Genomic DNA, 230,686 nt, shown 5'->3' with positions numbered 1-230,686 from the left:
TCCAGCCCGAGTTTTGGCCGTGACTTTAATGCAGGTGCAACCCGTTGCGGAACATGGGCTGAGATCGGGCCAGACAAGACGATGCGCTCGCCCATCTCAGAGGGCAGTTCTCCTGCTAGGTGAGAGTGGATGGCGCGTGCAACAGAGCGACCCTCAGACCAACTCCACCCTGCAGTCTCAACAGCCCTGAGCAAATTGCCTGCAGCAAAGTAGCCTGCCAGAGTGCAACGCCCATACTGGTCAATCTCCGGTCCGCCTGTTCCCGGGTCGCGCTGGATCTCACTGCCCGCCAAGAGCGGTGTATCCGGCTGGAAGCGCCCGGTGACTATCAGGCCATCGGCTTGCAGTCTTTCGCCGGTGGTCAGGTGAACGGCGGTGACATGGTCCAAGCCGTCAACATGAGAGATATTTGTATTGGTGAGCAATCGAATGCCCTGCGCGCGCGGAAACAAAGCGGTTGGCCAGCGCGCGGTAACTTGGCGACCAGGTTCAATCATCGCGACAGGTCGAATGCCGGCCAGTCTGCAGGACATAAGTGCCGAGAAGGCAACCAGTTCAGTGCCAAGAATGACAGGGCGCTGAAACGGTTTTTGACCTGCTTCCAAAATCAGTTGCAGGGCGCCGGTGGACATCACCCCTTGCGGCTTGGTGCCACCGATTAGTCTCTCAGCGCGTGTCGTTTCGCGTGCTCCGGTCGCCAACAAGACGGCGCGGGCATTAAGTGTGGAGGGCCCGGCATGGGAGGTAACGTCAAGTGTTGGACCTGGCCGCAGCCGGGTGACATTGACGCCGGTGTAGATTGTTGCGCCTGCTGATATCGCTCTGCGCACCAGTGCTTTGGCATAGCGTGGCCCATTCATCAGGCGGCGAAACTCGCGCAAGCCATAGGGCGAGTGACTACAATGGCGCGGTACGCCGCCCGCCTCGGCCTCACGGTCAAGCACAACCACATGCTCCACACCGAGCTTGGCAAGCGTGGCAGCCGCTGAAAGGCCAGCCGGGCCGGCCCCGATGATGATGACATCAGCTTGGGCTGGTAGGACAGGTGTCATGTGTCTTCAGCTTGGGTCATTGGCTGCGTTAAACGGCCCTTGGTCAGCTCCGCCAAAGCACCGGCGCAATAATAGCCTTGGCAGCGTCCCATCGTGACCCTGGTTCGCCGTTTCAGACCGGCCAAAGACTGGGCAGGCAAGGGGCCGTTGAGGGCAGCAAGAACCTCCCGTTGGGTGACCATTTCGCAGTGGCAGAGCACACCGCCATGGCCGGAGCTCTGCCAATCACGCTGCCTTGTTTCTGCAATGTTGGGCACGGTCGGCCAGACGGGTTCTGGTGCCTGCCATTGCTCATCCCACGATGCGCGAACATGCTGCGCGATCCCCAGCGCCGCCGATAGTCCGGTGGAGCGAATGCCGCCTACCGTCACCATCCGCTCAGGGTGCACGTTGATCCTGTAGTGCTTCTCTTCGGTGGCAGGTCGCAGTCCCGCATAAAGCGCTGTGATGCTGTGATCCTTCAACGCTGGGAGGATTTCTTCGCCGCGCGCTTTCAGAGCTTCCAGAACCGGTTGGTCAAGGCTCGCGTCGGTGCGGCTCTCTTGCTCTTCAGCCGTTGGGCCGACCAGGAGATTGCCCCATATTGTTCGGCAGACAACGATACCTTTGGTGACCTTGGTCGGCACAGGTAGCAGGATGTGGCTTGCCAAGTTGAAGGCGGGCTTGTCGTAAACGACGAACTGACCTTTGCGCGGCTTGATGGAAAAATCGCTCCGGCCGAGCAACATGTGATCGACCTGATCGCCGTAAAGGCCAGCCGCGTTGACTACCCCGTCAGCTACCACGGGGCCGTGACTGGTTTCCAGGTCCCAGGTTGCTCCATTGAAGTGACCGCTTGTGACCTCACAATCACGAAGAACAGTGGCACCATGGCTGATGGCCTGGGTCAAATAGGCCAGCGGTGCTGCCCAGGGGTCGATCAGATACTCACGGGGAACGCGAAACGCCGCGCGGGCCTGTTGACCAAGCTCAGGTTCCAAAGCACGCAATGCCGATGACTCGAGCGGTTCAACATCGCAGACGCCATTGGCCCGGGCTTGCTCCATCAAACCTGGCAGAGCCGCCTCTTCATCCTCAGTCCACGCGATAACCAGTGCGCCCGACGTCAGCAGCGGCAAGTTCAATCGATCATGGATCTCTAGATATTCAGCGTGCCCAGCGGCGATAAGTTCAGCCTCCAGCGATCCCACTGGCGCATCAAATCCCGTGTGCAGGATGGCCGAGTTGCCCTTGGAAGCGCCATCCAAAATGTCATGGGCCTTCTCCAGAACCACCACCCGCGCGCCATCCATCGCAAATCTGCGGGCAAGCGCGCACCCCACGACGCCCGCACCGATGACCGCGATGTCGAAGGCCCCGGTGGTCGGGTGAGTGGTGGGCAACGGTGAGGCTCCAGCGAATGGGGGATGCACAAGACGCTGGCATACGATGCCCGATCAGTCAATTATGCTTGGTGAAATTGCCCGAATGGCTATTATTTGGGCAGTGTCGTGTTGACACAGTCATTTTGACTGGGCTTAGCTGACGTTACGAAGAGGGCCCGGGTTTGAAGCCAAAAGACCGTCAGCGCAAAATCATTGAGCTTGTCGACCGCCAGGGCGAGGCCAGCGTGGACGATCTTGTCGCTCTTTTTGATGTATCAGCCGAAACAATCCGCCGAGACCTATCGCAGCTGGCTGAAGCCGGCGCGTTGCAAAAAGTGCATGGCGCGGCGCGGCGCATGCGGTTTTTGGGCGAAGGAAGTTTTGCCGAGCGCATCGAAGACCAAGCAAGCGCCAAGGCTGAAATCGCCGCCAAGCTGGTGCCGATGGTTCAACCCGGTGAGACGCTCTTTATGGACACTGGATCAACAACACTCGCCGCAGCTTCGGCTCTGTCAGCGGTGCCGGACCTAACGACAGTGACCAATTCCGTTCATATCGCTCAAGCGATGAGCGACAGCGAGGTGTTGCTGCTCGGTGGTCGTTTCCGAAACGACAATGCCCAGACAGTTGGGCCAGAAACCGTTGGACAAATCGCTCAGTTTCGCGCCGATGCAGCCGTGTTGACCGTGACCGCCATTGACCAAGTTGGGGGCGCGATGGATGCTGACCTGGAAGAAGCACATGTTGCTCGTGCCATGCGCACCCATGCGCGTCGCTGCATTGTTCTTGCCCATGGTGCAAAGTTCGGCAGATCAGCGGCGCATCGGGTTTGCCTGCTCGAGGCGATTGATGTGCTGGTCTGCGACGTGCCGCCTGAGCCCTCTCTTATGGCCGCATTGACCGAATCGGGAGTGACGGTGTGCTGAGTAAGATATGGGCGGTGTGACGTGATGCGAGCCTATGTGCGAGCGATGGACAAGCTGGCCGATTGGGTCGGCATCGTCGCCATGTATTTGATTTTCTTGATGATCGCGATCCTGCTTCTGGATGCCGTCACCCGCAATGTCATCGATATCCCGCTGCATTGGTGCATTGAGGCGGCACAGTTCACGCTGGCGGCCTACTATTTCATGGGTGGCGCGCTCACCTTGAAAGACAATGACCATGTGCGGATGGACCTTTTCTATGAGCGCCTGAGCGAAACAGGAAAAGCCAAGATGGACCTGATAACCGTGGTCTGTCTGCTGTTCTATCTCAGCGTGCTGCTGTTTGGTTCTATCTCCTCGCTGACCTACGCCATTGAGACAGGCGAGCGCAGGTTCAGCATGTGGAACCCATCCATGATCCCAATCAAAGCGCTGATGACGGCGTGCACCGTGCTCATGCTGGGGCAGGCCTTCGCCCTCATCATCAAGTACTGGTACGCCGCCAAAGGGGAGCCCATCTCATGAGCTATGAGATGATTGCGCTCTTAATGTTCGCCTCCATGATGGTCCTGTTGTTGACCGGTCAGCGGGTGTTTGCTGCCATTGGGTTCGTCGCCAGCGGCATGGTGTTGATGCTTTATGGCACCGGCGGGGTGGAAATCCCGTTCAGCCAGGCGTTCAAGCTGTTCAACTGGTTTCCCATGCTCACGCTGCCCCTGTTTATTTACATGGGCTATATTCTCAGCGAGAGCGGCATTGCCGAAGACCTCTATCGGATGCTGCACGTCTGGTTCGGCAGAGTGCGTGGCGGCTTGGCGATTGGCACCATTTTGCTGATGGTGATCATCTCAGCGATGAACGGTCTGAGCGTCGCGGGCATGGCCATCGGTGCAACCATTGCCCTACCAGAGATGCTGCGTCGTGGGTACGACAAGGTGCTCATCACCGGGGTGGTTCAGGGTGGGTCGTCCCTGGGCATTCTTGTGCCGCCGTCGGTCGTCATGGTGCTTTACGGCATGATCGCGCGCCAACCGGTGAGCCAGTTGTGGTTGGCCGGCGTGCTGCCTGGCCTGCTGATGGCAACGATGTTCGTCATCTATATCTGGGCGCGGTGCCGGGTGAACCCTAAGCTTGCCCCACTGGTCTCTGATGAAGATCTGGAGATGCCACTGGGTGAAAAGCTTGCGCTCCTGCGCGCAGGCATCATTCCTTTCCTGATCTTCTTCACCATGACGGGCCTCTTCGTCATGGGCGTTACGAGCCTGGTGGAAAGCTCTGCAGTCGGCGCCACCAGCGCCACCCTGGCAGCCGCCTGGAAGCGGCGACTAAGCTTCAAAATGATCCACGCGACTGCTCGCAAGACCCTGGGCATCTCGTGCATGTTCCTGTGGCTGATCCTTGCAGCGCTTGCTTTTGGTGCGGTGTTTGATGGGATCGGGGCTGTTCGCGCCATTGAAACGCTGTTCATCACCCGCTGGGAGCTGACCCCGTGGCAGGTGATCATCATGATGCAGCTCAGCTTCATTGTGATGGGCATGTTTTTGGACGACACCGCGATGCTGGTCATCGTCGCCCCGCTCTACGTGCCATTGGTCAGGCTTTTGGATCTGGGTTTTGAAAACCAGTTGATCTGGTTCGGTGTGCTCTACACCATGACCTGCCAGATCGCGTATATCACACCGCCCTTTGGCTACAATCTGTTTCTCATGCGGGCCATGGCGCCCAAAGAAATCAACCTCATCGATATCTACCGCTCCATTTGGCCGTTCGTCATCATGATGGCGACGACAATCGCGCTGGTGATGATCTTTCCGCAAATTGCCCTATGGCTGCCAGAGTATGTGCGCGGCCGTTAGACCCCAAGGCCCGATAAGAGGCCAAACTCCAACCAAGTAGAGGAGAATGAAAATGACCGAAAAGATACTCAGTCCCAGTGAGAAGATACTCACGTCACGGCGTAAATTTCTAACGGCTGGCGCCGTCGGCGGCGTTGCCACGTTGGCAGCACCGGCCATCGTCAAAGCGCAGGCTCCCATTCGCTGGCGTTTGCAAACCTATTCCGGCGCACCGCTTGGTGCCCACGTTATCAAGCCACAGGTCGATGCATTTAACGCCGCTGCCAATGGTGAGATGGAAATCGAGCTCTACTACGCTGACCAGTTGGTCCCGACCGGCGAACTGTTCCGCGCCATGCAGAACGGCACCATCGATGCGGTGCAATCGGACGATGCAACGATGGCTTCGCCTGTCGATATCTCTGTGTTTGGCGGCTACTTCCCGTTTGCCACGCGTTATGCCCTCGATGTGCCCGCGCTCTTTGCTTACTACGGTCTCAATGAGATCTGGGCTGAGGCATACGGTGAAGTTGAGAACGTAACGTGGCTCTCCTCAGGTGCTTGGGATCCGCTGCACGTCTTCACCAAAGACCCAATCCGCAGCCTGGCCGATATGCGCGGCAAGCGCGTGTTCGGCGTGCCAACCGCTGGTCGGTTCCTCTCGCAGTACGGCCTGATCCCGGTCACCGTGCCATGGGATGATGTGGAAGTTGCGCTGCAAACTGGCGAGCTTGACGGGGTTGCCTGGTGCGGCTTTACCGAAGCCTATGAGGTGGGTTGGGCTGACCTTTGCAACTACGCTTTGACCAACTCGATGACAGGTGCGTGGTTCGGTAGCTACTTTGCCAACACCGAAAGCTGGAACGCTGTTCCTGCGCATCTTCAGCAGCTCTATCGCAGCACCATCGATCAATCGCACTATTACCGCGCTCAGTGGTACTGGGGCGGCGAAGCGCAGCTTCGTGTCGAAGGCGAGAAGATGGAATTGACCTCGCTGCCTGATGACGAGTGGGCACAAGTCAACGCCGACGCTCAGGTTTTCTGGGATGAGATCGCCGCATCCTCGCCGCGCGCCGGCAAAGTTGTTGATGCCTTCAAAGCCTATGCGGCCACGATGGAAGCGGCGGGTTACCCCTACCGCTAAGTCAGCTATAACACGACAAAAGCGAGGGCCTTCCGGCCCTCGCAACGCGTTCTAACGTGACGAAAGATAAAGCCATTGCCCGCAAATCTGACGTTTGAAGCCCTTAAAGCAGCCGTCGAGACAGGCGAAATTGATACGGTCCTCACCTGTATCGTGGACATGCAGGGGCGCCTGATGGGCAAGCGTTTTCACGCAGCGCATTTCGTTAATGGTGGCCATGAAGAAACCCACGGATGCGATTATCTGCTGGCCACAGATATGGAGATGAACACCGTACCGGGCTACACATCTGCCTCCTGGGAGGCCGGGTATGGCGACTATGTTCACAAACCTGACCTAAGCACGTTACGCCGCGTGCCTTGGCTTCCAGCCACCGCGATGGTGATGTGCGATGTGCTCGACCACCATACGCATCAGGAGGTTCCGGTCGCACCGCGAACTGTCCTGAAACGCCAAATCGCACGTGCCAAAGCGATGGGCCTGACGCCCATGATGGCCACTGAGCTGGAGTTCTTTCTGTTCGAGCAGGCTTTTGATGCGCTGAGCGATCAGGGCTACCGCGATCTGCAAACCCTTGGGCGCTACAACATCGATTACGCCATCATGGGAACCACCAAGGAAGAAGCTGTGATGCGCGATCTGCGCAACGGGCTCTATGGGGCAGGCATCCCGGTGGAAAACTCTAAGGGCGAGGCCGAAACCGGCCAAGAAGAAATCAACATCAAATATTCTGATGCGCTCGACACCGCTGACATGCACACGATCACCAAGAATGCGACCAAAGAGATCGCTTTTGCGCACAATCGCTCGGTGACGTTCATGGCCAAATACGCGACGGACCGTGCTGGCAGTTCCAGCCATGTGCATCAATCGCTCTGGCAAGGTGAGATGCCAGCGTTTTACGACCCTGATGGCCCTCACGGGATGAGCGCCATGATGCGTTCATATCTAGCCGGGCTTTTGGCCCACGCCTCAGACGTGACAGTGTTTTTAGCACCTTATGTGAACAGCTATAAGCGCTTCACTGAGGGCCTGTTTGCGCCCACTAAGGCCGTCTGGTCCACTGACAATCGTACAGCTGGGTTTCGTGTCTGCGGTGCTGGCACCAAGGCCGTTCGTGTGGAGTGCCGGATCGGTGGCGCGGATCTCAACCCCTACCTTGCTTTGGCCTCGCAACTAGCGGCAGGTTTGGATGGCATCGAAAAAGGGCTTGAGCTGGAAGCAGAAGCCTCTGGTGATGTCTACCAGGCGACCGAAGCGCGCGAGATTCCAAAAACCTTGCGTGAGGCCACCGAAGCGCTAAACGGATCAGCTATGTTGCGTGCGGCGTTCGGTGATGACGTTGTCGATCACTACGTCCACGCTGCCCGCTGGGAAATCAGTGAGAATGATCGGGTTGTGACCGATTGGGACATCAAACGCGGCTTCGAGCGCGCTTAAGCGAAGACACATGACCAACACCATCAAATGCATATCTCCCGTCGATGGGAGCATCGTGGCCGAACGATCTGCGCTCAGCCACGCCGACGCTGACGCGGCAGTTGCTCGCGCCAAAACTGCGCAAGCGGCCTGGGCAGAGCTGCCATTGGCCGAGCGAATGGCCATGGTGCGACAGTCGCTTACTGCCCTTAACGCCATGTCGGATCGTGCTGTCCAAGAACTGGCGTGGCAGATGGGCCGACCGGTGCGCTATGGCGGCGAATTTGGCGGCATGAATGAGCGCTCAGAGTATATGCTGGGCATCGCTAAGGATGCCTTAGCGCCTGAAATTGTTGAGGATAATGCCCAGTTCGACCGGCGGATCGAGCGCGCGCCACAAGGCGTGGTGTTTGTGATTGCGCCTTGGAACTACCCCTACATGACGGCGATGAACACCATCGTTCCAGCGCTGGTTGCTGGCAATGCGGTGATGCTGAAACATGCCAGCCAAACGCTTTTGGTCGGTGAGATGTTGGCGGAGGCTTTTGCCAATCTGCCAAAGGACGTGTTCCAGAATGTGGTTCTTGATCACGCAGGAACCGAGCGGCTGATTGCAGCACGTTCCTTTGGGTTCGTGAACTTCACCGGTTCGGTTGGCGGTGGTCGTGCCATCGAAAAGGCGGCCGCCGGCACGTTCACCGCCACGGGATTGGAGCTTGGCGGTAAGGACCCAGCCTATGTAATGGCCGATGCCGACATGGACTGGGCCGTCGATACGCTCATGGATGGTGCCATGTTCAACGCTGGCCAGTGCTGCTGCGGCATTGAGCGGATCTACGTCCACGAAAGCCTTTATGACACCTTTGTTGAAAAAGCCGTGACATGGGTGAACACCCTGAAGCTGGGCAATCCAACTGATCCGGAAACAACGCTCGGCCCGATGGCGCATCCGCGCTTTGCCAAAGTGGTGCGCGATCAGATCGCGGCTGCCATTGCCTCAGGGGCCAAGCCGTTGATCGATCCTGCGCACTTTCCTGCCGACGACGGTGGGGCCTACCTTGCCCCACAGGTCTTGGTGAACGTCGATCACACCATGGCCGTGATGCGCGAGGAAAGCTTTGGGCCGGTGGTTGGCATCATGCCAGTCAAGGATGATGAAGAGGCTTTGGCGCTCATGAATGATTGCGCCTATGGCCTCACCGCCAGCCTTTGGACAGCGGATCCAGAACGTGCGCTCGCCTTAGGACGAAGAATCGAGACAGGCACAGTGTTCCTCAACCGGGCCGACTATATCGACCCGGCGGTCTGCTGGACGGGTTGCAAAGACACCGGACGCGGCGGGGCCATGTCGGCCATCGGCTATGCCTCGGTCACGCGCCCGCGCAGCTACCACATGCGAAAGGTCAAGTCATGAGCATAACGGCCAATTGGTCCTATCCCACCGCGATCAAATTCGGGGCAGGGCGGATCACAGAGTTGCCGGACGCGTGCTCGCAGGCAGGGATAACCAAGCCTCTCTTGGTCACCGACCGTGGTTTGGCTGGCATGGAGATCACCACGCGCGCTTTGGATATTCTTCGAGCGGCTGGTTTGGGCGCAGCGATGTTTTCTGACGTCGATGCCAACCCCAATGAGGTGAATTTGGCCGCAGGGCTCGAAGCCTACAAGGCAGGTGTTCATGATGGCGTGGTCGCTTTTGGCGGCGGGTCCGGCCTTGATTTGGGTAAGATGGTTGCCTTCATGTCGGGGCAAACCAGGCCTTTGTGGGATTTTGAAGATGTTGGCGACTGGTGGACGCGCGCTGATCCTGATGGGATCGCGCCCATTGTGGCCGTGCCGACCACCGCCGGAACGGGTTCAGAAGTGGGCCGTGCTTCGGTCATCACCAACTCAGCAACCTATGTGAAGAAGATCATCTTCCATCCAAAGGTGCTGCCAACGGTGGTGATCTGTGATCCCGAGTTGACCGTCGGCATGCCAAAAATGATCACGGCAGGCACCGGCATGGATGCTTTCGCGCACTGCTTGGAGGCGTTTTCGTCACCGTTCTACCATCCCATGAGCCAAGGGATTGCTTTGGAAGGGATGCGGCTGGTCAATGAGAACCTGCCCAAAGCCTATCACGATGGCACTGATATCGAAGCACGAGCGCATATGATGAGCGCTGCAATGATGGGCGCGGTGGCCTTCCAAAAAGGTCTTGGCGCGATCCACGCGCTCAGCCACCCAGTCGGCGCGGTTTACGGGACCCACCACGGCACAACTAACGCCGTGGTGATGCCTGCTTGCCTAGCGTTCAACCGGTCTGCAGTGGAAGAACGGCTGGCTCAGGCGGCAGCCTATCTGGGCATATCCGGCGGTTGTGAAGGCTTTGTTGGCAGGGTCATGGAGTTGCGCCAGATGCTCGCCATCCCATCAGGCTTAGCGGCGCTTGGTGTCGAAGAGAGTCGATTGGACGAACTGACAGCCATGGCCATCGAAGATCCAAGCGTTGGCGGCAATCCTGTTGAGATGACGCTGGAAAACACCCGCGCGCTGTTCGACGCCGCCATGTGACTATGCGGCGGCGTCTGGCAGCGTGTGATCAGGTCAAGCGTTTAAGCAGACTTGAGGTGTCCCAGCGATCGCCGCCCATGCGTTGCACATCGGCATAAAACTGATCCACCAGCGCGGTAACGGGCAGAGAAGCGCCGTTGCGCTTGGCCTCATCGAGCAGAATGCCAAGGTCCTTGCGCATCCAGTCGACGGCAAAGCCGTGGTCGAACTGGTCTTCGCTCATCGTTTTCCAACGGTTTTCCATCTGCCAGCTTTGCGCTGCACCTTTGGAAATCACACCAATGACCGCCTCGACATCGAGGTCGGCTTTTTGTGCAAAAGCAATCGCCTCAGAAAGGCCCTGCACCAGACCGGCAATGCAGATCTGATTGACCATTTTTGTAAGCTGACCGGCGCCGACAGGGCCCATCAGGCCAACCTGTTTGGCGTAGCAATCGATGGCAGGTTTTGCCCGATCAAAGATGGCTTGGTCGCCGCCACACATCACCGTCAAAGCACCGTTTTCAGCGCCGGCTTGTCCACCAGAGATGGGGCCATCGATGAAATGAAAGCCAGCGGCTTGCGCTGCTGCACTGAGCTCACGGGCAACTTCGGCGGACGCTGTTGTATGATCAACGAAAATCGTGTCAGCGCTCATAGACTGGAAAGCCCCATCAGGCCCGGTGGTGACGCTGCGAAGATCATCATCATTGCCAACGCAGGCAAACACCATGTCGCAACCCTTAGCGGCTTCAGCGGGGGTTGGCGCCATCTCGCCACCATACTGATCAACCCACTTTTCAGCTTTGATATCGGTGCGGTTGTAAACTGTGACGTCGTGCCCGCCTTTTTCGGCAAGGTGCCCCGCCATCGGGTATCCCATGACGCCCAAACCCAAAAATGCAACTTTCGCCATCGTGACGCTCTCCTTCAAACATATGTTGAGGCAGGGCATAGGCCGCCGAGCAGGCCGTGACTAGTGGGCGAGCGCCAAATGACGGGTGAGGCGGCGCTCGACGCGGTCCCAAACGCGGCGCACCACTTCCACCGCGATCAGATAGAGAAGCGCAGCCCAAAAGAAGGCTTGGAAGTTGAAGGAGCGCGCATAAGCAAGGTTGGTCACGCCCATCAGATCGAGCACTGTGACGATGGAGGCGATGGCCGAGCCTTTGATCATCAGAATCAGCTCATTGCCGAGCGGGCGCAGCGCCACAATGTAGGCCTGAGGCAGGATGACTTTGAAAAAAGTCGGCCAACGGCGCATGCCAAGCGCCTGGGCAGCCTCGGCTTGGCCGGCAGGAAGCGACTGAATGGCCCCGCGCATGATTTCGGCCTGATAGGCAGCGGTATTGAGTGTGAAGGTAAGCGCGGCGACGTAGAAAGGCTCGCGGAAGAACCACCAAAGCCCAGCCGCCTCCAAGGCTTCGTTAAACTGTCCGGCCCCGTAGTAGAGCAGGAACAGCTGCGCCAGCAGCGGTGTGCCACGGAAAAACGTGATGTAAGCGCGTGCAGGCAGGGTCAACCACGCTCGGGTTGAAAGCCGCGCCAGAGCTACGGGCAGCGACAACACCGCACCGACGCTGACCGAGAGGAGCACCAGTTGGAAGGTGACAACAATGCCTTCCAAATAGCGGTCCCAATATCGATCGACGAGGCGCCAGTTAATGCTGGGAATGATCCAAGCAGCCAGGGCGACGATGATCGCAGCCAGCACCAGCTTGTCGAACAGGGCCTTGTCCAAGCCGAACGGACCTTTGGCAACGGGAGGTTTTTTAGGTGCCGTACGGCCGACCGCTGATGCGGTTGTGCTCACCGTTTGATCCGTCATCGCGCCGCAAACCCCCGGTTGGCGCGACGCTCAAGCGCATTGGTGCCAACCGTCGAGATAAGCGTGAACGCCAGATAGATGAGGCAAGCCACGAGGTAGAAAAAGAACGGCTCCTTGGTCACGCCGACAGCCACCTGTGTCTGCCTCAACAGATCGTTGAGCGCGATCACCGAAACAAGAGATGTGTCTTTGATGAGGACGAGCCAAAGGTTGCCAAGGCCAGGCAGCGCCAATCGCCAGAGTTGGGGCAAAGTGATCAGGGCGAATGTTTGGACAGCTGTTAAACCCAGTGAGCGTCCAGCCTCACCCTGACCTTTGGGAACAGAGCGGATAGCGCCTAGAAAAACCTCAGAGGAGAACGCGCCGAAAACGACACCCAAGGCCACCACACCGGCAGCAAAGCCGCTGATTTCAAACGAAGAACCAGGTGCCACCAATTGCACAATGCGGTTCGCAAGCAGCTGCACCATATTGTAGATGACAAACAGGGTCAGCAGTTCAGGCAGGCCCCTAAACACGGTTGTGTAGGTGTTGCCCAGCGCACGCAGATAGGTGTTGTCGGATTCTTTGGCGAGCGCGATCACTAAGCCCAGCAAAAGGCCAAAGGGCAGGGTGACCAGCGCAAGACGAATGGTGAGCCAGGCACCAGCGGCCAGCTCATCCCCCCATCCCTCGGCCCCCCAGGCCAACAGTCCCAAAAACTCACTCATGCACGCTCCTCTGCCATCCGCTGACTTCTAAGGCCGGTCAGTCTGGCAGATCACGCCGCGCACTTGGTTTGCGCGCGGCGTTTGTCTTCAACGGTCCGATCAGTAGACCGAGAACGGGAAATATTTTTCGCTGATTTCCTGATAGGTGCCGTTTTCAATCACAGCAGCGATGGCAGCGTTGAAGCGCTCACGCAGCTCATCATCGCCTTGGCGAACGGCAGCACCAACACCAAACCCAAAGTAAGCCGGATCGTTGTAGGCATCGCCCACGAATGTGCAGCACGAGCCGTCATCTGTTTCCATCCACTCGTAGAGCACGATGGAATCGGCGAGGATCAGATCAATGCGGCCAGCGGCCAGATCGAGATTGGCCTCATCTTGCGTTGGATAAAGGCGGATGTCCGACTCGCTGTAGACATCTTCCAGGAAGTTGGCGTGGATCGTGGCGGATTGCGCGCCGATGGTCATACCCGCCAGGGCTTCAGGCGATGTGTCGGTGATGTCAGAACCATCACGTACAGCGAAGCGGGCAGGGGTCTGATAGTATTTGTCGGAGAAGTCGACAATTTCCATGCGCTCTTCGGTGATCGACATGGAGGCCATAATGGCGTCGTAACGGTTGGCCAAAAGAGCAGGGATAATGCCGTCCCAATCCTGCGCGACGAATTCGCAGGTCACATCCATTTCTTCGCAAAGCGCAACCGCCAGATCGATTTCAAAACCGACCAGATTGCCATCACTGTCTGTGAAGTTGAACGGAGGGTAGGCCCCCTCGGTACCGATGCGCACAACATCCTGTGCGGCCACGGAGCTTGCACCGGCGATGACGCCGAGCGTGGTGATCGCCGCGATGGCGATGCGATTAAATCCTGTCATATGCAGTTTCCTAAATCGTTCCCTGGTGGCTCTTGCACTCCTTTTGTCATCATCATGCTCAAGGTTATGCAAGGCAGAAGCCAAAACACACCATTTGCGGCGGCGGTGCAATGGGACATGGCCTTGAAAGCGCCTCTTTTTCAGCGCCTGCCCGCAAAAGCAGCACTGCGACTGTGCGGCTGATGTGTCTTTCATCATCATCGGTTAGAGTGCCGTAGCGGCAAGACAGAAACCGGTTTGGACGCCAAGCCAAGCCGTGTATCTTTGCGCTGGTTACAAAGTGCCAACAAGGACAAGATAAGCGTGTGGGATAAGATCAAGTCGATGTTTGGTGGGCAGGCCCCCAAACGCGTTGAAGACGATGCGGTTGGTCAAGCGATTGATCAGATCATTGACCCCAAATCTGGTTTGCCATTGTCTAAAACAGGCGTGATGTCACCACCTTCTTTGAACGATGGCCGCCTGTTTCTTACGCTCTCAGTGGCGCCGGATGATGTGCCAACCTATCAGCCCATTCGCGATGCGCTTGAGGTGACACTGAACGCGTTGCCAGAGGTCAAGCAAGCTTTCATTGTGCTGAGCGCTGAGGCACCTGCCGAGCGCGTGGTGCCGCCGAGCAGCATTAAGCCAACCAAAGCCAAACCACCGACCCCCAAACCTGCTGCCAAGCCTGCTGTGCCACCAGCCAACCAACGGCGCATTGGCGGCATCGACTTTTCCGGCATCGGCGCCATCATAGCTGTGGCATCAGGCAAGGGCGGTGTTGGGAAATCCACCACAACGGCCAACCTTGCCATCGCGCTCGCTGCGCAAGGCTTGAACGTCGGTGTCCTCGATGCCGATGTTTACGGCCCGTCGATCCCTAGGCTTTTTGGCGTGTCATCACCCCCCAAGTTTGATGAAAGCAAGCAGGCCACGCCTCCAACAGGACATGGCGTGAAAGTTATGTCGATGGGGTTCTTGATCGAGGAAGGAACACCCATGGTGTGGCGCGCGCCCATGGTGGTGTCTGCCCTCACGCAGATGTTGTCAGACGTTGCCTGGGCGCCCAAGGGTGAGCCCTTGGATGTCATGCTGATCGATATGCCGCCAGGTACTGGTGACACGCAGTTGACCATCTCTCAACAGGTGCCGCTCGATGGTGCGGTGATTGTCTCCACGCCCCAGGACCTTGCATTAATCGATGCCCGCAAAGGGGTAGCGATGTTCCAGAAGGTTGAGGTGCCAATCCTTGGGATTGTTGAGAACATGTCGAGCTATGTGTGCCCGCAATGCGGGCATGAGGCGCACATCTTTGGCCATGGCGGCGCCCGCGAAGACGCAGCCAAGTTTGGTGTACCGTTTTTGGGCGAGATCCCACTGCACATTGACATCCGCGAAACCTCAGACGCCGGAACACCCATCGGAGTAACCGCGCCCGAGGGGGCGCACGCGAACGTCTACAGCGCCATCGCACGCACCATGTGGCAGGACGTGGAGGCGCGCAAAGCAGGCAAGCGCAAGCCGCCGCAGATTGTTATTGAAGATGAGTTGGAGCCGGCGTAGCCGCCGCGCTGGCGCGCTTTTCCAATGCGTTGGCAGTCATGCCAGCAATCAGGGCCAGAACCGCCAGCACCGCCATCAGTGTGATCAGCGGCCAGAGCCCCAAATGCAATGTCCATCCGACGACAACGGTCGCCATTGCGCCCACCATCACTTGCAGGGAGCCGCTGAGGCCTGAGGCCGTGCCAGCCAGTTCCGGCCTGACAGACAGCGCGCCGGAGATGGAGTTGGGCATGGTCAGCCCATTGGCAAGCGATGACAGCAGCATCGGACCGAACAGGGACAGGGGATGCAGCGCGCCAAACGCGATAAGGATCGCCATCAAAATCATGGCGAGCAAAGCCATCACGTTGCCATAAAGGATCATACGCGGTGGTCCAAAATGCACCGAAAAGCGCCCTGAAATGTAATTGCCAAGCGCATAGCCGGCCGCAATCAGGGTGAAGTAGAGGCCATACTCAACCGGCGCCAAACCAAGCTCTCGTTGAGAGATAATGGGTCCGCCTCCTAGAAAGGCGAAAAAGACACCTGATGCCATCGCGCCTGTAAGAGAGAACGCCCAAAAACGTGCTTCTCCCAGCAGCGCTGCATGGCTGTTCCACAAAGCGGTTGGCGAGAATGCTGACTGCTTGGCTTGGTGCGTTTCCCGTAGCGTCGTGAAGACCAATGCCAAAAGAACAACACCAAGCAAAAGCAGAAGGTCAAAAGACGCGCGCCAGCCGTAAAACCCGTCAAGAAAACCGCCGATAACCGGGCCAATCATTTGGGCAATGGCCATGCCCATCGTCACATAGCCAAGAAGGCTGGCTGCCTGATCGCGCGAGGCGATATCGCGCACGATCGCACGGCCGATCACCATGCCCGCGCAACCACCAATGGCTTGGAAGCCACGCGCAATGATCAGCCCATCAATGCTGGTGGCAAAACGGCAAAAAACCGTTGCGATAAGAAAGATAACCAAGCCCCAAATGAGCATTGGCCGTCGGCCAAACCGATCAGAGAGCGGGCCAATGATCAATTGCGTGACAGCAACGGCAAACAGATAGACTGATAGCGTCAGCTGAACCTGCGCGTCACTGGCCTGAAGATCAGCGGCAAGCCCCGGCAGCGACGGCAGATAGATGTGCATCGTGAGCGGGCTGATCGAAACGATCAGCACCAACAAAAACGTGCTTGGCCGCTTGGCAAGCGGCAGGTCGGCGGTGGCGTCGGCCATGCCCAGGCAGTGCTCTCGGTTGGGAGTCAAAACAGGAAAAAGGCGCCGCAGGGCATACAAGCCTGCGACGCCATAAGATAGTTGGAATGTAGACCGTCAGATGGTCCCCGCCAAGGGGCAACCATCACTGTTGGCAAGGTTGCCACCCTAGGTTGGCGCGGCGCCCATTGGTGCACGGTAGGAGGGTGCATCTCGTCGGGATTGGCGGAATTTGAGGGGCCAGACCAGCTTGACCAAAAAGCCAGATGCCTGTGCCCAAACCTGAGCACGCAGTCTGCGGCCTTGTTGAAGATGTGCTTGGATCGCGGGTCGGGAGGAAACGATCAGCATAAGTTTGCCTTTCGGAAAGACAGCCCTAATGCCGGTGCAGCAGGGCGTTGAAGAAGTATGCCCAAGCCTGAGCGCGTGCGGTGTGCGCCGCGTCAATATGGTAACGAAGAGTTCGGCGTGAGGTGATGTCCAACATGGGAGGGGATCCTTTCTTGGGGGAATTTGATGTGGCTGTTGGCGTTGATCGATGTATGCGCCTTGCCAGCAGGGACAACAAACGGGTAGATTGCGACGTCACATCAAGAAATTTGATCTGAAGGGATCGCCATGCCGCGCTTGCCGACACTCAACGGACTGCAAGCTTTTGAAGCCACAGCGCGCCATATGAGCTTTGCCGCAGCAGCTGAGGAGTTAAACCTCACGCCGTCGGCCGTGTCCTATCAGGTGCGCTCGCTGGAAGATCGTTTGGGGGTGGAGCTGTTTGCCAGGCTGAACCGCGCGATCATGCTGACGGAAGCGGGAGAAACGCTTTACCCCGATATCCGTGAGGCGTTCGCGCGCATGCGTGTTGCGGTTGATCGTCTCTCTGCCGACACGCCTGAAAATGTTCTGGTGGTCTCCACTGGCCCATCCTTTGCGGCCAAGTGGCTGTCCCCGCGCCTGTTCAGTTTCATGGATGAACATCCAGAGATTGAGGTGCGCATTTCAGCCAGTCTGAAGCTGGTTGATTTCAACCGTGATGGCGTGGATGTCGGCATCCGTTTTGGGCTCGGCAACTATCCTGGCTTGGAACAGTTTCACCTGATGGGTGATGAGGTCACGGTGCTGGTTTCCCCTGACTTTCTAGAAACCCATCCGCTGACCGCAGCGCAAGATATCGCCGCCCAGCCTTTGATCATCGATGAGTCCATGGCGTTCACCAAAGAAGCGCCGACATGGCTCACTTGGTTTGACCACGCCAAGGTGACGTATACCGGCGAGGTGAGGGGACTGCGATTCAACCATGCTGACCACGCCATTGATGCGGCAGCGCGTGGGGCTGGAGTCGCATTGGCTCGCACATCATTGGCGATTGGCGATATCGAAAAGGGGGTTCTCGTAGAGCCGTTTCCGGACCTTCGGCTGAGAACCGCTTTGTCGTTTTTCCTCGTGATGCCGCCAACGGCCCGTTTGAAGCCGAAGGTTGCCGCTTTCACCGAATGGATCCACCGCGAGCTGGAGCTTCCCTACGAGGAGGCGTGATGCTTGGCGTTAGGGCTCAGCACTCTGACGTTTGATCTGCTGCTCACGCACAATCATGTAGATGCCGCTGGCCACCACAATCGTCAGACCAACGATCATGGAAAGATCAGGCCGATTGCCAAACACCAGTGCATCGATGGCCAGTGCCCACAGCACAATGGAGTAGCGGAACGGTGACGTCACCGACACATCCCCGCTACGCATAGCAACCGTGACAGCCAAATACCCCATGGTGAGGAAACAGGCCGACAAGCCGAGCAGTGCCAGTGCCTGAGGTGTCGGCGTCACCCACTCTTGGAAGAACGCCAGGATGAAGCCCATCACCATCACCGATGCGCTGGTCACCAGATTGATGGAAACCGCCGGCAAACGTGGATCAATGTAGCGCGTGGCCATATCGCGAATGACGAAGAACACCACGGCGGCCACGGCCCAAAGGCTGGCGGGCAAAAACCCATCGCTGCCTGGCTGGATGATCAGCAGCACGCCCGAAAAACCGACCAAAATCACCGTCCAACGACGCCACCCCACCTTCTCTTTGAAGAAGAGCGCGGCCACCGCCACGATCACCAGTGGGATCGTTTGCAGCACAGCGTTGGCATTGGCGATGGGGATGGCAATGATGGCATTGTAATAGAGCAGTGTTGCCATGCACTCGCCAAAAGCGCGCAGACCAACAGCTTTGTCTTTGAACGTTGGTAGCGACTTATGGGCGCCCGTGGCAAAGGCCATCGCCACCAAAATGGCGAGGATCGCAATGCCGCGTAGCGCGATCATTTGGCTGACCGGCATATCTTGGGCGGCCAGCTTGATGCAGCTGTCGGTACCGATGAAACCAATCATCGCAAGACAGGTGGCAATGATGCCCCGCGTGTTGTCTGAACGTGTCATTGTGAGATGTCGCAAGCGGACAGAAGGCCACAGCGTCACGCTCGCCTTGTGCCTCATTGGTGGGCCAAACCGACGTTAAGCGCAAGCCAGTTCAGCGCGTATGTCGCCTGGATTATCCGCCGGTCATGCTCATATGACGGGCAACCGCAGGCGCCTGACCTGTTCGGTCAATCACAAAGTCATGACCCTTAGGCTTGCGGCCAATCGCTTCATCGATGGCCCGTTGCAGAAGCTCATCGCCCTCTGAGGCACGTAACGGTTCTCGCAGATCAGCAGCGTCGTCTTGACCAAGGCACATGTAAAGCGTGCCGGTGCAGGTGACGCGTACGCGATTGCAGCTCTCACAAAAATTGTGGGTCAAAGGTGTGATGAAGCCCAGGCGTCCACCCGTCTCTTCAATGCGCACATAACGCGCGGGTCCACCGGTTTGATCGGGCAGATCAGTCAGTGTGAAAGCGCCTTCCAATCCTTTTCGCACCTGGGAGAGCGGCAAATACTGGTCGGTACGATCTCCATCAATGTCGCCAAGCGGCATGGTTTCAATAAGAGTCAGGTCCATGTCACGCTCATGGGCAAAGGCGATCATGGAGGGGATTTCGTCCTCGTTGAAGCCACGCAGTGCGACCGCGTTCAGCTTCACTTTGAGGCCAGCATCCTGCGCAGCCTGGATGCCATCCATCACGCGATCGAAATCACCCCAGCGCGTGATGGCCTTGAACTTGTCAGCATCCAGCGTGTCGAGCGACACATTCACGCGGCGCACGCCGTGCTGGTAAAGTGCCTGTGCGTGCTGACGCAGCTGTGAGCCATTGGTTGTGAGGGTCAGCTCTTCCAGATCACCGGACATTAAATGCCGTGACAGGCCTTCGATCAGGCTCATCAAATTTTTGCGCACCAGTGGCTCACCGCCGGTAAGGCGCAGCTTCTTCACGCCGCGCGCGATGAAGGCCGAACAGAGCCGGTCAAGCTCTTCCAGCGTCAAAAGGTCCCGCTTGGGCAGGAACGTCATGTCTTCGGCCATGCAGTAAACACAGCGAAAATCACAACGATCTGTCACCGAAACGCGCAGATAGCTGATCGTGCGACCAAATGGGTCAATGAGCGAGGGCTGGGTTGTGGTAAGCGTCATTATGGATCCGATCCTAAGCCGTGCTGCCGCTGTGTAAAGCGGATTTGGCGCTCACACTGTCACACACTGTGGTGGGGAACCATGACCGAGAGCAAACCGGGCCGCTGGCCAACGGAATTACGGCTCAAGGCCGGCAAAAAAACGCTTCAAGTGAGCTTCGACGATGGGTTGCAGGCTGATCTGCCCGCCGAGCTCCTGCGCGTCTACTCGCCATCGGCAGAAGTTCAGGGTCATGGCAGCGGCCCCAAGAAGCTGGTGCTAGGAAAAGAGGATGTCGCGATCCGCTCCGTTGAGCGCGTGGGCAGCTATGCTGTGCGACTGGTGTTCGACGATGGGCACGATACCGGCTTCTACACCTGGGCCTTTCTGGACGATTTCGCTCAAACGCTGGATGAAAAGCGCGACAGCTACGACAAAGAAAAAGCCACCGCCTGACGGATCAGACGATGGCTTGTAAACATAAAGCGAGGAGGGTTTAGCCGCGGTAGCCATTCCACAGGCCAGCAACGGCCGAGCGAACACCGAGGGTGTTGTCGAGACGCGCATTGGTCTGCAGTTCGTCGGCAAACGCCCAAGCAGCTTCCACGCCGCGGGCGAAACGAACAATCGGGGAGATCATGCGGTTGATCATTGTAGGAATCCTTCTGGTTGAGCGTTGCAAGAAAGGTTGGTGCAATTCGTTGTTGCAGCGCACATAGGCTCATCATAGCCGCAGGAGTAGATCGGAAAACGCACCTTTGCCATGCGTTTTTTGCATAGCGAATGATTGCGGAAAAAATAAGCATTAACAGGTGTTTAATGATGTTTCGATCTGCACGGTAGCACGAAGAACAAGCGGGGCGAGTTCGCGATGTTGCGACGCATCATTTATGGTTCCGTACCTTGCCTCTGAATTGCCGTGATCCATAACGTTGTCATCATCCAATTCGAAGGGGCCTCATGCGCATAACAACCCACGGCAACGATCTGCTTGTGACCGACCAATCCTTGGGTTGGGGCGCGTTTCTGCTCACCCTTGGTGTTGTTTCCTTGGCGGCGGCTTTAGGGCGGGCCGTTGATGGCAACTTGGTTTCGTCGGCCACCGCGTTCTACGCGATCGCCGGGCTGGCCCTAGTGAAACTTGGCTTTGACCGACTGGTCGCCACGCAACTCATCGTTGATATGGATAAGAAACTGGTGGTCGCCAAGCGCTGGGGCGTGGCGGGCACCAATGTGCAGCGCATCCCTTTTGACGCTGTCAACGGCTTCACCATCGAGCCAGAAGGGCGTGATGCCAAGACTGAGCTGTTCATTCAGACCAGTCGTGGCCCAGTGCTCGCTTCGGGAGGGACGAAGGGTGTTCGGCAGGCTTGGGAAGAAGTTGTGACCGCGGTCGAGATCCATATGGGCAGACGGGCTAAACCGTTAGACGCGAGCGAATGATCCAAGCGGTCGCCGATGCCATCCTCGCCCTGCCAAAACCAGCGTTGTGCTTGGATTTTGACGGTGTGTTGGTGGAAATCGCGCCACGCCCAGAGGCCATCACCGTCGCCGATGATCTGCCTGGGCGTCTCAATGCTTTGGCGAGACGCTTGAAAGGCTGTGTCGCGATTATCACCGGTCGGACCCATGCCGATCTGTCGCGCTATCTAGACCTGACGGCTTTTCCCGTTGCCTCCAGCCACGGTGCACAGTTTTCCGCCGCTGGCAGCGTGGAGGTGCAATCGCTGCTCGATGCCCACGATCTCGATACCCTGCGCCCAGATGTTGCTCAGACGGTTGAAGCGCACCCCGGTGTTTATGTGGAAGACAAAGGCACGGCGATTGTTGTTCACACCCGCCCCAACCCGGACGCGCATGACACCATTCTGGCCCATCTGACCCAGCTGGTGGCCCCCCGTGCGGACGTTCACATTGGCAGCGGCAAAGGCATTGTGGAGCTTCGCCTTGCCAGCGAAAATAAGGGCACGGCCATCAAGCGTCTTGTAGAGCTGCCGGGGTGGGAGGGCGCACAGCCAGTCATGATCGGTGATGACACCACCGACAATGACGGCATGGCGGTTGCTAAGGAGCTGGGCGGGTTTGGCGTGCAGATCGGCGACGGCCCGGATGGAACCGGTCTGTCCCATGCCACGTTGAGGTTGGACACGGTGCAGCAAACCCATAAAATGCTGCAACTGCTCACAGGGTAACTTACCTTCAGAAAGGATTCCTCCTGCATGTCCGAGCCAAACCGTCGTCTCGTCGTTGTCTCCAACCGAGTCGGCCCCTTGGTCAGTGGCGGCAAAGCAGGAGGCCTTGCCGTAGCCATGGCCGATGCACTCAAAGAGCGCGGCGGGCTTTGGTTCGGCTGGTCAGGCGAGCTTTCAGATTCCGGCACATGGGGGCCGGTCAATCGCGACGTCCACGGATCAGGGTCGACAGCGATCACGCTCGCCACCCTGGACATGACAGAGGAAGACCACAGCCAGTTTTACGAAGGTTATGCCAACCGCGTGCTCTGGCCACTGCTGCATTACCGCACCGACCTCATCGACTATGACCCGAAAGATGAGGACGGGTATAAGCGCGTCAACCAACGCTTTGCCACCCGCCTTGCCTCGATGGTCGGACCCGATGATCTGATTTGGGTTCAGGACTATCACTACCTAACGTTTGCCCAGCAGTTGCGCATGGCAGAGGCGAGCAATCGCATCGGTTTTTTCCTGCACATACCGTTCCCGCCACCGGACGTCTTCAACGTGTTGCCCAGGGCGGATGACATGCTGCGAGCGCTGCTGGCCTATGATGTTTTGGGTTTCCAGACACAGGGCGACGCGGAAAACATGATCGCGCTTATGCTTGCTGAAGGGGGCGAGCGGACGAGCCTGACAACCGTGCGCATCATGGGTCGCGATCTGACCGTGAAAGCCTTTCCCATTGCCATTGACGCGCAAAGCTTTGCCGAACTGGCCACAACAGAGGATGCGCAGATTGCGCAAGCGCGCGCTGAGCGTTTGCTGAACGGTCGTCAGCAGATCATTGGCGTAGACCGGATCGACTATTCCAAAGGCCTGCCAGAACGATTCAAAGGCTTCAAGAAACTGCTCGAAGACTATCCTGAAAACTCTGGACGGGTGTCGTTCTTGCAGATCGCGCCGCCTTCGCGCGGAACACTGGACGCCTATGCACGTATCCGCGAGGAGCTGGAACAGATTTCTGGCCATGTGAACGGACGTTTCGGCGACATCGACTGGGTGCCGATCCGATTCACCACCCGCGGTCAGCCCCGCAGCGCATTGGCGGGACTGTATCGCGCCAGTCGCGTTGGGCTGGTGACGCCGCTGCGCGATGGCATGAATTTGGTCGCGAAAGAGTATGTAGCCGCTCAGGACCCTAATGATCCGGGCGTTCTGGTGCTTTCGCAGTTTGCCGGCGCTGCCGAACAGATGACCCAGGCCGTTATCACCAACCCCTATTCTGACGGCGACGTTGCTGAAGCGATCCAAACGGCGCTGCGTATGGACAAGAGCGAGCGCATCGACCGCTATCAGGCTTTGATGGAAATGCTGGTAGAGAACGACGTCAATGCCTGGCGGCGCACCTATCTACAGGCGCTTGAGGGATAAAGGCCGCCAGAAGCAAATCACGAAGAATGGTGGGCATGACTGGGATTGAACCAGTGACCCCTCGCGTGTGAAGCGAGTGCTCTCCCGCTGAGCTACACGCCCGTCAACGAGGCGCTCCTCTTAGCCAGCACCATGAGGAGCGTCAAGCGTTGATCAGGGCCGTATCACCGTGACGGCACGAGCGCGTCTGCTTTTTCCTGAAGGTCGGCAAAGGTGTCGATGATGACATCCGGATCAAGCGAACCTATAGGTTCATTGCTGTAACCAAAGCTGACTGCAATCACCGGAACGTTGGCGTCTTTGGCGGCCAGTACATCGGGCGGCGAATCGCCCACCATCACGCAGCGTGATGGGTTTCCATCGGCAGCCTCTATGGTTTTAAGAATGTGCTGCCCATTTGGCTTGCGCTCAGCAAACGTATCGCCGCCGCAAATCGCGTCGAACCGTTCAGTGAGATCAAGCGCATCAAGCAGTTGGCGGGCAAGGCCTTCACGTTTGTTGGTGCAAATCGCAAACGCCCAGCCATCCTCTGCCATCTCTTCCATTGCCTCCAACACGTGCGGGAAAAGCACAGTGCCGTCAGCTATGTTCTGCGCGTAGTAGCCCACAAATTGCTCAGTCAACTCCAAGGCTCGAGCATCATCCAACTCAATATCATGGGCGCGATGGGCCCGCTCAATCAGCACGCGGGCACCATGGCCAACAAAAGCACGAGCTGTCGGAAAATCAGCTTGGGGAAGGCCCTCAGCCGCCAGCACATGGTTGAGTGCAGACACAAGGTCAGGTGCTGTGTCAGCAAGCGTGCCATCAAGGTCGAAAACGCAAAGGCGAGAAGAAGCAGTCATCCAATATCCTAAACAGAGATTTCTGCTGCGATGGGTGACGCACCAACCAACAGCGTGATAGGCGAGGGCTCGCCCAGACCACCGCCTCAAACCACAAGGATGCCATCCGCGCAATGGACCAAGCCATGGATCAAGACGCCCTCAAACGCGAAGTCGGTCGCGCCGCAGTCGCTCAAGTGAAAGACGGGATGGTGTTGGGACTTGGGACAGGATCAACGGCCGAAGCGTTTCTCCATGCATTGTCCGAACGTGTGAAGGATGGGCTGACGGTACGCGGCGTTCCAACGTCGCAACGCACGGCCGAGCTATGCCGAACCCTGGGAATCGCTTTGACCGATCTGGAGCAAGACCCAGTGCTCGATCTTGCCATCGACGGCGCTGATGAGATCGATCCTGATCTCAATCTGATTAAGGGCGGCGGTGGGGCCTTACTGCGCGAAAAGATCGTGGCAGCGGCCGCCAAAGACATGTTGGTGATCGCTGATGGCAGCAAGCTTGTTTCAACGCTCGGCGCTTTCCCGCTTCCGGTGGAAATCATCCCGTTCGGCGCTGCGGCCACGTTGCATGCGATCGAGGAGGTCTGTGCATCCCATGGTCTCACAGCCAACGCTTCGATCCGCCCCAATCTTGCCACATCGCAGGCCGACAGCGCCCCGCTGATAACCGACGGTGGCCATTGGATTGTCGATTGCAAGCTTGGTGCGATTGGTGATGCGGCGCAGTTGGATAGCGCCTTGCGTGGCGTGCCAGGCGTCGTCGAGACGGGACTGTTCATCGCTATGGCGAGCCAAGCGTTGGTTGCCAAGGACGGCGCTGTAGAAGTTATTAAACCGCAATGAAGCGGAGCCATATGGGACCGATAGTCTTGCAATGACGGCTTGCCCGTCGCAACCGAACGTCCTATCGCAGGCCGTGGCGGATAGGCGCCCTGATCGCCATGTCTGGTGGGGCGGGGTGCAAACAAGTTTCAATGCGGCAAGCCGCATCACCGATAGAAAGCCTAAGGAAGGCCAAACATGACACGCGTTTTCTCAGCCACAACGACTGTTTTGGGCACACTGCACAAAGCGGCCAAAGCCGGTTTGGTGGTGTTGGGCGTAGCAGGGCTCAGCGCCCCTGTTCTGACAACAGCAACGCCGACTATGGCCCAGGATCAGGAAATCAGCGAAGAGCATCTGCGTCTTGCCGCCCGCTATGCGGAACTGTCGGGGGCGAACCTTTTGTACATCAACGCGCTGAACGCTCAGCGTCGTGATCTTATCCGCGCTCTTGCCAGTACCAACCCTGATGTTGGCCCGACGATCACTGAAGTTACTGACGAGGCCTATCTTGAAATGGCGGACGCCACCGGCCCGCTTTTTGAAGATATCGCGATGGTCTATGCCCGGCAGTATCCGCAGGAAGATCTTCAAGTGATCGTCGATTTTTTCCAAAGCGATGTTGGACAGCGTTTCCTTGAAACCCGCCGTGAAGCCGATCAGGAAGCTTTTGAAGCGACCATCGCATGGGGCGATGCGATCAGTGTTGATTTCCTCGCTCGCGTTCGCGAGCTGTTGGCCGAACGCGGCATCGAGATGTAGGCTTCGGGCCAACCGACTCAAACAAAGACAGAAGCTATGACCGACTCCGCCTTTGACTACGACCTCTTCGTGATTGGCGGAGGGTCGGGCGGCGTCCGTGCCGCCCGCATCGCCTCGCTCCACGGCGCTCGCGTCGCGTTGGCCGAAGAATACCGCTACGGCGGAACCTGCGTGATCCGCGGGTGTGTTCCCAAAAAACTGCTGGTTTATGCCTCGCACTTTCCAGAGGTGTTTGAGGATGCGCGCGGCTTTGGTTGGTCGGTCGGAGATACCAGCTTTGATTGGGCGTCGATGATCGCTCACAAAGACACCGAGATCGATCGCCTCGATGGTATCTATAAGACCAACCTGGAGAAAGCAGGCGTTACGCTGTTCAAGGCGCGCGCCGTCATTGAAGGTCCGCAGGCTGTTCGCCTGCTGCCCGAAGACAAGATCATCACGGCCAAAACCATTTTGATTGCCACTGGCGCCACCCCTTTTGTCGACACCGACTTGCCTGGGCATGAACATGTGATCACCTCCAATGAGGCGTTTCACCTGGATAAACTGCCCGAAAGCATCGTGATTGCTGGCGCCGGTTACATCGCCGTGGAGTTTGCCGGCATCTTCAACGGGCTGGGCGTCGATACAACGGTCATCTACCGGCGGGGCAACATTTTGCGTGGGTTCGATGAGGATCTGCGCTGCCATCTGCGTGACGAAATGGAGAAGAAGGGCATCAAATTCGTCTTCGATGATGTCTTCACCCGCATCACCAAAACCGATGACGGCAAGCTGTGCGGCCATACGTCCGTTGGTCATGATTTGGTTGCCGATCAGATCATGTTTGCAATCGGACGCAACGCCAACACCAAGGGCTTAGGTCTTGAAAACGCTGGCATTGACGTTCGACGCAATGGGTCGATCCCAGTGGCGGCCGACAGCCAAACCTCGTGCCCCAGCATCTACGCCGTTGGCGATGTGACCAACCGCGCCAATCTCACGCCGGTGGCCATTCGCGAAGGCCATGCCTTTGCTGACAGTGTCTTTGGCAACAATCCGCGTACGGTTGATCATTCACTGATCCCAACGGCGGTGTTCTCGCAGCCGGAACTAGGCACCATCGGTATGACCGAGGATCAGGCAAAGGATGCTTGCAATAACATCGACATCTACAAGACCGACTTTCGCGCGATGAAGCACGCTTTCCCCGGCCGCGATGAACGTATGCTGATGAAGATCATCGTCGATGCGGACAATGACAAAGTGCTTGGTGTGCATCTTTGCGGTGAGGGGTCTGGCGAACTGATCCAAGCCATCGGCATTGCGGTCGGTATGGGCGCTACGAAGGCAGACTTCGACAACACCATCGCTGTCCACCCGACCGCCGCCGAAGAATTGGTCACCATGAAGGTGCCCGCCGTGCGCATCCGTGCCCCTGATCATCCCGATAACATGCTGGATGTGGGCCTTACCCCGCGCGGCTGATTGCTTGCGTCAGAACAAAAAGGGCCGCTCTGTGGAGCGGCCCTTTTTCTTGTCGATCGATTGCAAAGCTGTCGGTTCTCTATTCTGCCGCCTGCGGCAGAGGCACCAGCTCAGGTCGCCGGTCATCATTGGCCGGGCCATCGTCGGGTGCGTCTTTGGCGCTGCGACCTTTGGCCGGCGGCGCTTGCACATTGCGGCCGTACGCACGAGCGACCGCGCGATAAGGCGCTGCATTGTCGACCAACCAACGATCCCAAGTGGCAAAGCTCGCGGCCCAGACGGTTGGCAGACACAACATCACCGGCACAATGACCAGCGTCAGCAATGTGGAAAAAGCCAAGCCCGAGATCACGGCGGTAGCAAGTTGAACCCACCAGATCGATGTGATTGAGCCGATTTGGATCACGCGTTCAGCAAAGTTCAGGTTGATCTGCAGAGCCATCGGGATGAGACCGGCAATCGTCGTGATCGTCGTCAGCAAGATCGGACGCACACGCTGTGCCGCGGCTTTAAGGGCCGCCTCAATGGTCTCCAAGCCATCGTCTCGGAAACGGTTGAAGGTGTCCATCAACACGATGGCGTTGTTCACAACGATCCCGGCAAGCGCCACAATGCCCGTTCCCGTCATAATGATCGAGAAGGACTGCCCAGTTATCGCAATGCCAAGCAGCACCCCGAAGACGGCCAAAACCACTGTGCCAAGCGTCAAAATGGTTTGGTAGAACGAGTTGAACTGGGTGAGCAGGATGATGAACATCAAGAACAGCGATCCAGCCATGGCCTGCGCCAAGAACTGACCTGACTCTTGCTGTTCTTCATCCGCACCGCGGAACCGGTAAGAGACCGATTGCGGCAGGTCCTGCGACGCTAGCCAAGCACCAATCTCCGCGACCTTTGCATTGTAGTCCACGCCATCAGCAGCGTTGGCTTTGATGTTCATGGAGTACGCGCCATCTATCCGTGTGATTGATGTTACCAGCTGTGCTGGTTCGCGGGTCACGAAGTTTGATAGCGGCACCTGACCGTGCGCGGTTTCAAGCCGCAAAGCGTCAAGCTGTTCCAGCGTGCGTTGTTCCTCTGGCAAGCGCACACGGATGTCCAACTCCTCGTCCGTATCATCGGGACGATAGGTGTCGATCAGCACACCGGTGGTCACCAGCTGAACCATCGGCCCCACTTCGGCGACCGAGGCTCCAAAGCGACCTGCTTCCTCACGGTCGATGGCAATCTGCCATTCGATGCCAGGCAGAGGTGTGTCGTCCTCTAGATCGATAAGGCCTTCAACCGTATCGATATAGGCACGCACCATCCGTGTTGTTTCCAGAAGCGTGTCATAGTTCGAGCCACGCATTTCCAGCGTCACATCTTTGCCGGTGGGTGGGCCGCCTTCGATCTCGCGAATTTCAGTGCGAATACCAGCCAGGTCTGCCGTCAGCGTTTCGATCTCAGCGAAGATCTCAGCCGCTGTCCGGCGGTTGGAATAGTCCGCCAACTCGATCTGGATCTGACCAATCATATCCGGGGGCACATCGGTGAGGCCAAGTGCATCGCCGCCACCGCCACCGCTGCCGCCGACAGGTTGGGTCGACGTCATCAGTGCTTCAATGCCGGCTACGTCAATGATGCGGCTCTCAACCTCAATCACCAGATCGCGGGTCTCTTGAGCGGACAAGTTGCCGCGTCCAGAGATCAGCAGGATCGAGATTTCAGGCTCCTCTTCCACGAAGAACTCAAAGCCTGTGTCTGCACGTTGGAAGGCGACAAAGCTGATGCCAGCCATCGCAATCACACAGCCAATGGCAACCACATTGCCAACCTTGCTGGTGGCAAAGTCTTGCAAGGTGCGCACGTAAACGCCGGTTAGACCTTTGATCTTCTTGGCATCGAAATGTTCGCCAGCAGAGAGTTTCAGTGCCTCCGCACGGCGGTTTTCTTCAGCGACCACAGCGCGTTTCTGTTGCCAACGCACCAGCGGTGCAAGCAGTGCACGCAGTGGAGGAAGGACAAGCAGTGCCAAAATGGTCACTGGTATGAAAAATGTGGCTGGAACCATAATCCAGAACAGCGATCCCCCTGGCGGAACCTCGAAAAGCATGAGGATTGTCGAGACGACGATAGCGGCAGGCAGGAAAACTGCCGAAACATCCAGCAGAAGATCGCTGATGCCGGGTGGGGGCGGGACAAATCCAAATATTGCCGTGACCGCAGTAGTCGCAATCGCCAGCGAGAGAAGTACACTGAAGATGCCCAGCGCATGCCGACCCATCCAATGGGCAGCACGGCCCACCAGACCACCGGTAACAGGCAAGAACACCATGGCCGTCAGCAGTGCGGCAGACAGAACAATCACCACCATCAGTGGCAGATAGCCCATGAACTCGCCGGTAACGCCCGGCCAGAGCAGCATGGGCAGGAAGGCTGCCAACGTTGTCGCTGTGGAGGACACGATGGGCCAGAACATCAGTCTGGCCGCACGAATGTAAGCCTCGGTTGGCTCCAGCCCTTCAGCGATCTTGCGGTCGGCATATTCCACCACCACAATCGCGCCATCGACCAAGAGACCCACCGTGAGCACCAGCCCAAACAGGACCATGATGTTCACGGTCTGCCCGGCGAGCGACAGGATCAGAAAGCCCATCATGAACGAGGTCGGGATGGCCAGACCAACCAACAGGGCCGACTTCAAGCCAAGCGCGAACAGCACCACGATCATGACCAGCAGAATGGCCGTCACGATGGATGCCTGTAGCGAGCCCTGCACTTCATTGATGCTGTCGGACATGTCGACCAGATAGTCGATGTGAACCTGTTCCGGCCATTCGGTGGTCACACGGTCGACAGCCTCGCGCACGGCAAGATTGTTCTCAATGATGTTGGTGCCAAGGCGTTTGATGACCTCGATCGCAATCGCCGGTTCGCCATTGACGCGGGTGTAGGACACTGGATCCTGGAAGGTGCGGCGGATTTCCGCCACATCACCAAGCAGCACCTGACCATCATTGTTCTCGCGCAGTGAGATCGAGAACAGGTCATCGGCATTCTCAATCAGTCCAGGCACTTTCACATTGAAGCGGCCACCGCCGGTGTCAAAAACACCGGCAGGTACCAGGGCATTGTTGAGTTGCAGTGCGTTGAGCAACTGCGACTGGGTGATGCCATAGGCTTCAAGACGCGCCAGATCGATGGTCACTTCGAGCATTTCCTCGCGGTGACCCACCAGATTGGCTTCCAAGATGGTGTCGATGTTTTCCAGCTCATCGCGAAGTGTGCGCGCCAAGCCGTAGAGCGTGCGCTCAGGGACATCGCCAGACAGCGCCACGGTAATGGTCGGCACCAGCGAGAAGTTGGTCTCAAAAATCTGCGCTTCGTCCGCCTCAGTCGGCATTTCGGCCTGGGCGCGGCTCACACGGTCGCGCACATCGGCCATGGCCTCGTCTTTGTCGAAGGAGATGTCGAACTCAAGGACGACACCGGCATGGCCCTCAGAGGCAATGGCAGTGATTTCCACAAGGCCATCCAAGCCCTGCAGCTGGGTTTCCAGCGGTCGGATGAGAAGACGCTCCGCATCCTCCGGCGACACGCCATTTTGGCCGACCGAAACGTAGAACACCGGCACGTCGATGTCTGGGTTGGCCTCTTTCGGGATGGCCAGATAGCTGAGCACGCCAGCGCCGACCACCACCAACATCATCACGATGACAGTGCGCGGTCGGCGCAGGATCATTTCGAGCATGCCGATCATTGGGCAACTCCTTCATCGCTCGCCGCGTCCTGAGGCTGCGCTGGCGCTTGCGAGGTTTGCAGAATTCCGTTCTCAACCATGGTCACGGCAACTTCTTGGCCGGGTTCAACAAAGTCTTGCCCAACAACAATCACGCGCACATCGCCATCCAGTCCTGAGACCCAAACGCCTTCGCGCTCATCGCCGAGCAGGCTGACCGGGGTGAAGGAAACCACATTGTCTGCGTCAACTGTATGAACGCCGATGGTGCCAGCACCATCCAAACCAAGAGAGGAGAGTGGCAGCAAGTGGCCGCGCACGGGTGGCAAATCGATGGCGGCTTCTGCCGTCACGCCGCCGCGCAACGTACCCTCTGGATTGGGGATGTCGATGTCGACGCGGAAGGTGCGGGTCGCCGTGTCTGCAACAGCAGCGATAAAGCTCACCGTGCCTTCAGCCTCTTCACCGGTGACCAGCGACACGCGCGCGTCCATACCAACAGACAAAGCGCCAATGTCACGCTCAGACACCTGGCCGGTGATCACCAATGGATCAATGTTCAACAAAGTGGCGCAAAGGGCACCTGCGGCCAGCTGCGTGCCAACATCGGCCAGCGGCAACTGCACCAAACCATCCACTGGCGCGGTGATCACGGTGCGCTCCAGATCAAGTTCAGCCTGCTCAAAGGTGGCTTGCGCCCCGTCAAACGCCGCTTGCAGCGCAGGGACCCGGTTTTGGGCGCCAAAGCCGTTGTCGGCCAACGCTTCTGCGGCGTTTAGATCGACCTCAGCCTGCGCAACTGCCGCTCTTGCTTGGGTCAGCGCAGCTTGACGGGTGGCTTCATCCAACCGGCAAAGCACATCGCCAGCGGCCACCTGATCGCCTTCGCGAACAGCCACGTCAACGACACGGCCTCCGGTCTCTGCTGACACCATCACGCTGGCATCAGCTTCTGTGCGACCGCGCATAGCCAGCGCGTTGGGGCGATCTTGCACCGAGAAATCCCGCGCACGTACCGAAAAGAGTTCCGGGTCGTCGGCTGCTGTGGCTGTTGCCCGGACCGGGTTGTCGGGGTCAATCGGTCCTTGGCCAGAGAACATCGTCGTGCCGCCTAACATGTAGGCGCCGACACCAACGGTCAGGCCAATGGCAAGGATGTGGGGAAATTTGATTGGAAAAGCCATGGTTTTGTATCTTCAGTTCATCAATGCTTTGCCGCTTCGAGGAAGCGCTCGGGGGGAAGGCTATTCAGCTGCCGTTGTGAGGGGATCAGCAGTTTTTTGTTTGTGTGGGGCATTGCTCGCCTGCTCGGCGCTGTAGGTAATGATGCGTTCGCGATTGTCCACCAGCCATTGCCGGTGGCCTGTTACGCAGGACATGCCAAACTCGTGCATCCAACTGCCCTCCGGCAGGTCATCTTTCATATCATTGAGCTTTTGCAGTTCATCTTCGACTTGGCCGAGATGAACATCCATCGCGCGTTCCATATCGCCCTTGTCGAGAAGGTCAGCACACATGGCGATAAGCAGGAACTCTGACCGAAAAACGTCGGGTGTGGGACTTTCGCGAAGATTGGCACGCAACTCTTTGCGGCCCTCTTCATTCATCGAGTAAACTTTGCGGGCGGGCTTTCCATCTTGTTGTTCAAGGCGGCAGCTCACCAGTCCCTCATCCTCCAGTTTGGCCAGTGCCGGATAGATCGAGCCAAAGCTCGCATCCACGAAATAGGCATATTTGCCTTCGGTGGAGAGTTTTCGGATTTCATATCCGGTTGCATCTTGGTGGTGCAGGATAGCCAAGCAGAGTGTGCGAACGTTCATGATCGAGTCCTTATTCCGATCGGGCATATATCAAACATGAATATGCTCGTCCAGTATGATCTCGCTCGATACGTCTTACCTAGGGTTGCAGATCATCGCATCTGTGTAACTCCCAACATTTCCGCCTTTGGGGGTGCCGCCAATCATGGTGCGTATGGTTTGTTTGCCGCGCGGGAAGCCTTTCAGTAACCAAAAAGGGCGATAGTGGCGGCCTCGCACGCGCTTGGGAGCGCATCAATGACGTTGCGGTGGAGTTTGAGGGACATGGTGCTGCACATCCAGGGGATGCAGATGGTTGGGGCTCGCACACTAGGCATCGCGCTGGTTGGGCTGATGTTGGGTGGTGGCTTGGTGACGGTGCCAAGCCATGCGCAGGATCAAGATCAAAGCGAACAGCAATCACAGGATCCGCAAGCGCTGTACGAGCAGGCCATGCAGGCTGAGTGGACGGGCGACTATACCGATGCGCGCGCGTTGCACCTTCAAGCCGCTGAGCTGGGCGTTGCGCGCTCGCACTATCAGCTGGGGTTTCTTCTTTTGGATGGCCTGGGTGGCCCGCGCGATGTGGACGCCGCGCGTTCTCACCTGAGAACCGCCGCTGACAACGGCATCACGCTGGCGTTGGTGCCCTACATGTATTCCTACGATGATCAGGACGATCCGGAACTGAACCCTGATGCGGCCATCGCCAGCCACGCTTTGCTGGAGCTTGCGCTGCGTGATCTGGGCATGGCTGGCGACACAATTCAGTTCTGGAGCCCGCCCATGCGCCGTCAGGTGCAGGTCTATCTGCAGGAAGCCGGCTACTATCGTGGCGCCATCGACGGTTTGATCGGGCAGGGCTCGCTGAATGCCTTGCGCGCTTTTGCGCGCCAGCGCGCGCCCTTACCCGAACTGCCAAGCCAGGGGTTCACCAGTCTCGTCCTTACCGCTCAGGGCGTAAAAGCCGACGAGCGCCCATTGTTCGCCTGGCAGAACGTGGAGGATTTGGTGGATGCGCGCTCAGCGTTTGCTGGTGCACGGGTGGATGCAACACAACAGGGCCACTGGCGGATCGGCAGCGACGAAGCCGCCTTGATCGATTGGCCACAGGCTGAAGAGGGCGAAGCGTTGGTGTTCCAATTGCCTGGCAAGCCGCAACGCACCGATTTCCAGTTTGGAATGGATGTGGACGCGATCGCCGAAGATGATCTTGGCCAGTGCGCTCTTCGTGCTTCAGGCGATGAGCCTATGCCGCGCTACACACGGCGCTGCGAGACCCGCATTGCTGGCGTGCATTTGGTTTTCGAGGCCGCAAACGGCCCGTTTGATGATGCCGAAGCCTCGCTGACAGGTCCCATCGCGCCGTATGATGAGCGTTTGATGGCCATTGAGCTTTCACCGCCGGTCGCGCTGCGCCTCGCGGATAGCCAGAGCGAGTAACGGCAGCAGGCAAAAGCGCCGCTGATCTTGGGCCTTGAACTTGGCCTGCGGCGGTGCTATCCGCGCCACTCTCGTGCTTTGGGGAATAGGTTAACGGTAGACCCGCGGACTCTGACTCCGTTAGTCCTGGTTCGAATCCAGGTTCCCCAGCCAGTAAAATCAATGAGTTAGCAAGGGTCGACAGCGCGTTAGTCTCTTTTTAGTCTCACCTATAGAGGCAAAATTGAGGTGATAATGAGCGAAGAAAAGCGGCCGCCGAGGCACGGCGCATCCCAATCACGACCAGCTCATTGGCCTGATGGTGTTTATCTCATAACGGTCGAGGGAATGGGTTTGATGGGTGTCCATGAGGACACTGGTCAACTCTTTTGGGATGGCAAGGAAATCGTCACCAAGCAGATTGTCCGGCTTCGTGGTTATGAGGTTTTCCTCGCCACGCTGGCAGCCATAGGAACTTTCGGTGTGTTTGCCTTGGAGTCGGGTAAGCTAGTTGGCTGGTGGTGATTGCGCTTACTGCCCATCCCGGAAGTAGTCTGTTCAACGAAAAAGGCACCTCGTTTCCGGGGTGCCTTTTCCTTATTTCTCAACCTAAATGGTCTTTAGATTACCAAAACCAAGCCAGGGTGAAGTGACACCCTATAGCGAGGCGGTAGCGTTGACCGCTCGGCTGACTGGCTTCGATAGCGAAGAGTAGCTTCATTAGCCGCTCCATCTACCTTGCTCAGGCCCCTTTTTGTAGTCGGTTCTGAGCACTAGACCAGCAATGTTGGGGGGATGGCTTTGCCTGATGTCCGGTCCGGTGTCCCCCCGGACACGCTCCGACTATTTCGCATCTAACAGATGGGTGCGGTTAGCTGGTTTTGCAAGGCCGTTGGCTAGCTGTTCCCGGTCACACCCTTCACGCCCCGCATTTGAGCGGATTGAGCTTGGTTGATAGCTACGGACAGCATACGCTCGACGTCACCATCATCGGTCTCGTCAAGGTAGGTGTTGAGGATGTCGAAGACATTCGCAAAGGCTACTTTGATTTGGTTGACTTGCGCATGTCCCCTAGGATTGAAGGAAAGCCACATCAGCTTTTCTTCAACAGCAACGTGACCCTAAGCCCTAAAGCTGCGCTTCAGGGCCGAGCCTTCGACGGTTAGTTTCAAGAACTTCCACCTCATCCAGCCGGTTGGCCAGCACGTCATGGCGCACCAGTTCTTGCGCCAGGTCCAGCGGCAAGGTCAGCGTCACGGTTTCCTTGGTGTCCTCAGAGCGGCGTGGCGTCGCTCCGGGCTTAGCCTCGGCTTCAACGACCATACCACCAGCAACGGTGTTCAGCGTGTCCGGATCGATCAGCACAAACGACCCGGTGGCCCGGTTGTGCGCATAGGGATCAAACACGCCGTCATCTTCCAAGTGCAGCGTGATGCGACCAATGGCATTATGATGCAGTGTCTGGGCGCTCGACCACGTTAGATCCTGCAAGTTCAGGGCGCTCTGGGGCGTGATGCGCGCACGTTGGCGACGGCTGCCCGATTTCAGCCAGTAGCGCGTTTCTGGGTTGAGGCTTTGTGCCGTCAGCACCACCACGTCTGCATTGACCTCTTGAACGCGTGTAGGTGCGGATGCTTTGGCCGCGATCATATCACCGCGCGCGATGTCGATGTTGCGGTCGAGCACCAAGGTGATGGCGTCGCCGGGCGCGGCTGACGACCTGTCGCCATCAAACGTGACGATCCGAGCGATCTTGGCATCCAGCCCTTGTGGCGCAATGGTGACTGCATCGCCAACGGCCACTGCGCCACCGCTCACCGTGCCTTGATAGCCGCGAAAGCTTTCATCCGGGCGGGCAACGCGCTGCACAGACAGGCGAAAACCTGTGTGGCCGTCATCTTGAACCTCTGCACCTTCCAGCGCATCGAGCAGCGTCGGGCCATTGTACCAGGGCATGTGAGCCGAGCCGGGCACGGTGACATTTTCGCCTTGCGGGGCGGATGTCGGGATCGCCGTCACCTGATCCAGAGGCAAGTCCTTGGTGAAGGCACCAAACGCATCAGCAATGGCTTGGAACGCGTGCCGGTCATAGGCAACGAGATCCATCTTATTAACGACCAGAACCACCTGGCGAATGCCCATAAGCGAGACGATCATGGTGTGGCGGCGCGTCTGCTCCTGCAAGCCGGCACGCGCATCGACCAAAATGATCGCCAGATCAGCGGTTGAGGCTCCGGTCGCCATGTTGCCAGTGTACTGCTCATGGCCTGGTGTGTCGGCGACGATGTAGGAGCGGTTGGCCGTGGAGAAATAGCGATACGCGACATCAATCGTGATGCCTTGTTCGCGCTCAGCTTGAAGGCCGTCGAGCAGCAGCGAAAAGTCGGGCAGGTTCAGCCCATCATTGTCATTGCTGCCGTTCTTGTAGAGCCCGGCCACATGGTCGGACATCACCATTTTGGTGTCCCAGAGCAGGCGGCCGATCAGCGTGGACTTGCCGTCATCGACATTGCCGCATGTGATGAAACGCAAGGGGCGGGTGGCCCTGGTGGCCGCCACGGGAGCGATGAAAGGCGTGGTTGCAAGGTTGGAAGCGGCGCTCATCAGAAATAGCCCTCACGTTTTTTCTTTTCCATGGAGGCCACCTGATCCTTGTCTATGGTGCGTCCATTGCGTTCCGAAACGGTCGCCGTTTCAACCTCGGCGATGATGTCGTCCAAGTTGGTGGCATTGGATTCGATAGCGGCGGTGAGCGGAAAGCAGCCGAGCGTGCGAAAGCGCACATTCTTGGTTTGCACCTGCTCGCCGGGCAGCAGCTCCAACCGCTCATCCTCGGCCAACATCATCATGCCATCGCGCTGCACCACAGGGCGCGGCTCGGCGAAATAGAGCGGTACGATGGGGATGTCTTCAGCCTGGATGTAGCGCCAGATATCAAGCTCGGTCCAATTGGACAGCGGGAACACGCGGATGCTTTCGCCTTGACGGATCATACCATTGTAGATCGACCAAAGCTCTGGGCGTTGGTTGCGCGGGTCCCATGTGTGGTTGGGCGTGCGGAAGGAGTAGACGCGCTCTTTGGCGCGTGAGGCTTCCTCATCGCGACGGGCGCCGCCAAAGGCAGCGTCGAACTTGCCGGCATCGAGCACTGTACGCAGCGCCTCGGTTTTCATGATGTCGGTGTAGCGCGATGAGCCGTAAGTGAATGGCGTGATGTTTTCGGCAGGGCCACGCGGGTTGGTGTAGGTGATGAGGTCCAGGCCATGTTCCTCAACCACCGCGTCGCGAAACGCGATCATCTGCGTGAACTTCCAGCCCGTGTCGATGTGGAGCAGTGGGAAGGGTATCTTGCCTGGATAAAACGCCTTGCGTGCCAGATGCAGCAGGACCGAGGAGTCCTTGCCCACCGAATAGAGCAACACCGGGCGTTCAAACTCGGCAGCTACTTCACGGAAGATATGGATCGCTTCGTTCTCCAGCGCTTGCAGCGATGGATCAAGTCGACGTGATGTGAGGTCAGCGGAGGGGGGATTGTCGGGGGACGTATCAGGCATCGACGGATTCCAGAATAGGTTGGGTGGTGTTCGAGGTGGGTGGGGCATCTGGGTGCAGGCCGCACTCCTGGCTGCTTTCCTGCTCCCACCACCAGCGACCGGCGCGCTCCGGTTCGCCGGGCTTGATGGCGCGGGTGCACGGTTCACAGCCGATGGAGGGGTAGCCACGTGCGTGAAGCGGATTGGTGGGCACATCGCTTTCAGCAATCAATGCTTTGAGATCGTTGCTGGTGACATCGGCCAGCGGGTTGAGCTTCATGAGCCCGCGCGCGCCGTCCCATTCGGCAAAGGGAATGGCTTTGCGGTTGTCCGACTGATCGCGCCGCAAACCGGTAATCCAGGCTTCAGCACCCTCAAGTGCCTTGGCCAGCGGCACCACCTTGCGCGCATGGCAGCAGGCTTTGCGCGCTTCGATGCTCTCGTAAAACCCATTGAGACCATAGCGGTCCACATAAGTTTCCACATCGTCAGTGTCAGGCTCGAAGCGCGTGATCGTCAGGCCGTAGCGTTGCTCGGTCGTTTCAAGCAGTTCCAACGTTTCGGGAAACAGGCGACCAGTTTGCAGTGTTACCACTTGGATCGCACGTCCATGTTCAGCCACAAGCGACGTGATCAACTGATCTTCCAGACCAAGACTGGTGGTGAACACGGCCCGGTCGAACTGGCGCGAAACAAGCCCAATGCGTTCGCCGAGAGAAAGCTCGGCAAGCGTGTCGTTGAGCAGTTGAGGGGAAGATGCAGGGGGCATCGCAGAGTCCTTGTGTCAGGTCTCAAAACGATGCGCGACCAGCGCTGATGAGGAAAGAAACAGCGTTGCGGTGTAAGCGTTTGCATGAAAACGCTTATCGACCAACCATCATGATCGCGCTAAATTTTCCACGATCATTGAAATGCTATTGCAGGACTGCACGCGAAATAGGCTATCAGCGCAAAATCTATCTACACCTGCATCTGCGTGGTGGATTTCAGCGTTTCCATCGACAGGCTTGAGGTCACAGCAAACAAACGCACGCGCGCAACCAGCCTTTTATAAAAGGCATCGAAGGCCCGGGTGTTTTCCACTCGCACTTTCAGCAAATAATCGATCTCGCCAGCCAACCGATGTGCTTCTTGAATCTCCGGCATGTCCTGCACCGCATCACTGAAACGTTCCAACCAGTTCTCTTCATGCTGATCGGTTTTCACCGCGATAAAGAAGACTTCGGTTTGCCCAATCTTTTCCGGGTCCAGCAGTGCCACCTCTTTGGAAATCACACCGCTGTCTTTTAGCTTCTTGATCCGCGCCCAAACCGGAGATTTGGAGGAGCCGACCTCTGACGCGATTTTCTCCACTGATAGGGATGCATCGCGCTGAAGAACCTGCAAAATTCTACGATCAAGGTCGTCCATCGATAAAAATTCCTGACTTTGGTCCTCAAACAAGGTGAAAATCTACCAAGAAGGACGTCTATAACGACATCAGTCTTATTTTCTCCCTCTTATTGGCAAAACAACGGGAAAATGTCCAACTAGGCGTTCACGAAACGCCAAGGACAAGCCCATGCGCGCGTTCCCTATTTTTGTTCAGGCCGAGGGCCGTTCCATCATTGTGTTCGGTGGTGGTGCGGATGCTGCGGCGAAGCTGCGCCTGGTTGCCAAGACAGAAGCGCAGGTTCTGGTCGTCGCCAAAACACTTGTTGCCGGAGAGATCGATCTGGGCGACGCCGAATGGGTGCAGGCTGACCCGCTGACCTTCGCATTCCCCGACAACACCGCATTCGCTTACGCTGCGACGGGCGATGAGGAGTTGGACGCGCAGATCGCCGCCTATGCCCGGGCCAATCATGTGCTGATCTGCGCAGCTGATCAGCCCGACGTTTCCGACTTCATCACTCCGGCCATCGTTGATCGTGATCCTGTGGTCATTGCCATTGGCACTGAGGGCACAGCGCCTGTGCTCGCGCGCATGATCAAAGCCCAGATCGAAGCGGCCTTGCCCCAAGCATTGGGCGGCCTTGCCAAACTCGCCAACAGTTTCCGTGACCGGGTGGCGGACACCATTGCCCCCGGTGGTGAGCGCCGCGCTTTCTGGCGCAGCTTTTTCAAAGGAGCGTTGCAAGACCGCTTGGATGTGGAAACAGCGCGCCAACGTGCTGAGACGCTTCTGTCCGGTGAGGCGGGTGAGGGCGCACGCGAAGGCTTCATCAGCTTCGTTGGGTCAGGTCCAGGTGGGCCTGATCTGATGACACTGAAGGCCCGCAAAGTGCTCGATGAAGCCGATGTCGTGCTCTACGACGCATTGGTTGCCCCAGAAATCCTGGAACTTGCTCGCCGTGAAGCATTGATGGTCAATGTTGGTAAGCGCTGCGGCAAGCATTCGCTGAAGCAGCAGGATATCTGCGATCTTATCACGCAGCATGCCAGCGATGGCCACCATGTGGTACGCTTGAAGGGTGGCGATCCGGCGATTTTTGGACGCTTGGCCGAGGAACTGGATGCTGTGAGCAATGCAGGTCTCGCTTTTGAAGTCGTTCCTGGTGTCACAGCCGCCGCCGCTGCCAGCGCATCTGCCGCTGCCCCTCTGACGGAGCGGGGGCATGCGCAGGAGCTGCGTGTCATCACCGCCCACGGCGCTGACGGTGACGCTGATGTTGATTGGGCATCACTTGCCCGCAGCGATAGCGCTGTTGCTGTCTATATGGGCAAGCGCGCCGCCGCAGATGTGCAGCGCCAACTCATCCTCAATGGTCGCGCGCCCAGCACACCGGTTGTGCTGGTGGAAAATGCCGGCCGGGGTGATGAGAAAATCCACCACACCAGCCTTTCAGCTCTCGGTGCCACGGCCAAACATACCAGCAAAGGTGCGCCCTTGATGATGTTAATCGGCGTCGTCTCTCGCCGTGCCAACGCCCACGCAATCCAAACCCAAGATCAGTCCACCATTTCAGACCGAAAGGCCGCATGATGGCATCTTCTAAGATCAAAGACGGACCGCGCATTCTTACCGCCAACGCGCTTCTTTCAGGCCGTATCGTCTATTGGACCGGATCGGCCTGGAGCCGGTCTGCCGATGAGGCAATGCGAGTGAGCACACCAGAAGAGATCGCCGAGTTGGAAGCGCGTGGCGCTGCTGAGGAAATGGTGAATATGGTGGTGGGCGCTTATCTGGTGCCCGTCAGCGAAAGCGGAACCATCGAGCCACTGGAACTGCGCGAGCGTCGCCGCTTGGGTGGCCCAAGCATTGGCTTGCCCGGCGCGGTCACAGCCTAAAGCCCTTCTTCGGACGCCTTAAGGACCTCCCAAATGTACACCTATGATGCCCACGATCAGGCGCTCGTTGATGCACGCGCGCAGGAGTTTCGCGACCAGGTGGCGCGCCGCTTGGCTGGTCAGCTGACCGAGGATGAGTTCAAGCCGCTCCGCTTGCAAAACGGCCTCTATCTGCAGCTACACGCCTACATGCTGCGGGTGGCGGTCCCCTATGGTGTGCTGTCATCGGACCAACTGCGCATGCTCGGGTTTCTGGCTGACAAGTATGATCGCGGTTATGGGCATTTCACCACGCGCCAGAACATCCAGTACAACTGGACGAAGCTGGAAGATGTGGCCGACATGCTCGACCATTTGGCCTCAGTGCAGATGCACGCTGTTCAAACGTCTGGCAATTGCATCCGTAACGTCACGACCGATGCTTATGCCGGTGTCGCCGCCGATGAATATATCGACCCGCGCCCGGTGTCGGAGCTGCTGCGCCAATGGTCGACGCTGCATCCTGAGTTCGCGTTTCTGCCACGCAAGTTCAAAATCGCTGTGACCGGCGCCGCCGAAGACCGTGCGGCGATGAAGTTTCATGACATTGGCATCTCCGTGAAGGCGGGTGAGGACGGTGATCCGCTGTTCGACGTCTGGGTTGGTGGTGGCCAGGGCCGCACGCCACGTGTCGCGGTGCTGTTTGAAGAAAACGTCTCTTTGGACGATTTGTTGCCGACACTGGACGCTATGCTGCGCGTCTACAATCTGCACGGTCGCCGCGACAACAAATACAAAGCCCGCATCAAAATCCTGGTCGCCGAGATGGGGCTGGAGGCCTACCGTGCTGAAGTGAAAGCCGATATGGCAAGCCGGGACCGCGCCGTCTTTGAGGCCGCACCTGCCGAATATGCCCGCATCGCCGCGCAGTTCGCAGGCGCGCAGCAACCAGCGCTCACGCCGGTTTCGGTTTCTCGTGATGATCCTGCGTTCTCGGCATGGCTGGACGAAAATGTCATGGCCCACCGCGTTGATGGCTACGCGGCTGTCACCATCTCGTTGAAGGCTGAGGGCGCAATCCCTGGCGATGCCACAGGCGAGCAGATGAAAGCGATCGCCGACATTGCCGAAAAACACTCAGCTTCTGAAATCCGCGTCACCCACCGCCAGAACCTGGTATTGCCTTGGGTTCCGCAGTCTGAGCTGCGTGCTGTCTATGACGCGCTGGTGGGTCTGGAACTCGCCGAAGCCAATATTGGCCTGGCCAGCGACATTATCTCTTGCCCTGGCCTTGATTACTGCGCGCTGGCCACGGCGCGTTCGATCCCTGTTGCGCAAAAGCTGTCACAGGAACTGCGGGCTCGCGAGAAGCGCGAAGATTTGCACGGCATCACAGTCAACATCTCAGGCTGCATCAACGCCTGCGGCCACCATCATGCCGCCACCATCGGCATTTTAGGGTTGAACCGCGCTGAGCAGGAAAACTATCAGATCACGCTTGCCGGACGCGCCGATGAGGGCGCACAAGTCGGCACCATCCTTGGGCCAGGCTTTGCCGCCGAGGCTCTGCCAGGCGCGATCCACCGCATTCTCGACACCTTCCAAGCGTTACGCCAAACCGGCGAGAACCTGGCGGATGTCTATGCCCGTGTTGGCAAAGACCCGTTCAAAGCGGCTGCTTATGAGCAGCTGGAACGCGCTGCCTAAACCGATAAAGATTGGACAGACCCATGTGGATTTTCCACGCTTCCGGTACTTTGGAGAGCATCGACGAGGCGCCTGCAACGATCACGCTTGATCCTGAAGCTGCCGACAACGATGCGGTTCCAGCGGGCACCAACCAGTCGGTTGCGATCACCTTCAAGAGCTTTGCCGATGGTCGCGGTTTCTCGCTGGCGCGACGCCTTCGCGAGGCCCATGGATCCGGTTTAACGCTCATTGCCATTGGTCATGTGCTCCCCGATCAGGCAAGACACGCCTTTCAAAGCGGTTTCGATCAGATTTTGATTTCGGACAATGAAATGGAACGCTATGGTCGCCAAGCATGGGATGCTGCATTGCAAAATGCAGTTGGTACACTCTATCTCGGCGAAACGTCCGCAGACGGTATCTGGGCGCGTCGCCATTCACTGCATCAGGTAGGCGCATAGCAATGCATCACGAAAAAGTCCTGGAAACGCATCACTACACGGACCGGCTCTTCTCGTTCAAAACGACGCGTCCGGCATCCTTTCGCTTCCGCTCCGGCGAGTTTGCGATGCTTGGCCTTGAGGTGGACGGCAAGCCGCTCCTGCGCGCCTACTCGGTCGCCAGCCCCAGCTGGGATGACACGCTGGAGTTCTTCTCTATCAAGGTGCCAAACGGTCCGCTGACCTCGCGGCTGCAAAACGTCAAAGAGGGTGATGAGATCATCCTCAACAAGAAACCAACCGGAACACTGGTCCTCGATGCATTGCGGCCCGGCAAGAACCTCTATCTGGTCTCAACCGGCACCGGTATTGCGCCCTTCGCCAGCCTGATCCGCGATCCGGAAACCTACGAAAAGTTTGATCGGGTGATCCTCACCCACAGCTGCCGCACGGTGGCCGAACTGGCTTACGGCTTTGATCTGATGAAGATGATCAAAGAGGATGAAATGCTCAGCGAGATCGTCGGCGATAAGCTGACCCATTTCACCTCCGTCACCCGAGAAGATCACACCCATGTTGGCCGTATCACCAAACTTATCGACGATGGAACGCTGTTCGAAACCGTTGGTGAGAAACCGTGGGATCCTGAAACCGACCGTGTGATGATCTGTGGTTCGACCGCCATGACCAATGATGTCAAAGGCGCCTGCGAGCGTCACGGCTTGGTGGAAGGGTCTAACGCCCGCCCAGCTGACTTCGTGATCGAAAAGGCGTTTGTTGGCTGATAGGCTCTGAGAGTCGCTAGGCTGCCAGCCAGCGCTCCAAATTCTTGGCCACAAACGCATCATCCCTGAGCTCCGGACAGTCGCGGTAGATGCGTTCCAGCTCGTCCATTTGGCCTGGGCCCAGTGTTTCCTTTGGGTTCAGGCACCAGATGCCGGGCAACAGGCCCTGGCGGCGCAGCACTTCATGAATGGCGGCGATGCAGCCGGCAAAATCATTGCGCACATCAAACAGAACGCCATTGGCGTCGGTCACGCGGGCGTCAAGGCTCAGCCATTCGCTGGCGCTACGGCCAGCCTGATTGGTGTGGATGTCATTCAGCATCTCCACCGCTCGTTTGGTCCAAACCGCCCAGTGGCCGAGTAATCCACCTTTGATCCGTACTGTCACGCTCTGCCCGTCGCGCGGAAAGGAAAACGCGGTGAGCAGGTCCGCGACGATGTGATCATCATTGCCAGTGTAGAGCGTGATCCGCTCCTCGGCCCGAGCATCGACAACCGCTCGCACCACATCGAGCGTCTTGTATCGGTTGAACGGCGCAATCTTGATGGCAACCACATTCTCGATCTGCGCAAACCGTCGCCAGAATGAGTAGGGCAGCGTTTGTCCGCCCACAGCTGGTTGCAAGTAGAAACCAATCACCGGCATCACCTGTGCCACCGCATCACAGTGGGCGATAAGCGCATCCTCACTCTGGTCCTTTAATGCCGCCAGGCCCAAAAGCACCGCGTGGTAGCCAAGGTCGCGGGCAAGCTCTGCCTCGGCCACGGCTTGCGCGGTTGGTCCAATGGCACCAGCAACCATAAAAGGATCACTGGGATGCGTGGATGCTTCCTCTGCTGCTAGCTCCAGAACGGGCCGCAAAAGGCCGTGGTCGCGTATCTCAAATTGCGTCGTGTGCACGCCGACCGCGACGCCAATGGCGCCAGCATCAAGATAGTAGCGGGACAAGGCCCGTTGGTGACGTTCGCTTAACTGCCGGTTGGCGTCCAAGGCCAGAGGATGGGCTGGGATCACGCCCCCATGGCGCAAATTCTCCCAAGGTGTATCGGTCACGGGGCTCTCCATCACGGCTGCAGGGTGGCTCGCAAATAGCTCAGCACGACATCGACGATATGTGCCCTGCGCAGCGCAAAACATGTATCGGCTTCGGGCAGATCAAACACCACCGAGAGCGTCGCGCGGTTGGAGGTGAAGAAGTACGCAAGGCTGGCAATTGTGATGTAGAGCTGGACTGGATCGACGCCTCTGCGAAAATCCCCACGTGCCACGCCAGTCTTCAAGATAGCTGCAATGGTATCGACAAGTGGTGTGTTGAGGCGCCGCGCATCTGTTGATGCCGTCAGATGCTCTGCACCATGCATGTTTTCATCATTGATCAGCTTGATGAAACTTGGGTTGTCGCGCACGTAGTCGAATGAAAACTCCACCAGCTCTTGCATGGCCTCAATGGGCGGAAGGTCGGCAAGATCCAGTTCCTGTTCGGCGGCGCGGATCTTGGCATAGGTCTGTTCCAAAACAGCGGTGAAAAGCTCATCCTTGCCAGCAAAGTAATGGTAGAGCAGCGCTTGGTTGCAGCCTGCCAAGCTAGCAATCGCAGCCATGCGGGTCCCTTCCAGACCTTTGGTTGCGAACACGCTTTCAGCCGCATCCAATATGCGCTGACGGGTCTTTGCCGCGTTGCGGGTCGAGGGGGTGTCTTTGATGTCAGTAGGTGCCATCGCGCACCTCAAAATGGGTTGGCTTGCCCAGCGTCTTGCCACCCTTTTGCAGCCAGTGAGCCACCCAGTCGATCATCGTCTCGACCGAGACCTCAGGCTGGCCATAAAGCTCTTGCTGGCGGGTGGTGTCGATGATCCAGGCTTGCGGTTGTTCTTTGCCCTCAAACACCGGTGTCTTGCCGAACCGTGTGCCAAAAGCTTCAGCCAGATCGCGCACGCGCTCAACCTTGGGGCCGGAGAGATTAAGGACCGCGGCGGGGCAGTCTGCGAGCGCCAAGGCACGCAACGCAATATCGTTGGCATCGCGCTGCCAGATGATGTTGCAATGGCCGCTATCCACCTGCACCGGTGTGCCATCCAGCACAGCCTTGCCGATATCGTGCAGCACGCCGTAGCGCAGATCGATGGCATAGGAGAGGCGCAGCTGAACCACTTTGGTGCCATGCTGATTGGAAAAGTGCTCAAACATCCTCTCTCGTCCAATGCAGGAATTGGCGTATTCGCCAGGAGGCGCCAAGCGATTACCCTCCTTGGCACCGGAACCGTTCACATCGGCAAAGCTGTAGACACAGGCAGTGGAGAAGACGGCAATGCGGGAGCCTTTGAAAGCTTGCGCGACAATGGCGGGCACGTGCACATTCATCGCCCAGGTCAGCGCTTGATTGCCCTCTGATCCAAACTTGCGCCCAGCCATGAAAACAACATTGGCGGTTTTCTCCAACGCGTTGACAGCTTGGCTGTCTAGTAGATCGCAGACCACTGTCTCGATGCCTTGGTCTTCAAGATCAGCCCGTACCGACGGGTCGGAAAAGCGCGCCACACCAATCACGCGCTTGTTTGGCGCTGCCCGCTTGGCCATACGGGCGAGCGTCGGGCCCATTTTTCCGCCGACACCCAAAATGGTGATGTCGCCGTCGAGTTTCGCAAGCGTTTCAATCAGTGCATCACTCGGTGCTGAGAGCATGTCGTCCAGCATCGCTTCATCGGCAATGGTGACGGGATGGTGGACGGTCATGACAGTTTCCTTGGCGTTGCTGTTGATGTCATGGGCTGGATTCGTTCAGGCCGAGGCTCTCAAAAGCCCAGTCGCTGGCAGGCGTCATCGCTGCCATATCGGGCACGCAAAGCGTTCCAAAGCCCGGGCCATTGGCGGTTTGCGCCGATAGGAAGCCAAAGTGCGTGCGTAGGCGTGCGACGCCATGATCAAGGCCATAGAGATCAGGGTGGGCCGCCCGTGCCGCATCGGCATCGCGCTGTGATAGGTGGCCAAGGCCTGCGAAATAGTGGTGGGCATTGCGTTCGCAGTGGATAACCCCAAGCGCGGCAACCAAAGCCAAGTCAGCGTTCAGCGACAGCACGGGCATGCAGGTGAGGTCTTCAGCAGACTGAAAATAGATGTCGTGCCCAGCTGCCCGGTTACGCTCCGTGGCGAGCATGGCGTTGAGCAGGGAACGGAAGATGCCTTTGCAGTTTTTGTGGCTAACACCGCGATAGCCAAGTGCCATGGCCTCGTAAAAGGCCGTGGTCCAGCCATCGGCTTCATCAATCAGCAGTGGCACGCCAATCTCATCAAAGGCGGCCTGATCGGGTGGGTTTTCGAAGGTCATGCGCCTATCGAGCGGCTGCTCAATGAAAAGTGCTTGATTGAGCATCGCCGATATCGTGGCAGAGGATCGCAGGCGGCTTGTGAAGTCTGCAAAGTCGTTGAGGCTTTGAAACTGCTCGTTGCCATCCAGTGTGAAGGCGATGGGACGTCCCACCTTAGCCAATACCGCGCCGATCTTTTCCAGCCGCGCGCAGTCCGCATCGACATCGCCACCAAGCTTGATCTTCAAATAGCTCAGCTGGTCGCGCTCAATATAGTCTTCCAGCGTTTCTGGCAGTCCGTCATTGGGGCGCTCATTGGGGTCAAGATCATCGGCAGTGATCGGGTCAACCATCCCAACCGTGTGCCGTATGGACAGCCGGTCCAAGGGCTTGGCGGGCAAGGAGCCTGACAGCGTGACGCCATCCAACTCGCTAAAGATCGCGCCGGGCTCCAGACCAAGCGATCGGCTCTGGAGCAGGTCAAAAACGCTTTGGCCGCGCGCCCGCGCAACGCCATCCATCATGGCCCGCTCGGCCATGGCAACGCCGAATGAGGCACCCAAATCGTTGAAGCCAACGCGCAGCGCATGGTCGTGCACTGCTTTGTCGAGCGCCCGCCAATGATGAAAAACGGTGCCATTGCCCAGCTGGGTGACGACGTCCAACGCTGTGTTCAGCGTGTCCAGCAGGTCGTTGATGTTGTCGCGTGGCGTCTTCTCAGGTCGTTTGTCGAACCATTTGTAGGCAAGCAGCTCTGAGGCATAGCCAGTGACCTCTTTGCCATCGACCAGCATGTCCAACGCCAAGGTTGCGCTGGCAATGGCCTCGATGGTCACCGCGCCAAAGCGAAACGGCATGCGTGCCTTGGCATTGGTGATGCCGATCTCACCGCGCAACGCTTTGACGGTGGCCGCGTTCCCAATCATGCGCCGCACTCGTGCAAAGCTTCAAACAGGCCTTCAACATAGCCGGCCGCCAGTGCAGCAGCGGTTGGTCCATCCGGGTGGTAGTCGAACGGTTCAATACCGATCAGACCGTCATAGTCGTGGTTGGCCAACACGCGCAGGATCGGCAAAAAACAGTGCTCACCCTGACCGGGGCCACGACGGTTGGACTCGTTGAAATGGATGTGCCGGATCATGCCCCTGGGGAGTTCTCTGTTGAGAACACTGGATGGTGGCGCATCCTCGCCGCCCCAAGCCGCTGATGTGTCGAGCATGGTGGCAAGTCCCTTAGAGCCAGATCGGGTCACCAGCTCTTGCGCCTCTGCCACCGTGTTCACAAAATCGGTGAGCGCTGGCGCCAGGGGTTCCAAACAATAGGTGATCCCAGCGGCGTGCGCGGCATTGCCAGCAGCCGTCAAATGGCCAAGGGCTATCTCTTCAGCGGCTTCCAAGCTACCCGCATCGCTGACGGGGCGTTGGTCGGGCGAACCATGAACAAGCACCTGCCCACCCAGATCATGACACAGCTCCACCAGTCTGAGCATGTGATCGCGGGTCTTGGATTGGACCGCTGCATCTCTGCTTGTGAGGGACAGGCCACCGGGCACATTCATCAGCCAGTGCAACCCGGTGATGTGGATGCCTTCGCCCTCAGCCATCGCCCGCAGGCTGCGGCGTTCGCTGACGGGCAAGGTGCAAGGGTCATCAGAAAGCGTGAAGGGCGCGACTTCCAACCCGATATAGCCGAGCCCTGCGGCAAGGCGACATTGGCTTGCAAAATCAAGCTCTCGGATCACTTCGTTGCAGAGCGTCAGTTGCATGGATTATCCCGGCAATTGAATGAGAAAGACTTTGGAAAACACCGCCCAGATGACGAGGCTGGCAACCACCGCAAGGACCGCAGCGCCAAGGAGTGTTTGAGCGAGGGAGGCGCGCCTGTCGGCGCGCATCAGTTCCACCGTGACGGTGAAACCAAAAATGAAAACCGCTGTAGCGGGTACGAACGGCAGATTGCCAAACAAGCCAAAACCGTAGATCAGCAGCGCGGCGAGTGTGAAGGCAGTGCGCTTCACCGCGCGTGGTGTCCAATGGGTGATGGAAAGGGCTGCGTCGGTGCTGCGACGACTGGCGCCGCGGATGGTGAGGATGACGCCGAGCACCAGAATGATCGCGCCGAGCAGACCGGGCGTGATGCCAGGTACGGTGAGCGGATCGGCAGAGCGATGCTCAAAGCGCGGCATGGCAAGCGCGCCAATGAGAATAGCTGATCCAAGCGCGGTGACCACCAGGCCAAGCACCGTATCGGTGCGATGCGACGGCGCACGCATGTCAGGTGAAGGCGCGCTCATACCGTCACCCTATCGATGGGAACAAAAGCAGCGCTGGCAATTTGCTGTGCTGTCGGAATGGCCGCCAGCACCCGCGTTAGCTCAAGCGCGCCGTCGTGCAAGGACACCATGGGTGGCGCTCGACCATCGGTGGCCGCAAGAAAGGCCTTGGCGCTGTTTTCCAACAGTTTGTCAGGCGTTGCATCGGGAAAGGCTTCGTTCCACGAGGTCGAGGGCGTGACATCGAGCTGGCGCGCAGAGCGCTCAAAGTGAACGGCCTGAAAGGTCAGCCGGTTGGCGTTGTAATCAAGTGTCAAACAGCCGGTGGTGCCGATCAGGCGTAGAACCTTGTCGGTCTGGGCCCCCGGAACAAATGCATCCACCCCTGTGCCGGGCACGATTGATCCAAGGGCCAGACGACCTGCGACACTGTTGGCGTGCCGCGTCGTGAGCCAAAGGTCGTCAACATCACCATGGTTCGGCAATCCAAGAGCTTGTGCACCGATCTGGGTGATGCTTGCTCCAGCAAAAAGCTGCATCAGATCAAGAAAATGAACGCCGTCATTCTCTTCAAGCGCCACATCGCAGTGACGCCGTTTCCATCCGCAAAACCGCCCTTCCATGAGGATGAGATCACCCAGATCGCCTTGGCGCAAAACCTCTCGTGCACGTGTGGTCATCGGATGCGCACGCAAGATCAGGTTCACGTGAACCAGACATCCGCTGCGCGCTTGCGCATCCATCAGAGCGTGCGCTTCATCAAGGTTTGGTACGGCAGGCTTTTCCAGAAGAACTGGTTTTCCGGCAGCAAGGGCCTGTTCGGTCAAAGCTAAATGGGTGCTCGGCGGCGTGACAATGTCCACGCAATCCACCAACGGAAGAAACGCATCAAGATCAGCGCTGATTGTGTCGACCGCAAAACCATCGGCTTCAGCACGCGCCTTCGCGTTCGCGCATGGATCGCTGATCAGCACGTTGGCGCCTAGGCGCGACCAAGCTGCTGCATGACGGGCACCGAACGCGCCATAACCACTCACCAGAACAGTCGGGTTGCTCACGGATTGGCCCTCCCAGATCGGTTGAAAACCTGTCCGTGGGCGCGTGCCAAACCGCGCCTCACCCAAGGCATGGCAAGCAGAATGGAAAGCAGCACAAGCCCAGCGATGATTGCGCTGATCGGGCGCGTGACAAAATCAACGGGGTCTCCTTGGCTGAGCGCCAGGCTTCGGCGCAGGTTGGAGTCCAAGATCGGACCAAGCACCACGCCAAGGATCATCGGAGCGACCGGAAAGCCGGTCTCGCGCATCAAAAATCCCAAAATCCCGAAGCAGATCATAACGCCCACATCAAAGGGCCGCGATGCAATGGCAAACGCGCCAACCACGCAAAGCACGAAGATGACGCCCATCAGCCATTCGCGCCGCACTTTTAGGATCATCAACAAAGGCCGTGTCATGAGCAGACCAAGCACCAGCATCGCAAGGCTGGCCCAAAACACCATGGCCACGATGGAGTAGAAGAAGTCCGGCTGCGTCATCATGATGAGTGGACCCGGGCGAAGGCCGTGGATCACCATCGCCGCCAGCAGAACAGCAGCAGGTGCAGACCCGGGAATGGCGAGCGTTAGCACAGGAACAAAGGCGCCTGGTACGGCGGCGTTGTTGCCGGTTTCAGCGGCCAGCAAACCTTCGACCGACCCCTTGCCGATCTTCTCTGGGGTCTTCGACGCCCGGCGCGCAGCGGCCAATGAAACCCAGGCGCCCATATCCTCGCCCACTCCAGGCACCACGCCCATAAACGTGCCGATCAGGCCGGAGCGCATCCAAGTCTTGGTATACTTTGTAAACGCAAAGAACGACGCGCGGGAAGTGCGCGCGACATGCTCCACCATTTCGCTTGCCCGGTTGCGCATAACCGACAGCACCTCTGCGCACCCAAAAGCACCCACCAGCACTGGCAGCAGACCAAGTCCGCCTTCCAGATCCTGATAGCCATAGGTGTAACGCGAATAGGCGTGGATGCTCTCTTGGCCCACCATGGCGACGGCCAACCCAAAGAACCCCGCGATCCAGCCTTTCAGCGGGTCGCCCATGGCGGTGAGTTGGCCGCAAATCACAATGCCGAAAATCGCCAGCCAAAAGAACTCAAAGCTCGTGAATTCCAGCGCGAACTCGGCCAAAAGCGGTGCGATCATCGCCAATCCGATCATGCCAACCACAGTGCCCAAGAAAGAGCCGATGGTGGCGATCACCATCGCGTCGCCCGCCTTGCCTTGAACGGCCAATTGGTGACCATCCAGTGCCGTGGCGGCGTTGGCAGGTGTGCCAGGAATGTTGAGCAGAATGGCTGACCGGCTGCCGCCATAGATCGCGCCGATGTAAACGCACACCAGCACCAGGATTGCCACATCTTGCGCCATGGTGAAGGTGAGGGTGGCCACCAAAGCCACGCCCAATGTGGCTGTAAGGCCGGGGATCATGCCCACGACGATGCCCAGGAACGTTGCCCCAAAGACGTAGAGCACTTGAGGCGAGGCCCCAATTGCAAAGGCAGCCGAAAAGAACTGGCCGACACCGTCCATGTGCGCTGGTCACTCCATAAGGATCGAAAAACACAATTGGCGAGGTTTTGAGCCGCTCGCCAAGGGCAAAAAGGCCCGGCGCCTGAGAGCAAGGAGCCGGGCCGTGGATGGCTAGGATGCTTTAGGGGCGCGGAATGCCGAAGTCTTCCGGGCTGTTTTCCGCTGTGCCACCATCATACTGCTGCCAGGCATTGATGCTGAGCATTGGCATGGCTGCTTCCTGGGCGGCATCGCCATAGGATGGGTCGAACAAGGCGCCGCGCTCGGCAGCAAAAGCTTTCATGGCCTCAGAGTCCATGATGCTGTTCTCCCAGATGGCGTCCATCGTATCGAAGACCTCTTGCGGGGCATCGGCAGGGATCCAAACCCCGAAATAGTTGTTGGCGCTCTGCACATCGGCCAACCAATCGGTTACGGGCGGCACCGTGCCATAGCCATCCAGCTCCAAGGGAGACGAGGCAATCACGGCAAGCGGGCGCAAGCGCTCAGCACGGATCATGTCCACCTGTTCGGTCGCCGTTTGTGAGGTGAAATCAGTCTCACCTGCAACGGTGGCGATAACGGCTGGGTTGCCGCCTTCATAGACGATCTGGCGGTAGTTGATCTCAGCCGCCCCTTCAATGGCGCCCATGGCAATAGCGCCAGCTGAGGTAAGGCCAGCAGTTGCCACGGTGAGCGGCTCGTCGGAGGTTTGCAGCGCTTCCAACAGCTGACCGAAATCTTCAATGTCACTGTCAGCAGGCACAGAAATCAGGCCAGGGTTGGCCACGTGCAGATAAAGCCGCCAATCAGAAAGAGTGGCATCCAGCATGCCGAGCACGGGATAGGCACCAAGGTCTGCCGCTGCACCGGCTGCCATCATCATGCCGTCATGGTCTGCGTCCCAAACCGAACGTGTGCCCACCGAGCCGGAAGCACCGGGTTGGTTGATAATCACAACGTTCTGGCCCAACGCTTCCGTCAGCTCGCCGGCCAGCACACGGGTTACGGTGTCTGTGGAGCCACCAGCGGACCAAGGCACGACGATGGAAACAGGTCCATCTGGCTGCCACTCAGCTTGGGCGACGGGTGCGCCGACAATCATTGCAGATAAAGCTGCAACAGCGCTTATCGAACGGTAGGCACTCTTCATGACGTTTCCCTTATATAATTAACTAACTGGTTAGTTAGTGAGGATGTGAAATGCCATAGGGCCTGTCAATGTTTGGAAAGTGCGAAGGGTAAGAGCGCCGGATCGCTTAGGCGACACGGCCCTGGAGTCCCGTTGTGGCACGCTCGCCACTTCGCAATGCCAAGTGATTGGGAACCATGCGTAAAGGTTGTAAGTTGATACTGTTTGGGTAAACCCATGCAGGTGCCTTTGTGGGGTGCGCGAGACCAACCGATGCCGCGCAACAAAGACACCGCTGTTTCTTGAGTAGGGTCGGACTGCACGATCGTGAATGCGCATAGGCGGATTGTCCGCGCCTCCTGTCTATCGTCCTGTTCCGCTTGGCTGCTCGCGGTCACGATTGGCGTTGCATCACTGCTTCTGCCAGCCACCCCTTCTTATGCGTTTGAGTTGTTCGGCGTTCAGCTTTTTGGCGCAGCTGAGGATGAGACAGAGTTCAGTGTTGGTGTACCGCTGCCCTACGAGGCCGAGGTCACCATTGCCGCGACCGGCAACACTGATCTTGATGAAGACGCTTTGCGCCGCGCCTCGGCGCTTTGGCGTGGCCGCGATGATCCGGCCCTTGGCTCTGCTGGGCTGTTGGCTGACGCGCGCAGCGACTACCGCCGATTGCTTGGCGCGCTGTACGCTCAAGGTCACTATGGCGGTGTGATCTCGATCCGCGTCAACGGGCAGGAAGCATCAGCCATTGAACCCGATGTTGATCTGGTGGAGCCGGTCAACGTGGATATCAGCATCGAGCCAGGCCCGCTCTACAGCTTCGGTGTTCTGCAAATCGTCAACGCTGCGCCGCAAACCAGTGATCCGCGCGATGAGGTGCCAACGCTGCTGGAGATTGGTTTTGTTCCAGGCGCACCGGCAAAGTCTGGTGTTATCTTGCAGGCTGAGCGTGTGGCCGTACGCGCCTGGCACGAGCAGGGTCATGCCCTTGCTAACAGCGATGGCCGCGCCGTTGAAGCTGACCACCCCAGCCGTACGGTGGACGTGACGATCACATTGGCACCGGATGGCAGGGCAACCTATGGCGGTCTTGCCATTGAAGGTGCTGAGCGCATGGACCCAGACTTCATCACCTATATGGCCGACCTGCCACCCGGCCAAGAGTACGACCCCGACGACATTGCTGAGGCGAACGCACGGCTGACGTCATTGGAGGTCTTCCGCTCTGTGCGCATCGAGCAGGCTGCGGCGCTCGCCGCTGATGGCAGCTTGCCTCAAACGATCTTTGTGCAGGAAATGCCGCTGCGGCGCATTGGTGCCGGTGGCAGCATTTCTTCGGTCGATGGTCTTGGCCTGGAAGCCTATTGGCTGCATCGCAACCTGTTTGGCCGTGCTGAACGGTTGCGCTTGGATGGTCGTATCTCAGGGATCAACAGCGCCGACCCGGAAGACTTCACCTACCGCCTTGGCGCCACCTTCACCCGCCCCGGCGTCATCACGCCGGACACCCGGTTGATTGCATCGCTGATCGCCGAGCGCGAGGTGATTGATGCCTATGACCGCACATCGGTTTCCGGCGAACTGGGGCTGGAACACCCGTTCACCCCGGAACTCACCGGGCGTTTCGCAATTGAAGGCCGCCATGCCCATTTTGACGATACGGTGTTTGGTCAGCGCGAGTTCACCAGTGCAGGTTTTGAAGCGCGGCTCACCTATGACAGCCGCGACATGCCGACCGATGCGACGTCTGGCTTCTTTTTGGAAGGCGCGGTGGAACCGTTCTACGAATTCTCGCGCGGCAATCCAGGTGTGGTGGTTTCGAGCGAAGGCCGCGCCTACCAGTCTTTGGGTTTCGATGACCGCCTGGTCCTTGCTGGCCGCTTGAAAGCTGCATCACTGATCGGTCCATCCATCGCTGACACAGCCCCGGACCGTTTGTTCTTAGCTGGCGGCGGCGGATCAGTGCGCGGCTACGAGTACCGCTCTATCGGCGTTACTCAGTCGGGTGGGCAGATCACGGCCGGGCGCTTCTTGCTGGAAGGCTCGGCGGAACTGCGCGCGCGCGTAACCGACACGCTGGGCGTGGTGGCCTTTGCCGATTTCGGTCACGTTGGCGCCGATAGCCTGTCGGACTTCAACGAGGATGTTCGCGTCGGTGTTGGTGGTGGCATCCGCTATCTGACACCCCTCGGGCCTATCCGTCTGGATGTAGCAACGCCGCTTGACCCGCGTGACAGTGATCCTGATGTCGCTGTCTATCTTGGCATAGGGCAGGCCTTCTGATGGTCTGGCGTCTTCCTCTTCTCGCACTTGGTCTTGCCTTGGTCATGGCGGCCGCGTTCCTAGCTCTGCCAGTGCGGGGGCAGAACGATGAAGCGCAGGAGCGCTCGCGCTTCCTCAGCTTTGTTGAAGAACAACTTTCCACACCTGGACGCGACATTCGGATCAACGGCATCGATGGCGCCCTGTCTTCGAACGCGACAATCGCTGAGATCACCATCGCCGATGATGAAGGTATTTGGTTACGGCTGACCGACGCGCAGATCGTCTGGGACCGCTCGGCGCTTTTCCGTGCCCGCCTCGAGATTGAAAGCCTGTCGGCAGCCACCATCGACTGGCCGCGCATGCCGCTGCCGCAAGATCGGCCGCCATCACCGGAAGCCACAGCGCTCGAATTGCCCGATCTGCCGGTTGCGGTGAACATTGATCGCTTGGCTATTGGCGAAGCAACGCTTGGTGAGCCTTTGTTCGGGTTGGCCGCGACTTTGACCGGTGAGGGCAGCATCGCGCTTGCCGATGGATCACTCGACACCAGCTTTGATGTCACCCGCCTGGATGGCCCGGGTGGATCACTGAACCTCAGTGCTGCTTACGACGAGCGCTCCACCGAACTGGCGCTCGATTTTCAACTGCAAGAGCCTGCCGACGGCGTGGTTGCCAATCTGCTCAATCTCGAAGGGCGTCCGCCGGTAGACCTCTCGCTTACCGGCAACGGCCCGCTGGATGATCTGACAGTGGACTTGGCACTCAACACCGATGCGGGCCGCGTGCTCGGTGGTGGCCTGCGGCTGCAAGAGGTTGCGGGCGGCCGCTCGTTCAACGCTGATCTCAGCGGTCCGATCTCGGCACTCATCGCTCCTGCTTATCGCGGTTTCTTCGGTGCTGACTCCACACTTACCGCCAACGGCACGCTGCCAAGCGAGGGCGGCTTCCAACTGGATCGTTTGGACTTGGACAGCGGCACTCTTACACTTCAGGCAAGCGCCGCCACAGCGTCCGACGGGTTTCTGACAGCGCTTGATCTGGACGCAAGCTTTGCAGCTCAAGGTGAAACCAGTGTTCTGCTTCCGGTGCCAGGTGAAGCCACCCGTGCTCGCGCTGGCGCACTGGACGTGGCGTATGGTGGCACGAATGGTGACTGGCAGGCTTCGCTCGGTCTTGATGGCCTGACCACCGACGCTTTGGGCATTGAAACGGTTCGCTTTGATCTAACTGGCCAGAGTGCCAACCTTGCTGATGCGGCACGCCGTGCGCTCGCGTTCCAAGGCTCTGGTCAGGCAACAGGCTTTTCCGCTGATGATCAGGCGCTTGTTGACGCGCTGGGTCGTCAGATTGCGCTACGCCTTTCCGGTGCTTGGCAGGCAGGCAACCCGGTTTCGCTCGACGGTTTGAGGGTGGATGGCGATGCTTTCACGCTTGCAGCCGATGGGCAGGTCGAAACGGGTGTGTTTGACGGTCAAATTGTTCTGGATGCGCGCACGCTGGCGCCTTTCAGCGGACTGGCGAGCCGCGATCTTGCTGGCGCTATGCAACTGGTTGCGCAAGGCACCTTGAATGCCCTGTCCGGCGGCTTTGATCTGGATCTGGACGGCACCGGCAACGGTCTACAGATTGGCGATGATGTGGCCGACCGCTTGCTGGCCGGGCAAACGCGGATCACAGGTGGCTTGAAGCGTGATGCGGAGGGCACAGAAGCCCGCGAGCTGGAAGTCCGCAACAATCAACTTGCCTTGCGCTTGGACGGAACGCTTTCGTCGACCGCAGCGGACTTGGTTCTTCAGGCCGAACTTGATGATCTGCGTCACATCAATCCTGGCGCGTCTGGCACCGCCAACCTGAATGCCACGGTTGAAGGCGAGGGCGGTCCGTACACGCTTAGTGCCTCTCTCGCTGTACCCAGCGGTCGCGTTTACGAGCAAAGCCTGCGCGATGCCGATATCACGCTTTCCGGGCTGTTGGATGAGGACGCCTTCTCCGGCGCACTGAATGGCTCAGTCCAGTTTGGTAGCGCACCGGTCGATCTGAGCGCGGACCTCATCGCCGGGCCTGACATTCGGCAGGTAAGCGATCTGCGCCTGGAAACCGATGGTGCCACGCTCACTGGCGATGTGCGTCAAGCAGTCGAAACCGGTCTGCTCGATGGTGATTTGGTGCTGAACGCCACCAACATCCGAACGCTTGCATTGCTCGCTCTGCAAAATGCCAGTGGCGCGGTGAACGCCAATGTCATGCTTCAGCCTGCCGCTGATGGCCAAGCCATCGCTTTGACGGGCTCTGCTGAGAACGCCGCCTTTGGTGATGCCCGCCTAGGGACAGCCCGTTTTGATGTCTCAGTACGTGATGCCCTCAGAGCCCCACAAATCACCGGCACATTGAATGGCCAAAGACTGCGCGCTGGCGAGATCGCCATTGCCAGCCTTCAGGCCTCCAGCCAAACATCCGGCGCGTTCACGGTGGCCGCCGACGGCATTTCTGCACCGCAATTGCGCGCAGCCGGCCTGTCGTCAGCACAGCTTCGCGCCAATGGCCGCTACGCCGACAATGTGGTCGAGCTTGCCGCGGCAACCTTAAACGCCGGGCAAGGGATCGAAGCCACCGCCAACGGGCGCATTCCACTGTCGGGCAGTGGCCTCAATGTCGATGTGCGCGGTACGCTGCCACTCGGCTTCGCCGAACGTTTTGCTGCTGATCGAGGCACGCAACTCTCCGGTGTTGGCACCATCAATGCCAACGCACGCGGTTCGTTGGCCAATCCGCAGATCACTGGCTCGCTTGCCGTGTCAGGGGGGCAAGTGGTGGATCCATCCACTGGCATCCGCCTCACGGACGTCACCCTTGCTGCGCGCCTCGATGGTCAGCAGGCGGTGATTGAGCGTGCCTCCGCGCAGGTGCGTGGCGGCGGGTCCATCAACGCATCCGGCACTGTTGGTCTGGGCGATGCCTTGCCTGCCGACCTGCGCATTGGGTTGAATGGGGTACGCTACGCCGATGGCACGCTGATTGTTACCACCGTGGATGGTGGCCTCACGATCACGGGCTCCTTGGCCAATGCGCCAACCTTGGCCGGCACGATTAATGTGCGCCAAACCGAAATTCAAATTCCAAGCAGTTTTGACTCCGCCGCTGGCCTCATCGAAGTGGAACATATCGCACCCTCGCAGCGTGTGCGTGACACGTTTGAACGCGCACGCGGCGTGAGCCAAGGAGGCAGCAATCGCCAGAGTGGTGCGGCCTTGCGGCTCAACGTTTTGGTTAGCGCGCCTAACCAGATTTATGTGCGCGGGCGTGGCGTAAACGCTGAACTGGGCGGCCAAGTTCGGCTCACCGGCACGACCAACGCTGTTCAACCGGTTGGCGCTTTTGAGCTGCTGCGTGGTCGCTTTGATATTCTCGGCCAACGTATCGCGCTCAGCCAGGGTTCGATCACCCTGGTCGGCGATATGGATCCGTTCCTCAACATCGTTGCGCGCACCAGTGGTGATGCGATCACCGTTGTGATTGCCGTGCGCGGTCGTATCTCCGATCCAGTGCTTACACTGTCATCGGAGCCAGAACTGCCGCAGGATGAAGTGTTAGCCCGCCTCATCTTTGACCGTGGCCTCAACGAGCTATCGCCGCTCCAGATCGCGCAGTTGGCACTCGCCGCCAACGAATTGGCGGGGAACTCTCAAGGTTCGGTCATTGGCGATCTGCGCGATGGGCTTGGCCTCTCCGACCTTGATGTCATCACCGATGATGAAGGCAATCCGGCAGTGCGGGCCACGCAATATGTGCAAGAAAATGTCTATGTGGGCGTCGAAGCAAGCACCGGTGGGCAAGCGCGGACGACGATCAATCTCGACGTGACCGAAGATCTGACAGCGCGTGGGTCGGTGAGTTCGGACGGAGAATCTTCGCTCGGTATCTTCTTTGAGCGCGATTACTAGGCGCCCTGCGGAAGCTTAACGGTCCTTTTCAAACTATTTTGAGCACCTGCACACAATTTCCGCTTCTGCATTCATTTGCGTCATCTGACCGATCTCACCGCTTAATCGGCCTGTGTTTTGAGCAGCGCAGCAAAGTTGACGCTCGTAAAAATGATGAAATTTTCATCACTGGTTAAAACCTAGCCATCCGACCTATTTGCCACCCACCGGACCCCTTTGCTTAGCTCCATGCGTCCGCATGCCTGACGACCCGTTTTGGCAAAGCGCAGGCAGTTGCAAAAGCTTTTAGGAGTCTCCCCCCAATGACCAAAACCGTGTCGAAGAAATCCTTCATGATGACGCGCCGTGGTGCGCTCGGTTTGCTGGCCACCACTGCGCTTCCGTTTACGCCGTTGCGCGCTCTGGCGCAGGGTGAGCCGATCAAGATCGGTATTCTCCATTCGCTGTCGGGCACGATGGCAATCTCTGAAACCACACTCAAAGACACCATGCTGATGCTGATCGAACAGCAAAACGCCAAGGGTGGTGTGCTTGGTCGTCCGCTTGAAGCTGTGGTCGTTGACCCGGCATCAGATTGGCCGCTGTTCGCTGAAAAAGCGCGCGAGCTGATCTCGGTGGAAGGCTGTGATGTGATGTTCGGTTGCTGGACCTCCGTGAGCCGCAAATCCGTGCTGCCGGTGATCGAAGAGCTGAACGGCCTTCTGTTCTATCCGGTGCAGTATGAAGGCGAAGAAAGCTCCAAAAACGTATTCTACACGGGCGCCGCACCGAACCAACAGGCGATCCCTGCAACCGATTACTTCCTGGAAGAGTTGGGTGTTGAGAAGTTTGCGCTGCTAGGTACCGACTATGTGTACCCACGCACGACCAACAACATCCTGGAGTCTTATCTACAGTCCAAGGGCATCGCGGCGGACGATATCTTCGTCAACTACACACCGTTCGGCCATTCTGACTGGTCGTCCATTGTGGCTGACGTTGTGGCGCTGGGCGCTGACGGTCAGAAAGTGGGCGTCATTTCCACCATCAATGGCGATGCGAACATCGGCTTCTATCGCGAGCTGGCCGCTGCGGGCATCTCAGCCGATGATATTCCGGTCGTTGCCTTCTCGGTGGGTGAGGAAGAGCTGTCTGGTCTCGACACGTCCAACTTGGAAGGTCACCTGGCGGCATGGAACTACTTCCAGTCTGCCGATGCTGAAATCAACGAGGAATTCGTGGCTGCGTGGAAGGCCTTTGCTGGCGAAAACCGCGTGACCAACGATCCGATGGAGGCGCACTATATCGGCTTCAACATGTGGGTGCAGGCGGTTGAGCAGGCTGGCACCACCGAGGTGGATGCCGTGCGTGATGCCATGTACGGCCAAACCGTACCGAACCTGACCGGTGGAACGGCAGAAATGTTGCCCAACCACCACCTCACTAAGCCAGTTCTGATCGGCGAAATCCGTGATGACGGTCAGTTCGACATTATCTCGCAGACCGAAGAAGTTCCGGGCGATGCCTGGACCGACTATCTGCCTGAGTCAGCGGTTCTGACCTCCGATTGGCCAGGTCTTGGTTGCGGAATGTACAACACCGAGACCTCCACCTGCGTGCAGATTGAATCAAACTACTAACCGCTTGGTTCTCTCCTGATCCTGTGGGCGGGGAGGGCCATGCTCTCCCCGTTCATCGCGTGAGGCACCCTATTTCAATGTTCCAATCTGCCCGCTCTCGCGCTTTGTTGATTATCGCCGCGCTGATCTCTGCGACCCTCCTGATCGTGAGCCCTGTTCTTGCGCAGGACACGCTCGCTCAGGACTTGGGGCCGGTCCAAACCATCCTGCAAGACAATCGCGAGCTGATCGAAGAAAGCTCGCGCCGCACCATCGGCCCAGCAATTGATGCGCTTGGTTCAAGCGGACTGGAACGCGCGCCCGCTTTCTTGGCTGCCTGGCAAGCACGTTCTGTCTATCAACGCGAAGCCGACGGCTTGTTTTTCATTGGGCAAGAGATCGACGGCACCGACCAGGCCCTCGATCCCGACACCGGTGAAACGGTCGAAGAAATCACGCGCGATACCTTCTCCCAACTTCGTCCCAATGGCGGCGTGCGTTCGCTGATCGGTGCGGCTTTGGTGCAGTTCCAGCTGTCCGATCCTGATCCGGCAACACGGCGCGAAGCGCTGGCGGCTATCGCACGTGATGCAGAGGAATCCCATCTCGCGGCCTTACGCGGATCGCTCGACGGCGAGGAGGACGCCAGTATTCTGGCGGCCAAGCAGCGCTTAGAGCGCATCCTTGCCATCACCTATGAAGACGCCGAAGCGCTGCGCGTTGCGGCCATTGAAAGCTTTGCTGGCGACATTGGATTGGATGTGCGGGCAGCGCTAAACCCGTTGATCTCCACTCGCACCGAAGTCACCGCTGCGCCTGAACCGCCTGCCACGCGCAATGTGGCGCGCGTTCTGGAGCCAGGCTCGGACGAGCTCTCCCGTGAAGAGGCCTACGCGCAACTCGTTGATGCGCGCCTTGCCCCTGCCATCGTCTCCCCCGCCGACATCCGCGCCGAGCTGATCGCCAACATCGAAAACGGGCAAGTCGCAGGCGTGGCGCTTGAAACCCTCAACACGGACGAGGCGCGCCTTGCCGCGTATCTGACGCTTGCTGAGGCAGGCACCGTTCCCACCACGCCGACCGAGGACGAGATCGACGCCGCGCTCGACGCCCATACTTTTTTTGAAAGCTATGCGGAGCGCTCGTCCGATGTGACGGATGCGGCCAATGCCACGCTGCAATCCATCGAAATCAATCTGATGGCCAACCAGGCGCTCGATTTCTCGCTGGATGCCCTATCACTGGGCTCGATTTATTTCCTCGCTGCCATCGGGCTTGCCATTACCTTTGGCGTCATGGGCGTGATCAACATGGCCCATGGGGAGTTCATCATGATGGGGGCCTATACTGGTTATGTGGTGCAGCTTTTCGTGCCGGACCTGACGCTTTCCATCCTCATCGCGCTACCGCTTGCCTTTGCCGTCACATTTGGGGCTGGCGTGGCGATGGAGCGGCTGATTATCCGCTGGCTCTATCATCGCCCGCTGGAAACGTTGCTTGCCACCTTCGGCATCTCCATCGCGCTCCAACAGCTTGCCAAGAACATCTTCGGCACCCAGGCACGCCCGTTTACCGCGCCGGAGTGGCTGGATGGCGCTTTGGTGATCAACGATGTCGTGGCGATCAGCTACATTCGCATCGCGATCTTTGTGTTGGCGCTGGTGTTTCTGGCCATCTTCCTCTTCGTCATGAACAGGACCCGCCTCGGGCTGGAAGTGCGCGCCGTCACCCAGAACCCTAAAATGGCGGCGTCCATGGGCATCAATCCTGACAAGATTAACATGCTGACCTTCGGTTTCGGGTCAGGCATTGCGGGGATTGCCGGCGTGGCCATTGGTCTCTTCGGTCAGGTGACCACCGAGATGGGCCAGCAATACATCGTACAGAGTTTTATGACCGTGGTGGTTGGCGGTGTCGGCAGCGTCTGGGGCACACTGGCGGGTGCAGGCATGATCGGCGGCTTGCAGAAGTTCATTGAGTTTTTGAACCCTTCCAACACGCTCGCCGCCCAGACGTACATGATCCTTTTCATCATCCTGTTCATCCAGTTCCGGCCCCGCGGCATTGTCGCGCTGAAGGGCCGCGCGGCGGAGATGTAGGCATGCGGTTGTTCGGAACGAACAGAGCGAGGGGAAACAGCTGATGGAGAGAACGTTCCTTGTCAAAAACCCATCGGTGATGATCTTCATCGCGCTGCTCGCGGTTTTCACTATCGCTGTCACATTGCTGTCTGAAGGGCTCGGCACGGGCTTTGTCTCCACCGCCATGGTAAAAACGTTGGGCATGACGCTCTGCTTCTGCCTCATCGCCATCGCCATGGATTTGGTCTGGGGCTATTGCGGCATTCTCTCGCTCGGCCATTTCGCCTTCTTCGGTCTCGGCGGCTACATGATCGGCATGTGGCTGATGTATGCCCGCACCGAGGACATCGTGATCGCCTCGCTGGCAGGTGCTGAACTGCCGCCGACAGACCAAGAAATCGTCGATGCCATCGGCACGCAGATTTTCGGCGTAGTTGGGTCGTCCGAGTTCCCCTGGGTCTGGGCCTTTGCCGACAGTTTGGTTGTACAGCTCATCCTTGTGGTCGCGGTGCCCGGCCTGCTTGCATTGGTATTTGGCTGGCTGGCCTTTCGCTCTCGCGTGACAGGCGTCTACCTCTCCATCCTCACCCAGGCGATGACGTTGGCGCTGGCGCTCTACCTCTTCCAGAACGATTCAGGCCTGCGCGGTAACAACGGCCTGTCGGGTTTGCAGAACATTCCTAGCCTCGCCCATGTCCCCCAAAGTGTGCTCTCGGTTTGGTTTCTCTGGGCGTCCGCCGTGGCGCTGGGCCTCGCCTACATCTTCGCGGCCTGGGTCGTGTCCGGAAAATTCGGATCGGTCATTCGCGGCATCCGCGATGACGAAGCGCGGGTGCGGTTCCTTGGCTATCCGGTCGAGGCCTACAAGCTCTTCGTCTTCACCGTGACCGCCGTGATGGCGGGCATCGCGGGCGCGCTCTACTACCCGCAGGCGGGCATCATCAACCCGGCGGAGGTCGCACCCATCGCCTCGATCTATCTGGCGGTCTGGGTGGCGATTGGCGGACGCGGTAGGCTCTACGGCGCGGTGATCGGCGCAGCCTTCGTCTCTCTGTTGAGCACCTGGTTCACCGGCGGACGCGTGCCCAATGTTGATCTCGGCTTCTACACCATCGAGTGGGTGAGCTGGTGGCAGGTGGCGCTCGGCCTCTCCTTCGTGCTGGTGACCCTGTTCGCGCCCAAAGGCATTGGCGGGTTGTTCGATCTCCTGGTCAGGCGCCAGACGCCGGACCGCCACGGCGCCGATCTCGGCCCTGACACCGGCTCGCTGCGCGAGAAGGAGGCAGAAGTATGAGTCTCCTTGAAGTCGCGGGCGTATCCGTTTCATTCGACGGTTTTAAAGCCATCAACAATCTCTCCTTTGAGATCGGCGAGGCCGAGCTGCGCGCGATCATTGGCCCGAACGGCGCGGGCAAGACGACCTTCATGGACATCGTGACGGGCAAGACCCGGCCCGATGAGGGCCAGGTGCTTTGGGGCGAGACCAGCACATCCCTGTTACGCTTGTCAGAAAGCCAGATCGCCCGCGCGGGCGTCGGGCGAAAGTTTCAGCGCCCCACGGTTTTTGAAGACCAGTCGGTGGAAGACAATTTGCTGCTGGCGCTGAAGAAAAACCGCTCGCCGTTCGGTGTTCTGGCTTTCAAGAAAAGCACCGATGACGCCGATGCCATCACCAAACTGGCGGACGAAATTGGCCTTGGTGATCAACTCACCCGCAAGGCGGGGGAACTGTCTCACGGGCAAAAACAGTGGCTGGAAATCGGTATGCTGCTCGCCCAGGACCCGCAATTGCTGCTGGTCGATGAACCCGCCGCTGGCATGACGCTGGCCGAGCGCGAGCACACCACCGACATCCTCAAAAAGGCCGCTGGGACCCGCGCTGTGGTGGTGGTGGAACACGATATGGAGTTTGTCCGCCGCCTCGATTGCAAGGTGACGGTGCTGCACGAGGGCTCAGTGCTCGCCGAAGGTTCGCTCGATCACGTCACCCAAAACCAGGACGTCATCGACGTCTATTTGGGGAGATAACAAGCGATGTCAGCAAAAGTTGCAGACTTTTGCGCCCGCGACATCGCGCCAAAGGACAAATGACATGTTGAAGGTTGAAGATCTCACCCTGCATTATGGCGGCTCACAGATCCTCTACGGGGTCGATCTGGAGGCTGAGGCCGGTCAGGTCACCTGTGTCATGGGCACCAATGGCGTCGGCAAAACCAGCCTCTTGAAAGCGATGGCGGGGGTGCACCTGGCCTCAGGTGGCACGATCACGCTCGACGGTAAGGTTCTTGGCAAAATGAGCGCCCATGGGCGCGCGCAGCACGGGATTGGCTACGTGCCGCAGGGGCGGATGATCTTCCCACTGCTCACCGTGCGCGAGAATTTGGAAACCGGCTATGCCTGCCTGCCGAAGTCCGAACACATGGTGCCGGACGAAATCTACGAGCTGTTTCCTGTGCTGCAAGAGATGCGCGGGCGGCGTGGCGGCGATCTTTCCGGCGGTCAGCAACAGCAATTGGCCATCGCCCGCGCGATGATTTTAAAACCCAAAGTGCTGCTGCTTGATGAGCCGACTGAGGGCATCCAGCCCAACATCATTCAGCAGATCGGCCGCGTGATCGACTATCTGCGCGACCAAGGCACCATGGCCATTGTGCTGGTGGAGCAGTATTTCGACTTCGCCTACGCCCGCGCGGACCGGTTCACAGTGCTCCAGCGTGGCGAGGTGATTGCAGCGGGCAGTAAGGCGGAGTTGCCAGAAAGCCAGTTACGGGACGCGGTGAGCGTTTAGCTCGAGGTTTTACACCCCATCGGGAATGTCTGCTGGTATCGGGCAGTTGGTACATACGCCTTGGTCGCAAAACCGACACAACGTGCGCCGTTCCGCTTGTGTCGGTTCTTGGCAAATCAGCATCTTTCTCAAAAGCGCTTCGAGTTGACCTTGCTCCTGCTTGTTGAGCGACGCTACGAATGGTTTGATTGCCGACCGGCGACCTTGAAGCAGGTCTCGACACATCGCTTCACCTCGTTCCGTTAGGTGAAGCGCAATCGCCCGCTTGTCGCGACCCTGCCGACGTTCAACCAAACCATCGGCGACCAAACGGTCGACCAAGCGCACCGTGCCCGGATGAGAAAGACGCAGAATTTGCCGCAACTGATTGTTGGATGGTCCTTGTCCATGACCGATGACGACAAGAGCCGCTGGCGTCTCGCCGGCATGGTGGAGCACGGCCAGGGCTGTTTCCTGAAGGCGGTCGGCAACAGCGAGTCCAACGGCTCCAAGGAGGTTGATAAGATGGTCGGTCATGATGGGCAGAGGGTAGGCGCCAGACTTGCACACATCAACTTGACGCCGTGTGCGCAGCACACATAGTTTCGAGATGTGACACAGGTGCACTTTTCACTCTTTGAAACCTCCCTTGGCGACTGCGGCATTGCTTGGCGTGGCGAGGCAGTCATCGCCACTCGTCTTCCCGACCCCAGTTCGACCACCACTGAACGCCGTTTGGCTGAGCGAACTGCTGGAACGAAGGCCGATGCGCCCTCAGTGATCCAAACAGTCATCCAGTCCATCAGAGCACTACTCGCGGGAGATGGGACTGATCTTTCAGGCATAGTGTGCGACTTTGCAGACGTCGATCCCTTCGCCCAGTGCGTCTACGACATCGCCCGCACGATCCCGTCCGGTCAGACCTCAACCTATGGCGCCATCGCTCTCGAACTCGGCGACAAACGGCGCTCTCGCGAGGTTGGGCAAGCACTCGGTCGCAATCCGCTTCCGATTATTGTCCCGTGCCACCGTGTTTTGGGTGCAGGAGGTAGGCTGACAGGGTTTTCCGCGGCGGGCGGCGTCGAAACGAAGCTCAAAATGCTACAGATTGAAGGGGCTCAGATCGGTGGCCAAGAGGCCGATGAAGCGCCCCGGCTCTTTGACGATCTGCCCTTGGTGGTAAAGCCAGGAGGTTGAGCACCCTTGGCTGTCGAGAGACCTTCCACGCTACAGGGTAAGTTCGACGACCCATTTGTGTTTGCCGATCTTCCTCGAGCGCCGGAACCCGAGACTTTCAAAGGTGGAAAGAGCCCCATTGAAAAGGAAAGCCGGCGAGGCTTTCCGGCCAGCAATGTCTTCCGGATAGCCCTCAATGCGCCCGCCGCCGAGAGCCTTGATCTGTTCCAGCGCCCCGGCAAGCGCAGCACTCGCGATCCCTTTGCCGCGATGGCCTTTGCCAGAGAAAAAGCAAGTGATCCGCCAGTCCGGAAGTTCCGGCTGTGTTGCCAGATACGCGCGCGCATTGTGAATGCGCGGCAGTTCGTCCGGTGACCCAAACTGGCACCAGCCAACACAATTGGTACCATCAAAAACCATAGAGGCATGCGCCCGCCCTTCGCGAACGCGACAGGCTTTAGCCTCGCGCTTCGCTTCCGTGGGTAGATCCGCCTCGTTTTTGCTATGATACCAAAGGCACCAGCATCCGCCCCAAACGCCATTGTTGGTGTCCACCAGCCGCTCGAATGCAGGCCATGTTTCTTCGTTCAGGGCTTTGGTCTGATAGAGTGTTGTAGCTTTAGAGCACATAACTAGAAGTTATGTGCGCGACGCACATATCGTCAAGCACTAAGAAGGTTGAGGGACTTGAACCAAAAAACGCCGCGGTTTCCCGCGGCGTTTTCTTCATTCCTCAACTGATTTGACGGTTTAGGCAGCCAGGTCGAACCGGTCGGCGTTCATCACCTTGGTCCAGGCGGCGACGAAGTCATGCACGAACTTCTCCGCATTGTCGTCCTGGGCATAGACCTCAGCGTAAGAGCGCAGGATCGAGTTCGACCCGAACACCAGGTCCGCGCTTGTGGCGGTCCATTTGACGGCGCCAGTTGCCCGGTCACGTATCTCATAGGTGTCGTCCACCGGGTGCCAGCTGTTCGCCATATCGGTGAGGTTGACGAAAAAGTCGGTGGTCAGCTGACCCTCTCGGTCGGTGAACACGCCATGCTTTGAACCGCCATGGTTGGTGCCAAGCACGCGCAGGCCGCCCAAAAGTACCGTCATTTCATGGGCTGTGAGGCCAAGCAGCTGTGCCTTGTCGAGCATCATCTCTTCAGGGCTCACCGCATAGTCGGTTTTCTCCCAGTTGCGAAAACCATCGGCCAGTGGCTCCAGCACGCTGAATGAGTCCGCATCGGTTTGCGCATCCGTGGCATCGCCTCGGCCTGGCGCAAAGGGCACCGACACACTGTGACCAGCCGCTTTAATGGACTGTTCCAACCCTACATTGCCAGCAAGCACGATAACATCGGCGATGGACGCGCCGGTTTCAGCGGCAATCGGTTCCAGTACGCCGAGAACTTTGGCGAGGCGCTGAGGCTCATTGCCTTCCCAATCCTTCTGCGGGGCCAGGCGAATGCGCGCGCCGTTTGCACCGCCGCGCTTGTCCGATCCACGGAAGGTGCGGGCACTGTCCCAAGCGGTGGCGATCAGCTCAGCTGATGAGAGGCTGCTGGCCGCGATCTTCGCTTTGACCGCATCCACATCGTAGCTGGTGGAACCTGCAGGAATTGGGTCCTGCCAGATCAGGTCTTCCGCTGGCACATCTGGACCGTAATAATTGGCCCGTGGACCCATGTCGCGGTGGGTCAGCTTGAACCAGGCACGACCGAACGTGTCGGCGAAATAGTCTGGATCAGCGCGGAACTTTTGGCAGATCGCGTTGTAGATCGGGTCGACCTTCATCGCCATATCGGCGTCGGTCATCATCGGGTTGTGACGGACCGAAGGATCGGTGGGATCAACTGGCTTTTCGTTCTCCGGCATATTCACCGGCTCCCACTGATGGGCACCAGCGGGTGATTTCGTTAGCTGCCAATCATAATCGAACAGATAGTCGAAATAGCCCATGTCCCATTTGGTGGGCTCTTTGGTCCAGGCGCCCTCAATGCCGGAGGTAAAGGCATTGGTTGCCTTGCCCTTATGGCCAGGGTTGGCCCAGCCAAAGCCTTGCGCTTCCAAGCCAGCAGCTTCCGGCTCAACGCCGATATTGTCCACATCGCCGCGACCATGCGCTTTGCCCACCGTGTGGCCACCGCAGGTGAGTGCCGCTGTTTCCTCATCATTCATCGCCATGCGCGCGAAAGTTTCGCGCACGTGCAGCGCGGTGCGCGCTGGATCAGGATTGCCGTTGACGCCTTCCGGGTTCACATAGATGAGGCCCATGTGGACGGCGGCCAGCGGGTTTTCCAATGTCGCGGTGTCATCGAGATCGCCGTAGCGGTTTTCAGATGGGGCGAGCCATTCGTTCTCTGCGCCCCAATAGACATCAGTTTCAGGACCCCAAATGTCCTCGCGGCCAAAGCCGAAGCCGAAGGTTTTCAGGCCCATGGATTCGTACGCCATGTTACCGGCGAGGATAATCAGGTCTGCCCAGGAAAGCGCGTTGCCATACTTCTTCTTCACCGGCCACAACAGACGGCGCGCCTTGTCGAGGCTGGCATTGTCCGGCCAAGAGTTGAGCGGGGCAAAGCGGATATTGCCCGAGCCAGCGCCACCGCGGCCATCGCCCATGCGATAAGAGCCAGCAGAGTGCCAGGCCAGGCGGATCATCAGGCCACCATAATGGCCCCAGTCAGCCGGCCACCAGGGCTGATCGTCCGTCATCAGCGCTTTGACGTCAGCTTTGACGGCTTCAAAATCCAGGCCTTTCACCGCTTCGCGATGGTTGTAGTTCAGGTCCATCGGATTAGTGCGCGCGCCCTTCTGGTGCAGAATGTCGAGGTTCAGCGCATCCGGCCACCATTTGGTCACTGGCTTGTCCATCGCGGTGTTCCCGCCATGCATCACAGGGCACTTGCCGAGATTGGTTAGGGCTGCGTCATCCATGGGAGTCTCCGATCTTTGTCCAAAAAGCTGTGTCCGCATAGTGCCGCTGTTGCGCGACACAGATGTGTCATCGGTGGGGTGTTTGGGCGCTGGACGTATCAAGCGCAATCCAAACTCACCATCCGATGCGTGCGATGGTGGTAGCAAGTTCTAGCAATCAGAAGAAGTTGTATTTTCTGATTGCTTCGATAAGAAGAAGTTATGAACAATGTGACGCTCAAACAGCTGCGCTATGTCGAAGCGCTGGCCCAGCATGGCCATTTTGGGCGTGCCGCCAGCGCATCGGCCATTTCACAGCCTGCGCTTTCCATGCAGATCAAAGACTTGGAGGAAACGCTTGGCGCCAAACTCTTTGAGCGCAGCGCTCGAGAGGTGCGCCTTACTGGGTTCGGCGAAGAGTTTGCGCTTCGGGCCAGTGCGATTTTGCGCGCCGTCGATGAGCTGGGCGATTTGGCTCGTGCCTCCCGTGATCAGCTTGCCGGGCGCTTGCGCATCGGCGTCATCCCCACCATCGCGCCTTATCTGCTGCCCACCCTTATCGGCAGGTTGGCCGAAAGCCATGCTGAGCTTGACATTCATGTGCGCGAAACGATGACGCCGCGCCTGATCCAGGAACTCAGCGAGGGCCGCATTGACACTGCCATCGTCGCGCTTCCTGTCTCCGAAGGGTCCTTCACTGAAGTGGCATTGTTTGAAGAGGATTTCTTGTTGGTTCGCCCACAAGGCGAGGCCGGTGATCCTGTGCCCACCAGCGAGGGACTGCGTGACAGACGTCTGCTGCTTCTGGAGGAGGGCCATTGCTTCCGCGACCAGGCGCTTTCCTTTTGCAACATACAGTCCATGCTGCCGCGCGATGGGCTGGATGGCAGCTCGCTATCCACGCTGGTGCAAATGGTTGGCGCAGGCATCGGCGTAACGTTGATCCCGCAGATGGCGGTGCCGGTGGAAACCCGCTCGGCCCCGGTTTGCGTGGCGCGTTTTGCAGGTCCCCAGCCATCGCGCACCATCGGCATGATCTGGCGAAAAACCAGCCCGCTCGCCGAACGGCTCAGTGATGTGGCCGACGCGGTGCGCCAGGCTGCCAAGGATCTGCAAAAGGCTGCGTAACCGCTAGTTTGAGATCGGCTCCAGAGCGCCCAACGTGTCCTCATCAAGCGGACGATCGGTGCCCACGGTCTTGCGTGCTGTCACGAAGTCGTGCGGTGCATTCACTGCTTCAACGGCCACAGGATCGTCGCCGCGCATGTGATAAACCGCGAACGATCCGCTCGCCGGATCTCCCTTGATGAACGCGGCGCACTCGGCCCCTGGGATGCCGACCACTTGGAGTTTGGCGTCATACTGGTCCGACCAGAACCAAGGCACCGCGCTATGCTGATCCTCTTGGTCCATGATCGCAGCTGCCACCACTTTGCCCTGATCGATGGCGCTCTGCACGCTTTCAAAACGCACTTTTTCTGTAAAGCCTGTATGCACATGGCGGGCACAGTCTCCGGCGGCAAAAACAGAAGGATCGCTGGTGCGGCCTTGGGCGTCAGCCACGATGCCATCCTCCACCGCAAGGCCAGCTTCGCGCGCCAGGTCATCATTGGGGATCACGCCGATCCCTGCCACCACAATATCAAACGGCAGCTCGGCGCCTGACCCGCACACCAGAGCGCGGAAATCAGGGCTATCAGTCATGCCCGACACTGTGTCAGCAAGCTGAAACCGCACACCGTGACCGACATGAAGGTTCTGGAAATGGGCAGAGATGGTTGGTGAAGCGGTACGCTGCATGGCCCGTTCGGCCTGATCGACCACCGCCACTTCGCACCCCAACTGGCGGGCGCTGGCGGCCACTTCCAGCCCGATATACCCCGCGCCAACAACTGCCACGTGCACACCGGGCTTCAGCTTCGGCTGTAATGCATGGGCATCGTCGAGCGTGCGCAGCGTGAACATCGCGTCCTCTGGCACACCCATCACCGGGGGCAGGGTCCGCGCCCGCGCGCCCGTGGCGAGAACCAGGCTGCCATAACCAATCGCTGAGCCATCGCTCAATCTCACTTGCTTGGCCCCACGGTCCAAGCTTTCTGCGCGTACGCCCAGTCGTGTGTCGATCTTCTGAGTCTCGTAGAAGGCATCCGGCCGATACCAGAGTGTCGCTTCGTTCAACCCATCTTTCAGTGCGGCCTTCGACAGGGGCGGGCGGTGATAGGGTGGGTAGGTCTCATCGCCCACCATCACAATGGTGCCCTCAAACCTCTTCTGCCGCAGGCTTACAGCCACCTGAAAGCCTGCTTGTCCGGCGCCAAGGATCAGCACATCGGCTTGCTCAACGGCAGCCGCGTGCGCGGTAGAATGAGTATCAGACATGGAAGGGCCTTGAGGAGAGTTTTGGCGTAGAGATGCGAGGAACAAGAAGACCTTTGAGGTAGCACGACCAGCACCCCAAACAAGAGGCCCTTGCGCCAGCGTGGCGTTCCGGTTGCCACATTCATGTTCCGTCCCTAATGTGAAGGGCAAGTGACACGGGCAGGCTGGCTACGAAAAACCGGCTTTTTGAGCCCGAAGCAAGCAAGCAAGCGGGACTGCGGCCAACAGGAACAGCCGTATCACCCGCCGGACAGGTGCAACGTGGAAGAGAGCGGACCCAAAAGCGGTCAGCCTGCGATAGCAGGTGCCCGCATGGACAGTAGGTCGGAGGCGAAACCCTCTGACAAGAGAGCTTCAGATGCTCAGATGGCACCTCAAACGGTGCCTGACCGTCCCACTTCGCAGCACCCGTCACACAAGCACGGCACACATCCACGCGCTCACAATCAGCGCCATCCATCAGGTCGTCCCACCTCAGACCGCCCGGCCTACGCCGCGCTTGATCTCGGCACCAACAATTGCCGCCTTCTGATCGCCGAGCCCACCCGATCTGGCTTTCGCGTGGTCGATAGTTTTTCCCGCATTGTGCGTTTGGGCGCTGGGCTGACCCATCACGGGGCACTCAGCCAGGAAGCGATGGACAAGGCCATAGAGGGCTTGCGGGTTTGCCGTTCTAAGATGGAAAGCCGCAATGTGGTGCGCCGTCGCCTCATCGCCACCGAAGCCTGTCGCCAAGCTTCCAACGGCGAGGCCTTCATCGAACGGGTGGAGAAGGAAACCGGGCTGACTCTGGAAATCGCCGACCGCCGCACCGAAGCCCGCCTTGCGGTGTCGGGCTGCGCCACGCTGGTTGAGCGCGAGGCTGATGGCGTGATCCTGTTTGATATTGGTGGCGGGTCCACCGAGCTTGCCTTCTTGGATTTTCGCAGCGGCAAACCGCGTTTCCACGCTCATATGCACCGCTTCATTCGGGCTTGGACCTCACTGCCTGTGGGTGTGGTGACGTTGGCTGAGAGCTTTGGTGGTGTCTATGTCGACCGCCCGATCTTTGAGCTGATGGTCGCTGAAGTGCGCCAGATGATTTCCCGCTTCGCGGCACGCGAAATGATGTCGCAATGTGTGCAGGGTGGTAAAGTCCATCTGCTCGGCACCTCCGGTACGGTCACGACGCTGGCCGGGGTACACTTGGGTTTGGAACGCTATGATCGCCGCCGTGTTGATGGGACCTGGATGGGCGCTGATGATGTAACGGCCATGACCGATCGGCTGATCGATATGACGTTTGACGAGCGTGTCGCGAACCCGTGCATTGGCGCGGACCGTGCCGATCTGGTGCTGGCTGGCTGCGCGATTTTTGAAGCCATCCGCCGTGAGTGGCCGTGCGGACGTCTGCGGGTGGCTGACCGTGGCCTGCGCGAAGGCATGCTGGTGGAACTGATGGCGCAAGATGGCGTCTGGCGCCGCGATCGCAACAACCCTAAAGGTGCCAACGGTCGGCGTGGACGGTATCGTGGCAAGCGGCCCCAAGCGGCGCGGGCACGGGCGCAGAGCTGATTACTCACTATGGTCAAGTCCACCAATCCTCGCGGTGACCTACACGTAAAGGTCAAAACCGCCAAAAAGCGCACCAATGCCTCGGCCCGCTGGCTGGAGCGTCAGCTTAACGACCCGTACGTGGCTGAAGCCAAGCGCCAGGGCTGGCGTTCACGGGCTGCTTTCAAGCTGATCGAGATCGACGACAAGCACAAACTGCTCCGTCGTGGCACCACCGTGATTGATCTGGGCGCAGCTCCTGGTGGTTGGGCGCAAGTCGCCGCCAAACGCGTCGGGTCTCTGGAAGAAGACCCCATCATCGTCGGCATCGACAAGCTACCAATGGACCCGATACCCGGCGTGATCCTGCTCGAAGAGGATTTCACCGACGATGATGCGCCCGACAAGGTGATGGCCGCGATGAAAGGCCGCCCAGTGAACCTGGTGCTCTCAGATATGGCCGCCGAAACCACCGGCCACCGCAAGACTGACCATCTGCGCACCACCTATCTGTTCGAGTTGGCGGCCGACTTCGCCTATCGCAACCTGGCACCGGGTGGCGCCTTTTTGTCGAAAGTCTTTCGTGGTGGCACCGAGGGCGATGCCCTGCGGGACCTCAAAGCCGCGTTCGAGACGGTGCAGCATGTCAAACCGCCGGCCAGCCGCAAAGAAAGCCCGGAGCTTTATGTGTTGGCAAAGGGGTTTAAACAAAGCCCGTACTAAACGCGTTCCACCGGGTTGCTTGACCGTCACGGTTGTCGTGTTAAGGGTCATCACCGGCGCGCGACTCATGCCAAATCGTGGGTATCGACCGGTTTTTTGCGGACCAGAACCGGACGGAACAAACGCATGGCGCACCTCGTTGAGCCGCTGCATGGCGGCACCGCTTTAACCTTCGATGATGTGCTGCTGCTACCCGGCCACAGCCAGGTTTTGCCTGGCGAGGCAAATGTCACCACACGGCTGACGCGTGAGCTTTCACTGAACATTCCGATCATTTCCTCGGCTATGGACACCGTCACCGAGGCGCGGCTCGCCATAGCGATGGCGCAGGCTGGCGGCATTGGAACCATCCACCGCAATCTTGATCCTGAAACGCAGGCTGAGCAGGTGCGCCAGGTGAAAAAGTTCGAATCCGGTATGGTGGTGAACCCGATCACCATCGGTCCAGACGCAACGCTTGCTGATGCGCTGGCGCTGATGAAGCATCATCGCATTTCCGGCATTCCCGTCACCGAGGGCGGCGGCATTGGCGGCCCTGGAGGAGGGCGCCTGGTTGGCATCTTGACCAACCGCGATGTGCGCTTTGCCTCTGATCCAGACCAAAAGGTCTATGAGCTGATGACACGCGACAATCTGGTCACCGTCCGAGAGACCGTCAGCCAAGACGAAGCCAAGCGCTTGCTGCACCAGAACCGGATCGAAAAACTCCTTGTCGTCGATGATGCGGACCACTGTGTGGGCCTCATCACCGTAAAAGACATGGAGAAATCCAAACTGCACCCCAACGCTGCCAAGGATGAGCAGGGTCGGCTCCGCGTGGCTGCCGCCACAACCGTTGGTGAGGATGGGTTTGAGCGCACGGAACGGCTTGTCGATGCCGGCGTCGATGTGATCGTGGTCGACACCGCTCATGGCCATTCGCAACGGGTTCTGACCGCCGTGGAGCGGGTGAAAAAGCAAACCAATCATGTGCAGATCATCGCCGGTAATGTCGCCACCCGCGAAGGGGTGCGCGCTTTGATTGATGCCGGTGCCGATGCCGTCAAAGTGGGGATTGGCCCGGGCTCCATCTGCACCACGCGGGTGGTCGCAGGCGTTGGCGTTCCTCAGCTATCGGCTGTTATGGAAGCCGCTGACGAAGCGAGCAAAGACGATGTTCCGGTGATTGCCGATGGCGGTGTGAAATCGTCCGGCGATATCGCCAAAGGCCTGGCCGCTGGTGCCTCTTGCGTGATGGTCGGTTCGCTCCTTGCAGGCACCGAAGAAAGCCCTGGGGAGGTCTATTTGCACAAGGGCCGCTCTTACAAAGCCTATCGCGGCATGGGCTCGGTTGGCGCGATGGCGCGCGGCTCGGCAGATCGCTACTTCCAAGCCGAAGTCACCAATGAATTGAAGCTGGTACCGGAGGGCATTGAAGGCCAGGTGGCCTACAAAGGGCCGGTGGATGGCGTGCTTCACCAACTCACCGGCGGTGTCCGTGCTGCCATGGGCTATGTCGGTGGCGCGACCTTACCGGAGTTTCGTGAGAACGCCCGGTTTGTGCGGATCACCGGCGCGGGGCTGCGCGAGAGCCATGCCCATGATGTGCAGATCACCCGCGAAAGCCCCAACTACAACACAGGCCTCTAACGATGAGGCTGCCCGGGCGGCTGGCGGCTGCCATCGAGGTTTTGGAAACGCTGGAGGCGCAGCGGCGCCCTGTCGCGCAGGTTCTCAAAGACTGGGGCAACGCCCATCGATTTGCTGGGTCGGGGGATCGTGCCGCCATCGGCAATCTCGTACACGATGCGCTGCGGCACCGCCGGTCCCTGGCCGCGGTGATGGAGGATGACTCCCCGCGTGCCGCGATCCTGGCAACCGCCGTGTTTCTGCCGGGCTATTGCGAGGACGGTTTGCCTGACTTCGAGGGCGATCAGCATGCGCCCGCGCCGCTCACCGAAAAAGAGCGCGAAAGTCTCCTTTCGAGCGGACGGGAAACGGACGGTCTGCCTCAGTCCACCCTTAGTCCGCATGATAGTCCGCTCAGTTTGGCGGACCGTCCGCCTGTTTTGGCAGACCGTCCGCTTCCGTCTGGCCAGATTTGCCTCGATTGCCCCGACTGGCTGCGTCCCTCGCTGGAGCGTGTGTTCGCTGAAGACACCGCAAGACAAGTCGGTGCTATGGCGGCACGCGCACCGCTCGATCTGCGGCTCAACCCGTTCACCTCAAAACCGGAACGGGTCGACAAAGCCCTCGCCCGGCACAAGCCCCTGCGCGATCCAGAGTTTCCATTTCTTCGGCGCATTCCAGCCACAAGCGGTTTTCAGCGCGCGCCGCATATCACCTCCGATGAAGCGTTTCAAAAGGGCTGGGTTGAGGTTCAGGATGCCGGGTCCCAGCTCGCCGCTGAGCTCGCGGTCGCAGGGATCAAACCCCGCACGGTGCTTGATCTTTGCGCAGGGGCAGGGGGCAAGTCGCTAGCCTTGTCTGTGTTCATGGGCGGCAAGGGCCAAGTGTTCGCCCACGACATTGACCGCCGTCGCATGAAGGACATCTGGCCGCGCATCAAGCGATCCAAAGCCCACAACATTCAGGTGGTGGACCCTGATGCCTTGGCATCCCATGAGATCACCACCCAGGGTGTGGACTGTGTGGTGGTTGATGCTCCGTGTACCGGCACTGGCACCTGGCGCCGCCATCCAGACACCAAATGGCGTGTGTCAGAAACCGCCCTCCAAACCCGCATGCAGGAACAGCAAACGATTTTGAAACAGGCTGGCGCGTACGTGAAGCCTGGTGGTCGGCTAGCCTATATCACCTGCTCACTGTTGGCCGAAGAGAACGAGACTCAACTTCTTGAGTTTCTGGGCCAAAACACTGATTTTAAAGCGCTTAATGCACAAAACCTGATTCAATCTCTAAGGCGCGATGAAACGCCAGCCTATCTGCCGTCGATCTCTGTTGGTGATCATGCAGCAGGTGATCTGGGCGTGCGCTTGACGCCTGCCACATCTGGCACCGATGGTTTCTTCATTGCCTGTCTGACGCGAGAAACTGCATGAGTGAAACACCTATCCTGACCTGGGGCAAAACCCGCATTTTGTTCGCCATGGCCACCGATCAAGAGTATGGCGACGAACTGCAAAAGCGTATCCCACCGCTCATTGTCGGCGTTGGCCCGGTGGAGGCGGCGCTCGGCATCGGGGCTGCACTGGCCACGGCTCAACCCTTGCCCGATCTCGTGGTTTCACTCGGCTCGGCCGGATCAGCCAAACTGGAACAGGGCAGCGTGCATGAGATCACATCAGTGAGCTACCGCGATATGGACGCCAGCCCTTTGGGGTTTGAGAAAGGCGTGACGCCGTTCCTCGATCAACCAGCGACAATCCCTCTCACCCCGATGATCGACGGTGTGGCCAGCGCGTCTCTCTCGACAGGTGCCGACATCATCTCCGGTGATGCCTACAGCGCTATTGATGCCGATCTTGTGGACATGGAAAGCTTTTCCATCGTCCGGGCCTGCCAAACGTTCGGGGTGGCCTTTTGCGGGTTGCGCGGGGTCTCAGATGGCGCTGAGGAACTGCGCCACTATGGCGATTGGGCCGATTATCTGCACATTGTCGATGAAAAGCTGGCCGCCGCTTTGGACCTCTTGAAGGCGCAGTTGGAGCGTCCAACCCATTGAGCCTGACAGACGGCACCTTCTGGGCTGAACTTATCGCACCGGGCACAACCGCCGGACACATCTCTTACGTGTTGCTGGTGCTTTCGATGATGATGCGCACCATGCTGTGGTTACGCGTGGTGGCGATCGCGGCGGGCACCGCCTCTTTTCTTTATGGCTTCTTCTGGCTCGGCGATCCGGTCACCGTGGTGTGGGAGGCGATCTTCGTTGCCACCAATCTCGTGCAGTTGGCGATCATGGCTTACGAGCAGCGCCACCGCGCCTTGAACGAAGATGAGAAGGTGCTGGTCGATACCATCATGCCCAGCGCCAACATGGCGCAAATTCGCAAGCTGTTGGCGCTTGGTTCGGCCAAGGAAGCTGCGCCGGAAACGGTGCTGTTTCAGCAAGGCCAAAAGCCCAAAGAACTGGTGATCTTGACCCGTGGCACCGTGCAGGTGGAGCGCGATGGCCAAGTGATTGGGGCCTGCGGCGAAGGCGATTTTTTGGGTGAGATCAGCTTCCAGAATGGTGGACCTGCCACCGCCGATGTGGTGGTGACCAACCAGGCCCACTACACCGCTTTTGAGGTGGAAAGCTTGCGCAGTTTCTTAAGGCGCAACGCTGATATTGCTGGCACCTTGCAAGCAAGTCTTAGCCGCAACGTGGCGGCGAAGCTTGATCGTACAAGTCACGCAGCAAGTGGTGGCGCAGCTGGGGGAGCCGCGCCATCGACCTCGCCACCAGCCTGAGTGGAGTTAGCTACCGGGCAAGTTTTCACTGTTGCCAAAAACGATGCGCGTGATGGTGCCCAGTTCCTCACCTTCGCCATTCACATAACCGATGCGACCCGGCGCGTAGTTCAACGTCCAGTCGCCGGCAGGGCCATCCTGCCAGGCCACGTGGTAGCCTGCATCGGTGAAGCGCCAATCGCCAGAAAAGGACGCCCCATCGGGCAAAATCATGTGCGCTTGCGTGGCGCTTTCATAATAAATCACTGCATCTTGCGGTGCGCCTATATCGACGTAATGGGTGGCACCGACCATGATGACGGCCAGTGTTGCTTGAGAGAGAACGTCCATGGGAAACTCCGATTGGATTGATATAGTCAAGATAGTTGACTATCTCTCTCTGACGGTTGGCCAATAGAAAGTCAAGTATATTGACTAAAAGAGATTCTGCGCCGCTTTTTGAGCATTTGGGCATCCGTCTCCATCGAGCCTACGAGGCATGGCTCAGCGCATTTGTGTCGGAGATGAATGCGGCAGGACATGACTGGTTTACGCAGGGCAGGGCGACACTCATCGGGCACATTCCCCGTGCTGGTTGTCGCCAAGCTGATCTGTTGGGTCGTAACGGGTGGACCAAGCAGGCACTGCAACAAATGCTGGATGGCCTGGAGCGTCAGGACGTGTTGCAGCGTCGCGTCGATCCCAACGACAAACGTGGCCGCTTGGTTGAATTGACGGACAAAGGGCATGCGGCGCTGGCTGATGCTGACCGCATCAAACGCGATCTCTCCGCCAGATTTGAGCGTAAACTCGGCCCCGAGGCTCTTGAGCAGTTGGAGACGTTGCTGGACAAGATGGTGGCGAAGGAAGACCAGTCTGGCTAAGGGCTGGAAGCACCATACATGCACGTGCCATGTGTCGATTCACCGACTTCGTGCGCTCGACAAACGGCAATGCGACCCAAGAAGGATGATGACGCGTGACAACCATTTATGTTGATGCAGACGCATGCCCGGTGAAGGCCGAGGTGGAGCGCGTCGCGACACGCTTGGATATCCCAGTGGTGCTTGTCTGCAATGGCGGCATTCGCCCGCCAACCAATCCGTTGATCTCGCTGCGCATCGTACCAGGGGGTCCAGATGTTGCCGACCAATGGATTGCCGCGCAGTGCGGATCAGGCGATGTGGTGATCACCGGCGATATTCCACTCGCCGACCGGTGCGTGAAGGCCGGCGCGCATGTGCTGCAACATGATGGGCAGGAGCTGAACGCTGCCAACATCGGCCCAAGGTTGGCGACCCGGGATTTGATGCAGGATATCCGCGCCGCTGATCCGTTCCATCAAGGCGGAGGCAGGCCCTTCTCAAAGGCAGATCGATCGCAATTCCTGCAATCGCTGGATCGGGTCGCAAGGCTGGCAATGCAGGGCAAATAACGGCCCTTGCCTGGGTTAGGCGCGCCGCTATGTGGGCGGTGATGAGCGTGCCCAAAAACCTACCGCCGGACCATGTCAGCGAGATCGTGCAGATGGCGCTCTCCGATCATGTCAGCTTTGCCGACATTGAGCGGGAATACGGCGTCGGTGAAAAGCAGGTGAAAGCTTTGATGCGCACCACGCTGAAGACCGGCAGTTACAAAGCCTGGCGCAAGCGTGTGCGCCAGTTTGGCGACCGGCGCGCCCACTACAAGTAGCGCCAGCTGAACACCTGCCCTTTCCTTTGCCATCCCGGCATGCGATCCCGCTTGCCATGACTGGTGATCAAATTGTTTTGTTTGCGCTGTTTGGCGTGCTGTTCGCGTTTCTCGTTTGGGGGCGTGTTCGCTATGATCTGGTGGCATTCACTGCGCTCTTGATTGCTGTGTTTGCGGGCTATGTCGCGCCCTATGATGCCTTCGGGGGCTTTGGTCACCCGGCTGTTGTCATCATCGCCTTGGTGCTGATTGTTTCACGCGGTCTGGTGAACTCTGGCGCGGTGGAACTGATCGCCCGCTTTGTCGTCGCACCGGACAGGGCATTGCCCACCCACATCTCAATCATGGCTGTGGCGGGCGCGGCACTGTCTGCCGTCATCAACAATGTGGCTGCGCTGGCGCTGCTCATGACGCTTGATATGGATGTGGCGCGCAAGGCCAAGCGTGCTGTCTCTCTAACGCTGATGCCGCTTTCTTTCGCCACCATTTTGGGTGGCATGATCACGCTGATCGGCACGCCGCCCAACATCGTGATTGCCCAATACCGGCAGGACGCGCTGGGCGAAGCCTTCTCCATGTTCGATTTCACGCCCGTTGGCTTGGTGGTGTCCTTTGTTGGCATTCTGTTCGTGGCGCTGATCGGCTGGCGGCTGATCCCCAAGCGCGATGGCACGCAGTTGCTGGAAGATGATGCCGGGCTTTACGTCGCCGAAGCGCGGGTGAAAGAAGAATCCAAAACCATCGGCCAGATGGTCCGTGATCTCTATCCTGAGGCTGTTGAGAAAGACGTGCAGATCCTTGGTCTGGTTCGACGCGGCAAACGGTTGCCCGGTTTTTCGCGCACCCAAGAGGTGCGCAAGGGCGATTTTCTCATCCTCGAAGGTGATCCGAAATCCATCGAAGCGTTCATGGGCGCAGCGGAGCTGGACTTTGCAGGGTCGGAAAAGCATGGCGGGCTGCGCGGCAACAATCTGACCTTGATAGAGGCCATCGTGCCCGATGGTGCGCGCATCGTGAACCGATCAGAAATGGATGTGCGTCTGCTCTCGCGCCATGGTGTGACACTTCTGGGTGTTTCGCGTGAGGGCAAACGCTTCCGCGAACGTGTCCGCCGCCTGACGATCAAACCAGGCGATGTGCTGCTTTTGCTCGGACCGGATGATCGGATGGATCAGGTTTCGTCCTGGCTTGGCGTCTATCCCATCGCTGACCGCAAAACCGATGTGATCCAGCGCCGCAAAGCCTTTGCGGCCATCGCAGCTTTCGCAATCGCAATCGCGCTAGCGGTGATGGGCGTGACAACGCTTGCCATTGGCCTGGGCGCGTGTGTGGTCGCCTATATCGCGATGGGGTTGCTGGGGGGCGAGGACTTTTACGCCATGATCGAGTGGAAGGTGATTGTGCTGCTCGCCTCCCTCATTCCGCTCTCCGCGGCACTGGAAGCATCCGGCGGCACGCAACTGATCGCCGATGGCATCGTTGGCGGCACGCAAGGGTGGCCAGCTTGGGCCATCCTGCTGGTTCTGATGGTCGTCACCATGACGCTGAGCGACTTCTTGAACAACGTCGCCACAGCGCTGATCGCCGCACCGATTGGCGTTTCGGTCGCGCAATCTATTGGTGCCAGCCCAGACCCCTTCTTGATGGGTGTGGCGGTTGCCGCCTCCTGCGCCTTCCTGACCCCCATCGGACATAAGAACAACACCATTATCATGGGGCCGGGCGGCTATCAGTTTGGCGACTATTGGCGCATGGGATTGGCGCTGGAAGTGATCGTGATAGCCGTCGCTGTGCCCAGCATCCTTGTGTTCTGGCCGCTCTAACGGCGCTGATCAATCGTAGCGAAGCTCCCGCGCTTTGCCACGAAACACCACGTAAGCAAGCGCCGTGTAAGCTGCGATCATCGGCAAAACCACCGCGGTGCCCACGAGGATGATCATCAGGCTTTCAGGCGCGCTGGCCGCAGCGTATATCGTCAGCTGCTCCGGCACGACATAGGGGTAGAACGAGTAGGCAAGCCCCAGAAAGGCAAGCGTGAAGAGCACCGTGCCGCCAGCAAATGGCACATGGCGAAACCGATCCTGCGTGTCGGGCAGTTGGCGCAGCGCCCAAAGCAGCAGGCACGTGACCAGAAACGCCGTGATGGGCAGTGGCGCAAGCAGGATGATCTCTGGAACGGAGAACCATTTTTGGAAAATCCGCTCCGACACAAAGGGTGTCGCAGCTGAGATCATCACGAAGCCGGCCAGCAAGCCCCAAAGGCTGCGCATGGCCCAGCGAACGGCCTTTGTTTGCAAAACGTCTTCGGCTTTGATGATCAGCCAGCACGCCCCGATGAAGGTGTAACCCGCCGCCGTACACAGCGCCGTCAGCAGCGCAAAGGCCACCGTCATCGCTGTCCATTCCAGGCCCATAATGTAGAGCCCAAGCATGAACCCTTGGGAGAGCGCCGTGACCAGCGAACCGATGAAAAACGCCCAGTCCCAAAGGTACTTGTTGTGGGCTGGTGCTTTGACGCGAAACTCAAAGGCCACACCGCGTAGGATGAGGCCGATCAGCATCACCGCCACGGGGATGTAAAGCGCCGTCAAAATCGTGCCGTGCGCCGCCGGGAAAGCCACCAACAGCAGACCGATGGCCAGCACCAGCCATGTTTCGTTGGCATCCCAGAACGGACCGATGGACGCGATCATCCGGTCACGCTCTTCCACTGAGACCAGTGGTGTGAGCATGCCGATACCAAGATCAAAGCCGTCAAGCACAACATAGACCAGGATCGATACGCCCATGAGACCGGCAAAGACCACCGGCAGCCATGTAGCCGGATCATTGAACAATTCAGACATTGATCTACTCCGCCGGGATCATGGTGACAGCGGCGCCTGAGCCCGGTGTCATCGGTTTGGGCTGTTCGCCCCGCGCAGCTTTGCGGGCGAGGTAGAAAAGCACCGAGACATAGGCGAGCGTCAGCCCGACATAGATCGCCAGGTACACCAGCAGTGTGGAAAGAACCATCGGCGCTGGCACATCGGCGACGGCCTCATAGGTGCGCAGGACGCCATTCACCAGCCAAGGCTGGCGACCGATCTCGGTCGTGTACCAACCGGCCAGGGTTGCAAGCCAACCTGAGAACGTCATTGCCACGAAGGCGCGCAACATCCAGGGGTTAGGCGTGTCCAATCCACGCCGCCAGATAACGCCAGCGGTAATCCAGGACAGAGCCAGCATCGCAAGACCGGTACCAACCATGATCCGGAACGACCAGAACACAGCGTTCACAGGTGGATGCATGGGCGTGCCATCCTCAGCAACAAAGTCGTTGAGGCCAGGCACAACACCATCTGGGTCGTGCTTCAGGATCAAGCTTGCACCGTTGGGAATGCCGATTTCAAAACGGTTTTCCCGCGCTTCCTCATCGGGCAGGGCGAACAAGAGAAGAGGAACATTGCCTTGCGTCTCCCAATTGCCTTCCATTGCGGCGACCTTGGCAGGCTGATGCTCAAGCGTGTTCAACCCATGAAAATCGCCAGCCACGATTTGCAGCGGAATGAGCAAGGCAGCCAGGAAAACACCTGTTTTGAAGGTGAGTTTGGCCGATCCAGTCTTATCGCCGCAGAGCATACGGAAGGCCGACAAACCGGCAATCACAAAGGCAACCGTTAAGCCGCTGGCAAGCAGCATGTGCACCAGGCGATAGGGCATGGAGGGGTTGAAGATGACCGCAAACCAATCGGTGGCGTGGGCCACGCCATCGATGATTTCATAGCCTGCGGGCGTATGCATCCAGGAGTTCAACACCAGGATCCAGAACGCGCTCATCGTTGTGCCGAACGCCACCAAGAACGTCGCCAGCGTGTGCAGCCAGTTGGGGACGCGAGAGAAGCCGAACAGCATGATGCCAAGGAACACCGCCTCCAGGAAAAATGCGGTGAGAATCTCATAGGCAAGCAAAGGTCCAGCGATGTTGCCAACCGCCTCCATGAAGCCTGGCCAGTTGGTGCCAAACTGGAAGCTCATGGTGATGCCGGAGACCACGCCAAGCGCGAAGGTGAGGGCAAACACTTTGACGAAAAAGCGATAGCCATCCATCCAGCGATCATCGCCGGTGGCGTTAAAGCGCAGCTTGAAGAACAAAAGCACCCAGCCCAGCGCGATCGTGATGGTGGGAAACAGAATGTGGAAGGAGATGTTGGCGCCAAACTGAATGCGCGAGAGGAGAAGAGTGTCCATCATCAGCCGGTTTCCTTGGTCGATCGTTTGAAGGGCACAATGGTTTCCGCTTTGGCGGCGAACTTTTGCAGTTTCGAACCTAGAGCCAGCAGCTGGACAAGCCGCTCCGTCTCCAGGCGGTTCATATCGTCATGCCAGCCTGTGAGCAGCTCGATCAGTTCTCGCAGATCACTGATTTTGGAGTGGGCATGCGCATCGCTGTCATTGCTGGGGGTTTGCATTTCCAGCTCGCGTAGCTTGGTAAGCGTGGGATCGATTTCACGCTTTTTGCGCTCAGCTACCAGCGTGCGAACGATTTCCCAAAGATCGTCGGGCGCGGAAAAATAGTCGCGCCGATCATCGGGGATGTGCTTCAGGCGCACCAAGTTCCAAGCCTGAAGCTCTTTCAGACCCATCGAGACATTGGACCGGGAAAAGCCAAGCTTCTCGACAATCTGTTCAGCATTCAGTGGCTGATCAGACAAGAACAGCAGCGCATAAATCTGCCCAACCGTACGATTGATGCCCCAGCGAGAGCCCATCTCCCCAAAATGGAGAACGAACTCTTGCTCCAACGATGATAGCTGCATGTCTGTAAATTCCTGCATTTCAGTAATTTCTGAAATTACATACGTGCAAAGGTTCTAATGGACTACAACCAGGGGCTGCGGTGCGACGTCGCAGATGCCTTTCGTGTGATCCAGAATCCCCGAATTGGCCTACGAGAAGGGGCCTTGCGACTTAGCCGCACACTCCTCCACCGCTAATTGCTCGCTAGGATTGATCACGCGATGGCGCGGCTCTAAAGCTGGGGCATGCCAGACACGTCCCCTCAAAAGCCCGATCACGCCACCGTTCTCATCATTGATTTCGGCAGTCAGGTCACGCAGCTCATCGCACGTCGCATTCGTGAAGCAGGCGTTTATTCAGAGATTGTGCCGTTTCAATCGGCTGACGCGGCCATTGATCGGCTAAATCCGGTCGCTGTTATTCTGTCGGGAGGACCGGCCTCCACCAGTGACATTGGCAGCCCTCGCGCACCGCAGCGTGTGTTTGATCTTGGCGTGCCGGTGCTTGGCATCTGCTACGGGCAGATGTCGATGTGCATCCAAAATGGCGGTAAGGCCGAAGGGTCGGACCATCGCGAGTTTGGCCGCGCCTTTGTCGAGGTGCATAAAGCCTCGCCGCTTTTTGAAGGCGTTTGGGATGTTGGCACCAAGCATGAGGTGTGGATGAGCCATGGCGACCGGGTGATTGAGTTGCCCGACGGCTTTGAGGTGCTCGCCACATCGCCAGGTGCACCCTTTGCTGCCTATGCTGACGAGGCGCGCAAGTTCTACGGCGTGATGTTCCACCCCGAAGTGGTTCACACCCCAGATGGTGCAAAACTGCTTTCCAATTTCGTGCACACCATCGCTGGGATCGAGAGCGATTGGTCGATGGGGGCCTTCCGCGAGGAAGCGATCCGCCGCATCCGCGAGCAGGTGGGTGATAAAAAGGTGATCTGCGGTCTGTCTGGCGGCGTCGATTCATCCGTGGCCGCCGTACTGATCCATGAGGCGATTGGCGACCAGCTCACCTGTATCTTTGTCGATCATGGCCTTATGCGGCTCAACGAGGCGGACGAAGTGGTCGGCATGTTCCGCGGCCAGTACAACATCCCTCTGGTGCATGTAGATGCCTCCGACCTGTTCATCGGTGAGCTGGAAGGTGTCTCCGACCCTGAAACCAAGCGTAAAATCATCGGACGCCTGTTCATCGAGACGTTTGAGGCTGAAGCGAAAAAGCTCGGTGGCGCTGATTTTCTCGCCCAAGGCACCCTTTATCCCGATGTGATCGAAAGCGTGTCGTTCACCGGCGGACCTTCGGTGACGATCAAAAGCCACCACAATGTCGGTGGGCTGCCTGAGCGCATGAACATGGGTCTGGTTGAGCCGCTTCGTGAGCTGTTCAAGGATGAGGTTCGCAAGCTGGGGCGTGAGCTCGGCCTGCCCGAACGTTTTGTGGGTCGTCACCCGTTTCCAGGGCCAGGCCTTGCTATCCGCTGCCCGGGCGGCATCACGCGCGATAAGCTGGACATTCTGCGCAAAGCCGACGCGATTTATCTGGAAGAAATCCGCAATGCTGGCCTTTACGATGCCATTTGGCAGGCGTTTGCCGTGCTGCTGCCGGTGCAGACGGTCGGGGTGATGGGCGATGGCCGCACCTATGATTTCGTGCTTGCCCTGCGTGCCGTGACCTCCGTCGATGGCATGACGGCGGACTTTTATCACTACGACATGCAGTTTTTGGCCAACACTGCGACGCGGATCATCAACGAGGTGAAAGGCGTCAACCGCGTGGTTTATGATGTGACAAGCAAACCCCCGGGCACGATTGAGTGGGAGTAGGGCGCATGAGCCTATCTCGTTTGTGGAAATCGCTTGGCGGATTTCGGAGCAAAGACACCTCGAAGCTCTACGAGATTGCCGCACAGCAATTGGTCGTGGATCGACAGATGCAACATCCAAATCCTCTTACAAGGTTTGGCAGAAAGTGCTTTTCCCAGTCCGACGAAGATGGGATCACCTTCGAGATCTTGCGGCGTCTTGGAATTGATATCGGAACTTTTGCTGAGTTCGGGGTCGGAAATGGATTGGAGAACAACACACTTGCTTTGGCATCGATGGGCTGGACTGGATTTTGGGTAGGTGGCGAGGACCTGGCATTTGATACATCTGAGTCTGAGCGCTTGTTTTATGAAAAGGCCTGGGTGCATCGCGAGAATGCCTCTAAGCTTTTTGATCAAGGTCTATCGGGCCTGCCGTCCGATGCGGTCGATGTCCTCTCAATCGATCTTGATGGTAATGATCTGTATATTGGCGAAGAAATCCTCGAATCGAGTTCTCATCCCGCGCTTGTCATAATGGAGTGCAATGCAAATTTTCCTCCACCTATACGGTTTTGCATTGAGTATGATCCGTCGCATGTTTGGAAGGGTGACAGTTACTATGGGGCCTCTTTGGCCAGCCTAGTTGATATGATGACGAGGTACGATTACCACCTTCTCTGCTGCAACGCGGCAACTGGATCTAACGCGTTTTTTGTTAAGCGCGACAAGGCTCATCTCTTCCCAGAGGTGCCAGATAGAATTGAAGACATCTATGTGTCGCCCAATCACCATCTTCCTCGGCGGTTCGCGCACAAGACCTCTTTGCGCTCCATTCATCAGTTGATCGCATAGCTTCCGATGTATGCGTGCCACCAATGGTCACTTTGATTCAAACCATCATTTGGGCTTGAGGAATGGTCGATACGAACAGGTATCGCTGCTGGTTGCTGATCGATGGGTTAATGTGAAGAACGGTCACTCTAACAAACCAATGTGTATCAAGTTGTCCGGAGAGTGCGGTCGTTGATAGTGCAAGCGAACACGTTTCTTACGTCGGTTGACGCGCCTTGCGCTTGATCATTTGCTGGCTTGAGATGCTCTCGCAAGAATACCAGGATGACGTCACCGAAATCGACAGACGATTATCCCTTGAGCAGCACGGCTTTGGCCACCAAACAGAACGGGTCAACCAGGCCGCTCGCACGGCTCGTCGATACCGTTGTTTTCGGTTCAAAGCGAGTGTGCCTGTTTGATTGCCAGCAGATCAGAAGCCTCTTCGAGCCATTTTGCTCCATGTTAAGCAACTCAGCCCAAGCGCTAATGGCTGTTAGCTTTTGCCGTGCTGCTGCCGGTGCAGACTGTCGGCGTGATGGGGGATGGCCGCACCAATGATTTCGTGCTCGCCCTGCGTGCTGTGACCTCCGTTGATGGTATGACGGCGGACTTTTATCACTACGATATGCAGTTTTTGGCCAACACTGCGACGCGGATCATCAACGAGGTGAAAGGCGTCAGCCGCGTGGTCTATGATGTGACAAGCAAACCCCCGGGCACGATTGAGTGGGAGTGAGGGGCAGGTATCAAGAGAGGCCTGCCCGTTGCCCCCGAGCCATCGCTGGAACTGAAAGATGGGCTTGCTGCCCATCTTTCTGATGCAAGGTCTTAGGGTTGTGCGAGTTCACGCATGTTTTTGAGGCCCAACTCGTAGGTCTTGCCCAACATTCCATCCAAAAACAGGCCAAAGACACGGAAGATCGGGTTGAATCCCATATCAGACGTTACAGTCCACTTGACCTTGGACCCGTCCGCATGTGGCTCGGCTTGGATCACCTGAACCGGCTTGCCCATCGCACCCAGATCGATCAGATGCGTCACGCTGGTCTGGGTCACAGCGGTGATCGTCTGTGTGCCTTTTCCTTCTTTTCCTTCGAAGCGAAATCCTGCCCCCACACCGGCTTCTGGGCCGAAAGGCGTGATTTTAAGGTTGGGGTCGGTGGAGCGGTAGGGATTGAAGGTCTGAAAGCCCTCTGTGGAGGCGGTGCGCTCAATGATGTCCGCAGGAGCCATCGGGATGTCCAGGCTCCGTGTCACCACAACACTGCGCGGCAGAAGGAAGGTCGCCAGAGCAATGGCAGCCAGAATAGCAAGAACGATGTAAAAGATGGTCATGGGAGTGTCCTTCGTGTGGTTGGCAACAGGCGGGGATTCCTTCCCCATGCCCACACGACGAACGAGCCGGCCAGCAATCGACAGCTCAGGACATTTTTCTTTTCAGGTCCGATTGTTTGGCTTCCAGCCAACGGCGTGACGGCAGGTCGGTGCAAAGCGAAATCGCTTTGGAATAGGCCATGGAAGCATCAGCCAACTGTCCCAATTGGGCAAGACAATGCGCACGTACCGCATGGGCCGGTTGGAACTGCTCGATCTCTGGCCCTTCAATCAAGTCCAGAAGCTTCAGCCCTTCGGCAGGTCCAACATCTTCTGCGACCACCGCAGAGCGACTGACGGCCGCACCAATGGTTGGGTGCATCTTGAGCAATCCCGCATAGAGCTGAGAGAGCGCGCGCCAATCGGTCCGCCCCGTGACAGATCGGGCTGCGTGAACGGATTGTATCGCCGCTTCCAACTGAAAGCGCCCAATCTGTCCGAAAGCCGACGCCCGGTCGAGGAGAGCGGCCGAATGCTCGATCAGAGCATGATCCCAACTGTCAGTATCCTGCTCAGGCACCGGAACCAGCACACCATGCCGCAAACGCGCCTGACGACGCGCCTCAATGAAGCCGATCAATGCGGTAAGGCCCAAAGCTTCTGGGTTTGTCGGTGCAAGATCGGCAAGGACCGTTGAAAGGAAGAAGGCCTCGTGGGAGAGGTCTCCAGAGCCTTCCAACCAGTCAACAGCATAGGCCCCGTACACCGCGCCCAGAACGGCGTCCATGCGATCTGGATAGGCCTCTGCGTCCGGTAGAACAAAAGGAATGGCTGCCGACTTGATCTTCTTTTTTGCGCGGACCAAACGCTGCGCCATAGCGGACGGGGACACCAGAAAGGCGCGCGCGATCTGTTCTGCTTCCAGCCCGAGGACTGTCTGAAGCATCAAAGGCGTACGTATGTTTGGGTCAATCGCGGGATGGGCGCACACGAAAAGAAGTTTCAGGCGCTCATCCACCAAGTCTTCGCGATCGAGAAGGGGAGCATCGGCCATCTCGGGTACCTCGGCTGTGACAACCAGACGGGCATCTTTGCGTGCCTGGTCGGTCCGTCTGTTCTTGGCCACCGTTAGAAGCCAAGCCTCTGGTTTTTGCGGTATGCCGCGTTCGGGCCAGGTCCTGAGAGCCGCCACGAAAGCATCGGAGAGCGCATCTTCCGCCGCCATGATATCGCCGGACCGGCTGGCCAGCATCGCAACCAGTTTGCCGTAAGCAGCGCGGGCAACATCCTCGGCCCGCGCTTGAACGCTCGCGTCGGTCAATAGTCGCCCATCGCCGATGCACGGATTTCAATCTTGCCATGCTTGGCGGCCGGGCATTTCTCGGCCCATGCCAGAGCGGCATCAAGGTCGGGCACGTCAATGGCGAAGAACCCGCCTAACGTCTCTTTCGTCTCAGCAAAAGGTCCGTCTTGGACGCGCTTCTCACCATCCTTCAGGGTGATGGTTGTGGCCGTTTCGGCTGGGTGGAGCCAGTCGGTATCGACAAACACGCCGGCCTCTTGAAGGGCGCCGATATAGGCTCCGTAAACCTCTTTCTCTTTCGCCCAATCCTCAGGTGTGAGATCGGCGAAATCAGCTGGATTGGAATAAAGCAAAAATGTGTAGCGCATGGTTGTGTTCCCCAAGTTGGTCGTTTCGGATTAGGCGGCAGCTTCGCCGAGGTTTTCAAGCCCAAGTTCGAAGGTCGGGCCCATCATCCCGTCCATGAAGAGGCCCATGACGCGGAAGACCGGGTTGAACCCCATGTCTGCCTCCACACGCCACGTGACATGGGAGCCGTCACTGGTTGGTGAAGCGCTGATCGATTGCGTTGGTTGTCCCAACGGCCCAAGGTCGACGTCATAGGTCACTGTCTGTTGGGTGACCTCTGCAACCGTTTGGCTGCCAGTGCCGTCTTTGCCGTCAAAGTGAAACCCAGATCCTGTCCCTGATTGGGGGCCATACAAGTCGATCCTCAAGTCTGGATCGAGCGTTCGGTAGGGATTGAAGGTCTGGTAGCCTTCATTGGACGCAGCCAAAGCAAGCACTGTTGCTGGTGCTGCTTGGAGCGTGGCCGCCCGTTCGACGGTAACATGGCGCGGTAGCGCGTATGTTGCCGCAGTTAGAGCAACCAAGCCGCAGACTGCATAGGTGGAAATGGTCTTGATGGTCATCGTTCTGTCTCCTCGTTTGGGCCGAAGGGCATTTTGCCTCTTCAGCCACACGACGAGCGGTGAGGGCGCCAATCGACAAAACGGTGAAATTTTTTTGGGGGCTGATTATCCGCAACGCAGCACCGTGTAGCCCGCTTGGCAAAAGCAGGCTGACATTTGTGACCAGCCAGCACATGAGAAGTCTAGGCTATGGACAACTCGACGGTTTGGTCAAACCAACGCAACAATGCGTCCAAGTCAGGCTGAACCCGCTCCTGAAGCCCATCGGCAAAGTCAAAGAATGCCCGCTCATTCAGCGCGTTCAGTCCCACCAAGACCGGAACCCGATCATGCACCGCACGCCCGATGAGATCCCGAAAACCTCTGCCCTGCGCCTCATGCTTTCCAAACTTGTTGATCAAAAGCAGATCACATTTTGCGCTGTAGGCCCGCTCAACACTGGCAACCGCTTGCTCCAGCGCGCCCTGGTCGAGTCTGCATCCACCAGAGCCAGGCCCAAGATGTTGCGAGATCAAGATATCATCGCCTGCTGGGAGGGTGCGGATGATCATGCCGCCTGCATTCTTGGCGGTTGGGTTGATGTTGGTGGGTTGAACGCATCCGCAGACGGAGCGACCTGAGTGCTGCACGCGTTCAGCGAATGAAGCCAACAGAAGGTTCGTGTCGCCCTTCCCAGGCATCATAGTGTAACCAAGCACACTCAACCGGAGGTCTCTTCACTGGATTGGAGGCGCTGCGGATGGCTGAAAACGGTGAAACCATCCCCGCGGCTATGGGCAATCAGCGTCACGCCCGCTTCAATTGCCGTCTCTACGGCGAAACTCGTTGGTGCCGACACGGCGACCATGATGGGGCATCCAAGGATCGCGGTTTTCTGCACCAGCTCAACCGAAACCCGTGATGTGAGAACAATAGCGCCACCTTCTACCGGTTGCTCCGTTCGCAACAAGGCGCCAGCGAGCTTGTCCAATGCGTTGTGGCGCCCGACATCCTCTCTGCTGGTCACAATGCCCCGACCCGGTAGCACAAACCCCGCACCGTGCGCGGCGTGGGTTTCATCATGCACCGGTTGATGATGGCGCAGTATCTCCGTTGCCGTGTTCAGATCATCAAAGGAAAGTCCTGTTCCGGCGGCTTTGACCTTCGGGACAGCCCTGGCGGCTTCTTCCAGGCTATCGATCCCGCAGAGTCCGCAGCCCACTGGCCCTATCATTGACCGGCGGCGATTGACGAAGGCCTCAGCTTTGTCATCGCGCAGCCAAAGCCGCACTTCGATGCCGCGATCATGATCAAGCACGTGCAGGTCGATGACATCGTCGAGACTTGAGATGAAACCCTCGGTGAACGCAAACCCCACTGCAAAGTCTTCCAGGTCAATGGGAGATGTCATCATCACGGCCACGCTCGTGCCCTGGATAACGACAGCCACTGGAACCTCGGCAACCAGGTGTCGCGCCTGCTGGCTTTGATGTGGAAAGTGTTTGGCCGACACTGAGCGCGTTGCGTGTCTTGAGGGCACACCTGCCGGTTCTTCATCTAGCGGCAAAGCCATCAGGTCGCTGCCTCCAGCAGATCGTGCCCACCCTTCGTCAGCACGTATTGAATGCGTTGAGAGCGTTCGTTGCGACCATTGATTTCAATCGCCTCATGATGATCAGCAAGCACAATGCACTCCCTAATCACGAGAGCATGCTCAACCCCCAGCCTTTTGGAGAAGGTGTGGCTGTCGGTGCAATACCCGGTGTAGGCAGCCGCAAGCAGGCCGGCACCCAGAGGCGAAAGACCGTCGGCATGCTGCTCCAAGAGCCGTTGCATCAGCAGCTCGAAATCCGCCTCTGACTGCGCTCTTTTCTCAAGCGTCATCATCTGCGATCACACGGAACCGAACCATCACCGATTTTGATGCCGGTGTATGGCTTTGCGTGCCGAACTGGCCGTGGGGAACAAGCGCGTTCATTTCTGGATAATACCCAGCGACGCAACCAAGCGGGGTGTCGTAGGGCACGACCCGGAAGCCTTTGCAAACGCGCTCGATACCATCATCATGCACGCCCACAACATCGACAAGACCACGGGCTTTAACGCCAATGCGCCGCATGTCTTTGGGGTTCATGAAAACGATGTCCCGCAGGCCAAAGACACCGCGATACCGGTCATCCATGCCGTAGACGGTGGTGTTGTATTGGTCATGAGACCGGAAGGTTTGGAGCACAAACACGCCATCATCGTTTTGGCTGCGCTGCCACTCGGTCTGCTCAGGCAGGTCGTGCGTTGTGAAATTTGCTTTGCTGTTGGGAGTCTTGAAGTCGCGATGAGACGCCCCGTTGTAGAGGCGGAAGCCACGCGGTTTGCGTACCTGCGCGTTGAAGTCGCCATAGATCGGCAGAACACGCGCAATCATATCGCGGATAAGGTCGTTGTCGTCGCCCAGCGCATCCCAATCGACCACAGCGCTGCCAACGGTCGCTTTGGCAATGCCAGCAACAATCTTCACTTCTGATCGCAGGTGTTTGGAAGCTGGCAGGTTGATACCGCCAGAACCATGAACCATGGACATGGAATCCTCGACCGTCACCATTTGAGCAACGCCTTTGGAGTTCTTGTCGATCTCGGTGCGTCCGAGGCATGGCAGAATGAAGCTCTTTTGCCCCGTCATGAGGTGCCCATGATTGAGCTTGGTGGCCACGTGAACAGCAAGTGGCATCTTTGAAAACGCCTCGGCCACCAGAGCACTGTCGGGCGTTGCGCGTGCGAAGTTGCCTCCCATGGCCACAAAAGCCTTGGCAGAGCCCTCCAGCATCGCTCCGATGGTGTGAAGCACGTTATGGCCAGGTTCTCGTGGAAGCGGCACTCCAAGCTCTTTCTCCATGGCATCCAGAAGCGGTTTGGGCGCTTTCTCATTGATGCCGACCGTCCGATCACCTTGAACATTTGAATGGCCGCGGACGGGGCAAAGGCCTGCACCTGGCTTGCCGATGTTTCCACGCAGAAGCATGAAACTGGCGATTTCCCGAATGGTTGGAACAGAGTGTCGATGCTGTGTGATGCCCATCGCCCAGGTTGCGATCACCCGTTCCGATTTCATGTAGATGTCAGCACAATAGGCAATGTCATCGCGCGAAAGACCGGACTGATCCTCGATCTGTTCCCAGGAGGTTTGCGCGCAAAGCTCACGATACTCATCAATCCCGGCAGCATGGTCGGCGATGAACGTATGATCCAAGATGGCAGGCAGGCCCTCGCGTTGCGCGCGGTCCTCAGCCTCAAAGACAATCTTGCCCATCCCGCGGAAGATCGCCATGTCACCGCCCAAGCGCGGGCAGAAATAATCGGTTGAGGTTGCTTCACTGCCGCCGCGGATCATCTCCAACTTTTCCTGCGGATCAGCGAACCGTTTGAGGCCTTTCTCTTTCAGCGGATTGAAAACGACCACCTTGGCCCCGTTCTCAACAGCCTTGCGCAGCTCAGCCAGCATTCGCGGATGGTTGGTGCCAGGATTCTGCCCAACGCAGAAGATGGCGTCGCACTCATCAAAGTCTTCCAGGCTCACCGTGCCCTTACCAATCCCGATGGCCTCGGTCAGCGCTACACCACTTGCCTCATGGCACATGTTGGAGCAGTCGGGCATGTTGTTGGTGCCATAGAGCCGAATGAACATCTGATAGAGGAAGGCCGCCTCATTGGATGTGCGACCCGAAGTATAGAACTCCGCCAAATTGGGGTCGGGCAGCTTGTTGAGTTCTTCACCAATCTCCCTGAAGGCGTCCTCCCACGCGACTGGCTCGTACTTGTCAGTCTCAAGATTGTAGCGCATCGGTTGGGTCAACCGCCCCTGATGCTCAAGATCGTAGTCGCTCCATTGCTGAAGGTCAGAAACGGTGTGGTTTTCAAAAAAGTCCGGGGTCACGCGTTCCTTGGTTGCTTCCCAAGAAACCGCCTTCACGCCGTTTTCACAGAACTCAAACGACGAGCCGTGTTCAGGATCGCCCCATGCACAGCCTGGGCAATCAAAACCGTGCGGCTGATTGGCCTTTAAAAGAGTTCGCACACTGGTGAGCGGTTGCCCACTCTTTAAGATACGCTTGCCAACGCTCTTCAGCGCACCCCAGCCACCGGCAGCGCTCGACGCCTTGCCAACAAAGTCTTTGCCAGAAGCCGTTGTGCCTTCATCAGATAAGCCCTCATTGTCAGGCTGTGTTTCATCAGTGACGGTACGGTTTGCCATGGTTCGCGTTTCCTCCGTTTCCACGCCAAAAGGCCCGATCCTTTCTGGCTAAGAAACGTCACTGGCCGCCAAGGTCGTTTGCCCTGTTTGCCAGATGTTAAATGATCGGAGCACCGCCTTACTAAGGGTGCTCCAATACGCACAGGTCGGGTGGCGGTGACTTTCCAAGCTCTTCTCAACGAAGGGCGATTGTCGGTCGGTGTTCGCCAAACCAGCACCAGAAGAGTGTGAACGGTGCTGGCGCCGTGCGCAACGTTTGTGTTGTGGTGTTGGGCAGCCCGGCGTACCGGGCCGCCTGTTGCTTAAAGAAGCTCAGCGATCACTCAGCAGGAACCGCCGAGGCTTCGGGCTCTTTGTGGTGGTGCTTCTCACCGACCGGACGCACCATGAGGTTTGCGAAGAAGGCGATGACCAAAAGACCCGCCATGGCAAACATAGTGGTGTTGTAGAGCGTTGCACTTGGATCAACCGTTCCAGCTGGAACGAGGTCCATCAGCTTGGCAATCGTCACCGTGTTGGCGTCAACCAACTCGCGCAACTGCGCCACCGGAGCACCAAATGTCTGCTGAAACACAGCCGGATCAACCTGCGTCACCAGGTCATTGATGGCGTTGTTCTTCGACATATCCCGCAGGTAGGTGATCGCAAAAGGACCCAGGACACCTGCCGTTGACCAGGCGGTCAGGAGGCGTCCGTGGATGCCACCCACATGCATCGTGCCAAAGATATCAGCCAGATAGGCCGGGATGGTTGCGAAACCGCCGCCATACATCGTGAAGATAATCATGGTTGCGATATAGAACCCAAGCAGCGCGGTCGTTCCGCCCATGCCTGCCCAGAACGGGATCGTGCAGTACAAGATGGTGCCGAGAACGAAGAAGCAGTGATAGGTGTTCTTGCGTCCGATGAAGTCCGATGTGGAAGCCCAGAAGAAGCGACCAACCATGTTGAAGACGGAAATCATCAACACGTAGGTTCCAGCGAAGGCGGCGGTCACAAGCACAAGATCGCCGAAGATCTCATTGATCATCGTTTTGGCGACACCAATCACACCGATTCCAGCCGTCACATTGAAGCAAAGAACAATCCACAGCAGCCAGAATTGCGGTGTTTTCAACGCCTGATCGATATGGACATTGTCGCGGGTCACCATGCCCGAAGCGACGGGTTTGGGTTCCCAACCGGCTGGCTTCCAACCCTCCCGCGGCACGCGGTACTGGAAGGCTGCAAAGATCATGACGAAGAGATACACAATGCCGAGGGTCAGGAACGTGGATGCAGCCCCGGTGTTGCCGGTTCCAACCACATAGACACCGGCCTCACCACCGAAAGCGGCAGCTTGGTCAGCCGAAGCAACAACCACCTCGACAAGACCGTTGGCGGTCTCTGCAAACCGGCGTCCGCCCTCGGTCACCAGTGTTACAGCGCCTTCCGCGCCGAGAAAGTCTGGTGCTTGTTGATACAGTGTCAAAAGCCACTGCTTGAGAGGCGCGCCGATCATGGCGCCGCCACCGAAGCCCATAATGGCCATCCCAGTGGCCATTCCACGACGATCAGGGAACCATCGGATCAGGGTCGAAACGGGAGAAACATAGCCAAGGCCGAGACCTGCACCACCAAAGACGCCGTAGCCCAGATAGACCATCCAGAGCTGGTGGGTCGCGATACCGGCTGACCCAATCATAAAGCCGCCGCCCCAAAGAAGCGCCGCAACGACACCGACATAGCGTGGCCCGACCTTTTCAAGCCATTTGCCGCCGACCGCAGCCGTTAGGCCCAGTACAACGATGGCAACAGAGAAAATCCATACAACGGACGACAGAGACCAGTCACCGCCGGAGGGTGCGACGACCCCAAGCTCTCGGGTGAGGGCGGGGTTGAACACCGACCATGCGTACACCGAACCGATGCACAGATGGATCGCAATGGATGCCGGCGGCACCCGCCAGCGATTGTAGCCCTCAGGGGCTACGATGTTTTCCTTTTTGAGAAACCCAAGGGCTCCTCCCGACGAATGTGACATGAGCGTTTCCCCTCTTGCGGGGCATGATTGCCCCAATCATTCCGATGCGCGTCGCAAATGACGAAATGCCGCACCTGGGGTTGTCTACTCACGCGGAAGGTTTATCTGTCAAAGGAAATTATTGTTGCATAGCAATAAGTTAGAGGGTTTTCAGATGATGTCGATAGTGGTCATTTTTGACACTTCTTCAGTGCCCCAAACTCTCTAATTGGACAAAATGTCCACTTCGATTTCACTCTGACTGTCCGATTGGGTCGAAATGTCCACCGCTGGGCACCAGACCTCAAACACCGCGCCTTCGCCTAAAGAACTATGTGCGGAGAGATGTCCACCGGCGCGTTGAACAAGCGATTGACAGATCGACAGGCCCAAACCTGTTCCTTCACCAAGCTTCGTGGTGAAGAACGGATCGAAAACGTGCTTCAGTTTTTCAGGCTCGATTCCTGGACCAGTATCGGACACGCGAATGATAGCACCAGGTTTGCCCTGGTGCTGACCTGCCAGCGTTTCCACGGTCACCTTTCCATCTGAACCAATAGCTTGGGCGGCGTTGATGATGAGGTTGACCAAAATCTGCTGCAACTCGGTGGCAACCACACAGATATCTGGTGTTTCACTGCCATGCTTGCGTTCCAGCAGGATACCATCATTGCGCAGATCAGCTGCAACCAAGATCGCTGTATCGTCGACAATATCGCGCGGGCGAACCACGGCGGGTAGCTCCGACAGCTCATCGGATCGCGAGAAATTGAGCAGTTTGCGGACGATGGTGTTGATCCGGTGCGCTTGACCATCAATCAAGTCGAACTCGACTTTGTAGTCCTTGGCATCATCGCCCAGACCATTGCGGATAATCTCCAAATTGCCTTGAATAACGGCAACCGGATTGTTGATCTCATGGGCAACACCTGCGGTGATCTCGCCGATGGATGCCAGCTTCTCTGATACGACCAACTGGGCGAAGGTTGCCTCAAGCTGTTGGTTGGCATCGCGCAACTCTTCGGTGCGTTTTTCAACCTTTTCATTGAGGTTGTCAGCATAGCTGCGCAGCCTTTCATCGCGCTCCTGAACCTGATCGAGAAGCTGATCAAGATGATTGGCAACCTGGCCAATTTCATCCTTTCGCTCCACGCGGCCAATACGTGCGCTGAGTTCTCCTGCGCCGACCCGATCCATTGTGGCGGTCATCTTCTCAAGGGGCGAGAAGACCCCTTGGGCCAATCTCAGAAAGATGGGAACCGAAACACCCACAACCGCGAGGAAAGCAAGAACCAGCGTAAGGACCGTCGACGACCTTTGCTCTGAAAAGGGCTTCTCCAAGAAACCGGTGTAGAGCATGCCGATGCGCTCACCGCTGATATCCGATAGCGGAACGTAGCCCGAAATGTACCAGTCGTTGACCACGAAGGCCCTGTCGAGCCAGGGCGTTCCTTCGCCCATAACCTGCTGCCAAACCACCTCTGAAACACGCGTGCCCAGAGCCCGTTCGCCTTCAAACAAGCGCACATTGGTGGAGATGCGAACGTCGTCTAGGAAAAGGGTGGTTGTGCCGGCGCGCTGCTCGGCGTCGCTTTCCAGGTCTCGGTAAATAAGATCATTCATCCGGTCGATGATCGCCAGATTGCGATTAAGCAGCCTTCCACCGGCAAGGATCGTGCTGTTTTGCGGGTCTCGATAGACAGCGAGCAGGACAAGCCCTCGGGTTTCAGCTGTGCTGTTGAGCGGCCTTGCCGCCTCTGTTTCCACCAGGCTTATCAGCGCCCGCTGCTCTAGGTCAGGTCCCAGCAGTTGCAAGTCGGATTGCGAAAGAACCGCCAATCCACCGGCAGCACTTCTCGAGGATGACAAGGCGGCCAGGCGAGCAATGCTGGCGGGGATGTTGGGGTCATCCGCCGCAAAGGGAACCAAAAAATCAAGCTCGGTTGCTGCCTGCCGTTCGCTCAAAAAGGCTGTAAGTCCGCTTTGGTTTCCCCCAAGCCGTTCCGCATAGTCGACCGACTGGGCGATAGCTGCCACAGCTTCTGCTTGGGTTATCTCAATCCGATAGAAATACTGTTCTGCGATCCGCAGGTCGCTGGCCACTTTGGCAATCAAAAGATCGTCAAACTTTTCGATCCAACGCAGCATGGTGATGCCCAAAAAGATGGGCATCACGACAATCAGCGGTAAGACCGCCAATGCAAGAAGGCGCAGGCGCACCGAGCGGAGCATCAGTTACAAGCCCCAAGCCTGGCACTTGCGGTCTATGGTCTTGCGCGCGATCCCCAACCGGCGTGCTGCTTCGGCTCGATTGCCTTGGCTGGTGCTCAAGACATCCAAGATGTGCTGTTTCTCAACCTCAGCCAGCGTTTCGACTGTTGCTTTGCCACCACCTTCATTCACCGCTTCTTCAAAGCCGCCCTGTATCAGCGCGCGCTCCATCGCGTTGCGCAGTTCCACCACATTGCCTGGCCAAGGGTGAGACATGAGCCGTCGCTTTGCACCGGGGGTGATAGCAGGCTTTTCCAAGCCCATACGCGCGGCCAGACTTTCCAGGAAGAAATCTGCCAGCTCGATGATATCGTCTTTGCGCTCACGCAGAGGTGGCAAGTCGATCTGGATAACGCTCAGCAAATAGTACAAATCTTGCCGGAAGTGACCCTGTTCAACCGCATCATGCAACGACGTTCGTGATGAGGCTATGATGCGAACATCAAGGGGCACAGCCCGTTCAGCACCCACTGGTCGGAACCGTTCCTCGGTCATGAGTTGGGTCAGAAGTGTTTGGCACGGCGGCGAAAGTGCGTCGATGTCTTCGAAATACAGCGTGCCCCCAGATGCGCTGACCAGTATGCCGTCATCGCGCGCGCTGGACGGATCATTGGGTGCCGCGCTTGAGCGATCAATCGTTCCATAGAGGCGATGTTTGAACGCTTCCTCGTCCAGCGTTGAGCACGGCAACCAGACAAACGGGTTTTCACCTCGGTTCGAGCGATTGTGCAACATGCGCGCCGCAATCTGGGTGCCCGAGCCAACTTCGCCATGGATAACAACCTGGGCATCGGTCACAGCCGCACGCCGAATGGTTGCGCGAACCTCTTCAATCTTTGCCGAGCTGCCCACCAAAGCATCGCGTTGGCGCAACAGATCTCTGCCGGATTCAATTTCGTTGCGAAGCACCGTGTTCTGACGCCTGAGGCGGGTTTTGGTCAGGCTTTGTGCGATCGCATTGATGAGCTGGTTCGAACGAAACGGCTTGAGCAGAAAGTCAGACGCTCCGGCACGCATTGCCGCGATGGCGGTATCCAGATCGGCGTGTGCAGTGATCAAGATGGCATCAGAAAAAAGTCCGATTTCACTTTGTTCTGTTAGCCAATCGACGCCGGTTTGGTTGGGCATCACATTATCAAGAACAATGACATCATATCGCGCCTGATCGAGGGCTTCGGTGGCCTCTACCCCGCTGGACTTGACATCGACACGACCACAAACACCCGAAAGGGTCTTTTGCAGGAAGTTTCTCATCCCAGGTTCGTCATCGACCACCAGGATCGAGGCCCTGGCGAGCGTCTGTACCAAACGCTCATCACGCAGAGGGGATGGGGGCCTGTTGGAAGAAACTGGAGGTTTTTTATGAATGTTCACTGCCTACCCGCGCGACGTTCAAAACCGCATTGCCGCGTATGACCAGATGGCCTTTGTCTCGCACGGCGCTGGCACTGATCTTTCAATTAAACCGGCACGACGAAATTGATCAGCAATCAACGAAAGCTAATCCATCGCACTTGGTGCAGTCCATCGCGCAAACTACATATCAGCAGAGAAGCGTGCTGGTAGAGAACCACTGGGCTCGAACCGTTCTTCTGCACGACCATCTCAAGTCCAATTGGTTCGGTTTTTGATGCAAAAATCGGTGCACTTTTTGCGAGTATAGGAAGCCGGAACACAAAACACTTTTGGTCGTGAAAAGTGCGACAAAAAAGGGATGTTTTCGTCTCGAAGGATCTTCTCCCAAAGATCATCGATCATGACGGTCACTAGAAAACCTTAGGAACGTAGCGTCAGATACAGGTAGCGACGAGAATCTGCCTCATCAGCTGTTCGTCCGGTGGTCTTCTCACCTCCAACTACCATCAGCATCGACTTATGCGTGCAACCACGTACGCAACGCACGCTTAAGTGTTCCTTAAGCCTATGAGCGCCTCTTGGTAGCAATATTTTGAATTGCATCTTTTGGGGGAAATTATGAAATTATCAATCCAACACCGATTATTCATCGGTTTTGGCGCCGTGCTTGCTTTGGCAGCATGTCTCGCCGGCTTTAGCTATTTGAACAGCCAGTCGTCCAACGACTCTTTCTTGCAGTATCGCACGAACGGTCGCGCATCAGTCGGCTTTGCCGATCTGGCGTTGCACATTACGCACGCACGCTTGGCGGTCATGAAGTTTCGCACGTCAGACGATCCATCGACGCTCGCGACGGTGGAGGATTACGCGGCCAGGCTGGAGGAAACCAGCCAACATCTTTTGGACATTGGTGTGACAGATGAGCAGGCGACTGTTCTCAACGCGATTCAAACAGATTCTGCACAGTATCTATCGTCTTTTGTCGAGGCCATCGACCTGCAACAGCAGCGTCATGAAGAGTACAACACCAACCTGTCGCCCATCGGTATCGAGATCAGACGAAATCTAACCGATGTGATGGACAGTGCATATCGCGACCAAGATCCAGATGCGGCTTACTACACCGGTCTAGCGCAGCAGAGCCTGCTGCTGGGACGCTTCTATGTGCAAGAGTTTCTGCTGTCTAATGAGCAGGAAGCGCGTGAGCGTGCCGAGCAAGAGTTGGCTGCAACACGCGAGCAGATGGGCGATGTGTTGCGCGAACTGCAAAACCCACGTCGCCGGGCTTTAATTCAGGAAGCACAAGCCAACCTTGACCTCTATGAGGCGTCTTTTGAGCGGATCTCTGAGATTATCAGCGCACGTAACGTGATTTACTCGCAGCAGCTGGATGTGATCGGGCCGCGTATCGATGAAGCCGCCGTGAGCGCTGAGTACGCGCAGGTCGCGGTTCAGAACGAGCTGGGTCCGGTCCTAACGGACCGCTTCCAGCGGAACATGACGATCACGGCTATCGTCGGTGTTGTAACTTTGCTTATTGGTGCCGTTATCGCGATCTTCCTGTCGCGTAGCTTGTCGAGCGCAATCGCTTCGATGACGTCGGCTATGCGAAGCCTGGCAGACAATGACCTTGAAATCGAAATCCCAGGTCGTGAGCGTACAGATGAACTTGGTGAAATGGCCACGGCCGTTCAAGTCTTCAAAGACAACATGATCGAGGGCCGTGACTTGCGGGCCGCCCAGTCTGAAGACCAAAAAGCCAAAGCGCAGCGTCAACAGACTGTTGATGAAGCGATCCAACGTTTCGAACAGGCTGCCACCGAGTCGATCAGCAAGGTCACACGGTCGTCCGAAGAGATGCAGCACTCAGCGCAGTCTCTGTCCTCGCTTGCTGAGGATACCACCAACAAGTCGACGACGGTTGCCAGCTCCTCTGAAGAGGCGACATCAAACGTGCAGACTGTCGCCAGCGCCGCTGAAGAGCTCTCCGCCTCTATCGGTGAGATCAGCCGTCAGGTGAATGAGTCGGCCAGCATGTCGCGTGAGGCTGTTGAACAGGCGGATGCGACCGGCAACCAAGTCAACTCCCTGGTGCAAGCTGCGCAGAAGATTGGCGAAGTTGTCAGCCTCATCCAGGACATTGCTGAGCAGACCAATCTGCTTGCGCTCAACGCGACGATCGAAGCTGCGCGCGCTGGTGATGCTGGACGCGGGTTTGCCGTCGTTGCCTCTGAAGTGAAAGGCCTTGCCGAGCAGACCGGTCGTGCCACCGATCAAATCGCTGGTCTGATCACCGATATCCAGTCGTCAACCGAAGCATCCGTCACGTCCATTGAAGCGATCTCTGAGAAGATCAAAGCGATGGATTCCATTGCCTCGGCCATTGCCTCGTCGGTGGAAGAGCAGGGCACGGCAACGCAGGAAATTGCTTCCAACGTTCAGCAAGCCGCGATGGGCACCCAAAACGTGTCATCGAACATTGTTGGTGTGAACGAAGCCACCCAGCAGACCGGCGCTGCTGCCGCGCAGGTTCTAGGAAGCTCGACAGAGCTGTCGCAGGAAGCCAACGATCTGCGTCAGAACATCAACACCTTCTTGGAGACCATTCGGGCCGCGTAAACGACCCAAAAGTCTTCATCCGACACATGAACCGGCGTTGCAGCGATGCAGCGCCGGTTTTTTGTTTGCCAGCACAAATGCGTGGCTGTCATGCACCTTGCCCCTCGCCATCAGCAGTTTGATCTGCTAGCAGGCGCAGCGCATCGCATTGATCCCCCCACCAGATGACGGCGTTTCTCTCCGCCGGTCAGGACCCATATGCTTTCCCTCAACACGCTGCGGCGCGAGTGGTTGTCCAACCCGCGCGGCGATATTCTTGCTGGCATTGTCGTTGCCCTTGCCTTGATCCCAGAAGCGATCGGCTTTTCCATTATTGCTGGCGTCGATCCGAAAGTAGGCCTCTATGCCTCCTTTTCGATCGCCGTCATCTGCGCGCTGACAGGCGGTCGTCCAGGTATGATCTCCGCCGCCACAGCCGCGATTGCGGTTTTGGTCGTGCCATTGGTTCGCGACTACGGCGTGGAGTATCTGTTCGCTGCGACCATTCTGATGGGCATTTTGCAGGTCATTGCAGGCTTCCTTCGGCTTGACCTCTTGATGCAATTTGTTTCCCGCTCGGTGGTCACAGGCTTTGTGAACGCGCTGGCAATCCTGATTTTCATTGCCCAGATACCGCAACTGGTGGATGTCACTTGGCTCACCTACCCAATGGTGGCCGGTGGCTTGGCGATCATCTATCTCTTCCCCTATCTCACCAAGGCGATCCCTTCGCCATTGGTGGCCATTGTTGTGCTGACGGCGCTGGCGCTAGCGCTAGGCTGGGAAGTGAACACGGTGGGTGACATGGGCCAACTGCCCGATGCACCGCCCCATTTCTTCATTCCCAACGTACCTTTCACTTGGGAAACGCTGCAGATCATCTTCCCGTTTTCGCTGACGATGGCTGCTGTCGGATTGCTGGAATCCATGATGACGGCGCAGATCGTCGATGATCTGACCGACACACCATCCGATAAGGCCCAGGAATCCAAAGCTCAGGGCCTCGCCAACTTCGTGACCGGCTTTTTCGGCGGCATGGGCGGCTGCGCCATGATTGGCCAGTCGGTGATCAATGTAAAATCTGGCGGCTCAACACGCCTTTCCACCTTTGTTGCCGGCACATTTCTCTTGTTCCTGATCGTGGTTCTTGGACCATTTGTCAGTCAGATCCCGATGCCGTCGCTCGTGGCGGTCATGATCATGGTGTCCATCGGCACGTTTTCGTGGAAGTCGATCCGCGATCTGCGCACCCACCCCTGGCAATCCTCTGTGGTGATGGTGGTGACTGTCGTGGTGGTGGTCTGGACCCACGACTTGGCGCAAGGTGTTGCTGCCGGTGTTATCCTGTCGGGCCTCTTCTTTGCTTCCAAAGTGCGTGGTCTCTTCAACGTGGACTCCACGCTCTCCAGCGATGGGCGCACACGCACCTACTATGTGTCAGGTGAGGTGTTCTTTGCCTCTACAGAGCGTTTTGCTGATGCGTTCGACTTCAAAGAGGTGCTTGATCGCGTCGTGATTGACGTCTCCAAAGCACATTTTTGGGATATTTCCGCCGTTGGCATTTTGGACAAAGCGATCTTGAAGTTCCGCCGCGAAGGCGCGGGCGTCGATGTGATCGGTCTCAATGAAAAGAGCGCGATGATGGTCCAACGCTTTGGCGAGCACGACAAAGACGGCGCGGATGCTGCGTCCGCCGGCCACTAAGGAACATTCAAATGAAACGCATTCTCGCTTGCATCGACGCCTCACAATATGCCGCGCGGGTGTGTGATTACACCGCTTGGGCCGCCAAACGGTTGGACGCCAGCGTCGAACTGCTCAACATTATCCAGCGCAGCAACGCTGCCGCCTCGCGCAAGGATTTGTCTGGCGCCATTGGCCTGGGCGTGAAGTCTTCGCTTTTGGAAGAGCTGACACGTCTTGATGAGGCCGAAGGCAAGCTTGCCATCGAACGCGGGCGTGTTCTGCTTGATAGCGCGCAGGACCATGTCAAAAATCTCGGCGTTGCCGATGTATCGCTCACACATCGCCATGGCGGTATCGTCGAAACGGTGACAGAGCGGGAAGCTGATGCCGACCTTATCGTGATGGGCAAGCGCGGTGCATCCAGTGATTTTGCCAAAGGGCATATTGGCTCCAAGGTGGAGCGCGTTATCCGTGCGAGCCACAAGCCGGTCTTGATCGCCTCCAGCCGTGGTGTGGAGCTTGCGCAAACCAACCCATCAAAAGTGATTGTTGCCTATGATGGCGGTGCTGCATCCACTGCAGCGCTTAGGTTTGCCGCCCAATCGGCCCTCTTCACCGATATCACGCTGGATGTCGTCATCGCCGGCAGCAACGACACCCGCCATCAGAAGCTGGTCGAAAGCGCCAAGCAGCTTCTCGCTGAGCAGAGCCGCGACAGCGAAGTTCGCCTAGAAGATGGTGCACCAGAAACGGTGATTGGTGACACCATGAAAGCCAATCCTGACGGATTCTTGGTCATGGGAGCTTATGGTCATTCGCCTCTGCGGACGTTGATCGTCGGCTCCACGACAACAGCCATGATCCGCACCATTCACGCCCCTGTGTTGCTTATGCGGCCGTAACCACCCAGGCTACCATTCCCGTGCTAGACACGGGAATTCATCATGGAACCGACAAGTTCAAAGAGACTGAATGGCTGGATCAAGTCCGGCCATGACGCCGATGAGGTTAACCGCTAATTGGTGATCTGAATGCGCGTGCGGTGCGGGCCATAGTCCTGCACCAGGGCAAACAGCGCGCGCGCATTGTCTGGATGCAGGCGGATACAACCGTGCGAAGCGCGACTACCAAGCCGTCCAATGGCGCTGGTCGCGTGGAAAGCGTAGCCACCCTGGAAAAAGATTGCATGGGGCATCGGCGCGTTGTTGTAGGTGCGCGAACGCCACATGGTGTGCATGCGCAGTGGGCGCCAGGTGCCGGTGGGGGTGGAATAGCCCTGCCGCCCGGAAGAAATGTTCCACTCATGCAGCACTTCGCCGTCAACGATGACCTGCATACGCTGTTCAGACAGATCAACCTTGGCAATCACCGAGGCTTGCGCCTGCGGCAGCGCAAAAAACGATGCCACACCCAAGGCCATAACGGTCATCAAAACACGAGAGAACATCACACTAATCTCCACAATAGCCGCACGCGAAACTCTTGCTGCCCCTAGAACATAATGCAACACAAGCGTGGACGTTGGGTAAACCCGACGAGCCTGTGTCGGGCAGTGCTATCCATCACAAACGCGCAGATTGATGCGCACGGGCAACAGAATAAGAGATTGGGGACAGGCGTGATCGCGTTTTTCGGCGGATTGATCATCTTTTTGGGCATTCATTCGGTACGCATTTTTGCTTCCGAACCACGCCAACGTTTCATTGCGGCCTATGGCGAAGGCCCCTGGAAGGGCGTCTACTCACTGGTCGCCATCGTTTCGTTTGTTGCGATGATTTACGGCTATCCGGCTGCGAAGGCGGGTTTAGGCTTTGTGTGGGCACCTCCGGTTTGGACACGCCATCTGGCGGTGGTGTTGATGCTGCCCGCGTTGATTGCCTTGGTTGCTGCTTACGTTCCGTCCAAACTCAAGGCCAAGCTCAAGCACCCCATGTTGGTCGCTATCAAAATCTGGGCGCTGGGGCATTTGCTCGCCAATGGATTGGGCGTGCATCTGGTTTTGTTTGGGTCGTTTCTCGCGTGGGCTGTTATGGATCGAATCTCGGTAAAACGCCGCGGTGAACCCAACCCACTGGCTCCGTCGGGTTGGACAGGCGACATCATTGTGGTTGTCGTTGGAACAGTTGCGTGGGTGGTCTTGCTGCTTTGGGCGCATCAATGGCTGTTCGGCATCGCTCCAATCGGTTAAGAGCCTGCGACCTTCTTCACCAACCGAGCTTCCGTGATGTCTGTTCAATCTGCCAAGCGCCGGATAACGGCGGTTGATATTGCCAAGCGCAAAAATGGCGATCCCGTTGTTGCGCTCACCGCCTATCACGCCCACACCGCTTCGATCCTTGATGAACACGTCGACTTCATCCTGGTCGGGGATTCACTGGGCATGGTGATGCACGGCATGGAATCGACTGTGCCGGTGACGCTCGACATGATGATTGTTCAAGGGCTGGCCGTGATGCGCGGCTCTAAGCGGGCGCTGGTCGTGGTCGACATGCCGTTTGGCTCCTATGAGGCGAGCAAAGAGCAAGCGTTTCATTCCGCTGCGCGCGTCATGAAGGAGACGGGCGCTGGCGCCATCAAGATGGAAGGCGGCGAGCACATGGCCGAAACGGTCGAGTTTTTGGTCCGTCGAGGCATCCCTGTCATGGGCCATATTGGTCTGACGCCACAGGCCATCAACACGATGGGCGGCTTTCGTGTGCAGGGCAAATCCGATGAGAACCAGGCGCAAACCGAGCGCGATGCCAAAGCCATTTCCGACGCTGGCGCCTTCGCCATGGTGATTGAGGGCACGGTGGAACCTTTGGCGCGCAAAATCACCGAAGACATCCCAACCGTCACAATCGGTATTGGAGCATCACCGGCGTGTGACGGACAGATTTTGGTTCTGGAAGATATGCTTGGCCTGAATGTTTGGACGCCAAAGTTCGTGCAAAAGTTCGGCTCCATTCGCGAGCATATCGAAGAGGCCGTTACCGGTTACGCCGATGCGGTGCGCGATCGATCTTTTCCTGGGCCTGACCATGTTTATGCCCGAAAGCAGAAATAGCCGCCTTTCATCCTGCATGGGCGCGTAAACCTTGCGTGCAAATCGGTCGCCTTGTGTGGCCGGCAACCGATTGCAGGGACAACGAACAAACACTATGGTCCGCCGCACACCGTGGGGCACGATGAGCAAAGGCCCAAATAGGCATTCATGACCGATATTTTCAGTGAAATTGAAGAAGACATCCGCAAAGACCGCGCTAAGCGGATGTGGGACCGTTTTGGCAAGTATGTGATTGGTGGCGCCATTGTGTTGGTGCTCGGCGTTGCCGCTTGGCGAGGCTATGAGGCCTACACCACCTCGCAGGCCGCCGCCGCTGGCGACAGCTTTCTCGATGCAATCGCGCTGGTTGAAGAGAATCCGCAGGAGGGCATTGCCGCTTTTGATGCCATAGCAGCCGACGGCCCAGGTGGTTACGCTGCCTTGGCGCGCTTCCGCTCTGCCAGCACCTTGGCGCAGCAAGATGATTTTGATGGTGCCATCGACGGTTTCCAGTCTCTTGTCGATGATGCAAGCATCGATCCGCTGGTGCGCGATGTGGCACGGATTCGCCTTGGCTATCTGCTGCTTGATCACGGTGCGGCAGCCGATATTGAAGGCCTGTTGTTGCCTCTGTCCGAAGAGACAAACCCCTTTTCCCATTCGGCACGTGAGATTCGCGCGTTTGCGGCAATGAAAGCGGGCAATCGCGAGCAAGCGCTCGCACTTTTCCTAGAATTGGTTGGTGATTTTGCCAGCCCAGAATCGGTGCGCTCCCGCGCCCGTGTTGCGCTTGATGTGCTGGCCAGCGATGGCACCAGCGCGGTCGGCAGCTAACGAGGACATCAGTTTCATGCGTTCACTCCTCAAACCTTTGACCCTGGCTTTGTGTGTTGGTCCGCTGCTTGCCGGTTGTGCTGGCGGTATTGGCGAAACGTTCGACGGATTAAATCCGTTCAACCGCGAAGACCCACCAATCCCGGGCGAGCGGCGCGCTGTCGGCAGCGCCGCCGATCCTGTGCTTGCTGTTACCAACACAACCGTTTCCATTCCTGGCGCATCCGGCGCTATCGACTGGCCGCAGCCAGGTGGCAATGCGGCCAACAATCCAGGACACGTTTCTTTATCCGGTGCGCAAACATGGAGCGCGCAGGCTGGCATTGTGTCTGGTCGTCGCCAAGTGCGCATGGCTGCCCTGCCAGTGGTCGCTGGCGGTCGCGCCTATGTGTACGACCCCAATGGCAATGTCACCGCCGTGGCGATCTCCGGTGGCGGCCAAAGCTGGCGTCGTAACCTTCGCCCAGAAGGCGAAGATGGTCAGGTGGGTGCAGGCGGTGTTGCGCTTGGTGGTGGTCGCGTGTTCGCGGCCACAGGTTTTGGCCAGCTTTTTGCGCTTGATGCCAACTCTGGCCAAACGGCATGGGCCATCGATCTGGATACCCCGGCACTGTCAGCGCCGACATTCGCTGGTGAGCAGGTCTATGTGATCACCCAATCCAACACGGTTTTGGCGCTTTCTGCCGCCGATGGCACGGAGCGTTGGCGTTTCCGTGGCGTGCCAGCCACCGCTGGTCTTTTGGGTTCAGGCACACCTGCAGTCTCTGGCAACACGGTGATTGTGCCCTACTCATCCGGCGAGATTGTCGCGCTCAATGCAACGGACGGCGAACCACGCTGGGCTGACGCCGTGGTGACCGGCGCGCGCTATCAAGCGCTGTCTGGGTTGCGTGATTTGGTTGCAAGTCCAGTGATCGCCAGCGGCTCTGTGATTGCAACTGGCGTCGGCGGGCGCACCATTTCGGTGGGTCTCGACTCGGGTAACCGTCAATGGGAAACCAATGTTGGCTCCGTTCACACGCCCATCGTGGCTGGTGATGTGATCTTCCTTGTTGATCTGGAAGGTCGCCTGATGGCGCTGTCGCGCTCAACCGGCGACATCCAGTGGGCAACGCGTCTTCCCGGCGGCACAGGCGAAGGCCAAGAAAAATGGGCCGGTCCAGCACTTGCTGACAATGTGCTTTTCCTGGCGTCCAGTGATGGCAATGTGCTGCGCGTAAACCCTGCCAATGGTGAAGTGCTGGGCACAACGAGCGTCAACGAAGATATCTTCTTGCGGCCCATCGCAGCTGGCGGGCGTCTCCTTGCTCTCGCCGCTGATGGCACGCTGCTCGCCCTGAACTGATCACGCGTATGGCCACAGCTCTCCATGCCCCGCCAGTCGTTGCGATTGTCGGGCGGCCCAATGTTGGCAAATCGACACTGTTCAACCGCTTGGTCGGCAAGCGTTTGGCCTTGGTCGATGACACGCCTGGTGTCACCCGCGACCGTCGCGAGGGTGATGCCAAACTGGGTGATTTGACCTTCACGCTTGTTGACACTGCGGGCCTGGAAGACGCTGACGCCAGTTCACTGGAAGGGCGCATGCGCGCGCAAACTGAGCGCGCCATCGACGAGGCTGATGTGTGCCTGTTCATTATCGATGCGCGCGCGGGCATCACGCCAACCGATGCTGAATTCGCCAATCTGATGCGCCGCCATGGCGACAAAACCGTTCTGGTTGCCAACAAGGTCGAAGGCCGAAAAGGCATGGACGGTCTTTATGAGACCTATGAGCTCGGACTCGGTGAGCCGGTGGCAATCTCTGCTGAGCACGGCGAAGGCATGGCCGATCTTTTCCAGGCACTCGACGAACATTTCACGCGGCTTGCAGAAGATGCTGCCAGCGCACCACAGGCGGCCCCCGTTCTTGCTGAGCCCGAATGGGATGCCGATGATGAAGATGCGCCCGATATCATAGAGGCCGCGCCGCGCACCCATCCCTTGCAGGTGGCCATTGTCGGTCGCCCAAATGCGGGCAAGTCCACGCTGGTCAACCGTCTTCTGGGGGATGATCGGCTGCTGACGGGCCCTGAAGCTGGGATCACCCGCGACACCATTTCTGTTGATTGGGTGTTCCAGGATCGCCCGTTCAAGCTCTTCGATACAGCTGGCATGCGCCGCAAAGCCAAAGTGCAGGAGAAGCTAGAAAAGCTCTCCGTTGCTGATGCGTTGCACGCGATCCAGTTTGCTGAATGCGTTGTGATCCTGATGGATGCTGAACATCCCTTTGAAAAGCAGGACCTTCAAATTGCTGATCTGGTTGCCCGTGAGGGCAGAGCGCTGGTGTTCGGCCTGAACAAATGGGATGTGGTGAAAAACAAAGGCAGCTTCCTCAAAGAATGCGAGGAAGAGTTGGCCCGCTTGCTGCCGCAGGTTCGCGGTGCGCCGCTGGTGCCACTGTCCGGTTTGACTGGCAAAGGCACTGAGGCTCTCATGCAGGCCGTGCTGAAAATGGATGATGTGTGGAACCGCCGCATTTCCACCGCAGCGCTCAATCGGTGGCTGACAGCCGCGCTGCAGCAGCATCCACCGCCAGCGGTTGCGGGGCGTCGCCTGAAGCTTCGTTACATGACGCAAGCCAAAGCCCGTCCGCCAACCTTCGCCGTGTTTTGCTCACGGCCAGACGCGCTTCCAGGCAGCTACACACGTTATCTGGTGAATGGTTTGCGGGACACCTTTGACTTGCCCGGCGTTCCTCTGCGCGTGCTGATGCGCAAAGGCAGCAACCCCTATGAGGCTAAAGCCAAGAAGCGCAAGATCAACTAGTGCCGCGATGAAGCAAGCCGGTTTCAGCGTAGTTCGGGCTGGTTAAGTCCATGATCGGTCCAATGACATGGTCTGGGTTCGGCAGAACGGACTGATCTTCGCCCGGTACAGCCTTACCACGCAGCGCCGTGCGCACGGGCCCTGGGTCAAACAGGTTGACCCGCACCGATGTGTTGATCATTTCCGCCGCATAGGTGCGCACCATCGATTCTAGCGCTGCTTTGGTGGCGGCATAGCCTCCCCAGAACGGCTTGGAGGCCTGCCCAGCCTCACAGGTGAGAAAGACAGCCCGTCCAGCATCAGATTGGCGTAGTAGCGGATCCATCGAGCGGATCAGGCGGTAGTTGGCCGTGACGTTGACGGCCATCAGCGTCTCAAAATCCTTTGGCTTCAAATGGCCAAGAGGCGTGATGACGCCAAGAACAGCGGCATTGCCAATCAGCACGTCGACACGGCCAAAGCGCTCGTAGAGCGCCAGACCCATCCGGTCGATGGCATCATGATCTTTAAGGTCAAGCGGCACCAGCGTTGTCGAGCCGCCAGCTGCCTTGATGGCGTCATCCAGCTCTTCCAAGGCACCTGTCGTACGCGCCACGGCAACCACATGCGCTCCGGTAGCGCCAAAAGCTTTGGCAACCGCATACCCAATGCCCCGTGAAGCGCCGGTTACCACCACAACGCGCGCGTCGCTGGAGCCTGGTTTCACCACCGGCTGGGCATCATCATTGGCAGGCTTGTTCATGAAAAGACCTGAGTATCAGTCCGCTTCGACAAGGCGCAGGCGATTGTCTGTCTTCTCGGTGCGGTCGGTGAGGGGGGTGGGATAGTCGCCGGTAAAGCAAGCGTCGCAGAATTGCGGCACATCGCGGTTGCGTCCAGCTTCGCCAAGGGCGCGATAAAGCCCATCAATGGTTAGGAAGCCTAAGCTGTCCACGCCAATGGCGCTTCCAATCTCTTCTATCGTTTGGCTGGAAGCGATCAGCTGATCGCGTTCTGGAGTGTCAACGCCGTAGTAGCAGGCATCGCGCGTCGGTGGGCTTGCCACCCGCATATGCACCTCGCGCGCGCCAGCTTCACGGACCATCTGCACGATCTTTTTCGATGTGGTGCCACGCACGATGGAATCATCAACCAGAACGACCCGTTTGCCTTCCAGTAGTAATCGGTTGGGGTTGAGCTTCAGCTTCACGCCCATATGGCGGATTGCATCGGTCGGCTCGATGAAGGTGCGACCGACATAGTGATTGCGCACAATACCCAGATCAAACGGAATGCCGGACGCTTCGGCAAAACCGATGGCTGCCGGGGTTCCAGAATCAGGGACGGGGATGACCAAATCAACATCTGCGGGTGCTTCACGCGAAAGCTCAGCGCCGATCTGTTTGCGCACCGCGTAAACATTGCGTCCCTCAACCATCGAGTCAGGGCGCGCAAAATAGACATACTCGAACACGCAGAAGCGCGACGGCTTGGGGTCGAACGGACGGTAGCTTTCCACCCCATCCTCGGTGATCACCACCATCTCGCCAGGTTCAATGTCACGCACGAAATCGGCGCCAATGATATCAAGAGCGCATGTTTCTGAGGTGAGCACTGGGGCGCCGTCGATCATCCCAAGCACCAGCGGTCGCACGCCCAATGGATCACGCACCCCGATCAACTTCTTTTCGGTCAGCGCGATCAGTGAATAGGCACCCTCGACTTGACTCAGCGCATCGGTGAGCCGCGCCACGATCTTCTTTTCTTGGCTGGTCGCAATCAGGTGAATGATCGGCTCAGTGTCGGAGGTTGACTGGAAGATAGAGCCACCTTGGCGCAGTTTGATCTGCAGCTTATGGGCATTGGTAAGGTTGCCATTGTGCGCCACGGCGAACCCACCACCGGCGAACTCCGCAAACAGCGGTTGAACGTTGCGTAGGCCCGCGCCACCAGCCGTGGAGTAGCGGACATGACCAATAGTACGGTCGCCTTTGAGCCGCCCAAGAACATCCGGCTTGGAAAAACGGTCCCCAACCAGGCCGATATGACGCTCGGAAAAAAACTGCAGCCCATCAAAGGAGACAATACCAGCAGCCTCCTGACCGCGATGTTGCAAAGCGTGCAGGCCGAGAGCGGTTAGTGCCGCTGCATCGGAGTGCCCAAACACACCAAAAACGCCGCACTCGTCATGAAAGTGATCATCGTACGCAGTGGTCGCAACCATGGCTCAGGGCCTTTCAGCGGAGCTATCGCGTGACGTGGCCGGCTTGGGCGTAACCACCCACCCCAATAAGCGTCGGCTCCCGATCATCACGTCCCGGTGCTGGGGACAGCCGTTTCATCTTCGTCATCATTGCCACGAATGCGGTCAATGATCTGCCCTTCTGGATCATCTGGCAAGATGGCAAGAAGTTCTGCCCCCAACTCATCCAAGAGCGGTTTTGAGCGCGAGTCGGCCACCCATTGCGGAGCATTTTCGGGAATGAAGAAATTGAAGAAGAGCGCTGCGATGACAAACAAAAGCACGGCGCGTGCTGCGCCATAGAGAAATCCAAGCGTGCGATCCAGTGGCCCGATCGCTGAATCGGCAACAACGTCCGACAGCTTCATCGTGAGATAGGAAACGATGATCAAGATCAGGAAAAACAAGATGCCGATGACCGCGGCCGTCGCGAACACATCCTCCGTGATGTACTGCTTGGCGAACGGCAAAAGCGATGGATAAAGAAAGTAAGCGCCAGCGGCAGCAGCCACCCAGGAGCCAATGGAAAGCACTTCGCGCAGGAACCCGCGCATCATGGCCAGAACAGCGGACAGCAGTATGACCGCCAACACGATCCCATCAAGAATGGTGAGCGTCATCGAACAAGGCCTCTTACAATGATGGTCGCGGCATAAACGGGGGGCGCAACCTCGCGCACGCCCGAATGTTTGGTGCGAAGGCCAGCAGCCGCACCGTCCTTTTCACGATCCCGCACGCCGTTCAAGTGCAAGAGCGTCACAGCGACGTCACAAATCACCAACTGACCTTAGGTTAGGCACCTGGTTTGCAGCCGACCAGCCGTAGGGGAGCCTCCCTGACCCATTGGGCACTCCGCCCATAAGCGCTGTTCGGCCGTTGCCTACTCGGCTGCTTGCTGAAGGGCATTGCCTGAAGAGGCGGCAGCAGCGGCCAGATCAGTAACCAACGATTCCAAGCGTGTATGAGCGTTCAGCCGTAGGCCGGTCTTGGCATCGCGCTCTTTGGCGAGCGGAGCGGTGATCGCCTCTTCAAAACCCAGTCGCGCGGCTTCTTTCATGCGCAGCACAGCTTGCGGCGCTGAGCGGATCGCGCCCGACAGGCCAATTTCGCCAAAATAAACTTGCTTGGAGGGCAGAGAGAGCCCGGTGAGCGAGGCGACCAGGGCAGCCGCAACTGCTAGGTCAGCTGCCGGCTCATTGAGGCGCAGACCGCCCGCAACTGCCAAATAAACATCATGGCCAGAAAACCGTACACCACATCGCGCTTCAAGCACGGCCAGAACCATGGCCAGGCGGTTGGAGTCCCAGCCCACAACGGCACGGCGCGGGGTGCCCAAGGATGACGGCGCCACCAGCGCTTGGATCTCCACCAAAATAGGGCGTGTGCCTTCCAACCCGGCGAAAACAACCGATCCTGGCGTTTCCACCAACCGGTCGCCAAGAAACAGTTCCGATGGATTCTGAACCTCTTGGAGACCGCTGCCAGTCATCTCAAAGACACCGATTTCATCGGTCGCACCAAAACGGTTCTTCACCCCGCGCAGCACCCGAAAATGATGGGTGCGGTCGCCTTCAAAATAGAGAACAGCATCGACCATATGTTCCACCACGCGCGGTCCGGCGATCTGACCGTCTTTGGTGACATGGCCAACCAGAATCACACTCGCTCCAGTGCGTTTGGCATAGCGGATGACTTGCTGCGCGCAGGCACGAACCTGGGTCACCGTGCCCGGTGCACTATCCACGCCGGCACTCCAAAGCGTTTGAATGGAATCAAGCACCACCAGATCAGGCTGCGGCCCATCTTCCAGCGTGGCCAGAATGTCTTCCAGGTTGGTTTCCGATGCGATGGCAACCGGGGCCTGGCTAACGCCCAAACGCTCGGCACGCAGCCGCACTTGCCCAAGCGCTTCCTCGCCAGAAATGTAAATGACACGCGCATTCTTTTGCGCCAGCGCCGCTGTCACCTGCATCAACAAGGTGGACTTCCCAATCCCAGGATCACCGCCTACCAGCAGTGCAGATCCGCGCACAAATCCACCCCCGGTGACACGATCCAACTCGGTGATGCCAGAGGCTAAGCGCGGGAGAGGCTCTTCAACATGGTCGAGCGACGACAGACCAACGGCGCGTCCTTTGACAGCTTTGCTTTTTGCCGGGCCACCTAAGGCGCCGCCTCCGCCAGAAGCACTCTCCTCCACCAGAGAGTTCCACGCGCCGCAACCATCGCATTTACCAATCCAACGCGGATGTTCGGTGCCGCAGTTCTGGCAAATGAATGTGGATCGTCGTTTGGCCATACTCACTCACCGTGGTCGAACAGGAAGGCAATTGCGAGCGTTTGTTGCTCGACATTCTCATAGCCGATCAATGAGAACAAAACAAGATCAAACTGGTGAGCTTAACCGCCCAAAAAGGTGCGCCGGTAGCGCGGCCCAAGACCAGTGAGCACCTCATAGCCAATCGTCTTGGCCCATCCAGCGACCACATCAACCGTGAGCTTGGAGTTGATCAGCTCAACGAACATGCCCGGGCGAACATCGTCAAAATGCGGTTCAGTGATATCGGTCGCAATCAGATCCATCGAAACCCGCCCGAGCATCGGTGCCGGTTGATCATTGATCATGACATGCGCATCAGGAGCGTTGCCAACAAGCCGGTGATAACCATCGGCATAGCCCACGCCCAGAATTGCGATACGGCTGTCGCGCTCAAGAGTTTTGGTTGCGCCGTAGCCGACGATATCGCCGGCTTTTGCCAGGCGGACTTGCATGACGCGCGCTTCGAGCGTGACAACTGGATGCAAGACCTCTGGCGCAGGAACCACTGATTGGCCCCCATAGAGCGCGATACCTGGGCGAGCGAGATCATGACGAAAGCGCGCCCCCTGCAACGTGCCGGCAGAGTTGGCGAGCGATCCTGGAAGGCCTGGGAAAAGCGACCGCACTTGCTCGAAATTGGCAATCTGCACATTGTTGAGCGGGTGGGTGGGCTCATCAGCGCAAGCCAGATGACTCATCACATGGGTGAGATTGAGCCGGCCCAACAGCGCATTGTCGAGTGCCAGCGAGGAAGCTTCCTCCATGGTCAGGCCAAGCCGGGTCATACCTGTATCAACGTGCAAGGCAGCCTGATGCTCACCATCGAGAGCAGCCCATTCGCGCACTTCGTCCATCGTGTTTAGGCATGGGTTGATCCGGTGCGCTGCATAGTCAGCCGCTCCAGTCGGCGTCAGTCCGCCGAGGCAATAGATCGTCGCATCAGGCAGATAGGTCCGCAGCTCAAAAGCTTCTTGTGGTAGCGCTACAAAGAAGGTTTTGCAGCCCGCGTTCCAAAGCGTGTGTGCGACAGGTTCAAGTCCGATGCCATAGGCATTGCCTTTGACCACGCCAGCGCACTCACCAGGGGCTGCAAGCTTGGCCAGCAGCCGCCAGTTTTGAGCAATGGAACCAAGGTTGACGGTGAGGTGCCCGCCGCTGTGATCGACGGTGTTGAAGTCAGTAGTGGTCGGGCACATGATCGTCTTCGATATAGTCGCCAAAACGCGTCAACTCTGCCTCGAAGGTTAGCTTGGCAGTGCCCGTTGGGCCGTGACGCTGCTTGCCGATGATCACCTCAGCAAGGCCATGCACGCGATCCATTTCTTCCTGCCAAGCCAGATGCTCTTCTGTGTTCGGCTTCGGCTCTTTGCTTTGCAGATAGTACTCTTCGCGATACACAAAAAGCACCACGTCGGCATCCTGCTCGATGGATCCCGACTCACGCAGATCGGAGAGTTGAGGTCGTTTGTCCTCACGCGCTTCCACTTGACGTGACAGCTGAGACAGAGCCAGAATCGGAACATCCAGTTCTTTGGCTAACGCCTTGAGACCAGTGGTGATTTCAGTGATCTCTTGCACCCTGTTTTCGCTCGCTCGGCGCGATGAACCTTGCAGCAATTGCAAGTAATCCAGAATCAGAAGATCAAGTCCCTTTTGCCGCTTCAGGCGGCGCGCTCGAGCCGCCAATTGACCAACTGTCAGGCCGCCGGTCTGGTCGATGTAGAGCGGGATGGAGTGCATCTCCTGGCTCGCCATCACCACTTGCTCAAACTCGTTGGCTTTGATGTCGCCACGGCGAATGCGCGATGATGAGACGCCCGATTGTTCGGCCAAGATACGGGTGGCCAACTGCTCCGATGACATCTCCAAAGAGAAGAACCCAACAATCCCCCCAGCTTCAGTTTCAACCTCATTATTGGGGCCAACGCCACCACGCCAGTGTTTGGCAACATTGTAGGCAATGTTGGTGGCCAGCGAAGTTTTACCCATCGCCGGTCGACCGGCCAGAATGATAAGGTCTGAGCGCTGCAAGCCGCCCATGCGGCCATCAAGATTGTTGAAGTAGCTTGGCAGGCCAGACAGATGTCCGTCGCGTTGATAGGCAGCGGTGGCCAGATGGATCGCTTGCTCTAGGGCATTGTCAAAACCGATAAAACCCTGCTCGGCGCGCCCTTTTTCAGCCAGGGAAAAGAGCTGCTTCTCAGCCGTCTCAATCTGTTGCCCCGCCGAGGTATCCACCGTCGCATCATACGCGACGTTCACCATGTCCTCGCCAATCCCGATCAACATACGGCGCAGCGCCAACTCGTAGACCATCCCGGCATAGTCAACGACGTTGATGATGCTTGTGGCGTCAGCGTGAAGCCGCAGCAGATAGGCTGGAACACTCATCTCCCCAATGGTCTCAGCCTCGGTGAAAAAGGTTTTGACAGTGATAGGGGTTGCAACCTTGCCGCCACGGATCAGCTCAGAAATCGTGGCAAAAAGCTTCTGGTGTGGGGCCAGATAAAAATGGTGCGGCTCGAGAAAGTCGACGACGCGATAGAACGCTTCGTTGTTCACCAAGATAGCGCCCAACAGGCCGGCCTCGGCTTCGGCATTGTGGGGTGCCGAGCGCAGCGCTTCAGCGCCTTTCACAGCCAAGGGGGCGAGATCATTCATAACAGCCTCAATGTGGTCAGGCGATCACCATAGCTGAGTCTGTCGCTCTTGTATGGCGCATCGCCATCAGCAATCAAAAAAAGCGCCGGGCGAACCCGGCGCTTGATTCATGCTGTGAGGTTTGGGGATGCGTGTGGACAAGCCCTCTCTAGGCCGCCCGCACGTTCTCCACGAATGTTGAAACCTCTCGCTTCAGAGCATCAGCCTGGTCCGCCAATTGGCTTGCTGCACCAAGCACATGTTGAGCTGAGTCTTGCGACTCGCTAGCCGACGCGCTGACGGTTTCAATGTTGCTGGTGACATCGGTTGTGCCTTGCGCTGCCAGGCTGACATTGCTGGCGATCTCTTGAACAGCGAAGGATTGCTCTTCAACGGCCGCAGCAATTGACGTTGAGATGACACTCAAGCCCTGGATCGTCTCACTGATCCCCGCAATAGCGGTCGCAGACGACTCGGTCGCGTCTTGGATATCGTTCACTTGGTCGGAGATATCAGCGGTGGCCTTGGCTGTTTGTTCAGCAAGGCTTTTCACCTCACTTGCCACCACAGCAAAGCCTTTGCCTGCCTCACCGGCGCGCGCCGCTTCGATGGTGGCGTTGAGCGCCAGCAAGTTGGTTTGTTCGGCGATCTCTTTGATCAACGTGACGACATCACCGATGCTTTGAGCAGCCTGTGAGAGCTTGCGAACCTTTTCCATCGTTTGCTCAGCCTCGTGTTCAGCTGCGCTGGCACGATCAGAGGAGTCGCTCGCTTGTCGGCCAATCTCGGACACGGAAGCGGAGATTTCCTCTGCCGCTGAAGCAACGGTCTGCACGTTGTTGGAAGCTTCCTCAGAAGCATGTGCCACCCGCACAGACCGCTCGCTTGTCTGCTCAGCGAGGGAAGTCATGGTGTTGGCAGATCCCTGGAGACTTTGAGATGCATCAGAGACCGACTCAACCACCGAGCCGATAGCGGCTTCAAACTGGTCAACAAAACCGGCAAGCGTGGCTTTGCGTTCAGCTTCAGCGCGCGCTTTGGCTTCTTCTTGCTGGCGTTCCAGTTCTTGGTTTTCCTCAGACTGCAGGCGGAAAATACCAAAAGCTTTGTTAAGTTGACCGATTTCATCGTCGCGTTTGCTCTCGTCCACTTTAACGGACATGTCCCCGCGTGAGAGAGCGTTCATGGCGCCGATCATCCGAACAAGAGGTGCCGTGATGGTTTGGCGAATGATCACGAACAGAACCAAGGAAAAGGCCAAAATCATTGCCGAAAGGGCGCCAACAACAAGGGTCGCTGTATGCACCTGCTCTGCCGCCCGTTCATCAGTGCTAGATGAGATCGCATCACCTCGTGACGCAATAAGGTTGAGTTCAGAGATCAGAGTGTCTGCCAAGTCGTCCATTTGCTCAGCGGCCATATCGGCTTGCCGTTCGGCGATCATCATATCGTTGTGGGTGTCGAAAACCTGTTCAGGCTCCTGCGCCCGTGCCACCCAGTTGGTGAAGAGCGTGCGGATGTCATTGACTTCAGCTCTGTCAGCGTCGGTTTCGGCAAGCGTTTCCAAGATCTCAAAAGCTGGCATGGCGCCTTCCGCCACAGCAATGAATTCTTGGCGCAGCGGTTCCAGCGCGTTTTGATCCTCAACCGAAAGATAGCGCGTAGCGATCCCTTCCAGCTGTTCCACGCTGATCTGGATGTTCTTGGCAGCTTCAACCGCGGGATAGTCTTCCTCAAAAACCAGGCCAAGCAGGTCGTTCACTTGACGAGCCGAGGCTGTGCTTGATGCGACCAACCGATCACCTTCATCTTCAGCGCGCTGCATTTCCAACTCATTGGCCATCGCCAGGCTTTCGAGTTCGAGCCAGAAGACTGTCGCCTGCAACATCAAAGCGATCAGCCAACAGGCGAGCTTCCGCCTCCTCAGCCAATTCCAACGAATGCAGGCTGACCATGGAATCGACCGTTTCGAGGTAGAGCCTTCGCGTGGCGGCCGCGTTTTCAAGCAGTGTTTGGACATCGGCTTCGACGAGCAACTCATCAAGCGCTTCATAATTCATGTCAAAACTATCGACGGCTGCCTGGAATTCGCCCAATCGAAGCTGAATGTTAGCGACGTCTTCGTCAGCCAGGATTTCCACCGCAACTTTGTGCGACTCGGCCACGGCGTAGATGAGATCATCTGTCGTTTCGACCATCGGCGCGGCATAATCAGTGATCTGGTTCACCTGGTCTTCAATGCCGTTGAGCATGACCAGGCCAACCACACCGGAAACCAAACCAAACGTCGATAAGGCGACTACGCCGCCAGCTAATTTCGTGGAAATGGAAACGTTATTCAGCATAACAACCCTCTAAGAGTTCGAGCACAATGCCCATGGGTAAACGCGAGGGTAGTAAGAACGTGATTAACGCAACGTAAAATTTAAGTATTCGATGCCCGTCTATCATCCTAAGGCGTGGCTTTAAAAGTAAAAGCTGGGCATGTGCCCAGCTTTTACTACTCGCTTTGGTTGAAAATTGCTATTTTGACGCGTCTTCTTCGCTGTTTGCAACCGTTTCATCGACCTCTTCGACATCATCACCGATTGCCAGCTCATCATCCTCAGGGGCGACTTCGAAGATATCATCAGCGTCTGGTGCGTCTTCGTCGATCTCGTCCTCAAACTCAAAACCGTCAAAGTCTTGAACCGTCAGATCTTCACCGGCGGCTTGGCGCTCGGCTTCATCTTCGGAGCGGGCAACGTTCATGGTCACCGTCACTTCCACCTCTGGGTGCAACTGAACGATCACGGGGTGCAAGCCAATGCTCTTGATGGGGCGCTCGAGGCGAACCTGCGAACGTGCCACGGAGACACCGTCAGCTGTTGCGGCTTCGGCGATGTCGCGAGCTGCGACCGAACCGTAGAGCTGGCCTGTCTCACCGGCCGAGCGGATGATCACATAGGTTGCGCCGTCAAGTGTGCTTGCCACGCCTTCAGCTTCTGATTTACGCTCAAGGTTGCGCGCTTCAAGCTGTGCGCGCTCAGCTTCGAATTTGGCGAGGTTGGCTTTGTTGGCGCGTAGCGCTTTGCCTTGTGGCAGCAAGAAGTTGCGTGCGTAGCCGTCTTTCACTTTGACGGTTTCGCCCATCTGGCCAAGCTTGGCCACGCGCTCAAGAAGGATAACGTCCATCGTTCTGGATCCTTGTCTGTTTGGATCGCGATGGAACAGCGTGGGTGGCATGGGGTGCCAGCCTGGGCAGGGGGCTTCATCCTGCTTGCTGTCCCGCGATCCTGAGGTTGAAGGTGCGGTTAGAACGCGCTGAGGTGCTCAGCGCGTTCAGCAATCTTGAAAAACAGTCGCTTACTTCACGACGTAGGGCAGAAGGCCCAGAAAACGTGCGCGTTTGATGGCTTTGGCCAGTTCACGCTGTTTTTTCGCTGAGACAGCGGTGATACGCGAAGGAACAATTTTGCCGCGCTCAGAGATGTAGCGCTGCATCAAGCGCACATCTTTGTAATCAATCTTCGGCGCGTTATCGCCGGAGAAGGGGCAGGTTTTGCGACGGCGGAAAAACGGACGACGTGCTGGAGCAGCCATTATTCAGTCTCCCCTTCGCTTGCAGGTTTGGACTCTTCGTCACGACGGGGACGACGCTCGCCGCGATCGGAGCGATCACCGCGACCGCCCGGACGACGATCATCACGGTCGGATTTGCGCATCATAGCCGATGGGCCTTCTTCAAACTCATCCACACGGATGGTCATGAAGCGAAGCACATCTTCGTTGATGCCCATCTGGCGTTCCATCTCGCTGACGGCATCTGACGGTGCGTCGATGTTCATCAGCGTGTAGTGCGCCTTGCGGTTTTTCTTGATGCGGAACGAGAGGCTTTTCATGCCCCAATATTCGCTTTTGGCGACAGAACCGCCCATCTCAGAAATCAGCCCGGTATACTGTTCTACAAGAGCGTCGACCTGTTGCTGCGACACATCCTGGCGGGCGAGGAACACATGTTCGTAAAGTGCCATGCACTGAACTCCTCAAACGTTGGATCATCCGGCGCAAAGCCTCTTCAAACCAACGATCCATCCCGTCAGGGAGAGGAGCCATGGCAGAAAAGTTCGAGAGCGGGAACACGGGAAGACGATGGTTCTTCCACCACCTGCCAGCTTGCACTGGCCTTCCGTTCAACCCCCGGCCGGAGCCTTTCATCGTGAAAGACCGGCGGGACATACGCCAGTTTGCAAAGCGAGACAAGTACCCCACATCTTGACCTCCAAGCCCTAAGCGGCCAAACGGTGCGGCTCGACATACCCGCACATCTAGAACGCAAGGACAACAACCAATGGCGACAGCCTTTCTTTTTCCTGGCCAGGGCAGTCAAGCCGTTGGCATGGGCAAGGCGCTTGCCGATGGGTTTGCCGAAGCGCGGGCTGTTTTCCAAGATGTTGATGCTGCGCTGGGCCAAGATCTTTCAACGTTGATGTTTGAAGGGCCTGAAGATCAGCTGACCCTGACGGCCAACACGCAGCCTGCTTTGATGGCAGTGTCACTGGCTGCAACCAAAGCGCTGGCATCCAAAGGCGTGACGGTCGCTAAGCATGCCGACTATCTGGCCGGCCATTCGTTGGGCGAGTATTCGGCGCTGGCCGCAGGTGGAGCGTTTGATATCCCAACCGCTGCCAAGCTCTTGCGTACACGCGGTGATGCAATGCAGTCCGCCGTACCGGTGGGTGAGGGCGCGATGGCTGCAGTTCTCAACCTTGATTTGGCAGCCGTTGAAGAGATTGCCGCCAAAGCCGCAGAAGGTGATGTGTGCCAGGCTGCCAACGACAACGCTCCAGGCCAAGTTGTGATTTCTGGCAGCAAGGCTGCTGTCGAACGCGCGATTGAACTGGCCAAGGAGGCCGGTGCGCGCCGTGCCATTCTTTTGCCGGTCTCTGCGCCCTTCCACTGCGCCCTCATGGCACCTGCCGCTGATGTGATGCGCGGTGCGTTGGCCGGCGCTGTGATCCAACAACCAGCCAAACCTGTCGTTGCTAACGTTCTTGCCAGCCCGATCACCGAGCCAGATGCGATCCGCACTCGTTTGGTTGAGCAGGTCACAGGGCGCGTGCGTTGGCGCGAAAGCGTGGAGTGGATGGCAGCCAATGGCGTCGACACTTTCATCGAGATCGGTGCCGGTAAAGCACTGTCGGGCATGATCAAGCGCATGGTGGATGGCGCGACCATCTTGAATGTTGCCACACCGGACGATGTTGATCGCGTTGCCGATCATCTGGCGCACTAGCAAAAGCCTATGGGGAAGAGCATGTTTTCATTGGAAGGGCGCACAGCCCTGGTTACCGGCGCTTCGGGTGGCATTGGCGGCGAGATCGCCAAAGCCCTTGTCGCTGCCGGAGCAAAGACGGTTATCACCGGCACTCGTGAAGCCGTGTTGGCTGAAAAAGCTGGAGAGCTGGGGGAGTTGGCAATCCCGCTAACGGCCAACCTTTCTGACAATGACGACGTGGAAGGCTTGATCGCCCGCGCCGAGGAAGCCGCCGGGCCGATCGATATTTTGGTCAACAATGCTGGCATCACGCGCGATCAGCTTTTCATGCGCATGAAGGATGAAGATTGGGATGCGGTGATCCAGGTGAACCTGACAGCCGCCTTCAAGCTATCGCGCGCCGCCATCAAAGGCATGATGAAGCGCCGCTATGGCCGCATTGTACAAATCACGTCGGTTGTCGGCACCATGGGCAATCCAGGCCAAGGCAACTACGTCGCCGCCAAAGCTGGCCTAACGGGAATGTCGAAAGCACTGGCACAGGAAGTTGCCACACGCGGGATCACCGTCAACTGTGTGGCCCCCGGCTTCATCGAAACACCTATGACGGATGTGCTCAACGATGCCCAACGCACCGGTATTCTGGCAAAAGTGCCTGCAGGACGTCTGGGTAGTCCCGCCGAGGTTGCTGGCGCAGTGGTTTATTTGTCCAGCGATGAAGCAGGCTATGTTACCGGTCAAACGCTGCACGTGAACGGCGGCATGGCAATGATCTAAGCCGGGCTAAAGGCGTAGCCCAACCCACAATTATCTGGCTCCAACGTCGGTTCATAGCACCCGCCTGACTTGCTGAACGGCAACAAGGTTGATATGGGGCCGCCAAGCGTTCTGCCGCGAAACCTGTTAAGCCGCGAGCGAAACACCAAAACCTACGTGCCTTGGGCGTCCCTGCCTGGTGCGTCACAGTCCACATCATGAAAGGATGTACCCATGAGCGATGTCGCTGACCGCGTTAAGAAAATTGTTGTCGAGCACCTTGGTGTTGAAGCCGACAAGGTGGAGCAAAAAGCATCGTTCATCGACGATCTTGGCGCAGACAGCCTGGACACCGTTGAGTTGGTGATGGCGTTTGAAGAAGAGTTCAACGTCGAAATCCCGGACGACATGGCGGAAACCATCCTCACCGTTGGTGATGCGGTGAAGTTCCTTGAAGGCGCGTCCAAATAAGCGCTTTCAGTTAAGCGCTGAGCGTTGCCGCGCTCTCGCAGGACTTTTTTGACGATGGATGCAGGAACCCGCGCATGACAATGACCAAGCTTCGGCGTGTTGTGATCACCGGGCTTGGCATGGTCACGCCCTTGGGCGCGAACACCAAGACCACTTGGGATCGCCTTGTTGCTGGACAGTCCGGTGCGGGCCGTCCTGGGGGTTTTGAGGTGGATGATTTGGCCTGCCAAATCGCCTGCCAGATTCCGCGCGGTGACGGTTCCGACGGCACATTCAATCCCGACAGCGTGATGGTGCCCAAAGAGCAGCGCAAGGTCGATGATTTCATCGTCTACGCGATGGCAGCCTCTGATGAGGCTTTGGCGGATGCCAATTGGAAGCCGGAAAGCTACGAAGATCAGACCCGTACCGGTGTTCTTATTGGATCAGGCATCGGCGGCCTTAATGGGATCGCCGAAGGCACCATGACAATGCATGAGAAGGGGCCACGTCGTCTGAGCCCATTCTTCATCCCAGGTCGTCTGATCAATTTGGCTGGCGGCTATGTGTCGATCAAGCACGGTCTTAAGGGCCCCAACCACGCGGTGGTGACGGCGTGTTCCACTGGTGCCCATGCAATCGGCGATGCCGCTCGCTTGGTGGCCTTGGATGATGCGGACGTTATGGTCGCAGGTGGCACCGAATCGCCGCTGGGCCGCATTGCGTTGGCGGGATTTGCTGCCTGTAAGGCTCTCTCGACAGCGTTCAACGACACGCCGGAAAAAGGCTCACGCCCTTACGACAAAGACCGCGATGGCTTTGTAATGGGTGAGGGCGCTGGTGTTGTCGTGCTCGAAGAACTTGAACATGCCAAAGCGCGTGGCGCGACGATCTACGCTGAGGTGATTGGCTATGGTCTCTCAGGCGATGCCTATCATATCACAGCGCCCTCGATGGATGGCGATGGCGCTTTCCGTTGTATGACAGCGGCGCTAAAGCGGGCGGACATCAATCCGTCTGAACTGGACTATGTGAACGCGCATGGCACCTCCACGCCTTTGGGTGATGAGATTGAGCTGGGTGCCGTTGAACGTCTTATGGGAGATGCTGCAGCGGGTCTCACAATGTCATCGACTAAGTCGGCCATTGGTCACCTACTGGGTGCCGCTGGCGCAGTGGAAGCTATCTTCACAACATTGGCCATCAAACATGGTGTTGCGCCACCAACATTGAACTTGGACAATCCGTCAGTCGAAACGCCAATTGATTTGGTGCCACACACAGCCAAACAAAAGCCAATCCGTACTGCGCTTTCAAACTCTTTCGGTTTTGGTGGCACCAACGCGTCCTTGGTCTTGCGCGCTGTCGACTAGATTGAGCGCAAGCATCTTTCGGATTTTGCCAGCGTCGCGGACGACACCAGCTGCGCGCCTGCCGCTGGACCCCGTGTCCAACCAAGACGACGTGGCCAAAACACAAAAGGTTCCCTTGGAATCGCCACATTATGCGGCTTTTGACGGCCATCTTGATACGGCCTTGCGGCAGGCCGCGTAACAAAGACAAGCGTGGCGGCGAAATGATGATAAGGGGCATAGCGCCCGGTCAAAAAGCGATGCCAGGATTGATTCCATGAACGATTCCAACAGCTCCGATGCCACACGTGTGAGCGAAACCCCACGCAGTGCAGCGCAGGCGATCAAGCCCGAAGCTGTGGCACGGCCCAACGCCAAGCATGCAAAACGTGCTCGCTCGCCTTTTGTGGTCATGCTCAACGGCCTGTTCTCCGTCGCACTGCTCGGCGTCGTAATCCTTGGCGGCTTGGCCTACTTTGCCAATGTGCGTTTCAATGCCGAAGGCCCTCATAGCACCGATCGCAACATCACCGTCGAACGTGGTATGGCGACCCGCCAGATCGCTGGCATGCTGGAAGCGCGTGGCGTTATCTCAAACGAACATATCTTCACAGCAGGTGTGCTGGCGCGCCAGGCGCGCTCGCGCCTTCAAGCTGGTGACTATGCCATCAATGCCCACGCATCCATGTCTGATATCCTCGACATGATGGTCGAGGGTCGCACGGTGGTGTACTCGGTTACCTTCCCTGAAGGCTGGACCAGCCAGCAGATGGTGAACCGTCTGAATGCGACTGACTTCCTCACCGGAGAGATCACAGAGATCCCGCCGGAAGGCGCGTTGCTGCCGAACACATACGCGTTCAACCGGGATGCAACACGCCAGAGTGTGCTTGATCGCATGATCGCTGCACAAGCGTCAGCTGTCGCTGATATCTGGGAACGTCGTGTGGATGATCTGCCAATTGAAACACCTGAGGAATTGGTGACACTGGCCTCCATTGTTGAAAAAGAGACGGCCCGTGCTGATGAGCGTACGCGCGTTGCGGGTGTCTTCATCAACCGGCTGACCCAGGGCATGCGCATCCAGTCAGATCCAACGATCCTCTATGGCATCTTTGGTGGTGAAGCTTGGATGGAACCGCGCCCGATCTATCGCAGTCAACTGCGTGACGAAAGCAATCCTTACAACACCTACACCATTCCAGCTCTGCCGCCTGGTCCCATTGCCAATCCAGGCCGTGCATCGCTGGAAGCGGTCGCTAACCCTTCGCGTACCGATGATTTGTTCTTTGTGGCAGATGGCACAGGCGGCCATGCGTTCGCTGAGACCTATGAAGAGCACAACCGCAACGTTGCGCGTTGGCGAGAGATCGAGCGTGAGCGTGAAGCAGCGCGCGAGGCTGCGGAAGCTGAAGCCGCCGCAGCAGAAGAAGCTGGCGAGGATGGCGAGAGCTCTGAAGCGCCTGCCACAGAGCAGTAAAGCCAAACCAATGCCTCTCAACTCCATGACCGGCTTTGCTCGTGCCGAAGCCACTCACGCATCGCTCTCGATCCAGATTGAGGCCCGTTGTGTCAACGGGCGCTCCAGTGACATCAAGCTTCGTCTCCCTTCAGGTTTTGATCACCTGGACAAGCCAGTCCGAGCTTTGTTCCAGGGTGTCATTCGCCGCGGCAACGCCAATATAAGTCTGTCGCTGCAGCGCGATAGCGAACGCCAGCCGCGCATCAATGGTGAGACGCTGGAAAGCTTGCGAGCCACGCTGACCGAACGCGCATCTGCGTGGGGTGACCCCACACCCACTTTATCAGATCTCTTGGCCTTGCCCGGTGTGGTTGAGATGGTGGACCCAGCGGCTGCCGATACCAGCGAAGAGGCAAGCCAAGCGCTCGATGCAGCGTTGTTGGCCTGTGCAAAAACATGCGCTGAGGAGCTTGGCAAAGCGCGAGCTGCCGAAGGCGAGGCAATGCTTGCCGTTCTGCAAGGACTCGTTACCGATATCGAACGTGAGACCCAGGCCCTTGCCGACCATCCAGATGCGCGTGGCGAGCATTTAATGGCGCGGCTCAAGTCGCAGGTGGAGCGTTTGCTTGAAGACGCCAGTCAGTTTGACGAGCAGCGTTTGCATCAAGAGGCTGCGGTGCTGGCGTCCAAGGCGGACATTGAGGAGGAGCTCGCTCGACTGCGCGCTCATATTGACGCCGCACGCACCTTACTCCAGGCCAGTGAACCGGTTGGCCGTAAGCTTGATTTTCTTGCACAGGAGTTTAACCGCGAAGCCAATACAATCTGTTCGAAGGCTTCTTCGATCACCGTGACACAACACGGGCTCGCGCTAAAAGCGCTGATCGATCAGGTCAAAGAGCAAGTTCAAAACGTCGAATAGTCGGCCGGTAGACCTTGGTGAGAGGCAATTATGAGCAGTAAGCGCGGATACATCCTGGTTCTTTCTTCGCCCTCCGGTGCTGGCAAATCGACCCTTGCCCGACAACTGCTCCAAGATGACGGGCTGCCAACGCCCAAGCTTTCTGTCTCCGTGACCACGCGCCAAAGGCGTCCCTCAGAAATCGACGGCACGCACTATCATTTCATCGACGAAGTCTCTTTCTTACAACGCCGTGATCAAGGAGCGTTGCTTGAATGGGCCGAGGTGCATGGCAACTTCTACGGGACGCCGCGCGAACCAGTCGAGCGGGCACTAAGCCAGGGCCACATTATGCTCTTCGATATCGATTGGCAGGGAACCGAACAGGTGCGTGCTGCGATGCCCGAAGATACGGTGACTGTTTTTGTGCTTCCGCCAAGCTTTGACGAGCTGCGTTCACGCATCATACGTCGAGCCGAGGATAAGCCCGATGTGATCGAGAAGCGTCTGGAAAACGCTCGTGATGAGATGACCCATTGGCGCGACTATGACTATGTCATCACCAACACTGATCTGGGTGAAGCCTATGAGCAGCTTCGCGCGATCTATGTGGCTGAAACCGTTCGTCGTGATCGTCAGCCAGGGCTTGAAGACTTTGTGGGCGAGCTGATCTCAGCTGACTAGATCACGGTAGGTCTGAGCCAGCGCCGCGAACGTTGCGATGGGCAGCGCCTCCGCCCGTTCAGTGCCCTCAAGGCCAGCGCGCTTCATAAGGTCAGCCAAACCATCTTGGCCAAGCCCCAAGCTTTTCAACGACTGTCGCACCATCTTGCGCCTCTGGCCGAAGGCGGCCGCAGCTACTTTTTCCAGATCTTTTCCCTGGCAAGGCAGCGGATTGGAGCGTGGGCGCAAGTGGACCACGCTCGATGTGACCTTGGGCGGTGGCACAAACGCCGATGGCGGCACGTCAAACATCAAGTGTGTTTGGCATCGCCAACCGGCCAGAACGGCCAGCCTGCCATAGTGTTTGTCGCCTTCCTGCGCGACAATGCGTTGACCGACCTCGCGCTGGAACATCAGTGTTAGTCCGGCAAACCAAGGCGGCCAGGGTTCGCTCAGCAACCAACCAACCAGCAAAGGTGTGCCAACATTGTAGGGCAAGTTGGCAATGATCTGCGCGGGGGCATCAGTTGCTACGACATGCTGTGCGATGTCGACCTTGGTGGCATCACCATAGATGACGCTAAGGCGGCCTTCACTGGCCTCTGTCAGCCGATCAAGGATCGGGCGAAAGCGTTCATCGCGCTCAATGGCCACAACACGTCTTGCGCCTTCGATAAGCAGCGCGCGCGTTAGTCCGCCAGGGCCTGGCCCCACCTCGACAACTGTGCCCTCGCTTAGCGGAAAACCAGACCGTGCGATCTTGCGAGTGAGGTTGAGGTCGAACAGAAAGTTTTGCCCGAGGGACTTTTTCGCCCCAAGACGTGATCCACCAGGCCCTAAGCTTTCCACCTCAGCGCGGACGCTGGGCAGTATGTCCAAATTCACGCGGCCAGCCTTGAGCGTTGGACCATCTGCTCGGCAAGCCTGATGGCTGCGATCATGCTTGCGGGCGATGCTTTGCCAGTTCCAGCCAATGATAGAGCCGTTCCGTGGTCAGGCGATGTGCGTATGAACGGCAAGCCAAGCGTTACATTGACGGTGTTATGGAAGTCCAATGCCTTCACCGGGATCAATGCTTGGTCATGATACATGCAGAGCGCTGCATCAAAGGTTTGGCGGGCCTCAGCATGAAACATGGTGTCAGCGGGTAGGGGGCCGTTGGCGTCGATTCCCTCCTGGCGCAGAGCGGCCACTGCGGGCGCAATCACAGCATCATCCTCACGGCCCAGCGTCCCATCCTCGCCAGCATGGGGGTTGAGCCCAGCTATTGCAAGGCGAGGGTTGGCGATCATAAAGCGCAGCTTCAGATCGTGCGCGGTGGCGACGCCCACATCCACGATACGTTGCGTGGTGAGCGAAGGGGCAACCTCGTGCAACGGTATGTGCACAGTTACAGGCACGGTACGCAGCTCCGGCCCTGCCAACATCATCACAGCCATGGGGTTGCTTTCAGGCCAATGCTCGTGCGCGAACGCTTCCAGAAACTCGGTATGGCCTGGAAAGCCAAAACCGGTGGTGTAAAGATTGGCTTTGTGAATGGGTGCCGTGACCACACCAGCGCACATCCCCGCCTTGACCGCTTCCAGAGCGCTGCGCAAAGCCGCTACCGTGAACGCACCAGTGCTGGGATCCAATGCACCTGGCGTGTCCGACACGCGTCCAACCTCAACAACGTTCAAAGCATTCAGCTTCTGGAGTTCATTGTCGGCCATGGAAATGAGTGCGTTGATCTCGACCCCACAATCCATGCGTCTTGCGCGGCTTCGAAGCAATTCTGGATCACCGAAGACGACGAGGTGGGTCGCATGTCCTTCGTCTTGTAGCCTTTGAAAGGCTTGCAGAATTATGTCGGGCCCGACACCTGCTGGTTCACCCATAGAAACAGCAAGTGGGCGGCCGTCAGAAGGCAAGACTGGCATTAGGGATGATCAGTTGTTGGGGCGAAGGATTGTTGCCGATGCCCGCAGATCACGCAGATAGCCGCGTGACAGCAAGCGGCCTTCTTCGTTGCGCAGTTCGCTTTCCACATCGCGGCGCGCTTCGGCGTCAGAACGCACATCACGCTTATTGCAGACGGCGAACATCACCACACCTTCGGTATCGTCTTCAGGCGGTGTTAGACGTCCCACCGGCGTCTCTTGCAACATTTCATCAAGCTCGGGCGAAAGGTCAGAAGAGAAGCGTCGTGACTCTGCTTGGACGACGACACCATTCAGCTGGCGGGCAGCGGAGATACCAGCAGCACAGGATTCAAAACGCGAGCGAAAGGCCGTTGCCTCGCGGCGTCTCTGTTCGCGCGTGTTGGCGCCAGACCCTTCCGGGACAATGAAGACAACTTCACGCAGCGTGTACTCGGTTGTTGTCAACTCAGATCCGCCCTCATCACTGGACCGACTGTCCAGGGCTGCCAAAACATCTTGCTCGTCAACACGCACGGTCGCTTGAAACCGCGCGCGAATCACTTGATCCCAAAGAATCTGAGCCTCGATACTGTCACGCAAGGTTGCAAGGTCAACGCCGCGCTGGCCAAGGGCTTGGCCAAGTTGGGAAACACTCAGCCCACTGCGTGATGCGATGGTTTGTAGCGCTTGATCCAACTCAGCTTGCGTGACGGAGATGCCAAGACGTCGCGCTTCGGCCCGCTGTAATGCTTCGTCGATGAGTTCATCTTCAGCGCGAGAAGCCGCTTGGGAACTCGATGCACCTTGCAAACGCAGCAAGGCTGATCGTGCACTGATGTCATAGTTGCTGATCGGCACATCATTGACGAGTACCGCTGTGTAAACTGATTGGGCGACGGCAGGTGACGTCAGTGGCGGCAAAGTGATCGCAGAAGCCAACAACAAAGCACTGCCAAGAACAATCGCACGTAGTTTGCCACTGCCTCTTCGACACGCCTGACCATTGGTTGCTGCACCCATCATATCGCTACCCTTTGTATTCAAACGCGGACTGTTTCAGTGCGCCCACCATTGTTCTTGCTATGGTGACAGACTGAGTTTCACAGTGCCTGTGCTTGCCAAATGCGCCAAAATTCAGCCCGTTAGGCTCTATTCCGTTCCAAACACGTCATTGAATTGATCGTTGTTCAGAACTTGGGTTTCGACGCCACCGATCGTGCGCAATGAGACATTGAGCATAACACGGTTGTCGGTCACACCGTCGTTGCCATCTGGCGAGGTGTGCGTGTAGCTCAAACCAAAACCAAAACAATCGCAAACATATTGGATGCCAGCGCCATAGCCGAGAACATTGCTATCCTCCAGATCATACTGGAAGCTACCTGCCACGCGCCAACTGCTGTTGACCTGTAGCGAAGCCGTCCCAGAAATCTGATGTTGGTCTTCATTGATGCCGCGATTGGGCTGTGCCGCGAGATAGGCGTAAGTGGCCGAACCGCCAACGCGTCCATGAGATGCGGACGCTATGAGTTCGCCGCGCTCAAGATCGAAGTTATCTTCATCAAAACGACCTGATGCAGTTAGGGACAGGCTGTTCTGCAATCGCCCGGTCAACATCGCCACATAGTCAGACTGGTCTGTCTCAAGCCCGCTGTCAGCTCCATTGGGTGTCAGGATGTTTGTGCCGGTCTGTGACCAGGCATAAGGGTTCTCCCCGGCCAGGTGGAACGACTGTCCGACAACTGCGCTAAGCGAAAGACCGCTATCAAAGGTCCCAGAGTACCGGACACCAACATTGGCACGGGTGCCCCCTTCAAGCTGATCATAGCCGGAGTACTTGTCCCAATCGAAGAGATTGGATGCGTCGAAGACCAGGCTCTGCGAGTCTTCGATTGGCACTTCACCCAAATGGCTGGCGTCAGGACGCACGATGAGCTGCGCGACAGGTTCAACAACATGGCTGCTACCCGGCGCGGTGATGAGGAAAGGCCAGCGCCATTCGAGGCCAGCCGATGCCATGCCGCGAGCGAAAGAGTTTTCACCATCGGCAAAAACCACATTGGAATCGTTGCCTAGATTGTAGCCGATAACATCGCCGCGGAAGCCAACTTGTGGCGTGAGCACTTGTCCAAGCGGACCAATGAACTCACGACGCCATGACACATCCAGGCTTGCCCGACTCATTTGACCGTCTAGGCCTTCGTAGATGTCGACATTGTTCACGCCACCGACGGTTTGATTGTCTTCAAAATAGACATCTTCGCGGACTGTGGTCGTCAAGTTGGCCAAAACTTGCAGTTCGCCGCCAATATGATCTGGCGTGAAGCGCCGATCATAATCGACCACAGGCAGCGTCCAAGGTTGATTCTGGTCGCCCTCGCTGATCGTTGCCACTTGGATGCGCTCAACGCGGGCATCAAAATAGCTGCGATCATGCAGGCCAGTCAGATAGATGTCGGAAACAACCTGACTCGCGCCTTGCGTCTCAATGTTATAGTCGCGGAAATAACGGCGATCAGACTGCCAATAAAGGTTCCAGCCAAAGTCCCACCGGTCATTCAAGCTAAACGCTCCGTTGGTCGCCACGCCGCCACGCCAATCTTGATCGCCGGGCTGATCATCGAATTGATCTCTATCGAACTGGCGTATTCCTGAGGCTCGAATGCTGTAGCCGCCATTCTCCAGGCGTTGCCGCCATTCGGCTTCGAGATGAACTCCTTGGCCAGTGTATGTGGTGGGTGTCAGAGTGAGGTCATAGCTCGGGTCCAGCGCAAAATAGTAGGGCGTCGAAATCCCAAAGCCGAGGCGACTATCATGCACGTAGTCTGGCCGCAAAAAGCCGCTTTTGCGCTCAACAGTTGGGTCGGTGTGCGCAAAGAAGGGCAGCCAGACGATGGGGATGCCGAAAAAGTCCAAACGGACGTTCTCATAGTACACCATTTGCTCAGCTTCATCATAAGTGATGGTGTCAGCGTGAAATTGCCAAGCCAGCGGACTGCCTGAGCCTTCTGGGCAGGCTTCACAAGCCGTGTAGCTGCCCTCGTCAAACTCCGTCACTGAGCCTTCGCTGCGTGTCGCATTGCGCGCGGTGAAGAAACCACGCTCTGGTGTTTCAACACTCAAAGCGTCCACGAAGCCATCGGCAAGTGTATCGCTCAGATCAGCCGATGTTGCGCGCAAGACAGTGCCACTGGGTTCAACGAGGACCACGTTACCGCGCGCCAGAACCCGCCCCTCGGTGCGGTTGTAAATCACTTCATCAGCTTCCACTGTGTAACCATCATAAAAGATGGTGACCGTGCCAAGCGCAGTGACCGAATTTTGGCCTTCATTGTAGAGAAGCTCATCAGCTTCCAGAAACATCTGTGCGTCGGCATTCGGTTGGATGAAGCCGGGTGTATTTTGTGCTTGAGCCGTACTGCTCGTGCTTATTGCAAAACCTGCACTGATGCTGGTCATCGCAAGAGCACTTGCCAGAGAGAGCATGGTGCCCTGACGCAGTCTGGTAGCCAAAGAGAAACCCATCACACGCGCCAAGCTCACCCGTCCTCTAGATGAAGCAAGGCAGTGATGCCAAACAGGCCAGCTGCGATCGGCGGCACCCATGCGGCAAGGATTGGACTGACCAATCCTGCTCCACCCAGGTCGCCTGCAATTTCATTGACCACAAACACAACAAATCCAGCGCTCAACCCAGCCACCACGAGTTTTGTTGTTCCCCCATGGCGAGAGAACCGCAAAGACACCGTTGCAGCTACCAACACCATGGCCATAAGCAGCATGGGCCGCGCGAGCAAGGCCTGAAACTGGAATCTATAGCGATCAGACGCGATGCCAGCCTGCTGTGCCTTATTTGCAAGGCTTGGAAGGCTCCAAATTGGCACAGACGTCGCTGGAGTGAACCGTCCCAGGACATCATCGGCCGTTAGAGGCGTAGCAAGTCGGAAAACATCAACGTCTTGCGATTCCCCTTGCGTGTCGGTCATGGTAACGTTTTCCATGTGCCAGGCGCCGTCACGAAGTGCAGCACGGTCGGCATCGACCCGCTGGTTGAAGTCGCCGTTCTCATCGAACAACATAGCGCTGACTTGGTTGAGCGTTTGGCCGTCGTCGGTTGCAGACGCTGCACGCACCAGTGTCATGATGTCGCCAGTGGATTGCCGGAACCAGACCTCACGGTCAGGATCAACGTTGGTTGTGCTGCCCGCAAAGCGTTCGGTCAAAATGGCATCGGAGCGCACCTTCATCGTGGCCGACAACGGATTGTAAACCAAGGATGCGGTGACCCCTACCAGAGCTGCAACGACGATCAACGGCACCAAGAATTGCCACGCTGAAAGTCCCGATGCGCGCGCGATGATGAGTTCAGAGCGACGCGAGAGTGCCACCAACGTCATCAGCGCACCAATGAGCACGGCGAAAGGTACAAGCTGTTCAGCAAGTGCAGGCAAGCGCATGGCCGAAATGGCAACAATCGCGGTTATTGGAACGTCCAAGTCGCCGCCACGGCGCGAGAGCTCCATGATGTCGACCATGAACATCAACGCGAAAGCGCCGAGAAAAACAAAGCCCACATGTCTAACGAACACCAAGGCGAGGTAGCGGTTGAGGGATGCTGACAACCGCATAGTCTACTCCGCCGCTTGAGGTAGGGTTGTACGCTTCTTTGAGCGACGGAATCTATCAAAGACAAGTTCTTTGAAATCAACGCGTTGGGACAATATCAGCCACCCAACGATCAGTACCAAAATTGGAATTATATAAAGCAATGGCCACATAACCGGCGCAGCTGAAATCAATCCCGATGCGCCGAACTGCGAGCCCAGCAGAATGACCCCACCAGCAATTGCCGCCAAAACCCGTTTAGCGCGACCAGCGCGCCCCGAATGAGGAGTGCCAAGAGCAAGCGCGATGATCATCGCAAAAGCCAGCGGGTAGATCGGCAAGGCCATTCGGTTGTGCAACTCCGTCACAAAACGCCCACGCTGACTGAGCAAGATAGGGTCGTCCGGATCGGGATTGAGAAGATAGGCGGTCGATTGCTCAGAAGGTTTAAAGTAGCCAGGGTCAGACGAGCGATCGGCAAAACTTAGGTCGATGGAGTAACTGTCGAAGTAGAGATAGGCGGTGTTGACCCGGCCTGAGTTTGACTCTGATCTGTTTTGAATAACGCCATCTTCGACCGACAAGAACGCGCCTTGTTCACCGCGCACAATGGTTCCACGCTGAGCGAAATAAATCACCTCCTGAGGAAAATCACGGGTATCGGCAATCATGATGTCGGTCAGTACGCCACCTGGCTCGCGCGCGCGCATATGGAAGGTAAGACCGTCTTGGATTGATGAAAAAGCACCTTCACGAACAACAGTTGCCAGCAGATCAGCGCGCACATCGCTGATCATGAAACGCCAAGCCTTTTGCGCAGGCGGGGCGACCAGATGGCCTAAAACCGCGACCAGCAAGCTCACCACCAACGCACCGGCCATCACGGGTCTTAGCAGGCTGATAGGACTGCCGCCCGAAGCGTTCATCACCACGATTTCGCTTTCAGCGCTCAGACGGTTCAATGTCATGAGAAGCGCCAAGAACAGCGCAATAGGGGCGACTACACTGAGCATTTGTGGAAGGTTGAGGATTGTCAGCAACGCAAAGGTTGCAAGCGCTGCGCCCTGATTGGTTACAACATCCAACTCTTGAAGGGCAACGACGCATACAATCACCGCGGTGATCGCGATGAGCATGCCGACGAAGGTCAGCACCACCTGACGAAACAGGTAGCGATCAAACAAGCTGACGCGATTGAACTTCAAGCGTTGTTCACTCCCTGCGCCATAGCTCAAAGACGCCGACCTATCACTGGTCCACAGCTACGCGCGCGACCACCGGGCCGTTTGGCGCGGTGACCTCAAAAATCCCCAATCTTCATTGCCACTCACAATGGCTAAAGTTCGACCAATAAAGTGGGTTAAGTCTTTGTAAACAAGATCGTCCGTCATGCCCAGCCACCTTGTTCGGTTGAGCAAACAAATGCGGCAAACCTTTTGTGCAACGCTTGCCAAAACGTGCGTCATGGGCCACCTCAAGATGCAACACAGCGTGTCCGACCGGGCACCGAGCTTTACCCAACATGAGGATTCAATGCCCCAGCTTTCCTTTACCTTTGTTGCTCACGCGACCGCTGCCGATCTCAACAACTTGCCAGATGGTCCCGTGGTGTTCTTTGCAACCAGCGCTGACACGTTCTCCGGTTCTACTGAGAAGCTTGACCAGTCCGGTGAAAGGGCGTTGACGGCAGCCGCCAAGGCCGCGGGCTTTAAGGCCGGTTGGGGCGAAACAGTGAGCCTGTATGCGCTGCCCGGCACCAGTTGGGATAAAACAATCCTTGTTGGTGCCAACCCCGACAAGGCCAAAGAGCCTGAGCCTCATCTCATGTTGGGCGGGAAGGTTGCATCAGCCTTGTCGAAAGCCACCGAGGCGACGATTGTTGTCGACGACATGGCTGCTGATGAGGCGGCCACCATTCTTGCCGGGCTTAAACTGGGCGCCTATCGCTTTGACCGCTACAAGAGCCGTCCAGAGAATGGGGATGAAAACGGCGAAGAAGAAACGCCGCCACAGGCTCTCGCGGTTACAGTTTTAGCCGCTGACAAAGATGCCCTTGAAGCGGCTTTCCAGGAGGCTGATGCCGTTGCATCGGGCACACTTTTGGCCCGAGACCTCGTCAATGAACCGCCGAATGTTCTTGGTCCAGAAGAGTTTGCTGGTGTTGCACAGGCACTTGATGAGTTGGGTGTTGAGGTCACGGTGCTTGATGACGACGCCATGGAAGATCTTGGCATGGGAGCACTCCTAGGCGTTGCGCAGGGCTCGGCAAAGCCAGCGCGCATGGCCATCATGGAGTGGAAAGGCGGCACCAACGACCAGCCTGTTGCCATTGTTGGCAAAGGCGTTGTTTTTGATACCGGTGGTATCTCCATCAAGCCATCTGGTGGGATGGAAGACATGAAGGGTGATATGGGTGGCGCCGCCTGTGTTGTTGGCCTTATGCACGCCCTTGCCGCCCGCAAAGCTAAGGTGAATGCTGTTGGTGTTATCGGGCTGGTGGAAAACATGCCTGACGGCAATGCGCAGCGCCCAGGCGATATTGTGACGTCAATGGCAGGCAAAACCATTGAAATCATCAACACCGACGCTGAAGGTCGCTTGGTGCTTGCTGATGCGCTTCACTACACACGCACCACCTATGATCCCAAGGTGATGATCAACTTGGCAACGCTCACAGGCGCTATCTTGGTGGCGCTTGGCCAAGAGCATGCGGGCCTCTTCTCCAATGATGATGATCTGGCCACCGATCTGCACGAAGCAGGACAACGCACAGGCGAGAAAGTGTGGCGTTTGCCGATTGGCCCCGCGTACGACAAGATGATCAACTCGCGTTTTGCCGACATGAAAAACACCGGTGGTCGTTTTGCCGGGTCGATCACCGCGGCCCAGTTCCTCCAGCGTTTTGTCGGCGACACACCTTGGGCGCACCTTGATGTGGCAGGCACAGCTATGTCGGCGCCTAAGTCGGCGATCAACCAGTCCTTTGGTTCGGGTTTCGGCGTGCGCTTGCTCAATGATTACATCCGCGCCGTTCACGAAGAGAGCTAGGCTTTGAAACCGTGGCTGATGTTGCGTTCTATCATTTGCAGACCATCAGCTTGGAGACGGCACTGCCGCAACTGCTCGCCAAATGCCTTCAGCGCAGCTGGCGGGTGGTTGTCGAGGTTGGCGAGCCCAGTCGCATCAAAGACTTAGACGAGCATTTATGGACCTTTAGCGACGCCAGTTTTTTGCCCCATGCCGGGGAAGGCGCTGGCGATCCTGAACGTCAGCCCATCTGGCTATCGGCTACCTCTGCGAACCCGAACGGCGCTGCTGTTCGCTTTTTCGTTGAGGGCGCGTTGCCAAATGATGATCACGTTTTGAACGACTATGAGCGCGCGCTCTTGATGTTTGATGGGAACAATCCCGACGCTGTGCAGAACGCGCGCGGTGTTTGGAAGACGCTGCGTGATGACGGGCACGCGCTTTCTTACTGGCGCCAGTCCGACACCGGGGCGTGGCAACGCGCTGATCAGTAAGATCCCACGTTTTTAACCGAAACACGTTTGACGAGCACGCCTTTGGCATGCTCGTTTTAGCCATGGGGTGAAAGACCGCCGACGAGGCGGCAGAAGGAGAGTATCTATGGGAAAGCCAATGCGCACGTTTCAGCAGGTCATGGCAACAACAGGGATAGTATGTGCGTGTTTTGCGCCCCTAAGCGTTGCTGCGGTGGAGCCAGTAACCAATGAAAAACCGTTGGACACGGCTCTCGTTGCGCAAAAAGGCCCGACTCCTTCAGCTTCGTGCAACGGCCCAGCGCCGAGCGGCATGGTGTTTGCCAACCTTGATGAACTGTGCCCGTTGGTGGCCGAGTCTGGTGCTGCCCGTCTTGAGCGCGACAGCAATGGCGAGCAGTACATTGCTGCTACGCTCAACGGCATCAACTATGCAGTGGACGTTTACAACTGCGAGCCAGACTGCGCCGACCTTTCCTTCACGGCCTCTTTTGAGATGGACGGCATGACCGTTGAGCTGATGAACGAGTGGAACTCCACACGGCGATTTGGCAAGGCCTATATCCGCGAGGATGGCGATGCGGTGATCCAGATTGCCATCAACACCCGCCACGGCATCGCACTGGAGACCTTCCGAGACGACTTGGTTTGGTGGGAAACCGTTCTTCAAGACTATGTTGAGTTTATTGGTTTCCGCTAGCTAGCGGTTGTTCCGAAGGAACAGAGCCGAGATGTACTGTGGTTGTTCCTGAAGCAACGGCGCTGGGCGGTTCCTTGGTTTGGCCAACGGATGGGCGAGGCAAGTTGCTGCACTGAGGTTGAGAAGCCAAAGGACTAAACCTGCTCGCCAGCCTCTTCCAGCGCTGCGTTGAGATCAAGCCATCGTGCTTCCCAGCTATCCAGCGCTTCAGCCCCTTTTGCGCGCCGAGCAGCAAGCTTGGCGCCCTTTTGAGGGTTCATGGCATAGAGCTTGGGGTTGGCCAGATCCTTGTCGATCTTGGCGAGTTCGGCTCGAATGGTTTTAAGCCGCGCGTCTGCTTCCGCAACCTGCTTCTTAAGCAACGAGACATTGCTTGGTCGTGTAGGCTTTGGTGCCACTGGCTCACGGGCCGGGCCAGCTTTTTTTGGCTTGGCAGATTTGGGCGTTTTTTGCTTGCCGCCATCCACACCGCGCAGGATCGCTTGACGGTAGGCGGAAAGATCATCTTCGTAAGGCTTCACCGTACCATCGCCGACAACCCAGAGCCGGTCGGCGGTCGCTTCGATCAGATGCCGGTCGTGGCTGATGATGATCACAGCACCATCATACTGCGATAGAGCTTCAACCAGCGCCTCACGGCTTTCGATATCAAGGTGGTTGGTCGGCTCATCGAGGATCAGAATATCTGATCCATCGAATGTGATCAGTCCAAGCAACAGCCTGGCGCGCTCGCCACCAGAAAGCTGCCCCGCTGGCGTGTCCATACGCAAGCGATCAAACCCCATTTGGGCTGCGCGACCACGCACTTTGGCTTCACCCGCCTCAGGCATGCGTCTGCGCACGGTATCGACAGGCGATTCTTTGGGGTTGAGATCGTCCAGCTGGTGCTGGGTGAAAAATGCCACCTTCATTTTGCCCGGGAACGTTAAATCTCCGGCTTGGCGGGTAAGGCGCCCGGCGATCATCTTGGCAAAGGTGGACTTGCCGTTACCGTTCTGCCCAAGCAATGCGATCCGATCATCCGGGTCGATCCGGAATGTCATCCGCGAGAGGATGGCCTTGTCCTCTTCGTAGCCAACAGCCAGGTCGCGACCGTTAATCAGTGGCGGGGCTTTGGGTTTCTCAGGGCCCTGGAAATGAAACGGTGCCACGCGCTCTTCCACGCGAAGCGCCATAGGTTCCATCTTTTCCAGCATTTTAAGGCGCGATTGCGCCTGCTTGGCTTTGGTCGCCTTGGCCCGGAAGCGATCGACGAAGGATTGCATATGCGCCCGACGAGCCGCTTGCTTGGCCTGTGCTTTCTCTTCCACGGCCAACTGGATGCGGCGCTGCTTGTCGAACGTATCGAACGGGCCACCATAAAGTTGCAGCCGCCTTTGATCGAGATGGAGCGTCTGACCAACGGCGCTGTTCAGCAGGTCGCGATCATGGGAAATGACCATCAGTGTGTAGGGGTACTTGGCCAGGTAACTCTCCAGCCACAGCGCACCCTCCAGATCGAGATAGTTGGTCGGCTCATCGAGCAGCAAAAGGTCAGGGGCCGAAAAAAGCACTGCTGCCAGCGCAACGCGCATCCGCCAACCACCGGAGAAATCCGATGCGGGGCGTTGCTGCGCCACATGATCAAAACCCAAGCCCTGGAGAATGCGGGCCGCCCGTGATTCCGCTGAATGGGCGTCAATGTCAGCCAATCGCAGCTGAATGTCGCTGATGCGCGTGGGGTCCGTCGCCGTTTCTGCCTCAGCCAGCAACGAGGCACGCTCGGTATCGGCTGCCAGCACAATCTCCAGCAGAGCTTGCGGTCCAGCAGGCACCTCCTGGTCCACTCCACCAAGCCGCATGCGAGACGGCAGGCGGATCTCGCCGCTTTCTGGCGCGATCTCACCACGGATCAGTTTGAACAGCGTTGTCTTGCCTGACCCGTTGCGCCCGACAAAGCCAACTTTGGCACCGCGCTGAACGGTGGCGGATGCGCCATCAAACAAAAGCCGGTCGCCCAGCCGGTAGGTGAGGTTAGAAATTTCTAGCATGGCGTCGAGCTAGCATTGTGTTGTTGCATGGTCTAGCGGCATATCAACAACAGACGCGCACAAAGAGGAGAGGGGCGATGCGGACACTCTATGAGCTTTGCGGGGCGGAGCCTGATCGGCTGTTCTCCGCTTATTCCTGGCGTGCCCGTTTGACGCTTGGCTACAAGGGTTTGGCGTTTGAAAGCCGACCCACCCCCTTCAAACAGATTCCAAAGGCGCTTGAAGGCATCCACAAAACGGTGCCAGTGCTGGTCGACGGTGAAAGAACCGTCACCGAAAGTTTCGACATATGCCGCTATCTGGAAACGACCTACGCTGACACGCCAACTGTTTTTGGTGGTGATGGAGGTGTGGAGAATGCTGCGCTGATCGATAATCTCATCGTTACGGGGCTCTATCCGACCATCAGCAGGATGATCATTCTCGACATTCACAACCAGTTGGCGCCGGAGGATGCTACTTATTTTCGGCAAAGCCGCGAAAAGCGTTTTGGCATGTCGTTGGAAGATGTGCAGCGCGGGCGTGACAAAGAACGCGAAAAGTTTGCAGCTTTTCTCAAACCCTATCAGCGCCGCTTGGCTGAAGCACCGTTCTTAGGCGGCGAGAGCCTGCTTTTCGCTGATATCGTCCTGGCAGCATCCTTTTGCTGGGCCAAGGCAACCTCATCTTATGACACCATGAACGGTGATGAGGTGCTGCAAGCCTGGTTCGACCGGGTGCTCGCTACATGCAATCAGGCTCAGGCATTGAAACTGGCGACTTGAAGCCAGAGAGCGCAACCGCTATAGCCCGCCCACCTGCTGTGCCGCTGGACTATCTGGTTTGTGCACGCAGGGTTCTCAGTTTCACCCCCGATACAAGATAGGATCGCCGCAATGGCCATCGAACGCACATTCTCCATGATCAAGCCGGACGCAACGCGCCGCAATCTGACCGGTCAGATCACTGCCAAACTCGAAGCCGCAGGCCTGCGCGTCGTTGCCTCCAAGCGCGTCTGGATGAGCCGCAAAGACGCCGAGGGCTTTTACGCTGTGCACCGCGAGCGCCCCTTCTTTGATGAGTTGGTTGACTTCATGTCGTCTGCGCCAACAGTTGTTCAGGTGCTGGAAGGCGAAAACGCCATCGCGCGCAACCGTGAAGTGATGGGCGCCACCAACCCAGCCGAAGCCGAAGATGGTACGATCCGCAAAGAGTTTGCCGAGTTCGATTGGTGAGAACTCCGTTCACGGTTCTGATGCGCCGGAAACCGCTGCGCAGGAAATCGCTTACTGGTTCTCTGAACTTGAGATCGTTGGCTAAAACCTGGCGATGTAACAAGGTTCAAAGGGCGGCCAAACGGCCGCCCTTTTTGTTTGACCTACAAACCTGTCCAAAATGTCATGACGCACTTGTAACGGACAGACCAGGAACATGACTGAGCCTTAACTGGTGAAAGGTTCACGTCTCGCCCACGTTCACGGTGTGCTCACAAACCCGTGAGCGAACCGATGAAGAAGGGCGAACGGCCATGACAGACATTCACCCCAGAAATCACTTACTCAAGCGCCTTGGGATGGCATCCATGATCGCCGTGCTGCTGGCGACTACCGCATTGCCAGGCGATGTTTTTGCTCACGGTGATCATGATGAAACCGTGGCAGCAACGGGCCAAGCGCTGGTGGAAGAAGACGCGAACTGGTTGGCCCAGTTGCTTGACGAGCTGCTGCTTGGTGCGGTTGAGGCCGCAGCAACCATCTCGATCTCATCCAACGGCACTGTTCGCACCATTACCGCTGATGGGTTGCCCGATCATGCTGCTGGGCAGTTTCCCAATGCTAACAACCCCAACAGCATCTCAGCTCAAAACTACCGCTTCCAGATGCCTGCCAATCCAAGCATCGGTAATGCGCCGACCACCGCCGATCGCTACGTCTTTGGCGTTGCGCTTAATGGCGTAATTTTTGACCCTGCAACGGCTGAGTTCTGGAACAATGATCGTTCCTCAGGTTGGAACTACGAGGCCTTTGGGCCGCAGACTCGCTCATTGGGTCTGGATTCAAGCAACGCCCATGTTCAGCCCAACGGGGCCTACCATTATCATGGCATCCCAGACGGCCTTTATGACCGGCTGACAAGTGCTGGCGCACCCACGCTGATTGGTTATGCTGCTGACGGCTTCCCAATATATGGGCCACTTGGCTACGCCGACTCCGATGACCCTTCATCTGGCCTTGAAGTCATGACCTCCAGCTATTCGCTGCGCCCTGGTACGCGCTCATCCGGGCCGGGTGGCACCTATGATGGCACCTTCACCGCTGATTGGGAGTACGTGCCAGGCACGGGCACATTGGATGCTTGCAATGGCCGTGTCGGGGTCACGCCAGAACATCCTGAGGGCACCTATTACTATGTGATCACGGACGAATTTCCGTTCGTGCCGCGCTGTTTTGCCGGGACGCCTGATGACAGCTTCTCCAAACAGAATGCCCGCTCTGGTTCCGCCCAGCAGCCGCGGCGCCGTCTAGATGGCGAAGGGGGCGGCTTGCCACGCCCACCGCGCGCCCATCCTCCTATCCGATAGGACGGATACCAATCACGCGTTCGTCTTTGATGGTCAGATCGCCCTCTAGTCCCCGGACTATCTCAGCAAGCGCATGTGGGTAGAGCGCGTGTTCCACCGCCAGAACGCGCTCTGCCAAACTGTCGGGATCATCATCGTCCAAAACCGGTACGGATTTTTGGGCGATGATGGGACCGGCATCCATGTCTGGCCGCACAAAGTGAACGGTGCAGCCATGCAGCTTCACCCCAGCTTCCAGTGCCCGCGCATGGGTATCAAGACCTTTGAACGAGGGCAGGAGCGATGGGTGGATGTTGATCAGACGGTTGTACCATTGGTCGATAAACCAGGGCGTTAGCAGCCGCATAAAACCGGCCAAACAAACAAACTCAACGTGCACTTTGTCGAGCTCCACCTGGATGGCCTTTTCAAAGGCTTCCCGGTCTTTTTTGAAAAGCTTGTGATCGACGATGGCCGTTGTGATGCCTTGGCCCTCAGCCCAAACCAGTCCCGCCGCATCAGGTCGGTTGGAGAGAACAAGAGCAATTTCAACGGGGAAATCTGGCGTTTTGGCAGCCTCGACAAGCGCCTGCATGTTCGAGCCGCGCCCGGAAATCAGAATGGCGACACGCCGTTTCATAGGGGCAGGGGCTTCTCGATGGTCACCGGTACGTCCGTGCGCGAGGTGACCGCTCCAAGCGTCACAACACTCTCACCCAAAGCGGTGAGTTTTGCCGAAACTGCGCTCGCATCCTCCGCAGCCACAATGGCGATCATGCCGACACCGCAATTGAATGTCGCGAGCAGATCATGCGCTGAAAGCTTAGCAGTTTGGGCGGCCCAGATCATTTCTGTCGGCACGCTAACCTCTGACAGGTCGAGCGAGACAGCCAGATCATCGGGCAAAACGCGCGGGATGTTTTCAAGCAGTCCACCACCGGTGATATGTGCCAAACCTTTGATTGCACTGGTTTCACGCTGTGCTGCGAGCAGGTTTTTTACATAAATCCGCGTTGGGGTGAGCAGAACATCACCCAGTGTCCTGTCCGTATCGAAAGGGGCAGGAGCATCGTAGGAAAGACCAGCATCAACGGCGATCTTACGGATGAGCGAATAGCCGTTGGAATGGAACCCGGATGAACCCAGGCCCAGCACAACATCGCCTGCGGCAAGGGTCTTGCGCGGCAGAATCTGATCACGCTCCACCGCGCCAACGCTGAAGCCGGCCAGATCATAGTCATTGCCCGCGTAGAGCGACGGCATCTCAGCCGTTTCTCCGCCAATCAGAGCGCATCCGGCCAGCTTGCAACCCTCGGCAATGCCTTCCACCACGCGCGCGGCGGTATCCACGTCGAGGGCGCCGGAAGCGAAATAGTCAAGAAAAAACAGTGGTTCAGCGCCTTGAACCACCAAATCGTTCACGCACATCGCCACAAGGTCGATGCCGACTGTGTGATGTACGCCGCTTTCGATTGCGATCTTGACCTTGGTGCCCACACCATCGTTGGCGGCCACCAAAACGGGGTCGCGATAGCCGCAGGCAGCCAGATCAAACAAGCCACCAAAACCGCCCAAATCAGCATCCGCACCGGGGCGCTTTGTAGACCGAACTGCCGGCTTGATCCGCTCGACCAGCGCCGCTCCAGCGTCGGTATCAACGCCTGCTGCTTTGTACGCGTCCGACCCGCTCATAAGCATTCCTCTTTCAGCTTTGGCCACTGGGTGCCGCATTCCACGTTTGAAAACAACTGCCAAAACAAGCACGCTTTGTCTGGAACCTGTGGACCAGAGGTCTTATGTCTGAAATCTCAATCACCCAACCGGCCCAAGACACGAGCGCGCATTCTTCATGACCATTCAACGGCAAGCGATTTTCTGGGCTCTGGCAGCGGCGGCCTTGATCGCCTTCATCTATGTTTTTTCAAGCATTCTGCTGCCTTTCGTAGCCGGTATGGCAATTGCCTATCTGCTCGATCCAGCCGCTGACTGGTTTGAGCGAAGGGGCTTTTCCAGGCTTTGGGCGACGCTGTCCATCACAGCTTTAGCCTTGGTCATCGTCGTTGTTGGCTTGCTTTTGTTGGTGCCGCTGTTGATCGAACAAACCGTTGGTTTGATTGAGGCTTTGCGGCCTTTCATCCCCGAAACCCTGCGAACCATCTTTGGGTTGGCCGACGAAGACTTCCAGGCCATCAACGCAATCATGGCACCAGCCAGCGAAGAAGACTTGGCCGTCCGTCAGTCGTTCTTCCCCTCTGAAATGACGTTTGATGCGATCATGACTTGGCTTGGCACGCTCAATCTTGATCTGATCCGCAGCTTTATCGAGGCCAATGCAGGGACCATGACCGCATTGGCCAGCCGGGTTCTCGATCAGGGGGCAGCCGTGGTGGGTGTGCTTTCAACGCTCATCATCACGCCAATCGTGGCCATCTACATGCTCTACGATTGGGACAATCTGGTCGCCCGCATTGATGGACTGCTCCCGCGTGACCATGCCGATACCATCCGTGACCTGGCCAAGAAGGTCGACCATGTAATGGCGGGTTTCATTCGTGGTCAGTTCATTCTCGCAGTTATCTTGGGCACATTCTATGCCACCGCCCTGACCCTGGTTGGGCTCAATTTTGGTCTGTTGATCGGGCTGGGTGCCGGCTTGCTGAGCTTCATTCCTTACATTGGGTCGTTTGTTGGTTTTGGCACATCGGTGGGCGTTGCGATGGTGCAGTTCTGGTCAGAGCCGCTCTGGATTGTGGTCGTTGCGGGCATTTTCGTCTTCGGTCAGTTCGTCGAAGGCAACTTTCTTCAACCCAAGATCGTCGGCGATGCTGTTGGACTTCATCCAGTGGTGCTTTTCTTTGCAATGCTCGCGTTTGGATCGCTCTATGGCTTCCTTGGTTTGCTGATCGCTGTGCCGGTTGCAGCATCCATGGGTGTGCTGACCCGCTTTGGCGTTGCGCATTATCAGCAGAGCGTTTTCTACAAGGGCGTGAATGGCCACTCGATCCCATCAAATGAGAGCGAGTGATGGCAACAGCTGGTCAGCTTGTTCTGGATATAGCGCCACCGCCATCCTATGCGGTCGAAGACTATGTTCCTGGGCAGGCGAATGCTGAGGCTCGCGCACTGATAAGTGGGCTGGCATGGCCAAAGCCGGTGGGCGTGCTCATCGGCGAGCTTGGTTCGGGCAAAAGCCATCTCGCGCATCTTTTCGCTGAGCATTTCAAGGCGGTGCACTGGTTCGATGGTGCAATGCCTGACAGGCTAGACGGCCAAAGGGCTGTTATCATCGACAACCTTGAGCGTTGGACAGGTCAGAGCGAAGATACCTTGTTTCACACGCTCGAAGCCGCGCGTGCTGCACAGTTGCCCGTGTTGGTAACCAGCCGCGAGGCACCGGAAAATCTTGGCTTGAAACGACCCGATACCGTCTCGCGTCTGCGAGCCGGATCACGCGCCGCCATAGGCCAGGCTGACGATACGCTGTTCTTGGCTATTGCAATCAAGCTTTTCACCGATCGCCAGCTTATGGTTGATCCGGCAATTGCTGATTATCTTCTGCAACGTATGGAGCGCTCCTATGCCAATCTTTCAAGGCTTATCGCTTTGATAGACGAGCGCTCACTGGCCGCTGGCCGTTCGATCACCAAGCCGCTGGCAGGTGATGTTCTGGCCGCCTATGAACTGTCACAGAACTCATCTACCCCATCAGGATAAGGAACCAGCAGGACACCGATGACCGAACCAACAAACTCAGTTGCTGCAACCGAAGCTGACACACTCAGCGCGAACGACGACACGCCTATCTATGATCATCTGATGGCGTCGCCCGAACGGTTCATCAATCGAGAATTGTCGTGGTTAGGTTTCAATCGGCGCGTCCTTGAAGAGGCCGACAACACCCGCCACCCGCTGCTTGAGCGCCTGCGGTTCCTATCGATCTCTGCCAACAACTTGGACGAGTTTTTCATGGTCCGTGTGGCCGGTCTGGTCGGCCAGGTGAACGAGAACATCACCAAGCGGTCCGATGATGGTCTAACACCGGCTGAGCAGCTTGAGGCGATTGGCGATGAAGTTGCCGATCTGGCGCGTCATCAGCAGGAGGCTTTTAATGGATTGCGTGCTGAGCTTTCTGATGCCGGTATCACCATAATCGAACCAGATGATTTGGACCCACGCGAGCAAGATTGGCTCGATGGGTACTTTCTCAGCCATGTTTTTCCGGTTCTAACGCCGCTGGCCGTTGATCCAGCCCATCCTTTCCCTTTCATCCCGAACCTGGGCTTTTCCATCGCTCTGCAGCTGGAAAAAGTGCAAGAAAGCGAAAGCAAAACCACCAGCGCCAACGACACGATGACCGCGCTGATCCGCGTGCCGTCCAAGATCGCGCGCTTTGTGAAACTGCCGCGTTTTGACGAGGCTGGCAGCGGCCACCGCACCATCATGTTGGAGCAAGTGGTGCGCATGTTCATCTCGCGGCTTTTCCCTGGTTACAAGGTTACGGGCACGGGCGCCTTCAGGGTTATCCGCGATTTAGATCTTGAAATCGAGGAAGAGGCCGAAGACTTGGTGCGCCTGTTTGAGAGCGCGCTGAAACGTCGTCGGCGCGGTTCGGTGATCCGCCTGGAGATCGAAGCGACCACGCCCGATTCTTTGCTCAATCTGGTCGCCAACGAGCTGGAAGTCGATCACGCTGCGGTGTTCAAGGTGGAGGGTGCGCTAGCCCTGAACGAGCTGTCTGAGCTTGTTGATATCGACCGCGATGATCTGAAGTTCATTCCCTACACACCGCGTTTCCCCGAACGCATCCGTGAGCATGGTGGCGATTGCTTTGCGGCGATCCGCCAGAAAGATCTCGTGGTCCACCACCCCTATGAAAGCTTTGATGCGGTGGTGCAGTTCTTGCGGCAGGCAGCCTCTGACCCTGATGTCGTTGCCATCAAGCAAACGCTTTATCGCACGTCCAACAATTCGCCGATTGTGCGGGCACTGATTGAGGCAGCTGAAGCTGGTAAATCCGTCACAGCCCTGGTGGAGCTGAAGGCGCGTTTTGACGAAGAGGCCAACATTCGTTGGGCCCGCGATCTGGAACGCGCCGGTGTGCAAGTTGTCTTCGGCTTCTTAGAACTCAAAACCCATGCCAAGCTGTCCCTGGTCGTGCGCCGCGAGGCGGGCAACCTGATGAGCTTCTGTCACATCGGCACCGGCAATTATCACCCGATCACCGCCAAGATTTACACCGATCTCTCCTTCTTCACAGCCGATCAGGTGATTGCTCGCGACGTGGCGCGCATCTTTAACTTCATCACCGGCTATGCCGAACCGGCTGAGCTCGACCGAATGGTCGTCTCACCCACCCGCATGCGCCAGCGCCTGCTGGATCACATCCGCGCAGAGATCGACCACGCTCGCAATGGTCGGCCCGCTGCGATCTGGATCAAGATGAACTCGTTGGTCGATGCCCAGCTCATCGATGCGCTTTATGAGGCAAGCCAAGCTGGTGTGAAGGTGAACCTCATCATTCGCGGCATCTGCTGCCTGCGCCCGGGTGTTCCCGGCCTATCGGACAATATCGAGGTGAAGTCGATTGTTGGCCGCTTCTTGGAGCATTCACGCATCATCTGTTTTGGCAATGGCGCTGGTTTGCCCAGCGAAGAAGCGATCATTTACATGGGGTCAGCCGATCTTATGCCGCGCAATTTGGATCGCCGCGTGGAAGCAATGGTGCCCATCCACAACGAAACCGTGCATACGCAGATACTCGACCAAATCATGGTTGCAAGTTTGAAAGACAACCAGCAAAGCTGGGAGCTGTTGGCCGACGGACGTCACAAGCGGGTGAACCCTGCGCAAGGCGAAGAACCGTTCAACGCGCATCGTTACTTTATGACCAATCCGAGTTTGTCGGGCCGTGGAAAATCTCTTCAAGCGAACCAACCGCGTTTTTTCACGCGCCGCGCCCCCTGAACCCAACGAAGGTCAAGGGCGGCTTGAGGGCTATGGCCCGATCGCTGTCATCGATATCGGTTCCAACTCCGTACGTTTGGTCGCCTATGAGCGACTGTCGCGAGCTCTGACCCCACTCTACAACGAAAAGGTTCTGTGCGGCCTTGGGCGTGGCTTGGCCAAGACCGGTCAGCTATCCGACAACTCGGTGCAACTGACATTGGCAACGTTGGCTCGTTTTCGGCATCTATCCGATCAGATGCACATCAAGAGCATGCGGGTGATCGCCACCGCTGCCGTGCGAGAAGCCAGCAATGGCCAGGCGTTTATGGAAAATGCTGAGCGCATTCTGTCCGCCCCGCTCACCATTCTATCAGGTGATGAAGAGGCCCGCGCCGCCGCATTGGGTGTGCAGTCTGGTTTCTACAAACCTGACGGCATCGTCGGTGATCTTGGTGGTGGCAGTCTAGAGCTTGTTGAAGTGACACCCGGTCATATTGGCGAGGGTGTCTCGCACAAGCTTGGCGTCATCCGAATGCAGGAAGAGGCGAGCGGTGATGCCAAGCGTGCTTACAAGCTGGCCCTTGAGCGGTTAAGCGAGGATGACGCTGCTGCGAGCCTTAAAGATCGCACACTCTATCTGGTCGGCGGTACATGGCGGAACCTTGCCAAACTGCACATGGAGGTGACCGACTATCCTCTTTCGGTCATGCATGGCTATGCGATTGATGCTGATGTCTTCGCGTCGTTTTGCCAGGATGTGGCGCGCGGCAAATATGAAGATCATGGCGCAATGCGTGCCGTTTCTCGCAGTCGTAAGGCGTTGCTGCCATTCGGAGCGGCTGTGCTGCGCGCGCTTTTCGAAGTCGGTAAGCCAAGCCAGGTGGTGCTGTCAGCCCTTGGTGTGCGTGAAGGACTGCTTTTCGATGACCTGGAAGAGATAGAGAAGCAGCGCGACCCGTTGCTGGACGCCGCCTATGAGCTGGCAGTCCTCAGGTCCCGGTCACCAAAGCACGCACGAGAGCTTGCTGATTGGACAGGCGCTGCGTTTGACGTGCTCGGTGTTGATGAGACTGAGGATGAAGCGCGGCTGCGCAAGGCCGCCAGCTTGCTTGCCGACATTGGATGGCGGGCGCATCCGGACTATCGCGGCACGCAAAGCCACAACATTATCGCTCATGCAGCCTTCAGCGGCGTTGATCACGCTGGCCGGCTCTACCTGGCAATGGCGAACTATTACCGACACCAAGGTCTGTCGAACGGCGCCTTTAGCGAAGCCGAAGCCAACATTCTCTCCGAGCGCTTGGCTGAGAGGGCACGTCTTTTGGGCGCATTGTTCCGTGTTGCTTACGCGCTGACGGCCTCAATGGCAGGTGTGCTGCCAGAAACGCGGTTGGAACTGGCCGAACAGAAACAACTTACGCTGTTCTTGCCCAACCAGCTTTCGGGTTTGCAAGGCGAGCGTCTCACCAAGCGTCTCAACGCACTGGGACGACTGGTTGGTAGGGAAGAAACGGCGGTCGCCGTTCGCTGAACGAAAATCAGTCTTCGGCGTCCATCGGCACGAGCACTGCACGTTTACCACGGACGCCCAACGCCATCTCGCCAGAACGAATTTGCAAGGCCATCTCACCGAACAGATCACGCCGCCAGCCGCGCATGGCTTTGACATCTGTGTCGCCATGAATAGCAATGGTTTCTAAGTCTTCAGAATTGGCAATGATGCGCGGGGCAACGCCCTCACGTTCGGCCACCAATTTCAGGGCGACCTTCAACAGCTCGGCAATGGCTGGCGCGCTTTCTGGGTTGCGTTTGGATTTTGGCAGTTTCGGAAGCTCATCAATTGCAAGAGCCGAAACACCCTGCAACGCCTCAACCAGACCACCCGCGTAAGGCTGTTTTTCAAAACCGCGCGGGACAGCCCGCAACCGACCCAGAGCGTCAAGCGACAAGGGCCTCTGCTGCGCAAGCTCATAGATTGCATCATCTTTGAGGATACGCCTCCGTGGTACGTCGCGCTCTTGCGCGACTTCCTCGCGCCATCGGGCGACGGCTTTCAGGGCGGCAAATTCGATGGGCTTGCGAGCGCGCAGTTTTAGCCGTTGCCAAGCCTCACCGGGCGCAACCGAATAAGTCTGCGGGTCAAGCAGCGTCGCCATTTCTTCAGCGACCCAGCCAGCACGGCTTTTTTTTGCCAGAATGTCAGCCAAATGCTCATAGACATCGCGCAAATGGGTCACATCGGCGGCGGCGTAGGCAAGTTGTGCATCGTTGAGCGGTCTCCGCGACCAATCGGTGAACCGGTGGCTCTTATCGATGCTTGCACCCACCGTTTGTCGAACAATCTGGTCGTAGCCAACTTGATCGCCATAACCGCAAACCATTGCTGCAATTTGTGTATCAAACACATTTTGCGGGATGGAGCCGGTGAGATAGTGAAAGATTTCAATATCCTGGCGCCCTGCGTGAAAGACTTTGAGAACGCTCTTCTCCGCTAGCAGCTCAAAGAGCGGCGTTAGATCGAGCCCGTCAGCAAGTGGGTCGATAAGAGCAAACTCGTCCGCGCCCGCCACCTGAACCAAACAGAGCTGCGGCCAGAATGTCGTCTCACGAAGAAACTCAGTATCAATGGTGATGTAGGGCTCATTTGCCAGACGCGCGCAAAGCTGCGCCAGGGAATCGGTATCGTTGAGTAGTTTCATGACTGCCCTCATAGCGGCTTTGATCGTCGATGGCGATGCGGCGGCCCTCCCATGGTTGACGTGCCCGCGCCAACGGCGCTAAGCCGCTGCCCAACCGCGCAAACGAGCCGTTTGCGCTTTTCTTTTTGCCTTCGAGGATAAACTGTCATGTCGGACACCGGTCTGCATCGCTACCGCTCGCACACTTGTGGCGCTTTGCGCGCCGAGGATGTGGGTAACACCACACGCCTTTCCGGCTGGGTGCATCGCGTGCGAGACCATGGTGGCGTTCTGTTTATCGACCTTCGCGACCACTATGGCATGACACAGATCGTGATTGATCCAAACTCCCCTGCGTTTTCGTTGGCGGAGACGGTTCGCTCAGAATGGTGCTTGCGTATCGATGGCAAGGTAAAAGCGCGCACGGCTGAAACCATCAATGAGGGCCTTCCAACTGGGGAAATCGAAGTTTTTGCCACTGAGATTGAAGTGCTCGGCGCATCGGCTGAACTGCCTTTGCAGGTGTTTGGCGAGCCAGAGTTCCCTGAAGACACGCGCTTGCGCTATCGCTTCTTGGATCTACGCCGCGAGACGCTTCATGCCAACATCATGACACGCACCCAAGTGGTCCGCGATATGCGCCGCCGTATGGAGGATGCTGGTTTCAATGAGTTCCAAACACCCATCCTAACCGCCTCCTCGCCGGAAGGCGCGCGCGACTTTTTGGTGCCAAGTCGCATCCATCACGGTCAGTTCTACGCGCTGCCGCAAGCGCCACAACAGTACAAGCAGCTTCTGATGGTTGCTGGTTTTGACCGGTATTTTCAGATCGCGCCCTGCTTCCGCGATGAGGATCCGCGCGCTGACCGTCTGCCCGGCGAGTTCTATCAACTCGATTTGGAGATGAGTTTCGTCACCCAGGAAGAAGTCTGGGATACGATGGAGCCGATCCTGCGTGACGTGTTTGAAGCCTTTGCCGAGGGAAAGCCGGTCTCGCAAACGTTTCGCCGCATCCCCTATGCCGAGGCCATCCGCCTTTACGGCACCGACAAACCTGATCTGCGTAATCCGATCGAGATGCAGGACGCATCAGAGCATTTCCGTGGTTCAGGCTTCAAAGTCTTTGCCCGGATGCTCGAAGATGAAGCCAACGCCGTTTGGGCCATCCCAGCCAAAACTGGCGGATCACGCGCGTTTTGTGATCGGATGAACAGCTGGGCGCAGGGCGAGGGGCAACCGGGTCTGGGCTACATTTTCTGGCGTGAGGAAGATGGCGCGGTTGCTGGAGCAGGACCGCTCGCCAAGAACATCGGGCCAGAGCGCACCGAAGCGATCCGCCAACAACTTGGCCTGGAAGCGGGCGATGCTGCGTTTTTCGTGGCAGGCAATCCCAAAGGATTCGCCGCCTTTGCTGGCAATGCGCGCACGCAGGTCGGTACGGAACTCAAGCTGGTTGACGAAGATCGCTTCGAGCTGTGTTGGATTGTCGACTTCCCGTTCTACGAGTGGGACGAAGAGAACAAGCGGGTCGATTTCTCCCACAACCCGTTCTCCATGCCACAGGGTGGTTTGGAAGCGCTGGAGGCAGCCCAGGCTGCCGGTGACGAGGCGCTGATCAACCTGAAGGCTTACCAGTACGATTTGGTATGCAACGGCTACGAAATCGCTTCAGGGTCGATCCGTAACCAACTGCCAGACGTGATGGTCAAAGCCTTTGAGATCACCGGCAAAACCCGTGAGGAGGTCGAAGAGCAGTTCGGTGGCCTTTACCGCGCGTTCCAATATGGCGCACCACCCCATGGTGGCATGGCAGCTGGCGTCGACCGGATTGTGATGCTGCTTTGCGGGGCAAAATCAGTGCGAGAAGTGGCGTTGTTCCCGATGAACCAGCAAGCGGTTGATCTGATGATGGGGTCGCCTGCAACAGCCTCAGCAGCGCAGCTGCGCGAGTTGAACATCCGGGTCAACCCACCGCCAGCTACGAGCTAAGCTGCGCCCCTCAAACGGAGATGCGCTCAAATTCTTTGCGCGTCGCTTCGATGTTCTCGTGTGTCGGAACGCTGTCTTCATTGCCAAGATGCTGGATGGCGTAAGCTGACGCTGCGCGAGCGAAGCGGAAGTGTTCTGTCCAGGTGCGGCCAGGGAACTGCAACATTGAAACGATGTACGCGCCGTGGAAAATATCGCCCGCACCATTGGTGTCGACGATCCGGTCCATCGGAACGGGCAGCGCATTGACGTGCTGGTGCTCGCCATCCTGACTGTAGAAGACGACGCCATCTGCACCCATCGTCACAGCACCGACACGGCAGCCATATGTCTTGAGCTTTTCCAGCGCGTCCTTCGGTTCCAAACCCCATGTTTCACAGAACAGCTCTGAAACCACCGCGACGTCGATATATTTGAGCAATTCATCGGTGTTCTCGCGCACAGCGCCGCCGTCCAATGACGTTGCGATACCACGTTCGCGGCAAGCCTTGGCGTAATGCAAAGCCGCATCACCCTGGTGACCATCGACGTGCAGAACCTTGCAACCGTCTAAATTGAGATTGGGGAAGGGGTGCAAGTAGCTGTCATCCCGGCAGCGCACGATCGCGCGCTTGCCGTCTTTTGGCATGATAAACGAAAGCGATGCTTCCGATACCTTGCGCTCGTGGATCCGCACACCTGACGAGCGAGCCATTTCCCGGAACATCAGTGAAAGCCAGTCATCGCCGGATGTGCACAGCAAGTCCGGGCGAACGCCAAGTTTGGCCGCTGCAAAGGCCGCCGTTACCGCGTTGCCGCCGTACGACACCGCATAATCATCGGCAATTGTTTTATCATCGCCTGTCGGAAGCGTATCCGTAAGAAAGGTAACGTCGATATAGGCGTGGCCGATGAACAGCGCTTCCATGAGCAGCTCCAAGTCCAGGGGGTCTGTTTTTCGTAGTGTTGCATGGCATTTAACGACGCCTAGGGCAACGTTATGCCATGCGATTGCAGCCGCCAACCATGGTCGGATTTTGCCACCCTGAAAAAATACTTACGCGGTTTATGAAATTCGCGGTGCCATGTTTACCTGATGGCAAGTGCAGGGATGCAAGTTACAAAGGGATCATATCTCGCATGGGCTCAGCCTCTGTTCGGCCGGGAAAATGCGGCGCAAAGCCCAAAGGTTTTCTTTGAAATTGGATGTTCGCCAGCTTTGGTTCTTTGCCTTCGGTTGCGTTCTTGCATTGGCGCCGATGCTCGGAACCTATTGGCTGACCGGTAAGCAGGCTGCTGTGAGCGCTGATGAGCATCTTACTCGCCAGGCGGCGCTGGCTAGCCGCGGTGTTGAAGAGCAATTTGTGGCTCTCACTGATCGCTTGGCACAACTGGCGGAGGCGGCAGGTAACGGTTGCAGCAGTATCGATATTGCCCGGATGCAGGCGACGACGCTTGAAACACCCGATGTTTCTGCGGTGGCGATGCTGAACCTTGATCGCGAAATCATGTGCATGTCGCCCGATCTGGGTGAGGGGGCGTTTCAGCTGTTTGGCGAACCCATGCCAGTGTTTGAAGAGGACTTCACACTGGCACAGGTGCGCATTCTTGATACCCGCATCAATGGATTACTCCTGGAGCTTAGAACTGAGGCCGCTCTGCACGCGCTGTTCGTTCCGCGGCCGATGCTTCCCCATTTTTTCGACGCCGCCGACACGACAACAGGGGTGGTTTTGTCGTTGGGTGATGCTGTGCTTTTTGCGCGTGAAGCAACGACGCATGACGGTGCTAGTCGAGCTGACATTGAGGTCAAGTCGATGCCGCTGGCTGGTGGAACCATGCGGCTTCAAGTCTCTATTGATCGCAACTTGGTCGCGGCAGGCTTGGTACCCATTCGCAACTGGGCTTTAGCCGGTTCACTTGTCGTTGGCGCGTTGATTGTCGTCCTGGTCACGCGTCTCATTCACTACACGCCTGCCCAGGTTAATCAGATTGAGCGTGCCATCAATCAAGGTGAGTTTATTCCTTTTTATCAACCGGTTATTGACATCGAGAGCGGCAAATTGGTGGGGTGTGAAGTGCTCGTTCGATGGGTCAAGCCCGACGGCACGACCATATCACCAGGCGCATTCATCGGATTGGCCGAACAGACTGGGCTGGCCATTCCCATGACCCGCCATCTCATGCAGACGGTGGTGAATGATCTTGAGAAAGATTATGCGCAGCGACCGGGTTTGAAGGTGGCGATCAATCTGTTCAATCACCACTTCACTGACCTTGAGATCATTCAAGACGTGGAGAACATCTTCGGTCCGTCGGCCATTGCCTACAATCAGGTGGTTTTGGAGATCACTGAGCGTGCGCCGCTTGAAAGCTTGGCGCAGGCCAAAGTCATCATGCGTAAGCTCCAACGTCTCGGTTGCCGACTTGCACTGGATGATGCCGGAACAGGTCACGGTGGCCTGGCCTATCTGCAGGAATTGGGTCTGGACATCGTGAAGATAGACAAGATGTTCATCGACCAACTCGGCAAGGGTCGTATCGGCGAATCCATCACCCACACACTAACCGATCTAGCGCATGAGCTCGATATGGATGTGGTTGCCGAGGGTGTTGAGCGCATTGAGCAAGTTGCCCACTTGCGACGCTATGGCATTCGCCAAGCCCAAGGCTTCCTGTTTGCTCCTGCGCTGCCAGCAAGCCAGTATCTTGCCCTAGTCAAAAAACTTGGTGTGGCTGAAACTGGAAAGCGCGCGTCTAGCCGGGCGCAAGAAACCAAACGCAAGGCCGCTACAATTCGTGCTGCCGCCAAACAAATCGATGAGGCCAAAGCCGAGGCCGATTCTGAAACCCAAGCAGCTGAGCAGGCGACGGACAAAGCAGACGCCGCCTGACGTTGATTCACCCAGCTTAACTGGTCAGCACGTTGGCCAGCGTCGTTTACTTCCATTCCCAGGAGCTCGTCATGATCCACGCTATCGCCCTGGTTCTGGGTATGCAGCTAACCGGTGAAGGCATAGCGCGCATTGCTGGTTTTAGCGTTCCTGGCCCGGTGATTGGTTTGGTGTTGTTGGCTATCCTTCTGGCCGCTATACCCAGCCTACGTGCCATCGTTGAGCCTTTGGCCAACACGCTGCTGGGCCATCTTTCGTTGTTGTTTGTCCCAGCTGCGGTCGGCCTGATCCAGCATTTGGGCGTGTTCGCTAACAATTTTTGGCCACTAATTCTGGCTCTTAGTCTGTCCACCTTGGCTACACTTGTCGTGACCGCGACGGTGTTTGTTCTGGTTGATCGCTGGATGGGGTCCGCCAACACTAGCGACGAGGCTAGCTAAATGGACGCGCTGCCGGTCGACGAGTTTCTCGAGCTCTGGGTCTTTCTTGAAGCGACGCCGTTGCTTTGGCTAACAGTGACGGTGATCGCCTACGCCATCGGTGATGGCCTATCCAAACGTGCCAATCGCCATCCGCTTGCGAACCCAGTTGTTTTGGCGGCAGCCTGTGTGGCGGGTGTGCTGTTGCTTACCTCCACCAGCTACACCACCTACTTCTCCGGCGCCCAGTTTGTGCACTTTCTGCTCGGTCCTGCCACGGTTTCACTGGCCGTGCCTTTGGTGGCCAACTGGCCAGAGGTCAAGCGCCATAGCGTGGCCATTGTCGCAGCTCTGCTTGCAGGCGCCGTCACCGCTGTTGCCAGTGTTTACGCGCTTGCCGTGCTGTTTGGCATTGAGGGAGCGGTTCTTTGGTCTTTGGTTCCCAAATCAGTGACCACGCCTATCGCCATGGGGATATCGGTGGAGTTTGGCGGCATCGCATCACTGACGGCCGTTTTTGTCATCATGACGGGCATTTTGGGGGCGATCATGGTGACGCCTGTCATGAACGCGCTGCGGATCAAAGACCCAGCAGCGCGTGGATTTGCTGCAGGTGTTGCCGCTCATGGCATCGGCGCAGCACGTGCCTTTCAGGTCAACCCGGTCGCGGGCCTCTTCGCTGGCATCGCAATGGCCTTCAACGGTCTCGCAACCGCGATCCTCGTGCCCGTGATTGCCCGACTGGTCTAGTCCAGCGCACCGCCGCCTGCCTGAGCGTCAACGCTGGCAAGCGCAGTCATGTTCACCACGCCACGACTCGTTACCGAAGGCGTGAGCACGTGAGCCGGTTTGGATGGGCCGATCAGAATTGGCCCGACATGCAAGGCCTCACCAAGTACTTTGGTCATGTTGAGCGCAATGTTGGCTGCATCAAGGTTCGGCATGACCAAAAGATTGGCTTCCCCTTTCAGATGGCTTTCAGGCATCACCCGGTCGCGCAACACCTGAGACAGGGCCACATCGGCATGCATCTCACCGTCGCACTCAAAATCAACGCCTGAATCTTGCAATATCTGGAACGCTTCGCGCATTTTGAGCGCTGACGGCGTGGGGCGTGAGCCGAAATTGGAGTGCGAAACGAGAGCAGCTTTTGGTTCTATGCCAAAGCGACGTATGTGATGTGCAGCCCGGATCGTTGTTTCGGCGATTTCCCGTGCTGGCGGATCATAGCTCACATAGGTATCGGTCATGAAGTAACCGCCCTTGTCCATGATGAGCAGTGATAAGGTGGAGTAATCGGCAACGCCTGGGCTGGTGCCAAGAATATCGTGCACATGACCAATATGGCCTGAAAAACCGCCCTGCAGGCCGCACAGCAGGGCGTCTGCGTCTCCAAGTTTGACCGCAATGGCGCCGATAACGGTTGTGTTGGTGCGCACCACCGTCCGTGCCGCGTCAGGTGTGACACCAGATCGACCGACACTTTCAAAATAGGCGTCAACATAGTCGCGATAGCGCGGATCGTCTTCTGGATTGATGATCTCGCAATCCACGCCGGGCTTGAGCTTCAGCCCAAAACGTTTGGCGCGATCGAGCATTACGGCGGGTCGACCGATTAGGATTGGCACTGCAATGCCGTCTTCCATCGCGATTTGTGCTGCGCGCAACGATCGCTCGTCTTCGCCCTCGGCATAGATAACACGCTTTGGGTTAGCTTTAGCCTGGGCAATCACTGGCTTCATGATGAGACCAGAGCGGAACACGAAGCGATTGAGGCGGTCCATATAGGCGTCGAAATCGGCAATCGGCTGGTTGGCGACACCGGTCTCTATCGCTGCCTTGGCCACCGCTGGTGCGATCCGCAAGATGAGGCGATTGTCAAACGGGGAGGGGATCAGAAAGTCTGGGCCAAAGGTGGAGGACTGGCCTCCGTAAGCACGTGCGGCCACCTCGGATGGTTCCTCACGTGCCAGGGCGGCAATCGCTTCCACCGCTGCAAGCTTCATTTCAGTGTTGATGGTCCGCGCACCGACATCTAAAGCGCCTCGGAAGATGTAAGGGAAGCAGAGAACATTGTTCACTTGGTTGGGGTAGTCGGAACGCCCCGTGCAAATTATGGCATCCGGTCGAACATCGCGAGCTGTCGCTGGATCAATCTCAGGGTTAGGGTTTGCCAATGCCATGATCAGTGGATTGTCAGCCATCTTCTCAAGCATTTGCGGTTTCAAGACGCCACCTGCGGAGAGCCCGAGGAAAACGTCAGCGCCTTCAATGACTTGGCCAAGCGTGCGCAGGTCGGTGGCTTGGGCATAGCGATCTTTGTAGGGGTCCATCAGTTCCTTGCGGCCCTCATAGACGCAACCTTCAAGGTCGGTGATCCAAATGTTTTCCCGTGGCAGCCCAGCCTCTTCCAGCAAACCAAGGCATGCCAGGGCGGCAGCACCAGCACCAGCTGTCACCAGTTTGACTTGTTTGATGTCTTTGCCCGAAAGTTCCAGCGCATTGCGAACAGCTGCTGACACTATGATGGCTGTGCCATGCTGATCATCGTGAAAGACGGGAATGTCCATCTGGGCTTTGAGTGCTTCCTCAATGATGAAGCACTCTGGCGCCTTGATATCTTCTAGATTGATACCACCGAAGGTCGGCTCAAGCGCAGCCACTGTGTCGATGAACTTCTGCGGATCGCGCTCTTCAACCTCTATATCGAAGACATCGATGCCAGCGAACTTTTTGAAAAGAACCGCCTTGCCTTCCATGACGGGTTTGGAAGCCAGTGCACCTATCGCACCGAGTCCGAGAACGGCGGTTCCGTTGGAGATAACGCCAACCAAGTTGGAGCGTGCTGTGTATTTGGCGGCCGTCAGTGGGTCTTTTTCGATCTCAAGGCACGGGGCGGCGACGCCTGGCGAATAAGCCAGTGCCAAGTCTCGCTGGTTACCGAGGGGCTTGGTCGCGGAGATCTGGAGTTTACCAGGTCGAGGATACTCATGGAAAAAGAGCGCCGCCTGACTCAGTTGGTCCTTGTCGCTTTGCGCACTGTCGGCTTTCACCGGCGTGTCTTCATCCATCGTTCGCTCCCAGACTTGCAAATCACTGTTTAGGCAGGCGTAGCACACTCCTTGGCCCCGTCATCGGGGCAAGAGTGGAAAAACAACCTTTCCAAAAGACAGGGGCATCACGAACCCAAGAAAACTGGGCCATAAACCCAAGTTTATTGTGCCACCGATCAACCTCAGCGCAATGGGAACCACGTCGCACGCAGCCCACCTCATCGACAGCGACGGGCACCCCGCCCGGCGTGTTGTTGAAAGGAACTTAAAAATGACCCTGATGAAAAAAGCCCTGCTTGCCGCCTCTGCCGGTGTTCTTGTCGCTCCGGTTGTTGCACTTGCCGCGCCCACCGTTGGCGATTCTGTTGGAACTAGTCTGGAGGAGGTCATGAACAATCTGACCAATTCAGGTTATGAGGTCCGCGAAATCGAAGCTGAAGATGATGAACTGGAAGCCGTCGTCTTGGCTGACGGACAGCTGCTTGAGCTGGAAATTTCGCCGGAAACCGGCATGATCTTGTCAGTCGAACTCGAAGAGGACGACGATGAGGATGATGACGACGATATGGGCAACTAAGCTCTAGCGACCGGCTGCGTTGTTGAGCGCAGCCGGTTTACCCCCAATGGAAATGCTGATGCCAACCGACTTTTCTGCTCTCGTTCGCCAGAATCCAGGTTTATGGATTCTCTTTATTTTACAGGCCTTTTGCGCGCTGTTCTTTGGGCTAGATGCCTTGGGTGATCTTATCGGGAACCAGAGCCTGGCCCATTGGGGCGAGTCGGACGTGATGGAGTATCTCATCACTGGCGTTTTGGTCATCAGTCTCCTTTTCACCGGTCGGCAGCTTCTCACGCTTCTGGATCGGCAAAAACGATTGGAGCAGCAAATGCAGATTGCGTCTGGCGCATTTGCCGAACTGCTAGAAGCTCACTTTGATGCTTGGGCACTTACACCATCAGAGCGTGACGTCGCGCTTATGGCCATAAAAGGCCTCTCTATCTCCGATATGGCTCGGCTTAGAGAGACCAAGGACGGCACGATCAAGGCTCAATGCAACGCGGTCTACCGCAAGGCTGGTGTCACCGGACGTCCACAGCTGCTGAGCGTGTTCATTGAAGAACTCATGGCCGATGGCTTAGCGACAAGCTAGCCCCATTTACATCATTCCGATTTTTCCAAAGGATCAGAACAATGCGCCCACTTGGTCTGTTGATCGTTGCGCTCGCTATGCTTGCGCCGCTTGTTGCCTATATGCCGCTAGCCGCCCGGTACGATGTCATTCCTCTTATCAGCCAATACATTGGCATCGTAGCGCTGATCGCGATGGCGTTTGCGCAGATTCTGGCCACGCGATTGGCGGGTCTGGAGATGATCTTTGGCGGGCTTGATCGCATCTATGTGCTGCACAAATGGCTCGGCATTGGCGGTCTTGCTGCAGTACTTATCCACGATACGATTGATGCTGATCTGCCAGCGCTGGGCCGTGAAACACGCTTGCACGATTTTGCTGAAACTCTGGGTGAGGTGAGTCTCTACGGCCTTGTGGCGTTGGTGCTCATCACCATAGTGACCTTCATCCCTTACAATCTTTGGCGCTGGACGCATAAACTGATGGGCGCGTTCTTCGTCGCCTCGGTTGCGCACTACGCCCTCATTATGAAGCCGATATCGAACACCGACCCACTAGGCCTTGGTATCCTTATTGTATGTGGTCTTGGGGTTGTCTCTTGGGTGTATGCGCTTCTGCCTTATGGTCTCTTTCAGGGCCGCACAGCTTACCGTGTCGCCGATATCGACAAGGAGGGTTCATCTCTCGCCGTCACGCTTGAACCCAAAGGCAAAGGTATTGTTCACCAGGCAGGCCAGTTTGCTTTTGTTCGTTTTGGGCACGAAGGTGTCGCCGAGACGCACCCTTTCACCATTTCGAAGTCTCCCGATGAGGATCGTTTGCTGCGCTTCACCGTCAAAGCGCTGGGCGACGACACGCGGAACTTCGCAAGGCGGCTAGCCGTAGGACAGGACGCTCGAGTTTCGCGCGCGTACGGCCACTTTCGAGCCTACAAAGGCGATAAGCCTTCGGTTTGGATCGCTGCAGGCGTTGGCATCACGCCGTTTGCTGCTTTTGCTGGCGAACTGAAGGACCACAAAGGAAATGTGCATCTGGCCTACTGCGTGCGTGAGGAAGGTGATGCGGCGCATTTGAATGAGTTGCGCGAGGCCGAGGAGCGCTATCCCAACTTCAAAGTGCATCTGTTTGAAAGCGGCAAAGGTCAGCGCTTGACGACTGACAGTCTCGCCGAGCGTGTCGATGTCGATTGGCACCAAGCGCGCGTGGCCTATTGTGGTCCCGAATCCCTGCGTGAAACGCTGCGCAAAGGGTTGGTCGGAAGAGGTCTTAAACGCCGCCACTTTGCTTTTGAGGCGTTTGAAATCCGTTCAGGGATCGGCATTCGCAAGATGGTGAGTTGGTTTTTGAAGCGCTTTGGCCTCAACAGCGGCCCATTGAGCAGTGTTATCGCGCTCGCTCGTCGCTAGGGTCTTCACGTAACAAGCCGAGCACGACGAGATAAAGCGTTATCGCGTTGAGAATATGCCAAATGAAATGGGTGCCAAATGGGACAGCATCACAAAGTGGCATGTCCAGGGTTCGTAGGGTCAGGGAGAGCGCGAATGCCGCTGTGGCCAAAACGAAGAAACGTGCAAACACATCTCGTTTGCGCACCAACACAACAGCGAACAGCGCCAGAGTGAGAAGTGCTGGCAGATAGCTTGCGGAGCCACCCGGTATCACCGTGGCGAGCGGCGACGATCCCACCATGACGCCTGATAGGAAAAACACCATCACGCCCAGGGCCGCAAACTGTGCTGCCAGGCCAAAGCGCCGCTGAAGGCCAACAAACACCGCAGCCAGCATAAAAAGCATGATAGGCAGAACGTCTGAAATGGCTGCCCAGCGTGTGGCAAATGTGTGAAACAAAAAAGAGCCGACCCCAATCAGCGCAACCAGACCGGTTAGCGCAAGCGCCGCCAGGTCGCCCGAACGATAAAGGCGTCGAAACAAAACAAACGCTGCAATGAGGAAGGCTCCGTTTGTGACGGCGTTCAGCGGTTCGGCCCAAAACGCTGCATCCAAACGCTCACAATACGCGTCGATGAAATCGTTCATGGGGTCTTTCTGCCTCGCTGATCGCTAGACGATGCGTCATCGGTGGCGTAACAGATGCGCGCACCATTCCGAAGCCTTTGATTTACGATCTGTCGAGCACCTCTTGTTGTATCACTCCACACGCGGCGGCTCTGAGCGCCTAACCTTTGCCGATGCTTTGCTGGCAGGCCTTGCGCCTGACGGCGGGCTCTACATGCCCGAAAGCGTCCCGACGCTGTCGCATGACCAAATTCGCGCCATGCGGGGTAAGCCCTATGCGACGGTTGCCTTTGAGGTCATCCATCCGTTTGTCGGCGGCACGATTGATGATGATACTTTAAGGACCATCATTGACGGGGCCTATGGCACGTTTAGGCACACCGCCGTGACACCGCTGGTTCAGCTTGATGAGCGCCATCTGGTGATGGAGCTGTTCCACGGTCGTACACTCGCCTTCAAAGATGTGGCTATGCAGTTCCTGGCGCGCGCTATGGATCATGTTCTGGCCGAACGTGACCAACGTGCCACCATCGTCGGTGCAACCTCAGGCGATACAGGCGGGGCGGCGATTGATGCATTTCTGGGCCGTGAGCGCACCGATATGTTCATCCTGTATCCAGATGGACGCGTCTCCGACGTTCAGCGCCGACAGATGACCACCTCTGCTGATGGCAACGTTCACGCGCTTGCTATTGATGGCACATTCGATGATTGCCAGCGCATCGTGAAGAGCATGTTCACGCACACTGCGTTCCGCGAGCAGGTTGCGCTGTCTGGTGTGAACTCGATCAATTGGGCGCGTATCGTCGCGCAAATTGTCTACTATTTTACCTCCGCTGTCGCCTTGGGAGCACCGGACCGCAAAGTGTCTTTCTGTGTTCCAACCGGCAATTTTGGCGACATTCTTGCTGGCTGGGTTGCCAAGCAAATGGGTCTTCCCATTGATCGATTGATCATCGCCACCAACACCAATGACATTTTGGCCCGCACGTTGGAAACCGGTCGCTACGAGGCAGCTGACGTTGTGCAGACCACGTCCCCGTCAATGGACATTCAAGTCTCTTCGAATTTCGAGCGGTTGCTTCATGCTGCTATGGGCAAAGACAGCAACGCGCTCGGCGAGCTGATGAGCAGCTTGAAACAATCTGGATCCTTCACTGTTCCTGAAGAGGCACTGGAAGCTCTGCGTTCTGACTTTTCCGCTGCGCGCGCCGGTGAGGATGCTGTTGCAACAACCATGAAACGGGTGTTGGCCGAACAAGGCTATGTGCTCGACCCGCATACCGCAGTCGGCGTTGCGGTCGCCCATCACGTGGCTGACGAAGAAAACCTGGATCCCTCAATCCCGATCATCACGCTTGCCACAGCTCATCCGGCAAAGTTTCCAGCGGCAGTCGAGGCAGCGACGGGCGTGAATCCCGCACTTCCACCGCATCTTGCTGATCTGATGGAGCGAGACGAGCATATGGACCGTCTCCCGAACGATCAGAAAGCCGTAGAAGACTTCGTCGTCTCCAAGGCGCGCATCGCGGCGGGTGGCGCTTGACTGACGTTTCCCGGCTGCCATCAGGCTTGACGGTTGTTACCGAGACTCGCGTCGATGTCGAAACCGTAGCGTTGGGCGTTTTTGTCAATGCCGGAACGCGCGATGAGCGCCCTGATGAACATGGCCTTGCGCATTTCCTTGAGCATATGGCGTTCAAAGGCACCCGACGGCGTTCCGCCTACCAAACTGTAGCCGATATTGAAGCGCTTGGTGGGGACATCAACGCCGAAACCAGCCCAGAAGCGACCAGCTACACCGTGCGCATGTTGGCCGAGGATTGGCGCGTTGGGTTGGACGTGCTGTTGGATATCGTCTGTGCTCCAAACTATCGCCTGTCTGATATTGCGCTGGAACAAGATGTTGTCGTTCAAGAAATCGCTGGCGCGATGGATGTTCCCGATGACCGATTGATTGATGGCATAGGGCTTGCCGCGTTTAAGGGCGATGCCATTGGCCAACCCATTCTGGGTACCGAAGAGACTGTGCGATCTTTGCGCCCGGAAAGCTTGCAAGCCTTCCAAGCGCGAACATACGCACCCGATAGCACGATCATCACGGCGGCGGGCGCTGTTCAGCATGAGGAGTTGATCGTCGCCATCGAGCAAATCGCACCAAGCTTTCCCGCCGTCTCGGCAGCGCCGCGAACTTTGCCGCAGGCTTCTGCGGGCAGTTTCTTTGAGGTTCGCGACACTTTTGACACTCATCTCGCCTTAGCGTGGCCGGCGCCAGCCTTTGGGGCTCCGCACTCTGTGGCACATGCCTTTGCGGTCCAGATGCTCGGTGGTGGCATGACATCTCGGCTTTTCCAGTCGATCCGCGAAGAGGCAGGTCTTGCCTATGCCGTGGACGCCTATCAGATGATCTACAGCGATTGTGGTCTGGGCGTCATCCAGACGGCCACCTCTGCTGACACTGTGAGCCCAATGATTGAACGGTTACGTGAAGAACTCTTGCGGTTTGGTGAGGATATGAGCGCGGACGAGTTGGTGGCGGCCAAACGTCAGTTCCGCGCATCGCTTGCGATGGCCTCTGAGAGCCTGCCTGGCATCGCGGCACGGCACGCTCGCCAACTTGCCATTCTGGGTGATTTGCGTCCTCGCAAGCGTCTTGAGCAAGAGATTGAAGAGACAAGTCTGGAAGATGTCAAAGATGTCTGGCTTTCTGTCATGCAGCGCGCCACATTTGCCAAAGCTGGGGTTGGTGACGCCAAAGCGCTTGACCTTTGGGCCGATTGGCCGATGGTATGCAAGAAATCCGGGGTGTAAGGCTGCAGGGCCTGCATTCTGTTTGTTACAATCAAACACGCTGACCACCTGTGACGTTTTTTCGTTCTCTTTCGCAACCATCACCGCCGATCTTTGAAAGCGAACGCTGTTTGGTTCGCGCCCCTGAAGAGGCCGATTTTGAGCGGTGGGCTGCGTTGCGGGCGCAAAGTCAAACATTTCTTGAGCCATTTGAGCCGCGTTGGCCGGTTGGTGAACTCACACGTCCATCCTTTCGCCGTCGGCTGCGCCGTTATGCGCAGGATGCGCGCGATAAGCAGGGCTACGCCTTTTTCGTGTTTGACAAAAATGGCGAGAGTCTTCTCGGCGGGCTCACTATTTCCAACATTCGGTATGGCGTCAGCCAGTCCTGCAGCTTGGGTTATTGGATGGGTGAACAGCATGCTGGCAAAGGCTATATGAGCGAAGTTTTGCCCGCCATGTTCCCATTCCTATTTGGCGAACTGGGCATGCACCGCATCGAAGCAGCGTGCCTGCCAGACAATCAGGCATCTATAAATTTGCTTCAGCGCGTTGGTTTTCAGGAAGAAGGATTGGCCAAAGCCTATCTGAAGATCGACGGGCGTTGGCAGGATCACCGCCTGTTCGCCAAAATCTCTCCGCTTTGACCCGCCAAGCTGCGGCGAATGGCCGACGGTTCAACAACGGACACCGCTTGTACACAAGGCCTCGAAACGATAGGGAACCAGGCCTTGGTGCGAGCGCCTTTTCGCGCCATGATGACTCGCGCTTGTCTGAATCAGTAACGTAACCAGACCGCCATCGGGAGAAGCCGCTCTTTGCGCCTGCTGCACGCCCTCTTCTTAAGCCTTATCTGCTTGGTCACGACGCCGGCTGCCGCTCTTGATGCAATCAACGTGCCGTTGGATGTCGAAGCGCTCGATCTTACCCGAGCCGTTGATCGTTTTGTTGATGTGGGTGACCGCATTCAGGTTTCCACTGCGCCTGGACTTGATGGCATTGTGCGTCGGATCGAAGTGCGTGCGCGTGAAGCTGACAGCAATGGCAGCTGGATTGTCTTTGCGCTTACAAACACGTCCAACGAACAGATCGACCGACTTTTGGTTGCGCCGCACTTTCGTTTGGCCAACAGTCAAATCATCTGGCCAGATCTTGGCGCCTCTCGCCTGGTCGCGATTTCGCCCAGCCAAGGCCTCGCGCCAGAGCGCTTAGAAAGCCAGGAGGCCGATGTTTTCCGCATCACGCTCGACCCTGGTGCGGTTGTTACGTACGTTGTCGAGTTGCGCACACCGGGTCTGCCACAGCTCATTCTCTGGGAAGATGATGCTTACCGTGACAGCGTCAATGCCACCACGCTCTATAAGGGCATCGTGCTCGGCATTGCTGGTCTGCTGGCACTCTTCCTGACGATCCTTTTCATCGTCAAACGCTCCGCCATGTTCCCTGCTGTGGCAGGTGTGGCGTGGGCAGTGCTCGCCTACCTTGCCATCGAGTTTGGGTTTTGGAACCAGATTTTCGATCTGCAACCAGGCGACGAACAGGTGAGCCGCGCCATCGCCGAGGTGGTATTGGCGGCGGCACTGGTGCTCCTCATCTACGCCTATTTGAGCCTAGGTGCGGTCCACAACGTTTTCTTCCGAATAGGGCTTGTCTGGGCAGCGTTCTTTTCATCGCTCATCGGCTTGGCCGTCTTCGATCCACAAATTGCGTCTGGCATAGCCCGCATGGGTTTGGGTGTGATCGGTATTGGTGGGCTGCTGGTTATCGTGCCCATGTCTTTGCAGGGCTATGACCGCGCCGTTCATTTGATCCCTAGCTGGACGGTTTTCATAGCTTGGCTTTTGGCCGCTTGGCTTGCCGTCTCTGGCTACATCGTCAACGATCTGGTCTCGCCAGCATTAGCCGGTGGTCTGGTCCTGCTGGTCTTGTTGTTGGGCTTTACCGTCATGCAGCACGCCTTTGCAGGTGGGACGCTGGCCGAAGGATTGGTGTCAGATTCTGAGCGCAAAGTGCTGGCGCTTAGTGGGTCTGGTGACCTGGTCTGGGATTGGGACCTTGCCAAAGATCGCGTCTATTCCTCGCCTGCTACCGAAGACATTTTGGGTCTCAAACGTGGCTCACTAGCAGGTCCTTTCCAAGACTGGATCAGCGCCATTCACCCCGGCGAACGCGACCATTTCCGCCATGTGGTGGAAACGGTGGTAGCAACCGGTCGTGGCCGCATCGATCAAACACTTCGCATGCGCGCCGAAGACGGTCACTTCAAATGGTTTCGACTGCGCGCCCGTCCGGTGGTAGCGGATGAAGGCGTGTTCCGCCTGATCGGCACCATGCTTGATGTCACCGAGATGAAGACAACGCAGGAACGGCTGCTGCGCGATGCCATCCACGACAGCTTGACCGGCCTGCCCAATCGCGAGCTTTTCCTTGATCGCACCCAAACAGCGTTGGAACGCGCACGCGCTGAAGAGATTGCGCGCCCCACACTGGTTGTGGTGAACATCGATCATTTCTCGCAGCACAACGAAGCGGTCGGTACCAGCGCAGCGGACTCTCTGCTGACCATGGTAGCACGGCGAATTGACCGGTTGTTGAAGCCCAATGACACCCTCGCCAGGTTTAGCGGTGATCAGTTCGGCATCCTTTTGCTTTCGGAGCAGAAGCCAGCGTCCGTTGCTCGGCTAACTGAACAAATCCGGCGCGCGCTTAAGACTTCCGTTGTGTTCGGCGATGATGAGGTCAATCTGACCGTTTCCATCGGCGTTGCAACCTACGATCCGAATGCGGATGGGGCTGAGGACTGTTTGCGTGATGCTGAGATTGCGATGGCGCATGCCAAGCGTCTTGGCGGCGACCGCTGCGAGGCCTTCCGTCCATCGCTGCGCGAGCACGGTCGCTCCATCGCCGCTGTAGAGGCCGACCTTCGTAAGGCGCTTGATAATGACGAACTAACGGTTTTCTACCAGCCCATCATTCGTTTGGAAGACCGCAAGCTTGCAGGCTTTGAAGCGTTGTTGCGCTGGGATCACCCGCGTCACGGTCGCATGGCACCGGCTGAGTTCGTGCCAATTGCTGAGCGTTCCGGTCTGATCATTCCGGTTGGCCTGTTTGTGCTGGAACGTGCCGCTCGCGATCTTAACCGCTGGATGCGCAACGACTCCAATGCCGCAGGACTGTTCACCAGCGTCAACATCTCCTCGCGACAACTTCTGCGACACGACCTATTGAACGATCTTCGCGCTATTCTCGCGCGCGCCGATCTGCCGGGGTCGGCACTCAAGCTTGAGTTGACCGAATCGCTGGTGATGGAGAACCCTGAATACGCCTCGCAAGTGCTTGCGCGGTGTCGCGAGCTAGGCATCGGCCTTTCACTCGATGACTTTGGTACGGGCTATTCATCGCTGGCCTACCTCCAGCGCTTCCCGTTCGACACGATCAAGATCGACCAATCCTTCGTCACCGATATGGTGCCGGGCGAGCCTGCTGTGGTGCTCGCTGCTATCGTCGCACTTGGTCACGACCTTGAAATGGACATCGTTGCCGAAGGCATTGAAAGCGAAGAGGTTGCGGTTGAGCTTGCCAAACTTGGATGCGAGTACGGCCAGGGCTTCCAGTTTGGCCATCCCATACCAGCGTCTGGCGTTCCAACCTTCTTGCGTTCGTTCGGCCAGGAAATGGCACTGAAAGAACAGGCCTCGGCCACAACGACGCCTGAGCAACCTGCGATCGCTCCTCCTAAGCAAGCTGCACCGCGTCCCGCCGCCAGTGCGCAGCACCAAGCAAGACCCGCTGAGCCTACCTCCGAAGCCTCGCCACCGCCGCCACCTGTCTCCCGTCCAGAACGGCCTCGTGCTCGCCCTGCTACGACGACGTCGGCGGCGAGTGCTTCCTCATCTTTCAAGGGGTCCGACTCCAAGAGCTCCGAACGCGTCGAAAAGCCAACGATCAAACCGGCAGAGCCTTTGCGCAGCAAAAAGTCTTCCGAACCCAAGGAAGACGAAGCTGTTGTCATTGAACATGATGCCAATGAAACAGCGGGCGAGGACAAGAGCTCAGTTGAGAAGGACGCTGCCAAGGAAAAGACCAAAGCCAAAAGCGAAGACAAGCCAGCCGAAGACGGTGGCGATCAAACCTCAGGCGCGAACGGCAATGCTTCAAGCAAGCCGTACGCGTCTAAAGATAAGGCCAAGACCAAACCAAAGGCTGATGAGAAACAAAAACCACTTGGCAGGCCGCGTCCAAGCGCTTTGGACCGTTACCGCAGCGGCAGTGGACGCGATCCTATTGGCACGCCCAAACCACTCCTGCCGGATTGGCAGACCAAAAGCAGCAATGGGGCGGCCCAAAAAGAAAAAAACTCAGAGGCTTCATCCGACGACGATCAGGCCGTTTCAGCAGGTTCAGAGACGCCTTCCAAGACTGTACAGCGCGAAGCGACAGCCAAGTAAGCAACTCGGGCAGGCCTATGGGGCTGTGGGCTGGGCCATCTAGGCTTTGATCAGCACATATGAGCCGGGAGCATCCATGAGAGGTTGGTAAGACTTGGAGCCCGTTTTGGGCGGCGTCACGCGCTCATCATCCAAGCTTTCCGTCCAAGCTTGCCAGTCTGGCCACCAAGAGCCAGGTGTCTCGCTCGCCTTGGCAACCCAATCGTCATAGCGCCCGCGCGGTTCTGCACCCGTCCAATACTGATACTTGTTCTTGTCTGGTGGGTTGATCACACCGGCAATATGGCCTGAGCCGGACAAGACAAAACGAACATCCCCACCAAAGAACTGCGAGCCGAGGAAGACCGACTGAGGCGGTGCAATATGATCCTCACGCGTGGCCAAATTGTAGACCGGTACAGTGACGTCCGCGAGATCCAGCTTGACATCATCCAGCACCATTTTGCCGCGAGAAAGTGTGTTCTCAAGATAGCAATTGCGAAGATAAAACAGATGGTTGGCAGCTGGCATCCGTGTGGAGTCAGAGTTCCAGTAGAGCAGGTCGAAGGGTAAGGGGTCTTTGCCCTTCAGGTAGTTGTTGATCACGTAGGGCCAGATCAGATCATTGGCGCGCAGCATGTTGAAGGCCGACGACATTTTCTTGCCGTCCAAATAGCCTTTACGGGCCATCTGCTCTTCCATCACCTTCAACTGCTCTTCGTCCACGAACACTTTCAAGTCGCCGGCATGGGTGAAATCAACCTGTGTGGTGAACAGTGTGGCTGAGGCGATACGATCATCATCGGTCGCCGCCATGTACGCCAGCGATACCGATAGCAGCGTGCCGCCAACACAGTAGCCCGCCGCGTTCACCTGCCGCTCGCCAGTGATATCCTCGATGGCGGTCAGGGATTCCATGATTCCCTCACGCATATAGTGCTCAAAGCCTTTTTGCGCTTGGCGTTCATCTGGATTGATCCATGAGATCACGAAAACAGTGTGACCCTGCGCGACCGCCCATTTGATGAAGCTCTTCTGCGGGTTGAGGTCGAGGATGTAGAATTTGTTGATCCAAGGCGGCACCATCAGCAAAGGCCGCTTCAACACCGTGTCGGTTGTCGGCGCATATTGAATCAGTTCGCAGACATCATTGCGCATCACCACCTTACCAGGCGTGGTTGCCATGTTCTCGCCGACTTGGAACTTGCGCGTATCGGTCATACGCACTTTCAAATCGCCATGACCTTCTTGTAGGTCCTCAGCAAGCATCGAGAGACCCCGCACCAGGTTCTCACCGTTGCTGGCGAGCGTTTCCTTGATGAGCTCGGGATTGGTGCCAACAAAGTTGGTGGGCGCAAGCGCGCTAGCAATCTGCTTCACATAAAACTGTGCCTTATGCTTGGTATGTGGATCCAGGTCACTGGCCTCGTCCACCAGTTCATCGGCCCAGTTGGAGATCAGCAGATAGGCTTGTTTGAGCGTGTCGAAAAACTGGTTGCGGGACCATTCAGGGTCGTTGAAACGCCTGTCTCGGGAGTCCGGCTCGACGACAGGCTTGGTTTCCTCGCCCGAAACGCGCGCCATAGACCCTGTCCAAAGGTCAAAAAATCCCGACCAAAGCCTTGTTTGCGCTTCCAAAAGGCGTTTTGGATCGGAGAGCCAGTACTCTGAGACTTGACTCAAAGTCTTAACCACCTCGCCCATCTCGTCAGCTTGCACGGCGCGAACTTCGCCTTCCTCGCGCGGCTTCAAATAGGCGGCCCAAACCCGACCAGACTGTTCGACAAACTTACCGAGATTTTCGGCAAAAGCTTCCGGGTCGTTGATCGAATAGTCTTCCAGTGGGCGCTCGTCGGGCTCCGCGGCGCGCCTTTTGGTCTGTGCTGGCGCCTCTGGAGTGGGCGGCGTGACCGGTTGCTCCGGCGTTACCACTGCTTGCATCGGCTTGGCGGCTTTGGTTTTGGACGATCTTGACCCAGCCTGCACAGCGACCTGGGCTTTGGTTCTACGTGTTGGCTTCTTGGTCGTCTTGGGCTGTTGAGTGGTTGTCTTTGCCACCGCAGTTTTCGTGGTTCTGGGCCCACTAGCAGTTTTTTGGGTCGTTCTTGCAGCGCGTTTCGACGCTGCTGATGTCTTGGATTGCGCCTTTTCAGTCGCCTTTTCGCTGGCGACTGTGTTGGCAGGCGCACGTTTGGTCGGACGACGCTTGGCACGCGTCGTTTTTGCCGCTTGGCCTTTTGAGGGTGTGGTGTCGCCTGTCTGCGCCATCGCCAGATCGTTTCCTTATGTCCCGCCAGCCAAGGTGACGATTGCCGTCAAATCGGGTTTGCACCCTTGTTCCCTTAACGTTTCATTCACCATGCTCCAGCAGCCTGTACAATGACAACATCGCATCTTGCATAGGTCATGTGCTTTTGCGGCACGACCAAACAAAGGCATGTGGGACGTTCCTATCAATTGCCCCTGTCTTGCCTTTGTGAGACACAACGCCCGCCGCCATGCAATGACGCGCCGCAAAGCGGCCACTGTTTTGACGGCACATCGCTAGAAGAATCGCCTTTTGTGGGCGCCCGCTATCCCAGCATCATTTCTGATGCCCAACCTTTGAGGTCGAGATGAACGAGTTTCACCATGTTCGCCGCCTGCCACCTTATGTATTTGAGCAGGTCAATCAGCTCAAGGCGAAGGCGCGGGCGAACGGTGCCGATATCGTCGATCTTGGGATGGGCAATCCTGACCTGCCGACGCCCGAGCACATCAACGAAAAACTGATCGAAACGGTCGGTAAACCACGCACCAACCGCTACTCTGCCTCGCGTGGCATCACAGGGCTGCGCCGTGCCCAGGCTGCCTACTATGAGCGCCGCTTTAACGTGAAGCTGAACCCGGACACTGAGGTTGTTGCAACACTTGGGTCAAAAGAGGGCTTTGCCAACATGGCGCAAGCCATCACCGCTCCCGGTGATGTGATCTTGGTGCCCAACCCCAGCTACCCCATTCACGCCTTCGGTTTTTTGATGGCGGGTGCAGCGGTTCGCTCCGTGCCGTGCGAACCAGGTCCTGAATTTTTCCATGCACTTGAGCGTGCCGTTCAACACTCCATTCCCAAGCCTTTGGCTTTGGTCCTCTGCTATCCGTCAAACCCGACGGCGCATATTGCGGACTTGGAGTTTTATCGTGATGTGGTGTCCTTTGCCCGCAAGAATGACCTGATCGTGCTCTCTGATCTGGCTTACTCAGAGGTGTATTTCGACGGCAATCCGCCGCCATCAATCCTGCAGATCAAAGGCGCCAAAGACGTGGCCGTGGAGTTCACGTCCATGTCAAAGACTTACTCGATGGCCGGGTGGCGGATGGGGTTTGCTGTTGGCAACGAACGGCTGATCGCGGCTTTGGCACGGGTCAAGTCCTATCTTGATTACGGCGCTTTTACGCCGATCCAAGTGGCTGCGTCAGCGGCGCTTAACGGCCCGCAGGACTGTGTGGACGACATGCGGGCCACTTATCTGGGGCGTCGTGATGTGTTGGTCGACAGCTTCGCACGGGCAGGATGGGATATCCCATCACCAGCAGCCTCAATGTTCGCGTGGGCGCCAATTCCAGAAAAATTCAAGCATCTTGGTAGTTTGGAATTTTCAAAACTGCTCATTGAGAAAGCCGACTTTGCGGTCGCACCAGGTGTTGGTTTTGGCGAGCATGGTGATGACTATGTCCGCATCGCGCTTGTGGAGAACAAAGACCGTATTCGCCAGGCCGCGCGCAATCTGCGCAGGTTCCTTGAAAGTGCTGACGAGACTTTGCATAACGTGGTCGCCCTCAGCGCGCGCGGTTAGCAAGATCGTCAATCGCATGCGTTGATACACCCTCTTATTGGCGGTTATCCGCCAGCTTGGACGTACCGCGCATGACCTTACCATCCAGCGACAGCCCATTGCGTGTGGGCGTTGCAGGGCTCGGCACCGTTGGTGCCGCGCTCGCTCGCTTGCTTTTGACCCGTGCCCAAGAGCTCAGCGCCGAAGGCGCACGGCCGCTGCGGCTGACCGCTGTCTCGGCACGCGATGCTTCCAAAGATCGCGGCTTTGACGCGTCTGGACTGACCTTCCACGCCAATGCTGCTGACCTGGCTCGTGATCCCAATGTCGATCTGGTCGTCGAGTTGATCGGTGGAGAGGACGGGGCGGCCAAGTCGGTCGTCGAGGCCGCTCTGGAAACCGGTAAACCAGTTATCACTGCCAACAAAGCGCTGCTTGCCGCCCACGGACTTCAACTTGCAGCACTGGCGGAAAAGTCCTCGGTTCCACTGCTCTTTGAAGCCGCTGTGGCGGGGGGGATCCCCGCCATTCGGGCGCTGCGTGATGCTGTGCCAGGCCAAAAAGTCACCCGCGTATCTGGTATTCTCAACGGCACCTGCAACTACATTCTCACCCGTATGGAGAACGAGGGCATTGCCTTTGATGACGTGCTGGCCGATGCGCAGCGCCTCGGGTATGCGGAGGCCGACCCAACCTTTGATGTCGATGGGTTCGACACCGCACACAAGCTTGCTATTCTGACCTCACTTGCTTTTGGAACGGAAATTGAAGCCTCCGACATGTATGTCGAGGGCATCCGTGCGATCACCCCAGACGATATGGCGGCGGCGGCTGAGCTTGGCTATCGCATCAAGCTGCTGGGCGTCGCTCAGCTCACCGACACCGGTATTGAGCAGCGGGTGCATCCAACCATGTTGCCGTTGGATTCAACGCTGGCGCAGATCAATGGCGTGTTGAACGCGGTTGCCATCGACACCGATCTTCTTGGAGAGATTGTGCTGTCCGGTCCCGGGGCAGGTGGTGATGCCACCGCTGCGTCGGTTCTTGCTGATCTGCAGGACTTGGCGCGCGGATTGGAACCCAAACCCTTGCGCCTGCCGCGCGGCACGCTTCGCCCCTATCAAAAAGCTCGCATGCGCGCCCATGAAGGTGGGTATTATGTGCGCCTTTCTGTGGTCGACAAACCTGGCGCCTTCGCCGCCATAGCTCAGCGGATGGCTGAGCACGGAATTTCGCTGCAATCCATTGTTCAGCGACGTAAACCAACCGACACAGGACCGCATTCTCATCAGCCCGTGATCATCATCACCCATGAGACGATGGAACTATCTGTGCGAGAAGCCATGGACGCCATCGTCGCGGACGGGCATGTGAATGCTGCACCGCAAATCATCCGAATCGAGCGGTAGCCACATGCCGCAAAGGAGCCGCGTTCTATGACCAATTCCATTCTGACGCCGGGGGAACTCGTTCTCGAGCGCATTTTGACTTTGGAATTGGTGCGTGTGACCGAGCGCGCAGCTGTATCGGCGGCACGCTGGCGAGGCCGGGGCAATGAAACAGAGGCCGATCAGGCTGCCGTGGATGCCATGCGTCGCGAACTTAACAAGCTGCCCATCACCGGCGAGGTGGTGATCGGCGAAGGTGAGCGGGACGAAGCTCCGATGCTCTACATTGGCGAGAAGGTCGGTACTGGCGACGGACCGGAGGTTGATATCGCCCTCGATCCGCTGGAGTGCACCACCGTCTGCGCCAAAAATCTGCCCAACTCACTGGCCGTTGTGGCGCTTGCCGAAAAGGGCAGCCTGCTCAATGCGCCCGACGTCTACATGGATAAGGTCGCCATTGGCCCTGGGTTTCCAGAAAACTTGGTGAGCCTCGACAAAACCGCGACAGAAAACATCAAGGCCGTTGCGGACGCCAAGGGCGTACCTGTCGAGCAAGTGTCTGCTTGTGTTTTGGATCGCCCGCGACACGCGGCGCTGATTGCTGAGATCCGTCAGTTGGGCGCCTCGCTAAGGCTGATACCGGATGGCGACATCGCCGGTATCATCCATTGCACGACGCCTGAAGAAACTGGGATCGACATTTATCTTGGCATTGGTGGTGCGCCTGAAGGCGTGCTCGCCGCTGCCGCGCTCCGCTGTGTTGGCGGACAGATGCAAGGGCGATTGATTCTTGACACCAAGGACAAGCGTGATCGCGCTCTGCGTATGGGCGTGACGGATCCCAACAAAGTGTATCGAGTGGATGAACTGGCTGGCGGCGATGTTATTCTCGCTGCGACAGGCGTGACAGAAGGCAATCTGCTTAACGGTGTGCACTTTGGCCCGCATGTGATCACCACCGACACGGTTGTGATGCGCTCAGCTTCTAAAACGGTACGCTGGATCAAAGGCAAGCACACACTGCTTGAGAAGTTCCATCTCGACTGATGATGCCGCGCTTGTTTTAAAAGTTGCTCGTTCCATCGGCGGGCAACGCTGGTTGCGCCGTCTGGAACGGGATGATCCACGTCCTTTTGCGATCCAGGAAGCGGCAGGCCTCAATGCCATCCTCGCTAAGGTTTTGGCTGGTCGTGGCGAGGATGGTCACACAGCTGCCGATGTTTTGAACCCCACCTTGCGCACACTGATGCCCGATCCTTCGGTGCTACGAGCAATGGAAGATGCGGCTGGCCTTCTTGCCGATGCGGTGGAAGCGCAGGCAACTGTGGGTCTCTTTGGCGACTATGATGTGGATGGTGCAGCATCCTGTGCGCTGATGGCCCGCTGGCTGTTGACACTTGGGGTTGCGCCAATTGTACACATCCCAGACCGTGTTTCTGAAGGTTATGGCCCCAACATCACGGCCATTGATGGTTTGGCTGAGCAGGGCATTGACCTACTGATCACACTGGATTGTGGCGCCACCAGCCATGAGGCGCTTGCCCACGCTCAGACACGCGGTCTGCCTGTTCTGGTGCTCGACCATCATCAGATGCGCGATCTCGGTCCGCCGGTCGAAGCCTTGGTGAACCCCAATCGTCCCGATGACACCTCCGGTCTTGGCCATTTATGTGCGGCCGGTGTGACGTTTATGGCGCTGGTTGCTGCTAACCGTGAGCTGCGCAACCGTGGTTATGACCGGAACACGCTGCCCGATCTGCTTCAACTCCTAGACCTTGTGGCTTTGGCAACTGTCGCGGATGTGGTGCCGCTCACTGGCCTTAACCGGGCCTTTGTGGTGAAGGGCCTTCAGGTTGCACAAGGGCAAACCAATGCGGGCCTTGCTGCATTGATCGCGGCATCAAGGCTTTCGGGCCCTCTGCGTCCTTATCATTTTGGTTTCGTGCTCGGGCCACGCATCAACGCAGGTGGTCGTATTGGCGATGCTGCCATGGGTGCGCGGTTGCTGATGAGTACGGATTCCGATGAGGCCCGTGCACTGGCAGCCGAACTCGACACGTTGAACGCACAACGCCAAGCGATCGAAACCGAAGCGGTTGAGAGTGCCATCGCGATGGTCGAGCGCGTTGGAGATGTGCCGCCGGTCATCATGGTGCGCGATGACACATGGCATCAAGGTGTGGTTGGCTTGATTGCAGCGCGCCTGAAAGAGCGATTCCATCGACCCGCTTTGGCCTTCACACTGACGCCCGATGGCACTTGGACCGGATCGGCCCGATCCGTCCCCGGCATTGATATTGGGCAGGCTGTTCATGGGCTGGTCGAGGCCGGGCATGCGGCAAAGGGCGGCGGCCACGCGATGGCGGCAGGGCTGACACTGGTCGATTCAGCTTGGAGCGACGCGCAAAACGCTTTGGTGGATGCCCTCAACAAAGCATCTGACCATGCAGCAGCCACGAGAACTCTAGACGTGGACGCGGTACTCACCGCCAGCGCTGCCTCGCTTGACTTGACCGGCGCCATTGAAAGCGCAGCGCCTTATGGAACAGGATTTCCCGAGCCAGTGTTTGCCTTTGCCAGTCACCGCGTGACCTACGCTGGCGTGGTGGGCACCAACCACATCAAAGTCACATTGTCGGACGGGCAGGGACCTGGCCTGGCTGCGATCGCCTTTCGAGCCGCTGAGACCCCACTTGGCGATGCTTTGATGGCGGCCCGCGGTGGCGGGCCCCTTCATGTTGCTGGAACGCTATCGATCAACAGCTGGCAGGGTCGTGAAACAGTGCAACTGCGCATCCGTGATGTCGCCAACCCTTGATTTTCAGAGCTGAACAGGCCACCAAATTTGTTGATGATCCAGCAAGAGACGCCACCCTTTTACAACGATTTGGACGCTACGCGTGATCATGCACTGGCGTTGATCGCGCGCGGCGTGAAAGATCGCAAGTCCGGCATGCACACATTCACCGTTGCAACGATTGGCCCTGATGGTGCCCCCCGTCTGCGCACGGTTGTAAATCGTGGCTTCGATCCACAAACACGAACGCTACGCTTTCACACTGACGCCCGCTCTCCCAAGTTGGACGAGTTGGCTAGCGACCAACGAGCCGCGGTGCATCTCTATGATCCCAAAGCTAAGACGCAGTTGCGTCTGGATGCCCTGGCCACGGTCCATAGAGACAGCGATGTGCGTCAAGCTGCATGGGATGCCACGCGCGACTTTTCCCGTGAGTGCTACCGTGTTGTGCCAACCCCCGGTGACGCCGTCGAAGCTCCAAGCACCATTGCGTTCACATCGGGGGAAGACCCAGAAGAGGGCGCGGAAAACTTCGTTGCTGTAACCTTACAAATGCAAACGCTTGAATGGCTCTACCTGGCCCATCAGGGTCACCGTAGAGCTCGTTTTTCATGGGATTCGATCGGAGAGGTCAGCCAAACCTGGCTTGTGCCCTAGCTTGAGTTTTGCCTGTTGACGCGAATAAGGGCATACTTAAGTGCCCGGTAAAGCGAGACTCCTATGCGCCTTTCAAAACAGACATCTTATGCCATCAGAATTTTGTTGGATTGCGCCCACGCGATGCCACAGGCTGTGCGCTCTAGCGAAATTGCTGAGCGCCAAAAAATCAGCGAATACAACATTCAAAAGCTGGTTGCTCAGCTGGCCAGCGAAGGCATCCTCTCAACGGCGCGTGGTCGCGGTGGTGGGATTAAGTTGGGGCTGGAGCCGAACGAGATCAATTTGGGTCGTGTTCTGCGCATCACCGAACCAACGCGAATCGTTGTCGACTGCTTTGGCGAACCGGTGGACTGCGCAGTGCGTCAGATCACGCCAGTGAACCGCATTTTTGCTGCCGCCTATGACGGTTTTGTTGATGTGCTTGATAAGTACACGCTGGAAGACCTGCTCAAAGGGCACCAGATGGTCCCAGCGGTCGCATAGCAGTGCCTACTCAAGCGGCACGGCTGAACAGCGCATCCAAACAATTGAGAAACGGGTCGTTTGTTTCAACGCGCTCGGCTTAGTTGTGCCGAGAGAAAGAGATGGCACGCCCAACGGGACTCGAACCCGTGTTTCCGCCGTGAAAGGGCGGCGTCCTAGACCACTAGACGATGGGCGCACATTCTGTGTCACAGATGTGCCAGACAGGCGGCCCTTATAGGGTGGGTCTGTTTGGGGTTCAAGCGGGTGAATCCAAAAAACTGCGCATGGCCAGTTTTGTCTGTCTGACTGATCAGAAACGGCAGTAAAACGGCGCGACCGGCTCTTATCCAAGACAACACGCGGCTAGAGATCACCCACTGTCCGTTACGGCAAGCTTAACGATCCAGGAATTATCGTAAACAAATGATGAAGGGGCTTGCCCGTCCGCGCCTGTCGAGGGCATCCTTCACATAAGGAATCAAAGTGCTTCGCCTGTTTTTCGACCAGATTGATGGCTGATTCGCGGCGATGGTGGCGCGTGTAGTGGCGGAATGCGTGGGTAGGGCTGGCTAGAATGACGGGTAAACCCCCTCTTGATCCCGAACTCATTGCCGAACTGGGCGATGATGCCGGGCTGGATGTTTTTGAGGTTGCCGGGCAGATCAAGTGGTTTGACGTCGGCAAAGGGTTCGGTTTCATCGTCCCTGACAACGGCATGAAAGACATTCTGTTGCACGTCACATGTCTGCGCCGTGATGGCTACCAGACCGCCTATGAAGGCGCACGCATCGTTGTGGAAGTTTTAGACCGTCCTCGCGGCTTGCAGGCTCTGCGCATCTTGTCGATGGACGAATCGACCGCACTCCACCCCTCACAGTTGCCGCCATCACGCACACATGTGCAGATCACACCCACGTCTGGTTTGGAAACAGCGACTGTAAAGTGGTTTAACCGCATTCGTGGATTTGGTTTCCTCACTCAGGGCGAGGGGACAGAGGACATTTTTGTCCACATGGAAACCCTTCGTCGGTACGGCCTCACAGAGTTGCGTCCCGGGCAGGATGTTCTGGTGCGTTTCGGCGATGGTCCCAAAGGCCGTATGGCATCTGAAGTGCGCCCGGTGAACGGCAGTTCCATACCGGCGTCACATTGATCGCCAATAGACTGCTCATGCTGCGCACTGCCATATCTTTTGTGGTTCCAATGCTTCTGGCCGGCCTTTTTTGGGCTGGTGCCGCATGGGCGTTTGAAGAATCTTCGTTAAGCGTTGAGACATCGACGGGTTCCCACCAATTCACCATCGAGATCGCGCGTACACCCCAAGAGCAAGGTTTGGGCCTGATGCATCGGCGAGAGTTGGCGCCGGATTTCGCTATGCTCTTTCCGTTTGCTCAGGCGCGTGAGGCGTCGTTCTGGATGCGCGACACGTATGTTTCCCTCGACATGGTGTTCATCGCCGAAGACGGCGTGGTGCACCGCATAGAACGTGGCACGGAACCACTATCTCTACGCTCGGTTCATTCGCGCGGTCCTGTCATCGCGGTATTGGAGTTTGTCGCTGGCACTGCAGACCGTATTGGTTTGGAACCTGGCGACACCGTCATTCATCCTGATTTGCAGCGCCAGTAGGTTGTTGCCCGGTGAAGCATTGTAAGGAGCACACTGTTTTTTACCATTTGGTTTGGTTCGCAGGCTTGACGCCCGCTCAAATGTAAGACAGTTCGTGGCAGACAATTTCGTATCGGGGCATAGCGCAGCCTGGTAGCGCACCTGTTTTGGGAACAGGGGGTCGCAGGTTCAAATCCTGCTGCCCCGACCACGAGATTTTCATTGCCGCACGACACGCTCATTGCGGCACGATGGTGGAGAGAAAAGCCAATGGTCGCCCGTATCTTCCGGCCCGCCAAAACCGCCATGCAGTCTGGCCTGGGTAAAACCAAGGGGTGGGTTCTGGAATATGACCGGGCGAAACCACGGTCTGTTGAACCTCTCATGGGCTGGACGTCTTCCTCCGACATGCAGGCGCAAGTCAGCCTGAAATTCGACACCAAAGATGATGCCATTGCTTATTGCACACGAAATGGCATTGCTTTTCGGGTGGAAGAACCAAAAGAGCGTATTCGCCGCCGCGTCGCGTATGCCGACAATTTCAAGTATGACCGGCGGGTGCCCTGGACTCACTAAACGATAAGCCTGTTGTTTGACCAAAGGCAGCGGCGGGCCACTTCGATAGGATCGGCCTCGTAGCTCAGCTGGATAGAGCACCGGACTTCTAATCCGACGGTCGCAGGTTCGAATCCTGCCGAGGTCGCCACCAACACACCAAAGCGTCCAACGAAGAGCTTCTTCTGGCGATGGCCAAACCACCCAAAGACAACGAACCATCGACCAACACGCCAAAAAGCCCTCGCAAACCGAGAGCAAAAACCGCGTCCTCCGCCAAAACAACCTCTTCCAGCACTCGCTCAACTGGGAAGACGACGCCCAAGACGGTCGCTCCGGCACCCCGAGAAAGGCAGCTTGAAGCTCAGCCCTCTGCCCCCGTTTTTGCCTCTTCGATCACAGAAAGGGCCGCAGGCACAGCCGGCCTTTGGGCAGATCAGGAACGTGTAGGTGAGGCGGCCGGTACAACCGCGGTCTCGGTGCCTATCGCAGATCAGGCCCCGCAGGAAAGCGCGCAGGCTTTGTCTGAACTGCAACCCGCCGAGCCAACAACCCAAGAACAACAATCGCCGCCAAGCTGGCTTCCTCGGTGGGCTTGGGTGGACAGTTGGGCCGGCGCACTCGCACCGCTTTTTGATGGACTTGCACGCTTGCGAGTGGTTGGCGCTGTTGCCATCGCACTGGTTGCCATTTCAGCCTTTACGCCGGGTTTCACAACAATCCCGCCCATCGACCGTGATGAGTCGCGGTTTTCGCAAGCAACACGGCAGATGGTGGCAACGGGCGACTATGTGGAAATTCGTTTCCAAAACGATGCCCGCTATCAAAAACCCATTGGTATCTATTGGCTGCAATCAGCCGCCGTGACGCTCTATGGTGCTGAAGATGGCCAGGCCCCCATTTGGGTCTACCGCACTGTGTCATTTGCTGGCGCAGTCGCTGCAGCGCTTCTCGTCTACTGGTTAGCGTTGGGATTTGGCGCACCGCCGGTCGCATTTGCCGCTGGCCTGCTCGTGGCGCTGACCATTCTTTTGGGCGCAGAGGCACGCCTGGCCAAGACAGATGCGATGCTGTTTGCCACCATTCTTGTTGCCCAAGGGATCCTGGCGAAGGCATTTCTGGGCCGTCGCGACAGTTCGGTAAAATTCTGGCACGCTGGCTTGTTCTGGACCGCTGTTGCAGCGGGTATCCTGATCAAAGGTCCTATCCTGCCGATGGTGGTGGGCAGCACCGCCTTGGTTGCGAGCCTGTTTGAGCGGAAAATTGCTTGGCTAAGGCGTTTGCGCCCGGGCCTTGGCTTCATGTGGATGCTCATTCTCACACTGCCCTGGTTTATCGCCATCGGCATCACATCAGGCGGCGAGTTTTATGCTCAATCGATTGGCCGTGACCTGTTTGAGAAAATTGGTCAGAGCCGAGAACGACCGTTCGTGCCGCCGGGCGCCTATACCTTCGGCTTTTTCCCAACTTTGGGTTGGCCACTCGCGCCGCTTGCCTTCCTGGCAATTCCTTTCGCCATAGCCAGTTGGCGCGACAAGAGCACGCGTTTCCTGGTGGCTTGGATTGTCCCGACATGGGTGATCTTTGAGCTCTCAGCCACCAAGCTGCCGCACTACATACTGCCGATCTATCCGGCTCTGGCGATCTTAGCAGCGCGGATGATGGTCTATGAGAAGATACCGCAGGGCTGGTTGGCAGGTGTTGCCAAAGGCCTGTTTCTGCTCATCCCAGTCGCTGGAACGATAGGCTTGCCAATCGTTCTCTATGTTTATGGCGATAGCATCAGTCCATTTGGGGTTGCCGCTATGGTGCTTGGGCTTGTGCTGTTAATTGGCGCTTTCTTGCTCATTTGGCGTTCACACGCGCGCGCAAGTCTCGTACTCATCACCCTAGGCACGGTGTTCTTGTACTCTGGCGCTTTTGGGTTCCACGTTCCTGCCGCGCGAACCATCTGGGTCACGCCGCAGCTTGTGACGGCACTTGACGGTGTGCGCTGTGAAAACCCTGAGCTTGCCACGCTTGGCTACAATGAACCCAGCCTGGTCCTCATGACTCGAACAGATTTGAGAATGCTCGATTCTGCAGAGGCAGCTGCCGATTTCCTGGCTGAGGGCGGGTGCAGGGCCGCCTTTGTTGATGCTCCCTTTGTTGAGGGAATGTTTGAAGACCTTGCGCGCCTCACGCCAGAGGAGAGCACATCAGCGTCTACAGTTCGCCTGTTGGCGCGGGTCGAGGGTATCAACATCAATGGTGGGGATGAGCTGAACATGCATGTTTTTGCTGCAGGTGAATAACCCACACGCAGTGACCATTGGTGATGCCCCTCTTTCGCTTTCTCCCACAAAGCGCTAGGGAACCGGCTCTTGGGCACACGGTGCCGACATCTCTCCCAACCCACGGACCTCTCGTGCCAACGCCAAACACGTCCACCACTGCGCAGGGCCAGAAACTCTCGGTTGTCATCCCGTGCAAAAACGAAGCTGAGAATCTTCCAATTCTTATCGGCGAGATCGCGCAGGCACTCGTGGGCCGTGACTTGGAAATTCTTGTCATTGATGATGGATCAACCGACAACACCGCTGCCGCTGCGCTTGGGGCCGGGCAGAAGAGCGGTGCAGATGTACGCGTGTTGCAACATGCACAGTCGTCCGGCCAAAGCGCGGCGGTTCGCACCGGCGTCCAGTATGCCGTTGGCGACATCATCGTTTGCACCGATGGCGATGGCCAGAACGATCCTGCCTTCATGCCAGCTTTGGTTGATACTCTGTTGGATCGCGGCCCTGCCTTTGGCATGGTTGGTGGCCAGCGTGTGGGACGCAAAGACACCGCGATGAAGCGGTTTGCATCACGCTTTGCCAACAATTTGCGTGGCGCGATGCTGGCTGACAAGACGCGCGATTCAGGATGTGGGCTCAAAGCGGTGCGCGCCGATCTGTTCCGCCGCTTGCCCTATTTCGATGGATGGCACCGCTTTATGGCCGCGCTTGTCTTACGCGAAGGCTATGATGTTGATTTCGTCGACGTAATTGATCGCCCGCGCCAGTTTGGCGTTTCCAAATACGGCGTGTTTGATCGCGCGCTGATTGGCTCCATCGATCTGTTTGGCGTTTGGTGGTTGAAGCGTCGCCTTAAAAAACGCCCTGCGGTCAGCGAGATAGCTCCAGACAACACACCGGAAGGATAAGCCACACATGTTCGACGGGCTCATTGCTTGGTTTCAGATCGTTTTTGTCGATCAGTTCGACTGGTGGGTCGTGTGGGGGCTCGCGGCGCAATTCATGTTTATGATGCGCTTTGTGGTCCAATGGGTGGCCTCAGAACGGGCAAAACGGTCGATCGTGCCAATCCCGTTCTGGTTTTTCTCCATCGGCGGTGGGCTCATGCTGCTCACCTATGCGATTGAGCAGCAAGACCCCGTTTTCATTCTTGGCCAGTCGCTAGGCTTGCTTATTTACCTGCGCAACGTTTGGCTTATCTTTGCAGAGCGCCGTGCCGCCGCCCGACCTGAGGGCGACGCAGCCACGTAAGCGTTGGCCGCCTAGCCTGTCGGCAAGCCGGCAGCTTTGGCTGCTGAGGCCAAGTCGGCTTTCAAGTCATCAACGGTTTCAAGCCCGATTTGCAGGCGGATGGCAGGCCCACCCAACCAGGGACGGGTGGTGCGACAGTGCGAGAGCTCAGCCAGAACAGCTAAGCTCTCATAACCACCCCAAGAATAGCCAAGCCCAAAAAGCTCAACGGCGTTGAGCATTGCACGTCCTTGATCGCGCGTACCAGCAAGTTCAAAACCGAACAGTCCACTGGCGCGGCCTTTAAAAAGCTCCAGCCACAGCGCGTGGCCCGGGTCTGAGGGTAGGGCAGGGTGCATGACTTTGGTCACAAAAGGTTGTGCCTCAAGCCATCTGGCAATCTCCAGCGCCGCTTTTTCGTGCTGTTCCAAGCGAACCCGCAGCGAGCGCATACCGCGCAAGGTGAGAAAAATCTCTTCGGTACCTGCTTGAACACCCAACTGCTCTCGGGTGCGGTGAAGGTCAGGCCATGCCCTTTCACTGGCTGAGACTGACCCAATCAGCAGATCAGAATGTCCTGCAAAATACTTGGTCCCGGCCTGTATCGAGTAGTCAAATCCTGCAGGAACCGGCTTGTAGATAAGTGGTGTCGCCCAAGTGTTGTCGATCATGGTGATCACATTATGGGCCTTGGCCGCTGCAAGAAACGCATTGAGGTCTGGCATCTCAAAAGTGTTCGACCCCGGTGCTTCAGCAAAAAGCGCGCACCCACCGTCGCATGCCATGAGGTCGGCGATACCAGCGCCGATAAGTGGATCATAGTAGATGGTCTCAACACCAAGGCGCTTCAGCGTCCCATCGCAGAAGCGGCGGGTCGGCCAGTACACATTGTCTGGCACCAGCAAGCGCAGACCAGGCTTGGCAATGGCAAGAATGGGGATGGTCACAGCGGCCAAGCCGGACGGGACCAGCACGGTGCCCGCAGCATCTTCCAATGTGTTGATGGTATCAGCCAAAGCATCAATCGTTGGCGTGCCGTTTAGTCCATACGTGTATTTCGGTTTGTTGGTATCATCCGCATTGCGTGCTTCCATGGCTTCCACGCTGTCAAACAGCACGGTGGATGCGCGCACCACGGGTGTGTTCACAAACCCATGATAAGCGTGCGAATCGCGTCCCAGATGCGAGAGCTGCGTATCGATCCCTTTGGTGGACAAATCGGGCTTGGTCTTGCGCCCATTTTGCTCATCACTCACGGCTTGATCCTTTGTTTTTGTTCCATTTTGCTGGGAACGGGCCGTTTTTTGGCCTATCTTGTTCGCCACTGTCTGAAAGCTTTTGACAGGGGAGTGGAACGTGGCACAAGGGCGGTTGTGCGCGGTCTGCCTCTTTTCCTTGATGATGTACGAGTTTGGTCATGTTCTTCCCGCCCAAATCCTCCGGCAGGCATCTTTGTGCCTTTGTTGTTGCGAGCGCTTTGACGGCAACGGTGAGTGCCTCAGCCCAAGCCAGCTCTGCCCTGGATGATGTGCTGGCCAAAGGCTTCGTCCAATGTGGCGTTTCTGAAGGCCAGCCTGGATTTTCCAGCCAAGACGCCGACGGAACATGGCAGGGCTTTGATGTTGAGTACTGTCGCGCGGTAGCCGCTGCGGTTCTCGGCGACGCCGAGGCCGTGGAGTTCACCTCGCTGCCCGCCTCGCAACGCTTCGATGCGTTGACTGATGGCGATATCGACATTCTCTCACGCAATTCCACTTGGACGATGGCACGGGAGGTCAGCCGACCGGTGAGCTTTGTTGGTGTCAACTACTATGACGGTCAGGCTTTCATGGTCCGCCAGTCGATGGGCATCACGTCAGCGCTGGAACTCTCAAACACCACCATTTGTGCCAATGCAGGCACCACGACAGTGCTGAACGTGACCGATTTCTTTGAGTCACGCGGCATGCCTTTCGAGCTTGTGACCTTCGAAAACGTTGAAGAGGTGGTTGCTGCCTATGACTCGCAGCGCTGCGATGCATATGCGCATGACACATCAGGGCTGTTCGCGCAGAGGCTCAATCTCGTTGAGCCCGATGAGCATATCGTTCTGCCAGAAGTGATATCAAAAGAACCGCTGAGCCCGGCCGTGCGCGCTGACGACACGCAATGGTTCAATGTGGCACGATGGGTGCTGTTCGCGATGATCAATGCCGAGGAGTTCGGTCTGAACTCGCAGAATGTTGAAAGCTTTCGCGGCAGCGACAACCCAGCGATCGCGCGCCTACTGGGGGATGAAGGAGACTTCGGCACGATGCTCGGCGTTCGCCAAGACTGGGCATTTCAGGTGATCGCGCAGGTGGGCAATTACGGCGAAGTGTTCGAACGGACGATCGGTCTAGGCTCCGAGTTGGGGATAGGCCGTGGCCTGAATGAGCTTTGGTCGGAAGGTGGACTGATTTACGCCCCGCCCATTCGCTAGTAGGCGCTTCTTTTGCTGATTCTAGTCTCGGCCCGTTTCGACCGGCAGATCGTCTTTGCCACCCCATTCTGCCCATGACCCATCATAGATACGGACATCTCTCGCACCGCTAAGATCCAGCGCCAGCTTAAGTGTCACGGCAGAAACCCCTGATCCGCATGATGCGATAATCGGTGCAGTGAGATCGATCTGTTTGTCAGCAAACAACGCTTGCAAGGCCTCTGAAGACTTGAGGCGTCCCTCATCGATAAGATCGGAGAAGGGCAGCGAGCGCGCACCGGGCATGTGACCGGCCCGCAAACCGGGGCGGGGTTCTGGAATGGAGCCGTCAAATCGTCCCGCCGGACGTGCATCAACGATGTTGGTCATCGGGTCTGACGCTGCCTTCACCACAGTTTCCAAATCCGCGAGCGCTGACCCATCTAATCGAGCGGTAAAATGTCTTGGCGAGCGGCTTACCGGCTCGTCTGACAGCGCAAAACCAGCGTCCTGCCAAGCGGGCAGGCCGCCATCGAGCAAAAACACGGATCGTGCGCCCATGACTTTGAACATCCACCAAACACGCGGAGCGGAGAACAGACCGGCGCCATCGTAGACGACAAGCGTCATACCATCGCCAACGCCAAGCTTGCGCATGGCCGACGAAAACCGAACCTGATTTGGCATCATATGCGGCAGATCACTTGTGGGGTCCGATTGTGCGTCCAGATCGAAGAACACTGCGCCGGGGATGTGGCTCGCCTTGTATTCAGCTTGACCGTCTCTGGGTTCGCCATCACGCAGCATTGTGGGCAGATACCAGCTGGCATCGATCGGCAAGACATCTGGATGATCAATCCGCTCGTTCAGCCATTCTGGGGTGACAAAAACATCCTCACGGCGCATTGCTAACATCCTTGCGTTAAACGGCGTCTTCACTGGACAAGCGGATGCGGACACGCCGGTTCTGCTTGCCTTTGTTTTCTATCTTGCGGACTTCAACGGCGCCAATCTCGGCGGTGGATTGCACATGGGTCCCGCCGCAGGGCTGTAGATCAACATCTCCAATGCGTACCAAACGCACCTTGCCTGCGCCACGCGGTGGTTTCACGCTCATCGTCTTTACAAGGTCAGGCTGAGCATCCAGTTCCGCGTCGGTTATCCAATCCTGATCCACCGGGTGGTCACCTTCCACCAGCGCCTGCAATTGCTCAGTCAACGCTGTTTTGTCGAGTGGTCCATCGGCGATATCAAAGTCCAGTCTGCCCTCACCATCGCCGATTTGGCCACCTGTGACAGGGTAGGGAAGGACGACCGATAGCAGGTGCAAGGCCGTGTGTACGCGCATGAAACTGTAGCGCTGCGCCCAATCAATATGGCCGGTCATCGTATCACCCACAGATACTTCTTTAAGCGCTTCTGGCAACGGGTCATCGCCTTTGCGCAGCACCAAAAGAACGCTGTCGCGATCTGGTCCATAGCGAGTTGTGTGAACAGGCAGCATGTCACCGCTTGCAAGCTCCAGCTTGCCTTGGTCGCCTGGTTGGCCTCCACCTTGAGGATAGAAAACACTGCGTTTTACCAGAACGCCGTCATCATGCATGCCCACAAGGGGCAGGTCAGCGGTGCGCAGATATGAGTCGGATTGATAGAGCGCGTCGATCATTGTTTTTCCATCATGGCGAAGGTCCACAACGGTTTGATCAGAGCATGATGTAAATGGCAACGAAAGCGCGACATCCAGGCACACTTTGGCAAGCCTACGTGGGCAATCCGTCAGAATTATCGCCCGGATTGAGGCTTCCGGCACTCCTGCTTAGCTGGCACGTTAAAGGTGTGCTTGGAGTCGATTAAACCGGTTTGATGCTGAATTCTGATCCAATCTTTGAAAGAACGCGTAATCGGATTTGAGTGCCCACAATCTTTGCGGGAAGAGAAACGAAACCGGTTCAATTCAGGCTTTCATTTTTCTGAGTTGGTGAGTGGGTCGCCGCACATTGAGTGAGTTTTGGGACGGCGCTAAGTCTGTCCCGCGTAGTTTTAGGTAAGGCATCTTGCCGATTGATCTGAAGTGATAGCAATTTACGCTCGACGTGAAGATTGGGCGTTGTTGAAGTGAACAAAACCCTGGGCGACCAGGATTGAGAGATGAAGTGTGAACATTAACGCAACCCGTCAAAGCGACATGGTGTCAGGCCTTCTAGCGGAATATGCGCTGGGCGGTCTTTCAACCCCTGCCCGGGTGCTCGTTGAAAGCCATTTGGAGCTTTCGCCACACGCCGAACGCTGGCTGGACGATGTCCATGCCGTCGGTTCGACACTCGCTAGCAGTGCCGGCGAAACAGCAATGCCTCATAAGCCGCACGTGCTGGATCAGATTGAACCTGTGAACTTTAAGGACGGCGAAGCTGCGCTTCAGTCCGTCTTCGCAGCCATTGATGCTGATGAAACATCCAAGGGATCGTCTCCTAAAGCACTTGAGCAGTTTCTTGGTATGTCCGTAGCCGACGTGCCCTGGAAAAAGGTCATGCCCGGTCTGGCAGAGTATAAACTGCCGGATATGGAAGGCTCAGAGGTTAGCCTTCTCCGCATTGATGGCGGCAAAGCAATGCCTGTCCACACACACCATGGTTCGGAAGTGACACTGGTTCTGCAAGGCGGCTTTTCTGATGGTAACGGTCATTATGGCGTCGGCGACATTGCCTATGCAGATGACGATGTGAATCACAAACCGGTCGCCGATCCCGGTGAGGTTTGCATTTGCTTTGCAGTCGTTGATGCGCCGGTGGAATTGACTGGCCCGATTGGGCGTTTGATGAATTCTTTCATCCGTTAAGAAAAGCAATAATTTCTGCCAAAAAGGCGGTGTCGATTGAACTCGACGCCGCCTTTTTGCGTAGGAAGATCAAAGATCTCTCCCCCGTTTGCTTTGAGGATAGTGTTACATGGCCAAACCGCTCGTCTGGATCACTGGTGCAAGTTCCGGTCTTGGTCATGCCCTGTCCTTAGAGATGGCAAAGCGGGGCTACCGCTTGGCGCTCACCGCGCGCAAACGCGATGCATTAGATGCGCTCAAAGTTGAGATCGAAGGCCAGCAGGCCGGCGCGGAAGTCCATGTGGCTGAGGGTGATATCATTGACGCTCAGCGCATGGAGGCCATCGTGCAGGAGATGGATGCCTATGGTGGCATCGATATCGCTGCGCTCAATGCAGGTATCTACATTCCCGTTGATGCGACCAAACCTGATCTTGATGCGTTCCACAAAACCTTTGATGTGAACCTCAAAGGGACAGCCAACTGCGTTGTACCACTGATCAAGATGATGAAACCCAAGCGACAAGGGCAAATTGCATTGGTCGCATCAGTTGCAGGGTATTCTGGCCTACCCATGGCAGCAGCCTATGGTGCAACAAAAGCTGGCCTGATCAACATGGCTGAAGCGCTCCGCTTCGATACCGACCGCATGGGGATCACTATCCAAGTGATCAATCCAGGTTTTGTTGAAACGCCAGCGACAGACAACAATCCGTTTGAGATGCCGTTCTTGCTCAAAGTCGACGATGCAGCACGTCGGATGGCTGACGGCCTGCAAGCGAAGTCGTTTGAGGTTACCTTCCCCAAACGCTTCACCTATCAGCTGAAAGTCCTGCGTTTGCTACCGTTCGACATCTATCATTGGCTCGTATCACGCGCGACGAAATGGCATGGCAAGCCGCTTGATAAGAGCTAGCTGCGTTTAGCGTTCGTGACCGTACACCACTTGCCGCACATCAATGTTGCCAGCTTTAAAGCCAGCCTCACAATAGTGCAGATAGTATCGCCACAAGCGCTGGAACCGCTCATCAAAGCCCATTGGCGCGATCACATCCCATTTTTCCATGAACGTGGCGCGCCACTCTTTCAGGGTTCTCGCATAGTCCCGGCCAAAGATCAGTTCATTGGTAAGATCTAACCCGACAGATTTGCCCAACTCACGAAGATGCGTTGGTGTGGGAAGCATGCCGCCAGGAAACACATATTGCTGGATGAAATCAGTCGCCCGGCGATAGTGTTCAAAGTACTGGTCTTGGATCGTGATAATCTGCAATCCAGCTTTGCCACCCGGTTTCAAATGCTTCTTGAGCGTTTCAAAATAGGTTGGCCAATAGGCCTCCCCGACCGCTTCGAACATCTCAACGGAGACAATGCGATCGAACGTTCCTTTTTCATCACGATAGTCTTGGAAGACGATGTCGACTTGGTCCGTTAGGCTCTGTCGCTTCATCCGTTCAGTCGCAAAGTCATGTTGCTCGCGGCTGATGGTCAGGCCGCGAACATAAGCTCCGCGTTCCTTTGCCAGATACTCTGCAAAACCGCCCCAGCCGCACCCGATCTCCAGCACATTGTCGCCGGCCATAACGCCTGTCGCATCTGCCAATGCTTTATATTTGGCCCGCTGCGCGCTTTCCAAGTCATTGGCGCCGGTCTGAAACAGCGCCGAGGAGTACGTCATCGATGGGTCGAGCCATTGCTCGTAAAAATCATTGCCCAGGTCATAGTGCGCCGAAATATTGCGCTGGGCCTGACGTTTTGTGTTGCGATGCAGCCAGTGCTTCACGCGCATAACAAAACGCGCAATTGGATTGCCGTTTATGCGTTCGTGAATAATGCGCTCATTGTAGCAGAACAGCTCCAGGAACTGGGTGACGTCAGAAGATGACCAGTGGCCTTCAAAGAAGCTTTCCGCAACGCCAATATCTCCATGGCGGATCACGTCGCCGATGAAGTTGTAGGAATGGATTTCGAGGTCGGCCACCGGTTCTCTGCTTTGGCCTTCGATGCGAAAGCGCTCACCAGTCGGTAGCGTTATCGCAAGCGTTCCATGTTCCAAGCCAATCACAAAACCCAGCGCACGGCGCACTGCGCGCGGCAATTGCCGGGTCAGTTCAGCAAAGTTTTCCTGGGTAAGCGGTGTGTAATCGATCAAACGAAAGGGCGTGTTGGTGCGCTCCTTGCGCTCCGGCATGCTGCGATCAGCCATCATGTCGGTGCTCATATTCTCGTCCTCCTCAACTCATTCCTCGTACTTTGGGCCGGCTTAACGTGCCGAACGTGTTTGTGGCGGTGTCGACGCTCGCTTTGGTTCACCTTCCAACTCACCATCAGCAACGCTGAAAGATGGTGGTGCCGGCGGGCGATCTCTCAGTCTGATACCCTTCAACCAAAGGCGCAAGGCTTCGTAGTGAATGGCGCTAACCACCTTGGCGGTTAGAAACGGCACGCGCAACGCCTCGCTAAACAGCGTTCGTGTCGAGACTGGAACCAACTCGCCATGGAACGTGGCTGACAAAATGGGCCCTTTTGGGTCGTGTTCTAGAATGCGGATCGTGATCGTTTTGCTCGGTGGCTTCAAGTTGAAGTGGTAGCGCATGTCCATGTCCATCAGCGGAGAGACATAGAAAAGCTTGGCACGCGTTTGCCGCAAACCTGCCGGACCATGCTGTCCGGGCTCGACTTTGGCCACATAGGCATGTCGCTCGCCAAAGGTGTTGCGTACCTCATAAATGACGCCGACCAATTGATCACCATCATCGTAGGCGTAGTAGACCGAGAGAGGATTGAACACTGCACCAAGAATGCGAGGGTAGCAGAGCAGCATGATCTTCGCCGCGCGCGTCTCCAAACCTCCTTTGGCCAGCATCGCATCAGCCCAAGGGCGCAGTGCTGATCCATCAGCGGGCCCATGATCTTTGTCGTGCACAGAAAACAAGTTCCATCGGTTGTGCGACAGGACGGGGCTCAATCCGTCGATCTCATGCTGGCGGTCCAGGTCCATCAGCACCGAGTAGACCTGATAGCCAAAGCGGTGCGACTTGGGGCGCATGCGCTGATGCATCACCAGGCCGCGATAGAGCGTCAGTGGTGCGTCGGGCGGTGGCGTCACCGGTGACAGGGGCTGGGCAGTGTCGTGGCGTATGGGCTCAACGCTGTTCATGTCCAAAAGCTGGGACGCTGCTGCGTTTTCGTCAAGCAAAACTGATTATCGAACCTATTCAGCAGCTTGCACCGTGATGTCGCTCGCGCGTTCGAGCGGATCAAGAATCCCTTGGCGCCACGGTACATAGGCACCCAGACCCTCTGCTGCATTGAGGCCAGATCGTAGCCCATCTTCATGGAAGCCATAACCAGTCCAAGCCCCGGCAAACCAAATCCGTCCAGAGCCTTGTACATCTGGCAGACGTTTTTGCGCTGCCAGGGCTTTGGCATCGAACTGCGGATGGTCGTAGCTGGTGCGCAGAAAAACCTTCTCTGGATCGGGGGCTTTGGGTGGATTCAACGTGATGAAAAGCGGATAGGCTTTGTCGATGTTCTGCAGTTTATTCATCCAATAGGAAACCGAAACGCCTGCGCGCATTTCAGCGGTGCGTCCGCTCGACATGTAGTTCCATGCTGCCCAGGTTTTCTTTCGCTTGGGCATGAGCGCTTCGTCGCGGTGAAGATAGACATCGTTTGGTCGATACGACACGTCAGAAAGAAGAGATGCTTCGGCGTCTGAGGCGTCTTGCAGCATCTCCAATGACTGATCAGAGTGAGATGCCATCACCGCATAGTCATAGCGCCGCGTTTCGCCACTGCTGTCAGTGATGACGACGCTATTCGCCTCGCGGCGAACCTCGGTGACCTGGCGCCCCAACAGAACGCGATCGCCAAGCGGGCCAACGAGCTTTTTGACATATTCGCGGCTGCCACCAGTAACCGTGCGCCACTCAGGCGGCCGCAGCTCCAACAAGCGATGGTTGGCAAAAAACCGAACAAAGCTGGCGGCCGGGAAATCCATGATGTCGGCATCAGGCGTGGACCAAATGGCAGCGCCCATGGGCACCAAATAGTCTTCGATAAAACCAGCCGGGTAGCGCTTTGCTCGCAGATACTGGCCCAAGGAAAGCGTGTTCAATGCGCCGGAGTTGAGATCAGCCAGCGCGTTCTTGTTGAACCGGAAGATAGAGCGCAGCATGAGCAGAAAGCGTGGTGAGACCAAATTTTTGCGCTGTGCAAACACCGCATCCAGATTGTCGCCACACCACTCCAACGCGCCGTCACCCACGGAGATGCCCAAGCTCATATCGCTCCACTCGGTTGCCACACCAAGATGGGCGAACATCGCCGTCAGATCGGGGTAGTTGCGGCCATTGTAGACGATAAAGCCTGTATCAACGGCGATGTGTCGGTCACCATGGTGAACATCAACCGTTGCCGAATGACCACCGGGCGTCAGACGCTTCTCGTAGAGCGTCACGTCATGCCCTGCGAACGTGTGAAGCGCCCAGGCGGCAGCATTGCCAGAGATGCCCGACCCGATAACGGCAATGGATGTCATGAATTGTCTCGATTCTTGAAAGAGATGCGAACTAGGCAGCGTTTGGTGTTTCACTGAGCGACTTGAAGGCCTGCAAGGCCCTGTCGCGAGCGGTTTTGTGGTCAACAATGGGGTGCGGATAGGTCGAACCGAGCGTCATGCCAGCATCACGTAGGACATTGATCGGCGCTTCCCAGGGCTTGTGGAGATATTTCTTTGGCAGCTTGGCAACCTCCGGCACCCAACGGCGTGTGTAGGTGCCATCGCCGTCAAACTTCTCTCCCTGAAGGACTGGGTTGAAGATGCGAAAATAGGGGGCAGCGTCGGCACCTGATCCTGCAATCCACTGCCAACTGGCTGTGTTGTTGGCCGGATCAGCATCCACCAACGTGTCCCAGAACCAAGCTTCGCCGACGCGCCAGTCGGTCAGAAGATGCTTGACCAAAAAGGACCCGACAATCATCCGCACCCGATTGTGCATCCAACCGGTGTGCCAGAGTTCACGCATGCCAGCGTCGACGATTGGGTAGCCGGTTTGCCCATGCTGCCAGGCCCTTAACCGTTCAGCACCTTCCCCTGTCGTGTGATCAGCCCATGGAAAGTCATCGAACTTCGACTGATGGTTTGCTGAACCAAGGTCTGGGTAATGAAAGAGCAGATGATAGGAGAACTCGCGCCACAGCAGCTCCTGATGGAACTTGAAAATGGAATCGCGCGGTGCGTCTGCAATCTCGGCCGCATGCCAGACTTCTCGCGGCGAAATCTCGCCAAATCGCAAATGGGCTGAGAGACGTGTTGTTGCTTCGATGCCGGGCACGTTGCGATCATCAGGATACCCGGACAGCTTGTCCGTGATGAAGGAAGCAAGGTTAGCCCGGGCGCCCTCAGGGCCTGGCCGCCACATGTCCCGAAAGCCCGCCGCCCAATCAGGCTTCTTTGGAAGCAGGTTCAGGTCATCAAGCTCTAAGGAGTTGGCTTTGCCTGACCACTGCACAATCATTTCTGGGGCAGGGGTGGGTTGTCTCGGTGTGCCTGCTGCACGTGCAGCGCGCGAAAATGGCGTGAAAACCCGATAGGGACCACCAGACCCAGTTTGCACTGTCCAAGGCTCATGAAGGAGGTGCGCGTTGAAGCTTTCTGCCTCAATGCCGTTGCGTTTGAGCGTTGCTTTGATCTCTGTGTCTTGCGCAATGCCGCTGGCGGTATAGCGCCGATTCCAGTAGACGGCCTTCGCACCAGTCTCGCTGACCAAGGTCGGTACCAAGTCCGTCGCATCGCCAGCGCGAAGGATCAGTGAAACGCCAAGAGGCTCCAGCGATGTTTGAAGGGCCGCCAAAGCGTGGTGCAACCACCATAGGGAAGCGCCTCCTAAAGGTCTGTCTGCTTTCTGGTCTAAAACGTAAAAAGCAACAACTGGCGTGCCGCTAGAGGCAGCCTTTGCCAGCGCGGGATTGTCATCAACGCGCAAATCATCGCGAAACCAAACGATTGACGGCGGAGCAGAACTGTCGGGAGAAGGTTTGTTAGGCACCAACAATCACCATTGGGTCATCACAGCGGTTGTTGGCTCTACGAGCAAACGAACTGAATGGATCACGCAATGTGGACCATAAGCGTTTGATAATGATTGGAAAAATTGGCTCCCCGAGTAGGACTCGAACCTACGACCCAGCGATTAACAGTCGCTTGCTCTACCAACTGAGCTATCGGGGATCACCCAAGAGACCGGCGCTATACCAAAGGGTTTTGGAGTACGCTAGCCCCAAAACTCACCTTTGCGTGAGAAGTGTGGGGATGGAGGCCTCGCCCGGAATCGAACCGGGGTGCAAGGATTTGCAATCCTCTGCGTAACCACTCCGCCACGAGGCCTCGTGCAGGTCGGTTAGCAAGGCCCCCTCAACCTTGCAAGCGTTAAGAATACCAATGGTAATGAAAGGTGGATATTGTCTGAAACGGCAACAAAGCCATTTCCTACGATTGGTTGTGCTGCGGCCAAAAGACGAAGGCGTTCTATTCGCCTTCCATCTTGCTTTGCTTCGGCGCGACTTGCATAAGGTCACCGACACGAGATCCTGCGCGCCAGGCGCCTGCCAGCTTGGATTAGGAGAGGAACCGACATATGCCAACCGCCACCGCATCCATGACCGAACAACGCATCAAGATGGTCGACAACCAGCTGCGCCCCTTTGACGTTTTTCAGTATGATGTGTTGGCCGCGTTCTTGGAAATCCCGCGTGACATATTTGTTCCGCAAAACAAGCGAGCGTTGGCCTATAGCGACGCGGAAATCGAAGTTGCGGACGGAGACATCCTGCGCCGGATGATCCGACCGATGCATTTGGCGCGCATGGTTCAGTCGGCAGGGCTGACTCGTGACAGTGTCGTTCTCGATGTCGGCTGCCTGACCGGCTATTCCTCAGCGATTCTCTCACGCCTGTGTGGCTCCGTGGTTGCCTTGGAAACAAGCGATGCCATGGTGCGGCGGGCAACCGACGCGCTGTCCGAGGCGGATATTGATACTGTTGCCGTGTTGGAAGGACCGCTTGCCGACGGATATGCATCGGAAGGGCCTTTTGACGCCATTTTGCTTGGCGGTGCTGTGGACGAGGTGCCAGAAAAGCTGGTGGCTCAACTTCGCGAAGATGGTGTGATCATCGGGCCGCTCGGCTCGGGAGGTGCTGGCCGCGCCGTTTCGATCAAACGTGATGGTGACGGGCACACGGTCGTGCCGCTTTTCAACTGCTCAGCACCTTCGTTGCCCGGCTTTGAGCGCGAAGACGCCTTCACGTTCTAGCAGTCCGCCAAAGCATAGCCCGACGGGCTCAACCGTTGCTCATTTGCAGCAGCGGTGGATCAAATTGTTCACGTGTCAGCAGACGACATCACAAAATGTAAGTGCCACTTGCATGGGCTGATATCGAACCTTAACAAATCGTAAAGGTTGTTGCTGCTGGCCCATGGTAGGCGCACAGGCAAACGACTAGTGTGTTATCTGTAAAGCGTGTGGGCAGGCATTCCAAACATGAAAAGAACTTGGCGAACCACTGTGATGGCGGGCGCGACTGGCGCGGCGCTGGCGTTATGTGGGTCTATCGGTACGGCCAATGCAGAAACGTTAGCTGGCGCTTTGGCGCGTGCCTATCAGCACAATCCAGAATTGAACGCTGCCCGTGCTGGTGTCCGCGCGACTGATGAAGGTGTACCCCAAGCTCTGTCGGGTTATCGGCCGACGATAACCGGCGAGGCAAGCGTTACAGCCAGTCAGATATCTCGCAGGCTTGACGGCACGCCTAACTCTAGTTTTGGCACCACAACCTCAACCGCAACGCTGACTGTTGTGCAGCCTCTTTTCAGGGGTTTTCGAACACAGAATGCCGTTGCACAGGCTGAAGCTGGTGTTGCTGCTGCCCGCGCAGGTTTAGAGAACACCGAGCAGAATATTTTTGTATCGGCAACGCAGGCTTACATGGATGTCCTGGCTGATCGGGCGATTCTGTCGCTGCGTCGGCAAAATGTCGGTTTCTTGGAAGAGCAGGTACGCGCAGCCCAAGCGCGCTTTGATGTTGGCGAAGGCACACGCACTGATATCGCTCAATCCAACGCCCGCCGGGCCTTCGCTCTGGCGCAAGTCAGCTCCGCACAAGCATCTCTCACTGCTTCCAATGCGGTGTATCGACAGGTTATTGGTACTGATCCTGGTCAGTTGGTCACACCAAGCCCCTTCACCAATGGTATCCCGAGCACGCTTCAGGGCGCATTGGACAATGCGCTGACCACGCACCCAGCAATTGTTGCAGCACGAGCCAACATCGATGTCGCGCAGAGCGCTGTTGCGTTGGCCGAAGGGGAGTTGTTGCCCGAACTCAACTTGGTCGGTAACGCCGAGCGTTCGTGGACAGAAGGGGGAACCCAAGCTGGCGGCCCCAATGATTCACTCTCGGCTACCTTGCGCTTGACCGTGCCCATCTACCAAGGCGGTCGCGCTACATCCACAGTGCGCCGCGAGATTGAAACGCTGGGTCAGCGTCGTCTTGAGCTTGATGTGGCACGCGAACAGGTTCGCGCTGCAATCTATGCAGCGTTTGGTGGACTGGAGGCTGCGCGCGCACAAATTGATGCGTCCAATGCGCAAGTATCCGCCGCACAAGTGGCTTTGGCTGGCACGATTGAAGAGCAACGGGTGGGCCAACGCACCACCTTGGATGTTTTGAACACACAGGACGAGCTGATCACCGCGCGTATTGCAGAGATTAACGCGCGTCGCGATTTGGTGGTTGCGTCCTACTCGCTGGCTTCAGCCTTGGGCCGCTTATCTGCCGAAACGCTTGGTTTGCAAGTCGCTCGCTACGACCCGGTTGAACATTATGATGCGGTTCGCGACCAATGGTACGGCTTGCGCACGCCCGACGGGCGCGGCGGTGTCATCTTTGGCGACTGAGCCCAATTATAACTGAGGCCGCCCTGAAACCCCCGCTTGACGGGGATTTCAAGCCCATGGTTAACGGTTCGTTAAGCGCTTTCCCCCAGAAAAAGCATACGGGATTGGCAATTGATTGGCATGGCTGAACGCTGCGCTGTGTCATAATGCAATCGAATCAAGTCGGTTTGCAGCCTTCGCTGTCCTTGTAGGCCGAAGTCGGTCGGAGCTAGGGGCGTAGAGCATGGCTGGAAATCTTGGGTATTGGGAAGCGGTGCGCAATGTCTAAGTCCAGCGCGAATGCCGAACCTTCGATGGAAGAGATTTTGGCATCCATTCGCCAGATCATCTCAGATGACGAGCCGGAAACGCCGGCCGATGATGAGTCGCCGGAAGCGTCGGCCGACGCTGAGCCCGAGCTTGAAAGCGCTGATGATGAGGTAATTTCCGAAGCTGACCTCGATGCGCTGTTTGCCGATCCTGCACCTTCTGAACCAGAGCCAGAGCCCGAAGAAGACGTATCTGACGATGTGGACGAGGGCTTTGCTGCAGTAACAGCTGAACCTGATGCTGAAGCAGAAGCGGGGTTAGAAGAGGATGAAGATGTCCTTGATCTTGCTTCCATGGCTGATCCATCGGCTAACATGTCCGATGAGCCGTTCGACCCGCCTGAGGATCTCGATTTTGCTGAACCCGAACCTGAGCCGGACCCCGAGCCAGAGCCAGTGGTTGCTGCACCTGATCCCGATCCTGTGGTGCATGAACCGCTAGCCCCTGCTGCGCCGCTGCTCTCGCAACAAACCGACAGCGCCGTTTCATCGGCATTTGCCGACCTAGCTTCAACGATGCTTTCTGGCAACGCTCGCACGCTGGAAGATTTGGTACAGGACATGCTCAGGCCAATGCTGAAAAGCTGGCTTGATGAAAATCTTCCTACCATGGTCGAGAAGATGGTGCGCGAAGAGATTGAACGTGTGGCGCGTCGCGGCCCCCGCCCTTAGTTCACACTCCATCAATGCCTTCTAGCAGGGCCGGTTCCGGTTGACAGCAACCTCACCAAGCGCCTTTAACGAGCGCACAGACGCCCGCGTGCGCCAGACCCCCTATTTTTGACATGTGACGAACCGCCATGACGATGGAAAAAACCTTTGCGCCCGCCGATATTGAGGCGCGCATCAGCAACATTTGGGATGAAGCCAAAGCCTTCAGCGCAGGTGCCGGCGCCCGCGATGGAGCTGACAGCTTCAGCATCGTCATCCCTCCGCCCAACGTGACCGGTTCCCTGCATATGGGCCACGCGCTCAACAACACGTTGCAGGATATTCTGGTCCGGCAAAAACGCATGCAGGGTTTCGACGTTCTATGGCAGCCCGGCACCGATCACGCTGGCATTGCCACTCAGATGGTGGTGGAGCGTGACCTTGCGTTGCGTCAGATTCAGCGTCGCGATCTGACGCGTGAGGAGTTCTTGAACCATGTTTGGTCGTGGAAGAACGAGTTCTGGCGGTACGATCATCAATCAGCTCAAACGCTTGGGTGCCTCGTGTGACTGGTCGCGTGAGCGTTTCACGATGGATGAGGGCCTGTCCAAAGCGGTGCTGAAAGTCTTTGTTCAGCTGCATCGCGAAGGGTTGATCTACAAAGACAAACGGCTTGTGAATTGGGACCCTCAGTTTGAGACCGCGATCTCAGACTTGGAAGTGGAGAACATCGAAGTCGATGGCCATATGTGGCACTTCAAGTACCCACTGGCCGGTGGTGAGACCTACGAGTATGTGGAGAAGGATGAGGATGGCAATGTCACACTGCGTGAGACGCGTGACTACATCTCCATTGCAACCACGCGCCCTGAAACCATGCTGGGGGACGGCGCTGTTGCTGTTCACCCTACCGATGAGCGTTACGCGCCTATTCTCGGCAAGCTGTGTGAAATCCCCGTTGGTCCAAAAGAGCACCGACGTCTCATCCCTATCATCACCGATGATTACCCTGATCCGGACTTCGGCTCAGGTGCGGTGAAGATTACCGGTGCCCACGATTTCAACGACTATGCTGTGGCGCGGCGCAACAACATTCCACTCTATCGGTTGATGGATGTGAAAGGTGCGATGCGCGCCGATGGTGAGCCTTATGCGCGTGAAGCGGAGAAGGCAAAAGCCATTCTCCAAGCCGGTGGCGAGCCTGATAAGTCCGAGGTCGATCTCATCAATCTCGTGCCTGATGAGTATCGCGGCATGGATCGTTTTGATGCGCGCAAGAAAGTCATTGCCGACATCGACGCTGAAGGCTTGATGATCGAAGTCGAAGACAAGCGCATCATGCAGCCCTTTGGCGACCGCTCGAAGGTGGTCATCGAACCAATGCTGACCGACCAATGGTACGTGGATGCCAAAACGCTTGCAGCGCCAGCTTTGGCGTCGGTGAAAGACGGCAGCACCAAGTTCGTGCCAAAGAACTGGGAAAAAACCTATTTCGAGTGGATGGAAAACATCGAGCCTTGGTGCATTTCGCGCCAGCTCTGGTGGGGCCATCAGATTCCGGCTTGGTATGGGCCGGACGATCATATCTTCGTGGCTGAAGACGAAGAGGTGGCGCTCGATATGGCTGTTCAGCACTATCTTGCGCATGAAGGGCCGTGGAAGGCCTGGGTCGAAGAAAAGATGAACGATTTCAAGCCGGGAGAAATTCTTCGGCGTGATCCAGACGTTCTCGATACATGGTTTTCGTCTGCTCTATGGCCGTTTTCAACACTCGGCTGGCCCGACGAAACGCCGGAGCTTGATCGCTACTATCAGACCGACGTTTTGGTGACCGGTTTTGACATCATCTTCTTCTGGGTTGCTCGGATGATGATGATGGGGTTGCACTTCATGGAGGATGAGCATGGTGAGCCGGTCGAGCCATTCCACACCATCTACATCCATGCGTTGGTGCGCGATGAGCACGGGCAAAAAATGTCGAAGTCGAAAGGCAACGTGCTCGATCCATTGATTTTAATCGATGAGTACGGCGCCGATGCCGTGCGCTTCACTCTGGCTGCGATGGCCGCGCAGGGCCGTGATATCAAGCTTTCAACGCAACGCATTGGCGGCTATCGCAACTTTGCAACGAAGCTTTGGAACGCTGTGCGTTTTGCGCAGCTCAATGGCGCTGAGCACCAGGCAGACTTTGATCCCGCCGCTGTTAAAGAGCCCGTGAACCAATGGGTTTTGACGGAGGCCGCGCGTGCCGTCGCTGAGATTAATGATGCACTTGAGGGCTATCGGTTCAACGACGCCGCCGGGGCGGCCTACAAGTTTACGTGGAACCTTTTCTGCGATTGGTATTTGGAGCTTCTGAAACCAACGCTGAACGGTGACGATGGTCCAGCAAAGGATGAAGCGCGCGCAACAATGGCTTACGTCATTGATGCGATCTTGGCCTTGCTACACCCCTTCATGCCGTTCATTACTGAAGAGCTTTGGTCGGAGACGGAAGGCGCGCATGGTCGTGAAAATGTTCTGGCGCTCTCGTCTTGGCCGACGCTTGCTTATGAGAACGAAACGGCAGCAGCTGACCTCAACTGGGTGATCGACCTGATCTCCCAGACGCGGTCTGTCCGCTCAGAGATGAACATTCCTCCGAGCGCCAAACTGTCTGCCGTGTTGGTTGGAGCCAGCGATACCACCAAGGCGCGCCTGCAGAGCCAGTCAAATGTGTTGGAACGCGTCGGGCGTTTTGAAACCATTGCGCTGGCCGACACGACCCCGGAAGGCTCAATTCAGCTGGTTGTTGGCGAAGCCACGCTTTGTCTGCAGTTGGGCGATGTTATTGATCTGGATGCCGAGCGCGCGCGATTGGCCAAAGAAATTGATCGGCTCGATGGCGAAATCGCGCGTATCGACAAGAAACTGAGCAATGAAAAGTTCACGGCTCGCGCTCCTGAAGAGGTTGTTGCCGGTGAACGCGAAAAGCGTGCTGGTTACGAGGCAGAAAAAAGCCAGGTGCAAGAAGCATTGAGCCGATTGCCATCGTAGCGTAGGCCCAAACATAACCATCCCGGCAAAACGCCGGGATGGCTTCTTTTCCTAGGCCACCCCATTGGGGTGAAGGGCTTTGCCCAAAATGTGATCATCGCGCCGGATCACGTGCGCTGAGTGGCCAACGATCAGTGGATCAGGTCCACGTGCAACGTCACGGCTTTTGTCCGGGTAGGGCAGGGACGCCAAGAAGTGCCGCATGCAATTGAGACGGGCACGTTTCTTGTCGTTTGACTTCACAACGGTCCACGGCGCGTCAGCGGTGTCGGTGTAAAAGAACATTGCTTCCTTGGCTTCGGTGTAGTCATCCCATTTGTCGAGCGATGCTTTGTCGATAGGGGATAGTTTCCACTGCTTGAGCGGATCAAGCTCGCGGGATTTGAAGCGACGCAGTTGTTCCTCTTGGCTCACCGAGAACCAGTACTTGAACAGGCGAATACCAGAGCGCGTGAGCATCTGCTCGAACTGCGGTGTTTGGCGCATGAATTCCAGATATTCCGCAGGCGAGCAGAAGCCCATGACTCGTTCAACCCCAGCCCGGTTGTACCATGAGCGGTCGAACATCACGATTTCACCGGCTGCCGGCAAGTGCTCAATGTAGCGTTGATAATACCACTGGGTGCGCTCACGCTCAGTCGGTTTGGACAAAGCAACAACGCGCGCTGTACGCGGGTTCATATGCTCCATATACCGTTTGATCGTGCCGCCTTTACCGGCTGCATCACGACCTTCAAACAGCAAAACAATACGCTGTCCGGTTTCCTCAACCCAACGCTGGACCTTGAGAAGTTCAACCTGAAGTTCGGCCTTGTTGGTCTCATAGGTGTGCCGACGCATCTTGTTTTTGTAGGGATACTCACCAGTTTCAAACAGACGTCGAATGCTTTCCGGGTCGTTCTTGTCCGGTGGCGACTGTTCTGTGACAGCCGGGGTGATAGCGCCTGCTGGGTCGGCCCCGTTGGGTTGAACAGGTGCGATCGTTTCGCTTGGTGTTTGGCTCATATTGTCCCTCGATCTGTCAGGCTTTTGGCACACTAAAGGTTGCAGCAACGCATAAGTTCGCCTGCTCTGCCATGATCCGTCTCAAATCTGGGACAAGTAACCATAAACACCAGCTTTGTTGTTTCGTTGATGGTGAACGACCGGCAAACAGGCGAATGTGACCCAAACGCAACAGCGCTTGCAATTGCTCTGCCCTAAGAAGAGAGGCAGGCGAGTTTGCCCCCTTTTGGCCCAACTTCGCGCGGACAGCCTCTGCACAACGAGCGCAGCAGGCGGCTGATCGGGTTTTCGGGATCGCCTTGCAATGGAACACTACCGCTCGTGGGGAATGCATTTATGGACGCCAAAGTCTTCGACAAATCAAAGTTGCCAAGCCGTTATGTGACCTCTGGGCCACAGCGCGCGCCGCATCGATCCTATCTTTACGCGATGGGTTTGTCGCAAGAACAGATTGGCCAACCGCTTGTTGGCGTCGCGTCCTGTTGGAATGAAGCAGCTCCCTGCAACATTGCGCTCATGCGTCAAGCGCAGGCGGTGAAGAAGGGTGTGGCAACAGCCAACGGTACGCCCCGCGAATTTTGTACCATTACCGTGACTGATGGCATCGCGATGGGTCACGAGGGCATGAAGTCGTCGCTCGTGTCGCGCGATGTGATCACCGACTCGGTGGAACTGACAATGCGTGGCCATTGCTATGACGCGCTCGTGGGTTTGGCGGGCTGCGACAAGTCTCTGCCTGGCATGATGATGGCAATGGTACGCCTCAATGTACCGTCGGTGTTCCTCTACGGCGGATCAATTCTGCCTGGCACCTTCAAAGGCCGTCAGGTCACGGTTCAGGACGTCTTTGAAGCTGTTGGAATGCACTCGGTCGGAAAAATGTCCGACGAGGACTTGGAAGAGTTGGAGCAGGTTGCCTGTCCATCGGCCGGCTCGTGTGGGGCCCAATTTACCGCCAACACCATGGCGACCGTGGCCGAGGCCATCGGTTTGGCATTGCCTTACTCTTGCGGCGCGCCCGCGCCGTACGAAATTCGCGACAGGTTCTGCGCTGCTGCCGGCGAGAAAGTGATGGAGCTTCTTGCTCGCAACATTCGCCCACGTGACATCGTCACGCGTGAGGCACTGGAGAACGCAGCGACTGTCGTTGCAGCTTCCGGTGGTTCAACAAACGCAGCGCTCCATCTTCCAGCCATTGCCAACGAAATCGGCATTGACTTCGATCTTTTTGACGTTGCGGAAATCTTTAAGAAGACACCTTACATCGCTGATCTCAAGCCTGGCGGCAAATACGTTGCCAAGGACATGTTTGAGGTTGGCGGGATTCCACTCTTGATGAAGACGCTGCTCGACAACGGGTTTTTGCACGGCGACTGCATGACCGTGACCGGTCGAACCATGGCAGAAAACATGGAAAGTGTTGAATGGAACGATGACCAGGATGTCGTCTATCCCGCCAACAACCCGATCACGCCGACAGGCGGCGTTGTTGGACTTTCCGGCAATCTGGCGCCTGAAGGCGCGATTGTAAAAGTTGCTGGAATGAGCAACCTGAAATTTAACGGTCCTGCGCGATGCTTTGACTCCGAAGAGGAATGTTTTGAAGCGGTTCAAAACCGCTCCTACAAAGAAGGCGAGGTACTCGTGATCCGCTACGAGGGACCAGTCGGCGGGCCAGGCATGCGCGAAATGCTTGCCACAACGGCGGCGCTTTATGGCCAAGGCATGGGTGACAAAGTGGCGCTCATCACTGATGGCCGCTTCTCTGGCGCAACACGTGGCTTCTGTATCGGCCATGTCGGTCCCGAAGCTGCTGTTGGCGGCCCTATTGGGCTTCTGGTTGATGGCGATATGATTTCGCTCGATGCAGTCGAAGGCACAATCAGTGTCGATCTGACTGATGACGAACTGGCTGAGCGCAAAAAAGCCTGGAAACCGCGCGAAACTGACCACACTTCGGGCGTGCTTTGGAAATACGCTCAAACCGTTGGCCCCGCACGAGATGGCGCTGTAACGCACCCCGGCGGCAAGGCTGAAAAGGTAACCTATGCTGACATCTAATGCCCTTCATCGTTTGCGCACGTACCGTGTAAACGTAGCCTCCCGTCTTTCAGTGCTCGCCCTTGGGCTGGCGCTGGGTTTCGGTGCGGCTGGCGCGGTGGCGCCAGGGGCAGCGCATGCGCAAACCTCACCTGCCGATGCTTGGATCGACGATCCACGCGCAGCCTTTGCTGCTGGAACATCCGCCTACTACTCTGGTGATGTACAAACAGCGCTTCAGGCCCTTGAAGCTGCTGCTGAGGGCGGTCACGCTGTGGCACGCTGGAAGCTTGCACGCATGTATGCGGCTGGTGACGGTGTGGCAGAGGATGATGCGCGCGCGTTCACTTACTTCTCCCAAATCGCCAATGCGCATGCAGAAGACCGTCCAGATACACCGCGTGCCAGATTTGTGGCCAACGCGTTTGTTGCTATCGCGGGCTATTACAACAGCGGTATTGGTGGTGTTCTCTCGCCAGACCATACCCGCTCACGTCAAATTTTTTCCTATGCGGCTTCGTACTTCGGTGATCCCGATGCGCAGTATCATCTTGGGATGATGCTGCTGCATGGAGAGGGTGGCGCAGTGGATGTTCGTCAGGCTGGTCGGTGGTTGCGCTTGTCGGCTCTTAAAGGCCATGTGGACGCGCAGCTTGCCCTAGGAGAGCTTTTGTATGCTGGTGCTGATGGCATGCGTGCCAGTCCGGCTGACGGCTTAAAATGGCTTCTTATCGCTGGTGAATTTGCTCTGACATCTGATGAAGATCAGCACGTGCGAACCGTTCAGGAGCGCTACTTTGCCATCGCCAACACTGACTTACGCGCTCGTGCTCTACAGATGGCTGAAGAGTGGCTCACCAGCCCGGACGGTTTGGCTGTGCTTCATGCCCGTCGTGCTGAAGAAGTGGCAACTCAGTAGAGTTTGCATGCCGCAACGGCAACTTAAGAGCCAGATGATTTTCGCTACCTAAAGGCGTAACAGCCCATCAGGGTTAACCCTTCCATTACCGAGAGTCGGTATCTCTAAACGCTGCGCAACCATAAGCGCGTGGCGAATGGGATAGACCTGCCTATGAAGATTTTGGCTCTGACGGACGGCGCTGTGAAATCGGCGACGGCGCTCGATGCCTTCGATGGCAGGACGCAGGTGGATATGCACGTCCCGCTTGCTCCTTTGCCTGAGGTCATGGCCAAGCCTGACATTGTCATCATGTCGTTCGTGGACTTTCCCGAATACGGGATGAAGCCACTGCTAGAATGGCTTGAAAAGCACGACTTGGCCCACAAGCCCCGCATATTGTGCATGCCCAAAAGCGTCGCACGCCAGTTCTCAGCATCAGTACGCTTGTTCGCTGACAAGCTGCTACCATTGCCGGTGCGCGCGGATGTAATGTTGGATGAGGTTGAGCGCATGGACACGCGCTTACCTCAAATCCGTAAGCAGGCTCGCAATGAAACTGCGGCGACGGTTCAAAGCACAGCGCGCAAGTTCCTCAGCGCCTTCTCTGCCGACAATGGCGACGAAGCCACCACTGTGCTTGCACTGAGCGCTGCAACCAAGGATGTCTGCGCAGCGCTTGATGCCGATGGGTTGAGCAAATGGCTCGAGGGCGTGGAAAGCTATCATTCATCCACCGCACGCCACTGCATGGCTGTCGCGGGTTTTGCGTCAATCTGGGCCAATATGTTGGGCGTGAAAGACAAGGATTTACACCTCTTCACACGCGGAGCTTTGCTTCACGATATCGGCAAGATGCGCATTCCGCTGGACATTTTGGATAAACCTGGCCCTCTGACGCCTGAAGAGCGGAAGATCATTGAGACCCATCCCGAAGAGGGCAAGCGTATCCTTGAGGCTGGCGACAACACAAACGCGATGATCGTCGACTTTGCCTATTCCCATCACGAACTGCTTGATGGCTCGGGCTACCCGCGCGGTTTAAAGGGGTCTGAAATCAATGACATGGTGCATTGCCTAACGATTATTGATATGTACGCGGCCCTCATCGACAAACGCTCTCACACGACCCCGATGCAGCCGAGAGAGGCTTACGCTTATCTCCAGTCGATTCCAGAAAAGCTAGACAAAGGTCTGGTAAGCGCGTTTGGCCCGGTGGTTGATGCACATATGGAGTTTGAAATGGCCGCTGCCTAGCAGCCTGTTTCATGTTCAGGCAGCGAGTTGCCCAACGACAGGCACGTGATCAGACGGCTTTTCCCAACCGCGCACATGGTCGTCAATCCGCACGCCAACGAGCTTGTCAGCCAACTGCGGTGACATCATCAGGTGATCGATCCGGATGCCATGGTTCTTTTGCCAAGCACCGGCTTGATAGTCCCAAAATGTGAAATGCTGCTCGTCGCTCACAGCACGTAAGGCATCGGTGAAGCCAAGCGCTTCCAGTTGACGCAACGCACCACGGCTTTCTGGTTGATAGAGCGCGTCATCCAGCCAAGCTTTTTCGCTGTAGAGGTCGCGCATATCTGGAATCACATTGTAGTCGCCGGCGAGCACCAAAGGCTCTTCATTGCGAAGACAGGCCTCTGCATAGCTCAGCAACCGCTCCATCCAACCAAGCTTGTAGGGGAATTTTTCTGTTCCCAGCGGATTGCCATTGGGCAAATAAAGGCAAGCAACGCGTACAACCGGTAGATCACTGTCTGCGGGCGGCTCAACCCGTGCTGTAATGAAGCGGGCTTGCTCATCGCTATCATCACCAGGCAAGCCACGCGTAACATCGCTCATCGATGTTTTCGACAGCAACGCCACACCATTGAAGCCTTTTTGGCCATGGGTCTCAACGGTGTAGCCCAGAGCCTCAAACCGATCCCTAGGGAAGGGGGCATCCTCGGACTTGATCTCTTGTAAACACGCAACATCCGGCGATGCTTCTTCGAGCCAAGCAAGCGCAGTTTCCAGGCGCGCTTTCACGCCATTGATGTTCCAGGTTGCGATGTCCATGGCGCGTGACCGGCCTTTTAAAGAGAGAAGCTCGTGCCACAGCCGCAAGAGGCCGTTGCATTGGGATTGGATATCTCGAAAGCAGCACCCATGAGCGACACTTTGTAGTCAATGATGCTGTTGGCCAGGTACGGCAAGGATACCGCATCCACCAGCACCTTCACGGCGTCATTGCCAAGAACGATATCATCATCCAGCTGGTCTTGTGTCAGTTCATATTTGTATTGAAAGCCTGAACAGCCGCCGCCTTCTACGCTCACGCGCAGCATGGTTCCGGGCGGTTCATCTTGCATCAGTATTGCCACGCGATCGAGTGCGGCTTGCGTTACCGAAACGCCTTCCACTTCCACTGGCGGAACGGTGGGCTCAGTCTGTTCACTCATCTGAACGGTCATGATCATGTCCTATGGTTTTCACCCTTGGCGCGAAGCGGCGTTATCGCTCGCCAACGCGGCAGCTTTTGACTAGAGGTAAGCATGAACGCCGCGTAGATCAAACCCAATCGAAACGATCGGACCAAACAGGCCTGTGACCGAAACGCCCGCAGACTTGCTCGCCCCCTACGCAGCCCGCGCTTTGCCCAAGCGCAATCGACTTGTCGATGAAGCCGAAACCCCGCAGCGTGGGCCCTTTCGTCGTGATCGTGATCGGATCGTCCACGCACAGGCATTCAGGCGTTTGGCGCACAAAACCCAAGTCTTCATATCTGAGGAGGGCGATCATTACCGCACGCGACTGACCCATACCATTGAGGTTGCGCAGATAGCTCGCTCTCTGGCGAGAAACCTGGCCCTGGATGCTGATCTAACCGAAGCCCTGGCCCTCGCGCATGACCTGGGGCACACGCCTTTTGGCCATACCGGTGAAGACGCGTTGGCCGCAGTGATGCAGCCCTATGGCGGTTTTGAGCACAACGCTCAAACACTGCGTATCGTCACACGGTTGGAGCAGCGTTATGCATCGTTCGATGGCCTCAATCTAACGTTTGAGACGCTCGACGGCATTATCAAGCACAACGGGCCTATGGTGGATCAAAACGGCAAGGCGAGAGACGCAAAGCTTGGTGGCATTTTGCCATTTGCTTTGACGGATTTTATGGGCCGCAATGGCGTGCAAGCTGAGACACTCCATCTTGACCAGCATGGGAGTTTGGAAGCGCAAATCGCCGCCATCTCTGATGACATCGCCTACAACACCCACGATATCGACGATGGCGTGCGGGCAGGCTTTTTTGCGCTCAACGATCTGGGCCACGTGCCTTTGGTGCGCAATGTCTTGAAAGAGATCGACACCTCGTACCAAAACATTGCCGATGAACGCCGCATGGGAGAGTTCACGCGCCGACTGATCACGCGGCTGATCATGGATGTTGAGGCGACAACCCGAACCCGTCTTCAACAGCACGGCGTTGGCAATGCTGAAGACGTAAAACGTGCTGACACCACACTCGGCGTTTTTTCAGATCCAGTGGCCGAAGATGTTTGGATGATCAAAGCCTTTCTCTTCAAGACAGTCTATCGCAATGCACAGATGATGGAGCTACGCAGGGAGGCTGATCGCGTGTTGCGTGAGTTGTTTGGCCACTTTTTTGCGCACCCTGATGAGTTGCCCAGCGATTGGCGACTGGCACCAGAACAGATGGCCGCTGGCGCGTCCGTCGCTCGTGCCATCTGCGATTTTATTGCCGGTATGACGGACCGCTATGCTTTGAACATGCACGCACGATTGTTTGACGACACGCCTGACCTGCGATACGGCGCTGCCATCTGAGCACCTGCACGCTCAACACTCCCCCTTCACCAAAGCGATTGATGATGCCCAAAACGTACGATCTGTTTGCCGATTTCCGCGCTCGTGTTCTCGCTGCGCTCGATCGATCAGGCGTGTTGGAAGGTGCGGATCGTGAGACGTTGCCACTTGGTGCAATCACCGTGGAGCCGCCACGTGATGAAAGCCACGGCGATCTTTCCACCAACGCGGCGATGGTGCTTGCCAAGCCGCTCAAATCCAATCCACGCGCCATCGCGAGTACACTCGCAGACGCCTTGGGTTCGGACACGGACATCGTCAGTGTTGATGTTGCTGGGCCCGGTTTTATCAATCTTCGCCTTGCGCCAGCCTTCTGGCAGTCCGTCCTGACCAAAATTCTCAACGAGGGTGAGAACTATGGACGCAACGTGCTCGGTACGCCCGAGGATTTGCCGAAAACCAATGTTGAATATGTGTCAGCCAATCCTACGGGGCCGATGCATGTTGGTCATTGCCGCGGCGCAGTGGTTGGTGATGCATTGGCGGCTATTGTTGAAGCAGCTGGCTATCCGGTCACTCGTGAGTACTACATCAACGATGCCGGTGGCCAAGTGGATACCTTGGCCAGGTCGACCTTTCTTCGTTACCGGGAGGCTTTAGGTGAGGACATTGGGGCAATCCCAGAGGGTCTTTATCCTGGTGAGTATCTTGTGCCTGTCGGTCAAGCGCTTGCCGAAAGCCACGGTGATGCACTTCTCGCGGTGGAAGAGGTCGAATGGCTTCCCATCGTGCGTAAAGAGTCAATTGGCGCGATGATGGATTTAATCCGAGAAGATCTATCCAGCTTGAACGTTCATCACGATGTGTTCTTCTCTGAAGCAAGCCTGCAAAATGGCGATCAGGGTGATCGTGTTGCGCAAGCCATTCACGAGTTGAAGTCTCGCGACTTGGTCTATGAAGGGCGCCTTGAAAAGCCTAAGGGCGAGAGCGCGGAAGAATGGGAAGATCGCGAGCAGACGCTTTTTCGCTCTTCTCAGTTCGGCGACGATACCGATCGAGCGTTGCTGAAATCCGATGGTAGCTACACCTATTTTGCCTCAGATATAGCCTATCACTACGACAAGTATCTTCGCGGCTTCACCAACCAGATCAATATTTTTGGCGCTGACCATGGTGGCTATGTAAAACGCATGAAGGCGGCTGTCACAGCCATGAGCGATGGCGAGGCGTCTTTGGACATTCGCCTCTGCCAGCTGGTCAAGCTTTTCCGGGCAGGCGAACCTGTGACCATGTCCAAACGCTCCGGTAATTTCGTCACGCTGCGAGATGTGGTCGACGAGGTCGGCGCTGATGCCACCCGTTTCATGATGCTTTATCGCAAGAATGATGCACCGCTGGACTTTGATTTCCAGAAGGTGACAGAGCAGTCCAAGGACAATCCTGTTTTCTATGTGCAATACGCCCATGCCCGTTGCGCATCGGTTCTTAGATTGGCCACTTCTGAATTGCCTGAAGAGGATTTCACCCCAAGGGCGCTTGAATCAGCTGACCTTTCGTTGTTGGCAGACAGTGGCGAACTCGGTCTCGTTCGTTTGATGGCGTCATGGCCGCGAACACTGGCTGCCGCTGCCGCCCATAGCGAGCCGCACCGCATCGCCTTCTATCTGCATGACCTTGCAAGCGCGCTGCACAGCCATTGGAACCGCGGCAAGGGCGAGCCCAACTTACGCTTTGTTAACCATGACAACCCATTGTTAACGCGAGCAAGAATGGCGCTGGTGACCGGTCTTGCACAGACGTTGAGCCAAGGGTTGACCTTGCTGGGCGTTGGGGCACCGGACGAAATGCGCTAAAATCGCCAAGATAGGTTCCAGGACGGAACTTTGCTTGGGTCACGCGTGAGCCACACTTAGGCCACGCTCGCAGGTAATCGGGTGAGGGTGACGCACATGAAGAACCCGAACACATCCCCGCAATCTGCCGAGGGTCAAGGATTGGACCCGCTGGAAGAGTTGGCGCGCATCATGAACGACACAAACAAAACCAACCCGAACAAACGCCCTGACGAGCCCGCTGCGCCTCAGGATGATCCACTGGATCTTGGCCTTGGTGACCAGGGGCTTGCCGAGCTGTTTGGCGACCAACGTTTTGATCAAGACCCTGTGCTAGCAACCTCCTTTGAGGCTGAGCTTGATAGCGCTGCTAATGAGCCAGCCGATGCTTTGTTCAAGGATTTGGACTTCAGCGAGATTGAGTTGCCTGGGCTGGATGATCCAGCACCCACCACGGCGGCGCCGCCTGCAATGCCGGAGACTGTCGCTCCTCCTCCGGTACCCGCACAAACACTTCCTCCTGCGGTAGATGAGGCGACCGTACCGTCACTCACCGATCATCTCACTCCGCGCCCGAGCCCTGAGCCGCAGGCCGATCCCTATGGTACCGTTCAGGAAAACGACTTGCTTGCCGCAATGGATGCCTTGGCACTTGATGAACCCGGGCAAGCAGCCGCGCCAGCGGCTTCTGCTCCACCTTTGCCGTTCGAGCAGCCTGATGTTGCCCCGCCTGCTCTTGCAGCTTCGCAAGCCGATACAACGGGTTTGGGCCAAACCGATCAAGCCAACGATTTTGGATTTGATGCTGAGCCCGATCAACAAGCAGGTTTTGCTACGTTTGAAGACTCGGTCGAAGATGAAGGGCGTTCTGGGCCCGGCAAAATGGTGCTGTTTGCACTTGCCGCTGTCGCGCTTCTGGGTGTTGGCGGCGTGATCGCATTTGGGCTTTTGTCCAGCAACAGCGCTGACGGCACGGCGCCACAAGTTATCGCTGCCGCGGAAGGCGACGATAAGGTTGAACCCACGAACACCGAAGACACGCAAGCCCGTCCCGGCGATGCTGTGTTCAGCCGTTTGGACGAAGGCGAGGCATCGGCAGAGAACACGCCAAGGGTTGTTTTACCCCAACCGGCGAATGATGGATTGCCGCTGCGATCAGGTGAACGTCTGCCTAGCGCTGACATTGCCCCTGCCGCGCCCGGCTCGACCGCCAGTCGCGCTGTTCGTACGGTCACGGTACGGGCCGATGGTACGGTTGTGGAATCCACCACACCATCGCCAGGTACAACTCAAGATGTACAAGGAGAAGCCGCTGATGCCCGTCCGGTTGAGGTGGTCTCAGTCAGTCCAAGCGGTGTAGCCGTGGATACGCAGCCCATTGCTGATGCGGTGTCAGCGGCGCAGACGGCTGCTCAGTCTGTCGAGGCGTCAACCCAAGAAGCGCTCCAGAATGCAGCTCAGGCTGCTCTTAATGAGGCAACGCAGGCTGTTGCATCGACAGCACCACCAGTGCCGGTGGCGCGGCCCGCTACGGTTCCAGTGCAAACCCAGCCCGTTCAGGTGGCACCAGCTCAAACACCCACGCAGTCACCGACGCCGATCCAGTTGGCCACACCCGCCACCGCACCCACGCAGGCCGTCACCCCGCAACCTGTTGTGACACAACCAGCAACAGCCCAGCCTGCTGCAACTGCTCCGGCTGCCACGCAACCTATCACGCCAGCGTCAGTTCCTGCAGGCGACTTTGTTGTGCAATTGGCGAGCCTTCGTTCCGAGGAGGAGGCGCGGGCCACATTCGGTCGCTTACAGAACCGCTTTGGATCGATCCTCTCTGGCTTTGGGCCAAACATTCAGCGTGCTGACCTGGGAGATCGTGGCATTTACCATCGTGTGCGTGTTGGGCCGATGGATCGTGCCGCTGCCGATAGTCTTTGCCAGCGCTATCAATCAGCCGGTGGTGACTGTTTCGTGCAGCGCCAGTAGCCTGGTTGTGCCTGGAAGGCAGACGGGAGAGTTTGTGTGACCGTTTCCCCCTTGCCTGGCGAGCGACCGCCACATTCTGGTTTGCCGAGCTCGGGCACGCGAGCCTTTATTTGTGGGCTCGAGGGCCTAATCACTACTGACTTTGAAAGAGCATATCTGAGGGAAACGAAACCCTGGGGTGTGATTCTTTTTGGCCGTAACATCGACAACCCCGATCAGGTGCGCCGTCTGGCTGCAGATGTGCGCGAAGCCCTCCAGTGGCATGCACCGATCTTGATCGATCAAGAAGGTGGTCGCGTTCAACGTTTGAAGCCTCCCCACTGGGATCGATACCCAGCCGTCAGCCGGTTTGGCGCAATGGAGCTTGCTGAACCAGGTGCTGGTGTGGAAGCTGCACAGATCGCCACCTGGTTGATTGCTGACGACCTGCTGGACGTTGGCATCAACGTGAACTGCGCACCAGTGTTAGACCTGCGTGTTGCAGGTGGCACGGACGCTATCGGGAACCGAGCCTTCCACGGTGATCCCAAAACTGTCAGTCGACTGGGGCGTGCCACCATGAATGCCTATATTGAGGCAGGCGTTGCACCCGTTATCAAGCACATCCCCGGCCACGGTCGAGCGGTGGTTGATAGCCATGTTGGATTGCCCCGCATTACCGCTGATCGTGAAACGTTGGAACGCACCGATTTTTTGCCGTTTCAAGCGCTTCGTGATGCGCCCTTGGCGATGACCGGGCATCTCATTTTCGAGGCTATCGATCCCGATAATCCAGTGACACTGTCGCCGGCTATGATTGGCATCATTCGCGAGCAGATCGGCTTTGATGGCGCATTGATGACGGACGATCTGTCCATGGGTGCCTTGTCTGGCTCGATGGTCGAGCGTGCCACACGCTCGCTGTCAGCAGGGTGTGATTTGGCACTGCACTGCAATGGTATGCGCGGTGAGATGGAGGCAATTCGTGATGCCGTTCCGTTGCTGGAAGGCCGCTCGGCTGAGCGTTGTGTTGCCGCGTTGGCACGCTTGGGGCACCAAACTCTGGACCGCGCCACTCTGACAGACCGTCTGGAAACGCTGTTTGCAAGCTTCGCTGTCGATGAGGTAGGCCAAGACCCCACTGTCTTTGGTCGCCAGACGTAGCGAACGGCAGCGAGCCTTTAACTTCGCGGCCAAGCCATGCTAACCCACCACCACTGTTCCTACGGCGAAACGTTGTCAAAAACGTCGCTCGCCCGTTGCCCTTTGAACCACACGAGCGCTATGCCCGATCTTTTCGACACCAATGCTGCGGTTGTAGAGCCCGATCCACGTGAGGCGTTTGTGGTGGATATCGATGGGTTTGAAGGCCCCATCGATTTGCTTCTCGCGATGGCGCGCACCCAAAAAGTCGATTTGGAGCACATCTCAATCGTCGCGCTGGTGGACCAGTACGCCGACTTCATCGAAGAAGCACGCACCAAACGCTTGGAACTGGCCGCTGACTATCTGGTGATGGCTGCCTGGCTTGCTTATCTCAAGTCACGCCTCCTGTTGCCTGATCCTCCGTCTGACGATGAACCCAATCCTCAGGAAATGGCCGACGCTCTGGCCTTGCGCTTGCAGAAGCTTGACGCGGTTCGCACTGCTTCCAACGCTCTTTGGCGCCAGCCCATGAAAAATGTTCATCTGTTCCCAACTCATCGGGTTAGGCCGATTGGTGTTCAGGCTGATGCCCCTTGGACTGCTGAACTATTTGACTTGATAGATGCCTACGCCGCCATTCAAACGCGCAAACTTGATGGCACCATCACCATGTCCCGCCGTGAAGTTTGGTCGCTGGCGGATGCCCGTGCGCTTGTTGAGAAAGCGCTTGGTGACCTGGCGCAGTGGACACCCTTTGATGTTGTCTTGGCAGCGCAGAGTGCACTGCGTGAGACGGTCAGCACGCGCGAAGGCATGAAGGCCTCCGCTTTTGCCGCCAGCCTGGAGTTGGTGCGTGAAGGCCAAGCTGAGCTTCGTCAGGATGGCGCCTTTGCACCGCTGCTGGTGCGCGCCGCTCGTCAAGACAAGGGCGCGCAGGACGGGGAGGGTGCATGAGCACGGAGCCTCAGTCCGCAATCGCGCCAGCAGCCGAGGATGCATCTAGCGAGCGTCTGGAACACGACGGCGCTATGCCCGACGTGCCGTTCGATGAAGCCGTTCGCATCGTCGAAGCTATGCTGTTTGTTAGTGATGAGCCTCTAACGGCTAAAGCGTTGAGCCAATATGTTGGTGATGCTTTGGAGCCAGTCGTGGAGCATCTGAAAGAGCGTTACGCGACGTCTGGCGTCACCTTGGTGTCTGTGGCTGGCGGTTATGCATTGCGCACAGCCAGCGACCTTTCTTATCTGTTCGAGGAGCAAGCCAGCGAGCCGAAAAAGCTGTCTCGCGCTGCCCTGGAGACATTGGCCATCATTGCTTACCATCAACCTGTCACGCGTGCTGAGATTGAAGAGATACGCGGTGTGTCCGCCTCTAAAGGCACACTCGATGTTCTTCTCGAGACGGGATGGGTGCGCATGCGAGGGCGCCGCCGTACGCCGGGCCGCCCAGTGACCTATGGCACGACGCCTGCGTTCCTCGATCAGTTCACGCTTGCCAGCGTTGGTGACTTGCCAGGCCTTGACGAGCTGAAGGGAGCAGGCTTGCTGGAAGCCATTCCCCAAGGCGCCTTGTCAGTGATGCCAACCGGCGACTCTGATCAGCTTTCAGATGATGAAGATCCTCTCGATGAGGACGGTGCTGCAACCGAGCGTTCGGCGATGGCACTTTGGCCGCAAGACGAGTTAGAGCAGTCTGTGCCAGGCGCTCCGGACGAGGAGCATAGCCGCGATGGATAAGGCCATTGCCTCCAACGCGCGTTTGGACTTTGACTGGGGAGAACCAGGCACCCAACCAGCAAGCGTAGCAACAGGCGTCACGATTGAAGGGCTGCACCACAGCTATGGTGGTGATGATGCCGTTGGTGGCATCTCACTGAGTGTGGAACCGGGTGAAATTGTTTGTCTTCTTGGTCATTCCGGCTGCGGTAAGACCACGCTCTTGCGTCTGCTGGCTGGTATCGAGCAACCCTATGCTGGCACGATCCGTATTGATGAGCGTGTTGTCGCCGGGCCTGGCACGTTTGTGGTGCCCGAAAAACGTGAAGTCGGATTGATGTTCCAAGACTTCGCGCTCTTTCCGCATCTGACAGTGCTAGAAAACGTAACCTTTGGCCTCAATACGCTGAAAAAAGAAGATCGGCGCCGTGAGGCGATGCGAGCCCTTGGCCGCGTTGGCTTGGAGCACACAGCTGAAGATCATCCACACATGCTTTCTGGCGGCATGCAGCAACGCGTTGCTTTGGCCCGCGCCATTGTACCGCGTCCGCGCGTGATGCTGATGGATGAGCCGTTTTCCGGCCTTGATCGTCGAACACGCGACAGAGTGCGGGATGAAACTCTAACGATCCTGCGAGAGATGCGGGCGACCACCATTGTGGTCACCCATGATCCTGATGAGGCGCTACGTATCGCAGATCGCATTGTGCTGATGCGCAAGGGAAAGATCGTGCAAGATGGGCACGCTCGCGCGTTCTACGAAAAACCGGCCGATCTTTTTGCAGCCCGCTTTTTTCACGAACTCAATGAGTTTGAAGGTGTCGCCCAAGGGGAGCTTGTTGCAACGCCGCTGGGCATGATCGCTGCACCTGGTCATGCCGATGGAACGCATCTTCTGATCGGAGTGCGGCAGTCAGCCATCGCCATCGACCAAGATGAAGGGGCAGGAAACGGGTTGCCTGCCCGTGTTCGGGCCGTTCAATTCTTGGGCGAGGCCGATCTTTTGCACTTGGCTGTGCCGGGTTACGAGCGGCCCGTGTTTGCGCGCACCACACGGACTGACCAGTTCAAGAGAGGGCAATCGGTCACCATCGCGATTCACCGCGATGCAGCTTTGATCTTTCAAAAACCCGATGCACAACCTACATAAGTGGGATGCCATTCCGGTTGGTGGCGCCTTTGGCTTGACGTGAGCCTAGGTTGCGGGCCAAGTCCGGTGACATCGTTTTAAACGGCTGCCCCGGCAGTCAGTGGACCCCATCGTTCTATCGCGAGGGTGTCGAACCAAGATATCGCGTCGAAAAGGCGCTAAGGGAGTTGCGTTATGGTTCCAGGTTGGATGCAAATTCTGCTGGTGGTTTTGTTGATTGTTCTGCTTTTTGGACGCGGCAAAATTTCCGAATTTATGGGTGATCTCGCCAAGGGCATCAACAGCTTCAAAACTGGCCTTGCTGGTGATGAAAAAGATGATGATGGCCGCACAATCGAGCACACTGCCGAAGAGACTGTCAGCACCACGGCTAGCACCACGCCGGCAGACGAAAGCAAGCAAAGCTAGTCTGCTTTGATGGGTGCTAAGGCGCTGAACGGGGTGTGCAGCACATCGCTGCATAAGCCGAGCAAGCGGCTGCGTTTGGAGGCGACATGTTCGACATAGGAGGCGTTGAGCTGCTTGTGATCGCCGCTGTGGCGATCCTTGTGGTTGGTCCGCGCGAACTGCCAGCCATGCTGCGCGGCATTGGCAAGGTCGTGCGCCAAGCGCGTGAAATGACCAGCAGCGTCCAGCGTCAGTTCAACGATGCGCTCAAAGAAGCTGAACTCGATGATGTCAAAAAGACAATCGACGATGTTCGCTCACTCAACCCTGCAACCCAGATCAAACGCACAATTGCCAAGGAAATGAAGCCGCTGACCGATGTTGATGATAGTTTGAAAACGGCGGGACAAGCCAGCAGTATTGGCAAGGCAGAGGTAAAACCTTCCGGCACTGAAGCGGATAAAGCTGCCAAACTAGGTGGGAACACAGCCGGAGATGGGTCGACACTCACGCCCGCCAAACCGCGCGTAAAGGCACCCACGACCGAAGTGGCTCCCGCCCCGGCTGCCAAGGCGCAAAGCGAAGCCGCAGCGGCATCTGAACCCGCCAAAAAAACCGGAACTGACGATGGCGGATAAGCCGGATCCTGTTGAGGGCGCATCTCACGCCAAACCTGACACCCCAACGGATACGAATGAAGCCGATACCCCGTCGGACGGCGAACCTGTGTCTCTAACGCCCGCTCCCAAGTCTGAAACGTCTCACAAAGAGGCCAAAGGCGAGGAAAGAGCCGAAACGCCCAAAATGTCTGCCAAGGAATTGCCGGCGGAAGATGATCCGCTGGAGGATGATGCAGAGCCCGAAGACGAGGTGGAGCAATCACGCGCGCCACTCATCACGCACCTTATCGAGCTGCGCCAGCGTTTATTCTACGCGGTCATCGCGTTCGGTGTTGCCTTCGTGGGCTGCTACTTTGTCGCTGATCAGATTTTCAACATCCTGCTTGGTCCGTTCGAGCAAGCAAAAGGTGAGACGTCTGAGCTGGAACTGATCTTTACAGCGCCACAGGAGTTCTTTTTCACCCAGTTGCGCATTGCGCTGTTTGGCGCGCTCTTCATAGCTTTCCCGGTGATTGCGACGCAGATCTATATGTTTATGGCGCCTGGCCTTTATAAGAACGAAAAGGCGGCCTTCCGGCCCTATTTGATCGCCACGCCTATTCTTTTCGCGATGGGCGCGGCGCTGGTTTACTTCGTCGTCATGCCGCTGGCGCTCAATTTCTTCCTGTCCTTTGAGCAACAGGGAGGTGATGGCGAAGCCAGCATTCAGCTGATGGCGCGCACCAGCGAATATCTTAGCCTCATCATGACGCTCATCTTCGCCTTTGGGTTGGTGTTCCAGCTGCCCATTGTGCTCACCTTGTTAGGACGCATGGGCGTAGTTTCATCGGCCGGTCTGGCAGCCAAGCGCAAATATGCCATTGTTGCCACGTTCTTGGCGGCAGCGTTCCTCACTCCGCCTGACCCAATCAGTCAAATCGGCCTTGCGGTGCCCACGCTGCTTCTTTACGAGGCTTCCATCTGGATGGTTCGAACTCGTGGAAAAGCGGCAAGCCGCTGAACGGGGCGAAGATGATACTGACACAAAGGCTGAAGCTTCGGCATAAACCGCATTTGGTTTGGGTCCTCCGCTTTGCCCAACACCAAGTACCGATATGCTCGATATTCGCCTGATCCGTGACAACCCTGCTGCTTTGGACGATGCGCTGAAAAAGCGTGGTGCTGAGCCCGCTTCTGCCGAGATTTTGAAGCTGGACGACGCACGCCGCGACCATCTGACAAAGCTTCAGGATGCGCAAAGTGCGCGCAACACGGCGTCGAAGGCCATCGGCAAGGCCAAAGCAACTGGCGACGAAGCTGAAGCCGCGCGGCTGATAGAGGAAGTGGCCAAGCACAAAGCCTTTATCCAAGAGGGTGAAGACGAAGAGCGTCGCCTCACACATGCGCTGGACGACGCTCTGGCCAGCTTGCCCAACATCCCGCTTGACGATGTCCCGGAGGGGGCAGACGAAGATGACAATGTCGAGGTTCGCCTGGGCGGTCAAAAGCCCACCCTCGGCTTTGATGGCAAAGAGCATTTCGAACTTGGTGAGGCTATGGGCCTTATGGATTTCGAAACAGCAGCCAAGCTGTCCGGCTCGCGCTTTTGCGTCATGAAGGGCGCATTGGCCAAGCTTGAACGCGCACTCGGCCAGTTCATGCTGAACACGCAGGTCGGCAAAAATGGCTACCAGGAGATCGCCCCGCCCTTGCTGGTGCGCGATGAGGTGATGTTCGGCACCGGACAGCTGCCCAAGTTCGCTGACGATCTCTTCCGCACCGCTAAAGATGATGAGGATGGTGAGCGATCAAACAACGACCAGACAAGTCTGTGGATGATCCCAACCGCGGAAGTGCCGCTCACCAATCTTGCACGAGAAAGCATCGTGGATGCTGAAACCCTGCCGCATCGGCTGGCGGCGTTGACCCCGTGTTTTCGAGCAGAGGCAGGGTCTGCAGGCCGCGATACTAAAGGCTATTTGCGACAGCACCAATTCAACAAAGTTGAGATGGTGTCGATCACCCATCCGGACGAGAGCGATGCAGAGCTTGAACGCATGACCGCGTGTGCTGAAGGCGTTCTGGCCGATCTTGGTTTGCACACGCGCACGGTGGTGCTGTGCACTGGCGACATGGGCTTTGGTGCCCGCAAAACCTACGACATTGAGGTCTGGTTGCCTGGGCAGCACAAGTATCGTGAAATTTCCAGCTGCTCCACCTGTGGCGATTTCCAAGCGCGACGTATGAATGCGCGCTACCGTGACGCGAACGGAAAGCCGCAGTTCGTGCACACGCTTAACGGCTCAGGCGTTGCGGCGGGTCGCGCCCTCATCGCGGTTATGGAAAACTATCAAACCGAAGATGGTGGCCTTCGCATACCGGATGTTCTGGTGCCATACATGGGCGGTACGACGCTTATCTCCGCCAATGGGCAAGAGGTCACCTGATGCGTATTCTTGTCACCAATGATGATGGCATCCATGCCAAGGGCCTTGGCCACCTGGTTCGGGTCGCTGAGCAAATTGGTGATGAGGTTTGGACCGTCGCGCCGGAAACTGATCAATCAGGTGTGGCGCACTCCATGTCGCTCAATGATCCCTTGCGGCTTCGCAAAGTCGGTGAGCGTGCCTATGCGGTGCGCGGCACACCCACAGACTGCGTGCTCATGGCTGTGCGTCACGTGATGCCAGAGCCGCCTGATTTGATTCTCTCAGGCTTTAACAAGGGCCAGAACCTCGCTGAGGACATCACCTACTCTGGAACTGTTGCCGCGGCCATAGAGGGCACCATCCTTGGCGTGCGCAGCATTGCCTTGTCGCAAGCTTACTCTTTCGCTCCTGATACCGAGCCACCCTACGAAACTGGCGAGGCGTTAGCCCCTGATATCTTGCGCAAACTCCTCCAATTGGATTTGCCGCGTGAAACGCTGCTCAACATCAATTTCCCGAATCGCGCGCCCGGCGCAATTGAAGGTGTACGAGTGACTGGGCAAGGGCGTCGCAACATTGATTTCCTGGCCATAGACAAACGGATGGATGGTCGCGGAAACGCGTATTACTGGTTAGCCTACAATGGGCAAAATGCCGATCCTGACATTGGAACAGATTTAGAGAGCGTTCGCGCTGGCTATGTTTCGGTCACACCGCTTTCCGTTGACATGACCGACCACGCAAGCCGCAGTGCAGTGGCCGGAGCTTTGGGGCTGGGAACGGATGGGCAGGATGGGCCCGATAGCCAATAGCCTCAGGACTGCCCCATGAGCAGCGATGATGCGTTGCGCCGTGCGAGCTTTGTGCTTGGCCTGCGTTCCATGGGCATCACCGATCATCGCTTAGTCAGTGCCTTTGAAGCGACGAGGCGTGAAGTGTTCGCGCCAGACCAGTATGCAGCTGATGCATATGCGGACCGCTTGATCCCAATTGCATGCGGCCAAATCATGGAAGCACCAAGTGTGTTGGCCCGTTTGCTCCAAGCAGTGCCCGTTGAAGCAGACATGTCGGTGCTCGAGATTGGTGCAGGATCCGGATATTTCTCGGCCTTGCTGGGCAAGCTTGCGCGGCGCGTGGTCGCGCTTGAGCGGTTTCGAAGCCTCGTTGAAGGTGCGCGCGCATCTCTAGAGAGCCAAAGCATATCCAATGTTGACTTGGCATTGTGCGACGGTCACGGCGGATGGCCTTCTGCCGGACCTTATCAGGCTATTTTTGTAACCGGATCCGTTGAATCGCCCAGCCCAGCTTGGTTGGAGCAGCTTGCACCCGGCGGCAGATTGATCGCGCCAATAGGGCCGAAGGTCGGCGCTCAAACGTGGGTGCGTTTCTCAAAAGATGCCGATGGTGGCATTGAACAAGAGGTAACCGCGCCTGCATTCGCGGTTCCCTTGGAGCAGGGCTTGGCCCGCGCGCTTTAGCGCTGTTTGACGTTCAAAAACGTCCTTTTGCTTCGCAAATCCTTGCTTTCTGCGCCGCTTTAAGCCTTCGGCAACATTAATGGTGTTTTGATGCAGACCGTAAGTTTGTGTGTTGTGAGTAAGTGTAATGCGTACAATGTCACGCGGTCCGTTGCGTCGCAGGGCTTTTCGGCTTGGCTTGTTATCCGTAACGGCAGTTTTCGTTTCTGCCTGTTCGTCTGACTCCGACCGTCTGAGTTTCTTTGGTGTAGACCAGGCACAGCCGACCACAGTTGCTGTCAGCCAGCCAAGCGTTCAGGCGACATACACGCAGCCGCAAGTCACTTACCAGCAGCCGACGTTCCAGGCCGCTCCGCAAATCAGTGCGCCTCAAGTTACAGCGTCTGGCGCGCAGCCACTTGCACAGCCAGCACCTTACACAGCGCCAACATTCACGGCGCCTGGCTACCCGCAAACAACTGCGAGTATTAGTCGGCCAACAGTCCAGGCGCAGCCGACCGTCCAGGCCCTACCTCAGCGGGTTGTTCAGCAGCCGACCTACACCGCAGTCCAGCGCGCGCCAGTAAGTGCGCCCACAGCGCATCTGGCCCAAACGCCCGGCGGTCTCGTCGGTGCACAGGTTCCACGCACCACACAGGTGGCGTCTGTCCAGGCGCCGCGTGTTGTCTATCAACAGCCGCAAGTGACGTATCAGCAGCCAACATTCCAGGCAGTGCCACAGACGCAACCTGCACCGATCACAACAGCCTCCATCGGTGCGCCACAGGTGATCATGCCGCAGCGTGTGTCGCCCGATCCGATCACAACAGCGTCGATTCCTCCTGTTCAGTCGGCACCTACAACTTTGCCGACGCCGCAGATGATGCCTGCGCAGTTGCCGAGCCAAACCAGCCGGGAAGCGGGCTGGTCAGCCGTTGGTGGCACACGGGTTCAGGTTCAACAGGGCGAGACCATGTTCTCCATGTCGCGCCGTTATGGCATTCCCGTTGATGTCCTTCAGCGCGTGAACAACATTTCCAACCCATCGTCAGTGCGCGTTGGCCAGCAAATCATTATTCCCGTCTATTCCACAACGTCATCCGGGACGAGCGTGGCCAGTGCTGGCGTCGACACCACATTCACTGGGTCGACACCTGCAACCTCCGCAACACGACGCGTGCCGTCACCAACGCCACGCCCGACTAGCTTGCGCTCGGTGGCCACGGCACAGCCAAGCCTGCCGGCACGTCCCCAGACGGTGACACAGACTGCGCAAGTCATGCCAACAGCGGGCACGCACGTTGTGGCCTCGGGTGAGACGCTCTACTCAATCGCGCGCCGCTATAACATGTCGGCCCAGCAGTTGATTGCGGCGAACTCGATCTCCAACCCTAACGCGATCCGTATTGGTCAGCGTCTTGTGGTCTCTTCATCTGGTCAGGCTCTGCCACCTGTTGCTCAGTTGCCAGCGCCCACCCAGACGCCGGCTGAAGTGGTTGCCTCACGCAGCTACACGCCACCAAGACCGGCCGAAACGCAGGCTGTTGTCCAGCAAACCGCCGCCATTCAGCAGGTTGCTGCACGCAATGATGATATCGCCGAACAAACGCCGCTCCAGTTCCGCTGGCCGATCCGCGGTCGCGTGCTGTCAGGCTTTGGCGTTCAGGACAATGGCGTGCGCAACGACGGTGTGAACATTGCCGTGCCGGAGGGGGCGTCGATCCGCGCCGCTGAAGAGGGTGAAGTTGTCTACGCTGGCAACGAACTTCGCGGCTTTGGTAACTTGGTGTTGGTTCAGCACCGTGGCGGCTATGTCACCGCCTATGCACACAACAGCCGTCTGGACGTTCAACGCGGTGACCGTGTCAGCCGCGGCGACGTGATTGCTCGGGCCGGATCAACCGGTGATGTGGATACACCGCAACTGCACTTTGAGATTCGTCGCGGTACAACACCCGTCGATCCAGGGCCTTACTTGCCGTCTAGCTAAGTGACAGTCCGGCTCTTCCAGCGGCATCTTGTATGAACTGCCACGCCACGCGGCCCGATCTTGCACCGCGTGTCGTTGCCCATTCCAAAGCATCCCGATGTAGATCAGTGGCTTCGCCCGGCAGGCCAAAATGCCGGTGGTAGGCATCCACCATTGCCAGATACTCATCCTGCGAGCACTTGTGGAAGCCAAGCCACAGGCCAAAGCGATCGGAAAGCGACACCTTTTCTTCGATCGCATCGCCCGGATTGATCGCCGAGCTGCTTTCATTGTCGATCATGTCGCGTGGCAGCAGGTGCCTTCTGTTGGACGTGGCATAGAACAGCACATTGTCCGGACGTCCCTCCAAACCACCTTCGAGGGCAGCCTTCAGTGATTTGTAGGTGGTCTCACCCGCATCGAAGGACAGGTCATCGCAGAAAACGATCACGCGATACGGTTCGGTCCGCAAACGTGCCAACAACACTGGTAGCGAGGCAATGTCTTCCCGGTGCACTTCAATCAATTTCAGACGTTCTTCGCCTGATCGGCTTTCATTGATGTAGGCGTGAACCGCCTTGACCAACGATGATTTGCCTTGGCCCCGGGCGCCCCAGAGCAAAGCGTTGTTCGCTGCAACGCCGCTGGCAAAGCGTTGTGTGTTGTCCAGCAGTGTATCCCGTGACCGGTTGATACCTTTGAGAAGATCAAGTGGCAGCGCGGCGACATGCGCGAGTGGCATGAGACTTTTGTCATCAGATTGCCAAACGAATGCATCCGCACTGCCCAGCGATAGATCGATTGGAGCGGGTGGCGCCAAGCGCTCTAAGGCGTCGGCAATACGGCGCAAAACCACGCCATTCTCGTTTAACTCGTCCATCGAAGATCCTCGTTCGCGTCCTTGCCGGGGTCGCTTGGTGGGAAAACCCGCCACAACCGTGTGCGATGTCTCTTGTGGTTGCGGCGCGAAACGCTTAATCGAAAAACGCGTTTAGACTGCACGCTGCTTGCCTGCCAAGGCGAGGGGCAGGGTTTTCGGTACTCTGATCAGGCAAAGGGTGCGCCATGTTGGCACCTAGCCTGGTAAGTTCCGAGCCTGGTCACCATCATTGAAAAGGCGAGAAGCCTGGCGGCTGTGTCACCACGGTCCGCCACCCAAGGAGAGTTTTTATGTTCGTAACCCCCGCTTACGCTCAGGCCGCAGGTGCTGCCGGTGGTGGCAGCCTTGTCATGTCGATTCTGCCGTTCATCCTCATTTTTGTCATCATGTGGTTCTTGATCATCCGTCCGCAGCGTCAGCAGATGAAACGCCACAAGGAAATGATCGCCAATGTTCGCCGGAACGACACCATTGTGACGTCCGGCGGTATCATCGGCAAAGTGACCAAGGTGCTTGATGACGACGCCAACGAAATTGAGGTGCAGGTTTCCGATGGTGTGAAAATCCGCGTGGTGCGTTCCATGATCCAGGATGTGCGCGCCAAAGCTGAACCAGTCGCTGCCAACGATTGATATCTGTCGCACAAGCGCCGGTCCCAAATCCGGCGCTTGCTTATGTCCGCCTTTCACTGCAAGCCACCTTCGATAGGTCACGATGCTCTACTTTGCTCCTTGGAAAACGGCACTGATTGTCGCCTTTGCGATACTTTCAGTCGCCTTTGCGCTGCCCAACGCGTTCGATGAGGAGACGGTTGAAAGCTGGCCTGACTTTTTGCCACAGCAGCAAATCGTTCTTGGTCTCGATTTGCAGGGCGGCGCTCATATGCTGTTGCAGGTGGAGCGCGAAAGCTTGGTCGCAGATCGGCTGGAAGTGTTGCGTGATGATGTACGCACCTCCTTGCGCGATGAGCGCATCGGCTACACAGGTCTGAGCGTTCAAAGCGATGCTGTGCAGCTGCGCATCCGCGATTTGGATCGTGTGTCTGACGCAACCACCGTGTTGAACGGGCTAGCCGCACCGGCCGATCCCCTGTCTTTCGGCGCGCAAGACCGCGATGTTGAGGTCGATGTCGCCGCCGATGGCCTGGCGCGCCTAACGCTGACCCAGGAGGGTGTCGATGCCCGCTTAGCCCAGGCTGTTCAGCAGTCGATCGAAGTTATCCGTCGTCGTATTGACCAG

General features: G+C 57.3%; 198 protein-coding genes, 7 tRNA genes and 5 pseudogenes (2 of these 210 running past the window's edge). 122 read left to right on the top strand and 88 right to left on the bottom strand.

All coding sequences use genetic code 11. The annotated features are described in order from the left end of the window. Together ABWH92_RS16485 and ABWH92_RS16480 are read right to left on the bottom strand one after the other, a co-directional pair. Positions 1-1,052, bottom strand: partial view of an NAD(P)/FAD-dependent oxidoreductase gene (locus ABWH92_RS16485; protein WP_375570223.1) — the 5' portion only. Its footprint begins 175 nt before the window's first position; the window shows 1,052 of its 1,227 coding nt (coding positions 1-1,052); the start codon lies at positions 1,050-1,052; the stop codon falls past the left edge of the window. Next, complete coding sequence (locus ABWH92_RS16480) at positions 1,049-2,434, bottom strand: NAD(P)/FAD-dependent oxidoreductase (RefSeq protein WP_375570221.1); 1,386 nt, start codon at positions 2,432-2,434, stop codon at positions 1,049-1,051. The genes ABWH92_RS16485 and ABWH92_RS16480 overlap by 4 nt, the downstream gene beginning before the upstream one ends. 164 nt (positions 2,435-2,598) lie before the next feature. On the opposite strand from ABWH92_RS16480, the gene ABWH92_RS16475 reads away from it, so the two are divergent. From ABWH92_RS16475 to ABWH92_RS16445, 7 genes are all read left to right on the top strand, one after another. Next, entirely contained in the window at positions 2,599-3,342 is a 744-nt protein-coding gene (locus ABWH92_RS16475) for a DeoR/GlpR family DNA-binding transcription regulator (protein ID WP_375570219.1), read from the top strand. Between the two features lie 24 nt (positions 3,343-3,366). Beyond that, positions 3,367-3,867, top strand: a complete 501-nt coding sequence (locus ABWH92_RS16470; protein ID WP_375574273.1) for a TRAP transporter small permease subunit — start codon at positions 3,367-3,369, stop codon at positions 3,865-3,867. After that, entirely contained in the window at positions 3,864-5,198 is a 1,335-nt protein-coding gene (locus ABWH92_RS16465; RefSeq protein WP_375570217.1) for a TRAP transporter large permease subunit, read from the top strand. The genes ABWH92_RS16470 and ABWH92_RS16465 overlap by 4 nt, the downstream gene beginning before the upstream one ends. Before the next feature lie 52 nt (positions 5,199-5,250). Continuing rightward, on the top strand, positions 5,251-6,321 hold the full coding sequence (dctP, locus tag ABWH92_RS16460; protein ID WP_375570215.1) for a TRAP transporter substrate-binding protein DctP: 1,071 nt from the start codon (positions 5,251-5,253) through the stop codon (positions 6,319-6,321). A 75-nt stretch (positions 6,322-6,396) separates the two neighbouring features. Next, positions 6,397-7,761 carry a glutamine synthetase family protein gene (locus tag ABWH92_RS16455; protein WP_375570214.1) on the top strand — a complete coding sequence of 455 codons (1,365 nt, stop codon included), beginning with the start codon at positions 6,397-6,399 and terminating at the stop codon, positions 7,759-7,761. Positions 7,762-7,771: 10 nt separating this feature from the next. Continuing rightward, entirely contained in the window at positions 7,772-9,154 is a 1,383-nt protein-coding gene (locus tag ABWH92_RS16450; protein ID WP_375570212.1) for an aldehyde dehydrogenase family protein, read from the top strand. Then, entirely contained in the window at positions 9,151-10,296 is a 1,146-nt protein-coding gene (locus ABWH92_RS16445; RefSeq protein WP_375570210.1) for an iron-containing alcohol dehydrogenase, read from the top strand. Before ABWH92_RS16450 ends, ABWH92_RS16445 begins: the two co-directional genes overlap by 4 nt. 28 nt (positions 10,297-10,324) lie before the next feature. Here the strand turns inward: ABWH92_RS16445 and ABWH92_RS16440 are convergent, their stop codons facing one another. From ABWH92_RS16440 to ABWH92_RS16425, 4 genes are all read right to left on the bottom strand, one after another. Then, the gene (locus tag ABWH92_RS16440; protein ID WP_375570209.1) at positions 10,325-11,191 is read right to left on the bottom strand and encodes an NAD(P)-dependent oxidoreductase; all 867 of its coding nucleotides are present in this window, start codon (positions 11,189-11,191) and stop codon (positions 10,325-10,327) included. A 60-nt stretch (positions 11,192-11,251) separates the two neighbouring features. Beyond that, positions 11,252-12,103 carry an ABC transporter permease gene (locus ABWH92_RS16435; protein ID WP_375570207.1) on the bottom strand — a complete coding sequence of 284 codons (852 nt, stop codon included), beginning with the start codon at positions 12,101-12,103 and terminating at the stop codon, positions 11,252-11,254. Then, a complete protein-coding gene (locus ABWH92_RS16430) occupies positions 12,100-12,813 on the bottom strand; it encodes an ABC transporter permease (protein ID WP_375570206.1) in 714 nt (237 codons plus the stop codon). The genes ABWH92_RS16435 and ABWH92_RS16430 overlap by 4 nt, the downstream gene beginning before the upstream one ends. A 99-nt stretch (positions 12,814-12,912) precedes the next feature. Beyond that, entirely contained in the window at positions 12,913-13,689 is a 777-nt protein-coding gene (locus ABWH92_RS16425) for an ABC transporter substrate-binding protein (RefSeq protein ID WP_375570205.1), read from the bottom strand. A gap of 303 nt (positions 13,690-13,992) precedes the next feature. On the opposite strand from ABWH92_RS16425, the gene ABWH92_RS16420 reads away from it, so the two are divergent. After that, the gene (locus ABWH92_RS16420; RefSeq protein ID WP_375570204.1) at positions 13,993-15,234 is read left to right on the top strand and encodes a P-loop NTPase; all 1,242 of its coding nucleotides are present in this window, start codon (positions 13,993-13,995) and stop codon (positions 15,232-15,234) included. Here the strand turns inward: ABWH92_RS16420 and ABWH92_RS16415 are convergent. Beyond that, the gene (locus ABWH92_RS16415) at positions 15,206-16,447 is read right to left on the bottom strand and encodes a multidrug effflux MFS transporter (RefSeq protein ID WP_375570202.1); all 1,242 of its coding nucleotides are present in this window, start codon (positions 16,445-16,447) and stop codon (positions 15,206-15,208) included. The two genes, ABWH92_RS16420 and ABWH92_RS16415, sit on opposite strands and share 29 nt — an antisense overlap. Before the next feature lie 597 nt (positions 16,448-17,044). Here ABWH92_RS16415 and gcvA point away from each other — a divergent pair. After that, positions 17,045-17,959, top strand: coding sequence for a transcriptional regulator GcvA (gene gcvA, locus ABWH92_RS16410; RefSeq protein ID WP_375570200.1), 915 nt, complete (start codon positions 17,045-17,047; stop codon positions 17,957-17,959). Between the two features lie 9 nt (positions 17,960-17,968). Here the strand turns inward: gcvA and ABWH92_RS16405 are convergent, their stop codons facing one another. Then, positions 17,969-18,850, bottom strand: a complete 882-nt coding sequence (locus ABWH92_RS16405) for a DMT family transporter (protein WP_375570198.1) — start codon at positions 18,848-18,850, stop codon at positions 17,969-17,971. Between the two features lie 112 nt (positions 18,851-18,962). Further along, positions 18,963-19,979 (bottom strand): GTP 3',8-cyclase MoaA, encoded by a 1,017-nt coding sequence (moaA, locus tag ABWH92_RS16400; RefSeq protein ID WP_375570196.1) that lies wholly within the window; start codon positions 19,977-19,979, stop codon positions 18,963-18,965. An 81-nt stretch (positions 19,980-20,060) separates the two neighbouring features. On the opposite strand from moaA, the gene ABWH92_RS16395 reads away from it, so the two are divergent. Further along, on the top strand, positions 20,061-20,414 hold the full coding sequence (locus tag ABWH92_RS16395; RefSeq protein WP_375570194.1) for a gamma-butyrobetaine hydroxylase-like domain-containing protein: 354 nt from the start codon (positions 20,061-20,063) through the stop codon (positions 20,412-20,414). A 40-nt stretch (positions 20,415-20,454) separates the two neighbouring features. Here the strand turns inward: ABWH92_RS16395 and ABWH92_RS16390 are convergent, their stop codons facing one another. Then, positions 20,455-20,610, bottom strand: a complete 156-nt coding sequence (locus ABWH92_RS16390; protein ID WP_375570192.1) for a hypothetical protein — start codon at positions 20,608-20,610, stop codon at positions 20,455-20,457. A gap of 308 nt (positions 20,611-20,918) precedes the next feature. Here ABWH92_RS16390 and ABWH92_RS16385 point away from each other — a divergent pair, with 308 nt between their 5' ends. Genes ABWH92_RS16385 through ABWH92_RS16375 form a run of 3 tightly spaced genes read left to right on the top strand, consistent with a single transcriptional unit; the run spans position 20,919 to position 23,566 of the window. Next, positions 20,919-21,401: a hypothetical protein gene (locus ABWH92_RS16385; protein WP_375570191.1), complete on the top strand. Its 483-nt coding sequence runs from the start codon at positions 20,919-20,921 to the stop codon at positions 21,399-21,401. After that, positions 21,398-22,150, top strand: coding sequence for a trehalose-phosphatase (gene otsB, locus ABWH92_RS16380; RefSeq protein ID WP_375570189.1), 753 nt, complete (start codon positions 21,398-21,400; stop codon positions 22,148-22,150). The genes ABWH92_RS16385 and otsB overlap by 4 nt, the downstream gene beginning before the upstream one ends. Before the next feature lie 27 nt (positions 22,151-22,177). Then, complete coding sequence (locus ABWH92_RS16375) at positions 22,178-23,566, top strand: trehalose-6-phosphate synthase (protein WP_375570187.1); 1,389 nt, start codon at positions 22,178-22,180, stop codon at positions 23,564-23,566. Positions 23,567-23,593: 27 nt separating this feature from the next. Here ABWH92_RS16375 and ABWH92_RS16370 read toward each other — a convergent pair. After that, positions 23,594-23,668, bottom strand: a tRNA-Val gene (locus ABWH92_RS16370). A gap of 62 nt (positions 23,669-23,730) precedes the next feature. Continuing rightward, positions 23,731-24,411: a phosphoglycolate phosphatase gene (gph, locus tag ABWH92_RS16365; RefSeq protein ID WP_375570185.1), complete on the bottom strand. Its 681-nt coding sequence runs from the start codon at positions 24,409-24,411 to the stop codon at positions 23,731-23,733. Positions 24,412-24,536: 125 nt separating this feature from the next. On the opposite strand from gph, the gene rpiA reads away from it, so the two are divergent. From rpiA to gor, 3 genes are all read left to right on the top strand, one after another. Continuing rightward, complete coding sequence (gene rpiA / locus ABWH92_RS16360; protein ID WP_375570183.1) at positions 24,537-25,250, top strand: ribose-5-phosphate isomerase RpiA; 714 nt, start codon at positions 24,537-24,539, stop codon at positions 25,248-25,250. A gap of 177 nt (positions 25,251-25,427) precedes the next feature. After that, positions 25,428-25,991: a DUF2059 domain-containing protein gene (locus ABWH92_RS16355; protein ID WP_375570181.1), complete on the top strand. Its 564-nt coding sequence runs from the start codon at positions 25,428-25,430 to the stop codon at positions 25,989-25,991. A gap of 36 nt (positions 25,992-26,027) precedes the next feature. Then, positions 26,028-27,458, top strand: a complete 1,431-nt coding sequence (gene gor / locus ABWH92_RS16350) for a glutathione-disulfide reductase (RefSeq protein ID WP_375570179.1) — start codon at positions 26,028-26,030, stop codon at positions 27,456-27,458. 79 nt (positions 27,459-27,537) lie between these two features. On the opposite strand, the gene ABWH92_RS16345 is transcribed toward gor, so the two are convergent. The 3 genes from ABWH92_RS16345 to ABWH92_RS16335 are packed head-to-tail and all read right to left on the bottom strand — an operon-like array spanning position 27,538 to position 32,999. Beyond that, entirely contained in the window at positions 27,538-31,200 is a 3,663-nt protein-coding gene (locus tag ABWH92_RS16345) for an efflux RND transporter permease subunit (RefSeq protein WP_375570177.1), read from the bottom strand. Next, a complete protein-coding gene (locus ABWH92_RS16340) occupies positions 31,197-32,363 on the bottom strand; it encodes an efflux RND transporter periplasmic adaptor subunit (RefSeq protein ID WP_375570176.1) in 1,167 nt (388 codons plus the stop codon). The genes ABWH92_RS16345 and ABWH92_RS16340 overlap by 4 nt, the downstream gene beginning before the upstream one ends. A gap of 60 nt (positions 32,364-32,423) precedes the next feature. Beyond that, the gene (locus ABWH92_RS16335; RefSeq protein ID WP_375570174.1) at positions 32,424-32,999 is read right to left on the bottom strand and encodes a PadR family transcriptional regulator; all 576 of its coding nucleotides are present in this window, start codon (positions 32,997-32,999) and stop codon (positions 32,424-32,426) included. A 264-nt stretch (positions 33,000-33,263) separates the two neighbouring features. Here ABWH92_RS16335 and ABWH92_RS16330 point away from each other — a divergent pair, with 264 nt between their 5' ends. The 3 genes from ABWH92_RS16330 (at position 33,264) to ABWH92_RS16320 (ending at position 34,925) form a co-directional block, all read left to right on the top strand. Continuing rightward, on the top strand, positions 33,264-34,421 hold the full coding sequence (locus ABWH92_RS16330) for a peptidoglycan-binding protein (RefSeq protein ID WP_375570172.1): 1,158 nt from the start codon (positions 33,264-33,266) through the stop codon (positions 34,419-34,421). Positions 34,422-34,500: 79 nt separating this feature from the next. After that, positions 34,501-34,574 (top strand) — tRNA-Gln (locus tag ABWH92_RS16325). A gap of 183 nt (positions 34,575-34,757) precedes the next feature. After that, a complete protein-coding gene (locus tag ABWH92_RS16320) occupies positions 34,758-34,925 on the top strand; it encodes a hypothetical protein (protein ID WP_375570170.1) in 168 nt (55 codons plus the stop codon). Positions 34,926-35,296: 371 nt separating this feature from the next. On the opposite strand, the gene ABWH92_RS16315 is transcribed toward ABWH92_RS16320, so the two are convergent. The 5 genes from ABWH92_RS16315 to ABWH92_RS16295 all read right to left on the bottom strand — a co-directional run bounded on the left by ABWH92_RS16315 (position 35,297) and on the right by ABWH92_RS16295 (position 39,343). Then, positions 35,297-35,494, bottom strand: a complete 198-nt coding sequence (locus ABWH92_RS16315; protein ID WP_375570168.1) for a hypothetical protein — start codon at positions 35,492-35,494, stop codon at positions 35,297-35,299. Between the two features lie 34 nt (positions 35,495-35,528). Next, complete coding sequence (cysN, locus tag ABWH92_RS16310) at positions 35,529-37,004, bottom strand: sulfate adenylyltransferase subunit CysN (RefSeq protein WP_375570166.1); 1,476 nt, start codon at positions 37,002-37,004, stop codon at positions 35,529-35,531. Further along, positions 37,004-37,954 (bottom strand): sulfate adenylyltransferase subunit CysD, encoded by a 951-nt coding sequence (cysD, locus tag ABWH92_RS16305; protein ID WP_375570164.1) that lies wholly within the window; start codon positions 37,952-37,954, stop codon positions 37,004-37,006. The genes cysN and cysD overlap by 1 nt, the downstream gene beginning before the upstream one ends. Then, positions 37,947-38,702: a phosphoadenylyl-sulfate reductase gene (locus tag ABWH92_RS16300; protein ID WP_375570162.1), complete on the bottom strand. Its 756-nt coding sequence runs from the start codon at positions 38,700-38,702 to the stop codon at positions 37,947-37,949. The genes cysD and ABWH92_RS16300 overlap by 8 nt, the downstream gene beginning before the upstream one ends. A gap of 191 nt (positions 38,703-38,893) precedes the next feature. Further along, on the bottom strand, positions 38,894-39,343 hold the full coding sequence (locus tag ABWH92_RS16295; RefSeq protein WP_375570160.1) for an Lrp/AsnC family transcriptional regulator: 450 nt from the start codon (positions 39,341-39,343) through the stop codon (positions 38,894-38,896). 151 nt (positions 39,344-39,494) lie between these two features. Here ABWH92_RS16295 and cysG point away from each other — a divergent pair, with 151 nt between their 5' ends. From cysG to ABWH92_RS16270, 5 genes are read left to right on the top strand one after another with little or no spacing between them, the layout of a single operon-like run. Further along, a complete protein-coding gene (gene cysG / locus ABWH92_RS16290) occupies positions 39,495-40,898 on the top strand; it encodes a siroheme synthase CysG (protein WP_375570158.1) in 1,404 nt (467 codons plus the stop codon). Continuing rightward, a complete protein-coding gene (locus ABWH92_RS16285; protein ID WP_375570156.1) occupies positions 40,895-41,203 on the top strand; it encodes a DUF2849 domain-containing protein in 309 nt (102 codons plus the stop codon). The genes cysG and ABWH92_RS16285 overlap by 4 nt, the downstream gene beginning before the upstream one ends. Positions 41,204-41,236: 33 nt before the next feature. Further along, entirely contained in the window at positions 41,237-42,889 is a 1,653-nt protein-coding gene (locus ABWH92_RS16280) for a nitrite/sulfite reductase (RefSeq protein ID WP_375570154.1), read from the top strand. Between the two features lie 23 nt (positions 42,890-42,912). Then, complete coding sequence (locus ABWH92_RS16275) at positions 42,913-43,332, top strand: DUF934 domain-containing protein (RefSeq protein WP_375570152.1); 420 nt, start codon at positions 42,913-42,915, stop codon at positions 43,330-43,332. A 2-nt stretch (positions 43,333-43,334) separates the two neighbouring features. Then, positions 43,335-44,096, top strand: coding sequence for a ferredoxin--NADP reductase (locus ABWH92_RS16270; RefSeq protein WP_375570151.1), 762 nt, complete (start codon positions 43,335-43,337; stop codon positions 44,094-44,096). Positions 44,097-44,112: 16 nt separating this feature from the next. On the opposite strand, the gene ABWH92_RS16265 is transcribed toward ABWH92_RS16270, so the two are convergent. The 9 genes from ABWH92_RS16265 to ABWH92_RS16225 all read right to left on the bottom strand — a co-directional run bounded on the left by ABWH92_RS16265 (position 44,113) and on the right by ABWH92_RS16225 (position 53,387). Then, on the bottom strand, positions 44,113-45,150 hold the full coding sequence (locus tag ABWH92_RS16265) for a dihydrodipicolinate synthase family protein (protein ID WP_375570149.1): 1,038 nt from the start codon (positions 45,148-45,150) through the stop codon (positions 44,113-44,115). Between the two features lie 11 nt (positions 45,151-45,161). Next, on the bottom strand, positions 45,162-45,815 hold the full coding sequence (locus tag ABWH92_RS16260) for a TetR family transcriptional regulator (RefSeq protein WP_375570147.1): 654 nt from the start codon (positions 45,813-45,815) through the stop codon (positions 45,162-45,164). Continuing rightward, positions 45,802-46,830, bottom strand: a complete 1,029-nt coding sequence (locus ABWH92_RS16255) for an NAD-dependent epimerase/dehydratase family protein (RefSeq protein WP_375570145.1) — start codon at positions 46,828-46,830, stop codon at positions 45,802-45,804. Before ABWH92_RS16255 ends, ABWH92_RS16260 begins: the two co-directional genes overlap by 14 nt. 28 nt (positions 46,831-46,858) lie before the next feature. Then, a complete protein-coding gene (locus tag ABWH92_RS16250; RefSeq protein WP_375570143.1) occupies positions 46,859-48,328 on the bottom strand; it encodes a hypothetical protein in 1,470 nt (489 codons plus the stop codon). Beyond that, the gene (locus ABWH92_RS16245) at positions 48,325-49,167 is read right to left on the bottom strand and encodes a sugar phosphate isomerase/epimerase family protein (protein WP_375570141.1); all 843 of its coding nucleotides are present in this window, start codon (positions 49,165-49,167) and stop codon (positions 48,325-48,327) included. Before ABWH92_RS16245 ends, ABWH92_RS16250 begins: the two co-directional genes overlap by 4 nt. A 3-nt stretch (positions 49,168-49,170) precedes the next feature. Continuing rightward, a complete protein-coding gene (locus ABWH92_RS16240; RefSeq protein WP_375570139.1) occupies positions 49,171-49,695 on the bottom strand; it encodes a tripartite tricarboxylate transporter TctB family protein in 525 nt (174 codons plus the stop codon). Then, complete coding sequence (locus ABWH92_RS16235) at positions 49,692-50,732, bottom strand: Gfo/Idh/MocA family protein (protein ID WP_375570137.1); 1,041 nt, start codon at positions 50,730-50,732, stop codon at positions 49,692-49,694. Before ABWH92_RS16235 ends, ABWH92_RS16240 begins: the two co-directional genes overlap by 4 nt. Further along, entirely contained in the window at positions 50,729-52,255 is a 1,527-nt protein-coding gene (locus ABWH92_RS16230) for a tripartite tricarboxylate transporter permease (RefSeq protein WP_375570135.1), read from the bottom strand. Before ABWH92_RS16230 ends, ABWH92_RS16235 begins: the two co-directional genes overlap by 4 nt. A gap of 121 nt (positions 52,256-52,376) precedes the next feature. Continuing rightward, a complete protein-coding gene (locus ABWH92_RS16225) occupies positions 52,377-53,387 on the bottom strand; it encodes a Bug family tripartite tricarboxylate transporter substrate binding protein (RefSeq protein WP_375570133.1) in 1,011 nt (336 codons plus the stop codon). A gap of 306 nt (positions 53,388-53,693) precedes the next feature. On the opposite strand from ABWH92_RS16225, the gene ABWH92_RS16220 reads away from it, so the two are divergent. The 7 genes from ABWH92_RS16220 to urtE all read left to right on the top strand — a co-directional run bounded on the left by ABWH92_RS16220 (position 53,694) and on the right by urtE (position 66,039). Then, a complete protein-coding gene (locus ABWH92_RS16220) occupies positions 53,694-55,649 on the top strand; it encodes an autotransporter assembly complex family protein (protein ID WP_375570131.1) in 1,956 nt (651 codons plus the stop codon). Beyond that, a complete protein-coding gene (locus ABWH92_RS16215; protein WP_375570129.1) occupies positions 55,649-59,572 on the top strand; it encodes a translocation/assembly module TamB domain-containing protein in 3,924 nt (1,307 codons plus the stop codon). Before ABWH92_RS16220 ends, ABWH92_RS16215 begins: the two co-directional genes overlap by 1 nt. Positions 59,573-59,874: 302 nt before the next feature. Beyond that, positions 59,875-61,191: an urea ABC transporter substrate-binding protein gene (gene urtA / locus ABWH92_RS16210; RefSeq protein WP_375570127.1), complete on the top strand. Its 1,317-nt coding sequence runs from the start codon at positions 59,875-59,877 to the stop codon at positions 61,189-61,191. Positions 61,192-61,268: 77 nt separating this feature from the next. Next, positions 61,269-63,269 carry an urea ABC transporter permease subunit UrtB gene (urtB, locus tag ABWH92_RS16205; protein WP_375570125.1) on the top strand — a complete coding sequence of 667 codons (2,001 nt, stop codon included), beginning with the start codon at positions 61,269-61,271 and terminating at the stop codon, positions 63,267-63,269. 43 nt (positions 63,270-63,312) lie between these two features. Continuing rightward, positions 63,313-64,545 (top strand): urea ABC transporter permease subunit UrtC, encoded by a 1,233-nt coding sequence (gene urtC / locus ABWH92_RS16200; RefSeq protein WP_375570123.1) that lies wholly within the window; start codon positions 63,313-63,315, stop codon positions 64,543-64,545. Beyond that, the gene (gene urtD, locus ABWH92_RS16195; RefSeq protein WP_375570121.1) at positions 64,542-65,279 is read left to right on the top strand and encodes an urea ABC transporter ATP-binding protein UrtD; all 738 of its coding nucleotides are present in this window, start codon (positions 64,542-64,544) and stop codon (positions 65,277-65,279) included. The genes urtC and urtD overlap by 4 nt, the downstream gene beginning before the upstream one ends. A 64-nt stretch (positions 65,280-65,343) precedes the next feature. Next, a complete protein-coding gene (urtE, locus tag ABWH92_RS16190; protein WP_375570119.1) occupies positions 65,344-66,039 on the top strand; it encodes an urea ABC transporter ATP-binding subunit UrtE in 696 nt (231 codons plus the stop codon). Between the two features lie 9 nt (positions 66,040-66,048). On the opposite strand, the gene ABWH92_RS16185 is transcribed toward urtE, so the two are convergent. Continuing rightward, complete coding sequence (locus ABWH92_RS16185; RefSeq protein ID WP_375570117.1) at positions 66,049-66,555, bottom strand: MarR family winged helix-turn-helix transcriptional regulator; 507 nt, start codon at positions 66,553-66,555, stop codon at positions 66,049-66,051. A 75-nt stretch (positions 66,556-66,630) separates the two neighbouring features. Here ABWH92_RS16185 and ABWH92_RS16180 point away from each other — a divergent pair, with 75 nt between their 5' ends. Continuing rightward, on the top strand, positions 66,631-67,215 hold the full coding sequence (locus tag ABWH92_RS16180) for a methylated-DNA--[protein]-cysteine S-methyltransferase (RefSeq protein WP_375570115.1): 585 nt from the start codon (positions 66,631-66,633) through the stop codon (positions 67,213-67,215). Positions 67,216-67,245: 30 nt separating this feature from the next. Here ABWH92_RS16180 and ABWH92_RS16175 read toward each other — a convergent pair whose 3' ends face one another. Together ABWH92_RS16175 and katG are read right to left on the bottom strand one after the other, a co-directional pair. Continuing rightward, on the bottom strand, positions 67,246-67,824 hold the full coding sequence (locus tag ABWH92_RS16175; RefSeq protein ID WP_375570113.1) for a GNAT family N-acetyltransferase: 579 nt from the start codon (positions 67,822-67,824) through the stop codon (positions 67,246-67,248). 120 nt (positions 67,825-67,944) lie between these two features. Beyond that, complete coding sequence (gene katG / locus ABWH92_RS16170) at positions 67,945-70,119, bottom strand: catalase/peroxidase HPI (RefSeq protein WP_375570111.1); 2,175 nt, start codon at positions 70,117-70,119, stop codon at positions 67,945-67,947. 201 nt (positions 70,120-70,320) lie between these two features. On the opposite strand from katG, the gene ABWH92_RS16165 reads away from it, so the two are divergent. Next, positions 70,321-71,226 (top strand): LysR substrate-binding domain-containing protein, encoded by a 906-nt coding sequence (locus tag ABWH92_RS16165; protein ID WP_375570109.1) that lies wholly within the window; start codon positions 70,321-70,323, stop codon positions 71,224-71,226. Between the two features lie 3 nt (positions 71,227-71,229). Here ABWH92_RS16165 and ABWH92_RS16160 read toward each other — a convergent pair whose 3' ends face one another. Continuing rightward, positions 71,230-72,477 (bottom strand): NAD(P)/FAD-dependent oxidoreductase, encoded by a 1,248-nt coding sequence (locus ABWH92_RS16160; protein ID WP_375570107.1) that lies wholly within the window; start codon positions 72,475-72,477, stop codon positions 71,230-71,232. A 366-nt stretch (positions 72,478-72,843) separates the two neighbouring features. Between ABWH92_RS16160 and ABWH92_RS16155 the strand changes: the two genes are divergently transcribed. The 6 genes from ABWH92_RS16155 (at position 72,844) to ABWH92_RS16130 (ending at position 79,128) form a co-directional block, all read left to right on the top strand. Then, positions 72,844-74,031 (top strand): Ppx/GppA phosphatase family protein, encoded by a 1,188-nt coding sequence (locus ABWH92_RS16155; RefSeq protein ID WP_375570105.1) that lies wholly within the window; start codon positions 72,844-72,846, stop codon positions 74,029-74,031. Positions 74,032-74,040: 9 nt separating this feature from the next. Then, positions 74,041-74,733 (top strand): RlmE family RNA methyltransferase, encoded by a 693-nt coding sequence (locus tag ABWH92_RS16150; RefSeq protein ID WP_375570103.1) that lies wholly within the window; start codon positions 74,041-74,043, stop codon positions 74,731-74,733. Between the two features lie 126 nt (positions 74,734-74,859). Further along, positions 74,860-76,362 (top strand): IMP dehydrogenase, encoded by a 1,503-nt coding sequence (guaB, locus tag ABWH92_RS16145; RefSeq protein WP_375570101.1) that lies wholly within the window; start codon positions 74,860-74,862, stop codon positions 76,360-76,362. A 2-nt stretch (positions 76,363-76,364) separates the two neighbouring features. Next, the gene (locus ABWH92_RS16140; RefSeq protein WP_375570099.1) at positions 76,365-77,774 is read left to right on the top strand and encodes an RsmB/NOP family class I SAM-dependent RNA methyltransferase; all 1,410 of its coding nucleotides are present in this window, start codon (positions 76,365-76,367) and stop codon (positions 77,772-77,774) included. Further along, on the top strand, positions 77,771-78,397 hold the full coding sequence (locus ABWH92_RS16135; RefSeq protein WP_375570097.1) for a 5'-methylthioadenosine/S-adenosylhomocysteine nucleosidase: 627 nt from the start codon (positions 77,771-77,773) through the stop codon (positions 78,395-78,397). Before ABWH92_RS16140 ends, ABWH92_RS16135 begins: the two co-directional genes overlap by 4 nt. After that, positions 78,394-79,128 carry a cyclic nucleotide-binding domain-containing protein gene (locus tag ABWH92_RS16130; protein WP_375570095.1) on the top strand — a complete coding sequence of 245 codons (735 nt, stop codon included), beginning with the start codon at positions 78,394-78,396 and terminating at the stop codon, positions 79,126-79,128. The genes ABWH92_RS16135 and ABWH92_RS16130 overlap by 4 nt, the downstream gene beginning before the upstream one ends. A gap of 6 nt (positions 79,129-79,134) precedes the next feature. On the opposite strand, the gene ABWH92_RS16125 is transcribed toward ABWH92_RS16130, so the two are convergent. Then, positions 79,135-79,458, bottom strand: a complete 324-nt coding sequence (locus ABWH92_RS16125; protein ID WP_375570093.1) for a hypothetical protein — start codon at positions 79,456-79,458, stop codon at positions 79,135-79,137. A gap of 80 nt (positions 79,459-79,538) precedes the next feature. Here ABWH92_RS16125 and ABWH92_RS16120 point away from each other — a divergent pair, with 80 nt between their 5' ends. From ABWH92_RS16120 to ABWH92_RS16105, 4 genes are all read left to right on the top strand, one after another. Next, a complete protein-coding gene (locus ABWH92_RS16120; protein WP_375570091.1) occupies positions 79,539-79,991 on the top strand; it encodes a MarR family winged helix-turn-helix transcriptional regulator in 453 nt (150 codons plus the stop codon). Between the two features lie 95 nt (positions 79,992-80,086). Further along, positions 80,087-80,542 carry a YaiI/YqxD family protein gene (locus ABWH92_RS16115; protein ID WP_375570089.1) on the top strand — a complete coding sequence of 152 codons (456 nt, stop codon included), beginning with the start codon at positions 80,087-80,089 and terminating at the stop codon, positions 80,540-80,542. A gap of 41 nt (positions 80,543-80,583) precedes the next feature. Continuing rightward, on the top strand, positions 80,584-80,799 hold the full coding sequence (locus ABWH92_RS16110; RefSeq protein ID WP_375570087.1) for a DUF2805 domain-containing protein: 216 nt from the start codon (positions 80,584-80,586) through the stop codon (positions 80,797-80,799). A 56-nt stretch (positions 80,800-80,855) separates the two neighbouring features. Next, positions 80,856-82,622: an SLC13 family permease gene (locus tag ABWH92_RS16105; protein ID WP_375570085.1), complete on the top strand. Its 1,767-nt coding sequence runs from the start codon at positions 80,856-80,858 to the stop codon at positions 82,620-82,622. A 9-nt stretch (positions 82,623-82,631) separates the two neighbouring features. Here the strand turns inward: ABWH92_RS16105 and ABWH92_RS16100 are convergent, their stop codons facing one another. Genes ABWH92_RS16100 through ABWH92_RS16090 form a run of 3 tightly spaced genes read right to left on the bottom strand, consistent with a single transcriptional unit; the run spans position 82,632 to position 85,598 of the window. Continuing rightward, positions 82,632-83,645, bottom strand: coding sequence for a cytochrome d ubiquinol oxidase subunit II (locus ABWH92_RS16100; protein WP_375570083.1), 1,014 nt, complete (start codon positions 83,643-83,645; stop codon positions 82,632-82,634). Between the two features lie 4 nt (positions 83,646-83,649). Beyond that, on the bottom strand, positions 83,650-85,029 hold the full coding sequence (locus tag ABWH92_RS16095) for a cytochrome ubiquinol oxidase subunit I (RefSeq protein ID WP_375574272.1): 1,380 nt from the start codon (positions 85,027-85,029) through the stop codon (positions 83,650-83,652). A 2-nt stretch (positions 85,030-85,031) separates the two neighbouring features. After that, complete coding sequence (locus tag ABWH92_RS16090; protein WP_375570081.1) at positions 85,032-85,598, bottom strand: GbsR/MarR family transcriptional regulator; 567 nt, start codon at positions 85,596-85,598, stop codon at positions 85,032-85,034. A gap of 225 nt (positions 85,599-85,823) precedes the next feature. Between ABWH92_RS16090 and guaA the strand changes: the two genes are divergently transcribed. From guaA to ABWH92_RS16075, 3 genes and pseudogenes are all read left to right on the top strand, one after another. Further along, entirely contained in the window at positions 85,824-87,398 is a 1,575-nt protein-coding gene (gene guaA / locus ABWH92_RS16085; RefSeq protein WP_375570079.1) for a glutamine-hydrolyzing GMP synthase, read from the top strand. Positions 87,399-87,403: 5 nt separating this feature from the next. Next, entirely contained in the window at positions 87,404-88,231 is an 828-nt protein-coding gene (locus ABWH92_RS16080) for a hypothetical protein (protein WP_375570077.1), read from the top strand. A 478-nt stretch (positions 88,232-88,709) separates the two neighbouring features. Beyond that, positions 88,710-88,949: pseudogene (locus ABWH92_RS16075) on the top strand (GMP synthase (glutamine-hydrolyzing)); the annotation flags it as partial. 92 nt (positions 88,950-89,041) lie between these two features. On the opposite strand, the gene ABWH92_RS16070 reads toward ABWH92_RS16075, so the two are convergent. The 11 genes from ABWH92_RS16070 to ABWH92_RS16020 form a co-directional block, all read right to left on the bottom strand. Next, on the bottom strand, positions 89,042-89,548 hold the full coding sequence (locus ABWH92_RS16070) for an SRPBCC family protein (RefSeq protein WP_375570075.1): 507 nt from the start codon (positions 89,546-89,548) through the stop codon (positions 89,042-89,044). Positions 89,549-89,633: 85 nt separating this feature from the next. Then, the gene (locus ABWH92_RS16065) at positions 89,634-90,848 is read right to left on the bottom strand and encodes an RNA polymerase sigma factor (RefSeq protein ID WP_375570073.1); all 1,215 of its coding nucleotides are present in this window, start codon (positions 90,846-90,848) and stop codon (positions 89,634-89,636) included. Then, entirely contained in the window at positions 90,845-91,198 is a 354-nt protein-coding gene (locus tag ABWH92_RS16060; protein ID WP_375570072.1) for a YciI family protein, read from the bottom strand. The genes ABWH92_RS16065 and ABWH92_RS16060 overlap by 4 nt, the downstream gene beginning before the upstream one ends. A gap of 30 nt (positions 91,199-91,228) precedes the next feature. Next, positions 91,229-91,741 carry an SRPBCC family protein gene (locus ABWH92_RS16055; protein ID WP_375570070.1) on the bottom strand — a complete coding sequence of 171 codons (513 nt, stop codon included), beginning with the start codon at positions 91,739-91,741 and terminating at the stop codon, positions 91,229-91,231. Between the two features lie 182 nt (positions 91,742-91,923). After that, a complete protein-coding gene (locus tag ABWH92_RS16050) occupies positions 91,924-92,439 on the bottom strand; it encodes a DUF2478 domain-containing protein (protein WP_375574271.1) in 516 nt (171 codons plus the stop codon). Between the two features lie 2 nt (positions 92,440-92,441). Further along, positions 92,442-93,293 carry a formate dehydrogenase accessory sulfurtransferase FdhD gene (gene fdhD / locus ABWH92_RS16045; protein ID WP_375570068.1) on the bottom strand — a complete coding sequence of 284 codons (852 nt, stop codon included), beginning with the start codon at positions 93,291-93,293 and terminating at the stop codon, positions 92,442-92,444. Beyond that, positions 93,293-93,556, bottom strand: a complete 264-nt coding sequence (locus tag ABWH92_RS16040; protein WP_375570066.1) for a hypothetical protein — start codon at positions 93,554-93,556, stop codon at positions 93,293-93,295. Before ABWH92_RS16040 ends, fdhD begins: the two co-directional genes overlap by 1 nt. Before the next feature lie 37 nt (positions 93,557-93,593). Then, positions 93,594-95,966, bottom strand: coding sequence for an FdhF/YdeP family oxidoreductase (locus tag ABWH92_RS16035; protein WP_375570064.1), 2,373 nt, complete (start codon positions 95,964-95,966; stop codon positions 93,594-93,596). Between the two features lie 319 nt (positions 95,967-96,285). Continuing rightward, on the bottom strand, positions 96,286-97,989 hold the full coding sequence (locus ABWH92_RS16030; RefSeq protein ID WP_375570062.1) for an OFA family MFS transporter: 1,704 nt from the start codon (positions 97,987-97,989) through the stop codon (positions 96,286-96,288). A 204-nt stretch (positions 97,990-98,193) separates the two neighbouring features. Next, the gene (locus ABWH92_RS16025) at positions 98,194-100,200 is read right to left on the bottom strand and encodes a cache domain-containing protein (protein WP_375570060.1); all 2,007 of its coding nucleotides are present in this window, start codon (positions 100,198-100,200) and stop codon (positions 98,194-98,196) included. Between the two features lie 3 nt (positions 100,201-100,203). After that, positions 100,204-101,547 (bottom strand): sigma-54-dependent transcriptional regulator, encoded by a 1,344-nt coding sequence (locus tag ABWH92_RS16020; RefSeq protein ID WP_375570058.1) that lies wholly within the window; start codon positions 101,545-101,547, stop codon positions 100,204-100,206. 780 nt (positions 101,548-102,327) lie between these two features. On the opposite strand from ABWH92_RS16020, the gene ABWH92_RS16015 reads away from it, so the two are divergent. The 3 genes from ABWH92_RS16015 to ABWH92_RS16005 all read left to right on the top strand — a co-directional run bounded on the left by ABWH92_RS16015 (position 102,328) and on the right by ABWH92_RS16005 (position 106,781). After that, positions 102,328-104,214 carry a methyl-accepting chemotaxis protein gene (locus ABWH92_RS16015; RefSeq protein WP_375570056.1) on the top strand — a complete coding sequence of 629 codons (1,887 nt, stop codon included), beginning with the start codon at positions 102,328-102,330 and terminating at the stop codon, positions 104,212-104,214. 198 nt (positions 104,215-104,412) lie between these two features. Continuing rightward, on the top strand, positions 104,413-105,897 hold the full coding sequence (locus tag ABWH92_RS16010; protein WP_375570054.1) for a SulP family inorganic anion transporter: 1,485 nt from the start codon (positions 104,413-104,415) through the stop codon (positions 105,895-105,897). A gap of 11 nt (positions 105,898-105,908) precedes the next feature. Continuing rightward, positions 105,909-106,781, top strand: coding sequence for a universal stress protein (locus tag ABWH92_RS16005; protein WP_375570052.1), 873 nt, complete (start codon positions 105,909-105,911; stop codon positions 106,779-106,781). Between the two features lie 113 nt (positions 106,782-106,894). Here the strand turns inward: ABWH92_RS16005 and ABWH92_RS16000 are convergent, their stop codons facing one another. Next, positions 106,895-107,326, bottom strand: a complete 432-nt coding sequence (locus ABWH92_RS16000) for a L,D-transpeptidase (RefSeq protein ID WP_375570050.1) — start codon at positions 107,324-107,326, stop codon at positions 106,895-106,897. Between the two features lie 171 nt (positions 107,327-107,497). On the opposite strand from ABWH92_RS16000, the gene ABWH92_RS15995 reads away from it, so the two are divergent. The 5 genes from ABWH92_RS15995 (at position 107,498) to der (ending at position 112,546) form a co-directional block, all read left to right on the top strand. Beyond that, positions 107,498-108,067, top strand: a complete 570-nt coding sequence (locus ABWH92_RS15995) for an NnrU family protein (RefSeq protein WP_375570048.1) — start codon at positions 107,498-107,500, stop codon at positions 108,065-108,067. A gap of 36 nt (positions 108,068-108,103) precedes the next feature. Then, a complete protein-coding gene (panB, locus tag ABWH92_RS15990; RefSeq protein ID WP_375570046.1) occupies positions 108,104-108,925 on the top strand; it encodes a 3-methyl-2-oxobutanoate hydroxymethyltransferase in 822 nt (273 codons plus the stop codon). A 147-nt stretch (positions 108,926-109,072) separates the two neighbouring features. Continuing rightward, positions 109,073-109,738 carry a tetratricopeptide repeat protein gene (locus ABWH92_RS15985; RefSeq protein ID WP_375570044.1) on the top strand — a complete coding sequence of 222 codons (666 nt, stop codon included), beginning with the start codon at positions 109,073-109,075 and terminating at the stop codon, positions 109,736-109,738. A 16-nt stretch (positions 109,739-109,754) separates the two neighbouring features. Continuing rightward, entirely contained in the window at positions 109,755-111,083 is a 1,329-nt protein-coding gene (locus tag ABWH92_RS15980; RefSeq protein ID WP_375570042.1) for a PQQ-binding-like beta-propeller repeat protein, read from the top strand. 8 nt (positions 111,084-111,091) lie between these two features. After that, positions 111,092-112,546: a ribosome biogenesis GTPase Der gene (der, locus tag ABWH92_RS15975; RefSeq protein WP_375570040.1), complete on the top strand. Its 1,455-nt coding sequence runs from the start codon at positions 111,092-111,094 to the stop codon at positions 112,544-112,546. Here the strand turns inward: der and ABWH92_RS15970 are convergent. The 11 genes from ABWH92_RS15970 to rpsF form a co-directional block, all read right to left on the bottom strand. After that, positions 112,539-113,288, bottom strand: coding sequence for an SDR family NAD(P)-dependent oxidoreductase (locus tag ABWH92_RS15970; RefSeq protein ID WP_375570038.1), 750 nt, complete (start codon positions 113,286-113,288; stop codon positions 112,539-112,541). The two genes, der and ABWH92_RS15970, sit on opposite strands and share 8 nt — an antisense overlap. 15 nt (positions 113,289-113,303) lie before the next feature. Continuing rightward, positions 113,304-114,749 (bottom strand): amidophosphoribosyltransferase, encoded by a 1,446-nt coding sequence (gene purF / locus ABWH92_RS15965; protein WP_375570036.1) that lies wholly within the window; start codon positions 114,747-114,749, stop codon positions 113,304-113,306. 86 nt (positions 114,750-114,835) lie between these two features. Beyond that, positions 114,836-115,387 carry a CvpA family protein gene (locus tag ABWH92_RS15960; protein WP_375570034.1) on the bottom strand — a complete coding sequence of 184 codons (552 nt, stop codon included), beginning with the start codon at positions 115,385-115,387 and terminating at the stop codon, positions 114,836-114,838. Positions 115,388-115,647: 260 nt separating this feature from the next. Then, positions 115,648-117,066, bottom strand: coding sequence for a DNA repair protein RadA (gene radA / locus ABWH92_RS15955; protein ID WP_375570032.1), 1,419 nt, complete (start codon positions 117,064-117,066; stop codon positions 115,648-115,650). A gap of 101 nt (positions 117,067-117,167) precedes the next feature. After that, positions 117,168-118,283 carry an alanine racemase gene (gene alr, locus ABWH92_RS15950; RefSeq protein ID WP_375570030.1) on the bottom strand — a complete coding sequence of 372 codons (1,116 nt, stop codon included), beginning with the start codon at positions 118,281-118,283 and terminating at the stop codon, positions 117,168-117,170. Further along, positions 118,264-119,748, bottom strand: a complete 1,485-nt coding sequence (locus ABWH92_RS15945) for a replicative DNA helicase (RefSeq protein ID WP_375570029.1) — start codon at positions 119,746-119,748, stop codon at positions 118,264-118,266. Before ABWH92_RS15945 ends, alr begins: the two co-directional genes overlap by 20 nt. Positions 119,749-119,896: 148 nt before the next feature. Further along, a complete protein-coding gene (locus tag ABWH92_RS15940) occupies positions 119,897-121,615 on the bottom strand; it encodes a methyl-accepting chemotaxis protein (RefSeq protein WP_375570027.1) in 1,719 nt (572 codons plus the stop codon). Next, on the bottom strand, positions 121,560-122,072 hold the full coding sequence (locus ABWH92_RS15935; RefSeq protein ID WP_375570025.1) for an MCP four helix bundle domain-containing protein: 513 nt from the start codon (positions 122,070-122,072) through the stop codon (positions 121,560-121,562). The genes ABWH92_RS15940 and ABWH92_RS15935 overlap by 56 nt, the downstream gene beginning before the upstream one ends. A gap of 178 nt (positions 122,073-122,250) precedes the next feature. Further along, positions 122,251-122,901 carry a 50S ribosomal protein L9 gene (gene rplI / locus ABWH92_RS15930; protein ID WP_375570023.1) on the bottom strand — a complete coding sequence of 217 codons (651 nt, stop codon included), beginning with the start codon at positions 122,899-122,901 and terminating at the stop codon, positions 122,251-122,253. Between the two features lie 171 nt (positions 122,902-123,072). After that, the gene (gene rpsR / locus ABWH92_RS15925) at positions 123,073-123,309 is read right to left on the bottom strand and encodes a 30S ribosomal protein S18 (protein WP_375570021.1); all 237 of its coding nucleotides are present in this window, start codon (positions 123,307-123,309) and stop codon (positions 123,073-123,075) included. Further along, the gene (gene rpsF / locus ABWH92_RS15920; protein WP_375570019.1) at positions 123,309-123,740 is read right to left on the bottom strand and encodes a 30S ribosomal protein S6; all 432 of its coding nucleotides are present in this window, start codon (positions 123,738-123,740) and stop codon (positions 123,309-123,311) included. The genes rpsR and rpsF overlap by 1 nt, the downstream gene beginning before the upstream one ends. A 317-nt stretch (positions 123,741-124,057) precedes the next feature. Here rpsF and fabD point away from each other — a divergent pair, with 317 nt between their 5' ends. The 7 genes from fabD (at position 124,058) to gmk (ending at position 130,589) form a co-directional block, all read left to right on the top strand. Continuing rightward, complete coding sequence (fabD, locus tag ABWH92_RS15915; protein WP_375570018.1) at positions 124,058-125,002, top strand: ACP S-malonyltransferase; 945 nt, start codon at positions 124,058-124,060, stop codon at positions 125,000-125,002. 21 nt (positions 125,003-125,023) lie between these two features. After that, a complete protein-coding gene (gene fabG, locus ABWH92_RS15910; RefSeq protein ID WP_375570016.1) occupies positions 125,024-125,761 on the top strand; it encodes a 3-oxoacyl-[acyl-carrier-protein] reductase in 738 nt (245 codons plus the stop codon). Between the two features lie 213 nt (positions 125,762-125,974). Further along, on the top strand, positions 125,975-126,211 hold the full coding sequence (locus tag ABWH92_RS15905; RefSeq protein ID WP_375570014.1) for an acyl carrier protein: 237 nt from the start codon (positions 125,975-125,977) through the stop codon (positions 126,209-126,211). Between the two features lie 74 nt (positions 126,212-126,285). Then, positions 126,286-127,563 (top strand): beta-ketoacyl-ACP synthase II, encoded by a 1,278-nt coding sequence (gene fabF, locus ABWH92_RS15900; RefSeq protein ID WP_375570012.1) that lies wholly within the window; start codon positions 126,286-126,288, stop codon positions 127,561-127,563. 256 nt (positions 127,564-127,819) lie between these two features. Further along, entirely contained in the window at positions 127,820-129,022 is a 1,203-nt protein-coding gene (gene mltG / locus ABWH92_RS15895) for an endolytic transglycosylase MltG (protein WP_375570010.1), read from the top strand. 10 nt (positions 129,023-129,032) lie between these two features. After that, positions 129,033-129,926, top strand: a complete 894-nt coding sequence (locus ABWH92_RS15890) for a YicC/YloC family endoribonuclease (RefSeq protein ID WP_375570008.1) — start codon at positions 129,033-129,035, stop codon at positions 129,924-129,926. A gap of 30 nt (positions 129,927-129,956) precedes the next feature. Then, positions 129,957-130,589: a guanylate kinase gene (gene gmk, locus ABWH92_RS15885; RefSeq protein WP_375570006.1), complete on the top strand. Its 633-nt coding sequence runs from the start codon at positions 129,957-129,959 to the stop codon at positions 130,587-130,589. Here the strand turns inward: gmk and rsmA are convergent. The 6 genes from rsmA to lptF form a co-directional block, all read right to left on the bottom strand. Beyond that, positions 130,578-131,453, bottom strand: coding sequence for a 16S rRNA (adenine(1518)-N(6)/adenine(1519)-N(6))-dimethyltransferase RsmA (gene rsmA / locus ABWH92_RS15880; protein WP_375570004.1), 876 nt, complete (start codon positions 131,451-131,453; stop codon positions 130,578-130,580). The genes gmk and rsmA overlap by 12 nt on opposite strands. Further along, on the bottom strand, positions 131,450-132,487 hold the full coding sequence (pdxA, locus tag ABWH92_RS15875) for a 4-hydroxythreonine-4-phosphate dehydrogenase PdxA (protein ID WP_375570002.1): 1,038 nt from the start codon (positions 132,485-132,487) through the stop codon (positions 131,450-131,452). The genes rsmA and pdxA overlap by 4 nt, the downstream gene beginning before the upstream one ends. Positions 132,488-132,496: 9 nt before the next feature. Next, positions 132,497-133,492: a SurA N-terminal domain-containing protein gene (locus ABWH92_RS15870; RefSeq protein WP_375570000.1), complete on the bottom strand. Its 996-nt coding sequence runs from the start codon at positions 133,490-133,492 to the stop codon at positions 132,497-132,499. 126 nt (positions 133,493-133,618) lie between these two features. Then, on the bottom strand, positions 133,619-135,994 hold the full coding sequence (locus ABWH92_RS15865; protein WP_375569998.1) for an LPS-assembly protein LptD: 2,376 nt from the start codon (positions 135,992-135,994) through the stop codon (positions 133,619-133,621). A gap of 14 nt (positions 135,995-136,008) precedes the next feature. Next, positions 136,009-137,097 (bottom strand): LPS export ABC transporter permease LptG, encoded by a 1,089-nt coding sequence (gene lptG / locus ABWH92_RS15860; RefSeq protein WP_375569996.1) that lies wholly within the window; start codon positions 137,095-137,097, stop codon positions 136,009-136,011. Between the two features lie 3 nt (positions 137,098-137,100). Continuing rightward, positions 137,101-138,279 (bottom strand): LPS export ABC transporter permease LptF, encoded by a 1,179-nt coding sequence (gene lptF, locus ABWH92_RS15855; protein ID WP_375569995.1) that lies wholly within the window; start codon positions 138,277-138,279, stop codon positions 137,101-137,103. Between the two features lie 328 nt (positions 138,280-138,607). On the opposite strand from lptF, the gene ABWH92_RS15850 reads away from it, so the two are divergent. From ABWH92_RS15850 to ABWH92_RS15840, 3 genes are all read left to right on the top strand, one after another. Then, the gene (locus ABWH92_RS15850; RefSeq protein ID WP_375569993.1) at positions 138,608-140,122 is read left to right on the top strand and encodes a leucyl aminopeptidase; all 1,515 of its coding nucleotides are present in this window, start codon (positions 138,608-138,610) and stop codon (positions 140,120-140,122) included. Positions 140,123-140,133: 11 nt separating this feature from the next. Continuing rightward, positions 140,134-140,595, top strand: a complete 462-nt coding sequence (locus tag ABWH92_RS15845; protein WP_375569991.1) for a DNA polymerase III subunit chi — start codon at positions 140,134-140,136, stop codon at positions 140,593-140,595. Between the two features lie 220 nt (positions 140,596-140,815). Continuing rightward, positions 140,816-141,274 (top strand): YbjN domain-containing protein, encoded by a 459-nt coding sequence (locus ABWH92_RS15840; protein ID WP_375569990.1) that lies wholly within the window; start codon positions 140,816-140,818, stop codon positions 141,272-141,274. Between the two features lie 134 nt (positions 141,275-141,408). Here ABWH92_RS15840 and ABWH92_RS15835 read toward each other — a convergent pair whose 3' ends face one another. Continuing rightward, entirely contained in the window at positions 141,409-143,304 is a 1,896-nt protein-coding gene (locus tag ABWH92_RS15835; protein WP_375569988.1) for an ABC-F family ATP-binding cassette domain-containing protein, read from the bottom strand. 77 nt (positions 143,305-143,381) lie between these two features. On the opposite strand from ABWH92_RS15835, the gene ABWH92_RS15830 reads away from it, so the two are divergent. The 3 genes and pseudogenes from ABWH92_RS15830 to ABWH92_RS15820 all read left to right on the top strand — a co-directional run bounded on the left by ABWH92_RS15830 (position 143,382) and on the right by ABWH92_RS15820 (position 145,864). Beyond that, positions 143,382-144,068: a glutathione S-transferase N-terminal domain-containing protein gene (locus ABWH92_RS15830; protein ID WP_375569986.1), complete on the top strand. Its 687-nt coding sequence runs from the start codon at positions 143,382-143,384 to the stop codon at positions 144,066-144,068. 111 nt (positions 144,069-144,179) lie between these two features. Next, a pseudogene (ndk, locus tag ABWH92_RS15825) lies at positions 144,180-144,603 on the top strand (nucleoside-diphosphate kinase). 262 nt (positions 144,604-144,865) lie between these two features. Further along, positions 144,866-145,864 carry a YHYH protein gene (locus ABWH92_RS15820; protein ID WP_375569984.1) on the top strand — a complete coding sequence of 333 codons (999 nt, stop codon included), beginning with the start codon at positions 144,866-144,868 and terminating at the stop codon, positions 145,862-145,864. On the opposite strand, the gene purN is transcribed toward ABWH92_RS15820, so the two are convergent. Together purN and purM are read right to left on the bottom strand one after the other, a co-directional pair. Beyond that, the gene (gene purN / locus ABWH92_RS15815; RefSeq protein WP_375569982.1) at positions 145,854-146,483 is read right to left on the bottom strand and encodes a phosphoribosylglycinamide formyltransferase; all 630 of its coding nucleotides are present in this window, start codon (positions 146,481-146,483) and stop codon (positions 145,854-145,856) included. The two genes, ABWH92_RS15820 and purN, sit on opposite strands and share 11 nt — an antisense overlap. Further along, entirely contained in the window at positions 146,480-147,541 is a 1,062-nt protein-coding gene (gene purM / locus ABWH92_RS15810; RefSeq protein ID WP_375574270.1) for a phosphoribosylformylglycinamidine cyclo-ligase, read from the bottom strand. The genes purN and purM overlap by 4 nt, the downstream gene beginning before the upstream one ends. 151 nt (positions 147,542-147,692) lie before the next feature. Here purM and ABWH92_RS15805 point away from each other — a divergent pair, with 151 nt between their 5' ends. Genes ABWH92_RS15805 through ABWH92_RS15790 form a run of 4 tightly spaced genes read left to right on the top strand, consistent with a single transcriptional unit; the run spans position 147,693 to position 153,320 of the window. Beyond that, positions 147,693-148,868, top strand: coding sequence for an AI-2E family transporter (locus ABWH92_RS15805; protein ID WP_375569981.1), 1,176 nt, complete (start codon positions 147,693-147,695; stop codon positions 148,866-148,868). Then, complete coding sequence (locus tag ABWH92_RS15800) at positions 148,868-149,557, top strand: hypothetical protein (protein WP_375569979.1); 690 nt, start codon at positions 148,868-148,870, stop codon at positions 149,555-149,557. Before ABWH92_RS15805 ends, ABWH92_RS15800 begins: the two co-directional genes overlap by 1 nt. Positions 149,558-149,575: 18 nt before the next feature. Further along, entirely contained in the window at positions 149,576-151,807 is a 2,232-nt protein-coding gene (locus tag ABWH92_RS15795; protein ID WP_375569977.1) for an RNA degradosome polyphosphate kinase, read from the top strand. Then, entirely contained in the window at positions 151,752-153,320 is a 1,569-nt protein-coding gene (locus tag ABWH92_RS15790) for an exopolyphosphatase (protein WP_375569976.1), read from the top strand. Before ABWH92_RS15795 ends, ABWH92_RS15790 begins: the two co-directional genes overlap by 56 nt. Positions 153,321-153,327: 7 nt before the next feature. Here ABWH92_RS15790 and rnd read toward each other — a convergent pair whose 3' ends face one another. Beyond that, complete coding sequence (rnd, locus tag ABWH92_RS15785; RefSeq protein ID WP_375569975.1) at positions 153,328-154,488, bottom strand: ribonuclease D; 1,161 nt, start codon at positions 154,486-154,488, stop codon at positions 153,328-153,330. 162 nt (positions 154,489-154,650) lie between these two features. Between rnd and aspS the strand changes: the two genes are divergently transcribed. Further along, positions 154,651-156,456, top strand: coding sequence for an aspartate--tRNA ligase (aspS, locus tag ABWH92_RS15780; RefSeq protein ID WP_375574269.1), 1,806 nt, complete (start codon positions 154,651-154,653; stop codon positions 156,454-156,456). 10 nt (positions 156,457-156,466) lie between these two features. On the opposite strand, the gene ABWH92_RS15775 is transcribed toward aspS, so the two are convergent. After that, positions 156,467-157,363: a sugar kinase gene (locus ABWH92_RS15775; RefSeq protein WP_375569973.1), complete on the bottom strand. Its 897-nt coding sequence runs from the start codon at positions 157,361-157,363 to the stop codon at positions 156,467-156,469. A 268-nt stretch (positions 157,364-157,631) separates the two neighbouring features. Between ABWH92_RS15775 and ABWH92_RS15770 the strand changes: the two genes are divergently transcribed. The 3 genes from ABWH92_RS15770 (at position 157,632) to ABWH92_RS15760 (ending at position 160,498) form a co-directional block, all read left to right on the top strand. Then, positions 157,632-159,329, top strand: coding sequence for an EAL domain-containing protein (locus ABWH92_RS15770; protein WP_375569971.1), 1,698 nt, complete (start codon positions 157,632-157,634; stop codon positions 159,327-159,329). Positions 159,330-159,400: 71 nt separating this feature from the next. Continuing rightward, positions 159,401-159,769: a CidA/LrgA family protein gene (locus ABWH92_RS15765; RefSeq protein ID WP_375569969.1), complete on the top strand. Its 369-nt coding sequence runs from the start codon at positions 159,401-159,403 to the stop codon at positions 159,767-159,769. Next, entirely contained in the window at positions 159,770-160,498 is a 729-nt protein-coding gene (locus ABWH92_RS15760) for an LrgB family protein (RefSeq protein ID WP_375569967.1), read from the top strand. On the opposite strand, the gene ABWH92_RS15755 is transcribed toward ABWH92_RS15760, so the two are convergent. Then, entirely contained in the window at positions 160,495-162,819 is a 2,325-nt protein-coding gene (locus ABWH92_RS15755) for an NADP-dependent malic enzyme (protein WP_375569965.1), read from the bottom strand. The genes ABWH92_RS15760 and ABWH92_RS15755 overlap by 4 nt on opposite strands. Positions 162,820-163,072: 253 nt before the next feature. On the opposite strand from ABWH92_RS15755, the gene ABWH92_RS15750 reads away from it, so the two are divergent. The 3 genes from ABWH92_RS15750 to ABWH92_RS15740 are packed head-to-tail and all read left to right on the top strand — an operon-like array spanning position 163,073 to position 165,337. Next, positions 163,073-163,378 (top strand): PepSY domain-containing protein, encoded by a 306-nt coding sequence (locus ABWH92_RS15750; protein WP_375569963.1) that lies wholly within the window; start codon positions 163,073-163,075, stop codon positions 163,376-163,378. Between the two features lie 58 nt (positions 163,379-163,436). Beyond that, complete coding sequence (locus ABWH92_RS15745; RefSeq protein ID WP_375569961.1) at positions 163,437-163,952, top strand: helix-turn-helix transcriptional regulator; 516 nt, start codon at positions 163,437-163,439, stop codon at positions 163,950-163,952. A 41-nt stretch (positions 163,953-163,993) separates the two neighbouring features. Next, positions 163,994-165,337: a ferric reductase-like transmembrane domain-containing protein gene (locus ABWH92_RS15740; protein WP_375569959.1), complete on the top strand. Its 1,344-nt coding sequence runs from the start codon at positions 163,994-163,996 to the stop codon at positions 165,335-165,337. Here ABWH92_RS15740 and ABWH92_RS15735 read toward each other — a convergent pair. Continuing rightward, positions 165,315-165,968, bottom strand: coding sequence for a ceramidase domain-containing protein (locus ABWH92_RS15735; RefSeq protein ID WP_375569957.1), 654 nt, complete (start codon positions 165,966-165,968; stop codon positions 165,315-165,317). The genes ABWH92_RS15740 and ABWH92_RS15735 overlap by 23 nt on opposite strands. Before the next feature lie 103 nt (positions 165,969-166,071). Between ABWH92_RS15735 and thrC the strand changes: the two genes are divergently transcribed. The 4 genes and pseudogenes from thrC to ABWH92_RS15715 all read left to right on the top strand — a co-directional run. Further along, positions 166,072-167,493, top strand: a complete 1,422-nt coding sequence (thrC, locus tag ABWH92_RS15730) for a threonine synthase (protein WP_375569955.1) — start codon at positions 166,072-166,074, stop codon at positions 167,491-167,493. Next, on the top strand, positions 167,490-168,758 hold the full coding sequence (locus tag ABWH92_RS15725; RefSeq protein ID WP_375569953.1) for a M16 family metallopeptidase: 1,269 nt from the start codon (positions 167,490-167,492) through the stop codon (positions 168,756-168,758). The genes thrC and ABWH92_RS15725 overlap by 4 nt, the downstream gene beginning before the upstream one ends. A gap of 110 nt (positions 168,759-168,868) precedes the next feature. Next, complete coding sequence (locus ABWH92_RS15720) at positions 168,869-169,384, top strand: GNAT family N-acetyltransferase (RefSeq protein WP_375569951.1); 516 nt, start codon at positions 168,869-168,871, stop codon at positions 169,382-169,384. Between the two features lie 153 nt (positions 169,385-169,537). Continuing rightward, positions 169,538-172,393: pseudogene (locus ABWH92_RS15715) on the top strand (EAL domain-containing protein); the annotation flags it as partial. Positions 172,394-173,224: 831 nt separating this feature from the next. On the opposite strand, the gene ABWH92_RS15710 reads toward ABWH92_RS15715, so the two are convergent. Then, complete coding sequence (locus tag ABWH92_RS15710; RefSeq protein ID WP_375569949.1) at positions 173,225-175,105, bottom strand: PHA/PHB synthase family protein; 1,881 nt, start codon at positions 175,103-175,105, stop codon at positions 173,225-173,227. Positions 175,106-175,779: 674 nt separating this feature from the next. Here ABWH92_RS15710 and ABWH92_RS15705 point away from each other — a divergent pair. The 6 genes from ABWH92_RS15705 (at position 175,780) to ABWH92_RS15680 (ending at position 182,304) form a co-directional block, all read left to right on the top strand. After that, positions 175,780-176,997, top strand: a complete 1,218-nt coding sequence (locus ABWH92_RS15705; RefSeq protein ID WP_375569947.1) for an LL-diaminopimelate aminotransferase — start codon at positions 175,780-175,782, stop codon at positions 176,995-176,997. Positions 176,998-177,068: 71 nt separating this feature from the next. Then, a complete protein-coding gene (locus ABWH92_RS15700; RefSeq protein WP_375569945.1) occupies positions 177,069-178,385 on the top strand; it encodes a homoserine dehydrogenase in 1,317 nt (438 codons plus the stop codon). Between the two features lie 27 nt (positions 178,386-178,412). Continuing rightward, entirely contained in the window at positions 178,413-179,411 is a 999-nt protein-coding gene (glpX, locus tag ABWH92_RS15695) for a class II fructose-bisphosphatase (RefSeq protein ID WP_375569943.1), read from the top strand. Beyond that, positions 179,389-181,182, top strand: a complete 1,794-nt coding sequence (gene recJ / locus ABWH92_RS15690; protein ID WP_375569941.1) for a single-stranded-DNA-specific exonuclease RecJ — start codon at positions 179,389-179,391, stop codon at positions 181,180-181,182. The genes glpX and recJ overlap by 23 nt, the downstream gene beginning before the upstream one ends. 33 nt (positions 181,183-181,215) lie before the next feature. Continuing rightward, positions 181,216-181,818 carry a pyridoxamine 5'-phosphate oxidase family protein gene (locus ABWH92_RS15685; protein ID WP_375569939.1) on the top strand — a complete coding sequence of 201 codons (603 nt, stop codon included), beginning with the start codon at positions 181,216-181,218 and terminating at the stop codon, positions 181,816-181,818. 63 nt (positions 181,819-181,881) lie between these two features. Further along, the gene (locus ABWH92_RS15680; RefSeq protein ID WP_375569937.1) at positions 181,882-182,304 is read left to right on the top strand and encodes an RrF2 family transcriptional regulator; all 423 of its coding nucleotides are present in this window, start codon (positions 181,882-181,884) and stop codon (positions 182,302-182,304) included. Between the two features lie 102 nt (positions 182,305-182,406). Here ABWH92_RS15680 and ABWH92_RS15675 read toward each other — a convergent pair. Further along, a tRNA-Glu gene (locus ABWH92_RS15675) sits at positions 182,407-182,482 on the bottom strand. A 378-nt stretch (positions 182,483-182,860) separates the two neighbouring features. Here ABWH92_RS15675 and ABWH92_RS15670 point away from each other — a divergent pair. The 8 genes from ABWH92_RS15670 (at position 182,861) to ABWH92_RS15635 (ending at position 187,976) form a co-directional block, all read left to right on the top strand. Then, positions 182,861-183,439, top strand: coding sequence for a cold-shock protein (locus ABWH92_RS15670; protein ID WP_375569935.1), 579 nt, complete (start codon positions 182,861-182,863; stop codon positions 183,437-183,439). Between the two features lie 17 nt (positions 183,440-183,456). Next, positions 183,457-183,915, top strand: a complete 459-nt coding sequence (locus tag ABWH92_RS15665) for a DUF192 domain-containing protein (protein WP_375569933.1) — start codon at positions 183,457-183,459, stop codon at positions 183,913-183,915. A 113-nt stretch (positions 183,916-184,028) separates the two neighbouring features. Beyond that, a tRNA-Pro gene (locus tag ABWH92_RS15660) sits at positions 184,029-184,105 on the top strand. Between the two features lie 59 nt (positions 184,106-184,164). Then, complete coding sequence (locus tag ABWH92_RS15655; protein WP_375569931.1) at positions 184,165-184,470, top strand: ETC complex I subunit; 306 nt, start codon at positions 184,165-184,167, stop codon at positions 184,468-184,470. A 53-nt stretch (positions 184,471-184,523) separates the two neighbouring features. Continuing rightward, positions 184,524-184,600 (top strand) — tRNA-Arg (locus tag ABWH92_RS15650). 328 nt (positions 184,601-184,928) lie between these two features. Next, positions 184,929-186,743 carry an ArnT family glycosyltransferase gene (locus tag ABWH92_RS15645; protein ID WP_375569929.1) on the top strand — a complete coding sequence of 605 codons (1,815 nt, stop codon included), beginning with the start codon at positions 184,929-184,931 and terminating at the stop codon, positions 186,741-186,743. Between the two features lie 113 nt (positions 186,744-186,856). Continuing rightward, the gene (locus ABWH92_RS15640) at positions 186,857-187,633 is read left to right on the top strand and encodes a glycosyltransferase family 2 protein (RefSeq protein ID WP_375569927.1); all 777 of its coding nucleotides are present in this window, start codon (positions 186,857-186,859) and stop codon (positions 187,631-187,633) included. Positions 187,634-187,640: 7 nt separating this feature from the next. Then, positions 187,641-187,976 carry a lipid-A-disaccharide synthase N-terminal domain-containing protein gene (locus ABWH92_RS15635; protein WP_375569925.1) on the top strand — a complete coding sequence of 112 codons (336 nt, stop codon included), beginning with the start codon at positions 187,641-187,643 and terminating at the stop codon, positions 187,974-187,976. 11 nt (positions 187,977-187,987) lie between these two features. Here the strand turns inward: ABWH92_RS15635 and metC are convergent, their stop codons facing one another. Next, positions 187,988-189,211 (bottom strand): cystathionine beta-lyase, encoded by a 1,224-nt coding sequence (gene metC, locus ABWH92_RS15630; protein ID WP_375569923.1) that lies wholly within the window; start codon positions 189,209-189,211, stop codon positions 187,988-187,990. Between the two features lie 161 nt (positions 189,212-189,372). Between metC and ABWH92_RS15625 the strand changes: the two genes are divergently transcribed. Further along, positions 189,373-190,416, top strand: a complete 1,044-nt coding sequence (locus tag ABWH92_RS15625) for an amino acid ABC transporter substrate-binding protein (protein ID WP_375569921.1) — start codon at positions 189,373-189,375, stop codon at positions 190,414-190,416. Positions 190,417-190,437: 21 nt separating this feature from the next. Here ABWH92_RS15625 and sseA read toward each other — a convergent pair whose 3' ends face one another. Then, a complete protein-coding gene (gene sseA, locus ABWH92_RS15620; RefSeq protein ID WP_375569919.1) occupies positions 190,438-191,301 on the bottom strand; it encodes a 3-mercaptopyruvate sulfurtransferase in 864 nt (287 codons plus the stop codon). 16 nt (positions 191,302-191,317) lie between these two features. Then, the gene (locus tag ABWH92_RS15615; protein WP_375569917.1) at positions 191,318-192,061 is read right to left on the bottom strand and encodes an alanyl-tRNA editing protein; all 744 of its coding nucleotides are present in this window, start codon (positions 192,059-192,061) and stop codon (positions 191,318-191,320) included. Positions 192,062-192,550: 489 nt separating this feature from the next. Between ABWH92_RS15615 and ABWH92_RS15610 the strand changes: the two genes are divergently transcribed. Together ABWH92_RS15610 and ABWH92_RS15605 are read left to right on the top strand one after the other, a co-directional pair. After that, positions 192,551-193,231, top strand: coding sequence for a ChrR family anti-sigma-E factor (locus ABWH92_RS15610; RefSeq protein WP_375569915.1), 681 nt, complete (start codon positions 192,551-192,553; stop codon positions 193,229-193,231). A gap of 109 nt (positions 193,232-193,340) precedes the next feature. Next, positions 193,341-194,126, top strand: coding sequence for an SDR family NAD(P)-dependent oxidoreductase (locus tag ABWH92_RS15605; RefSeq protein WP_375569913.1), 786 nt, complete (start codon positions 193,341-193,343; stop codon positions 194,124-194,126). 6 nt (positions 194,127-194,132) lie between these two features. On the opposite strand, the gene ABWH92_RS15600 is transcribed toward ABWH92_RS15605, so the two are convergent. The 6 genes from ABWH92_RS15600 to ABWH92_RS15575 all read right to left on the bottom strand — a co-directional run bounded on the left by ABWH92_RS15600 (position 194,133) and on the right by ABWH92_RS15575 (position 199,601). Then, entirely contained in the window at positions 194,133-195,401 is a 1,269-nt protein-coding gene (locus ABWH92_RS15600) for a class I SAM-dependent methyltransferase (RefSeq protein ID WP_375574268.1), read from the bottom strand. Between the two features lie 72 nt (positions 195,402-195,473). Next, positions 195,474-196,370, bottom strand: coding sequence for a DUF1365 domain-containing protein (locus ABWH92_RS15595; protein ID WP_375569911.1), 897 nt, complete (start codon positions 196,368-196,370; stop codon positions 195,474-195,476). A gap of 54 nt (positions 196,371-196,424) precedes the next feature. Continuing rightward, the gene (locus ABWH92_RS15590) at positions 196,425-197,753 is read right to left on the bottom strand and encodes an NAD(P)/FAD-dependent oxidoreductase (protein ID WP_375569909.1); all 1,329 of its coding nucleotides are present in this window, start codon (positions 197,751-197,753) and stop codon (positions 196,425-196,427) included. Between the two features lie 31 nt (positions 197,754-197,784). Continuing rightward, positions 197,785-199,263 (bottom strand): cryptochrome/photolyase family protein, encoded by a 1,479-nt coding sequence (locus ABWH92_RS15585; RefSeq protein WP_375569907.1) that lies wholly within the window; start codon positions 199,261-199,263, stop codon positions 197,785-197,787. 106 nt (positions 199,264-199,369) lie between these two features. Continuing rightward, positions 199,370-199,445, bottom strand: a tRNA-Asn gene (locus ABWH92_RS15580). 82 nt (positions 199,446-199,527) lie between these two features. After that, a tRNA-Cys gene (locus tag ABWH92_RS15575) sits at positions 199,528-199,601 on the bottom strand. A gap of 250 nt (positions 199,602-199,851) precedes the next feature. On the opposite strand from ABWH92_RS15575, the gene ABWH92_RS15570 reads away from it, so the two are divergent. The 4 genes and pseudogenes from ABWH92_RS15570 (at position 199,852) to ABWH92_RS15555 (ending at position 206,165) form a co-directional block, all read left to right on the top strand. After that, the gene (locus tag ABWH92_RS15570; RefSeq protein WP_375569905.1) at positions 199,852-200,526 is read left to right on the top strand and encodes a protein-L-isoaspartate O-methyltransferase; all 675 of its coding nucleotides are present in this window, start codon (positions 199,852-199,854) and stop codon (positions 200,524-200,526) included. Positions 200,527-200,754: 228 nt separating this feature from the next. Continuing rightward, positions 200,755-202,170 carry a TolC family outer membrane protein gene (locus tag ABWH92_RS15565; RefSeq protein WP_375569903.1) on the top strand — a complete coding sequence of 472 codons (1,416 nt, stop codon included), beginning with the start codon at positions 200,755-200,757 and terminating at the stop codon, positions 202,168-202,170. A gap of 260 nt (positions 202,171-202,430) precedes the next feature. Next, the gene (locus tag ABWH92_RS15560; RefSeq protein ID WP_375569901.1) at positions 202,431-203,150 is read left to right on the top strand and encodes a PopZ family protein; all 720 of its coding nucleotides are present in this window, start codon (positions 202,431-202,433) and stop codon (positions 203,148-203,150) included. A gap of 128 nt (positions 203,151-203,278) precedes the next feature. After that, positions 203,279-206,165 (top strand): annotated as a pseudogene (locus ABWH92_RS15555) (valine--tRNA ligase). Between the two features lie 51 nt (positions 206,166-206,216). Here ABWH92_RS15555 and ppk2 read toward each other — a convergent pair. Further along, entirely contained in the window at positions 206,217-207,170 is a 954-nt protein-coding gene (gene ppk2, locus ABWH92_RS15550; protein WP_375569899.1) for a polyphosphate kinase 2, read from the bottom strand. 336 nt (positions 207,171-207,506) lie between these two features. Between ppk2 and ilvD the strand changes: the two genes are divergently transcribed. The 3 genes from ilvD to ABWH92_RS15535 all read left to right on the top strand — a co-directional run bounded on the left by ilvD (position 207,507) and on the right by ABWH92_RS15535 (position 211,365). After that, a complete protein-coding gene (gene ilvD, locus ABWH92_RS15545; protein ID WP_375569897.1) occupies positions 207,507-209,231 on the top strand; it encodes a dihydroxy-acid dehydratase in 1,725 nt (574 codons plus the stop codon). Then, on the top strand, positions 209,218-210,129 hold the full coding sequence (locus tag ABWH92_RS15540; protein ID WP_375569895.1) for a tetratricopeptide repeat protein: 912 nt from the start codon (positions 209,218-209,220) through the stop codon (positions 210,127-210,129). The genes ilvD and ABWH92_RS15540 overlap by 14 nt, the downstream gene beginning before the upstream one ends. 153 nt (positions 210,130-210,282) lie before the next feature. Next, positions 210,283-211,365, top strand: a complete 1,083-nt coding sequence (locus tag ABWH92_RS15535) for an HD-GYP domain-containing protein (RefSeq protein ID WP_375569893.1) — start codon at positions 210,283-210,285, stop codon at positions 211,363-211,365. Between the two features lie 15 nt (positions 211,366-211,380). Here ABWH92_RS15535 and xth read toward each other — a convergent pair whose 3' ends face one another. Then, positions 211,381-212,172, bottom strand: a complete 792-nt coding sequence (gene xth, locus ABWH92_RS15530; protein WP_375569891.1) for an exodeoxyribonuclease III — start codon at positions 212,170-212,172, stop codon at positions 211,381-211,383. Positions 212,173-212,189: 17 nt separating this feature from the next. After that, positions 212,190-212,516: a HesB/IscA family protein gene (locus ABWH92_RS15525; RefSeq protein WP_375574267.1), complete on the bottom strand. Its 327-nt coding sequence runs from the start codon at positions 212,514-212,516 to the stop codon at positions 212,190-212,192. A gap of 184 nt (positions 212,517-212,700) precedes the next feature. Here ABWH92_RS15525 and ABWH92_RS15520 point away from each other — a divergent pair, with 184 nt between their 5' ends. The 14 genes and pseudogenes from ABWH92_RS15520 (at position 212,701) to ABWH92_RS15455 (ending at position 228,588) form a co-directional block, all read left to right on the top strand. Further along, the gene (locus ABWH92_RS15520; protein WP_375569889.1) at positions 212,701-213,942 is read left to right on the top strand and encodes a deoxyguanosinetriphosphate triphosphohydrolase; all 1,242 of its coding nucleotides are present in this window, start codon (positions 212,701-212,703) and stop codon (positions 213,940-213,942) included. 41 nt (positions 213,943-213,983) lie between these two features. Further along, positions 213,984-215,774 (top strand): arginine--tRNA ligase, encoded by a 1,791-nt coding sequence (gene argS / locus ABWH92_RS15515; protein ID WP_375569887.1) that lies wholly within the window; start codon positions 213,984-213,986, stop codon positions 215,772-215,774. 96 nt (positions 215,775-215,870) lie between these two features. Continuing rightward, the gene (locus tag ABWH92_RS15510) at positions 215,871-217,736 is read left to right on the top strand and encodes an SPOR domain-containing protein (protein WP_375569885.1); all 1,866 of its coding nucleotides are present in this window, start codon (positions 215,871-215,873) and stop codon (positions 217,734-217,736) included. Positions 217,737-217,772: 36 nt separating this feature from the next. Then, the gene (gene nagZ, locus ABWH92_RS15505) at positions 217,773-218,879 is read left to right on the top strand and encodes a beta-N-acetylhexosaminidase (protein WP_375569883.1); all 1,107 of its coding nucleotides are present in this window, start codon (positions 217,773-217,775) and stop codon (positions 218,877-218,879) included. A 120-nt stretch (positions 218,880-218,999) separates the two neighbouring features. Next, positions 219,000-219,815, top strand: coding sequence for a segregation and condensation protein A (locus tag ABWH92_RS15500; protein WP_375569881.1), 816 nt, complete (start codon positions 219,000-219,002; stop codon positions 219,813-219,815). After that, a complete protein-coding gene (scpB, locus tag ABWH92_RS15495; protein ID WP_375569879.1) occupies positions 219,812-220,597 on the top strand; it encodes an SMC-Scp complex subunit ScpB in 786 nt (261 codons plus the stop codon). The genes ABWH92_RS15500 and scpB overlap by 4 nt, the downstream gene beginning before the upstream one ends. Further along, the gene (locus ABWH92_RS15490; protein WP_375569877.1) at positions 220,590-221,726 is read left to right on the top strand and encodes an ABC transporter ATP-binding protein; all 1,137 of its coding nucleotides are present in this window, start codon (positions 220,590-220,592) and stop codon (positions 221,724-221,726) included. The genes scpB and ABWH92_RS15490 overlap by 8 nt, the downstream gene beginning before the upstream one ends. Positions 221,727-221,900: 174 nt before the next feature. Beyond that, on the top strand, positions 221,901-222,134 hold the full coding sequence (locus ABWH92_RS15485; RefSeq protein ID WP_375569875.1) for a twin-arginine translocase TatA/TatE family subunit: 234 nt from the start codon (positions 221,901-221,903) through the stop codon (positions 222,132-222,134). 86 nt (positions 222,135-222,220) lie between these two features. After that, positions 222,221-222,751 (top strand): Sec-independent protein translocase protein TatB, encoded by a 531-nt coding sequence (tatB, locus tag ABWH92_RS15480; RefSeq protein ID WP_375569873.1) that lies wholly within the window; start codon positions 222,221-222,223, stop codon positions 222,749-222,751. 166 nt (positions 222,752-222,917) lie between these two features. Then, positions 222,918-223,779, top strand: a pseudogene (tatC, locus tag ABWH92_RS15475) (twin-arginine translocase subunit TatC). Between the two features lie 48 nt (positions 223,780-223,827). Next, a complete protein-coding gene (serS, locus tag ABWH92_RS15470) occupies positions 223,828-225,159 on the top strand; it encodes a serine--tRNA ligase (RefSeq protein WP_375569871.1) in 1,332 nt (443 codons plus the stop codon). Then, positions 225,159-225,953, top strand: coding sequence for a 5'/3'-nucleotidase SurE (gene surE, locus ABWH92_RS15465; RefSeq protein WP_375569869.1), 795 nt, complete (start codon positions 225,159-225,161; stop codon positions 225,951-225,953). The genes serS and surE overlap by 1 nt, the downstream gene beginning before the upstream one ends. 15 nt (positions 225,954-225,968) lie before the next feature. Further along, entirely contained in the window at positions 225,969-226,619 is a 651-nt protein-coding gene (locus ABWH92_RS15460) for a protein-L-isoaspartate O-methyltransferase (RefSeq protein ID WP_375569867.1), read from the top strand. Between the two features lie 127 nt (positions 226,620-226,746). Then, positions 226,747-228,588 (top strand): peptidoglycan DD-metalloendopeptidase family protein, encoded by a 1,842-nt coding sequence (locus ABWH92_RS15455; protein WP_375569865.1) that lies wholly within the window; start codon positions 226,747-226,749, stop codon positions 228,586-228,588. Here ABWH92_RS15455 and ABWH92_RS15450 read toward each other — a convergent pair. Further along, entirely contained in the window at positions 228,581-229,447 is an 867-nt protein-coding gene (locus ABWH92_RS15450; RefSeq protein ID WP_375569863.1) for an ATP-binding protein, read from the bottom strand. The two genes, ABWH92_RS15455 and ABWH92_RS15450, sit on opposite strands and share 8 nt — an antisense overlap. A 290-nt stretch (positions 229,448-229,737) precedes the next feature. On the opposite strand from ABWH92_RS15450, the gene yajC reads away from it, so the two are divergent. Together yajC and secD are read left to right on the top strand one after the other, a co-directional pair. Next, the gene (gene yajC / locus ABWH92_RS15445; RefSeq protein ID WP_375569861.1) at positions 229,738-230,079 is read left to right on the top strand and encodes a preprotein translocase subunit YajC; all 342 of its coding nucleotides are present in this window, start codon (positions 229,738-229,740) and stop codon (positions 230,077-230,079) included. Positions 230,080-230,161: 82 nt separating this feature from the next. Continuing rightward, a protein-coding gene (gene secD / locus ABWH92_RS15440) for a protein translocase subunit SecD (RefSeq protein WP_375569859.1) crosses the window boundary here: on the top strand, positions 230,162-230,686 show its beginning. 1,080 nt of this gene lie beyond the right edge of the window; the window shows 525 of its 1,605 coding nt (coding positions 1-525); its start codon is at positions 230,162-230,164; the stop codon falls past the right edge of the window.

Origin of the sequence: Ahrensia marina (assembly GCF_042140245.1) — a bacterium.
In the GTDB taxonomy this organism is placed as follows: Bacteria; Pseudomonadota; Alphaproteobacteria; order Rhizobiales; family MH13; genus MH13.
Note: the sequence above shows the minus strand (reverse complement) of the source record. Positions and strands in the feature narration are given on the sequence as shown.

What these genes read in the sequence shown, in the direction of transcription:
- ABWH92_RS16470 (WP_375574273.1), top strand. Translation starts at nt 3,367, where the DNA reads ATGCGAGCCTATGTGCGAGCGATGGACAAGCTGGCCGATTGGGTCGGC.
- ABWH92_RS16465 (WP_375570217.1), top strand. Translation starts at nt 3,864, where the DNA reads ATGAGCTATGAGATGATTGCGCTCTTAATGTTCGCCTCCATGATGGTC.
- dctP (WP_375570215.1), top strand. Translation starts at nt 5,251, where the DNA reads ATGACCGAAAAGATACTCAGTCCCAGTGAGAAGATACTCACGTCACGG.
- ABWH92_RS16450 (WP_375570212.1), top strand. Translation starts at nt 7,772, where the DNA reads ATGACCAACACCATCAAATGCATATCTCCCGTCGATGGGAGCATCGTG.
- ABWH92_RS16445 (WP_375570210.1), top strand. Translation starts at nt 9,151, where the DNA reads ATGAGCATAACGGCCAATTGGTCCTATCCCACCGCGATCAAATTCGGG.
- ABWH92_RS16440 (WP_375570209.1), bottom strand. Translation starts at nt 11,191, where the DNA reads ATGGCGAAAGTTGCATTTTTGGGTTTGGGCGTCATGGGATACCCGATG.
- ABWH92_RS16435 (WP_375570207.1), bottom strand. Translation starts at nt 12,103, where the DNA reads ATGACGGATCAAACGGTGAGCACAACCGCATCAGCGGTCGGCCGTACG.
- ABWH92_RS16430 (WP_375570206.1), bottom strand. Translation starts at nt 12,813, where the DNA reads ATGAGTGAGTTTTTGGGACTGTTGGCCTGGGGGGCCGAGGGATGGGGG.
- ABWH92_RS16425 (WP_375570205.1), bottom strand. Translation starts at nt 13,689, where the DNA reads ATGACAGGATTTAATCGCATCGCCATCGCGGCGATCACCACGCTCGGC.
- ABWH92_RS16415 (WP_375570202.1), bottom strand. Translation starts at nt 16,447, where the DNA reads ATGGCCGACGCCACCGCCGACCTGCCGCTTGCCAAGCGGCCAAGCACG.
- gcvA (WP_375570200.1), top strand. Translation starts at nt 17,045, where the DNA reads ATGCCGCGCTTGCCGACACTCAACGGACTGCAAGCTTTTGAAGCCACA.
- ABWH92_RS16405 (WP_375570198.1), bottom strand. Translation starts at nt 18,850, where the DNA reads ATGACACGTTCAGACAACACGCGGGGCATCATTGCCACCTGTCTTGCG.
- moaA (WP_375570196.1), bottom strand. Translation starts at nt 19,979, where the DNA reads ATGACGCTTACCACAACCCAGCCCTCGCTCATTGACCCATTTGGTCGC.
- ABWH92_RS16395 (WP_375570194.1), top strand. Translation starts at nt 20,061, where the DNA reads ATGACCGAGAGCAAACCGGGCCGCTGGCCAACGGAATTACGGCTCAAG.
- ABWH92_RS16390 (WP_375570192.1), bottom strand. Translation starts at nt 20,610, where the DNA reads ATGATCAACCGCATGATCTCCCCGATTGTTCGTTTCGCCCGCGGCGTG.
- ABWH92_RS16385 (WP_375570191.1), top strand. Translation starts at nt 20,919, where the DNA reads ATGCGCATAACAACCCACGGCAACGATCTGCTTGTGACCGACCAATCC.
- otsB (WP_375570189.1), top strand. Translation starts at nt 21,398, where the DNA reads ATGATCCAAGCGGTCGCCGATGCCATCCTCGCCCTGCCAAAACCAGCG.
- ABWH92_RS16375 (WP_375570187.1), top strand. Translation starts at nt 22,178, where the DNA reads ATGTCCGAGCCAAACCGTCGTCTCGTCGTTGTCTCCAACCGAGTCGGC.
- gph (WP_375570185.1), bottom strand. Translation starts at nt 24,411, where the DNA reads ATGACTGCTTCTTCTCGCCTTTGCGTTTTCGACCTTGATGGCACGCTT.
- rpiA (WP_375570183.1), top strand. Translation starts at nt 24,537, where the DNA reads ATGGATCAAGACGCCCTCAAACGCGAAGTCGGTCGCGCCGCAGTCGCT.
- ABWH92_RS16355 (WP_375570181.1), top strand. Translation starts at nt 25,428, where the DNA reads ATGACACGCGTTTTCTCAGCCACAACGACTGTTTTGGGCACACTGCAC.
- gor (WP_375570179.1), top strand. Translation starts at nt 26,028, where the DNA reads ATGACCGACTCCGCCTTTGACTACGACCTCTTCGTGATTGGCGGAGGG.
- ABWH92_RS16345 (WP_375570177.1), bottom strand. Translation starts at nt 31,200, where the DNA reads ATGATCGGCATGCTCGAAATGATCCTGCGCCGACCGCGCACTGTCATC.
- ABWH92_RS16340 (WP_375570176.1), bottom strand. Translation starts at nt 32,363, where the DNA reads ATGGCTTTTCCAATCAAATTTCCCCACATCCTTGCCATTGGCCTGACC.
- ABWH92_RS16335 (WP_375570174.1), bottom strand. Translation starts at nt 32,999, where the DNA reads ATGAACGTTCGCACACTCTGCTTGGCTATCCTGCACCACCAAGATGCA.
- ABWH92_RS16330 (WP_375570172.1), top strand. Translation starts at nt 33,264, where the DNA reads ATGGTGCTGCACATCCAGGGGATGCAGATGGTTGGGGCTCGCACACTA.
- ABWH92_RS16320 (WP_375570170.1), top strand. Translation starts at nt 34,758, where the DNA reads ATGGGTGTCCATGAGGACACTGGTCAACTCTTTTGGGATGGCAAGGAA.
- ABWH92_RS16315 (WP_375570168.1), bottom strand. Translation starts at nt 35,494, where the DNA reads ATGTGGCTTTCCTTCAATCCTAGGGGACATGCGCAAGTCAACCAAATC.
- cysN (WP_375570166.1), bottom strand. Translation starts at nt 37,004, where the DNA reads ATGAGCGCCGCTTCCAACCTTGCAACCACGCCTTTCATCGCTCCCGTG.
- cysD (WP_375570164.1), bottom strand. Translation starts at nt 37,954, where the DNA reads ATGCCTGATACGTCCCCCGACAATCCCCCCTCCGCTGACCTCACATCA.
- ABWH92_RS16300 (WP_375570162.1), bottom strand. Translation starts at nt 38,702, where the DNA reads ATGCCCCCTGCATCTTCCCCTCAACTGCTCAACGACACGCTTGCCGAG.
- ABWH92_RS16295 (WP_375570160.1), bottom strand. Translation starts at nt 39,343, where the DNA reads ATGGACGACCTTGATCGTAGAATTTTGCAGGTTCTTCAGCGCGATGCA.
- cysG (WP_375570158.1), top strand. Translation starts at nt 39,495, where the DNA reads ATGCGCGCGTTCCCTATTTTTGTTCAGGCCGAGGGCCGTTCCATCATT.
- ABWH92_RS16285 (WP_375570156.1), top strand. Translation starts at nt 40,895, where the DNA reads ATGATGGCATCTTCTAAGATCAAAGACGGACCGCGCATTCTTACCGCC.
- ABWH92_RS16280 (WP_375570154.1), top strand. Translation starts at nt 41,237, where the DNA reads ATGTACACCTATGATGCCCACGATCAGGCGCTCGTTGATGCACGCGCG.
- ABWH92_RS16275 (WP_375570152.1), top strand. Translation starts at nt 42,913, where the DNA reads ATGTGGATTTTCCACGCTTCCGGTACTTTGGAGAGCATCGACGAGGCG.
- ABWH92_RS16270 (WP_375570151.1), top strand. Translation starts at nt 43,335, where the DNA reads ATGCATCACGAAAAAGTCCTGGAAACGCATCACTACACGGACCGGCTC.
- ABWH92_RS16260 (WP_375570147.1), bottom strand. Translation starts at nt 45,815, where the DNA reads ATGGCACCTACTGACATCAAAGACACCCCCTCGACCCGCAACGCGGCA.
- ABWH92_RS16255 (WP_375570145.1), bottom strand. Translation starts at nt 46,830, where the DNA reads ATGACCGTCCACCATCCCGTCACCATTGCCGATGAAGCGATGCTGGAC.
- ABWH92_RS16250 (WP_375570143.1), bottom strand. Translation starts at nt 48,328, where the DNA reads ATGATTGGGAACGCGGCCACCGTCAAAGCGTTGCGCGGTGAGATCGGC.
- ABWH92_RS16245 (WP_375570141.1), bottom strand. Translation starts at nt 49,167, where the DNA reads ATGCAACTGACGCTCTGCAACGAAGTGATCCGAGAGCTTGATTTTGCA.
- ABWH92_RS16240 (WP_375570139.1), bottom strand. Translation starts at nt 49,695, where the DNA reads ATGAGCGCGCCTTCACCTGACATGCGTGCGCCGTCGCATCGCACCGAT.
- ABWH92_RS16230 (WP_375570135.1), bottom strand. Translation starts at nt 52,255, where the DNA reads ATGGACGGTGTCGGCCAGTTCTTTTCGGCTGCCTTTGCAATTGGGGCC.
- ABWH92_RS16225 (WP_375570133.1), bottom strand. Translation starts at nt 53,387, where the DNA reads ATGAAGAGTGCCTACCGTTCGATAAGCGCTGTTGCAGCTTTATCTGCA.
- ABWH92_RS16215 (WP_375570129.1), top strand. Translation starts at nt 55,649, where the DNA reads ATGGTCTGGCGTCTTCCTCTTCTCGCACTTGGTCTTGCCTTGGTCATG.
- urtA (WP_375570127.1), top strand. Translation starts at nt 59,875, where the DNA reads ATGACCAAAACCGTGTCGAAGAAATCCTTCATGATGACGCGCCGTGGT.
- urtB (WP_375570125.1), top strand. Translation starts at nt 61,269, where the DNA reads ATGTTCCAATCTGCCCGCTCTCGCGCTTTGTTGATTATCGCCGCGCTG.
- urtC (WP_375570123.1), top strand. Translation starts at nt 63,313, where the DNA reads ATGGAGAGAACGTTCCTTGTCAAAAACCCATCGGTGATGATCTTCATC.
- urtD (WP_375570121.1), top strand. Translation starts at nt 64,542, where the DNA reads ATGAGTCTCCTTGAAGTCGCGGGCGTATCCGTTTCATTCGACGGTTTT.
- urtE (WP_375570119.1), top strand. Translation starts at nt 65,344, where the DNA reads ATGTTGAAGGTTGAAGATCTCACCCTGCATTATGGCGGCTCACAGATC.
- ABWH92_RS16185 (WP_375570117.1), bottom strand. Translation starts at nt 66,555, where the DNA reads ATGACCGACCATCTTATCAACCTCCTTGGAGCCGTTGGACTCGCTGTT.
- ABWH92_RS16175 (WP_375570113.1), bottom strand. Translation starts at nt 67,824, where the DNA reads ATGTGCTCTAAAGCTACAACACTCTATCAGACCAAAGCCCTGAACGAA.
- katG (WP_375570111.1), bottom strand. Translation starts at nt 70,119, where the DNA reads ATGGATGACGCAGCCCTAACCAATCTCGGCAAGTGCCCTGTGATGCAT.
- ABWH92_RS16165 (WP_375570109.1), top strand. Translation starts at nt 70,321, where the DNA reads ATGAACAATGTGACGCTCAAACAGCTGCGCTATGTCGAAGCGCTGGCC.
- ABWH92_RS16160 (WP_375570107.1), bottom strand. Translation starts at nt 72,477, where the DNA reads ATGTCTGATACTCATTCTACCGCGCACGCGGCTGCCGTTGAGCAAGCC.
- ABWH92_RS16155 (WP_375570105.1), top strand. Translation starts at nt 72,844, where the DNA reads ATGGCACCTCAAACGGTGCCTGACCGTCCCACTTCGCAGCACCCGTCA.
- ABWH92_RS16150 (WP_375570103.1), top strand. Translation starts at nt 74,041, where the DNA reads ATGGTCAAGTCCACCAATCCTCGCGGTGACCTACACGTAAAGGTCAAA.
- guaB (WP_375570101.1), top strand. Translation starts at nt 74,860, where the DNA reads ATGGCGCACCTCGTTGAGCCGCTGCATGGCGGCACCGCTTTAACCTTC.
- ABWH92_RS16140 (WP_375570099.1), top strand. Translation starts at nt 76,365, where the DNA reads ATGAGGCTGCCCGGGCGGCTGGCGGCTGCCATCGAGGTTTTGGAAACG.
- ABWH92_RS16135 (WP_375570097.1), top strand. Translation starts at nt 77,771, where the DNA reads ATGAGTGAAACACCTATCCTGACCTGGGGCAAAACCCGCATTTTGTTC.
- ABWH92_RS16125 (WP_375570093.1), bottom strand. Translation starts at nt 79,458, where the DNA reads ATGGACGTTCTCTCTCAAGCAACACTGGCCGTCATCATGGTCGGTGCC.
- ABWH92_RS16110 (WP_375570087.1), top strand. Translation starts at nt 80,584, where the DNA reads ATGAGCGTGCCCAAAAACCTACCGCCGGACCATGTCAGCGAGATCGTG.
- ABWH92_RS16105 (WP_375570085.1), top strand. Translation starts at nt 80,856, where the DNA reads ATGACTGGTGATCAAATTGTTTTGTTTGCGCTGTTTGGCGTGCTGTTC.
- ABWH92_RS16100 (WP_375570083.1), bottom strand. Translation starts at nt 83,645, where the DNA reads ATGTCTGAATTGTTCAATGATCCGGCTACATGGCTGCCGGTGGTCTTT.
- ABWH92_RS16095 (WP_375574272.1), bottom strand. Translation starts at nt 85,029, where the DNA reads ATGGACACTCTTCTCCTCTCGCGCATTCAGTTTGGCGCCAACATCTCC.
- ABWH92_RS16090 (WP_375570081.1), bottom strand. Translation starts at nt 85,598, where the DNA reads ATGCAGCTATCATCGTTGGAGCAAGAGTTCGTTCTCCATTTTGGGGAG.
- guaA (WP_375570079.1), top strand. Translation starts at nt 85,824, where the DNA reads ATGCCAGACACGTCCCCTCAAAAGCCCGATCACGCCACCGTTCTCATC.
- ABWH92_RS16080 (WP_375570077.1), top strand. Translation starts at nt 87,404, where the DNA reads ATGAGCCTATCTCGTTTGTGGAAATCGCTTGGCGGATTTCGGAGCAAA.
- ABWH92_RS16070 (WP_375570075.1), bottom strand. Translation starts at nt 89,548, where the DNA reads ATGACCATCTTTTACATCGTTCTTGCTATTCTGGCTGCCATTGCTCTG.
- ABWH92_RS16060 (WP_375570072.1), bottom strand. Translation starts at nt 91,198, where the DNA reads ATGCGCTACACATTTTTGCTTTATTCCAATCCAGCTGATTTCGCCGAT.
- ABWH92_RS16055 (WP_375570070.1), bottom strand. Translation starts at nt 91,741, where the DNA reads ATGACCATCAAGACCATTTCCACCTATGCAGTCTGCGGCTTGGTTGCT.
- fdhD (WP_375570068.1), bottom strand. Translation starts at nt 93,293, where the DNA reads ATGGCTTTGCCGCTAGATGAAGAACCGGCAGGTGTGCCCTCAAGACAC.
- ABWH92_RS16040 (WP_375570066.1), bottom strand. Translation starts at nt 93,556, where the DNA reads ATGCAACGGCTCTTGGAGCAGCATGCCGACGGTCTTTCGCCTCTGGGT.
- ABWH92_RS16035 (WP_375570064.1), bottom strand. Translation starts at nt 95,966, where the DNA reads ATGGCAAACCGTACCGTCACTGATGAAACACAGCCTGACAATGAGGGC.
- ABWH92_RS16030 (WP_375570062.1), bottom strand. Translation starts at nt 97,989, where the DNA reads ATGTCACATTCGTCGGGAGGAGCCCTTGGGTTTCTCAAAAAGGAAAAC.
- ABWH92_RS16025 (WP_375570060.1), bottom strand. Translation starts at nt 100,200, where the DNA reads ATGCTCCGCTCGGTGCGCCTGCGCCTTCTTGCATTGGCGGTCTTACCG.
- ABWH92_RS16010 (WP_375570054.1), top strand. Translation starts at nt 104,413, where the DNA reads ATGCTTTCCCTCAACACGCTGCGGCGCGAGTGGTTGTCCAACCCGCGC.
- ABWH92_RS16005 (WP_375570052.1), top strand. Translation starts at nt 105,909, where the DNA reads ATGAAACGCATTCTCGCTTGCATCGACGCCTCACAATATGCCGCGCGG.
- ABWH92_RS16000 (WP_375570050.1), bottom strand. Translation starts at nt 107,326, where the DNA reads ATGTTCTCTCGTGTTTTGATGACCGTTATGGCCTTGGGTGTGGCATCG.
- panB (WP_375570046.1), top strand. Translation starts at nt 108,104, where the DNA reads ATGTCTGTTCAATCTGCCAAGCGCCGGATAACGGCGGTTGATATTGCC.
- ABWH92_RS15985 (WP_375570044.1), top strand. Translation starts at nt 109,073, where the DNA reads ATGACCGATATTTTCAGTGAAATTGAAGAAGACATCCGCAAAGACCGC.
- ABWH92_RS15980 (WP_375570042.1), top strand. Translation starts at nt 109,755, where the DNA reads ATGCGTTCACTCCTCAAACCTTTGACCCTGGCTTTGTGTGTTGGTCCG.
- der (WP_375570040.1), top strand. Translation starts at nt 111,092, where the DNA reads ATGGCCACAGCTCTCCATGCCCCGCCAGTCGTTGCGATTGTCGGGCGG.
- ABWH92_RS15970 (WP_375570038.1), bottom strand. Translation starts at nt 113,288, where the DNA reads ATGAACAAGCCTGCCAATGATGATGCCCAGCCGGTGGTGAAACCAGGC.
- purF (WP_375570036.1), bottom strand. Translation starts at nt 114,749, where the DNA reads ATGGTTGCGACCACTGCGTACGATGATCACTTTCATGACGAGTGCGGC.
- ABWH92_RS15960 (WP_375570034.1), bottom strand. Translation starts at nt 115,387, where the DNA reads ATGACGCTCACCATTCTTGATGGGATCGTGTTGGCGGTCATACTGCTG.
- radA (WP_375570032.1), bottom strand. Translation starts at nt 117,066, where the DNA reads ATGGCCAAACGACGATCCACATTCATTTGCCAGAACTGCGGCACCGAA.
- alr (WP_375570030.1), bottom strand. Translation starts at nt 118,283, where the DNA reads ATGTGCCCGACCACTACTGACTTCAACACCGTCGATCACAGCGGCGGG.
- ABWH92_RS15945 (WP_375570029.1), bottom strand. Translation starts at nt 119,748, where the DNA reads ATGAATGATCTCGCCCCCTTGGCTGTGAAAGGCGCTGAAGCGCTGCGC.
- ABWH92_RS15940 (WP_375570027.1), bottom strand. Translation starts at nt 121,615, where the DNA reads ATGTTGCAGGCGACAGTCTTCTGGCTCGAACTCGAAAGCCTGGCGATG.
- ABWH92_RS15935 (WP_375570025.1), bottom strand. Translation starts at nt 122,072, where the DNA reads ATGCTGAATAACGTTTCCATTTCCACGAAATTAGCTGGCGGCGTAGTC.
- rplI (WP_375570023.1), bottom strand. Translation starts at nt 122,901, where the DNA reads ATGGACGTTATCCTTCTTGAGCGCGTGGCCAAGCTTGGCCAGATGGGC.
- rpsR (WP_375570021.1), bottom strand. Translation starts at nt 123,309, where the DNA reads ATGGCTGCTCCAGCACGTCGTCCGTTTTTCCGCCGTCGCAAAACCTGC.
- rpsF (WP_375570019.1), bottom strand. Translation starts at nt 123,740, where the DNA reads ATGGCACTTTACGAACATGTGTTCCTCGCCCGCCAGGATGTGTCGCAG.
- fabD (WP_375570018.1), top strand. Translation starts at nt 124,058, where the DNA reads ATGGCGACAGCCTTTCTTTTTCCTGGCCAGGGCAGTCAAGCCGTTGGC.
- fabG (WP_375570016.1), top strand. Translation starts at nt 125,024, where the DNA reads ATGTTTTCATTGGAAGGGCGCACAGCCCTGGTTACCGGCGCTTCGGGT.
- ABWH92_RS15905 (WP_375570014.1), top strand. Translation starts at nt 125,975, where the DNA reads ATGAGCGATGTCGCTGACCGCGTTAAGAAAATTGTTGTCGAGCACCTT.
- fabF (WP_375570012.1), top strand. Translation starts at nt 126,286, where the DNA reads ATGACAATGACCAAGCTTCGGCGTGTTGTGATCACCGGGCTTGGCATG.
- mltG (WP_375570010.1), top strand. Translation starts at nt 127,820, where the DNA reads ATGAACGATTCCAACAGCTCCGATGCCACACGTGTGAGCGAAACCCCA.
- ABWH92_RS15890 (WP_375570008.1), top strand. Translation starts at nt 129,033, where the DNA reads ATGCCTCTCAACTCCATGACCGGCTTTGCTCGTGCCGAAGCCACTCAC.
- gmk (WP_375570006.1), top strand. Translation starts at nt 129,957, where the DNA reads ATGAGCAGTAAGCGCGGATACATCCTGGTTCTTTCTTCGCCCTCCGGT.
- pdxA (WP_375570002.1), bottom strand. Translation starts at nt 132,487, where the DNA reads ATGCCAGTCTTGCCTTCTGACGGCCGCCCACTTGCTGTTTCTATGGGT.
- ABWH92_RS15870 (WP_375570000.1), bottom strand. Translation starts at nt 133,492, where the DNA reads ATGATGGGTGCAGCAACCAATGGTCAGGCGTGTCGAAGAGGCAGTGGC.
- ABWH92_RS15865 (WP_375569998.1), bottom strand. Translation starts at nt 135,994, where the DNA reads ATGGGTTTCTCTTTGGCTACCAGACTGCGTCAGGGCACCATGCTCTCT.
- lptG (WP_375569996.1), bottom strand. Translation starts at nt 137,097, where the DNA reads ATGCGGTTGTCAGCATCCCTCAACCGCTACCTCGCCTTGGTGTTCGTT.
- ABWH92_RS15850 (WP_375569993.1), top strand. Translation starts at nt 138,608, where the DNA reads ATGCCCCAGCTTTCCTTTACCTTTGTTGCTCACGCGACCGCTGCCGAT.
- ABWH92_RS15835 (WP_375569988.1), bottom strand. Translation starts at nt 143,304, where the DNA reads ATGCTAGAAATTTCTAACCTCACCTACCGGCTGGGCGACCGGCTTTTG.
- ABWH92_RS15830 (WP_375569986.1), top strand. Translation starts at nt 143,382, where the DNA reads ATGCGGACACTCTATGAGCTTTGCGGGGCGGAGCCTGATCGGCTGTTC.
- ABWH92_RS15820 (WP_375569984.1), top strand. Translation starts at nt 144,866, where the DNA reads ATGATCGCCGTGCTGCTGGCGACTACCGCATTGCCAGGCGATGTTTTT.
- purN (WP_375569982.1), bottom strand. Translation starts at nt 146,483, where the DNA reads ATGAAACGGCGTGTCGCCATTCTGATTTCCGGGCGCGGCTCGAACATG.
- purM (WP_375574270.1), bottom strand. Translation starts at nt 147,541, where the DNA reads ATGCTTATGAGCGGGTCGGACGCGTACAAAGCAGCAGGCGTTGATACC.
- ABWH92_RS15805 (WP_375569981.1), top strand. Translation starts at nt 147,693, where the DNA reads ATGACCATTCAACGGCAAGCGATTTTCTGGGCTCTGGCAGCGGCGGCC.
- ABWH92_RS15800 (WP_375569979.1), top strand. Translation starts at nt 148,868, where the DNA reads ATGGCAACAGCTGGTCAGCTTGTTCTGGATATAGCGCCACCGCCATCC.
- ABWH92_RS15795 (WP_375569977.1), top strand. Translation starts at nt 149,576, where the DNA reads ATGACCGAACCAACAAACTCAGTTGCTGCAACCGAAGCTGACACACTC.
- rnd (WP_375569975.1), bottom strand. Translation starts at nt 154,488, where the DNA reads ATGAAACTACTCAACGATACCGATTCCCTGGCGCAGCTTTGCGCGCGT.
- ABWH92_RS15775 (WP_375569973.1), bottom strand. Translation starts at nt 157,363, where the DNA reads ATGGAAGCGCTGTTCATCGGCCACGCCTATATCGACGTTACCTTTCTT.
- ABWH92_RS15765 (WP_375569969.1), top strand. Translation starts at nt 159,401, where the DNA reads ATGATCCACGCTATCGCCCTGGTTCTGGGTATGCAGCTAACCGGTGAA.
- ABWH92_RS15760 (WP_375569967.1), top strand. Translation starts at nt 159,770, where the DNA reads ATGGACGCGCTGCCGGTCGACGAGTTTCTCGAGCTCTGGGTCTTTCTT.
- ABWH92_RS15755 (WP_375569965.1), bottom strand. Translation starts at nt 162,819, where the DNA reads ATGGATGAAGACACGCCGGTGAAAGCCGACAGTGCGCAAAGCGACAAG.
- ABWH92_RS15750 (WP_375569963.1), top strand. Translation starts at nt 163,073, where the DNA reads ATGACCCTGATGAAAAAAGCCCTGCTTGCCGCCTCTGCCGGTGTTCTT.
- ABWH92_RS15745 (WP_375569961.1), top strand. Translation starts at nt 163,437, where the DNA reads ATGCCAACCGACTTTTCTGCTCTCGTTCGCCAGAATCCAGGTTTATGG.
- ABWH92_RS15740 (WP_375569959.1), top strand. Translation starts at nt 163,994, where the DNA reads ATGCGCCCACTTGGTCTGTTGATCGTTGCGCTCGCTATGCTTGCGCCG.
- ABWH92_RS15735 (WP_375569957.1), bottom strand. Translation starts at nt 165,968, where the DNA reads ATGAACGATTTCATCGACGCGTATTGTGAGCGTTTGGATGCAGCGTTT.
- ABWH92_RS15710 (WP_375569949.1), bottom strand. Translation starts at nt 175,105, where the DNA reads ATGCAAGCAGTGGTAACGCCGGAGCAACCGGTCACGCCGCCCACTCCA.
- ABWH92_RS15705 (WP_375569947.1), top strand. Translation starts at nt 175,780, where the DNA reads ATGAACGAGTTTCACCATGTTCGCCGCCTGCCACCTTATGTATTTGAG.
- ABWH92_RS15700 (WP_375569945.1), top strand. Translation starts at nt 177,069, where the DNA reads ATGACCTTACCATCCAGCGACAGCCCATTGCGTGTGGGCGTTGCAGGG.
- glpX (WP_375569943.1), top strand. Translation starts at nt 178,413, where the DNA reads ATGACCAATTCCATTCTGACGCCGGGGGAACTCGTTCTCGAGCGCATT.
- ABWH92_RS15685 (WP_375569939.1), top strand. Translation starts at nt 181,216, where the DNA reads ATGATCCAGCAAGAGACGCCACCCTTTTACAACGATTTGGACGCTACG.
- ABWH92_RS15680 (WP_375569937.1), top strand. Translation starts at nt 181,882, where the DNA reads ATGCGCCTTTCAAAACAGACATCTTATGCCATCAGAATTTTGTTGGAT.
- ABWH92_RS15670 (WP_375569935.1), top strand. Translation starts at nt 182,861, where the DNA reads ATGACGGGTAAACCCCCTCTTGATCCCGAACTCATTGCCGAACTGGGC.
- ABWH92_RS15665 (WP_375569933.1), top strand. Translation starts at nt 183,457, where the DNA reads ATGCTGCGCACTGCCATATCTTTTGTGGTTCCAATGCTTCTGGCCGGC.
- ABWH92_RS15655 (WP_375569931.1), top strand. Translation starts at nt 184,165, where the DNA reads ATGGTCGCCCGTATCTTCCGGCCCGCCAAAACCGCCATGCAGTCTGGC.
- ABWH92_RS15635 (WP_375569925.1), top strand. Translation starts at nt 187,641, where the DNA reads ATGTTCGACGGGCTCATTGCTTGGTTTCAGATCGTTTTTGTCGATCAG.
- ABWH92_RS15625 (WP_375569921.1), top strand. Translation starts at nt 189,373, where the DNA reads ATGTTCTTCCCGCCCAAATCCTCCGGCAGGCATCTTTGTGCCTTTGTT.
- sseA (WP_375569919.1), bottom strand. Translation starts at nt 191,301, where the DNA reads ATGCGCCGTGAGGATGTTTTTGTCACCCCAGAATGGCTGAACGAGCGG.
- ABWH92_RS15615 (WP_375569917.1), bottom strand. Translation starts at nt 192,061, where the DNA reads ATGATCGACGCGCTCTATCAATCCGACTCATATCTGCGCACCGCTGAC.
- ABWH92_RS15605 (WP_375569913.1), top strand. Translation starts at nt 193,341, where the DNA reads ATGGCCAAACCGCTCGTCTGGATCACTGGTGCAAGTTCCGGTCTTGGT.
- ABWH92_RS15600 (WP_375574268.1), bottom strand. Translation starts at nt 195,401, where the DNA reads ATGCCGGAGCGCAAGGAGCGCACCAACACGCCCTTTCGTTTGATCGAT.
- ABWH92_RS15595 (WP_375569911.1), bottom strand. Translation starts at nt 196,370, where the DNA reads ATGAACAGCGTTGAGCCCATACGCCACGACACTGCCCAGCCCCTGTCA.
- ABWH92_RS15590 (WP_375569909.1), bottom strand. Translation starts at nt 197,753, where the DNA reads ATGACATCCATTGCCGTTATCGGGTCGGGCATCTCTGGCAATGCTGCC.
- ABWH92_RS15570 (WP_375569905.1), top strand. Translation starts at nt 199,852, where the DNA reads ATGCCAACCGCCACCGCATCCATGACCGAACAACGCATCAAGATGGTC.
- ABWH92_RS15565 (WP_375569903.1), top strand. Translation starts at nt 200,755, where the DNA reads ATGAAAAGAACTTGGCGAACCACTGTGATGGCGGGCGCGACTGGCGCG.
- ABWH92_RS15560 (WP_375569901.1), top strand. Translation starts at nt 202,431, where the DNA reads ATGTCTAAGTCCAGCGCGAATGCCGAACCTTCGATGGAAGAGATTTTG.
- ppk2 (WP_375569899.1), bottom strand. Translation starts at nt 207,170, where the DNA reads ATGAGCCAAACACCAAGCGAAACGATCGCACCTGTTCAACCCAACGGG.
- ilvD (WP_375569897.1), top strand. Translation starts at nt 207,507, where the DNA reads ATGGACGCCAAAGTCTTCGACAAATCAAAGTTGCCAAGCCGTTATGTG.
- ABWH92_RS15540 (WP_375569895.1), top strand. Translation starts at nt 209,218, where the DNA reads ATGCTGACATCTAATGCCCTTCATCGTTTGCGCACGTACCGTGTAAAC.
- ABWH92_RS15535 (WP_375569893.1), top strand. Translation starts at nt 210,283, where the DNA reads ATGAAGATTTTGGCTCTGACGGACGGCGCTGTGAAATCGGCGACGGCG.
- xth (WP_375569891.1), bottom strand. Translation starts at nt 212,172, where the DNA reads ATGGACATCGCAACCTGGAACATCAATGGCGTGAAAGCGCGCCTGGAA.
- argS (WP_375569887.1), top strand. Translation starts at nt 213,984, where the DNA reads ATGATGCCCAAAACGTACGATCTGTTTGCCGATTTCCGCGCTCGTGTT.
- ABWH92_RS15510 (WP_375569885.1), top strand. Translation starts at nt 215,871, where the DNA reads ATGAAGAACCCGAACACATCCCCGCAATCTGCCGAGGGTCAAGGATTG.
- ABWH92_RS15500 (WP_375569881.1), top strand. Translation starts at nt 219,000, where the DNA reads ATGCCCGATCTTTTCGACACCAATGCTGCGGTTGTAGAGCCCGATCCA.
- scpB (WP_375569879.1), top strand. Translation starts at nt 219,812, where the DNA reads ATGAGCACGGAGCCTCAGTCCGCAATCGCGCCAGCAGCCGAGGATGCA.
- ABWH92_RS15490 (WP_375569877.1), top strand. Translation starts at nt 220,590, where the DNA reads ATGGATAAGGCCATTGCCTCCAACGCGCGTTTGGACTTTGACTGGGGA.
- ABWH92_RS15485 (WP_375569875.1), top strand. Translation starts at nt 221,901, where the DNA reads ATGGTTCCAGGTTGGATGCAAATTCTGCTGGTGGTTTTGTTGATTGTT.
- tatB (WP_375569873.1), top strand. Translation starts at nt 222,221, where the DNA reads ATGTTCGACATAGGAGGCGTTGAGCTGCTTGTGATCGCCGCTGTGGCG.
- serS (WP_375569871.1), top strand. Translation starts at nt 223,828, where the DNA reads ATGCTCGATATTCGCCTGATCCGTGACAACCCTGCTGCTTTGGACGAT.
- surE (WP_375569869.1), top strand. Translation starts at nt 225,159, where the DNA reads ATGCGTATTCTTGTCACCAATGATGATGGCATCCATGCCAAGGGCCTT.
- ABWH92_RS15460 (WP_375569867.1), top strand. Translation starts at nt 225,969, where the DNA reads ATGAGCAGCGATGATGCGTTGCGCCGTGCGAGCTTTGTGCTTGGCCTG.
- ABWH92_RS15455 (WP_375569865.1), top strand. Translation starts at nt 226,747, where the DNA reads ATGCGTACAATGTCACGCGGTCCGTTGCGTCGCAGGGCTTTTCGGCTT.
- ABWH92_RS15450 (WP_375569863.1), bottom strand. Translation starts at nt 229,447, where the DNA reads ATGGACGAGTTAAACGAGAATGGCGTGGTTTTGCGCCGTATTGCCGAC.
- yajC (WP_375569861.1), top strand. Translation starts at nt 229,738, where the DNA reads ATGTTCGTAACCCCCGCTTACGCTCAGGCCGCAGGTGCTGCCGGTGGT.